General features: G+C 61.3%; 203 protein-coding genes and 5 pseudogenes (1 of these 208 cut by a window edge). 77 read left to right on the top strand and 131 right to left on the bottom strand.

Translation table 11 applies throughout. The annotated features are described in order from the left end of the window. From J2W46_RS26480 to J2W46_RS26465, 4 genes are all read right to left on the bottom strand, one after another. Positions 1-444, bottom strand: the 5' end (the start) of a protein-coding gene (locus J2W46_RS26480; protein ID WP_310357624.1) for an LLM class flavin-dependent oxidoreductase. 642 nt of this gene lie to the left of the window's left edge; the window shows 444 of its 1086 coding nt (coding positions 1-444); its start codon is at positions 442-444; the stop codon falls past the left edge of the window. Positions 445-490: 46 nt separating this feature from the next. Then, entirely contained in the window at positions 491-2002 is a 1512-nt protein-coding gene (locus J2W46_RS26475; RefSeq protein ID WP_310357666.1) for an aldehyde dehydrogenase, read from the bottom strand. A 15-nt stretch (positions 2003-2017) separates the two neighbouring features. Continuing rightward, on the bottom strand, positions 2018-2998 hold the full coding sequence (locus J2W46_RS26470) for a flavin reductase (RefSeq protein WP_310357622.1): 981 nt from the start codon (positions 2996-2998) through the stop codon (positions 2018-2020). A 93-nt stretch (positions 2999-3091) separates the two neighbouring features. Then, positions 3092-4915, bottom strand: coding sequence for a helix-turn-helix domain-containing protein (locus J2W46_RS26465; RefSeq protein WP_310357620.1), 1824 nt, complete (start codon positions 4913-4915; stop codon positions 3092-3094). Positions 4916-5070: 155 nt separating this feature from the next. Here J2W46_RS26465 and J2W46_RS26460 point away from each other — a divergent pair, with 155 nt between their 5' ends. Then, a complete protein-coding gene (locus J2W46_RS26460) occupies positions 5071-5661 on the top strand; it encodes an amino acid synthesis family protein (protein WP_310357619.1) in 591 nt (196 codons plus the stop codon). A gap of 78 nt (positions 5662-5739) precedes the next feature. Beyond that, complete coding sequence (locus J2W46_RS26455; RefSeq protein WP_310357617.1) at positions 5740-6684, top strand: 2-hydroxyacid dehydrogenase; 945 nt, start codon at positions 5740-5742, stop codon at positions 6682-6684. Between the two features lie 194 nt (positions 6685-6878). Here the strand turns inward: J2W46_RS26455 and J2W46_RS34385 are convergent. The 3 genes and pseudogenes from J2W46_RS34385 to J2W46_RS26445 all read right to left on the bottom strand — a co-directional run. Further along, positions 6879-7090, bottom strand: a pseudogene (locus tag J2W46_RS34385) (TOBE domain-containing protein); the annotation flags it as partial. Positions 7091-7508: 418 nt separating this feature from the next. Further along, on the bottom strand, positions 7509-9674 hold the full coding sequence (locus J2W46_RS26450; protein WP_374726867.1) for a TonB-dependent receptor: 2166 nt from the start codon (positions 9672-9674) through the stop codon (positions 7509-7511). A 3288-nt stretch (positions 9675-12962) separates the two neighbouring features. After that, positions 12963-13268, bottom strand: a pseudogene (locus tag J2W46_RS26445) (integrase); the annotation flags it as partial. 370 nt (positions 13269-13638) lie between these two features. Here J2W46_RS26445 and J2W46_RS26440 point away from each other — a divergent pair. Then, positions 13639-14544, top strand: a complete 906-nt coding sequence (locus J2W46_RS26440; RefSeq protein WP_310357614.1) for a glutamate/aspartate ABC transporter substrate-binding protein — start codon at positions 13639-13641, stop codon at positions 14542-14544. A gap of 18 nt (positions 14545-14562) precedes the next feature. Here the strand turns inward: J2W46_RS26440 and J2W46_RS26435 are convergent, their stop codons facing one another. The 4 genes from J2W46_RS26435 to J2W46_RS26420 are packed head-to-tail and all read right to left on the bottom strand — an operon-like array spanning position 14563 to position 17942. Next, positions 14563-15117, bottom strand: coding sequence for a carboxymuconolactone decarboxylase family protein (locus tag J2W46_RS26435; protein WP_020067657.1), 555 nt, complete (start codon positions 15115-15117; stop codon positions 14563-14565). Further along, positions 15114-16454: an AtzE family amidohydrolase gene (locus J2W46_RS26430; protein WP_310357611.1), complete on the bottom strand. Its 1341-nt coding sequence runs from the start codon at positions 16452-16454 to the stop codon at positions 15114-15116. The genes J2W46_RS26435 and J2W46_RS26430 overlap by 4 nt, the downstream gene beginning before the upstream one ends. After that, on the bottom strand, positions 16435-16602 hold the full coding sequence (locus tag J2W46_RS26425) for a hypothetical protein (protein WP_288825742.1): 168 nt from the start codon (positions 16600-16602) through the stop codon (positions 16435-16437). Before J2W46_RS26425 ends, J2W46_RS26430 begins: the two co-directional genes overlap by 20 nt. After that, positions 16599-17942 (bottom strand): aspartate aminotransferase family protein, encoded by a 1344-nt coding sequence (locus tag J2W46_RS26420; protein WP_310357610.1) that lies wholly within the window; start codon positions 17940-17942, stop codon positions 16599-16601. Before J2W46_RS26420 ends, J2W46_RS26425 begins: the two co-directional genes overlap by 4 nt. Positions 17943-18052: 110 nt before the next feature. On the opposite strand from J2W46_RS26420, the gene J2W46_RS26415 reads away from it, so the two are divergent. Beyond that, positions 18053-18463 (top strand): LysR substrate-binding domain-containing protein, encoded by a 411-nt coding sequence (locus tag J2W46_RS26415; RefSeq protein ID WP_310357609.1) that lies wholly within the window; start codon positions 18053-18055, stop codon positions 18461-18463. On the opposite strand, the gene J2W46_RS26410 is transcribed toward J2W46_RS26415, so the two are convergent. Beyond that, entirely contained in the window at positions 18460-19320 is an 861-nt protein-coding gene (locus tag J2W46_RS26410; protein WP_310357607.1) for a MurR/RpiR family transcriptional regulator, read from the bottom strand. The two genes, J2W46_RS26415 and J2W46_RS26410, sit on opposite strands and share 4 nt — an antisense overlap. A 392-nt stretch (positions 19321-19712) precedes the next feature. Between J2W46_RS26410 and glnH the strand changes: the two genes are divergently transcribed. From glnH to J2W46_RS26385, 5 genes are read left to right on the top strand one after another with little or no spacing between them, the layout of a single operon-like run. Continuing rightward, on the top strand, positions 19713-20459 hold the full coding sequence (glnH, locus tag J2W46_RS26405; RefSeq protein WP_020067649.1) for a glutamine ABC transporter substrate-binding protein GlnH: 747 nt from the start codon (positions 19713-19715) through the stop codon (positions 20457-20459). A gap of 24 nt (positions 20460-20483) precedes the next feature. Next, positions 20484-21140: a glutamine ABC transporter permease GlnP gene (gene glnP, locus J2W46_RS26400; RefSeq protein WP_020067648.1), complete on the top strand. Its 657-nt coding sequence runs from the start codon at positions 20484-20486 to the stop codon at positions 21138-21140. Next, the gene (glnQ, locus tag J2W46_RS26395) at positions 21137-21886 is read left to right on the top strand and encodes a glutamine ABC transporter ATP-binding protein GlnQ (protein ID WP_310357602.1); all 750 of its coding nucleotides are present in this window, start codon (positions 21137-21139) and stop codon (positions 21884-21886) included. The genes glnP and glnQ overlap by 4 nt, the downstream gene beginning before the upstream one ends. A gap of 21 nt (positions 21887-21907) precedes the next feature. Beyond that, positions 21908-22960, top strand: coding sequence for a C45 family peptidase (locus tag J2W46_RS26390; protein ID WP_310357599.1), 1053 nt, complete (start codon positions 21908-21910; stop codon positions 22958-22960). Then, positions 22917-23882 carry a MurR/RpiR family transcriptional regulator gene (locus J2W46_RS26385; RefSeq protein WP_310357597.1) on the top strand — a complete coding sequence of 322 codons (966 nt, stop codon included), beginning with the start codon at positions 22917-22919 and terminating at the stop codon, positions 23880-23882. Before J2W46_RS26390 ends, J2W46_RS26385 begins: the two co-directional genes overlap by 44 nt. 368 nt (positions 23883-24250) lie before the next feature. On the opposite strand, the gene J2W46_RS26380 is transcribed toward J2W46_RS26385, so the two are convergent. The 4 genes from J2W46_RS26380 to J2W46_RS26365 form a co-directional block, all read right to left on the bottom strand. Next, the gene (locus J2W46_RS26380) at positions 24251-25807 is read right to left on the bottom strand and encodes a methyl-accepting chemotaxis protein (protein ID WP_310357594.1); all 1557 of its coding nucleotides are present in this window, start codon (positions 25805-25807) and stop codon (positions 24251-24253) included. Between the two features lie 208 nt (positions 25808-26015). Beyond that, positions 26016-27347 carry an ATP-binding protein gene (locus tag J2W46_RS26375; protein WP_310357592.1) on the bottom strand — a complete coding sequence of 444 codons (1332 nt, stop codon included), beginning with the start codon at positions 27345-27347 and terminating at the stop codon, positions 26016-26018. Beyond that, complete coding sequence (locus J2W46_RS26370) at positions 27344-28006, bottom strand: response regulator (protein ID WP_027804568.1); 663 nt, start codon at positions 28004-28006, stop codon at positions 27344-27346. The genes J2W46_RS26375 and J2W46_RS26370 overlap by 4 nt, the downstream gene beginning before the upstream one ends. Positions 28007-28101: 95 nt before the next feature. Next, positions 28102-28410: a DUF4148 domain-containing protein gene (locus tag J2W46_RS26365; RefSeq protein ID WP_020067641.1), complete on the bottom strand. Its 309-nt coding sequence runs from the start codon at positions 28408-28410 to the stop codon at positions 28102-28104. A gap of 872 nt (positions 28411-29282) precedes the next feature. On the opposite strand from J2W46_RS26365, the gene J2W46_RS26360 reads away from it, so the two are divergent. Beyond that, positions 29283-29948, top strand: a complete 666-nt coding sequence (locus J2W46_RS26360; protein ID WP_310357585.1) for a class I SAM-dependent methyltransferase — start codon at positions 29283-29285, stop codon at positions 29946-29948. A 347-nt stretch (positions 29949-30295) separates the two neighbouring features. Beyond that, a complete protein-coding gene (locus tag J2W46_RS26355) occupies positions 30296-31267 on the top strand; it encodes a glycosyltransferase family 2 protein (protein ID WP_310357582.1) in 972 nt (323 codons plus the stop codon). Between the two features lie 575 nt (positions 31268-31842). Here the strand turns inward: J2W46_RS26355 and J2W46_RS26350 are convergent. The 4 genes from J2W46_RS26350 to J2W46_RS26335 all read right to left on the bottom strand — a co-directional run bounded on the left by J2W46_RS26350 (position 31843) and on the right by J2W46_RS26335 (position 36272). Further along, positions 31843-32145, bottom strand: coding sequence for a hypothetical protein (locus J2W46_RS26350; RefSeq protein WP_310357577.1), 303 nt, complete (start codon positions 32143-32145; stop codon positions 31843-31845). A gap of 709 nt (positions 32146-32854) precedes the next feature. Beyond that, positions 32855-33982 (bottom strand): porin, encoded by a 1128-nt coding sequence (locus J2W46_RS26345; protein WP_310357574.1) that lies wholly within the window; start codon positions 33980-33982, stop codon positions 32855-32857. 233 nt (positions 33983-34215) lie between these two features. Next, positions 34216-34890: a response regulator gene (locus J2W46_RS26340; RefSeq protein WP_310357571.1), complete on the bottom strand. Its 675-nt coding sequence runs from the start codon at positions 34888-34890 to the stop codon at positions 34216-34218. Between the two features lie 11 nt (positions 34891-34901). Further along, the gene (locus J2W46_RS26335) at positions 34902-36272 is read right to left on the bottom strand and encodes a sensor histidine kinase (protein WP_310357570.1); all 1371 of its coding nucleotides are present in this window, start codon (positions 36270-36272) and stop codon (positions 34902-34904) included. A 911-nt stretch (positions 36273-37183) separates the two neighbouring features. On the opposite strand from J2W46_RS26335, the gene J2W46_RS26330 reads away from it, so the two are divergent. The 4 genes from J2W46_RS26330 (at position 37184) to J2W46_RS26315 (ending at position 40770) form a co-directional block, all read left to right on the top strand. After that, entirely contained in the window at positions 37184-37786 is a 603-nt protein-coding gene (locus J2W46_RS26330) for a phosphatase PAP2 family protein (RefSeq protein WP_310357567.1), read from the top strand. 514 nt (positions 37787-38300) lie between these two features. Beyond that, entirely contained in the window at positions 38301-39098 is a 798-nt protein-coding gene (locus J2W46_RS26325; RefSeq protein ID WP_131320644.1) for a DUF4118 domain-containing protein, read from the top strand. Between the two features lie 2 nt (positions 39099-39100). Next, positions 39101-39982, top strand: a complete 882-nt coding sequence (locus tag J2W46_RS26320) for an alpha/beta hydrolase (protein ID WP_310357563.1) — start codon at positions 39101-39103, stop codon at positions 39980-39982. Further along, on the top strand, positions 39979-40770 hold the full coding sequence (locus J2W46_RS26315) for a MipA/OmpV family protein (protein WP_310357561.1): 792 nt from the start codon (positions 39979-39981) through the stop codon (positions 40768-40770). The genes J2W46_RS26320 and J2W46_RS26315 overlap by 4 nt, the downstream gene beginning before the upstream one ends. A gap of 267 nt (positions 40771-41037) precedes the next feature. On the opposite strand, the gene J2W46_RS26310 is transcribed toward J2W46_RS26315, so the two are convergent. Beyond that, complete coding sequence (locus J2W46_RS26310; RefSeq protein WP_310357559.1) at positions 41038-42579, bottom strand: methyl-accepting chemotaxis protein; 1542 nt, start codon at positions 42577-42579, stop codon at positions 41038-41040. Positions 42580-42684: 105 nt separating this feature from the next. Next, the gene (locus J2W46_RS26305) at positions 42685-43416 is read right to left on the bottom strand and encodes a GntR family transcriptional regulator (RefSeq protein WP_087750682.1); all 732 of its coding nucleotides are present in this window, start codon (positions 43414-43416) and stop codon (positions 42685-42687) included. 159 nt (positions 43417-43575) lie between these two features. Between J2W46_RS26305 and J2W46_RS26300 the strand changes: the two genes are divergently transcribed. From J2W46_RS26300 to J2W46_RS26290, 3 genes are all read left to right on the top strand, one after another. Beyond that, on the top strand, positions 43576-44946 hold the full coding sequence (locus tag J2W46_RS26300) for a class-II fumarase/aspartase family protein (protein ID WP_131320648.1): 1371 nt from the start codon (positions 43576-43578) through the stop codon (positions 44944-44946). Between the two features lie 24 nt (positions 44947-44970). Then, the gene (locus tag J2W46_RS26295) at positions 44971-46359 is read left to right on the top strand and encodes a cation:dicarboxylate symporter family transporter (protein ID WP_310357556.1); all 1389 of its coding nucleotides are present in this window, start codon (positions 44971-44973) and stop codon (positions 46357-46359) included. 146 nt (positions 46360-46505) lie between these two features. Next, positions 46506-47894 (top strand): class II fumarate hydratase, encoded by a 1389-nt coding sequence (locus J2W46_RS26290; RefSeq protein ID WP_310357553.1) that lies wholly within the window; start codon positions 46506-46508, stop codon positions 47892-47894. A 235-nt stretch (positions 47895-48129) separates the two neighbouring features. Here J2W46_RS26290 and J2W46_RS26285 read toward each other — a convergent pair whose 3' ends face one another. Continuing rightward, positions 48130-48258 (bottom strand): hypothetical protein, encoded by a 129-nt coding sequence (locus J2W46_RS26285; RefSeq protein ID WP_310357548.1) that lies wholly within the window; start codon positions 48256-48258, stop codon positions 48130-48132. A 116-nt stretch (positions 48259-48374) separates the two neighbouring features. Between J2W46_RS26285 and J2W46_RS26280 the strand changes: the two genes are divergently transcribed. From J2W46_RS26280 to J2W46_RS26260, 5 genes and pseudogenes are all read left to right on the top strand, one after another. Next, the gene (locus tag J2W46_RS26280) at positions 48375-48677 is read left to right on the top strand and encodes a putative quinol monooxygenase (protein WP_020067623.1); all 303 of its coding nucleotides are present in this window, start codon (positions 48375-48377) and stop codon (positions 48675-48677) included. Positions 48678-48753: 76 nt separating this feature from the next. Further along, positions 48754-49132 (top strand): annotated as a pseudogene (locus J2W46_RS26275) (excinuclease ABC subunit A); the annotation flags it as partial. A gap of 345 nt (positions 49133-49477) precedes the next feature. Then, positions 49478-49900 carry a PRC-barrel domain-containing protein gene (locus J2W46_RS26270; protein ID WP_310357545.1) on the top strand — a complete coding sequence of 141 codons (423 nt, stop codon included), beginning with the start codon at positions 49478-49480 and terminating at the stop codon, positions 49898-49900. A 352-nt stretch (positions 49901-50252) separates the two neighbouring features. Then, the gene (locus tag J2W46_RS26265; protein WP_310357543.1) at positions 50253-51272 is read left to right on the top strand and encodes an SGNH/GDSL hydrolase family protein; all 1020 of its coding nucleotides are present in this window, start codon (positions 50253-50255) and stop codon (positions 51270-51272) included. 242 nt (positions 51273-51514) lie between these two features. Next, on the top strand, positions 51515-52351 hold the full coding sequence (locus J2W46_RS26260; RefSeq protein WP_310357540.1) for a c-type cytochrome: 837 nt from the start codon (positions 51515-51517) through the stop codon (positions 52349-52351). A 127-nt stretch (positions 52352-52478) separates the two neighbouring features. Here the strand turns inward: J2W46_RS26260 and J2W46_RS26255 are convergent, their stop codons facing one another. The 4 genes and pseudogenes from J2W46_RS26255 to J2W46_RS26240 all read right to left on the bottom strand — a co-directional run bounded on the left by J2W46_RS26255 (position 52479) and on the right by J2W46_RS26240 (position 56951). Further along, complete coding sequence (locus J2W46_RS26255; RefSeq protein WP_310357538.1) at positions 52479-53864, bottom strand: FAD-binding oxidoreductase; 1386 nt, start codon at positions 53862-53864, stop codon at positions 52479-52481. Between the two features lie 96 nt (positions 53865-53960). Continuing rightward, positions 53961-54190: pseudogene (locus J2W46_RS26250) on the bottom strand (HU family DNA-binding protein). A 544-nt stretch (positions 54191-54734) separates the two neighbouring features. After that, positions 54735-56135, bottom strand: coding sequence for an MFS transporter (locus J2W46_RS26245; protein WP_310357535.1), 1401 nt, complete (start codon positions 56133-56135; stop codon positions 54735-54737). 60 nt (positions 56136-56195) lie between these two features. Beyond that, entirely contained in the window at positions 56196-56951 is a 756-nt protein-coding gene (locus J2W46_RS26240; protein WP_310357534.1) for an SDR family NAD(P)-dependent oxidoreductase, read from the bottom strand. Between the two features lie 211 nt (positions 56952-57162). Between J2W46_RS26240 and J2W46_RS26235 the strand changes: the two genes are divergently transcribed. From J2W46_RS26235 to J2W46_RS26210, 6 genes are all read left to right on the top strand, one after another. Then, on the top strand, positions 57163-57750 hold the full coding sequence (locus J2W46_RS26235; protein WP_310357532.1) for a nuclear transport factor 2 family protein: 588 nt from the start codon (positions 57163-57165) through the stop codon (positions 57748-57750). Then, positions 57750-58835: a maleylacetate reductase gene (locus J2W46_RS26230; RefSeq protein WP_310357530.1), complete on the top strand. Its 1086-nt coding sequence runs from the start codon at positions 57750-57752 to the stop codon at positions 58833-58835. Before J2W46_RS26235 ends, J2W46_RS26230 begins: the two co-directional genes overlap by 1 nt. Positions 58836-58845: 10 nt before the next feature. Continuing rightward, entirely contained in the window at positions 58846-59712 is an 867-nt protein-coding gene (locus J2W46_RS26225) for an intradiol ring-cleavage dioxygenase (RefSeq protein ID WP_310357528.1), read from the top strand. A 45-nt stretch (positions 59713-59757) separates the two neighbouring features. Then, positions 59758-60573 carry a sugar phosphate isomerase/epimerase family protein gene (locus tag J2W46_RS26220; protein WP_310357524.1) on the top strand — a complete coding sequence of 272 codons (816 nt, stop codon included), beginning with the start codon at positions 59758-59760 and terminating at the stop codon, positions 60571-60573. Between the two features lie 30 nt (positions 60574-60603). After that, positions 60604-61395 carry an IclR family transcriptional regulator gene (locus J2W46_RS26215; protein ID WP_087750696.1) on the top strand — a complete coding sequence of 264 codons (792 nt, stop codon included), beginning with the start codon at positions 60604-60606 and terminating at the stop codon, positions 61393-61395. Between the two features lie 94 nt (positions 61396-61489). Continuing rightward, entirely contained in the window at positions 61490-62467 is a 978-nt protein-coding gene (locus J2W46_RS26210) for an aldo/keto reductase (RefSeq protein WP_310357517.1), read from the top strand. Positions 62468-62670: 203 nt separating this feature from the next. Here J2W46_RS26210 and J2W46_RS26205 read toward each other — a convergent pair whose 3' ends face one another. The 4 genes from J2W46_RS26205 to J2W46_RS26190 form a co-directional block, all read right to left on the bottom strand. Then, positions 62671-63966 (bottom strand): NAD(P)/FAD-dependent oxidoreductase, encoded by a 1296-nt coding sequence (locus J2W46_RS26205; protein WP_310357514.1) that lies wholly within the window; start codon positions 63964-63966, stop codon positions 62671-62673. Positions 63967-63968: 2 nt separating this feature from the next. Further along, on the bottom strand, positions 63969-64727 hold the full coding sequence (locus J2W46_RS26200; RefSeq protein ID WP_204521344.1) for an amino acid ABC transporter ATP-binding protein: 759 nt from the start codon (positions 64725-64727) through the stop codon (positions 63969-63971). Further along, on the bottom strand, positions 64724-65380 hold the full coding sequence (locus J2W46_RS26195) for an amino acid ABC transporter permease (RefSeq protein ID WP_088176303.1): 657 nt from the start codon (positions 65378-65380) through the stop codon (positions 64724-64726). The genes J2W46_RS26200 and J2W46_RS26195 overlap by 4 nt, the downstream gene beginning before the upstream one ends. A gap of 82 nt (positions 65381-65462) precedes the next feature. Then, positions 65463-66233, bottom strand: a complete 771-nt coding sequence (locus J2W46_RS26190; RefSeq protein ID WP_020067606.1) for an ABC transporter substrate-binding protein — start codon at positions 66231-66233, stop codon at positions 65463-65465. 162 nt (positions 66234-66395) lie between these two features. On the opposite strand from J2W46_RS26190, the gene J2W46_RS26185 reads away from it, so the two are divergent. Then, positions 66396-67202 (top strand): IclR family transcriptional regulator, encoded by an 807-nt coding sequence (locus tag J2W46_RS26185; protein WP_020067605.1) that lies wholly within the window; start codon positions 66396-66398, stop codon positions 67200-67202. A 40-nt stretch (positions 67203-67242) separates the two neighbouring features. Here the strand turns inward: J2W46_RS26185 and J2W46_RS26180 are convergent, their stop codons facing one another. From J2W46_RS26180 to J2W46_RS26095, 18 genes are all read right to left on the bottom strand, one after another. Continuing rightward, positions 67243-67602: a 5-carboxymethyl-2-hydroxymuconate Delta-isomerase gene (locus J2W46_RS26180; RefSeq protein ID WP_020067604.1), complete on the bottom strand. Its 360-nt coding sequence runs from the start codon at positions 67600-67602 to the stop codon at positions 67243-67245. A 382-nt stretch (positions 67603-67984) separates the two neighbouring features. Next, positions 67985-69148 (bottom strand): porin, encoded by a 1164-nt coding sequence (locus J2W46_RS26175; protein WP_310357508.1) that lies wholly within the window; start codon positions 69146-69148, stop codon positions 67985-67987. Between the two features lie 250 nt (positions 69149-69398). Then, entirely contained in the window at positions 69399-70184 is a 786-nt protein-coding gene (locus J2W46_RS26170; RefSeq protein WP_204521342.1) for an SDR family oxidoreductase, read from the bottom strand. A gap of 110 nt (positions 70185-70294) precedes the next feature. Next, positions 70295-71266: a LysR family transcriptional regulator gene (locus tag J2W46_RS26165; protein ID WP_310357506.1), complete on the bottom strand. Its 972-nt coding sequence runs from the start codon at positions 71264-71266 to the stop codon at positions 70295-70297. A 34-nt stretch (positions 71267-71300) separates the two neighbouring features. After that, the gene (locus tag J2W46_RS26160; protein WP_310357504.1) at positions 71301-72074 is read right to left on the bottom strand and encodes an SDR family NAD(P)-dependent oxidoreductase; all 774 of its coding nucleotides are present in this window, start codon (positions 72072-72074) and stop codon (positions 71301-71303) included. Then, on the bottom strand, positions 72061-73398 hold the full coding sequence (locus J2W46_RS26155) for a dihydroorotase (RefSeq protein ID WP_310357502.1): 1338 nt from the start codon (positions 73396-73398) through the stop codon (positions 72061-72063). The genes J2W46_RS26160 and J2W46_RS26155 overlap by 14 nt, the downstream gene beginning before the upstream one ends. 24 nt (positions 73399-73422) lie before the next feature. Then, positions 73423-75069, bottom strand: coding sequence for a thiamine pyrophosphate-requiring protein (locus J2W46_RS26150; protein WP_310357500.1), 1647 nt, complete (start codon positions 75067-75069; stop codon positions 73423-73425). A 43-nt stretch (positions 75070-75112) separates the two neighbouring features. Next, positions 75113-76045 (bottom strand): polysaccharide deacetylase family protein, encoded by a 933-nt coding sequence (locus J2W46_RS26145; RefSeq protein WP_310066986.1) that lies wholly within the window; start codon positions 76043-76045, stop codon positions 75113-75115. A 17-nt stretch (positions 76046-76062) separates the two neighbouring features. Next, a complete protein-coding gene (locus J2W46_RS26140; RefSeq protein WP_310357498.1) occupies positions 76063-77088 on the bottom strand; it encodes an NAD-dependent epimerase/dehydratase family protein in 1026 nt (341 codons plus the stop codon). Positions 77089-77136: 48 nt separating this feature from the next. After that, positions 77137-77907 carry an SDR family NAD(P)-dependent oxidoreductase gene (locus tag J2W46_RS26135; RefSeq protein ID WP_310357495.1) on the bottom strand — a complete coding sequence of 257 codons (771 nt, stop codon included), beginning with the start codon at positions 77905-77907 and terminating at the stop codon, positions 77137-77139. Then, positions 77904-79340, bottom strand: coding sequence for a dihydropyrimidinase (gene hydA / locus J2W46_RS26130; protein WP_310357490.1), 1437 nt, complete (start codon positions 79338-79340; stop codon positions 77904-77906). Before hydA ends, J2W46_RS26135 begins: the two co-directional genes overlap by 4 nt. Beyond that, positions 79337-81442 carry an ABC transporter ATP-binding protein gene (locus tag J2W46_RS26125; RefSeq protein WP_310357487.1) on the bottom strand — a complete coding sequence of 702 codons (2106 nt, stop codon included), beginning with the start codon at positions 81440-81442 and terminating at the stop codon, positions 79337-79339. Before J2W46_RS26125 ends, hydA begins: the two co-directional genes overlap by 4 nt. After that, positions 81439-82314: an ABC transporter permease gene (locus J2W46_RS26120; RefSeq protein WP_087750713.1), complete on the bottom strand. Its 876-nt coding sequence runs from the start codon at positions 82312-82314 to the stop codon at positions 81439-81441. The genes J2W46_RS26125 and J2W46_RS26120 overlap by 4 nt, the downstream gene beginning before the upstream one ends. Before the next feature lie 4 nt (positions 82315-82318). Continuing rightward, the gene (locus J2W46_RS26115) at positions 82319-83338 is read right to left on the bottom strand and encodes an ABC transporter permease (RefSeq protein WP_310357482.1); all 1020 of its coding nucleotides are present in this window, start codon (positions 83336-83338) and stop codon (positions 82319-82321) included. A gap of 71 nt (positions 83339-83409) precedes the next feature. Then, complete coding sequence (locus J2W46_RS26110) at positions 83410-85098, bottom strand: ABC transporter substrate-binding protein (protein ID WP_087750714.1); 1689 nt, start codon at positions 85096-85098, stop codon at positions 83410-83412. Between the two features lie 147 nt (positions 85099-85245). Continuing rightward, complete coding sequence (locus tag J2W46_RS26105; protein ID WP_310357481.1) at positions 85246-86271, bottom strand: GlxA family transcriptional regulator; 1026 nt, start codon at positions 86269-86271, stop codon at positions 85246-85248. Between the two features lie 446 nt (positions 86272-86717). Next, positions 86718-87740 carry a methyl-accepting chemotaxis protein gene (locus J2W46_RS26100; protein ID WP_087750716.1) on the bottom strand — a complete coding sequence of 341 codons (1023 nt, stop codon included), beginning with the start codon at positions 87738-87740 and terminating at the stop codon, positions 86718-86720. 250 nt (positions 87741-87990) lie between these two features. Continuing rightward, positions 87991-88893, bottom strand: coding sequence for a LysR substrate-binding domain-containing protein (locus J2W46_RS26095; protein WP_310357480.1), 903 nt, complete (start codon positions 88891-88893; stop codon positions 87991-87993). A gap of 148 nt (positions 88894-89041) precedes the next feature. On the opposite strand from J2W46_RS26095, the gene J2W46_RS26090 reads away from it, so the two are divergent. From J2W46_RS26090 to J2W46_RS26065, 6 genes are read left to right on the top strand one after another with little or no spacing between them, the layout of a single operon-like run. Then, entirely contained in the window at positions 89042-90367 is a 1326-nt protein-coding gene (locus tag J2W46_RS26090) for an NAD(P)/FAD-dependent oxidoreductase (protein WP_310357664.1), read from the top strand. Positions 90368-90419: 52 nt separating this feature from the next. Next, the gene (locus tag J2W46_RS26085) at positions 90420-91145 is read left to right on the top strand and encodes an amino acid ABC transporter ATP-binding protein (protein WP_310357479.1); all 726 of its coding nucleotides are present in this window, start codon (positions 90420-90422) and stop codon (positions 91143-91145) included. A gap of 33 nt (positions 91146-91178) precedes the next feature. Continuing rightward, on the top strand, positions 91179-91991 hold the full coding sequence (locus J2W46_RS26080) for an ABC transporter substrate-binding protein (protein ID WP_310357476.1): 813 nt from the start codon (positions 91179-91181) through the stop codon (positions 91989-91991). 54 nt (positions 91992-92045) lie between these two features. Continuing rightward, complete coding sequence (locus J2W46_RS26075; protein WP_310357473.1) at positions 92046-92843, top strand: amino acid ABC transporter permease; 798 nt, start codon at positions 92046-92048, stop codon at positions 92841-92843. A gap of 23 nt (positions 92844-92866) precedes the next feature. After that, positions 92867-94207, top strand: coding sequence for an NAD(P)/FAD-dependent oxidoreductase (locus J2W46_RS26070; RefSeq protein WP_310357471.1), 1341 nt, complete (start codon positions 92867-92869; stop codon positions 94205-94207). Positions 94208-94227: 20 nt separating this feature from the next. Then, positions 94228-94923, top strand: coding sequence for an SDR family NAD(P)-dependent oxidoreductase (locus tag J2W46_RS26065; RefSeq protein ID WP_310357469.1), 696 nt, complete (start codon positions 94228-94230; stop codon positions 94921-94923). A gap of 293 nt (positions 94924-95216) precedes the next feature. Here J2W46_RS26065 and J2W46_RS26060 read toward each other — a convergent pair whose 3' ends face one another. Next, on the bottom strand, positions 95217-97460 hold the full coding sequence (locus J2W46_RS26060) for an LPS-assembly protein LptD (protein WP_310357466.1): 2244 nt from the start codon (positions 97458-97460) through the stop codon (positions 95217-95219). A 153-nt stretch (positions 97461-97613) separates the two neighbouring features. Next, positions 97614-98003 carry a hypothetical protein gene (locus J2W46_RS26055; protein WP_310357463.1) on the bottom strand — a complete coding sequence of 130 codons (390 nt, stop codon included), beginning with the start codon at positions 98001-98003 and terminating at the stop codon, positions 97614-97616. A 505-nt stretch (positions 98004-98508) separates the two neighbouring features. On the opposite strand from J2W46_RS26055, the gene bamA reads away from it, so the two are divergent. Continuing rightward, on the top strand, positions 98509-100818 hold the full coding sequence (bamA, locus tag J2W46_RS26050; RefSeq protein ID WP_310357461.1) for an outer membrane protein assembly factor BamA: 2310 nt from the start codon (positions 98509-98511) through the stop codon (positions 100816-100818). A 73-nt stretch (positions 100819-100891) separates the two neighbouring features. On the opposite strand, the gene J2W46_RS26045 is transcribed toward bamA, so the two are convergent. Further along, positions 100892-102115, bottom strand: a complete 1224-nt coding sequence (locus tag J2W46_RS26045) for a porin (protein ID WP_310357458.1) — start codon at positions 102113-102115, stop codon at positions 100892-100894. Between the two features lie 81 nt (positions 102116-102196). Beyond that, complete coding sequence (locus J2W46_RS26040) at positions 102197-102655, bottom strand: hypothetical protein (RefSeq protein WP_020067588.1); 459 nt, start codon at positions 102653-102655, stop codon at positions 102197-102199. A gap of 632 nt (positions 102656-103287) precedes the next feature. On the opposite strand from J2W46_RS26040, the pseudogene J2W46_RS26035 reads away from it, so the two are divergent. Continuing rightward, a pseudogene (locus J2W46_RS26035) lies at positions 103288-103371 on the top strand (GntR family transcriptional regulator); the annotation flags it as partial. A 214-nt stretch (positions 103372-103585) separates the two neighbouring features. Here the strand turns inward: J2W46_RS26035 and J2W46_RS26030 are convergent. Then, complete coding sequence (locus J2W46_RS26030) at positions 103586-104737, bottom strand: porin (protein ID WP_087750723.1); 1152 nt, start codon at positions 104735-104737, stop codon at positions 103586-103588. 364 nt (positions 104738-105101) lie between these two features. Between J2W46_RS26030 and J2W46_RS26025 the strand changes: the two genes are divergently transcribed. The 3 genes from J2W46_RS26025 to J2W46_RS26015 all read left to right on the top strand — a co-directional run bounded on the left by J2W46_RS26025 (position 105102) and on the right by J2W46_RS26015 (position 106470). Then, positions 105102-105482, top strand: coding sequence for a hypothetical protein (locus tag J2W46_RS26025; protein ID WP_310357455.1), 381 nt, complete (start codon positions 105102-105104; stop codon positions 105480-105482). 45 nt (positions 105483-105527) lie between these two features. Further along, the gene (locus J2W46_RS26020; RefSeq protein WP_087750724.1) at positions 105528-105848 is read left to right on the top strand and encodes a hypothetical protein; all 321 of its coding nucleotides are present in this window, start codon (positions 105528-105530) and stop codon (positions 105846-105848) included. A gap of 322 nt (positions 105849-106170) precedes the next feature. Further along, the gene (locus tag J2W46_RS26015; RefSeq protein ID WP_020067584.1) at positions 106171-106470 is read left to right on the top strand and encodes a hypothetical protein; all 300 of its coding nucleotides are present in this window, start codon (positions 106171-106173) and stop codon (positions 106468-106470) included. Positions 106471-106573: 103 nt separating this feature from the next. Here the strand turns inward: J2W46_RS26015 and J2W46_RS26010 are convergent, their stop codons facing one another. Further along, positions 106574-107002, bottom strand: a complete 429-nt coding sequence (locus tag J2W46_RS26010) for a DUF1810 domain-containing protein (protein WP_310357451.1) — start codon at positions 107000-107002, stop codon at positions 106574-106576. 387 nt (positions 107003-107389) lie between these two features. Between J2W46_RS26010 and J2W46_RS26005 the strand changes: the two genes are divergently transcribed. Then, positions 107390-107797 carry a DoxX family protein gene (locus J2W46_RS26005; protein WP_087750725.1) on the top strand — a complete coding sequence of 136 codons (408 nt, stop codon included), beginning with the start codon at positions 107390-107392 and terminating at the stop codon, positions 107795-107797. Positions 107798-107832: 35 nt separating this feature from the next. Further along, the gene (locus tag J2W46_RS26000) at positions 107833-108561 is read left to right on the top strand and encodes a YoaK family protein (protein WP_310357448.1); all 729 of its coding nucleotides are present in this window, start codon (positions 107833-107835) and stop codon (positions 108559-108561) included. Positions 108562-108633: 72 nt separating this feature from the next. Here the strand turns inward: J2W46_RS26000 and J2W46_RS25995 are convergent, their stop codons facing one another. After that, on the bottom strand, positions 108634-109527 hold the full coding sequence (locus J2W46_RS25995) for an SDR family oxidoreductase (RefSeq protein WP_310357445.1): 894 nt from the start codon (positions 109525-109527) through the stop codon (positions 108634-108636). An 83-nt stretch (positions 109528-109610) separates the two neighbouring features. On the opposite strand from J2W46_RS25995, the gene J2W46_RS25990 reads away from it, so the two are divergent. Next, positions 109611-110177, top strand: a complete 567-nt coding sequence (locus J2W46_RS25990; RefSeq protein WP_310357443.1) for a TetR family transcriptional regulator — start codon at positions 109611-109613, stop codon at positions 110175-110177. On the opposite strand, the gene ligD is transcribed toward J2W46_RS25990, so the two are convergent. Then, the gene (gene ligD / locus J2W46_RS34380) at positions 110169-110312 is read right to left on the bottom strand and encodes a non-homologous end-joining DNA ligase LigD (RefSeq protein WP_374726866.1); all 144 of its coding nucleotides are present in this window, start codon (positions 110310-110312) and stop codon (positions 110169-110171) included. The two genes, J2W46_RS25990 and ligD, sit on opposite strands and share 9 nt — an antisense overlap. Positions 110313-110365: 53 nt before the next feature. Next, complete coding sequence (locus J2W46_RS25985; protein ID WP_310357442.1) at positions 110366-111100, bottom strand: Sua5/YciO/YrdC/YwlC family protein; 735 nt, start codon at positions 111098-111100, stop codon at positions 110366-110368. A 233-nt stretch (positions 111101-111333) separates the two neighbouring features. Here J2W46_RS25985 and J2W46_RS25980 point away from each other — a divergent pair, with 233 nt between their 5' ends. Next, the gene (locus tag J2W46_RS25980; protein WP_310357440.1) at positions 111334-111897 is read left to right on the top strand and encodes an isochorismatase family protein; all 564 of its coding nucleotides are present in this window, start codon (positions 111334-111336) and stop codon (positions 111895-111897) included. Positions 111898-111996: 99 nt separating this feature from the next. Here the strand turns inward: J2W46_RS25980 and J2W46_RS25975 are convergent, their stop codons facing one another. Next, a complete protein-coding gene (locus J2W46_RS25975; protein ID WP_204521312.1) occupies positions 111997-112794 on the bottom strand; it encodes a GntR family transcriptional regulator in 798 nt (265 codons plus the stop codon). A gap of 158 nt (positions 112795-112952) precedes the next feature. On the opposite strand from J2W46_RS25975, the gene J2W46_RS25970 reads away from it, so the two are divergent. Genes J2W46_RS25970 through J2W46_RS25950 form a run of 5 tightly spaced genes read left to right on the top strand, consistent with a single transcriptional unit; the run spans position 112953 to position 118714 of the window. Then, positions 112953-113825, top strand: coding sequence for an isocitrate lyase/PEP mutase family protein (locus tag J2W46_RS25970; protein ID WP_310357438.1), 873 nt, complete (start codon positions 112953-112955; stop codon positions 113823-113825). After that, positions 113825-115222 carry a 3-isopropylmalate dehydratase large subunit gene (gene leuC / locus J2W46_RS25965; RefSeq protein ID WP_310357437.1) on the top strand — a complete coding sequence of 466 codons (1398 nt, stop codon included), beginning with the start codon at positions 113825-113827 and terminating at the stop codon, positions 115220-115222. Before J2W46_RS25970 ends, leuC begins: the two co-directional genes overlap by 1 nt. Positions 115223-115225: 3 nt before the next feature. Next, positions 115226-115828, top strand: a complete 603-nt coding sequence (gene leuD, locus J2W46_RS25960) for a 3-isopropylmalate dehydratase small subunit (RefSeq protein WP_310357434.1) — start codon at positions 115226-115228, stop codon at positions 115826-115828. Positions 115829-115867: 39 nt separating this feature from the next. After that, positions 115868-117073 (top strand): MFS transporter, encoded by a 1206-nt coding sequence (locus J2W46_RS25955; protein WP_179214089.1) that lies wholly within the window; start codon positions 115868-115870, stop codon positions 117071-117073. A 24-nt stretch (positions 117074-117097) separates the two neighbouring features. After that, positions 117098-118714, top strand: a complete 1617-nt coding sequence (locus J2W46_RS25950) for a long-chain fatty acid--CoA ligase (RefSeq protein ID WP_310357429.1) — start codon at positions 117098-117100, stop codon at positions 118712-118714. Between the two features lie 88 nt (positions 118715-118802). Here the strand turns inward: J2W46_RS25950 and J2W46_RS25945 are convergent, their stop codons facing one another. The 13 genes from J2W46_RS25945 to J2W46_RS25885 form a co-directional block, all read right to left on the bottom strand. Further along, positions 118803-119180, bottom strand: a complete 378-nt coding sequence (locus J2W46_RS25945) for a nuclear transport factor 2 family protein (RefSeq protein ID WP_310357660.1) — start codon at positions 119178-119180, stop codon at positions 118803-118805. Between the two features lie 126 nt (positions 119181-119306). Continuing rightward, on the bottom strand, positions 119307-119660 hold the full coding sequence (locus J2W46_RS25940) for a DUF1428 domain-containing protein (RefSeq protein WP_020067568.1): 354 nt from the start codon (positions 119658-119660) through the stop codon (positions 119307-119309). Positions 119661-119902: 242 nt separating this feature from the next. Beyond that, complete coding sequence (locus tag J2W46_RS25935; protein ID WP_310357425.1) at positions 119903-120811, bottom strand: aldo/keto reductase; 909 nt, start codon at positions 120809-120811, stop codon at positions 119903-119905. Then, positions 120808-122424 carry an acyl CoA:acetate/3-ketoacid CoA transferase gene (locus J2W46_RS25930; protein ID WP_310357422.1) on the bottom strand — a complete coding sequence of 539 codons (1617 nt, stop codon included), beginning with the start codon at positions 122422-122424 and terminating at the stop codon, positions 120808-120810. The genes J2W46_RS25935 and J2W46_RS25930 overlap by 4 nt, the downstream gene beginning before the upstream one ends. Before the next feature lie 51 nt (positions 122425-122475). Next, positions 122476-122937, bottom strand: a complete 462-nt coding sequence (locus tag J2W46_RS25925; RefSeq protein ID WP_204521303.1) for a MaoC family dehydratase — start codon at positions 122935-122937, stop codon at positions 122476-122478. Between the two features lie 12 nt (positions 122938-122949). Next, the gene (locus J2W46_RS25920) at positions 122950-123813 is read right to left on the bottom strand and encodes a sugar phosphate isomerase/epimerase family protein (RefSeq protein ID WP_310357419.1); all 864 of its coding nucleotides are present in this window, start codon (positions 123811-123813) and stop codon (positions 122950-122952) included. A 14-nt stretch (positions 123814-123827) separates the two neighbouring features. Beyond that, positions 123828-124313 (bottom strand): MaoC/PaaZ C-terminal domain-containing protein, encoded by a 486-nt coding sequence (locus tag J2W46_RS25915; protein ID WP_310357418.1) that lies wholly within the window; start codon positions 124311-124313, stop codon positions 123828-123830. A gap of 56 nt (positions 124314-124369) precedes the next feature. Next, positions 124370-125161, bottom strand: coding sequence for an IclR family transcriptional regulator (locus J2W46_RS25910; RefSeq protein WP_027776233.1), 792 nt, complete (start codon positions 125159-125161; stop codon positions 124370-124372). Positions 125162-125211: 50 nt separating this feature from the next. Then, positions 125212-126024 (bottom strand): shikimate dehydrogenase family protein, encoded by an 813-nt coding sequence (locus J2W46_RS25905; protein ID WP_310357415.1) that lies wholly within the window; start codon positions 126022-126024, stop codon positions 125212-125214. Next, positions 126021-126857: a fumarylacetoacetate hydrolase family protein gene (locus tag J2W46_RS25900; protein ID WP_310357413.1), complete on the bottom strand. Its 837-nt coding sequence runs from the start codon at positions 126855-126857 to the stop codon at positions 126021-126023. Before J2W46_RS25900 ends, J2W46_RS25905 begins: the two co-directional genes overlap by 4 nt. Before the next feature lie 21 nt (positions 126858-126878). Next, complete coding sequence (locus J2W46_RS25895; RefSeq protein ID WP_027804555.1) at positions 126879-127550, bottom strand: DUF4286 family protein; 672 nt, start codon at positions 127548-127550, stop codon at positions 126879-126881. Further along, entirely contained in the window at positions 127537-128859 is a 1323-nt protein-coding gene (locus tag J2W46_RS25890; RefSeq protein ID WP_310067018.1) for an MFS transporter, read from the bottom strand. The genes J2W46_RS25895 and J2W46_RS25890 overlap by 14 nt, the downstream gene beginning before the upstream one ends. A gap of 22 nt (positions 128860-128881) precedes the next feature. Further along, a complete protein-coding gene (locus tag J2W46_RS25885; RefSeq protein WP_310357411.1) occupies positions 128882-130483 on the bottom strand; it encodes an acyl CoA:acetate/3-ketoacid CoA transferase in 1602 nt (533 codons plus the stop codon). Between the two features lie 279 nt (positions 130484-130762). Between J2W46_RS25885 and J2W46_RS25880 the strand changes: the two genes are divergently transcribed. The 3 genes from J2W46_RS25880 to J2W46_RS25870 all read left to right on the top strand — a co-directional run bounded on the left by J2W46_RS25880 (position 130763) and on the right by J2W46_RS25870 (position 134172). After that, positions 130763-131950, top strand: a complete 1188-nt coding sequence (locus J2W46_RS25880; RefSeq protein ID WP_310357409.1) for a porin — start codon at positions 130763-130765, stop codon at positions 131948-131950. 171 nt (positions 131951-132121) lie between these two features. Beyond that, complete coding sequence (locus J2W46_RS25875) at positions 132122-133120, top strand: Gfo/Idh/MocA family protein (RefSeq protein ID WP_310357408.1); 999 nt, start codon at positions 132122-132124, stop codon at positions 133118-133120. Positions 133121-133503: 383 nt separating this feature from the next. Beyond that, complete coding sequence (locus J2W46_RS25870; protein ID WP_310357406.1) at positions 133504-134172, top strand: GNAT family N-acetyltransferase; 669 nt, start codon at positions 133504-133506, stop codon at positions 134170-134172. Between the two features lie 16 nt (positions 134173-134188). On the opposite strand, the gene J2W46_RS25865 is transcribed toward J2W46_RS25870, so the two are convergent. From J2W46_RS25865 to J2W46_RS25820, 10 genes are all read right to left on the bottom strand, one after another. Beyond that, a complete protein-coding gene (locus J2W46_RS25865; RefSeq protein ID WP_310357404.1) occupies positions 134189-134698 on the bottom strand; it encodes a GNAT family N-acetyltransferase in 510 nt (169 codons plus the stop codon). A 34-nt stretch (positions 134699-134732) separates the two neighbouring features. Beyond that, complete coding sequence (locus tag J2W46_RS25860; protein WP_288830744.1) at positions 134733-135122, bottom strand: VOC family protein; 390 nt, start codon at positions 135120-135122, stop codon at positions 134733-134735. A 99-nt stretch (positions 135123-135221) separates the two neighbouring features. Beyond that, complete coding sequence (locus J2W46_RS25855) at positions 135222-135758, bottom strand: GNAT family N-acetyltransferase (RefSeq protein WP_310357398.1); 537 nt, start codon at positions 135756-135758, stop codon at positions 135222-135224. Between the two features lie 123 nt (positions 135759-135881). Continuing rightward, complete coding sequence (locus J2W46_RS25850) at positions 135882-136694, bottom strand: GNAT family N-acetyltransferase (RefSeq protein ID WP_310357396.1); 813 nt, start codon at positions 136692-136694, stop codon at positions 135882-135884. Positions 136695-136930: 236 nt separating this feature from the next. Further along, positions 136931-138304, bottom strand: a complete 1374-nt coding sequence (locus J2W46_RS25845) for an MFS transporter (protein ID WP_087750750.1) — start codon at positions 138302-138304, stop codon at positions 136931-136933. 63 nt (positions 138305-138367) lie between these two features. Then, positions 138368-139189, bottom strand: a complete 822-nt coding sequence (locus tag J2W46_RS25840) for an enoyl-CoA hydratase-related protein (RefSeq protein WP_310357393.1) — start codon at positions 139187-139189, stop codon at positions 138368-138370. A gap of 30 nt (positions 139190-139219) precedes the next feature. Beyond that, positions 139220-139996: an enoyl-CoA hydratase-related protein gene (locus tag J2W46_RS25835; RefSeq protein ID WP_310357391.1), complete on the bottom strand. Its 777-nt coding sequence runs from the start codon at positions 139994-139996 to the stop codon at positions 139220-139222. Further along, positions 139993-141234 carry a CaiB/BaiF CoA transferase family protein gene (locus J2W46_RS25830; RefSeq protein ID WP_310357389.1) on the bottom strand — a complete coding sequence of 414 codons (1242 nt, stop codon included), beginning with the start codon at positions 141232-141234 and terminating at the stop codon, positions 139993-139995. The genes J2W46_RS25835 and J2W46_RS25830 overlap by 4 nt, the downstream gene beginning before the upstream one ends. A gap of 138 nt (positions 141235-141372) precedes the next feature. Continuing rightward, a complete protein-coding gene (locus J2W46_RS25825) occupies positions 141373-142257 on the bottom strand; it encodes a LysR substrate-binding domain-containing protein (protein WP_088176268.1) in 885 nt (294 codons plus the stop codon). A 343-nt stretch (positions 142258-142600) separates the two neighbouring features. Then, positions 142601-143503: a LysR family transcriptional regulator gene (locus J2W46_RS25820; RefSeq protein WP_310357386.1), complete on the bottom strand. Its 903-nt coding sequence runs from the start codon at positions 143501-143503 to the stop codon at positions 142601-142603. Between the two features lie 99 nt (positions 143504-143602). On the opposite strand from J2W46_RS25820, the gene J2W46_RS25815 reads away from it, so the two are divergent. Further along, on the top strand, positions 143603-144430 hold the full coding sequence (locus J2W46_RS25815) for an SDR family oxidoreductase (protein WP_310357383.1): 828 nt from the start codon (positions 143603-143605) through the stop codon (positions 144428-144430). A gap of 115 nt (positions 144431-144545) precedes the next feature. Here J2W46_RS25815 and J2W46_RS25810 read toward each other — a convergent pair whose 3' ends face one another. Next, positions 144546-145511 (bottom strand): LysR family transcriptional regulator, encoded by a 966-nt coding sequence (locus J2W46_RS25810; RefSeq protein WP_310357380.1) that lies wholly within the window; start codon positions 145509-145511, stop codon positions 144546-144548. Between the two features lie 101 nt (positions 145512-145612). On the opposite strand from J2W46_RS25810, the gene J2W46_RS25805 reads away from it, so the two are divergent. The 4 genes from J2W46_RS25805 to J2W46_RS25790 all read left to right on the top strand — a co-directional run bounded on the left by J2W46_RS25805 (position 145613) and on the right by J2W46_RS25790 (position 148252). Next, the gene (locus J2W46_RS25805; RefSeq protein ID WP_310357378.1) at positions 145613-146347 is read left to right on the top strand and encodes an SDR family NAD(P)-dependent oxidoreductase; all 735 of its coding nucleotides are present in this window, start codon (positions 145613-145615) and stop codon (positions 146345-146347) included. A gap of 41 nt (positions 146348-146388) precedes the next feature. Then, the gene (locus J2W46_RS25800) at positions 146389-147156 is read left to right on the top strand and encodes an SDR family NAD(P)-dependent oxidoreductase (protein ID WP_288830722.1); all 768 of its coding nucleotides are present in this window, start codon (positions 146389-146391) and stop codon (positions 147154-147156) included. 27 nt (positions 147157-147183) lie between these two features. Next, positions 147184-147783 carry an NADPH-dependent F420 reductase gene (locus tag J2W46_RS25795; protein WP_310357375.1) on the top strand — a complete coding sequence of 200 codons (600 nt, stop codon included), beginning with the start codon at positions 147184-147186 and terminating at the stop codon, positions 147781-147783. Positions 147784-147850: 67 nt separating this feature from the next. Further along, positions 147851-148252, top strand: a complete 402-nt coding sequence (locus J2W46_RS25790; protein WP_310357372.1) for a nuclear transport factor 2 family protein — start codon at positions 147851-147853, stop codon at positions 148250-148252. A 10-nt stretch (positions 148253-148262) separates the two neighbouring features. Here the strand turns inward: J2W46_RS25790 and J2W46_RS25785 are convergent, their stop codons facing one another. After that, the gene (locus J2W46_RS25785; protein ID WP_310357368.1) at positions 148263-148385 is read right to left on the bottom strand and encodes a hypothetical protein; all 123 of its coding nucleotides are present in this window, start codon (positions 148383-148385) and stop codon (positions 148263-148265) included. Between the two features lie 312 nt (positions 148386-148697). Between J2W46_RS25785 and J2W46_RS25780 the strand changes: the two genes are divergently transcribed. Then, positions 148698-149258, top strand: coding sequence for a carboxymuconolactone decarboxylase family protein (locus J2W46_RS25780; protein WP_310357367.1), 561 nt, complete (start codon positions 148698-148700; stop codon positions 149256-149258). A 142-nt stretch (positions 149259-149400) separates the two neighbouring features. Continuing rightward, positions 149401-150123 carry a peroxiredoxin-like family protein gene (locus J2W46_RS25775; protein WP_310357365.1) on the top strand — a complete coding sequence of 241 codons (723 nt, stop codon included), beginning with the start codon at positions 149401-149403 and terminating at the stop codon, positions 150121-150123. Here the strand turns inward: J2W46_RS25775 and J2W46_RS25770 are convergent. After that, positions 150100-151032 carry a LysR family transcriptional regulator gene (locus J2W46_RS25770; protein ID WP_310357362.1) on the bottom strand — a complete coding sequence of 311 codons (933 nt, stop codon included), beginning with the start codon at positions 151030-151032 and terminating at the stop codon, positions 150100-150102. The two genes, J2W46_RS25775 and J2W46_RS25770, sit on opposite strands and share 24 nt — an antisense overlap. A gap of 244 nt (positions 151033-151276) precedes the next feature. Next, positions 151277-152389: a hypothetical protein gene (locus J2W46_RS25765; RefSeq protein ID WP_310357360.1), complete on the bottom strand. Its 1113-nt coding sequence runs from the start codon at positions 152387-152389 to the stop codon at positions 151277-151279. A 253-nt stretch (positions 152390-152642) separates the two neighbouring features. Here J2W46_RS25765 and J2W46_RS25760 point away from each other — a divergent pair, with 253 nt between their 5' ends. Next, on the top strand, positions 152643-152879 hold the full coding sequence (locus J2W46_RS25760) for a hypothetical protein (RefSeq protein ID WP_020067532.1): 237 nt from the start codon (positions 152643-152645) through the stop codon (positions 152877-152879). A 144-nt stretch (positions 152880-153023) separates the two neighbouring features. On the opposite strand, the gene J2W46_RS25755 is transcribed toward J2W46_RS25760, so the two are convergent. The 3 genes from J2W46_RS25755 to J2W46_RS25745 all read right to left on the bottom strand — a co-directional run bounded on the left by J2W46_RS25755 (position 153024) and on the right by J2W46_RS25745 (position 156781). Next, positions 153024-154535: an aldehyde dehydrogenase gene (locus J2W46_RS25755; RefSeq protein ID WP_310357357.1), complete on the bottom strand. Its 1512-nt coding sequence runs from the start codon at positions 154533-154535 to the stop codon at positions 153024-153026. A gap of 18 nt (positions 154536-154553) precedes the next feature. Continuing rightward, the gene (locus J2W46_RS25750) at positions 154554-155954 is read right to left on the bottom strand and encodes an MFS transporter (protein WP_310357355.1); all 1401 of its coding nucleotides are present in this window, start codon (positions 155952-155954) and stop codon (positions 154554-154556) included. A 95-nt stretch (positions 155955-156049) separates the two neighbouring features. Beyond that, positions 156050-156781, bottom strand: a complete 732-nt coding sequence (locus tag J2W46_RS25745; RefSeq protein ID WP_310357354.1) for an enoyl-CoA hydratase/isomerase family protein — start codon at positions 156779-156781, stop codon at positions 156050-156052. 56 nt (positions 156782-156837) lie between these two features. On the opposite strand from J2W46_RS25745, the gene J2W46_RS25740 reads away from it, so the two are divergent. Beyond that, positions 156838-157599, top strand: a complete 762-nt coding sequence (locus J2W46_RS25740) for a GntR family transcriptional regulator (RefSeq protein ID WP_310357352.1) — start codon at positions 156838-156840, stop codon at positions 157597-157599. A 159-nt stretch (positions 157600-157758) separates the two neighbouring features. On the opposite strand, the gene J2W46_RS25735 is transcribed toward J2W46_RS25740, so the two are convergent. From J2W46_RS25735 to betC, 16 genes are all read right to left on the bottom strand, one after another. Beyond that, positions 157759-158790, bottom strand: coding sequence for a response regulator (locus J2W46_RS25735; RefSeq protein WP_020067527.1), 1032 nt, complete (start codon positions 158788-158790; stop codon positions 157759-157761). A gap of 181 nt (positions 158791-158971) precedes the next feature. Then, complete coding sequence (locus J2W46_RS25730; RefSeq protein WP_310357348.1) at positions 158972-159376, bottom strand: response regulator; 405 nt, start codon at positions 159374-159376, stop codon at positions 158972-158974. Between the two features lie 7 nt (positions 159377-159383). After that, positions 159384-160721 carry a sensor histidine kinase gene (locus tag J2W46_RS25725; RefSeq protein WP_310357345.1) on the bottom strand — a complete coding sequence of 446 codons (1338 nt, stop codon included), beginning with the start codon at positions 160719-160721 and terminating at the stop codon, positions 159384-159386. A 1-nt stretch (position 160722) separates the two neighbouring features. Further along, the gene (locus tag J2W46_RS25720) at positions 160723-162129 is read right to left on the bottom strand and encodes a class I SAM-dependent methyltransferase (protein WP_310357341.1); all 1407 of its coding nucleotides are present in this window, start codon (positions 162127-162129) and stop codon (positions 160723-160725) included. Positions 162130-162694: 565 nt separating this feature from the next. Next, positions 162695-165364: an excinuclease ABC subunit UvrA gene (locus J2W46_RS25715; RefSeq protein ID WP_310357338.1), complete on the bottom strand. Its 2670-nt coding sequence runs from the start codon at positions 165362-165364 to the stop codon at positions 162695-162697. Between the two features lie 81 nt (positions 165365-165445). After that, positions 165446-166801 carry an amidase gene (locus J2W46_RS25710; protein ID WP_310357336.1) on the bottom strand — a complete coding sequence of 452 codons (1356 nt, stop codon included), beginning with the start codon at positions 166799-166801 and terminating at the stop codon, positions 165446-165448. Positions 166802-166838: 37 nt separating this feature from the next. Continuing rightward, a complete protein-coding gene (locus J2W46_RS25705; RefSeq protein ID WP_020067520.1) occupies positions 166839-167819 on the bottom strand; it encodes an ABC transporter substrate-binding protein in 981 nt (326 codons plus the stop codon). Positions 167820-167859: 40 nt separating this feature from the next. Next, positions 167860-168714 (bottom strand): ABC transporter permease, encoded by an 855-nt coding sequence (locus J2W46_RS25700; RefSeq protein ID WP_310357335.1) that lies wholly within the window; start codon positions 168712-168714, stop codon positions 167860-167862. Then, positions 168711-169487: an ABC transporter ATP-binding protein gene (locus J2W46_RS25695; protein WP_027779838.1), complete on the bottom strand. Its 777-nt coding sequence runs from the start codon at positions 169485-169487 to the stop codon at positions 168711-168713. Before J2W46_RS25695 ends, J2W46_RS25700 begins: the two co-directional genes overlap by 4 nt. 50 nt (positions 169488-169537) lie before the next feature. Next, complete coding sequence (gene oxlT, locus J2W46_RS25690; protein WP_310357334.1) at positions 169538-170842, bottom strand: oxalate/formate MFS antiporter; 1305 nt, start codon at positions 170840-170842, stop codon at positions 169538-169540. 110 nt (positions 170843-170952) lie between these two features. After that, positions 170953-172563: a gamma-glutamyltransferase family protein gene (locus J2W46_RS25685; protein ID WP_310357332.1), complete on the bottom strand. Its 1611-nt coding sequence runs from the start codon at positions 172561-172563 to the stop codon at positions 170953-170955. Between the two features lie 128 nt (positions 172564-172691). After that, positions 172692-173363 (bottom strand): GntR family transcriptional regulator, encoded by a 672-nt coding sequence (locus J2W46_RS25680; RefSeq protein WP_310357655.1) that lies wholly within the window; start codon positions 173361-173363, stop codon positions 172692-172694. Positions 173364-173548: 185 nt separating this feature from the next. Further along, on the bottom strand, positions 173549-174466 hold the full coding sequence (locus J2W46_RS25675; protein WP_310357330.1) for a LysR substrate-binding domain-containing protein: 918 nt from the start codon (positions 174464-174466) through the stop codon (positions 173549-173551). Between the two features lie 271 nt (positions 174467-174737). After that, entirely contained in the window at positions 174738-175886 is a 1149-nt protein-coding gene (locus J2W46_RS25670; protein WP_310357328.1) for a porin, read from the bottom strand. Between the two features lie 276 nt (positions 175887-176162). Next, positions 176163-177116 carry a choline ABC transporter substrate-binding protein gene (locus J2W46_RS25665; protein ID WP_310357326.1) on the bottom strand — a complete coding sequence of 318 codons (954 nt, stop codon included), beginning with the start codon at positions 177114-177116 and terminating at the stop codon, positions 176163-176165. A 45-nt stretch (positions 177117-177161) separates the two neighbouring features. Next, entirely contained in the window at positions 177162-178700 is a 1539-nt protein-coding gene (betC, locus tag J2W46_RS25660) for a choline-sulfatase (RefSeq protein ID WP_310357324.1), read from the bottom strand. Between the two features lie 172 nt (positions 178701-178872). On the opposite strand from betC, the gene J2W46_RS25655 reads away from it, so the two are divergent. Both J2W46_RS25655 and purU read left to right on the top strand, forming a co-directional pair. Beyond that, positions 178873-179787 (top strand): choline sulfate utilization transcriptional regulator, encoded by a 915-nt coding sequence (locus J2W46_RS25655; protein WP_310357322.1) that lies wholly within the window; start codon positions 178873-178875, stop codon positions 179785-179787. Positions 179788-179912: 125 nt separating this feature from the next. Next, complete coding sequence (gene purU / locus J2W46_RS25650) at positions 179913-180788, top strand: formyltetrahydrofolate deformylase (RefSeq protein ID WP_020067509.1); 876 nt, start codon at positions 179913-179915, stop codon at positions 180786-180788. Between the two features lie 78 nt (positions 180789-180866). Here purU and J2W46_RS25645 read toward each other — a convergent pair whose 3' ends face one another. The 10 genes from J2W46_RS25645 to J2W46_RS25600 all read right to left on the bottom strand — a co-directional run bounded on the left by J2W46_RS25645 (position 180867) and on the right by J2W46_RS25600 (position 193372). Beyond that, complete coding sequence (locus tag J2W46_RS25645) at positions 180867-181724, bottom strand: glycine betaine ABC transporter substrate-binding protein (protein WP_020067508.1); 858 nt, start codon at positions 181722-181724, stop codon at positions 180867-180869. 167 nt (positions 181725-181891) lie between these two features. Further along, positions 181892-183145, bottom strand: a complete 1254-nt coding sequence (locus J2W46_RS25640; RefSeq protein WP_310357319.1) for a hybrid-cluster NAD(P)-dependent oxidoreductase — start codon at positions 183143-183145, stop codon at positions 181892-181894. A 33-nt stretch (positions 183146-183178) separates the two neighbouring features. Further along, on the bottom strand, positions 183179-184483 hold the full coding sequence (locus J2W46_RS25635; RefSeq protein ID WP_087750780.1) for an aromatic ring-hydroxylating oxygenase subunit alpha: 1305 nt from the start codon (positions 184481-184483) through the stop codon (positions 183179-183181). 73 nt (positions 184484-184556) lie between these two features. Next, positions 184557-185333 (bottom strand): electron transfer flavoprotein subunit beta/FixA family protein, encoded by a 777-nt coding sequence (locus tag J2W46_RS25630; protein WP_310357317.1) that lies wholly within the window; start codon positions 185331-185333, stop codon positions 184557-184559. Beyond that, positions 185330-186499 carry an electron transfer flavoprotein subunit alpha/FixB family protein gene (locus J2W46_RS25625; protein WP_310357316.1) on the bottom strand — a complete coding sequence of 390 codons (1170 nt, stop codon included), beginning with the start codon at positions 186497-186499 and terminating at the stop codon, positions 185330-185332. Before J2W46_RS25625 ends, J2W46_RS25630 begins: the two co-directional genes overlap by 4 nt. Positions 186500-186503: 4 nt before the next feature. Continuing rightward, complete coding sequence (locus J2W46_RS25620; protein WP_310357313.1) at positions 186504-188417, bottom strand: (Fe-S)-binding protein; 1914 nt, start codon at positions 188415-188417, stop codon at positions 186504-186506. 2 nt (positions 188418-188419) lie between these two features. Beyond that, positions 188420-190483 carry an NADH:flavin oxidoreductase gene (locus J2W46_RS25615; RefSeq protein WP_310357311.1) on the bottom strand — a complete coding sequence of 688 codons (2064 nt, stop codon included), beginning with the start codon at positions 190481-190483 and terminating at the stop codon, positions 188420-188422. A gap of 33 nt (positions 190484-190516) precedes the next feature. Then, positions 190517-191053 carry a DUF5943 domain-containing protein gene (locus J2W46_RS25610; RefSeq protein WP_020067501.1) on the bottom strand — a complete coding sequence of 179 codons (537 nt, stop codon included), beginning with the start codon at positions 191051-191053 and terminating at the stop codon, positions 190517-190519. 54 nt (positions 191054-191107) lie between these two features. Next, on the bottom strand, positions 191108-192079 hold the full coding sequence (locus J2W46_RS25605) for a dipeptidase (protein WP_110406476.1): 972 nt from the start codon (positions 192077-192079) through the stop codon (positions 191108-191110). A gap of 18 nt (positions 192080-192097) precedes the next feature. Beyond that, positions 192098-193372 (bottom strand): serine hydroxymethyltransferase, encoded by a 1275-nt coding sequence (locus J2W46_RS25600; protein WP_087750785.1) that lies wholly within the window; start codon positions 193370-193372, stop codon positions 192098-192100. 531 nt (positions 193373-193903) lie between these two features. Here J2W46_RS25600 and J2W46_RS25595 point away from each other — a divergent pair. Beyond that, positions 193904-194899 carry a GlxA family transcriptional regulator gene (locus tag J2W46_RS25595; protein WP_020067498.1) on the top strand — a complete coding sequence of 332 codons (996 nt, stop codon included), beginning with the start codon at positions 193904-193906 and terminating at the stop codon, positions 194897-194899. Positions 194900-194995: 96 nt separating this feature from the next. Here J2W46_RS25595 and fdhA read toward each other — a convergent pair whose 3' ends face one another. Next, positions 194996-196195, bottom strand: coding sequence for a formaldehyde dehydrogenase, glutathione-independent (gene fdhA, locus J2W46_RS25590; protein WP_310357306.1), 1200 nt, complete (start codon positions 196193-196195; stop codon positions 194996-194998). A 238-nt stretch (positions 196196-196433) separates the two neighbouring features. Between fdhA and betI the strand changes: the two genes are divergently transcribed. The 4 genes from betI (at position 196434) to ampC (ending at position 201600) form a co-directional block, all read left to right on the top strand. Further along, positions 196434-197027, top strand: a complete 594-nt coding sequence (gene betI / locus J2W46_RS25585; RefSeq protein ID WP_020067496.1) for a transcriptional regulator BetI — start codon at positions 196434-196436, stop codon at positions 197025-197027. Between the two features lie 45 nt (positions 197028-197072). Continuing rightward, positions 197073-198542 (top strand): betaine-aldehyde dehydrogenase, encoded by a 1470-nt coding sequence (gene betB / locus J2W46_RS25580; protein ID WP_310357303.1) that lies wholly within the window; start codon positions 197073-197075, stop codon positions 198540-198542. Between the two features lie 11 nt (positions 198543-198553). Beyond that, positions 198554-200320 (top strand): choline dehydrogenase, encoded by a 1767-nt coding sequence (betA, locus tag J2W46_RS25575; RefSeq protein WP_310357300.1) that lies wholly within the window; start codon positions 198554-198556, stop codon positions 200318-200320. A 98-nt stretch (positions 200321-200418) separates the two neighbouring features. Then, positions 200419-201600, top strand: a complete 1182-nt coding sequence (ampC, locus tag J2W46_RS25570; protein WP_310357299.1) for a class C beta-lactamase — start codon at positions 200419-200421, stop codon at positions 201598-201600. A 93-nt stretch (positions 201601-201693) separates the two neighbouring features. Here the strand turns inward: ampC and J2W46_RS25565 are convergent, their stop codons facing one another. The 7 genes from J2W46_RS25565 to J2W46_RS25535 form a co-directional block, all read right to left on the bottom strand. Further along, positions 201694-203112, bottom strand: coding sequence for an MFS transporter (locus J2W46_RS25565; protein WP_027804536.1), 1419 nt, complete (start codon positions 203110-203112; stop codon positions 201694-201696). A gap of 192 nt (positions 203113-203304) precedes the next feature. Then, positions 203305-203568, bottom strand: coding sequence for a hypothetical protein (locus J2W46_RS25560; protein ID WP_020067491.1), 264 nt, complete (start codon positions 203566-203568; stop codon positions 203305-203307). Between the two features lie 64 nt (positions 203569-203632). Further along, positions 203633-204289 (bottom strand): sarcosine oxidase subunit gamma, encoded by a 657-nt coding sequence (locus J2W46_RS25555; RefSeq protein WP_310357294.1) that lies wholly within the window; start codon positions 204287-204289, stop codon positions 203633-203635. Next, the gene (locus J2W46_RS25550; RefSeq protein WP_310357292.1) at positions 204279-207281 is read right to left on the bottom strand and encodes a sarcosine oxidase subunit alpha family protein; all 3003 of its coding nucleotides are present in this window, start codon (positions 207279-207281) and stop codon (positions 204279-204281) included. Before J2W46_RS25550 ends, J2W46_RS25555 begins: the two co-directional genes overlap by 11 nt. After that, positions 207278-207592 carry a sarcosine oxidase subunit delta gene (locus J2W46_RS25545; protein ID WP_020067488.1) on the bottom strand — a complete coding sequence of 105 codons (315 nt, stop codon included), beginning with the start codon at positions 207590-207592 and terminating at the stop codon, positions 207278-207280. The genes J2W46_RS25550 and J2W46_RS25545 overlap by 4 nt, the downstream gene beginning before the upstream one ends. A 28-nt stretch (positions 207593-207620) precedes the next feature. Further along, complete coding sequence (locus tag J2W46_RS25540; protein ID WP_020067487.1) at positions 207621-208865, bottom strand: sarcosine oxidase subunit beta family protein; 1245 nt, start codon at positions 208863-208865, stop codon at positions 207621-207623. Between the two features lie 95 nt (positions 208866-208960). Next, positions 208961-210355, bottom strand: coding sequence for an L-serine ammonia-lyase (locus J2W46_RS25535; protein WP_310357289.1), 1395 nt, complete (start codon positions 210353-210355; stop codon positions 208961-208963). A gap of 285 nt (positions 210356-210640) precedes the next feature. Here J2W46_RS25535 and J2W46_RS25530 point away from each other — a divergent pair, with 285 nt between their 5' ends. Next, complete coding sequence (locus tag J2W46_RS25530; RefSeq protein WP_027804535.1) at positions 210641-211723, top strand: GlxA family transcriptional regulator; 1083 nt, start codon at positions 210641-210643, stop codon at positions 211721-211723. Between the two features lie 113 nt (positions 211724-211836). On the opposite strand, the gene J2W46_RS25525 is transcribed toward J2W46_RS25530, so the two are convergent. From J2W46_RS25525 to J2W46_RS25505, 5 genes are all read right to left on the bottom strand, one after another. Continuing rightward, the gene (locus J2W46_RS25525; protein WP_020067484.1) at positions 211837-212781 is read right to left on the bottom strand and encodes a choline ABC transporter substrate-binding protein; all 945 of its coding nucleotides are present in this window, start codon (positions 212779-212781) and stop codon (positions 211837-211839) included. 119 nt (positions 212782-212900) lie between these two features. Next, the gene (locus J2W46_RS25520; protein WP_020067483.1) at positions 212901-213899 is read right to left on the bottom strand and encodes a GlxA family transcriptional regulator; all 999 of its coding nucleotides are present in this window, start codon (positions 213897-213899) and stop codon (positions 212901-212903) included. Between the two features lie 7 nt (positions 213900-213906). Beyond that, entirely contained in the window at positions 213907-214809 is a 903-nt protein-coding gene (gene choW, locus J2W46_RS25515) for a choline ABC transporter permease subunit (RefSeq protein WP_087750794.1), read from the bottom strand. Beyond that, complete coding sequence (locus J2W46_RS25510; protein ID WP_020067481.1) at positions 214802-215983, bottom strand: quaternary amine ABC transporter ATP-binding protein; 1182 nt, start codon at positions 215981-215983, stop codon at positions 214802-214804. The genes choW and J2W46_RS25510 overlap by 8 nt, the downstream gene beginning before the upstream one ends. 463 nt (positions 215984-216446) lie before the next feature. Further along, positions 216447-216764 carry a hypothetical protein gene (locus J2W46_RS25505; RefSeq protein ID WP_131320349.1) on the bottom strand — a complete coding sequence of 106 codons (318 nt, stop codon included), beginning with the start codon at positions 216762-216764 and terminating at the stop codon, positions 216447-216449. A gap of 328 nt (positions 216765-217092) precedes the next feature. On the opposite strand from J2W46_RS25505, the gene J2W46_RS25500 reads away from it, so the two are divergent. Then, positions 217093-217461 carry a BON domain-containing protein gene (locus tag J2W46_RS25500; RefSeq protein ID WP_020067479.1) on the top strand — a complete coding sequence of 123 codons (369 nt, stop codon included), beginning with the start codon at positions 217093-217095 and terminating at the stop codon, positions 217459-217461. A 185-nt stretch (positions 217462-217646) separates the two neighbouring features. On the opposite strand, the gene J2W46_RS25495 is transcribed toward J2W46_RS25500, so the two are convergent. Beyond that, positions 217647-218663 (bottom strand): SDR family oxidoreductase, encoded by a 1017-nt coding sequence (locus J2W46_RS25495; RefSeq protein WP_088176225.1) that lies wholly within the window; start codon positions 218661-218663, stop codon positions 217647-217649. Positions 218664-219043: 380 nt separating this feature from the next. Here J2W46_RS25495 and J2W46_RS25490 point away from each other — a divergent pair, with 380 nt between their 5' ends. The 3 genes from J2W46_RS25490 (at position 219044) to J2W46_RS25480 (ending at position 223268) form a co-directional block, all read left to right on the top strand. After that, positions 219044-220822, top strand: a complete 1779-nt coding sequence (locus tag J2W46_RS25490) for a phospholipase C (RefSeq protein WP_131320347.1) — start codon at positions 219044-219046, stop codon at positions 220820-220822. A gap of 210 nt (positions 220823-221032) precedes the next feature. After that, entirely contained in the window at positions 221033-222484 is a 1452-nt protein-coding gene (locus tag J2W46_RS25485) for a cytochrome-c peroxidase (protein WP_310357281.1), read from the top strand. 94 nt (positions 222485-222578) lie between these two features. Continuing rightward, the gene (locus J2W46_RS25480) at positions 222579-223268 is read left to right on the top strand and encodes an HAD family hydrolase (RefSeq protein ID WP_204522050.1); all 690 of its coding nucleotides are present in this window, start codon (positions 222579-222581) and stop codon (positions 223266-223268) included. A 6-nt stretch (positions 223269-223274) separates the two neighbouring features. On the opposite strand, the gene J2W46_RS25475 is transcribed toward J2W46_RS25480, so the two are convergent. Both J2W46_RS25475 and J2W46_RS25470 read right to left on the bottom strand, forming a co-directional pair. Next, entirely contained in the window at positions 223275-223667 is a 393-nt protein-coding gene (locus tag J2W46_RS25475; RefSeq protein WP_310357279.1) for a carboxymuconolactone decarboxylase family protein, read from the bottom strand. A 120-nt stretch (positions 223668-223787) separates the two neighbouring features. Then, positions 223788-225341 carry an NADH-quinone oxidoreductase subunit M gene (locus J2W46_RS25470; protein WP_310357277.1) on the bottom strand — a complete coding sequence of 518 codons (1554 nt, stop codon included), beginning with the start codon at positions 225339-225341 and terminating at the stop codon, positions 223788-223790. Positions 225342-225987: 646 nt separating this feature from the next. On the opposite strand from J2W46_RS25470, the gene J2W46_RS25465 reads away from it, so the two are divergent. The 3 genes from J2W46_RS25465 (at position 225988) to J2W46_RS25455 (ending at position 230511) form a co-directional block, all read left to right on the top strand. Continuing rightward, positions 225988-226737, top strand: coding sequence for an ABC transporter ATP-binding protein (locus J2W46_RS25465; RefSeq protein WP_131320344.1), 750 nt, complete (start codon positions 225988-225990; stop codon positions 226735-226737). Then, positions 226724-229297: an FtsX-like permease family protein gene (locus J2W46_RS25460; RefSeq protein WP_310357275.1), complete on the top strand. Its 2574-nt coding sequence runs from the start codon at positions 226724-226726 to the stop codon at positions 229295-229297. The genes J2W46_RS25465 and J2W46_RS25460 overlap by 14 nt, the downstream gene beginning before the upstream one ends. A 158-nt stretch (positions 229298-229455) precedes the next feature. Continuing rightward, positions 229456-230511: a lipocalin-like domain-containing protein gene (locus J2W46_RS25455; RefSeq protein WP_310357652.1), complete on the top strand. Its 1056-nt coding sequence runs from the start codon at positions 229456-229458 to the stop codon at positions 230509-230511. Positions 230512-230686 lie beyond the last annotated feature (175 nt).

The following is a 230686-nucleotide window of genomic DNA, read 5'->3' as shown; positions in this document are numbered from 1 at the left end:
ATGCTCATAGTCGCCCGCCCACAGCTTCTGCACGGCCGGCACGAGTTCCTTCATATAGCCGACGCCTTCCTGTTGCGGAATGCCACCAGCCATGCGGTCGAACTCGTACTGATAGGCGCCGCGCGCGATGCCGAATTCGAGACGGCCGCCAGTCAGGTGATCGCACATGGCGGCCTCGCCCGCAAGCCGGATGGGGGACCAGTACGGGGCGACGAGCGTGGCGGTGCCGAGCCTGATGCGCTCCGTATGCTGGGAGATCCACGTCAGCACGGTGAACGGATTGGGCGATACGGTGCATTCGATCGTATGATGCTCGGCCGTCCAGAGCGTCTCGAAACCACCTTCGTCGGCGATGCGGACCAACGTGAGCATGTTGGACATCTCGTCTGCCATCGAATCGGTCGGCGAGAAACGCTCCATGCTGAGCGAAACGGCGAATTTCATTGCGAATCTCCTTAGCTGTTTTTCTGCTTTGCGTGAAGGCCGCCGCTCAACGCAGACGAATCACGAACGGGTCTTGCATCGCGCCCGAATAGTCGACGACCACGTTCTTCAGACGCGAGAATTCGCGCATCACTTCGAACCCGCCGCGCCGGCCGTAACCGCTATGTTTGGTGCCGCCGTTCGCGGACATGTACGCGGCCGAGCGATAGGTATTGATCCAGACGGTGCCTGCTTCCACATCGCGCGCGAAACGCAACGCACGGTCGATGTTCTGCGTCCATACACCCGACGCAAGACCGTATTGGGTATCGTTGGCAAGCTCGATCAGTTCTTCTTCCGTGCTGAACGGCACCACGCCGACGACGGGACCGAAGATCTCTTCCTGCATGAAGCGCATGTCGTTCCGAGCCTGGGTCATGACGGTCGGCTCGAAATACCAGCCGCGCTGCAACGCCGGATCGCGCGGCTGGCGACCACCGATTGCGATCTTCGCGCCTTCGTGCACGCCGGATGCGACGTAGCCCTGCACCTTGTCGAGTTGAGCGGCCAGCGCGAGCGGGCCGATATCGGTGTCCTCGGCCATCGGATGGCCGACCTTGATGCACCGGGTGCGCTCCACCAACGCCTCGACAAACCTGTCGTAGACGGGCGCCTCGACAAAGCAGCGCGACCCTGCCACGCAGGTTTGCCCGGCGGCCGCGAATACACCCGACACCACGCCATTCACCGCGCGCTCCACATCGACGTCCGAGAACACGACGTGCGGCGATTTTCCGCCCAGCTCCATCTGGCAAGGGACGAGATTGTCCGCAGCATTGCCAGCAATCTTGCGGCCCGTCACGGTGCTACCTGTGAAGACAAATTTGGCGATGCCTGGGTGCCGCGTGAGCGCGTCGCCCGTCGTCATGCCGTCGCCGGTGACGACGTTGAACACGCCCGGCGGAATGCCGGCTTCGATCGCCAGTTCGGCGAGCGCGAGCGTCGACGCCGTCGCGTGTTCGGAGGGCTTGACCACGATCGTGTTGCCGATCGCGAGACACGGCGCGAGCGTGCCCGTCAGCATCATCAGCGGCGAATTCCACGGGATGATCATGCCCACCACGCCGATCGGCTCGCGCAGATTGAAGTTCAGCGTATCAAGCTTGTTGACGGGAATGGTGTCGCCCTGGAGCTTGTCCGCCATTCCCGCGAAGTACAGATAGGAATCCGGAATAGCTCGCATCTGCGCGCGCATTTCCTTGATCAGCTTGCCGTTGTCGCGGCATTCGATCAGCGCCAGTTCTTCCGCGTTTGCAAGCACGAGATCGGCAAGACGGCGCACGAGTTTGCCGCGATCGGTCTGCGTCATTCGCCGCCAGGCTGGATTCTTCAGCGCGGCCTGTGCCGAGCGCACCGCGGCATCGACGTCACGGGCATCCGCCTGGGCAAACTGATACCAGGGTTCGGCCGTGGTCGGGTCGAAACTCGGCACGTATTGATTGCTATGCGGGCGTGTGAAGCGTCCGTCGATGAACAGATCCAGACGCGAGCCCTGTAGATTTTCGACTGTCGTTTTCATCATGTCCTTCAAGGATCAAGGTTGCTGACGCAGGATTTGCGGTTGCGCCGCACCAACCATTGCAATGCGGCCGCCGTCGTGCGAATCCATGTAGATACCGAATCGTCCGGCTGCGCTTTCGCTCACATAGCGGCGCAGCATGCCGCGAATTTCCGCAGTCGGAATCTCGTCGTAGGGAAGCTGATCGAGGGGAAAGAAGCGGAACTGCTCGGGGAGATCGCATGCCGCACGCGGCTGGGCGAGCCTCGCCCGGTAGATCAGAAAACCCGAATCGCTGCCGTCGACATCGAAAACGGAGTACAGGAAGGTATCGTCGGGCAGTAACGCCAGCTCGCCGCCACCGGCGACGGGAAGTCGGCCGTTGATCAGACGGCGCGGTGCGCTCGGCAGCGTCCAGCCATGATTGCCGTCTTTGACCAGCAGCAGTGTGCCTTCCGCCTCGACGAGATAGCCGGGAATCATGTCGTGCGACGAAAGCCAGCCCGGCGGCAACGGGTTCTTGACCTGTGCATAGGTGCCGCGACAGAAACCGAGCGGCGCAGACGGACTGGTGCCGAACGCCTGCACTTTGCCGATCAGAATCATGTGATCGCCGGCGTCGACCCGATCGTGCACCGTGCAGTCAAACCAGGTCAGACAATCCGTCAGCACCGGCGCGCCGGTATGAATACGATCGTGACCGACGGTCGCGAACTTGTCGGCAGATTTGGAGGCGAACAGATTGGAGACGTCGGTCTGCGCTTCGCGAAGCAGATTAACCGCGAAGTGATCGGTTGCGCGGAAAACGGGGAAGCTGGAAGCGCCCTTGCCGACACAGACCAGCAGCAGCGGCGGATCGAGCGACACCGACGTAAAGGAGTTCGCCGTCATGCCGCGTGGACGGCCTTCGTCGTCGCGCGTCGTCACCACGGTCACACCCGTGACGAACGTGCCAAAGGCCCGGCGCAAGGCCACAGGATCAATGGCGATCGTTTTGTCTATTACCTGCGCTTGCATGTCCTTCACCTCGAAACGTCATTGCGTTGAGGTAGAAGTTAAGCCACGCAAAAAAAGGTTTCTTCCGTCAGATCGGAGGACAACCGCAATTAATTAGCCTCTCATTCGACGGATCGGCTCGGGCGAACACTTGGTCGGCACGCTGTTCTCGATCAGGCTATGCAGTTGCAGCGCGAGTTCGATCGCAAAGCGTCGCTCCGGCGTTTCGACCTCGATGCCGAACAGGTCTGCGATGCGCGAGAGGCGATAGCGTAGCGTCGTCACATGCAGGCCCATCGTGTCAGCGCAAGCTTGACTGCGGCACCCGGAACGCACATAGGCTGCCAGGGTTTCCAGGTAAGCGGTATCGTTGCTTCGATCATGAGCAACCACGCGGCCAATCGCGCCGTCGATGAACTTACGCACGTCGGCGGAGTCGGCCGCGCCGATCAACATCGGCAACGGTCCCAGATCGGGGACTGCGATCACGCCGCGCCGCCCGAATGTACGGGCGACCCGGATCATGCGCCAGCAGCGCTCCCAGCCGTTCGCGTAGGCTTCGAGACCCTCGCATGTATCGCCGAGCACCACGACGGGTTCTTTGCCGAACGAGCTGCCAAGCGTTTCGGAAATGCGCTGCACGAACCTGACTATCAGGTCGAGACTCGTACCTGACTCCTGAGGCACTAGACAGACGAGGCCGCCGCCAATGGCGACCGTGTGCACTGCAAGATGCTGCTGTCCTGCGAGCAGCGCGACTGAGTGCTGGGCGTCGGCCGAAAAGTCGGTCGAAGCATCCGTATGGTCCGGAAAGTCGATGACGATCAGCCGTGTCGGCGCGGCCAGCGACAGCCCGAGACGCCGGGCCCGGTTCAGCACGTCCTGCTCGTCTCGCCAGCGGCGCTCGACAATTTCGAAGAAAAGCTCGGTGAAAGTTCGCGTCTCGAAGCGGAAGCGGATGACGCTACGCATCAATTGCACGCTCAGCGCAAACTTCGCGCTTTCGATCAGCAGCTTGCGCAGGTCGCCTTCGTCGGGTTCGTCGAAGGTCAGCAGTGCGCCAACCGCCTCGTCGTCGACCATGAGTGGTTCGATCTGCGCATCCAGAGCGATCTTTTCGCCGACGCGCAGCGTAATCGTGCCGGAGCGCCGGTACGCGATGGCGTCGCGAACGTCGCCCAGCAGCTGGCGTCCGGGCGCGCCGTCAAGCATCTGCCGCCATGCCGCGTCGTCATGCTCGGGTAGCGGCGACCTGAATCCTGCCAGACTGCTGGCGAAGAAATCGAGTACAAGCACGGGCGCGTTCAACAGATCGCCGAGCATGGCAGTGAGCGTGTCCATCGAGCCGCCGGCCAGCACTTCCTGCAACAGCGAACTCTGCGCGCCCAACGCGCGGCGCATTTGCTCCGCTGCGGCAAGCTCCGCGCGGTGGCGGTGCGCACGGTCGACGGCGATCGCCCCGAGATGCACGATGGTCGCCATGAAAGCGAGGTCGTCCGCGGAGACGTCTGTCACTTTCCGCGACGCCACCGTCAGCACCATCGGCCGCCCTTCCCCGTCGACGCTCGCCATAGGAAAGATCAACACCGTGCAATAGTCGCGCTCGTTCGCGTCACGCCTGTAGCCAGGAAACTCCTCCGACTGCCGGGCATCGCGGATATACACCGGCGCGCTCCGCTGCAATGCAACCAGCGCCGGGCTTGTCGCCAACTCCCAGCGATCCGACAGCGAGCGCGGCAGCAATGAGGTCTCGTATCGTGCCATCACCAGCGACCAACCGTGCGCCAGGTCCACTGCCATGACCGAGCCGAGATCCCACGAACCGTGCCGGCACGCAGCCTTGATCAGGTCTTTCAGCAGCGCGTCGAGATCACCGTCTGAATTGATCTGGCTTGCAACATCACGTAGCGAAACTATCCGCGAGGATTGATCTGACATGTCAGCAGCGTCCGTTAGTGTCGGTTCACTATACGACAGCTCGCAGGGGAAAATAATAGTTTCATCCGTCGAAGCGGAGGAAGACGCGGCAGTCTCACGTCCTTAGCATGCTTCTCATGAAACCGCTGAACAGACTAACCAATGGGAGCACGCATATGGAAACTGGACTTCGCAAGATCGCTACGTTTGTCGAGGAAACCGTCATGGAGGGCGGCAAAGAGACGGAACGGCCAATCACAACCGTGATCGTCGCAGCCGTGCTTCGTAACCCGTGGGCGGGTCAAGGCTTCGTGGAAAACCTCCGCCCTGAGATTCTGCGTCTGGCTCCCGTGCTCGGCGCGGAGATGACTCGCAGACTTGTGGCAGTCATGCCTGCCGAGCGCGTCGAGGCATATGGCAAGGCGGCCACGGTGGGTGTCAACGGTGAAATCGAGCACGGTTCAGCACTGATTCACACGCTTCGTTTCGGCAACATGTATCGCGAGGCGGTCAACGGCACGGCATTCCTCAGTTTCACTAATACGCGTGTCGGACCCGGCGCGCTGCTGTCCGTGCCAATGATCCATAAGTCGGAAACCGGCAAGCGCTCGCACTTCATCACCGCGACTTTCCAGATGGCGGATGCGCCTGGTCCCGATGAGATCCTGATCGCCATCGGCGCGGCCGACGGCGGCCGCGCTCATCCCCGCATTGCCGACCGCTTCCAGGACATGGCGGAAATCGAAGCGGAGAAAGCGAACGCGTGAATCTGCGCTCTCACGAGCTTCACACGGCCGGCCTCTTTGTGCCGCGCTGACGTACGTAGACCATGTCGCTCAACCATCATGTCAGAGACGATTGCACTAGTCAGCGACATCCATGCCGAGCAGGAAGCGGGTTATCTGTCAGCACTTGCCGCTGCGCTGCCCAATGAAACGATCGTGCCGTTCCGCAGCATGAGCGCGGAGCAACGCGCTCATGCCCGGATTGCGATCGTCGCGAATCCTAATCCCGCCGACGTTGCGGCGTTGCCGAATCTGGTTTGGGTCCAGAGTCTGTGGGCCGGCGTCGAGCAGCTGGTTGCCGCGTGGCCAGCGGCTGGGCCGCAGATCGTGCGCCTGGTCGACGAGGAAATGTCGAGAACCATGGCGGAAGCAGTACTCGCATGGACATATTATCTGCAGCGTGACATGCCGGCCTACGCGCGCCAGCAACGCGACTGCGTGTGGTACCAGCGAGCCTATCGCAAACCTTCGGCGATGACGGTCGGCGTTCTCGGGCTGGGGGCGCTCGGCACAGCTGCTGCCGCACGCGTCGCACACGCGGGCTTCAAGATCGCCGGCTGGAGCCGCTCGGCGAAAGAGGTGCCTGAGGTCGCCACCTTCTCGGGAGACGACGGACTCATCGACATGTTGCGCATCAGCGATATCGTGGTTTGCCTCGTGCCGCTTACCGTACATACCCGCAGCCTGCTCAATGCCGAGCGACTCACCGCAATGAAACCGGGCGCGGCATTGATTAACTTTTCGCGTGGACCTGTCGTGGTGACGAACCATCTGCTGGCCGCGCTCGACAGCGGACATCTGTCACACGCGGTTCTGGACGTCTTCGACGAAGAACCGTTAGTGCCCGGCTCGCGCTTGTGGCGTCATCCGCAGGTGACTGTCCTGCCGCACATATCGGCGCCGACCGACTTCAAAACAGCAGCGGCGGTTATCGCGACAAATATCGCCGCCTATCGGGCGACGGGATGTTTGCCGTGCGGAGTGAACATCGCACGCGGCTATTGATGCAGTAGCGGTCGAGTACAGCTGACGTATGCTCGTCAAATTTAACGACCGCCGACCCAGCGTCGCGAAAGTATGCGAATGGCGCGAAGAAGACACGCTTCCCGCTCCAGCGGGGTTAGAACCGGTGCAACGCGTCCGTGGTCGGAGCGGGCGATCATCGTCTTAGACGTGTTCCATGTCCGCGCGGCGTGTTCTTACCCCTGCCGCCTGAATGCCACCCCATCCGAATCGAACAGGTGGCAATGATCCGGAGCCGCCGCGAGATACAACGTATCTCCGTGTGCGTACCGTTCGAGCGGAGGAATGCGGGCAATCAGGCCGTCCGCTGCGACCTCGATCTCAATGTAGAGTAGGCAGCGTCCCCCCAAGACTCCAAGGCAAGCACCTTCGCTCTGAGGCCGTCACCCGAGCGACTGATGTTGAGATCATTAATCCTGCTAGCGGTGTCCATTCGAGTGCTAATGCTGTCCATAAATTTTGCTAGCGCAAGCCGTAGAGCGAAGCAAAGTCGTCCCCAAAAAGCGAAGTAATTTCTTCAACACCGCATTTATGTGATTCTCCTATCAGCTAGGGGCCGATCATTGGAGCCGCTTATCTCGGAGCAGACGCCCTGACACTTCATGCCGTACGCAGCTACATATCGGGATCAACAACGCGATGCCCGCAGAAATTCAATGCGCGCAGACTCGTTGCATGGTCTGAATCGCTGCAGCGCTCTTCGCAAAAAACTTCGTCGCTCCATATGCGACCGCAGTGCAAACGTTTGAAAAAGGGACCGTCCGGGTGGCGCCCCAATCGCCCGAGCATAACGCACATGCTTCGCGTCAGAATGTCGTGCGCAAACCGACCATGAGGCTGCGCCCGCCCTCCGGCGCGATATCGCGCACGACGGAACTGGCATAGCGAATCTCCTGGTTCGTCAGGTTGTCGCCCCGTACGTAGGCGAGCCAGTTGGTCGTGCCGACATGGAATCTGTACGTCAACATAAGGCCGAGCTTCGTGTAGCTCCCGGTCGGCAGATCGTCGTCGGGCACGCGATGTTGCGCCCACGCGTGCTGCACTTCGGCGCGCGCGCCGAACGGACCGTAGCCGTAATCCACCGCGAGCGTCGCGCGCAACGGCGCAATGCGCGGTAATGGCTGACCGTTGTCCATGTTGCGGGCGTGCGTGTAATCGCCCACAAGCGACACATCCACCTGATGCGCCCCGTGCTGGTACACACGCCATTTGCTGTCGAATTCGAGGCCATAAAATTCAGCGCGAGCGCCGCGATAAACGGCTTCGTTCAGTGCGCCATCGGTGCCAGGCGGGACGACCTCATCGTCGTCGTTCACGAGGCGGCCGGTGTTGTACTCCGTCAGATAGTTTTTGAAGCGGCTATAAAACGCGCCGACGCTGCCTTTGTTCGGACCGCTCGCGAAACGCAGCGACAGGTCGGCCGACACCGCTTTCTCTTTCTGCGCATCCGGATTGCCGATCAGGTACTGGCCAGTTGCATCGTGCGGACCGTTCGCGAACAGTTCGTACAGCGCGGGCGCGCGTTCCGTGTAGGCGATATTCCCCGCCACCGCCCATGCAGGCGTGAGTTTGTAGAGTGCGCCGAGCGACGCGCTCACCGCATTGAAATCGCGGTCCGCGGCGTTCGCGAATTTGTCGTTGCCTGCGGCCGTCGGATCCTGTTTGACGTGTTCGTAGCGGGCGCCCGCGCTCAGCTTGAACGCGTCGGTCACGTTCCACTCTTCGAGGCCGAACAGCACAACGTTGGTGGTCTGCGTGGTCGGCACCAGCGCTTCGTCGCCGAGTGCGGAGAACGTGTTCTGACTGATCTGCACGCCGATCGCACCTTCGAACGGACCGATCTTGCGGTGCCGCGCTTCGATACGCGCTTCGTAGCCGTGATTGCGGAATGTGGTGCCTGTCACGCCGTCGTCGATTTCGCGATGTTCGTAGTCCGTGTAGCCGAAATCGAATTTCAGTTGCGAGAATGGACCTTGCAGATTGCGGACTTCGGATGCGAATGCCACGTGATCCTGATGCATGCGCAGGCGCACGTCGTCTTCCGCGACCGAGCCGTAGTCCGCCTGATAGCCGTTGTACGAAAGTCCCGCGTAACCGTCTGCCCATGTGTACGACGTGCCCACGGCGCCGCCATGCCAGCGACCGTCACTGTTAGGAATGCTGCCGTACGCCTGGGAGGCGTCCGGGCCGTCGAGCGCGCGCCGCCCGTCCGAATGCGCGAAGCCGGGGATGCGCTCATTGCTCGTGTCGCGATCGAAAGCGTCGACGTGGAAAGCGAACTTGCCGTTGCCGCCTTCCACCATGGCTGCGCCGGCACGCGCGTCGTTGGCGCCGCCATAGCTCGCGTCGACCGCGCCGTTCACGCCGTTCACCGGCTCGCGCGGAATGCGATTGTCAATAGTATTGACGACGCCGCCGATCGCGTTGCCGCCATAGAGCAGCGCTGCGGGCCCGCGCACGATCTCGACGCGCTCAATGGTCAGAGGCTCCTGCGGCACAGCGTGGTCATAGGATAGCGACGAAGCGTCCCACGCTGCTACGCCGTTTTGCAGAAGGCGGATCCGGTCGCCATCCATGCCGCGAATGATCGGACGGCCGACCATCGGTCCATATGTCGTCGTCGACACCCCGGGTAGGCCATTGAGCGTCTCCCCCAGCGAATTTGTCTGCCTGAGCGTCAACGCGTCACCGTATATCGCCGTGGCGGGCGCAATGAGTTCGGTGTCGCCGAGCGGGTTCGCGGTGATGAACACGGGCGCAAGAGAGCCGCCCGGAATGCTAGTGGCCGATGAGGCAGTCGACTCCTGCGCCTGAACTGCGAGTGCGATGAGGGCCAGCGCGATGGGAGACAGACGTGGGAAATTGGCAGAGATGCAGGGCGAAACACGCGTAGTGGTCTTGGTCACAATAGTTTTGCGGTGTAGTCGGCGCATCTCGATTGCACCCCAGCGATGCAACGATATCCATCGCATCGTGTGCCGGCGCGCAGTGTCGAAAGATAGCCAGAGAAAAAGGGACAGCAAGGACTGGTAGTAATGTTATAACATAACATTTAGGACGTAAAGGGAGCCGTGTAGCCACACCTGAATTTGGTCGAACCGACGCGAATGGAAGTTGATGGACTAAATCGAAGCACGCGCTTGGTGGCGCGGCCGCGAAGGCCGCCGCAACGAGTTCTACAGGACGCTGAGTCCTCGTGCTCGCGAGGAGCGCGGTCTCGAATGGGTTATTCGGTTCAAGCGTGCCCTGCACGAGGCGACGGCGGTCGCACGCGGGCAACCGGTTCGCCAAAGCTGCCCTACGGCGCGATCAAAGTTCAATCAAAGTCGCAGAAATACGGGCTCCTTACTGGGCGCATAGCCGGCATTTGAATGACACCGTCTCTGGGTTGGGCAGTGACCGTTCATGGCCGAAAGCCGCCTTATGCGGGATGCGCGCTTATCAGCCTATTCGGACTTCCGACCCTCGATGAATTTTCGATAAACCTGCTCATAATCTGGCAACTCGCTTCGCTGTGACAGCCATTTATCTAGCAGCCTGGCGATCGCACGAAACCTCGGATACATATCTCGCCGTCGATTGGGATCGAGCGTCGCGACCGCGTCTTTGGCTTGTCGAGAGAGGTGCCGTGGCGACCAAATCTGGCCGTGTTCGTTTATGACAACCACCAGCGACCGATGCGTAAAGGCGCTGGTGTCCCCGCTGCGCCCGCTCGATTTCCCCCTATAATATTTTTGGAGCTTGAGCGCGACGATAAGACTACGCTCGGACAGCTTCAGCAATGAAGTCAATGCGTTGCGCGTAACGACCAATCGGTAGCCGGTGTCAGTCCATGCGTACTCACTCCGCCCGCCCTCTGCCCCCCAAGCTTCGGCGCGATATATCTGTGTCCCATCAACAGACCAGTGGCGGACCACATCATCATCTGCAGCTGCCCGTAACAGGTCTCGCGTCCATTCCGATGGGAAAGGCCTGCCGAGTGCGGTGGCTGTACCATAGGGATCGTGCCTATCGAGCTGACGCTCAGTGTTCGGCGTCTTTGCGACCCATGACTGAACCGTATGACCATCGCCACCGAAATGACGGGCGATTTCATCTTCATCGTCGGGCAACCATCTAAAAAATGGTTTGTCTGAGAGCAACGTCATGACAACCGCTCGCGCATCGCTGGCATTCGCCAGTACGCTTTGAAGCGTGACAGTTATTTCGCGCCCGATCGACCAACGGCCCGCAATGGGAAGCCAATCCGTCACTACCGTGCCGTCTACCACACCAAGTAACGGTGCCAGTAGATTGCTATCTTCGCAGACGGTCCCACTCTCCCCGCTCTCCGGCATAGGTATATCCGCCTCACTGGTAAGGTCGAGCGGAAACGGATCGGTGAGATCGGAAAGCCAGAGACCATCGTCTCGTGAGAGCGTGTACTCCCTGAGGAACGCGATCCAAGCATCGCCGCTCCAGTCCTCGCCAACAACTGCCCGTGTGGCCAGCAGATCACCGGCAACAAGCATGAGTGCATGCCAGCCGAGATATCCCCCGTATCGATCGCGGTTGGGAACGTATCCCGACGACCAAGATTCGTCATGGCTACTGCTGCGTGGACAATCCTGCATCGCTCGAACGTTAGCGTCCCACCGCCGCACCCATGCGCCGATGCGGTCTTCTACCTCCCAGGCTGGACAGCCGAAGACATGGCACAAGCGCTCGACCTGATATTTGTTGAAGTCGTAGTCGAGGTGAAAGCCATCCTCTGGTCGCGGCGAGGCGTCGGGCCTAGGAGCATAACGGAGTTCGCGATAGTCGCTTCGGGGTGCATATGGATAAGGCGACTGGTTCGCCGAGGCAAGCTTGGCGATAACAGCCTCGCGCTGTTCGCTTGCTAGCGGCTGCGCGAACTCGCAAAGTATGTCTATCGCGAACGCACGCATGACGACATGCGGAAACTCGGCGGAAAAGGCGATTCGCTCGAAGAACGCGCGATGATGAGCTATTACGGAAGCGACGTCTTCAGCTACGCGAGCAAGGGCTATCAACAGCCAAAGCTGCGCATGCATGACGTAAAAAAGTAGCTTTGCATCTCCGAAAGGCAAGCTCCCGGCAGACTGAAAGCGCTCGATCAATTTTTCGACCACATCGAAACGTCCGGCCGCCACTAGGCGCCTTACCGCATGGGCAGCGCGCCAGCGCATCGCCGCAACGGGATGGCCAAGCCGAGCCCACACAAGTCCCGCTACGAATGTCGCCTCGTCGGCCGGAACAGCAAATCGGTCGTCCCACGGTCCGTCTCCAACTTCAGGCGGCAGCTTTTCGCCTGTATTAATCAGAAACCGTTCTAGCCCTTCGGCTATTGCACCGGCACTAGCGTCGGATGCCAGCTTCGCGGCAAGCGCAAGCCAGGCGTTACCACCAAGGCTACTCGCAGCGCTTCGGAGCGCGGCAACTACGTGCTCGACAAGGGTTGCGCGATCGGCATGAAAATATTGCTCCAAACCACGCCAGCCGCCCCATGCGTCGGTGCTAGAACTAGCCAGCTCGGCAGCATGCTTGGTCGCCAAACGTAGCCCCAATTCAAGCAGAGCATCACGCATAGCCGCCGACGAGTTACCCCACTCCTCCAGGTAATCGTCCAGCGCCCGGATTTTATCGGCAAGCGTGGTTGCCGTTGCTTCAACGACCGCGCGAACGAAGCCGAGACGGTCGGCGGGAGAATTTGCTCGCTTAGCCAGGTCAATCAAAGTCTGAACTGGCCAGCGTCGTCCTGATTGGTCAATCTCCTCGTCGAGTATGTGACGGTCGATGTCGTCTGGGTCGGCAAGGTCAACCGGGAAGGTAGTCAGTGGCTCCGGCTCTGTCGCGGCCGACGGGGAGGTGAGCGTTTGCGATTCGGATTTGGGTACGAGGCGAGCGAGCAGGCCCCCAATTCGTGTTCGACTTCGGGAAGCGGCACGAAGAGTCCGCTCAGCGAGGTCATGCAGCACTTCGATCGTCTCCCGCGAGGGGGACAGCTGATCGTCGCGATCAACTTCGACCAAGAGCAGATCGAAGAACCATTCTCGTTGTTCTTGAGGCAGGCGCCCAATGACCTCCAATGCGAAGCCCGAGATATGCCACGTCCAAGTTTCAATTGGAGCAGCCAAGCCAAGCAGAGCGACGGCAGCTTCGACTGAAAGCTTCGAATCGCGAACGAGGACAGTTAGCGCTGGGCCGAGTGACAGTCCGAGCCGAGCCACGTCACGATCGTCCAGCCGCGCCAGCATCGCCAATGTCGCCCGACCAGCACTCGGCACCATCGAGCCGGTTGCAAAACCAAAATGGAGCAGAAAACGGAGCCTTTGGGCGGCGGGTGCTGACCAGCCACACGACCATTCGAGTCCGTCGGCGATCGCCCAAACCAGCAGCCATTCGCCTTCCGTGAATGCGCGTGACGCATCGAGATCCCCTGTCTTGGCGCCGCCCCTGACCTTCACGCCAGCGAACGGGTTGGCGAGCACGTAGCGCTGTTCAATCAGCCAGCGGAACAGCGCGCCGAGGATCGGCAGCGCGTGCGCGGCTGAACGTGCCGACAGGTTGGCTGCCCTGCCCGCCCTGATGTCCGTCCCGCTGGTAACGGGCGACCGCTTCGCGGGTCGACAGGTCGGCATACCAGGCGCGCAGCGCGGCCAGCGCGTCGGCGTGCGGAAAGTCGTCGGGTCCGTTGTGGTCGGCGCAACTGAGCCTATTCCACGCAGTTTGCATGCAGGAAGCACAGCGGACGCTTTCCTGCGCGTCTCAATCAATCAAGCGGTTGAACTGGCGCGTGAGTGAACGGACGTCGCCGCCTTCCAGGTAACAACACTTCTTACACTCCCAGCGATCACGGAACCATGGGTAAATACATATGTAGCTGTATTTTATTTTATGGCAACATATGTATCATACACATCAGACGGGTAATCTATGAAAACAAAGCCGCTGCTCACATCAGCTTTCGCGCTTGCCACGCTCTCGCTTGTCACAGGGACCAGCTACGGCCAAGGAAGCCAGCCGACGCTTGCCAAGATTGAAAGCACCAATCTGATCGCGGTCGGCCATCGGGAAACATCCGTGCCGTTTTCGTATGTCGATACCAACAACAACGTGGTTGGCTTCTCGCAGGACTTGTGCAACAAGGTAATCGACGCGGTGAAGTTGAAGACGAAGCACCCGGATCTGCGCGTGCGCTTTATTCCGGTGACATCGCAGAACCGCATTCCACTTGTACAGAACGGCACGATCGATCTTGAATGCGGCGTGACGACGAATCTCACGTCTCGCCAGAATCAGGTCGCGTTTTCGGACACATTCTTTGTCGCGACGACGCGTCTGCTCACGAGGAAGGACTCCGGCATCAAGGACTTTCCCGATCTTGTGGGCAAAACCGTAGTGACGAATCAGGGCACGACGTCCGAGCGCATTCTTCGCAAGATGAACGAAGAAAAGAAAATGAACATGAATATCATCAGCGCGAAGGACTACGGCGAGGGACGCGCGACGCTTGAAACCGGCCGCGCAGTCGCTTACATGATGGACGATGTTCTGCTGGCCGGCACGCGCTCCCTGACGGCAAAGCCCTCGGATTGGGCGCTGGTCGGAACGCCGCAGTCATCGGAGGCTTACGGCTTCATGATGCGCAAGGACGACTCCGAGTTTAAAAAGCTCGTTGACGATGCAATGAGCCAGGTGATGAGAAGCCCCGAGATCAAGACGCTGTATGACAAGTGGTTCACGAAACCGGTGCCGCCGAAGAACATCAATTTTGAATTCCCGATGAGCGGGACGATGCAGAAGCTCTTTGCCGAGCCAAACGACAAGGCATTCGAGTAACACGTCGGCGAACCGGCTTCACTCCGCGAAGGGCAGCTCGGTCTGCCCCTCAGCGCGCATCCCGAATGTGTTGAGCGTCATTGCCACGAGCGCGTAGTAGCCCAGCAACCCGACAAGATTCACGACGACCGTTAGACCGAAGCGCGCGACAGCGGCGTCGTATGTAGCATCGCTTACGCGCTTCGTGTCGTAGAGCTCGGTGGCGAAATCGAAGATGATCTTGTCGTCGGCATCGGCGAAGCTCGGCGTTTTCCCTGTGCGCAGCCCTTCGGCCACATCGGTGGGCAGGCCGGCTTCGAGCGCGATTGGATGATGGATGTGCCATTCCGCCTGCGATCGCCAGCGCGCCGCGGTCACGAGAATCGCAAGTTCGGAAAGGCGCAGCGGGAGGCCGGTATTGTAGCGGCAGAACGCGCCGAGCTTCTGCGCGTTCTGCGCAAGTTCCGGGCTAAAGATCCAGCCGAGGAACGGCCCGTTCAGGTTGCCGCGCGGGCCACTCAGGATGTCCTCCAGAACGGCCTTCTGTTCGTCGGACGCGGTGGCGATCTGGAAGTCGGGAAGTCGTTTATTCATGATTCGATTGATGTCCGTGAGGTGTGCGTGAGGCCTTGCTCGATGCGACGTGCGGCCGCAAAGCACGCGGCCTCGTCAAACGGTGCGCCGATGATCTGTACGCCGAACGGCATATGACCGTCGCGCAAAACGGGAGCGGTAACGACAGGTAGTCCGGCGAAGGAAACCGGCTGGGTCAACATGCCAAGATGCTTCGCGGGTTCAAGTTCGTGATTGCGGACCGCGATAGTCGCGTCGGAGAATCGCGGCGCGGCTAAGGGCGTGCACGGCGCGAGGAGGACGTCGAAGTCGGCGAAGAGCCGCACCATGCTCGCGCGAAAGCGCCGCTGGTAGTTTAGCGCACGGGCATACCACGCGGCCGGAGTCAACGCGCCGGCGAGAAGGCGCGTGCGCAGGCGGGGCGAGACAGTGTCTTCTGCCGCGTCGAGAAGACCCGCGTGCGCGGTCGCTACCTCCACGTTTGAGACGATCGTCGCCGCGCCGCACCCGAGCCGCATATCGTCCTCCGACATGTCGATCAATTCGTGCGGCCCGATGAGCGATGCCGTTTCCAGCACCGCGTCCCACGCCTGTTGCGATGCGTACGTTTCAAAGTACCCGCTCAATATGCCGACTCTCAGGCGCGAATCCCGCTCGTCCGATGCCTTGCCATCGAGTACAGAATAAAGCGCCGCGAGATCCTGGACATCGTTCGCAAAGCCGCCGATGCAATCCAGCGAACTGGCGTAAGCGAGCACGCCTTGCCGCGGCAGCTTGCCGAAAGTCGGCTTGATGCTCCATACGCCGCACAGCGCGGCCGGGGCGCGAATCGAGCCATTGGTGTCACTGCCGAGCGCGAGCGGTACGCATCGCGCAGCGACAGCGGCAGCGGATCCGCCCGACGAACCGCCTGTCATGCGATCGACATCGTGTGGATTACGCACCGGACCGAAGTGCGGGTTCTCGCCGGTCGCACCGCACGCGAGCTCGTCCATGTGCGTCGTGCCGACGAGCACCGCGCCGGCCCGCTTCAGCCGTGCGACCGCATCGGCGTCGCGGATCGCCGCCGGTATGCGGAGCCGCGCGCGCGAGCCGGCGATCGTCGTGTGGCCTTCGACATTGAAGTTACTTTTAGCCGCGAACGGCACGCCGGCAAGCGGTCCCGGATCGAGCCCCTGCGCGACGAGCGCGTCGATACGCGTTCCCTGTTTGAGCGCCTCGTTGACGAAAACGTGATGAAAAGCGTTGAGCGAGGCGTTCGCGCGTTCGATGCCAATGAGCGCTTCCCGCGTCACGTCGACGGCTGAACGCTTTCGTGCGCGCACATCCGCGGCGATTTCAAGCGCTCTCTGCGTCATCGCCGGGCTCCGCTTCGTCGAGAGCGACGGCAAGTGCACGCGCGCTAGCATGCATCGAGTCGAGCAGCGATGCAACGCCGGGCAGTAACGCGTCGGGCAACGCGATGTCGAGCGTCGCCGCCCATGCTTTCAGGGCGGCGTCGTTCATGCCGCCTTCACGTCGATGAGCCCGAGCGCGCCGTCGATCGCATCTGCAAGGCGCTCGACGATCGTGTCGATCTGCGCGCTGGTCGTGATGAACGGCGGCGCAATGAGCACGTGATCGCCGATGCGGCCGTCCACAGTGCCGCCCATCGGATACACCATAAGGCCGCGCTTCATCGCCTCGCTCTTGATGATCGCGTGCAGTTTGTGCTTCGGATCGAACGCGGTTTTGCTCGCGCGATCCTGCACCAGTTCAACACCGGTGAAGAGGCCGCGCCCACGCACGTCGCCGATGAACGGATGATTTGCCTGCCGCTCGCGCAGCCGCGCGCGCAGTTGTTCGCCGCGCGCCTTCACGTTGTCGAGCAACTGTTCTTCGGCGATGACTTTCTGCACTTCGAGCGCCGCCGCGCACGCCGTCGCGTGGCCGATATACGTGTGACCGTGCTGAAAGAACCCGGATCCGCCGACGATGGTGTTGAAAATCTCGTTGCTGACGAGCGTCGCGCCGATTGGCTGATAACCCGCGCCGAGACCCTTCGCGATCGCGAGAATATCGGGCGAAACGCCGTCTTCCTCGCAAGCGAACAGGTGGCCCGTGCGGCCCATCCCGGACATCACTTCGTCGAGAATCAGCAGCACGCCGTATTTGTCGCAGACTGCGCGAATCTTACGGAAGTATTCGCGCACAGGCGGCACCGCGCCCGCCGTCGCGCCGACGACCGTCTCTGCGACAAATGCCGCCACCGATTGCGCGCCGAGTTCAAGAATCTTCGCTTCAAGTTCGTCGGCCAGACGTTGCGCGAAGGCTTCGTCGGTTTCGCCCGCTTGCTGCTCGCGATAGGCGAAGCAGGGTGTTACGTGATGCGCTTCGATCAGAATCGGTAGGAACGGCTCGCGGCGCCATGCGTTGCCGCCGATGGCGAGCGCTCCGAGCGTGTTGCCGTGATAGCTCTGCCGGCGCGCGATGAAGTGCCGCCGCTCGGGCTGACCCTTCTCGACGAAATATTGACGCGCGAGCTTTAGCGCGGCTTCCATCGCTTCTGAGCCGCCCGACACGAAGTAGACGTGGCCGAGATTTCGCGGCGCGGCTTCGATGAGCAGATCGGCGAGTGCTTCGGCAGGCTCGGTTGTGAAGAACGATGTGTGTGCGTAGGGCAACTGCTGCACTTGTCGCTGAATGGCTTCGATCACCCTCGGATGACTGTGCCCAAGACACGAAACGGCCGCGCCCCCGCACGCGTCGATGTAGCGCTTGCCGGTTGAATCGACGATTTCTATGCCGTCGCCGCGCACGGCGATGGGCAGGCTGGCGCGCGGCGCGCGATGAAATACCGTGGTCATGTGATTTTGCCTTTGGTGCGAATCTGGATGCGAAGGACGTGCGCAACACGCGATTTACAATTCTAACCGCAATACAACATATGTTGTCAATAGCCGTACGTGGAGACTCAATGCGCCGCCTTGATGTGGCGCCCCGGCATGCGATGCATCGCGAGCACAAGTGGGCATCGCGCGAGAGCGTGTCTTTGCGGGATTTGTGTAATGCGCGCCTCGTCATCGGCGGGCGCGACAGTGGCAATCGGCTGCTGCTCGAACTGCTGCTGGGTCACGAGTCGATCAGTCTGCGATGGTTCTACGAAGTCGAACACATCTCATGCGTCGTCGCGCTAGTCGATGCGGGTCTCGGCTGCGCGATCGTGCCGTCGCTTGCGGTGTCGGCACACTTCGCGCCGAACATTCGGACAGTTCCTATCGCAGACCCAGAAGTGCAGCGCTCGATCGGCATCGTGAAACATCGGCAAGTGTCGATGTCCTCGATCGCCGCCGATCTCTGCGAACTACTGCGGGGCTCGATCGACTAGCTCGCCGCGTAGGCGCCCTGCGAGTGCAGCGCGGTTTCGGCCTGTTGCAGATTCGTGATCGCGTCCTTGCCTTCGAGCGCGAGTAGATGCGCGACCAGCATCTCCGCAAGCGCCGATGCCGCCACGAGCGATGGAAAGAAAGACGGCGATTCGTGCGAGAAGATGAGCGTGTGATCGGCGTTCAGCGCGATGGGAGATACGGCGCTATCGGTCAGCGCGACCAGTTTCGCACCGCGCTCAACCGCCGCCTGCGCGACGCGCAGCGCTTCGACGGAATACGGCGCGAAGCTGACGACGACCACTGCATGCTTTCTCTCGATGCCGCGCAATTGCATTTCGAGCGTGCCGGCTTCGCCGCTGACGAGACTCACCGATGGACGGAACAGGCGATATCCATAAAGCAGGCTGAATGCAACCGGATAACACGAGCGAAAACCCGCGACGTGGATATGCGGCGCCTTCTTCAACGTCTTCGCCGTTTCGACGACGCTCCCGGCGTTCTGGGCCAGCGTGAGTTCGAGGTTGTGTGATTGCGCCTGCGCAAGCTCCCGGCTGAGCTGGTTGCCGGAGCCGCCTTTAACCAGCGAGCGTGCACGCGTCGTCAGTGGCTCCGGGCGCGTGCGCACGCGGCTCACGAAGATTTCGCGCAGCTCGTTCCAGCCCGGGAAACCGAGTAGCTGCGAGAGACGGACCATCGCAGCGGGCTGGACCTTCGCGCGTTCGGCGACCTTGCGCATCGACAGGACGGCGACTTCGTCAGGGTTGTCCAGGAGAAAGGCGGCGCCTGCCTGGAACTGCGGGCTCAGATCGGGAAAGCGGTCGCGGATGATGGCGACAAGTTCGTTGAAGGTGTGCACGGACAGGCTCGGGCTCGGCGGATTGAATTCGGTATTTAAACACGGCGCGTCGCGACAGGAGTGCCCTTATGAGCGCGCTAACCGACTTGTTCAGAGCCAGCGCCTTCACGACAGCTGAAGGTTGCGTATTACGCCAACCGATGAATATGAAGGATGCGGGCGTGTCATTCCCATGCCCTGCTCCGCGCATATGGCTGCGACCCTGGGAGGTCGCCACTCATGTTCCTTTCCCCGTCTACGCCGCGCTGGCGGTGCCGTCACAGGCGTACTAGGTGTAAACCCCTAGTTGCAACCGGATTTTGATCGATGAGACTTCGCAACTAGATTTGCACACAACGTTAATACGCAAATATCATTGCGTCATAGCTAACCATTTCGACAAGGAGTCGATCATGAAACTCGCCGCAAAACTCGCCGTGGCCGCCGTCGCCGCATTTTCTTTCGCCAGCGGTGCGGCTTACGCCGAAACGCTGCTTGTGGCGTGCGACACCGCGTTTGTGCCGTTCGAGTTCAAACAGGGCAACGAATACGTCGGCTTCGACATCGACTTGTGGAAGGAAATCGCCAAGGACCTGAGGATCGACTACAAGCTGCAGCCAATGGACTTCAGCGGCATCTTGCCCGCGCTGCAGACGCATAACGTCGATGTCGCGCTCGCGGGCATCACGATCAAGGACGAGCGCAAGAAAGTAATTGACTTCTCCGACGGCTACTACGCCAGCGGCTTCACGCTCATGGTGCCGGCGGACAGCACGATCAAGGGACCGGACGACCTGAAGGGCAAGACGCTTGCGGTCAAGACCGGCACGTCCTCTTTCGATTATGCGAAAGCGAACTTCAAGAACACCGATTTGCGCGCCTTCCCAAACATTGACAACGCCTATCTCGAACTCGCTACCGGCCGGGTGGATGCCGCGATGCACGACACTCCGAACGTGCTTTACTACATCCACACCGCTGGCAAGTCGCGGGTAAAGGCGGTCGGCCCGCAGATGATGGCGCAGCAATACGGCATCGCGTTCCCGAAAGGCAGCCCGCTCGTCGCGCAGGTCAACGCCGAACTCGTGAAGATCAAAGCCGATGGGCGCTATGCGGCGATCTACAAGAAGTGGTTTGGCGTCGAGCCGGCGAAGTCCTGACACCCCGCGCTACGGAGAATATTCATGCAGTTCGATCTTTCGGTCATCGTCGACGCCGTGCCCGCACTCATGCACGGCGCGCGTCTCACGGTGCTGATCACCATCGCGGGGCTCGCGGGCGGCATGTTCGTCGGCCTGGTGTTCGGCCTGATGCGCGCATACGGCAACACGTTATGCCAGAAGATCGCGTTCACGTATATCGAGTTCGTGCGCGGCACACCGATCGTCGTGCAGGTGATGTTCATCTATTTCGCGTTGCCTTTGCTGATGCACGTGCGCGTCGATGCAATGACCGCGGCCATCGTGTCGATCATTATCAACTCGGGCGCGTATATCGCGGAGATCGTGCGCGGCGCGTTTCTCTCAGTGCCGCGCGGTCTTAAAGAAGCCGGCCTCGCGCTTGGCATGCCGGGCTGGCGCGTACTCGCGTTCGTGGTCGGCCCGGTCGCGCTACGGCGCATGACGCCCGCGCTCGGCAATCAGTTCATCGTGAGCCTGAAGGACACGTCGCTCTTCATCGTGATAGGCGTGGGCGAACTGACGCGTCAGGGTCAGGAGATCATGGCGTCGAACTTTCGCGCGGTGGAAATCTGGACTGCCGTCGCGCTCATCTATCTCTGCATGATCGGCGCGCTCAGCTTTGGCCTGCGCACGATGGAACGGCGGATGCGCATCCTATGAATACGATGAACCACAACGGCCACATGGTGCAATTCAAGGGCGTGACAAAGCGCTTCGGCAAGACGGTCGTGCTCGATAGAGTCGATCTGAACATCGGCGCGGGCGAAGTAGTCGTGCTGATCGGGCCATCCGGCTCGGGCAAATCGACGCTTCTACGCTGCATCAACGCGCTGGAGCAGATCGATGGCGGCGACCTCGTCGTCGATGGCATCAGCGTGCTCGGCGGCGCGAAGAAAATGCGCGAGATCCGTCAGGAAGCGGGCATGGTGTTTCAGCAGTTCAATCTGTTCCCGCAGATGACGGCGCTCGAGAACGTCGCGTTCGGCCCGCGCCAGGTGCGCGGGATGAGCAAGTCCGAAGCCGAATCGCTTGCGCGCGAACTGCTGACGAAGGTCGGGCTGGGCTCGCGCGTCGGGCACTATGCGAGTGAGTTGTCGGGCGGACAGCAGCAGCGCGTCGCGATTGCGCGGGCGCTCGCGGTGAAACCCAAGCTCATGCTCTTCGACGAACCCACCTCCGCGCTCGATCCCGAGTTGCGTCAGGAAGTGCTGCGCGTGATGCAGGCTCTCGCTGAAGAAGGCATGTCGATGGTCGTGGTCACGCACGAGATGGCGTTCGCGCGCAAGGTCGGCACGCGGCTCATCTTCATGGAGCACGGGCATATTACCGTCGATGGCCCGCCTGCGGAACTGCTCGATAATCCGCCTAATCAGCGCCTGCGCGATTTTCTGCAACATGTTGGATAACTTTCACGAAACACCTCGAATATGGCAGCACTCGGCTTTATAGAAATCTCCGGTTCCCCGCGCGAGGCGGGCGAAGCACTCGGCCGGTCCAGCGCGCACGCGACGCATGCGTACTTATTGAAGACCCGTGCATGGCAAACGGTCATGCAATGGCGCGGCAGCGACACGGCGAAGACTATGGCGGCGCTCGTGCACGAGCGGTTTCCGCGCGTATGGGACGAGCTCGAGGGTCTGGCCATTGGTCTCGGCCTGCCGTTCGAGGACGTCTTTCTCTGGAACTGCCGGGGCGATCTCTGGGCGATGTCGCCCGATGGCTGCACAACTGTGCAGCTTCCTGGCACGGATGCGCGGCGCATCAGCCATAACGAAGACGGTCTTCCCGGCTTTGCTGGACATTGCGCGATTGCCGAATGCAGGGTCCAAGGCAACGCGGGTTTCGCGGCCTTCGTTTATCCGGCCTCGCTGCCGGGACATACGTTCGCCGTCACGAACAGCGGTCTTGCGGTGACCGTGAACAATCTGCGCCAGCGCGAAGTCGTCGCGGGCGTGCCGCGCATGGTGCTCACACGCGCGATTCTCGACGCGGTCGATCTGGATGAAGCCGTGTCCATCGTGCGTGACAATCCGCGCGCGGGCGGCTTTCATCTGACGCTCGGCGCTTGCAGCAGTCCCGCGCTGCTCAGCGTCGAATTCAGCGCGCACGATTGCTCTGTCGTCGAAGTGAAAGCGCCGTCCCTGCATGCGAACCACGCGATCCATCCTTCGATGCACGGCTTCTCGCAGATCGTCACGGATTCGTCGCGCCATCGGCAGGCACGGGGCGAGGCGATGCTCGCATCGGACGAAGCAATCGATTGCCTCGTGATCCTCGCGGATCGTGAAGATCACGCACTGCCGATTCATCGTACGCACCCGGACGATCCTGACGATGAGAACACCCTCGCTACCGCCGACATTGCCATTCGTTCATCTCACATAGAATGGCAGGTTCACGAACATCCCGGGCAGCCCGCCCGGTACTGGATGATCAATGGACACAGGCAAACAGAAAGGGCGTCACGCGAGCAAAGCTGAAGCCGGCGCGCAAGTGCCGCCGCGCAGCGTCGACGGCCTGCGCGAACTCGCGATACGCATCGGCCGCGACGAGGCCCAGGTCTCGCTCGGCGGCAAGGCGCACACGGTGCTCGCGAAGCTGCTCGAACGCCCTGAAGAAGTGGCGGTGCGCACGATCACTGACCTCGCCGCATCGCTCGATGTCAATGCGTCTACGCTCACGCGCCTGTCCACGAAGCTCGGCTATGCGGGCTTCGCGGATTTTCAGAGCGTGTTTCGCGACAGCCTCGCCGAGCGTCATCGGCATTTTTATAGCCAGCAGGCGGAGCGGCTCGTGGCGAGCAGCAGGACGCACGCCCACGATGCCGCGCCCGAAGTTGACATGGTCGTGAAGCTCGCGCGTGAATCGATCGGCAATGTGGAAGGCTTCATCGCACAACTATCGCCCGTCGACTTGCGCGGCGCCGCGCGCCTCATCGCCGATGCAAAGCGCGTACGCGTTCATGGCCTGCGCCAGTTCAGCGCACTCGCGAGCTTCGTCTGCTATGGCCTTGGCATGATCCGCACGGACGTCGGCCTGCTCGATTCACAGGGGCTCGGCGTCGCAGAAGGACTCGCGCAGCTGGAGCCGGGCGACGTCGTTCTCGTCACGAGCGTCGCTCCTTATACGCGCAGCGTCGCCGATGCTGCGATCGCCGCCAAGGACGCCGGGCTTGATGTCATCGCGATCACCGATACCCTCGCCTCGCCGCTCGTGCCGCCCGCGCGTCATGCGTTCCTGGTTCCGCACGATAGCAGCTTCTTCAGCAACAGCATGGGCGCATATCTGGTGTTTTGTGAGGGCCTGATGAATGTCGTCGCGGCCCATCTCGGAAAGCGCTCGCTGGAGGCGCTCGAACGGCGCGAGCGTCTAATCACGACGCTTGGCATCGAAATGTCCTGACAAGAACACCGGGAATGCCTGAGAGCGCGCGTCAGCAGATTACGTTCGCGGGTCAGGGAGGTCGGCCGCGCGAAGACCGCCTCCCCCAGCCAGCGAATGACGCTTCGTGGCCGACCCCGCAAATCCAATGGCGGACTACGAACCGCCCGCGCGATCTGAGCGGCGGACCTTCCCTAGCCGCCCCACAACCGCCGATCAATATGGTCTGCAAATAACGTCCGCCTCGGAAACCGCTCCGACATCGTCGCTCTTTGAACAGTGACGCGAAGTTACGAGCCCACACGATTCCCTGGCACTTACTTCCGACGTTGGCCGTACCGCCGTGTCGACGCTTGATTGGTTGCGTTGCGGCGGCGTCAACCGACCGCTTACCCCAACGCGTGATTCGGAGCAAGCCGGAATACGCGGACAGTCGCCCTCAAACGCGCAGCCTGTTCGTCAAGCGACGCCGCTGCCGCGGTCGCCTGCTCGACCAGCGCCGCGTTCTGCTGCGTGACTTCGTCCATCTGCGAGACCGCGCGATTGACCTGCTCGATCCCGGTGCTCTGCTCGACCGACGCGGCGGCGATCTCGGCCATAATGTCGCTCACGCGCTTGATCGACTGCACGATGTCGCGCATCCGTTCGCCGGCCGTCGCGACCTGCGCGGTGCCGCCCTCGACGCGCGCGACCGACGAGCCGATCAGCGCCTTGATGTCCTTGGCCGCTGTCGCGCTGCGTTGCGCGAGCGAGCGCACCTCGCCGGCGACCACCGCGAAGCCGCGCCCCTCTTCGCCGGCGCGCGCGGCTTCGACCGCCGCGTTCAACGCGAGGATGTTGGTCTGAAATGCGATCCCTTCAATCACGCTGATGATCTGCCCGATCTTGTGCGACTCGTCGGCGATCTCCTGCATCGTGCCGATCACCTGATCGACCGCCGCGCCGCCGCGCGCGGTCGCGTCCGACGCGAGCACCGCGAGCTCGCTCGCCTGGCCAGCGTTGTCGGCGTTCTGCTTCACGGTTGCAGTCAGCTGCTCCATGCTCGCCGCGGTTTCCTGCAGCGATGCTGCCTGCTCTTCGGTGCGTTGCGACAGATCGGTATTGCCTTGCGCGATCTCGCCGCTGCCGCTAGCAATCGTTTCGCTCGCGTTCTGAATGTCGCGCACGAGATCGCGCAGCTTCACGCGCATTTCGTTCAGCGCATAGAGCATGCTTGATCGGTCGCCGGGCGCGAGCGCGATTTGCGCGGCGAGATTGCCCGAAGCGATCTGCGCGGCGAACTCGCTCGCGTCGGCCGGCTCGCCGCCAAGCGTGCGACGGATGCTGCGCGTCATGAACCACGCCATCGTGGCGACCACCGCGAAGATCACTATGCCGGTCGCGATCAGTGTGCGCGCGAGCCGCCAGAACACCGCGTTGATGTCGTCGTAAAAGAAGCCGGTGCCGATCCACCATTGCCATTGCGGAATCGCTACCACGCCTTGCAGTTTGGGGACCAGCGGCGCGTCCTGCGCTCGCTTGATCAGCACGTCGACCAATGCGATGTGCCGCTCCTGAAGGCCCTTCGCGTACGCTTGCGTGTCGGTCAGATCGCCCTCGAGCGTGCGGTTGCCGCCGGTCTTCGTGCCGATCAATGCGGCATTCGGATGGACCAGGTTGATGCTGTCGGTGCTAGTAATCCAGTAATAACTGCTGGCGTTTGCATTCAGTTGCGCGATCGCTGTCTTCGCGGCAGCCTGTGCATCGGTGCGGCTCAGCTTGCCACTCGCCTCCAGCGATTGGTAGTGCAGCGCGAGATGTTCGGCCTTATTGAGCATCTCGGTGATCTGCGCCCTTCTGCCCTCAATCAGCGCGCGGTCGAGTTGGGTCAGCGCAATCGCGCCGATGCAGATGACACCGGCGAGGGCCGCACCTACCAAAGAAATGAGTTTTGTGGAGACTTTCATGTTTGTGCGCGTTGTGAGGCCATTGGCAACTGAATGGCTTGCCTTTTTATCGGCGCCACGCCGGCGAACTTGAGCGACAGTTGCGCGAAAGCTTCCGCGCCAGTCCCTTGAAAACCCGAACAGTCAGGCGGCCCGAGCCCGAGCCCGCGCGAATTCATTATCGAGTCGGCGCCCGGCGTCATTACTCCGTCGATGCCGTTTAACTTTGTCAGGCGCTGCGCAGCCCTGTCAAAGCCACGCTAAGCCCCGGCCGGTGGTTGTTGTTCTTCAGGCAAAGCGTGGCGTTATGGCGATCGGCAATGCGCGCCGCAATTGCCAGTCCCAGACCGCTGCCTTGCTCCTTGGTCCCTGCGCTGCGATAGAAGCGGTCGCAAACCCGATCCAGTTCGTGCTCGCAAATTCCGGGACCGGTATCGACAACCGTTACGCTGACCTCAGTTCCCGCCCGGGCAAGTATCACGTCAACTTTTCCATGTTCCGGCGTGTAACGGATAGCGTTGTCGATCACGTTATTCAGCAGGACTTCGATACCGGCGGCTTCTGCGTGGATGTCATACGGATCGTCAGTCATTGACGGGTCGGCGAAGTCCAGGCCCAGATCGATCTTCCTGGCTTCGGCAAGAAACGAAGCGTCCGCTACGGCACGCTCCGCGAGTCCACGCAAACTGACGACTTCAAACTGATCAGCGCGGGGCGCATCTTCGCGAGCAAGAATCAGCAACTGGTGCACGAGGTGAATCATCCTGTCGAGTCGTCCCTTGATGCGCTCGAACGTGCCTGGACTAGTCAGCGAGCCATCACGCTCGGCCGCCTGGATCTGAAGCTTCAGCGCAGCCAGCGGCGAACGAAGTTCATGCGCGGCATCTGCAACGAAGGTGCGTTGTGCACGTGATGCAATGTCGAGCCGGTTCAGCAGATCATTCAACGCATTGACGAGCGGCTCCAGTTCGACCGGACTACGTCTGTCCAGACGCAACGGAGCAAGTGAATTCAATGAGCGCGCCGCGAGCGCGTGAGAGATTCGTTCAAGCGGTGACAGAGCCCGGCCCACGACGACGAGCACGATCAGAATAATCGCCGGAAAGAATACCCCCAATGGCCACAACGTACGCAGCGCGAGACGCAACGCGAGATCGTTGCGTACCGATACGGGTTGCGCAACCTGCACGAAACGATCGCCCTGCTGTGCACCGAATACACGCCAGTGAACCTCCTGGTGTTCGATTGTGCGAATGCCGGCGGGAAACCGGGGAAGATCGACACCGCCCAGCGACGCGTAAACCGGCGTCTCGGTGTTGCCCCAGATTTCGATGAAAAGCCGGTCTTCTGCGAGACCCTCGAAGTTGGGGCCGCGATGCTCTAACGACTTGCCGTCGGTAAGGGTGGACGGTAGAGAAAGGGCGACCGTGCGTAGTTCGTAGTCGAACAGTTCGCTCGCCTCTAATCGCGCGGTATGAAAAATGCCATAACCTGCAGTCAATACCGCGGCACCGAGCCCTGCGATCAACCACCCGAGCAGCCAGCGGCGGATCGACGTCATTCGCACCTCTTGAGCCGATAGCCGACGCCGCGCACGGTCACGATGTGCTCAGCCCCCAGCTTGCGCCGCAAATAAGACACGTGAACTTCGATCGTGTTGCTGCCGACCTCCTCGCCCCAGCCATACAGTTTCTCCTCGAGTTCGGAACGGGTGAAGACTCGCCTGGGCTCTTCGATAAGTGCCTGTAACAGGCTGAATTCCCGTGGAAGCAGTGACAGTGGCTCGCCACGCAACGTCACCTCGTGGCTGACGGGGTCGAGCGTCAGGTCACCGTGCGTGTACAGCGGGCTGGTTTGTCCAGTGCGACGGCGCAGCAGCGCGCGCACCCGCGCCGCCAGTTCGTCGAGATCGAAGGGCTTGACGAGATAGTCATCGGCGCCAGCATCGAGACCCGCGATGCGGTCTTCGACTGCATCGCGCGCGGTCAGGATAAGCACCGGGGCACTTCCGCCACGCCGACGATAGCGGTTGAGAACGTCTACGCCGTCCGCCTTCGGCAGCCCAAGATCGAGCAACACGAGATCATAGACATCGTGATCGAGTGAGAGCTCGGCCTCACGACCATCGCGGGCCCAATCAATCGCATAGCCCGCGCGCCGCATGGTCTCCATGATCGGCTCGCCGATCATCTCATCGTCTTCCACTAACAACATTCGCATGGTGGTGCATCTCCTGACTCGTCCGTCACTGCCGATTGGCGAAGCTTAGCGCGGATGCGAGCGGCGCAACGGTATTCGAGAGTGCGGCACATCGCTCAATGATGTGCGAAAAGTCCGCTCGCCGCGCCGGACGAGACGGCATTCAGCGAGGGCACCGTCCGCGATTCCGACGACCCCCCGGGCTGCTTACCGTAGCCTGTATCGGCGGCCCCGGTCAGATTCGCCGACTGCTCTGTCGCCGGATAGTGCACCTTCGACTGCGTGCGATGGTCTTGCGCCGCCTGAGCCCTTTGCGCGCGCACGTCCGCGCGGGTCAGCGGACCGTTTTCGGGTTGCTGCGCAAAACTTGCAACCGGCATGGCGGCGGCGATAACGACGAGGCTGATCGACAGTAGGTTTTTCATGGTGGATTCCAATTGAGTAAGTCTGCGGTGGATTGCGCACGCAGGTGTCTTTACGTGTCCGTCGTGGACTGCAACGTTAGGACATGTTGCGACGAACTGCCTCAGACTACGCACGCAACCTTAGCGGACGCTTATGCGCCTTTCTCGTTCCTCGCGAACACTTAACTCAAAGCTGTCGGGACGCTTCCACGTCATTGAATCAGCCGACAATCAAGCCGCGAACGAAGGCGCAGGTGCGCAGATATCAAGCAGAAGAAATGTGTCGGGAAGCCCCCGTGCTAAAGCACAACACGGCGAGTTAAGGGTTTCCTAAGCGGCAATATGGAGAATAGCCCGCTCTTTCAGAGCATCCGATTGCGGCTGCCGCACATATTGTTTTGGGAGCCGATTTTGAGCGTACGCAGAATGGTAGCGGCCAGTGCCTGGGCGGTGAAGGCAGCAGCACGTTGGTCTGCGGCGACACCGCCGGTAGGATTGCCGGATGGGGCGACCGCCGCACACGCTCACGGCGTCTCATACTGATCTGCTGGATTTTTTAGGGGTTCTTAAGTATTTCTTAAGACTTCGTGAAAAACGCTTTAGAGAAGTCTGCGAAACGTCGAGCGCGATCTCACCGGCAACTGCGTGCGCGGCAGGAAGATCGATGCGATCGCGCCGAGCAACGCCGCCTTCGCTCCCACTCGCCCTCCCACGCCGGCAAGTGACTTTCCGCCATTTGTCCTCCACAGTACGCCCTATCAAGGAGCGTCATCGATGCATGCACAGTCCACCCGTTAGCATGATTTCTGCAACCGCTAATAGGCGCCTGCCCATTCCATCAATTCGGGCACTCGCATCCGCGTTGCTGACGTTGATTCTCGAAGGAGGTAGCTTTGTTCGATTCCAACGGGATTGTAAGCACTGCGAGACGACTCAAAGAAATTATGGAATGGCCTATTCATAAGTTCATGCCGGTTGCAATCAAGGCGTGGATTATGCAGCCGAACAACGCCTCGATCTCGAATACGACATGGAATGACGAGTACGATTCCGGAGCTTGGGATTATCTTTCCAGTACAAAGGAAGTCGGCCGGTACAGCGTGATCGTGGGATATTGCCTGCACTTCAAACCGGCGGCGCGCATTCTGGACGTTGGGTGCGGCACGGGCATCCTTGCGCGCTGGCTGTCGAATGCCGCAATATCCAGTTACCTGGGTATCGACCTGTCGGAAGCTGCCATCGAGAAGGCACGCCAGTCGAACATCCAAAGAGCAGAGTTCGCTGTAGCGGACGTCACCACGTTCCAGACTTCGCAACTGTTCGACGTCATCGTCTTTAACGAAGTGCTCTATTACCTTAGGAATCCGGACGACTATCTCGGGCGATTCGCACGTTATCTTGCCCCCGGTGGAATACTTGTCGTCAGCATGTGGCATCACGCCGACGGCATAAACACATGGAAACGGTTGAGGGCCGGGTTTGAGGAACTTGATCGTGTCCGTATTGTGCACGTCCAGTCTGGTCTGAGATGGAATGTGGCCGTGCTGATACCCCGATAAATGTATCAACCGGTCCGTTTGTAAATGCATAGGGCTCGCCCAGCAATCAAGCGACCGACCGGATCCAAGCTTGCCGAATCGGTCCAAGCCACTGCGGGAGCCTTCGAAAATCCAACGATAACGGCCAGGGTTTCCACTGTTTTCCACTGTTTTCAATTGCGCGCGCGTGAAAACATGGGCCCCATTTTCCATTCTTTCGCCGCCGGTCAACGCGGCAGGCACTCGACCTCGTCGGCGTCGATCCAATCTTCTTCCGAAAGTCGCCGTAACCGGCCGTCCTCTTGCAATCACGGGTATGGCAGCGCGCGCCACATGCCAGTTTGAACTACTAGCCAAGGAACGTATCTATGCCAGCCTTTTCGATCATCGTGCCGGCCTACAACGTGCAGGACTACATCGAGGAAGCGCTGCAAAGCATTGCCGGACAGTCGTTCACCGACTGGGAGGCGATTATCATAGACGACGGATCGACAGACGCCACAGGCGCGATTGCGAAAAAGCTGTGTGCCCGCGATCCCCGTTTCCGATATATCCGTCAGCAAAACCGCGGCCAATCTGCTGCGCGCAACTTAGGCACATCAGTCGCAGTTGGCTCCTACCTGTATTACATGGATAGCGATGACATCATCGACAACGATACCTTGAGTGTCTGCTATAAGGAATTCGAGGACCGGGAAGTTGACGTCGTCGTCTTCGAGGCAGTGGTCTTCCCGCCTGGCTCACCGGAGTACAGGCTCGAAGAACACTACTACCAGCGGCCGCTGGCAGACTCACCGATATGGTCTGGAGATTTCATCGTTCAATCGCTGCGACAAGGGCGGTATTGCGTGTCGCCATGCTGCCTTATCGCACGACGGACTGCTATAGGCGACCTGCGCTTCATGGATGGCACCGTATATGAAGACAATTGTTTTTTTGTGTCGTTGATGCTGAATCAGAGGCTTAAAGTCGCCGTGCTGAACCAAAGGCTATACAAAAGACGGTTGCGGGCGGATTCAACGATGGTCGCAGCAAAAACACTCCACCATTACAACAGCATGTATCGAATACTTCGAGAAATGTCAGGGCTCTCGTTTGATGCACTCGATCCACCGGAACGGGCCGTAATAAGAGAAAAAATAGTCGGCAATGCGCTTGGGGATCTGCACTTTGTCAGCGCGCTCGTCGGTCCCGACATGAGGCTCCGCAAAATGAACGTTGCTGCCACGTGGCATGTCGCGACACACGTCTCGGCGCGGTTATTCACGCCCAAACGCATCCTGCTTGCGCTGGTGCCAGAACTGTATAAATTCAAGGCCGAAGGCCGGCGCTACCGCTAAGGGCCATCTCCGCCGCATTGAAAATCTATGCGCATCACTTTCCTTGATCTGGCGCAGCGATATGTGAGTCGACGCTGCGAGACAAGGGCCTGTCTGGGCGTGCCGCGCATGGGCAAAGACTCGGCTCCTGTCCCAGCCTCTTCTACCCGACGAGATTCGCACCGTCTCGGCGTCGAGTACAGCGTCGTCTTGAACTGGCTGATGCGCTTCCAGCACCCGATTGCGCTGCACGATCCAGACGGCCCTTGGGCGCCACTTGTCAGTGGTAGCCTGCAATACTGGCCGCACGGCAAGTGTCCTCAATGCGGCCTCAATGAGTAACTCGACAACGGGGATTCAGCGCCGACGACCGGTGACGGGCGACGGGCGACCGGCGACGTGTCCATCGTGCGCTTACGTGCACTTACGTGCGTCTTGCAGGTCTTGTGCCTCGGCGTTCCGAAAGGCGTGGGATGCGACGCGCTGAGCGGGCCGTGAACGGACCTGGACCGCCCGCGTCATATCCGTTTCCGGACGATGTTGTGCATCGCACCTGATCGTCGCCTTGGACACCGGACGGCGCGGAGCAGCCAGCCCTAGCCTGCGCTCGAGCAAATGATGGTCGGCGCGGTGTAAGGCGACGGATAGCCGGATTCGGGGCCGCTGAGAACTCGCAAGCGTTGGGTCGCGAGGACGTCGGCTTGCGTTTGCTCGCGGCGGGTGAGAGCAGCGGGAACGTCGCCGTTCGGCAGAGGTTCATTGACGCCGCATGTCAGCGTCTTGCCGCCGGCGAGCTGTACCGTCGTTCGATAGGCGTAATCGGAATGCGCGGCCAGGCAGTCGGTCGACCAGATAGTGACGACGCCGAGCAGTGCACAGGTGAAGTGTCGAATCCTCATGATGTTTTCCTTTTACTCGTCCTCGTTATTTGACAGCGGCCGTCTGTTTTGAAACAGGGCATATCCTGGAACTCTCTTTTTCCGGAAAAGCGCTTTGTTGTATGGAGAGGCCCGCCAAGGTATCTCCCTCTCGTAACGTGACACCTCTCGCCGTCAGCCGCGTCAAGCCGCATGTAGTGGACGGTGAAGCTGGTTCCTGTTCCGCCTGAGCGCCGCGCCATCAACCGGCCTATCCCGTTGGCGCGCAGCCTATCGATCGCATTGGTCAGATCACTCGCCGCAATCCGCTCGAAATGATGAATTGCCCGATCAATGGGCAGCACGATCAACGCGCCGTCAACTCGAAACGTGCCTTTTGCTGGTCTGCCCGATAATCCTCCAGCGCGAGCTTGGGCGCTCCGGTAGTCACTGAAAAACGTGTTGGGCGCCTGCTTCGTCAGTTGTTCGCGCGTCGCCTCCCCGGTCTAGTTTTTTCGAGCGCCGTTCCGGCCGCTTTCAGCCACGCTAGTCGACATGGTGATCACGAGCAAAAGCGCTGCGGTGTAAACGGCGACGGTGTTGGTCAGCGCTCAGCGGACAGTAGTGTTTCTGGACATGGTGGTCGTCCTCGACCCGCGGAACAGAAAAAAGCGGCGAACGGATTGAACCGTCGCCGCAGGCTGGAGCAGATTTCGTCGATGAATCGGCCAGAAACAAAGGCCCGGAAGGATCAGAAGCGGGTGCGCACGCCCGTCGTGAGTTCGAGCTGGTTGGTCGCACCGAACGTCGAGCCCACGGTGTAGCCTCCATGCAGCCTCATGTAATCGCCGGCCAAATACACTTCGGTGCGCTTGGACAGGTGATAGAACACCGAACCGTACAGCGTTTCCTTGAAGCCGTTATGCAAGCCCGAGGTCGGATCGAACGCGCCAATGTTTGCGTTCGGGATATCGCCATCGCCGTTGTACGCGGCGTTCTTCACGCGCATCTGCTGATAGCCGAGCTGGTAGTCGAGCGGACCCTTCGGCGACAGCTTGAGCGACACGGTCCACGCATTATCCTGACGCTGACCGAGCGAACCCTGATTGCCGAGGTACCGGAAGTAGCCTGCATTGGCGCGCAGAATGCCGAAGTTATAGTTGCCCCCCACCGACCACGTCTGGTTTGTAAAGCCAACGCGATTTACGTGACTATAGAAGCCCGACACGTCGAAGACGCCACCGTTATACCCGAGTGCTGCCTGATAATTGGCGTTGGAGCCGAAACTCGTTGAGTTGCCGAACGCATAGCCCGCGCTGGCGAAGATGCCGTTGCTGAACAGCTTTTTCCACGCTACGCCATTGTTATAGCGCGTGCCGGTCGCGCTGGCCGCGTAAAAAATCATCTGCTTGAAGTTGTTCGAGTTCGTCCAGCCACCCTCTTCCGTCGCCAATCGAGCATTGCCATACGGGTCGCCATAGATAGCGGCTGCGTCGCGGGCAATAGTATTCTGAAAGCCAGCGGTGATCTTGCCGAACGTGTCGTTCTCGACGCCGACCCATGCGTCGCGGTCGAAAATCTGGCCTGGATCTTCCATCTCCCCGTTGGCGACGACGAATTCGCTCTCCAGTCGGAAAATGATTTTCGTGCCGCCACCGATGTCCTCGGCGCCTTTCAGACCCCAGCGACTGCCGCTAAACCACGGTTCGCCGTCATTACCCATGCCGATGACGTGGTTGCCGTTGGCGTCCGCGTGGGTCCGGTACGTCGGAAAGCTCAGGTCCATCAGTCCGTAAAGCTGGACACTCGACTGTGCGTGCGCACCGGTCGCCTGGCAAACACCGGCCGCGACTGCCAGCGTAAGGTATCTCTTCTTCAAGTTTGTCTCCTTGAGTTGTTGCGTTGAAAATCTGCTGGTTCTGCTTCTGCATTGGCGGCGTTGGTGATCGCGCTTCATCGCGTTTGGCCTTGCTCTGCCTGATCTTGCATAGACACCCGTCACGCCATCGTCGAATCGTAGATACCTGAATCCTTCACGCACCTTTCCTGTACCATCTGTACAACTAAGTAGATCTACCAATTCGCCCCACGTTGACGCTGTTCGGATTGAAGTTACTCGATAGCTTGTGGCCGCAGAATGTAGCCGAGGCCACGCAACGTTGTGATTTGCGCGCTGCAGTTGGCGAGATGCTTGCGCAAGCGGTGAATATAGATGTCTATCGCGTCCGCACTCGGTTCGTCATCGAGACAAAAAACGCTTTCCATCAGGGCGGATTTGGATACCGTTTTACCCTTTCGCAACATCAGTGTTTCAAGGACGGTATGTTCACGGCGCCGCAGCGCGAGCCCAGCGTCGTTGTGGAAGAACTCACGGGTGTCGCAGATGTAGCGCAGATCGCCACACGCGAGACATGACGTCATATCGCCCGATTGTCGGCGAATGAGCGCTTTTATGCGTGCGACCAGTTCGCGCGCATCGAAGGGCTTGACCACGTAATCGTCGGCACCGGTACTGAAACAGTCCACCTTGTCGTCTGTGGATCCATGCGCCGTCAGCATGATGACCGGCACTCTGTCGCCGCGGCGTCGCAGTCGCGCGAGCACCTCCTTGCCGTCCATCCGCGGCAGCCGAAGGTCGAGCACCACGACGTCGTAGCGTTGCGTTGTCAGCACCATGTCCGCGCACTCGCCGTCCGGCACGCTGTCCACCGCGAAGTTTTCGAGGCGCAGCAGATGCGCGATCCAATGTGCAAGCTCAGTGTTGTCTTCGACCAGTAAAAGCTTCATCGGACCTCCCCTCAATCACGCCACTTCGGCAGGCGAACGATCACCCTGAGACCCGTGTGCCCGTCTACCGCTTCCAATTCGACACTGCCACCATGCGAGTGCGCGACTTCGCGCACGATCGGCAGTCCAAGGCCCGTTCCTTCCGCATCAGTCGTCCCGCGATAGAAGCGCTCGAATACATGGACACGCGACTCCGGCGCAATGCCAGGTCCGTTGTCGACGACCTGCAGCAGGACGTCGTTCGCCTGTTCCTCGCAGGTTGCAGTTACTCGACCGCCCGGCTGCGTATACCGGATCGCGTTATCGACGAGATTGGTCACTAGAGCGATAAGCAGCATCGTGCTGCCGGCAACGAACGCTGTTCCGTTCAATTCCGCGCCAATATCGATTCCCCGCCGCTGCGCTGCGTCCACGAGTTCCTCCAGTACGCATGAAACAACAGCGGCGAGGTCGACCTTGGCAGGCGTGCGCTCGCGCGACGAAGACTCGGCCTGTGCAAGCAACAGCAGCTGATTGGTCATTTCAGTCATCTTCACCGTGCTGCGACGTATGCCCGCGAGGGCATCACTCAGCATTGGTCCGCAGTTCTCGCATGGACGCGCGCATTGAACCTGCGCCCCGAGTAACGCGAGTGGCGTGCGTAACTGATGCGCGGCGTCGGCGATGAACTTGCGCTGCGTCGTAGCGTGCACCTTGAGCCGCGCAATGCATTGATTGATCGCGTCGGCGACCGGGCAGAGCTCCGATGGCAGGCGCTCGATATTCACAGGTTCGAGCTGCAGAGCATCGCGGTCAGCGACGTCATCCTTCAGCCTGACGAGCGGACGCAACTCGAAAGTCAGCCCGATCAGCACAAGCGCAATCACGAGCGCGAGCATGCATCCCTCGCGCAGCAACTGGGGACGCCAGAGGTTGGCCAGCATCGCCCGGTACGAGGCCTGAGTTTTGCCCACGACGATCGTGACCGGCTCGATTGCACCCGAGTCGTATAGCTCACGCTCATAAGCCACGGCACGAACACGGTTACCGTCCAGCACGGTGTCGTAGAATACGGGCCCCTGCGTTCCCGAAGCAGGCAGCGCGAGATCGGGGTTACCGCCCAACAATCGGTCCCGTCCCTTCACGACCCGGTAGAACACCTGGTCCTGATAGGGCGACTCGAATATCTCCAGCGCCGCCGGCGGAATCCTCGCGATCAGTGCTCCCTCCTCCCAATCGACGTCTTCGCCGATGATCCGCGCGGACGCAAATAATGCGTTGTCCTGTAGAAGTCCGGCGGTCTCGCAAGCCGCGTCATACGACATCACGCCGGTCACTAACATAAACGCCGCGACCGGAACCAGCAGCCAGGCAAGCAGCCGTGCGCGCAGGCTTCGCATCATGGTCGACTACCCTCCGCAAAAGCCGCGTGTGAAGCAACTTCAATCAAGGTTCTTAATTCCCAGATGCAGTTCGTCAAACGCCCTCGGTACAGCGCGGTGCTTCTTTTGATGAGAACGCATTCGCGCGCGGCGAGAGCATTTTCGCAAGCACGATTCCTGTAGGCACGACTACTAGCTCCATCGCGCACACGCCGCCGGGCATTTTTTGCCCCACTGCCATGACAATAAAGATGAAAGCAAAAGAGAAGATAACGGAATGCAAAACGTTGGTTAATCGACAGCTTTACCTTTTCTTTTAACAAGGCCGCTTGCCAATCTTCATTTGCACCGGCCGCGTGGACTAACGGCGCGATTATGGGACGACAAATCCTTCTCCCCGCTTTCACGGAAATTGATTTTCTTAGGGGAAATCCATGATCGTGGTCCCGCAACTCGGGAGAAGCTTGTGTGACGGGTCGAACATAGATGGCGTTTTTCGTGCGATTCGCGGGCTCCGTTCACGCTTCCAAGAAAGAGCTATAGGCGTCGCGGCAAGAAGCTCTTGCCTTCCATTCGCGTTAGAAGAACCGTGCGTCACGTCGAGGCGCGCGCTCTCTCCAGATCAAAGCGAGCCCTTCGAGCAGACATTGTCGAATCCGCCTGGTGCGCAGGCCTTGTCAATCTCGCGGCGTGGCGGCGGTGAACTGAAGAGGATCTTACGTGGCATCGCGTGTGTGCGCACAGGAGTGTGCGTCCGAACACGGCGCTCGCTGACCGCTCATTAACTCACTTTGTCGTCGTCGCCTCGAAAAGAGTAGCGCAACCTGGCCTCGATGCCTGACATCGGAGCAGGAGACCGTACCAGTGGCGCCCTAAGCTTTTCATAAGGTTCGGCGGCTAAGATCAGCTAATTTTCACTGCGATCCAGACCGATGAATGCACTCGAAGCGCTGAACCGCGCGCTCTTTCTGTCGATCAACGCGACACCATCGGCGCCCGTCTGGCTCATCGACATAGCCCGCTTTATCGCTGATGACGTGATCTATCTCGTGCCGCTCTTACTCGTCGCATTGTGGCTCGCAGGCGGCGAGGATCGACGCGCCGCCGCAGTGCGAGTGTGCTGCGCGGTCCTGGTGGCGCTCGGTATCAATCAGCTGATCGGTCTTGGGTGGATGCATCCGCGGCCGTTCATGATCGGCTTGGGCCATACCTTTATCGAGCACGCGCCGGATTCATCGTTTCCGAGCGACCACGTCACCGTGTTGGCAAGCGGCGCCTTGACCTTGCTGCTCGCCGGCGAGCGCCGCTACGGGCTGTCGATGTTGCTGGCGGGTCTTGCGGTGGCATGGGCGCGCGTCTTTGTCGGGGTGCATTTTCCGTTGGACATGGCAGGCGCTGTCGCCGTTGCGTGCATAGCCTGTGCGTTGGTTGCTCCGCTATGGAGAATGTCTGGCGCTTCACTGACTCGCGGTCTCATAGCTGTGTATAGAAAGCTGCTGGCATGGCCTATCGGGCGTGGCTGGCTTTCGTCTTGATGGCAAGGCGGCGGGTTGTATTGCGGATTGGCGATCGAGATGAATTGCTCAGCATTATGGGCAAGTGCGTCCGCAACTTGCGGCCAGCGGCAGTTCGCATCGCCGCTGACGCGGCGTATTGGCGCTGCTTCCCGAGACCTGGGGTATCGCGAGCATCTGCAGTAACCGGCCGATGCTGTTGTAAAAGTCGAGCTGCGCAGTGATTGCACCCCTGGCTTGAAATTTGGCCTCTCAGATCGACCCACCAATCGGCTCTCGAGCACCCCGGATACTTGCATTGACGACGCGACACGCGGCGCGCATGAATGCCTGGGCAAGCGGCATCCTGGCCTCCGCCGACTCCTCGTTACTGCGCAGATAGGCTGTGCCAGGCGCGGGGCTTTATCAGCTTTGCCGCCACGCTTAGGCGCACTACCGTCTCACTAAAGTTTGCCCGAGATTGCGGGTAACGTCAGAGACGTGTCTGGCACAATCACCGGCTTATAGGAATACGTCACGTCGCCATATAAAACGAATGAAAGTCAAAAACTCTCGACGGTGGGCTTCGCGAGGCCGCAAACGCTGGATCATCGCGGCGGCTGCACTTTTTACCGCCGCCACCATCCGATCGATACTTCACCCGCTGCTCGGCCCGATCATGCCAGGCACCGCCTTTCTTATCGCCGCCGTGCTCGTAGAGTATTACTGCGGCCTCGCGCCCGCACTCTGCGTGATGCTGGCGGGACTCTGTCTCGCGGACTACCTGTTCGTCCCGCCCTACGGACGCATCGACATCATCGATGCGTCGGATATCCGCCTGCTGCTCTCGTACACGATCATTACGATTGTTGTCATCACGCTGGTCGAGCGCTTGAGACGCGCGCAGTATCGTGCCGAACTGCTGGCGTCGGTAGCGCACTCGCGCTATGAAATGCTGCTGCGTGGCGATAACGAACGCCTGCTCGCGCGTCGCGCCACGGATGAAATGCATCGCATGCTGCATCACATCGCGCAGCACAACCGATCGCTCATTCTCATCAAGGCGCTGGATCCGGCAACGAGCGCGCCGCCCGGCAGCTTCGTCGCGGCGGAGGGAACCTCTGCGGCTGCGGGAGTCATCGACGACGAATCGTTTATTTCGGGTATCGCCTACGGCGCCAGGCATTCGCAAGTGCATCAGGATGATCTCGCGCGTCTGAACAACCGCCTGGTGCCCGGTCACCACCGCATGCGTTTTCTATCGAGCGGACACGGTTGGCACGCAGTCGAATGTGTGTGCGAACGCTTCATTACCCCGTCCGGCGAATTTCTGATCCTTCGGGCGGAAGACTGACTATGAACCCCTCTCAATTTCCGGCTGCTCCGGGCAACGATCATGTTGTTCTCATTTTGCACGGCCTTTCAAGTTCTCCAGCGGAATTGCGGTTCCTCTCTCGCGCACTCGTCGAGGAAGGCTTCGCGACTCACACGCCAGAACTTCGTGGCTACAGCGCCGGCACCGGACATGTACCGATGGAGCAGTGGATCAGCGCAGCCGTCGCCGAGTTTGACGCGCTTGCCGCGCGACACCGGCATGTTTCGGTGTGCGGCCTCTCCATGGGCGCGACGCTGGCCGCCGCCGTCGCTCAAGAGCGCCCGAGCGCGCGCGCGTTGATACTGTTGTCGATCACACTCAGCTATGACGGCTGGGCGATCCCCTGGTACCGATTTCTGCTCGACTACGCTTATTACACACCATTGCGCTCGCGCTACCGTTATCGCGAGCACGCACCATATGGCCTGCGCAACGAGGCGTTGCGCTCGAAGATTGCACGCGTGATGCAGAGGGACGGAATCAGTGAAGTGGGGCCCGCGTCCATTGCTATGCCAGCGCTTCACGAAGCGAGCCGGCTTGCAAAGTCGGTACGCAGGAAACTGAAGAGCATAAGCACCGACTGCCTCATCATTCACGCGATCGACGATGAGACGTCCAGCCCGCATAACGCGCGTTACGTCGTGGCGAACGTCGGGGCGTCGTTTCTTCGCACTATCTGGCTCGACGACTCGTACCACATGATCACATCGGACAACGAACGCGAGGTCGTCGCGCGGGAATGCGCAGTTTTCCTGCGCGAAAGTGCTGCGGCTTCGGCGTCCTGCAACAACCCAGCGCCAGTCATATCAAGGGCGCTCGCGCGGCGCCTGAGACAGTTGGCCGCCGTGGCGAGGAAAGCATGAGGCTCGACATCACCTCTTCTGGACGTCGATGGTTAGCGCTCGCAGCGGTAAGCGCGTGTTGCACAACGGGCGTCGCATACGCCGATGAACCGCAGGCAGACAGCAACTGGAAAATCTCGGTCGGGCCGGGCATGTATGTATTTCCGAAGTACCCTGGCTCCTCGCAGCTTCAGGTGCTTCCGTTCCCCGTGCAGGACATTTCATGGAAGGACTGTGTTTTCTCACAAGGTCCAGATGTGCTCGGCGTCAACGTGTTGCATGGAGAGAACTATCACCTCGGAATGTCGGTCAGTTTCGACTTCCAGTCGCGATCGTCGTCCGACGATGCGCGACTCAAAGGCTTGCCCGATGTGCACTACGGACCGAAGCTGCGACTCTTCGGCGATTACACGGTGTGGGCGTTCACCGGCGCGGTGGCGGCCTATCAGGACATCGCGGGAACAGGACAAGGTCTGACGGCGACGGCCGATATATTCGTGTCGGCGCCGATCGGTAACTGGCTCATTTCGATGGGCCCAGGCCTCACCTGGGCCAACGCGACCTATACGAAGACCCTGTTCGGCATTACGCCGCAGGAAAGCGCGGCATCGGGATTGCCGCACTACGATACCGGTTCCGGCATGCGCGATATTCACTTCAACGTGAATGCAACCTACAAAATCAGTCCGCACTGGTCGGCGAGCGTCGAGGCCGTTGTGGGACGCCTCGAGCATTACGCCGCAGGCAGTCCAATTACCGAGCGGCGGCTCGACCTCAACGGCGTGGCGTCCGTGCTGTACCGCTTCTAGCAACGAAAATCGTTCGCGCGATTCTCGCGGCCCGAGTAAACCCAGCGCTCAAACTTCACTGTGGTCAGAGAGGAAACAGCCGGCAAGTAGTCGAGCCATCATCATGGCAACGTTCGCTGTGTCCCGCAGAGCCGGCCGCTGAACGTCCGACCGACGGCGCATGTGAACGGCGGGTTGTGGCCGAACCCGAAAGCCCCCAGCCTCCCGCAGGTGCCGCACTCACATCAACGACGCCATGCAACCGAGCCTCTGCTGGCTTCAGCGCCTTTATGTTCGGAAGCGACTCGCCGCCGACCGGAGTGTCTGCGCCTGGTCGGCAAGTGACAGTGCTGCCGCAGTAGTCTCTTCCACCAGCGCCGCGTTCTGCTGGGTCGTTTCATCCAGTTGTGAGACAGCGCGGTTGACCTGTTCGATGCCATCCCGTTGCTCTTTCGCCGCCGCCGCTACTTCCTGCATCACGTTGCTCACTTTTTCGATCGACTGCACGATCTCCATCATCGTGCGGCCTGCCTGATCGATGAGCCCCGATCCTTCAGTCACGCCCGTCACGGCTTCGTCGATCAATGCCTTGATTTCCTTTGCCGCGCTGGCGGAGCGCTGTGCGAGCGTACGCACTTCAGCGGCAACCACAGCAAAGCCACGACCCTGCTCGCCCGCGCGGGCCGCTTCGACGGCGGCATTCAATGCCAGGATGTTCGTCTGAAAAGCGATCCCTTCGATCGTGCCGATGATGGACGCGATCTTTGTCGACTGATCCGATATGCCGGCCATGGTTCGCACAGCGCGATCCATCACGACACCGCCCGTCTTCGCGATGCCCGATGCGTTGCTGGCATATTCGGTAGCGAATCCGACACGCTCGCTATTTTGCGCAACGGTTGCTGTCAGTTCTTCCATGCTTGCCGCCGTTTGTTCCAGCGCGGCCGCCTGCGCCTCGGTACGCCGGGACAGGTCCGAGTTACCCGATGCGATTTCGCTCGTGGCGCTCGCCATCGACTCGCTGCTCGAGAGGACGGTTGTGACCGTCGATCTCAGGCCCTCCTGCATCGATGAAAGGCCTTGCATCAGCGCACTCATCTCGTGACGGCCTTCCACTTGAACCTTGTTCGAGAGGTCTCCGTTTGACATCGCCGAACAGACCTCCAGCGCTCGGGTCAATGGACGGCCAATCGCGCGATGCAGGCCGATCGCGCACACTAGTGACAGAAGGATGGCGACGCAGAGTGCTCCTACCGATGCGCCGCTCACCGTGCTGAGTGTCGACTGGAAATTCTCGTAGCTCGACTCGCCGCTAGTCATCAGGTAGTCGTTGAGCGCGTCGGTGCTCCTGGTGAATGCGAGCGCCAGCGGCGGCATCACGTCCATCGTGATCCGGTTAGCGGCAACCGCATCGCCCGTTTCGAGCGACTGCAGCGTGGGCTCGATCGCACCTTTGATCAACCGGTCGAATGTCAGAGAGACGGCCTCTGCCAGCTTTTGCTGCTCAGCGGATTTCGGCAGCGCGAGATAGCGTTCGTAGGCCTTCTTCGACGTCGCCAGATAGGCGCGTGCTTTTTGCAGAAGCACTTTTACGTCCGGCGATTCCGGGTGCAGGAGCGCCCGGTCCATCGAAACGCGCGCGATCGCCATGTTGTACTTGGTGTCGCCAAGCGCGACCGCTGACGATAATTGCACCGCATAGATTTCCTGGAGCGCCGACTTCCCCTCTTGCGTTCCCCACTGACCGAACGCGGCAACGACCAACATCAGGGCGACGAGCAGGCCGAAGGCGAGCGAGATCCGCGCCCTGATTGAGACTTTCGAAAACATGTGTAATGTCCGCTGGATGACGTGAGCCCCGCAGGGATTAAACCGGATATGTCCGTACATATTGGTTATCGGTCGCATCACCCGAACATGGATCGGTGTAAACCCTCACGCTCCTGAGCGCTTCAGCCTCATCGATACGGCGAACCGGTCGGCGGGATGCACACTCACCGACACTTCGAAGGCCACGCCCGTCGAATCGATATAGCGGCGCACAATTTCCAGCGCCGCCGAAGCGATTGGCATCTGAAGGCGCTCAGCCATCTCTTTCGTGACGTTCACGGCCTGCACGTTTTGCTGGATTTCAACGACGCAGCGGCCGTAACGCGCCTCGATCAGCGAACTGATCAGCGTGTCGGGCGCTGCCTTCGCTTCCTCGGCGATCTCCGTGTAGGTCGGATCGATGTAGACATCCGTCCAGCCGAGAGGCGGACGCGAACGGTCGCGTTCGATACGCAGGCTCGACACACGCAGCCAGTGCGCACCTTCTTCGCATTGCAGAACCTCAGCGAGCCTGCCGGCCACGGTAACCTCTTTCACCGACTGGATGACCCGCAGATGTTCCGAGCCGAACTGCACCAGATCCTCGACTGAACCCAGCGAAGGACGGAAATCATTCTTCGGCTGCGCCGACTCGACGCGCGTACCGGCGTTCTTGCGCCGAGACACGAATCCGAGCTGCTGAAGCTCGTTTAGCGCCGCGCGAATCGTGTGCCGGCTGGTGTTGTACCGATCGCGCAACTCCAGTTCGGTCGGCAGATAGGAGCCGACAGGAAAGCGTCCGCTGGCGATGCCCTCGGTCAGATCGCGAGCGATGTCGGCGTAATGAGGTCTGTTCATGCTTTGCAAAGTGAGGAGAAACGTACGGGATCGATGCGCATCCAGGGTTAATCATAACTTGAACGATATGTTCGAACATATTATCTTCCATATGTCCGGACATATTAGTAACCTGTCCGCGGTTCGCACACTCCCGCTTGCTCGACTCAAGGCATCGTCATGACTACCCGCACCACCCCGCTTTCCAGCACCGTCTTCGATTCAATCCTGTTTCGTGACGCCTTCGGCACCGCCAAAATGCGCGCCCTGTTTTCTGATTACGCGCTGGTGCAGCGCTATATCGACGTCGAGGTCGCGCTCGCGAAGGCGGAAGCGCGCGTCGGCGTGATCCCGGCCGACGCTGCGGATGTGATCGCGCGCGAGTCGCAGATCGAGCGCATCGACTTCGACCACATGCGCGAGGAGACGGACATCGTCGGCTATCCGATTCTTCCGCTCGTGCATCAACTGGTCGGCATGTGCGGCGAGGCAGGCCGCTATGTGCACTGGGGCGCGACGACGCAGGACATCATGGATACGGCCGTCGCGCTCCAGGTCCGCGACGCGCTCGATTCGATCGATGCCGATATCCGCGAACTGCGCGGCATCCTCGTGGATCTGTCGAAGAAGCACCGCGACACGCCGATGGCGGGCCGCACGCATCTGCAGCAGGCGTTGCCCGTCACCTTCGGTTACAAGACCGCGATCTGGCTGGCGATGTTCGACCGCCATCAACAGCGCATTGCGCAACTGCGACCGCGCGTGGCTGTGGTCGAGTTCGCGGGTGCGGCCGGCACGCTGGCATCGCTGGGCGACAAGGGCTTCGACGTGCAGAAGGCGCTTGCCGCCGAACTGCAACTCGGCGTGCCCGCGACGACCTGGCACGTCGCACGCGATGGCTTCGCCGAGGCCGTCAATCTGCTTGCGCTCGTCACCGGGTCGCTCGGCAAGATTGCAACCGACATCATGATCATGGCGTCCAACGAATTCGGCGAAGTGTACGAGCCGTTCGTCAAGGGTCGTGGCGCGAGCAGCACGATGCCGCAAAAGCGCAACCCCATTTCAAGCGAGCTGATGCTCGCAGCCGCGAAAGCCGTGCGACAGCAGGCCGGCCTGATGGTCGACGCGATGATCCAGGACTTCGAGCGCGCAACGGGACCGTGGCACGCGGAATGGATTGCGATTCCCGAAAGCTTCATCCTCGCTTCGGGTGCGCTCCATCAGGCGAAGTTCGCGCTGGGCGGCCTCATCGTCGACACGGATCGCATGAAGCATAACCTTGGCATCAGCAAGGGGCTGATCGTCGCCGAAGCCGTGATGATGCAGATGGCACCCTACACCGGCCGCCAGCAGGCGCACGACATCGTCTACGATGCGTGCCGTACCGTGAACGAAAGCGGCGGCACACTCGCCGAAGCGCTGGCGGCACTGCCAGAGGTCACCCGGCATTTCGATCGCGACGCGATCAACGCGATGACCGATCCCGCCAACTATCTGGGCCTCGCGCCGCAAATGGTCGATCGCGCCATCGCGCTGTCGAGCGAGATCTGACGAACGCTGCGGAGGAGCTACACCATGACGAACGACAACACATCGGGTAACGGGTCAGTCACGCCACCGGCAAAGCGGCCGTGGTATCGCAAGCTTGGGATGCAAGTGCTGATCTCACTCGTGCTTGGTATTGCTGTTGGCCTGATCTTTCCGAAGTTCGGCGCGCAGCTGAAGATCCTCGGCGATATTTTTCTCGCGCTGATCAAGGCAGGCGTTGCACCGCTCGTGTTTCTCACTATCGTGCATGGCATCGCATCGGCGGGCGACGTAAAGAGCGCGGGGCGCGTCGGCTGGCGCTCGATTGTCTACTTCGAGGTCGTGTCGACCATCGCACTGGCCGTCGGACTGCTGGCGGGCAACCTGCTGCAGACAGGCAAAGGCATGACGGCCGTCACACCTGGCACGGCGCCTGTCATCGCGGCAAAGGCAGCGCCGCAAGGCTTTACCGAGTTCGTGATGCATCTGGTGCCCGACAACTTCATCGGCGCGTTCGCGAAGGGTGAATTACTTCAGGTCGTGGTGCTGGCCGTGATGGTCGGGATCGGTATTCTGGCGATTCCCGAAAGCCGCCGCGTGCACATCAACGAAGGGCTCGATCTTATTTCGCAGGTGCTGTTCTCGTTCATCAATCTGGTGATGAAGCTCGCGCCGCTCGGCACCTTCGGCGCAGTAGCGTTCGCGGTCGGCAGCAACGGCACGGCCGTGCTGGTCGCGCTCGCGCAACTCGTGCTGAGTTTTTATGCGGTCATCGTTCTGTTCATCGTCGTCGTGATGGGCGTCATCGCGAAGCTCGCGGGCTTCAGCATGTGGCGCTTCATGCGCTACATCAAAGATGAAATCCTGATCGTGCTCGGCACGGCATCGTCGGAAAGCGCGTTGCCTCGTCTGCTCATCAAGCTCGAACGCCTCGGCTGCACGAAACAGACGGTGGGCCTCGTCCTGCCGACGGGTTATGCATTCAACCTGGACGGCACGTCGATCTTCATGTCGATGGGCGTCATGTTCATTGCTCACGCGTACAACGTACCCATTACGATCGAACATCAGATCGGCATCCTGCTGCTCATGCTGCTGACGTCGAAAGGCGCGGCGACTGTTTCAGGCGGATCGTTCGTCGTGTTCGCGGCGACGGTCACGTCCACGGGCATTCTTCCCGTGGAAGGACTGGCTGTCATTTTCGGCGTGTACCGCTTCATGTCGATGGCAATCGCCACGTGCAACACGATCGGCAACAGCCTTGCTACCGTGGTGGTCGCGCGCTGGTCGGGCACATTGGACGCGAAAGTCGCGAAGCGTCATCTCTATCCCGAGCTTTTTCCTGAAGTCGCGCAAGCGGATGAGCGCGTGACCGACGGCGAACTTTCGCCCGAAAACCTCAATCAGGTGAACCCTCGTCCGGCCACGCTTCGATAACCTGCGTTAATCGAACACTGGCATCGACGCATGACGAAGGCGGCTGGCATCAGTTTGATCCAGCCGCTTTCCGCTTTCGAATGCGGAGCCGCTCGTTGACGCGTGATGAGCTCCGCCCGTTCATATTCGACCTGGAAACGCCCACCATGAATACGCGCACTGAATCGGATGCGTTCGGACCCGTGGATATTCCCGCGCATCGCTATTGGGGCGCGCAAACTCAGCGTGCGCTGGACGTGTTCGGCGCGGCAGAAGAGCGCTTTCCCGCCGCGCTGACTCACTCGTTCGGTTTGCAGAAACGTGCGGCTGCACGCGCTAACCGCGAGTGCGGCGTCATTGATCCGCATCTCGCCGATGCAATCGAGGCAGCCGCCACGGAACTGAGTGACGGGAAATGGGACGATCACTTTCCGCTGAGCATCTGGCAGACCGGCTCAGGGACACAAACCAACATGAACGCGAACGAGGTCATCGCCAACCGCGCCAATGAACTGCTCGGCCAGCCGTTGGGGACAAAGTCGCCGGTCCATCCGAACGATCACGTCAATGCGTCACAGTCATCCAACGACAGCTTTCCGACCGTCATGCATGTGAGCGCCGCGCTCGAACTGACCGGGCGTCTCCGACCTGCGCTCGTATCGATGCAGGCGTCGCTTGACGAACGCGCACGCGCATTCGCCGATGTGGTGAAGATCGCGCGCACCCATCTCATGGATGCCGTGCCGACGACGATGGGCCGCACTTTCGCAGCGTACGCTCATCAGATGGCAGCGGCGATTTCGCGCATCGACGCAGCGCTGCCACAGCTCATGGTGCTTGCCCAGGGCGGCACGGCCGCAGGCACAGGACTGAATGCACCGGCGCAGTTCCCGGAGCGCTTCTGCGCGGAACTCGCTGCCAGCACGGGCCTGCCCTTTCGAACGCATCCACACAAGCTGGAGGGCATGGCGTCGCACGATGCGTTGGTCGATGTCTCGGGCGTACTCAATACGATTGCGACATCGCTTTTGAAGCTTGCCAATGACATTCGACTGCTTGGTTCGGGACCGCGTTGCGGGCTCGGCGAACTGATTGTCCCCGATGACGGCCTCACTTCCTCGATCATGCCGGGAAAGCGCAATCCGACGATCGCCGAAGTGCTGGTGCAGGCGTGCTTCCAGGCGATGGGCAATCACCAGACGGTGACGCTTGCGGGGGGGTCCGGTCTGTTCGAGTTGAACGTCGCGAAGCCGGTGCTGATCTACAACGTCCTGCAGTCGATACGCGTCCTGACCGATGCATGTCGAAACTTCGACGAACGCGTCGTAAAGGGTCTTCAGGTCGACACGACGCAACTTGCAACGAACGTGGAGAACGCACTGTTGTCGGTGACAGCGCTCAACCCGGTGCTTGGCTATGATGCCGTCGCGCGGATCACTGCGCTCGCGTTGCGCGAAGGCATTACGCCGCGGGCTGCGGCGCTGTCGCTCGACCTCATCGACGCGAACCAGTACGACAGGATCGTCGATCCCGCGCGGCTGGCGAATGGTGAATAGCATACACGGGGCGTTCGAGGACGGTCGCGTTTGTACGCGTTTATACGCGTTTGTACGCGGCCGTCCTCGAACGCCTCAGATCGACCCACTGCGGACCTTGGACTTCGAGTGGCCTTGACGACGGCTTCGAGAACTACAACGGCCACTCGCCATCAGTCCAGAAAGACGATCGATTTCCGCCTCAGCGCGAGGCGCGACGTGGCTGCATGAAACGCAGCCCGTCGCCCGCAAGCCCTCACATGCGGTCGAGAAACACGAACGCGGCCCCGAGCGGGTCGATGATGCTGATCAATACGGTGAAGCCGACCAGCATGTTCGAAATCACACCGCCTGTCACGAGGCTCTTTGCTATATGCTGGTACAACGGTGCTTCCGATCAATAGGCCATGGGCGACGGTTTGGGCACGCGCCGTACATGCGCGAAAAGATCATAGGAGGTTCCCGTCGATACCCGCAAACGGCATCAACAAGGAGGCAGGCATGGTCAAGACAGCGTTGTTCGTCCGGCTCGAAGCAAAGCCGGGCAAGGAACAGGAAGTCGAAAGCTTCTTGATGGGCGGACTGCCGCTCGTCGAGCAGGAACCCGCGACCATCGCGTGGTTCGGGCTGAAAATCGCGCCGTCGGTGTACGGCATCTTCGATGCGTTCCCCGACGACGCCGGCCGCCGCGCGCACCTCTCGGGCAAAGTAGCCGAGGCGCTGATGGCGAAGGCGCCGGATCTCTTTGCCAAACCGCCGGAAATCATGAACATCGATGTACTTGCGGCGAAGCTGCCGTCGTAGCCGCGTCGGGTTCGGGTGCTGACTTCCTTGTGTCGCAACGCATGAACACCCTGCCCGTCGAAAAACTGCATAAAGCCTGCGCGGCTTCGTGCGCGTACGATGCGCGCCGGAACACAACCTCAAAAACGTGAATGTCGATATCCCGCGCGGCGCGCTCGTCTGATTTGCCGGCGTGTCCGGCGCGGGGAAGCCGTCGCTCGCATCGGCACGCCCTACGCGGAGGCGCAGCGGCGCTATTCGAGTCGTCGCGCCTTACGCGTGGCGGCTGATCGAACAGGTCGGCGTGCCCGAGGTCGATGCGATCGAAGGCCTGCACCCGCAGTCGCACTTCGCAGCAGCGCGGCGCGCCGAGCACGCGCTCCTCGGTCCGCAGCGTGACGACGTTTTCGAGCCTCGCGCGCATGCTCTCTTCGCGCACCGGCCACTGTCCGCAGAGGCCGCCGATGTTCTGCGCGATGTGCAGTCGATGCTTTCGGAAGGGAGCCTCCCGCTGATCGATATCGCGGCACGCGTGGGCTTCGACGCAGCAGCATTTCACCGCGCCCCGCGCTTTCCGCCTTGCGCATCACCGCCTACGATCCGGCGATGCGCTTTCCACTGGATCGGTGAGCGACCAACAAACGCAGGAATTCGACACTTTTGGGCAGGGACTCGAAAGAAGAGCGCGCCTCGCGGGTGTAGGTTTAACTGAAATTGGCGTAGCGCCGTCTTTCGCGACAAAAGCAAAACACACCGCTGCACTCATGGGCGCATCCTGGGTCCGGCGTCCACGTACCCCGTTGCGCATTTTGGAGAACGCCATGAAGACTAACCTCGCATCGGCCGCAAGGCTGTCGACATTCATCCTTGCGCTATCCGCTGGTGGCTTTGTGGCCAGCGGCGCGACCGCGCAGGACGCGCCCATCGCCGGCAAGGCGACGCTCGGCGTGACCGTCACCGAAGCACAGCTGGTCGCAAGAGGCTGGCGCGCATCGAAGATTATTCATACTGATGTCTACAACGAAAAGAACGAAAAGATCGGCCGCGTCGATGACCTGATTGTCGCGCCCGATGGCTCGCTCTCGGCCGCGATTATCGACGTCGGCGGCTTTCTGGGGATGGCGGCGCACCGCGTCGCCATCCCCATTCAGCAGTTCAAGCAGATAGCGCCGAAGGCAATCGTGGTCGGCGCAAACAAGGATGCGCTGAAAAAACTGCCGGAGTTCGAATATGCCAAGAGCTGACATCGGCCGCGAACGCGGTCGACGGCGGCGACGTGCTTCGCATCGTGTCAACACCCGTTTGTGCGTACTTTCACAGGACAGTTTCGGTGCGACGATCGGCGGAAGCCTGATCCTCGAACTCACCCATCAATAGCGGCTGGCGTCGCATGGACACCGCACAGTGACGACATTACTTCGGTCTACGACATCGTAGCGCGGTCGCGTCTTCATTCGATGCTTGCTGCCGTGGCACGCCGGTAGTCAAATCGCAATAGCGCACAGTTTTTGCTCCGAACAGTACTTATCGGGAGAGCGACGCGCGATAAGGCGCGATGGTGGCCGCGGCTCCGCGAGTCGTTAAGGAGACGTGGCGATGCGAGGAATAAATGACAAGGTACGTGCAGCAATTTTTGCCGTGGCGATCTCACTGCTATCGGCATGCGGCGGGAACGGAGACAGTTCGAATAATGGCAGCGCGGCCACACCTGCAGGCGGCATCAATCTGCAGATTGTCTCGTTCGGCGACAGTCTTTCGGACGTTGGGACCTATGCACCGATCGCAAGCGCGGTTGGCGGGGGGCGTTTCACGACCAATCCCGGACAAGTGTGGACTCAGGATGTTGCGCAATACTACGGAGATACGCTAAGCGCTGCGTACACGATCGACTTCACGCATAAGCTCAGTGCGCAGAGCGGCCTCGGCTACGCGGAAGGTGGTGCCACGGTGGCAACGCCGGCAAACCAGTCCGACTTTCTAACCGAAGTGATCGGCAACGTCGAGATGCCCGTCACTCAGCAGGTGTCGCGCTATCTGGCCGCTCACCGGAGCTTTAACACCAATCAACTGGTGCTCGTCTGGGCCGGCGCGAACGATGTGCTTCGCGCCGGGGCGCTGCCGGCCGCTGCGCAGACCGTGGAGACGGCGGCTACTACTTTGGCTGAGGTCGTCGGGCAGATTGCACAGAACGGCGCCACGCATATCGTGGTGGTCAATGTTCCAAACATCGGTCTGTCGCCCAAAGGGCTTGCCTCGGCCGACGGCGGGGCCAACCTTGCCCAGTTGTCGCAACTCTTCAACGGTAGCCTGAACGCGGCCTTGCAAAGCAATGGCCTGCAAGGCAAGGTCATCCAGATCGATTCTTACAGCTGGATGAACCAGATCGTCGCGAACTTCAAGGCCAATGGCTTCGCCGTGTCGAACACCAGCGTCGCCTGCGACCCTACGAAAACGCCCCATGCCACGGCATTGCTGTGCTCGCGGCCAACCTATGTGACCGCCAACGCGGACCAGACATACATGTTCGCCGACGACCTTCATCCGACGACGCATCTGCACACGCTGTTCGCCCAGTACGTGGAGCAGCAGATCGCCAGCCGCGGTCTGGGTCACTGAGCCGGGAGCATGATGACTCACCGGCAGCATCGTCCAGTTCTCTCGCATTCTGTCCGATCGCGTCTGGGCTATCGCGTCGCGCAGCGAATGATCGCGTGGAGACGGTGTCCGGCGAGGCAAACGCGCGCGCTACCGACGCTTCGCCGCAGCTGACATAATCCGCTCACCGGTGCCGAATGAATTAACGGCTTCGGCGATTTTCACTGCCGACGTCGCCGGCGGTACCAATGCACGGAGAACAAATGTCGAAACACGTGTTGTTTGCGGTAATGCTACTGACGCTTGGCGTCATCGGGCATTGTGCAGCCGCGCAACCCATGATCGAACTTACGATAGGCGGCAGTACCCGGTCGTTTAGCGGTGCGGCATTGCTGGCGCGCCCCGATGCCGCGGAGATTCATGTTCCGCGAGATGTCGCCTACGGTACGTCGACGACCTACCGCGCAGTGCCGCTGGCCGACCTGCTCGACAGTACCAGGTTACCTGCGGACAGCGTGCTCGAGGCACGTGCAACCGACGGCTTCGCCGCACAATTGCCGATGGATCTTGTGAGTAACCGCGATCCAGCGACAGCCGTCGCATGGCTCGCGGTCGAGGACCCGGTGAAGCCATGGCCGAACCTGCGGGGCAAAGCGGTCAGTGCGGGACCGTTCTACCTGGTCTGGGTCGGCAGGGAAGCGGCGTCCGTGCGCAGCGAGCAGTGGCCTTATCAGATCGCGAAACTTGCTACGCAACCGTCTCCATCCACGCGTTGGCCGGTGCTCGCCGTCGATCCGGCGCTACCGGCAACCGATCCGGTTCGCGCGGGCCAAGGGCTGTTCATCACGCAGTGTCTCGCCTGTCATCGGCTCAATCACGCGGGGAGCGCGGACACTGGCCCCGACCTCAACGTGCCGATGAATCCAGTCGAGTACTTCCAGCCCGCTGCATTGCGCCGCTACATTCGCAATCCGGCATCGGTTCGAGACTGGCCCGGCCGGGCCATGCCCGCTTTCCCGCGGGACCAGCTGAGCGATCGCGAGATCGATCTGATCGTCGCTTACCTTGCGTATATGGCGCAGCGGAAGGTTGGCGAGTAAGGCATACGAGTTTAGGTTTGGGCGCGGTGCGAAGTAGTACTTCACCTGCATGGACATGATGTTGCCGGGCATTTCGCTGCATCGCGAGGATTGTTACGAGGGTCTAGTCGAAAGAGCTCGCGCATCATTAGAAGATCTTTCCGGGATTGAGGATCGAGCGCGGATCCAGCGCCGTTTTAATGAGCCGCATTGCAGTAATCTCCGCGTCGCTGCGCGTATGGCCGAGGTAAGCCTTCTTCTTGACGCCGATGCCGTGCTCGGCGGACACCGAGCCGTGAAATTCGCGCGTTACGTCGTAGATCACACGGTCGATCTCGTCGTGCAATCGCCCTTCCGAACCGGGGATATCGACAACAATATGGAGGTTGCCGTCGCCAAGGTGCCCATAGATCATGACTAGCGCGTCAGGCCACCGTTCCTGCAGACGTTGCTCGCAATGCGCGGCCACCTGGCCGACGTCACTGATTGAGAAGCTCACGTCATACGCGCTGTGGTGCGGAATAAACTTCGGATACTCGCCGGGCGCATCGCGAATCGTCCAGAAAGCCTGCGCATCCGCTTCGGACTGCGCAAGCGCCGCATCGCTGACCACGCCCGCTTCGAGCATGCCGCCGAGAAACGCCTCGAATGCCTCGGCATGCCGCTCGGGATCGCTGCCCACACTTTCGAGCAGCACGTAGTAAGGATAGTGTTTGTCCAGTGGCGCGCGTAACGGGAGATTCGCCAGCACCGCGTCGTAATAGCCCGCCCACATCACCTCGAAAGCGGACACGCCAGCGGACAGTTGCGCCTGAGAGCAGGCCAGCAGTTTCGTTACTGCGTCGTAGTCGGGCAATGCGCACCATGCGGTGGCGACGGCGGTCGGCCGTGGACGCAGGCGCAGCACTGCCCGCGTGATCACCGCGAGCGTGCCCTCGCTGCCGATCAGCAGATGCCGCAGATCGTAGCCGCTATTGTTCTTGATCATCTTGTGCATGCCGCTCGTCACTTCGCCGTTGGCGAGCACGGCTTCGATACCGAGCACCTGGTCGCGCATCATGCCGTACTTGATCACACGATTGCCGCCCGCATTGGTCGCGAGGTTGCCGCCGATGGTGCAGCTGCCACGCGCGCCGAGGTCGAGCGGAAAATAGAAGCCCGCATCGAGCGCCGCCTCCTGAACGACCTGCAGAGGCACGCCCGCCTCGACCGTCATCGTCGCCGAGGTGCGATCCACTTCGACAATCCGGTTCATCCGCTCGAGGCTCAGCGCCACCTCGCCGCCGAGCGCGTTCGCTCCGCCGACAAGACCGGTCAGGCCGCCCTGCGTCACGACGGGCTGAGAGAACGCATGGCACACGCGCAATGCAATGGCGACGTCTTTCGTACTGCGCGGCCGGATCAGGGCAGTCGGCACCGCGCCGGGCAACCCACTCCAGTCATGTAGTTTCCGGCTGCCGAACTCGGCCGGCAACTGCACGAGATCCGCGCCGAGCTCGGCGAGCAGCGCATCGATTACTGTCGATTTCGACATGTCAGGTTTCCATTCCAGATGTATGTTTCCGATAGCATGTGCTCACGAGCGTTCACCAGACGGTGTAGCCGCCGTCTACCACCAGGTCCGAGCCCTTCATGAACGCGCTCGCTTGATCTGGATCGCCGCGCCGGTGGCGGGATTGCGTCCAGTGCTGGCGGCACGTTGGCCCGTTGAAAACGAGCCGAATCCGTTCATTGCGCAGTACCGTCCTTCGTCACTGCCGTCGTGACGATGCCGATCAGCGCATCCAGTGTTCCAGCAGTCTGTGCCTTCGTGGAGCCCGTCGTCCCGGCGACCGCATCGATCAGTTCCTGCCTGTTCATTGTTTGGCCTGCAAGGGCATGAAGTGAAGTTGATACCCTACCCGATCCGCGGGCGTGCGCGCAATTGGTGGCCCCCGCAAGCCGCGCCGGTTGCGCTCCGTTGATCCACGTCCCCTTCATCGGGGTGACCGTTGCATCAGTTAGTTCCGGGAGCTACGCAACGCCGCAATCACAGGATCGGAGCGTTAGCATGCGCATTCGTGACGGCTTTCTCCCCCTCCCACGACCATGCTTTCATAACAATACTTATTTTGATAGGCACGAGGAAACGGCGGTGCGCTCGTCTATTTTTGCGTCTCCTGAGTTCAACGATGAACCCGTGTCCAAAAACATTGACTGAAATCGGACCCGAAGCTGTCATTGCGCGTAGCGACCGGGCAAGACAGCTTCCGAAGCAAGAAGCGCAATTCGCTAATTTTGAGCCAGTGGACCGAATCAGTAGGACGCCGTAGCGGACGTGGCCGACTTCGCCGACCTTAACCGCCTGTCCTCAAATCAAAGCCGCCCGTCGGCTGACGCGAACCGCGGCACACGGAGAGCGCCGTCAAACAGGAACTTTGGACGCGGTTTTCTTCCTGCGAGTGTCCGTACGCAGGCTGTCGTATTCCTCCTGACTGATCGGCGATGCATCTCGTTGCCCGAGCGCCTTGACGGGCAGTCGATATGTTTCGCGCGCCGTCCATGCGCCTAGCGCGCCGATGCCGCAGACGATCAGCGTGATCGTCCCCACGATTAACGGAATGTGCTGGGTGCCGGGCGGCACGGCGGCTGCGATGAACGCCGGCAGGATTGCGGTAATGGCCGTGCCGATGTTCTGGCCGATCGCCATGGCGGTAACCCGGATACGCGTCGGGAACAGTTCGGGCATGAAGCTCGGATAGACCGCGTTGAAGCATTGATACACCACGCCCCACATCACAATCGCGATGACGATCGCCAGCATGGCATTGTGCAGACTGATCGCATAGAGATACGCATAAGACAGCAAGCCCGAGGCAAGCGCACCGAATATGATGAGTGGCCGGCGTCCCCATCGATCGGACAGACTGCCTGCGAAGGGAATGAAGAACATCGCAGTCAGATTGGCGAGCAGCGGAATCCAGAGAAAGAAGCCTTTTGAAAGACCGATACCGTAAGCGGGCTGCACCGCATACGCCGCGCCAAAGATCGAAGTCACCGCCAGGATGATCGCAATCAATGCGATTGCCGCGATGCGGACGATATCCCGCCAGCCATCGCGTAACGCTTCCTTGACGGGCGACGCGGGAATCTGCCGATGTTGCGCTTCATCGACGAAAGCCGGCGTCTCAGACACTTTCCGCCGGATTACATAACCGGCCACCAGTACGAGCACGCTCAGCAGGAACGGTACGCGCCAACCCCACGCCAGGAACTGCTTCTCGGGCAGATAGTAAGCGAGCGGCATGAAGATGGCCGCAGCGAACACCTGGCCGGCGGTCACGCCCTGCATCGCATAACTTGCAAAATAGCCGCGACGGCCGAGCGGCGCATGCTCAAGCACGAGCGAACTCGAACCCGATATCTCCCCGGCGACCGCGAAGCCCTGAATGAGGCGCAAGATCACAAGCAGGATCGGCGCTGCGAAGCCCACTTGCGCAAATGTCGGCAGAAGACCGACGGCGAGCGTCGACAACCCCATCATGAACATGCAGGTGAGAAGCAGATTCTTGCGGCCATGTGTATCACCGCGACGGCCGAGCACAAATGCGCCGACTGGTCGTGCGAGATAGCCGACGCCATAGGTCGCAAGCGACGCAGCGATCGCAACGTGACCGTCCTGGGAAGGAAAGAAAAGTTGCGGAAAAACCAGTGCGGCGGCTTGCGCGTAGATGAAGTAGTCGTAGTACTCCAGCGCAGAGCCGATCCACGCGCTCGCGGTGGCGGTTCGTGCCTGATTGCTGCTCTGCAGATGCGTAGATGCCATTTCGTCTCCTGCGTGTGTCTTGTCGATGATCGCGAACAGAACTCGCGTAGCGTTGCGCGCTCAATATGTCGCGCGGCCGCCTGACAGGTCGAAGGTGAAGCCGGTCGTGAAACTGCATTCGTCGCTTGCGATCCACGCCACCATCGCGGCGATTTCCGGAACGGTCAAAAACCGCCCCATCGGAATACGCGCTTTGCTGGCCTCGATGTGCTCCTCCGTCATCTCCCGGAAAAGATCAGTCTCGGTGATCGCAGGCGCGATGCCATTGACCATGACGCCCGTCCCGGCCAGCTCGCGCGCGATCGATTTCGTCAGACCGATGACACCCGCCTTCGCTGCGGAATAAGCGCAAATGTTCGGATGCCCTTCCTTGCCTACGATCGACGCCACGTTGACGATGCGTCCCGCGCCGCGTGCGCGCATGTGCGGCACGGCGAGGCGGCAGGTGTGGAACACGCTATTCAGATCTACCGCGAGGACGCGGTTCCATGCGTCGACCGGATAGTCTTCGATCGGAACGACCGGTCCGTTAATGCCGGCGTTGTTCACGACTATGTCGACATGACCGAACGACTCGAGCGTGGCGGCGAACGCCGCCTCGACGGCACGCGCGTCTGCAAGATCGACATCCTGGACAAGCGCGGCGAACGAGCCGTCGCCTGATTCGAGCGATGAAACATCGTTATCCCAGCAGGCGATCCGGCAGCCTTCCTCTGCGAGACGCTGTGCGATGCCGCGCCCGATGCCGCGCGCGGCGCCCGTCACGATCGCCGTGCGTGCCTCGAATCTTCGTTGCTTTAGCGGTTGCATTTCCATGTTCGTCTGTTCCTCCATATAACCTGGTTCCCACACTAGAAACGAGATTTCGACTCGTCAACGGTGATGCCGCCGTTCATTCACATACGGGAACAAACCAGGGAATGTCCCGGTTCGCGACAAAAACCGCTTGACCACGCAGTGTTATGAGTACCACCATAGAAACCACTTTCTATACATGAACAATGAGGACCGACAGATGGAACAGGCGATGATTGAACGATTGACGATTCGTGAGACGATCGAAAACTGGGCGGTATGGCGAGATGCGGGTGACTGGGAGCGTTTCGCGACGCTCTGGCATCCGGACGGCCGCATGATGGCGACGTGGTTTCAGGGAAGCGGCCGCGAGTTTATTGAAGTGACGAAGGCCGGTTGGGCGAACGGCGTGAGCATTCTGCATTTTCTGGGCGGCACGTCGATCGAAGTGAACGGCTCGCATGCCGTCGCGCAGACCAAGATGACCATTTCGCAGCGTGGAGAAGTCGAAGGCACGGTATGCGACGTCGTGTGTACCGGCCGCTTCTACGACTTCTTCGAGAAGGTCGACGACCGATGGCTGCTGCTGCTTCGTCAGCCCATCTACGAGAAGGATCGTCTGGATCCGGTCAGGCCGGACGCCCGTCCCGTTCTCGATGCGGCGCTGCTGGCCGAGTTTCCCGCTGGTTACCGGCATCTCGCGTACATGCAGACCCGAATCGGCTACAAGGTCAAACGCGATATGCCGACGCTGACGGGCACGGAAGTCGAAGCGCTCTATGCGCGCGGCCGCCGTTATCTGCAAAGCGGAGCACTGTGATGGAGGACGTCCTACCGGTGCGCTTCGATTACCATGCGCTGCCTTCGCGCGTGCTGTTCGGCGCGGGCAGGCGCCGGGAAACGCCTGAAGTGGCGCGGCAACTGGGCTGCGCACGTCCGTTGATCGCCTCCACGCCGGAGCAGAAGGATTTGGCTGGCGCCATCGCGTCGTTGTTCTCCGCTTCGTCGGCTCATATCTTTCCCGAGGCCGCGATGCACACGCCATGGGATGTGACATCGCGAGCACTTGCGGTCGTGCAGGAGAGCGGCGTCGACTCCTTGATAGCCGTGGGCGGCGGCTCGGCGATAGGCCTCGCGAAAGCGCTTGCACTGCGCACCGGCCTGCCGCAAATCGCCCTGCCCACCACCTACGCCGGATCTGAAGTCACACCGATCATCGGCGAGACGCAGGACGGCCAGAAACGTACACGTCGCACGCTCGACGTGCTGCCGGAAGTCGTGATCTACGATGTCGACCTCACCCTGACGCTGCCCGCGCGCTTGTCGGCGACCAGCGGTCTCAACGCGATAGCTCACGCGGTGGAAGCGCTCTATTCCGTCGACGCCAATCCGGTCACGTCGATCAAGGCTGAACAGGGTATCGCGGCCCTCGCCGCCGCGTTGCCCGAGATTCTCGCCAATCCCGCGAGTCGTGATGCGCGCAGCCGCGCACAATACGGCGCGTGGTTGTGCGGGACCTGCCTCGCCTCTGTCGGCATGGCACTGCATCATAAGGTCTGTCATGTGCTCGGTGGCACCTTTGATCTGCCGCATGCCGACACGCATGCGGTCATGCTTGCGCACGTCGTCGCTTATCAGGCTGGCGCGGTACCGCATGCAATGCGTCGCATTGCACGCGCGCTTGACGCCGATAATGCATGGACTGGACTGCACGCGCTCGCGGCCACGCTGCATGTTCCCCGGTCTCTTGCTGAAATCGGCATGCCGCACGAAGACCTCGGTCGTGCGGCTGAACTGGTGCTGCAGGAGACTTATGCAAACCCGCGCACGCCGGACTATGAGTCGATCAGGGCGATGCTCGAAAGGGCATGGCGCGGCGCAGCACCACAACCCGATTCGCTGTGAGGAGTACGCGATGCGCAATTTCAACGAAGACAACATCACGGCAGCGGTCATCGAGCGTCTTGCGGGAAGCACGAGCAAACGTGTGCACCAGATCAGCGATGCGCTCGTTCGTCATCTTCATGCGTTCGTGAAGGAGATAGAACCCACCGAGGATGAATGGGCCGCTGCGATCCGCTTTCTCACGCAGACGGGGCAGATGTGCACCGACACCCGGCAGGAGTTCATTCTGCTATCCGACACCCTCGGTGTATCGATGCTGGTCGACGCGATCAATCATCGCTATCCGGGCGACGCGACGCAAACCACTGTGCTCGGTCCGTTCTATGTCGCAGAAGCAGCTGCGCTTCCGCTCGGCGCTTCGATCGCAGATGGCGAGCCGGGCGACCCTCTGCTGGTGGAAGGCACCGTACGCGATCTGAACGGAAAGCCGATCGCGGGAGCACTGGTCGAGACGTGGCACGCGGACAGCCATGGCTTCTATGACGTGCAAAAGGCGGCGGGCAAAACGGAGCTGCACATGCGCGCGCGCTTCCTCACCGATCCGGACGGGGCGTTCTGGTATCGCTCGATCGTGCCCGCGGCCTATCCGATTCCGAACGACGGCCCGGTTGGCCGCATGCTCGATGCACAGGGACGACATCCTTACCGCCCGGCTCACGTGCACTTTCGCGTCAGTGCACCCGGCTTCGAGACGCTCGTTACGCACGTGTTCGTGAGCGGCGACGTCTACCTGGATTCGGACGTCGTGTTCGGCGTGAAGGACGCACTGATCGAGCCGCTGGTGCCGCTCGCACCGGGGCTGAGTCCGGCAGGACATCGCGTCGATGTTCCGGGTGCCCTGCTTGCCTATGATTTCGTGCTACCGCCGCAAAACTGATTTCTATGCGCCACGAGCCATCTTTTACGTTATGGACGCGTTCCTATGCATGAACTGTCGTTGCATCATCTGACTATCCTTGATGCGCATCCGCTGCAACTCGTCGATGCAGCCGCCGCTGCGGGATTTGAATATTGCGGCTTGCGGCTGGTCGCGCCTACCGCTGCGGATACGATCGTGGACGTCGCGAACAATCCCGCTCTCATCCGCGAGCTACGCGCGCGCCTCGACGCAACCGGCGTCAGGCTTCTGGATATCGAAGCCATCTGGCTGAGTCCGCAGACGGATGTCGAGTCACTATTGCCTGCACTCGAAGCGGGTCATATGCTCGGCGCGCAGCACGTACTCTGCGTCGGAAACGACACCGAACGCGGTCGCCTGCGGGACAACTTTGGCCGTCTTTGCGAAGCGGCAGACGGCTTCGGCCTTTCGGTCGGACTCGAGGCCATCACGTACTGCGCGGTCGGCACGCCCGCCGAGGCACTAGAGGTCGTGCAAGCCAGCGGACAGGCAAACGCGCGGATACTCATTGACGCGTTGCAATTCTTCCGCTCGGGCGCGACGTGCGAGCGGATCGGTGCAATCGACCCGGCGCTGATCGAATACATTCAGATTTGCGATGGACCGAGCGCCGCACCGCAGTCTCTCGAAGCACGGAGACAGGAAGCGAGGACGTCCCGGCTGCTGCCTGGCGATGGCGAATTACCGCTGCGCGAGTTGCTGTCGAAACTGCGGGCCGATCTTCCACTCGCCGTCGAGGCGCCGACGCTCGCGCTGCGTGGCCTGCCGTTCAACGAGCAGGCGAGACGCATCCACGCGCGTATGCAAACGTTCCTCGCTGGTCCAGTATCCTGGTGCTAGTATGTTTCCATACGTAAACTGGAGCCGGATATGCTGTTGGAAGACGAAACGAATGGAGTGGTGAAGTCGGCAGATCGCGTGCTCGACGTGATCGAGTTGCTCGCGAGATGGGGACGCGAGATGTCCCACACGGAAATCGCAGAAGCGCTGGACATACCGAAGAGTTCGCTGACCAAGCTACTCAAGAATCTTACGGCTCGTGGCTTTGTCGAATTCGTCCCTGTGACCAAGGGTTATCGCCTCGGCGAAGCGCTGATCCGGCTTTCTCAACAGTCCACACATAGCCGCTCGCTCGTCAGCTGCGCGCAGCCGGTGCTGGCAGAGATCACGCAGCAGACGCTGGAGTCGTGCGCGCTCAATCAACTCAAGGGCGATCAGGTGGAAGTCGTTGCGACGGTGACCAGCCCGCAACGGTTGGTGTCGCATCTGCGACTCGGCGATCTTGCGCCGCTTTATGCAGTGTCGGGTGGAAAGGTGATTCTCGCGTTTCTTCCGGATCAGATGCGCAGCGAGTACATCAAGACCGTGAAAATGCAAGCCATCACACCCAAGACGATCACGGCAAAGAAGGCGCTGCTCGCACAGATTGAAACGATCCGACAGACCGGAGCCGCCTATTCGATGGACGAATACACGCCGGGCATCGTCGGCGTGGGCGTACCGGTGTTGTCGTCGTCGGGATTTCCGCTCGGATCGCTGAACGTCGCGATTCCGTCGGTGCGTTATTCGGAACGTGTCGGTGCACGAGCCGTCGCCGTTCTCCAAGCCGCCGCGGAACGCGTGCGGCGCGATTACATCGCCGCAAACGAACATACCAGCTAAGTCCGCTGACACATTTTTCGGCGGCCGAAGTCCTCGTTGCCGCCACAAAATTGCTTGCGATTCTCTGAACTATTTATCAAGGACAACGAATTTAATGAACGCACGAATTGCAAAGCCGAACGGAGCCGTTCTGCTTCCTCGGGTGGGAGTCGGAGCTGGCAGCCTCGCGAACGCCGCGGGTGAGCAGGCGTTCTTCAATATGATTCATGCAGCGTGGGCGAGCGGTGTTCGATATTTCGATACCTCAGCGGCTTATCTTGGCGGTGAAAGCGAGCAACGCCTTGGTGCGGCGCTGGCAGCGTATCCGCGAGAAGAGCTTTATGTATCGACGAAGCTCGGCAGGTACTTGAGCCAGCCTGGCGCAAGCTCGCTGCCGGGCGGTAGCGACTTCTATCTGGATTACACGTACGATACGACGCTCCGATCGGTCGAGCGCAGTCTGTCGCGACTTAAGGTCGATCGTCTTGATGCGGTTTTTATTCACGACCTCGATCCCGGCTTTGCCCAAGCGGCGTATCGCGAAGAACTCAAGACGGCCGTCGAAGGTGCGTTTCCCGCGTTACAGCGCCTCAAGGACGAAAAAGTGGTCGGCGCGATAGGTGTCGCCAGCATGGACTGGCAAGCCTGTCTGGACTTCGCCGAGATGGCCGACGTCGATGTCGTCATGCCCGCCGGAGAATACTCGTTGCTTCGCACGCGCAGCACCGCATTGTTGGAGCACTGCGTCGAGAAAGGCATTGCGTGGATCGCCGCGTCGCCATTCAACTCGGGCATTCTCGCGACCGGTTCGCGTCCAGACGCCTTCTACAACATGCGCCCCGCGACACGGCAAGTCCTATCGCAAACGGAAGGACTCGAAAGCATTTGCCGGCGCCACGACGTGCCGCTGGCTACCGCTGCCCTGCTTTTTCCGCTGCGGCATCCGGCTGTAAGCACGATCGTTTTCGGCGCAAAGACTTCGGATGAATTCAACGAGTCATTCGCACGACTCTCTGAAAACCTTCCCGATCAGTTCTGGCATGAGATAGACGCATTCCTGACCAGGACGAAGGACTGGGAAAAGCACGATTAAGCGGGTGTTGGCGCAAGCAATCACAAAGGACTTCGCCAGAGAGACATTTGAAGGAGGCTGAAATGACCCGTGGTAGTCAATTAAACATCAGGAGTGTCTGGACTCCCGGCCTTTCGGTTCGTTTCACTGGAGGATCGTGCTGCCGGGACCGCACCATAGGTGACAACATGCCGCTGAATGTATGTGTGATTCAGCGGCTGGTCTTATGCAATAGCGTCCATCAGCCGATACCACGCCACACCCGCCGTGATGTAAAAACGCTGCAGGCCATGAAACGGAATCGATCTGACGGGCGTCACTGCAAACGGGAACGCTGCAGCCGATCCGCTGCACATGCGCTCGGCCAGATGCTTGCCGACCGTCGTGGCCATCGCGATACCGCGTCCGTTGTAGCCAAGCGCAATGCTCAGCCCGGGCGCCGGCTCATGCACGTGCGGCAGAAAGTCCGCGGTGATCGCTACACGCCCGGCCCATCGATATTCATAGCCGATCCCCTTCAGTTGCGGATACATCAGCTCGACCGCGCGTTCCAGATGCGCCCAGTCGCCGTCGGCTCTCGGCTCGGAGAACGGTCCCCGTCCGCCCATCAGCAGACGTCCCTCTGCATCGCGCCGGAAGTACAGCAGTAGACGCCGCGAATCCGACGCGACTTCGCCGCCGCGCAGAATGTCATTGCCGATACCGGTCGGCAGCGGCCGCGTCGCAACGATAAAGCTGTTCGCCGCGATCACCGATTGCCGCAAACCGGGCCACAACGCGCCCGTATAACCGTTGGTGGCGACCACGACCTGCCGCGCTTCCACGCTGGCCCCACCCTGCGTCTCGACGCGCCAGCCGCGCTCATTACGCACCAGGCGGGACACAGCCGTTCGCCCGTGTACAGCGACGCCGAGCGATTGCGCGGCGCGCGCAAGGCCGCGCACATAGCTTAGCGGCTGAATACTTCCCGCGCGATGATCGATCCATCCGCCGATATAGCTCTTCGTGCCGAGCCGCCGCGACACCTCCGCGCCATCGAGCAGACTGACCTTCCCGCCGCGCGCTTCCCATTGACGCGCGCGCCGCGTCACGGTTTCGAGCATCGCGCGCGACGGCGCCGGTTGAATCCAGCCGCTCCGCACCGCCGAGCATTCGATGCCGTACCTGTCGATCAAATCGAAAACGTTATCCGCGGCGCCGCCGACCACCTCGACGAGACGATTGCCCGCGGTTTCGCCAAAGCGCTGCACGAGTTCGTCAGGATCGTATTTGAGCCCAGGAATCACCTGCCCGCCGTTGCGGCCCGACGCGCCCCAACCCGGCTCGGCCGCGTCGAGCACGCACACTTTCACACCGCGCTCGGCCAGATGCAAAGCCGTCGACAAACCAGTAAAACCCGCGCCGACAATCGCCACATCGAACGACGCCGATTCGCGCAGCGGCGGCGTGTTCGGCGCAGGCTGCGCCGTCGCGGCCCACAACGAGTCGGGCAGCGCGGCTCCTTCTTTCACTTCGATCATGTTCAGTTCGGGTTGGCAGTGGCGTGAGCGTCGCTGGACGAAAGCAGGCGCCGAAGGAATTCCTGTGTGCGCGGATGCTGTGGCTCGGTCAGCACATCGCGCGCAGGCCCGGTCTCGCAGATCGTGCCGCCATGCAGGAAACACACGCGGTCGGCGACCTCGCGCGCAAAGGCCATCTCGTGCGTGACGACGACCATCGTCATGCCGTCGCGCGCGAGCGAACGCATCACGTTGAGCACTTCGCCGACGAGTTCGGGATCGAGCGCCGACGTCGGTTCGTCGAACAGCAAGGCCTCGGGCTCCATCGCAAGCGCACGCGCAATCGCGACGCGCTGCTGCTGACCGCCCGACAGCTCCGACGGATACGCATTCATCCGATGCGAGAGCCCGACCTTGTCGAGCAGTTGGCGCGCTTGCTCGCGCGCCTGCGCAACCGGCGTGCGTCGCACGTACACGGGCCCTTCCATCACGTTTTCGAGCGCGGTCCGATGCGCAAACAGATTGAAGCGCTGAAATACCATGCCCACGCGCATGCGCAATTCGTGGATGTTCTTCGCGTTCGCATCGACACGCACGCCGTCGATCGTGATCGAGCCTGCGTCATAGGTCTCGAAGCCGTTGATACAGCGCAGCACCGTCGACTTGCCCGAGCCCGACGGGCCGATCAGGCACACCACTTCGCCCGCCTTCACGCTCAGGCTCACGCCCTTGAGCACTTCCTGGTTGTAAAAGCGCTTGTGTATCGCATCGATCTCGATCATCGGCTTTTCCTCAGCGCGAGTTGCTTGCCCAACTGGTTGACGCCGAACATCAGCGGCAGGCTGAGCGCGAGGTAAAGCAGCGCGACGAGCGTGTAGACCGTCATGTTCTGGAACGTCGACGATGCAATCAGTTGACCGGCACGCGTGATTTCCGCGACGGTGATCGTCGACGCCACCGACGAATCCTTCAGCAGCATCACGAGCGTATTGCCATACGGCGGCAGCGCGATCCTGAACGCCTGCGGCAACACCACGCGTCGCATGATCAACGGGCCACGCATGCCGATTGCGTGGGCTGCTTCGATCTGTCCGTGATCGATCGCTTCGATGCCCGCGCGGAAGTTCTCCGCCTGATACGCCGAGTACGCGATGCCAAGGCCGATCACACCCGCCTGAAACGCGGACAGTTGTATGCCCATGTCGGGCAACACGAAATAGATATAAAACAGCTGGACGATGATGGGCAGTCCGCGGATCAGATTGATCACGGTGCTGCCGAACGTCGATAGCGCACGATTGCGCGACACCTTCATCAGCGCGAGCACGAGGCCGAGAACGGAACTGAGCACGAACGCACAAGCCGTGATCTCGATGGTGATGACCGCGCCTTTCAGCAGGATTGGCAGAAAGTCGATCGCGTTCTGCAAAAACATCGCGCCTCCTGATACGCCTGGCAGATCGCCCGCTCCTTCATGTAGCGCGGACAGGTTATAACGCTGCGATACGGCGTGCCGTTCAGCTCATGTGCCACTTCTGCAGAATCTGCTGCAGCGTGCCGTCGGCCTTCATCTTTCTGATCGCGCTGTTGAGCTGTTCGAGCGTCGCGGTGTCGCCCTTACGCACGATGAAGCACACCTGCCCCTTCACGGCCGACTGATACTCGGGCACGAGCCGAACCTGAGTGTTGGCACCCTGCTGCAGTTGATACGCCACGATCGGCTGATCCGCGAAGCCTGCCTTGATGCGGCCGAGCGCGACGTCGCGCATGATGTCCGCGACGGAATCGTAGGTGCGCACTTCCTTGAAGATGCCCTTCTTGTTGAGCGCATCGACGAACGCGGTGCCGACCTGCGCGCCGACCACCTCGCCCTTGAAGTCGTCCATCGACGTGTAATGGCCCTTGTCGTCCGCCTTCACGACGAGGCCTTCGCCGTACGAATAGACGGTGTCGGAGAAATCGACGATCTGCTGGCGGGCCGGCGTCTTCAGCATCGCGGCCGAAATGATGTCGATCTTCTGCGTGGTCAGCGACGGAATCAGCGCCGAGAACACGCTCTGCTGCACATCGACCTTGAAGCCGGACTCGCGGCCGGCGGCGGAGATGGCGTCGACCATCATTCCCTGGATCGAGTTCGTCTTGACGTCGAGGAACGTGAACGGCACGCCCGTGGCCGTTGCGCCGATCCGGTAGGTCGGCTCGGCGGCATGCGCGGCACCCGAGGCAATCGCGAAAGAAGCGGCAAGACCAGCTGAAAACAGGGTGAAGCGTTTGGCGAACGTAACCATGCATATCTCCAGACAGGGCCAGCGTGTCAGCGACGAGCACTGGCGATTTCGTTATGTGACCGCCAAACCATGATAATCGAATCAAAAAAATCGCAAACAGATTTTTGCGTATCGATATTCGATACGCTATGATGAGATACCTCGTTCAACGTTGAGACGGCAATGGACATTTCGCCTGCAGACGACGGTGCCAGGAACGGCCCCGACCTGCTCTTCAACCAGTCGCTGGAAAAGGGTTTGAGCGTGCTGCGCGCGTTCAGCGCGAAGCGCCGCACGATGACGCTGGCTGAAGTCGCGGACGCGGCGTCGATGTCGAAGAGTTCGGCGCAGCGAATGGTCTACACACTCGAAAAGCTCGGCTATATCCGCAAGCATCCGTTGACGCGCCGCTATCAGCTCACGCCGCGCGTGATGCAGATCGGCTTCAACTATCTCGCCGCCGACACCCTGATCGATGTCGCGAATCCTTTCCTGTCGGAACTGACGAACAACACGGGCGAGACGACGAACCTGACCGAGCCGGACGACGATGAGATGGTCTACGTGTCGCGTTTCGTGTCCACGAAGTTCGTGCCGATCCATATGCCCATCGGTAGCCGCATTCCCATGTATTGCACAGGCAGCGGGCGCGCGTTTCTGAGCGCATTGCCCGCCGACGAGGCGCTCGCGCGCCTCGAGCAGATGAAGCGGGTGGCGTTCACGCCGAACACCGTGACGGAACTCGCCGCGCTCGGCGAAAGACTCGCCGAGGCTCGTCAGCAAGGCTATGCGACCAACCGCGAGGAGCTGTTCATCGGCGACATGTCGATCGCGGCGCCCGTAGTGGGCAGTCAGGGACGGCCCGTGGCTGCCGTGCATGTCGTTGCACCCACAAGCAGATGGACGTTTGAGGACGCCCGACAGAAACTCGCACCTGCCGTTATCGACTGCGCAAGAGGGATCAGCAATTCGATACGGACCCTGGAGTAACGGTCATCGGGACTCGCGATCGCAACAGTCCAGAGAGCGGCTACACAAACTCCTTCGAATAGGTCTCCCGTTCGTTATCGAGTATCTGCACGCCTAGCTGGGTTTGCACGCCCGCCAGCGGCTCGAAGCAGTCTCGCAGCGCGGTCAGCATCCGCGCGGACAGGCCAGCTTTTGTCGCTATATCGCGGCCCGACAATATGATGATCTGCAAGTGGACGAACGCGTGGTCTTCGGCGGATCGTCCGATCAGAAAGCGCTCGCAACGAATAATGCGGCTTTTGATGTCGACCTCGTTGAACAGACCTGAATCGATCAGTGCTTCGTTCAGCCGCAGCAGCGTTCGTTCAGGATTGAACTGACTATCGAGGTTCGACGAATATTCGAGTCTGACTTGTGGCATGGCAGTTTAAAAAAGATCGCCCGTCTGGCCGATAGACAGATTGTTTTGCTTTCAAGGTACGAGCTTGACCGCACGCAGAACAATCACCCCACTTCCTTCGCGGCCGCGCGCACTCGAACGCCGCGAACGCCAGCGCGATGGAGGAGAGGCAATCGAACACGAACAGGCCCGCGGGCGTCAGGACCGTCATTGCAAAGGAGGCGATCGGCGGTCCGCTTACGCCGCCGATCGAAAATAGTATCGTTACCGACGATCAATCCGCATAGCTCGTGAGCAAGCCGACGAGCGCCGTATAGTCGTACGTCAACGGCACGGTACTGGCCTCGCCTGACGTCATGCCGTTCGCCGCGCCGCTTCGGCGCCTGTCCGACACCAGTCCTGATCAGAAGAGATGCCGGAACGACACGAGCACGGCGGTCTGATTGAGACTCGACGACGGCGCGTCCGTGCCGACCAGCACCGCCTGTCCGAGCGGCGCCGCGAAGCTGTCCGTATGCGACGCCCGCTGATACGCGACCTGCATGTAGACGTCGGTACGCTTGGTCAGGTTGTAGTCGATCATTCCGCCAAAGTTACCCCAATGCGGCCGCGACTGGCCCGCGTTGCTCTCGTAATGCGCCATCGTGTACGTGTACATCAGGCCCGCATAGAACGCCGGCGTGAACTGATACTTCGCGTTCACTTCGAAGTTATTGAACCTCAGCGAATTGGCCGCGTTGGCGAGATCGCCGAAGTACTCGCTGCCCGTCGCATTGGTCAGATTCGTGTGCGTATAGACAAACCCAACCGTGGCCGCCGACGTCAACGCGTAGTTGATGCCGCCGCCATAAATCTGGTTGCGCGTGGCGTTGAAGTTGGTATCGGCCGCGGAAACCGCGCCGCCGGCATTGGTCGTCGCGTTACCGTTGACCTGGAGATATGCGCCCGCCACCGTCACGGCGCCGCTCGAGTACTGCCCGGCCAGTCCATAAAGACGATTGTTCGCAAAGCCGCCGGCCGCGTTACTGAACGCGTACATGCCTTCGAACGTGAAGCCCGCATATTTGTTGCTGACGAACTTCACCGCATTGCTCACCCGGATCGAGTTGTCGGTATTGTCGTTGTCGTAGACGTGCGAGAGCAGGCTACCGGCCCAGTTGCCGTTGGCGGTAAGCGGCCCGAGCAGATCGACCAGCGGGTCGTATTGGCGGCCGAACGTGACCGTCCCGAGACTGTCTGACTGAACGCCGACATACGCCTGACGGCCGAAAATTCGCCCGCCGTTTCCAAGCGCGCCGGTATTCAGATTGAAGCCGTTCTCGATCTGGAACACCGCCTTCAGGCCGCCGCCGATATCTTCGGTACCCTTGAGGCCCCAGCGGTCGCCGGAATCCTGACCCGACGTTGTTTCGATATTGCTCTTGCCTTTCACGTTGCTCGTGTATTGCAAGCCTTCGTCGATCGCACCGTAGAGCGTCACGGTGCTCTGCGCCGACGCATACGTGGGCACGGCGACGACACTGGCAGCCGCAAGGGAAAAAAGCACGCTTTTTGTCTTTTGGTTCATTTGGTTGATTGCCCCTGTAAGAAGATTGATTCGACTTTCCGGCCTCCTCTTTCGCCCGGAAAGTTGCGAAGACAGTGCAAGACTAAATTGGAGGAAATAATGTCAGCGTGAAATACAGTATTGACGGAAATTCGTTGCCGGAGACCCACAGTCCTACTTAACAATCGTTTTCCATCGTGGCTACTTACTGCCTATATTCTGTCATCCTAATTAAACTTCAAGCACCGCGAGTGTCCTCGCGGTACATGCTTTACACGCTGGCGATCAGCCCGCCGTCCACCCGCATGATCGAACCGGTCACGTAAGACGCGGCTTCGCTGGCGAGAAACGCCACCGCCTGCGCGTACTCTTCAGGACGGCCATAGCGGCCAAGCGGAATCGAACCCGTGCTTTCGGTGGAGACTTCCTCCACGGTCCGTCCTTCGCGCTTCGCTTTCGACTCGTCTAGAAAACGGATTCGGTCCGTGCCGATGCGGCCCGGCACGACGAGATTCGCTGTAATGCCGTCACGGCCCACTTCGCGCGCCAGTGTCTTCGACCAGCCGACCAGCGACATCCGCAATGCGTTCGACACCGCCAGCCCCGCGATCGGCGCCACGACGCCGGACGACGCACTCGTGACCACGCGTCCCCAGTGCTTCTCTTTCATGCCTGGCAGCACACGGTCTGTAATGCCGATAACGGAAAGGACCATCGAGCGGAAATGGCGCTCCCACAAATCCGCCGGCTGACCGGAGGCCGGTGTCGGCGGCGGCCCGCCCGTGTTATTGACCAGAATGTCGACCGTGCCGAAGCGTTGTTCGATTGCATCGATACGCGCGTCGATGACGCCGAGATCGCCGAGATCCCATTCAAGCGACATCACTTCCGCACCGGCCTCGCGCACCCGGTTAGCGACGGCCTCCAGCGCGGCCGGATTGATATCCGCCACCACGACCTTCGCGCCTTCGTTGGCCAGAGCCAGCGCGATCGCACCGCCTAAGCCGCCGCCCGCGCCCGTTACCAGCGCGATCCTGTTCCTGATTCCGAGATCCATGTTCTATCCAGTGTGTCCGGCAACCGCGCCGGCTTGAGTTGATGAGCGGCCTGCCGGCCGGTCGTGCAAAATCTGAAAAACGGTGCTATTCATCGACCCGCCTGTGCGCGTCAGAACGGGCTCGCGATCATCGCGCCGGTCCGCCTCGCCTGCGAGGCAGGGTCGAGCAACGGACTGTCCGGCTGCGGCGTATCGCGCCGGTAATGCGCAACCGAGAAATCGATGAAGCGTCGCACTCGTGGGGTCATATAGCGATGCCCTGAGTAAAGCATCCACAGCGTGCGTACCCCGCTCTCGAGTTCGAAGCCTTCCAGCAGCGGTATCAGCGAACCGTCCTGAATCTCGGCGGCGACCAGCGAGGCCGGCAAGCGGGCGATGCCCAGTCCGGCTTTCGCCGCGCGAATCAGCGTCAGCAGATTCGAAGAGCTGAGAACGGGTCGCAGCAGGACCCGCTGAGCGCCGTATGCATCGCCGAATTCCCACGAACGCACGCACGGGTCGGAGGTCGTGAGTACATCGTGTTCGGCCAGATCGGCGGGCCGATCCGGCGCCTCCTTCTGCGCGAGATAGGCGGGCGACGCGACGATCACATCCCGCAGCCTCGTGAGCGGGCGGCAGACGAGAGATGAATCGCGCAAACGCCGCTCCGCAACGAAACACGCGTCGAAGCTGCCGACCGTGAGATCGTGTGTCGACGCGAACACCGTGAGTTCGAAATCCACGCGCGGCTCCTGCGCGCGGAACTTGCCGATCAACTCGCTCAATTCCGCGGCCGCGAACGATTCGTGCGCCGCTACCTTCAACGATCCTCCCGCCTCGCGCGCGGCCGAGCAGACGTTCGCCTCGAGCGTATCGAGGTGCCGCAATACCTCGTGGCAGCCTTGCCAGTATTCCTGCCCCGCTTCGGTCAGCGACACGCTGCGCGTCGTGCGGTTCAGCAGTCGCAGATTGAGATGAGTCTCCAGAGTTGCGACGCTGCGCGTCACCATCGCGACCGACACGCGCAATTCCTTTGCGGCAACGGTGAAGCTAAGCGTCTCGGCAACCTTGGCGAAACTGCGCATGGCGGAGAGCTGGTTCATGTCCCTACTACCCCCTAAACAGATCGACCGGCTGCTAGCCCGCCATCCAGCCGCCATCGACCATCAGATTGATGCCGGTCACGAAACTCGCGAGCGGACTGGCGAGAAACAACGCGGCGCCGGCCACGTCTTCCGGACGCCCCAGCCTCGGCCACGGCGTGCGTTGATGCGAATACTCCAGCGCGCGCGGATCGTTGGCCGCGCCGGGCTTGCCCGTAATGATCTTGCCCGGCGCCACCGCATTGCAGACGATCAGGTCCCGCGCGTGGTCGACCGCAATCTGCCTCGTCAACTGCACCGTGCCGCCTTTGGTCACGCCGTATGGAAAATCGCCGGGCGAAGCGACCATGCCGTGCTGCGACGAAATATTGACGATGCGTCCGCGCACTTCATCGGCAGGCTCCTGAGTGAGCATCTGCTGAACCGCTCGCTTGCAGCCGTTGAACATACCGGTCAGATTGACCCGGACGACCTGTTCCCATTGCGTCTGCGTGGTCTCGACGAGATTCGTGCTGGTGTAGATCGCGGCGTTGTTGACCATCACGTCGAGGCGGCCGTAACGCTCCACGGCGATGGCGACCAGCCGGTCGACCTCTTCCCAGTGCGAGACGTCGGTCGGCACGCTGATCGCGGTTCCGCCTGCGTGTTCGATTGCGATCTGCGTCGTGTCGCCGCCTTCGATCGGCGCTTCGCGCAGATCGGCCAGCACCACGCGCGCGCCTTCGGCGGCGTAACGGATGGCAATCGCACGGCCGAGGCCGGAACTCGCGCCAGTCACGACCGCGACCTTCTTCTCAAGCAAACCCATGTTTCGTCGCTCCTATCACCTGGCCGGTCGGTTCCGGCGTCGCCGTGCGGCCGCTTTCGTCAATCAACGTGCCGCGCAGATACACGGCGGTGAGCCTGCCGGGCACGCGCATGCCGTCGAACGGGGTGTACCCGGCACGCGAGAACTGGTCGGCGTGCGCGATACGTGTGTCGAGCCGCGGGTCGAGCACCAGAATGTCCGCGTCGCGTCCGCGTGCGAGCGTGCCCTTGCGCTCGCCGATGCCAAAACGCTGCGCGGGATTGGTCGAACACATGCGAACGAGCGCAGGCAAATCGATATCGCCGGTCGCGACGAAATGCAGCATCGTGGCAAGCAGCGTCTGCACGCCCGGCATGCCGCCGGGGATATCGGCGAAACTGGCGTACGCAGCGGTCTTTTCCGCGCGCGAGTGCGGCGCGTGATCGGTCGCGACGATGTCGATCAGGCCGTCGCGCAACGCGGCCAGCAGCGCGTCGCGGTCTTTCGCCGTGCGCATGGGCGGCGACGCTTTCAGGTCGGCCCCTTGCGTGGCGTAATCGTCGGCGGTGAACAGCAGGCACTGCGGCGTGGTTTCGATACTCACGTCCGCAAGACCGCGCATTCGCCGGAACGTGTCGATGCCGAGCGCGGAATTGGTCTGCCGCACATGAACGCGTGTTTGCGCCTGCGCGGCGGCGAGGATGATCTTCGCGATACCGGTCGCCTCCGCGAGCGGCGAGCGGCTGGCGAGAAATTCGGCCACGCCGCCTTTCGCGACGGCTTCGAGGATCGACTGGTCGCCCGGCGACACGCACGCCAGCGTGCCCAGCGGCTTGACCGATCTGAGCGCGTGCAGCAACGACGCCTGCGTGTCGTGCAGATAGCCGGCCGGAACGTCGGCCGTGAAGATTTCAAACGACACCGGACCCAGCGCCCGGATCGCTTCCAGTTGAGTCGCGTCGCGGCGCAACGCGACCTGAAGCCCGACGTCGACGTGCAAGCGCCCTCGTGCGATGCGTTGCTTGTCGACGAATGTATCGACGCTGTCGGTCCAGGGCTCGTCGGTCGGCATGTCAAGCAGCGTCGTGACACCGCCCGCCGCCGCGGCCCGCGTGCCCGACGTGAAGTCTTCCTTATGCGTGAGGCCAGGATCGCGCAGATGCACATGTGCATCGACCAAACCCGGAAGCAGATAGCAGCCGTCCACACGGCGTTCAACCATTGCGGCCGCCGGCGCGTCTGGATCGAGCAATGCAGCCACACGTCCGTCGCTCACGCACAGATCGGCGCGTAACGTTCCGCACGCCTCGACGATCGTCGCACCGCGCAGCACCAGATCAAACACGATGGGTCTCCCGTAAGCGGTTCATCAGCAGAGCCCCGCGAGTCGGCTTTCTTCGTGCGTCACGACTTCAAGCAATGCCGCGCGCCCGTCCCGCACCGTCGCGACGCAACGCCGCAGCGCCGCGCTCAGGTCCTCCGGGTCGATGACACATTCGCCGTGTCCACCCAGCGCCTCGGCGATGGGTGCGTATTCGCCCGACACGCGGTTGGCCTGATACTTCTTTGTCGCCACCGGCATGCTGGCGGCGTAGCCGCCGAGTACATGATTGCGCAGCACGATCGCGAGCACCGGCAGCTTGCAGCGCACCGCCGTCTCGAAGTCGAGTCCGACCATGCCGAACGCGGACTCGCCCATGATCGCCGCGACGGTTGCGTCCGGCCGCGCCAGTTTCGCGCCCATCGCAAATCCGAGACTGCTGCCGAGTTGCGTAGTCTTGCCCCACCCCAGATAACCGCGCGGCTCGGTGACGTCGTAGAACGGACTGAACTGGTCGCGCGGATTGCCGGCGTCGTGAGTGACGATGACTTTTTCGCGTTCGAGTGCTTCCATGATTTCCCACACCACCCGATACGGAGAGATCGGACTGCCGCCCGCATTCAGCAGCGGCATCCAGTCGTCCATGAACTGGCGGCGGCACGTCGCGATCTCGTGCGTCAGATCGCCGTCGTTGCGAGCGCGTTCGGCCCATGCCGCCGGTTCCTCGCGAACCCGCGCGAGCAACTGGCGCAGTACAGAGCGGCAATCGCCGACCACGCCGAGCGCAACCGGATAGTCCTTGCCGAGATCGTCGGGATCGATGCTGACCTGCAAGACCCGCTTGTTCGCCGGCACGGGCCGGATGTAATACGACCGCGTAAGACTGCTGCCGAGCGCGAGAATCACGTCGGCTCGCTCGATGAAGCGGTCCACCGTGGCGGGGCGCGCGCGCCCAGCGGTGCCGAGCGAGAGCGGATGCCGCTCGGACATCGCGCTCTTCGCGTTCGGCGTGGTCATCACCGGAATCCGCGTGAGCTCCGCGAATTCGGTGAGTTCCGTGGTCGCATGAGCGTTGAGCACGCCCTGTCCGGCAAGGATCACCGGATGCCGCGCGGCCAGCAACGCCTGCACGATCTCGTCGATTTCGGCGGCATCGGCTTGCGGTCGCGCGCGCCGCACGAGCGGTCGATTCGACGCGCCCGTACCGCATTCCTGCTCGAGCAGATCCACCGGCAGTTCGAGCAGCACCGGCGCGGGCGGCCCGTTGCGCACGCGCGAGATCGCGCTATGAAGCAGCTGCGGCAGGTCTTCCGGCCGTACCACCGACTCGCACCATTTGGTGATGTGCGTGAAGTTACGGCGCGCCTCGAAATTCGGCGCCACCGCTTCCGAGCCGCGCGGATATCCGGTCGGCAGGAACAGCACCGGCGCGCGGTCGTTCCATGCCTGCGCCACGCCGGCAAATGCCGCTTCGGCGCCCGGTCCATATTGCACGGTGACCACCGTCAGGTCGTCGGTGGCCGTGGTCCGCGCATGTCCTTCCGCAATGTTGACCGCGACGCGCGGCGTGCGCGCGATCACCGGCGGAATGTCCAGCTCCGCCGCCGCATCGAACAACCCGCTGCTCGGGAAGCCGATGATGTGTTTCATACCCTGCTGCTTGAGAATTGCGGCTACCGTTTGCGCTCCCGTCATTGCGCGCTCCGGTACGACCACCACCTGGCTGACACCGTCACGTTCAGGCTCCCTTGCGAAACTGCGTGTGGTTGGCCAGCCAATGACGCGCGATGTCCTCGCGTCGCATGAAAGCGGCTTGTCCGCGTGAACGCCCGACGTGCTCGATCACCTCTTTCAGTCCCGCCGCGCGATTGGGCTGGCCGCTCCAGCGCGCATGCGCCGCGATGGTCAGCATCTTGCCGCCGGCCTCGTCCGCTTCGTCGATCAGATAGTCGATCGCGCAACGGCAATCCTCGGCGAAATCGCGCGGATTGCTGTAGCCCGGCGCCATCAGATAGCGGCTGTCGTTCAGCGTCTTCGAGTAAGGGACGACCAGCAATTCGCCGTCGTCGTGTTCGACAAAGTACGGAATGTCGTCGTTGCACGGGTCGGAGTAGTACAGAAAGCCGCCGGTTTCGATAATCAGATCGCGTGTATTCACGCTCGGAAACGACCGGCAATTCCAGCCAGGCGGATGCACGCCGAGCACCTCACGATAGAGATCGATCGCCGCCCGCATTTGCCGCCCTTCTTCTTCGCGGCTCATGCCGGGATAGTCGGTCCAGCGCAAGCCGTGACCGAGCAGATCGTGTCCGCGCTCTTTCATCCATACGGCGACTTCCGGATTGCGCTGCAGCGCGACCGCACACGCGGATACGGTGACGGGAATCCGGTAACGGTCGAACAATCTCGCCAGCCGCCAGACACCGGCGCGGCTGCCGTATTCGAAGTGCGTCTCCGTGCCGAGGTCGCGCAGATTCGGGCTCGAGCTCAGGTTGTACTCACCCCAGTTGTCGTTGCGGCCGTCCTCCAGCCACGAGTATTCGGAACCCTCTTCGTACACCAGCACGAGATTGATCGCGACTTTGGCGCCGTTGGGCCACGTCACCAGCGGCGGCCTCGCGCCGTAGCCGATGAAATCCCGCGCCGGGCCTTGAGTTTGAGTGTCGGTCATGAATGCAGGTCTCTCGTTCAGGAACGACTGGCGACGAGCCAGTCCATGTAATCGTGAAAGGCGGCGCGACCCTCGCGCGGACGCCAGTCCGTATCGCGTTCAAGCCGCGAAATGTCGTAGGCACCCCACATGCCGGTGGCGAGCGCCGGGTCCTGGATCACGTTCGCGCCGGCTTCGCCGGTCACTTCGTAACGAACGCCGGGTACCCGTTGCGCCGCCCAGCCGATGATGTCGCCGATCGTCGTAGTCACGCCGCTCGCAACGTTGTAGTGCCGGTAACGCAGCCGCGACACCTCGGTGAGCGCGAGAATCGCGCGCGCGGCGTCGACCGAATGCAGGTAGTCGCCGACCGGCGTCAGGCTGTTCGGTTTAATGAGCTCGCCGTCCAGCGCCATCTGTGCGACCCGGTTCGGCACGTGGCGGAAATCGCGGCTTTCGGTGGCCCGATCCATCGGCCCATAAATCGACGAGAGCCGCACCGAGGCCGCCGACAATCCGAACAGATCCGCGTAACGGTTGACGACCATCTCCGAAGCAAATTTCGAAATGCCGTACAGCGTGAGCGGCGCGACGTAGCCGTCCTCCGGCAACGGCTCGTGCGACCAGTCGGGCCCGTGGTGACGGTAGACCGACCCGGAACTGATATAGATGAAACGCTGGAGCGCGGGCTGCTGCCGTGCCCACTCCAACACCTGCACCGTGCCCATCAGGTTGACGTCGACGATGCGCGCGGGCGTGAGCGCTTCGGGCGGCAGTCGTGCTGCTTCCTCCGCGCTGCCGCGCGAGATCGGCGTGACCGTCGCGCCGTGCACGACCGCGGAGATATCGTGACGGTCGAGTTCCGCCGCCCAGCCCGTCGGATCGCGCACGTCGCCTTCGATCACGGTGAGCCGATCCCGCACCGGCGCGAACCAGGCTTGCGCGGTGTCGTCGAGTCCGGCGCGGTCGAGGATGACGGCGCGCCGATCGGGATGCTGGTCGAGCCATTCGCGGGCGACCACGCTCATGACGAAACCGGTCCCGCCTGTAATCAACAAGTTCATCTCATTCCCTGACAAAATGGATTGCAGCGCGCGTGCGGCGGTTGTGAATCAACGCGCCGTATAGCCGCCGTCCACGAGCAGATCGGTGCCGGTCACGAACGACGCGTCGTCGCTCAGCAAGAATGCCGTGCTCGCGCCGATCTCATCCGGACGGCCGATGCGGCCCAGCAGATGCGCCGGGCCGAGTTCCGCATCAGCGTGGTCGAGCGACGCAAACGAGCGCAACAGCCGCCCCGTGCGTACCGCGCCGGGCGACAGGCTATTGACGCGAATACCGGCGTCCGCGTGATCGACGGCCATCAGCCGCGCGAGGTGAATCAGCCCTGCCTTGGCCGCGCAATAGGCCACCGAACGCGCCGCCGCCACGTGACCCAACTGCGACGCCACCAGCACGATGGAGCCGCCGCCGCTTTCGCGCATCAGCGGTACGACAAAGCGGCTCAGCAAAAACGCGCCCGTGAGCGACACGTCGATTTCCTGATGCCAGTGCGCCGGCGCCAGATCCTCCACGGAACCGTCGTGCCAGGGCGCCGCCGCGTTATGAACAAATCCGTCGAGACGGCGGAACCTCGCCCGCGTCAACTCGACCGCCGCGCGAGCCGATTCGATGTCCGTCACGTCGCATTGCACGGATAGCGCGGCCGCGCCGAGTTGCGCGGCGGTGCGCGCGGCGGCGGTGCCGTCGAGGTCCGCGCACACCACGCTCGCACCTTCGGCAATGCAGCGCGCCGCGATTGCCACACCGATATCGCTCGCCGCGCCGCTAATCAGCACGACCTTGCCTCGAAGGCGATCGCTCGTGTTCGTGATGCCGCTCATGCTTCGAGTACCGACGGCAACGTGGACTGCCGCGGGAACGGACGTTCGGCCGCAATGAACCGGCCGCGCCCCGGCGTCGAACTGACCTTGCCCTCATGCCAGACCACTTCGCCGCGTGAAATCGTGGTGGTGGGCCAGCCCTGCACCACCTTGTTTTCATACGGCGTGTGATCGGTCGCGTGATGCAGCATGCTGTTTTTGATCGTCACTTCGCGCTGCGCATCCCAGATCGCAAAGTCGGCGTCCGAGCCGATCGCGATCACGCCTTTCTTCGGATACAGGCCGTACAGGCGCGCGGGCGTCGCCGCGGTCAATTCGGCGAATTGCATGAGCGACATGCGGCCGCCGTTCACACCGGCGGAAAACAGCAGAGGCAAACGCGTTTCGATCCCGGGTACGCCGTTCGGAATACGCGTGAACGGCGTATCCGGACCCTCGGCGATCTTGTCGCGGTAATGCCACGGCGAGTGGTCCGACGAGAACACTTCGAGCGTGCCGTCCAGCAAACCGCGCCAGATTTCCGCCTGGTTCTCGCGCGGCCTCGGCGGCGGCGTGCAGACGCACATCGCGCCCGACAGGTCCGGTGTGTCGATATCCTCGGCGGCGAGAAAGAGATACTGCGGACAGGTTTCCGCATACACCGGCAGGCCGCGCTGCTTCGCCCGGCGGATTTCTTCGGTCGCGCTCGCCGCAGACACGTGGCAGATCAGAATTGGCGTCTCGATCACTTCGGCGAGACTGATCGCACGGAAGGTCGCTTCGCGCTCGCCGATGGCGGGCCGCGAAATGACGTGATAGCGCAGTTGCGTCTTGCGCGCCTTCAGAAAATGCTCGGTCAGCCAGCGGATGCAGGCGTCGTTCTCCGCATGCACCATGACCATCGCGCCTTCCTGGCGCGCCACGTTGAGCACTTCGAGCACTTCGTAGTCGTCGAGTTTCAGGCCTTCGTACGTCAGATAGATTTTCACCGACGTGCAACCTTCGGCGATCAGTTGCGGCAGTTCTTCTTCCAGCACACGCGGCGTGGGGTCGCCCACGATCAAGTGGAACGTGTAGTCGATATGCGCTTTCGGCAACGCGCGTTCGTGATAGTCGGCCACCACTTCAGCCAGCGACTGCCCGCGCATCTGCATGGCGAACGGAATGATGGTCGTGGTGCCGCCGCACAGCGCGGACAGCGTGCCGCTCTGGAAATCGTCCGCGGTGGATTTGCCTTCCCACGGCTGCTGATCCATATGGCAATGCGCGTCGACGCCGCCGGGCATCACGATGCGGCCCGCCGCCGACACCTCTTGCCGTCCGGCAGGCAACCCCGCCTCGATCGCGACGATGCGTCCGTCCCGCACACCGATATCGACTTCGGCTGTGCCGTCGGGCAGCACGACCGTGCCGCCGCGAATCACGAGATCGAAAGAAAACGTGCCGTCGCTCATGCGCGGGTTCCTCCGGCGGTGCTTTGCTGAAACACGGGGCGCATCGTACGCAACTCCTCGAGGCTGATATGGCAGGCAATCTCATGCGTCGGCGATGCTTGCCGCACCGGCGGCGCGACGGTGTCGCAAATGTCGCCGATCTTGCGATGGCAGCGCGACGCGAAGCGGCATCCCGGCGGCACGTTGATGGGGCTCGGCGTTTCGCCGGTCAGGCGGATCCGCTCCTGTTGTTTGACCGACGCGTCCGGACTATGAACGGCGGACAGCAGCGCTTCCGTGTACGGGTGGTAAGGCGGCGCGAATATCTCTTCGGCGAGGCCTTTTTCCATGATCCGGCCGAGATACATCACGACGATCCGGTCCGCGATATGGCGCACCAGTGCAAGGTCGTGGCTAATGAAGAGCAGCGTGCTTTCCTGCTCTTTCTGGATGGCGAGCAGCAACGTAATGACGGCTGCCTGCACCGACACGTCGAGTGCCGAGACGGGCTCGTCGGCGACGATCAGCGACGGATTCGTCGCAAACGCGCGGGCAATCGCAATGCGCTGTTTCTGACCGCCGGACAGTTGCGACGGCCGGCGTTGCGCCAGTTCGGCGGGTAGCCGGACCAGTTGCAGCAACTCTTGCAAGCGCTTCTCGATCGCCGCTTTATCCTTGTAGCCGCCGAATTTGCGCAGTGCGCGGCGTATCGGCGAAGCCACCGAGTGAGAAGGATTGAGCGTGCTGTCGGGATTCTGGAACACCATCTGGATCGACTGCAGCATGTCGCGCGCGCGTTTCTTCGCCGGCACCTGGGCTAGCTCGACGCCGTCGTACTGTATCGAGCCCGAGGTCGCCCCTTCGAGGCCGACGAGCATGCGTGCGAGACTGGACTTGCCGCAGCCGGATTCGCCGACCAGCCCCATGATCTCGCCCTTGCCTACTTTGAACGAGACCGATTCGTTGGCCTGCACGGTGCGACGTCCGCCGTTGAGCAGGTATTGCTTGGACACGTCGGTGACCGACAGCGCCGTATCACGATCGACGCTCACTGCCGCCTCGCCGCTCAACGCGACGCTTGCGCGCGTAAGGTCCTGCCAGCGGATGCATCGAACCAGATGAGCTTCGTCTTCCGCCGGCGCCAGCGCAATCGCGTTGCGGCCGCATGTTTCCTGCTGGAAGTGAGCGCAGCGCGGTCCGAACCAGCAACCCTGCGGACGCTCTGTCGGCGACGGCAAATGCCCCGGAATCGGCGACAACGCTCGCACGCCCTTCGGGCTTCCAATGCCCGGAATGCAGCCAAGCAGACCTTGCGAATACGGATGACGCGGCTGGCGAAACAGTGTCTGCGTATCGGCTTCCTCGATCATCTCGCCCGAGTACATGATGCCGACCCGATCGCAGGCACTCGCTATCAAGCCGAGATTGTGCGAGATGTACAGAAGACTCGTGCCGTACTGTTTTCGCAGGTCCGCGATCAGATCGAGAATCGCGGCCTCGACGGTGACGTCGAGGCCGGTCGTCGGCTCGTCGAGCAGCAGCAACGCAGGCCGCGCAAGCAACGCCATTGCAATCACGATCCGTTGTTGCTGCCCGCCTGACAGTTGATGAGGAAAGCGCTTGAGCATCGCGAGCGGATCGGGCAGACGCACGTTCTCGAGCATGCTCGCAGACAGCTCGCGCGCCTCGGCCCGTGACGAACCCAGATGCTGCATCGGCACTTCGGCGAGCTGCGAGCCGATGGTCTTGACCGGATTGAGCGCGCTCATCGGCTCCTGATAAACCATCGCCACGCGGCGACCGCGAATGGTGCGTAGCTTTTGCAGACTCGCGCCGACCAGTTCCTCGCCCTCGAAGCGAATGCTGCCGTTCGTCACCCGTCCGGTTCCGCCGAGATAGCCCATTACCGCCATCGCAGTCGTGGTCTTGCCGCAGCCCGATTCGCCGACGAGGCCATAGCTTTCTCCCGGCGCGATGGTCAGCGACACATTCGGCACGGCGACGACGGATTCATAACGGCCGCGATACTCGATGCGAAGATCGCGGATTTCCAGCAACGGCGTATCGCCCGACGACCTTGCATGGCGATTTTCCAGCAAGCCTGATTCGATGATCGCATTCATGGCTTCCAGGCCTCCCGCATTCCGTCGGCCAGCAGGTTGAATCCGAGGACGAGGCTCACGATGGCGACCGACGGCGCAATCGACATGAGCGGCCACACGTTGATCACGGTCGTCGTTTCGCGCACCATGCCGCCCCAATCCGGATTGGGCGGCGGCAAGCCGAGCCCCAGAAAACCGAGCACACCGATCGTGATGATCGTGTAGCCGATCCGCAGACACGCGTCGACGAAGAGCGGTCCGCGACAGTTCGGCAGCAACTCGCACACGATGATGTAAAACGTGCTTTCCGCACGCAGACGCGCCGCTGCCACGTATTCCTGCTGCTTCAGATCGAGTACCAGGCCGCGCACGATCCGGCCGATGCCCGGCGCCGACGCGATCGTGGTGGCCAGCACGATGTTGCCGACCGAGGCACCGACGTTCGCAATCAGGATCACGTAAAGGACGAGCACCGGAAACGCTAGCACCAGGTCCGAAAAGCGGTCGACGATCGCTTCGATCCAGCCACCGAAATAGCCCGCCAGCATGCCGAGCGTGATCCCGGCGAGCATCGCGACCGCGACCGACAGCGGCGCCACCAGTAACACGGTGCGCGCGCCGAAGACGAGACGCGACAGGATGTCCCGGCCGAGAATGTCGGTGCCGAGCCAGTGCGCCGCCGACGGCGTCGGATCGGCCATTGCCATCGCATCCTGGGCGGTGGGCGACGGCAGCGGCAAGAACGGCGCGAGCACGGCCACGACGACCCAGAACACGATTAGCGACAAGCCGACGACGGCCGTGGGGGAACTGAACAGACGCGTCCATGCACGCCGCGGAGCGCGTGAGGTACGCACCGCGAGCGGCACCACGCCGGGATCAATGGAAGACATACGATTACCTCACACGGATGCGTGGATTGAGCAGCATGTAGCCGAGGTCGCCGAGAAACTGCGTCACGACGGCGACAAAGACCGTGACCAGCGTGGCGGCTTCCAGCATGGCGATGTCGCCGAACATGCTGGAGTCGAGCAGCATCCGGCCGAAGCCCGGATAGGCGAACACCATCTCGGTCACCACCACGCCGCCGATCAGAAAGTTGATCTGCAGCAGCAACACGGTGAACGGCGCGATCATTGCGTTTCTCAATGCATGCCCGAGAATCACCTGGCGCGGGTTCAATCCTTTCAGGATCGCCGTGCGGATGTAGGGCTTCTCCATCACGCCGATCATCGACACGCGAATCATCCGCGCGACGTAGCCAAAGTCGTAGAGCACCAGTACCGCGACCGGCAACACCAGTTGCGACGCGACCGACCAGCGCCCGCCCTCGCTGCCGTCGAGCGGGCTCGTGCCCGGCAGGATCGGCCAGAGGATCACGAACAGTGTCACCAGAAACACACCCGACGCGAACTCCGGGATCGACGTGAAAGTGATGCAGACGACAGAGAGGCTGCGATCGAGCGCCCCTCCTTCCTTGAGCCCGGACAGAATGCCGAACAGCATGGAGAGCGGTACGATCAACGCGAACGCGATCCCCGCGAGAATGGCCGTGTGCCCGAGGCGCTTCCACATCACATCGTTGACGGGGAGTTTATAAAGCGTCGAGTAGCCGAAATTGCCGAAATACTGCGAGCCGCGCGGATCGGTAAAACCCAATCCGTTCGCCGGATCTTCGAGCGGATCCGGCATTACGCCGGCCAGCACGCCGAGCCAGTGTCCGTAGCGCACCATCAATGGGTCGTTCCCATGCATGCGTTGCGACAGCAGATCGACCTGTTGCTGGGTGGCGTACGGTCCGAGCGTGCGGCGCGCTACACTGCCCGGCGTGAACTCGGATACGGCGAATACGACGAATGACGCGCACAACATCGTCACGATCATCAATGTGATGCGTTTAGCGAGAAATGAAGCCATGTCGACGGAACCCATAGTTGGTACGTTCTTGCGACCTCGGGCGGCGCGCCTTGAAGGCGCGCCTATCCGGTTCAGGCGCCCACGGCGTACTGATTCGCGAAGATGTATTGCGACGGATGCACCGTAAAGCCTTTCACCTTCTTATCCATCACCGTCGAGAACGCACGCCAGAACGGTTGCACGATCGGGCCGTCTTCCTGCATCAGCTTTTCGATTTTTGCCATCACCAGGCTGCGTTTCTTCGGATCGAGAATGCCGTCCGCCTGGTCAAGCAGTGCATCGAATTCGGGATTCGCGTAGCCCGACTCGTTCCACGCCGCGTTGGTCCGGTATGCGAGCGACAGCGTCATGACGCCGAGCGGCCGATGCCCCCAGCCCGTGAGACTGAACGGCACCTTGGTCCAGACTTCCCAGTATTGCGCGCTCGGCAGCGGCTTGATGTTGACCTTCACGCCGATGTCCTTGAACTGCTCGGCGAGTGCCTGAACCGTGTTCAACTCCCAGATCGGATCGGGACGCGTCACCATGTCGATCTCGAAGCCGTTCGGGTAACCCGCTTGCGCCAGCAGTTTCTTCGCCTGCACGACGTCGCGGCCGTATTTGGGCAATGCGTAGTATTCCGGATGAACCGGCGCGACGTGATGATCTTCCGCCGACACGCCCGCGCCGAGCAGCGACGTGGCAATGATCTTCTGATGATCGATCGCGAGTTTCATCGCCTTGCGCACGCGCGGGTCGCCGAAAATCTTGTGATCCACACGCATACGCGCCACGCCGGTTTGCGAGGTCAATACGCTGTAGGGCTGCACGTGCGGCAGGCGCTTCATCGCATTTACCTGAACCGCGTCGGCTTCGGAGAGACCGTCGACCTGGCGCGAAGCCATCGCCGAGATGCCGGCGCCCGCGCTGTCGCCCAGGTCGACGAACTCGAACGAGTCCAGATAAGGACCGGTGCCCCAATAGTCTTTACGCGCCTTGTACACCGCGCTCTTGCCGACCGTGTACGAGGTGAGTTCGAACGGGCCGGTGCCGTTGAAGCCGGCGCCGAACATGCCCTTGTCCGCCGGGTCGGTAATGAACATCGCGTAGTGGAACAGATGTTCCGGCACGGCGATTTGCGGTGCGAAACAGTTCAGCCGGACCGTCAGGTCGTCGACCTTCTCGATCGCATTATCGGACCAGATGCGGCTCGCCTTCTTTGGCTTGCCGCTCGCATCCTTCTGTCCGGAGTCGTATTCCTGAACGAGGTAACCGGTGAATAGCCCGAGTTGCGACGAACCCACTGCCGGATCGCAGACACGTTTGAGATTCCACACCACGTCGTCCGCATTCAGCGCGCGTCCGTTGTGCCACTTCACGCCCTTGCGGATATGCAGTGTCCAGGTCTTCAGGTCTTCGCTGACTTCCCAGCGCTCCAGCAGATACGGGCGGGTGATATTGTCGTTGCCGGTGAACGTCAGAAATTCGCAAACCTGCCGGATGACATTCGACTTCTCGGCGAAGTCGGCCTGATGCGGACTCTTGATCTCCATGCAGCGCATTCCGATTCGCAGATGCCCGCCTTTGGGCAGCGCGTCGGCGGCCTGCGCGTCGCTAATGAACGGATTCGTTTCGCCGCTCAGCTTGTACGCCGTCATGGCCGACAATCCGAGCAACGTCGCCGTGCGAAGAAAATGACGGCGCGAGACATTGCCGCTTTTGAGGTCGTCGATGAGAACGGGAATGTAAGGATGCGGCGTTGCTTCGGAATCGTTGGACACTGCATGGTCTCCGGAATAAGTGGGAAGCGGGCGTAAACGGCTGATGGACAGGTTAAGTCGATTCAAGATTTGAACAAAAACGCGAATGCGACATTTCAGGTACAAAAAGCGACATCGCACTTCTTGCGTGACATTGGTCGTGAAAGGTCAGCGTGAGGAATCAGTCAGCGGTTGACGGCGCGCAACACCGCCCTGGCGGACTTCTCTCGGCGTGCTACCGTAATGCGCGCGATAGATTCGGCCGAAGCGCGCCGCCGACATATAGCCGCATATTTCCGCGACGTCGGAGATGGACAGATCCGTCTGAAGAATCAGATCGTGCGCGCGGGCCATGCGCAAGCCGGCGTAGAAAGCCGACGGTGTTTTGCCGACATGCGTGACGAACAGACGTTCAATCTGACGCGTCGACAGTTGTACGCGGCGCGCGAGCACCTGGAGATCGACAGGATTCTGGATGCTCGATTCCATCACCTTGACGATTTCGAGCAGTTTGGGATTGCGGATGCCGAAGCGCATTTGCGCCGGCAGACGCTGAGCCGAATCCTGCTGACGGATCTCCGGATGATTGAACTGGTCGGAAATCGCGTTCGCGATGTCGCGGCCTTTGCTCGCCGCGATGAGGTGCAGCATCATGTCGAGGGTCACGGTGCCGCCGGACGACGTGACGAACGGACCATCCACCGCAAAGATGGCGTTGGACGCCACGCTGCGCGGAAACTCTTCCTGGAACGCCGCGAGTAGCTCCCAATGAACGGCGCAACGGCGCCCGTCGAGCAGGCCCGCCTTGGCAATCAGGAACTGACCGGCGCAGATGCCGCCGAGCACGCATCCCCGGCCATGCACCGAGCGCAACCATTTGAACACAGCAGGTTTGTAAGCCTTCGTATGATTCAACCCTGCGCAGAGGATGATCAGATCGCAGGGGGGCATGTCGGCGATCGAATAGTCGATCGGAAACGGGACGCCCGCGCTCGAGTGAACAGGCGCGCCATCGATGGATAGGAAGCTCCATTTATAAAGCGCGCGCCCGGAGATGCGATTGGCCTGGCGGAGCGGATCGACCGCGGCGCCGAAGGTCATCATCGGAAAATCAGGAACCAGAAAGAATCCGACGCGCAACGGGTCGGCCGCCGCTGCGATCATTTCGAGGGCGCTATTGGAGGATCGTTCCATCGTCGGGTCACCCGTCGGCATTTGTGAAACCGACAAACTTGCCCTTATTGCTGGAGACTTGTCAACGATTGATCAGAAAGGAAGGAGCGGCCAGAGCGCTTTGGTCGGCCCCTTACAGTTGCGAATGTGTTCGACTCCGGGTCTTGAAGCCAGAACAAGAAGGGTGAAAGTAGTCGTGCCGGGCGGAACGGCCCTCGTTCGGACTCAACGCCCGATGAAAATCAGGTTTTGGCACGTTAGGCCTCGCACGATGAAGACAAAGCGTGTAACCGAACTCTCGCGGCTTTAGGGGTTTCCGTCAGCAGTAGCTGCTGTAGCCCAAACCAGCGTTTCGAACATGTCAACCCAGTCTCAAAGCCGTCGTTGTACTCGCCCCCCTGGCAGGATCACCGGCGCGCCCAATCGACACACCATCCATAAACGGCGGATGGTGTGGGCGACTCCCTTCACCGCCCCGCGCGCTTGCGCACGATCACGCCGTACCATCCCATCCCTTCGTATGTTTCGTAGCCCGGCGTGAGGGCGTAGGCCACCAATGTGTCCGCGTCCGGTCGATACGCGCCCGCCTTCGGATCGCTCACTTTGAGCGGCAGCACTTCCTGCAGCACGCCTTTGTCGTCTGAACTGGCAATCACGCGCTTGCGTGCATCGACGAGCAGGCAGCGCGTACGCGTCCACTCCTCCACCGACAAACGCACGCCCTTGACTACCGTCGAAGCTTGCGGGGTCCAATTGAAGAATACCGCCAGTACGCCGAGCGGACGCCCCCGGTTAGCGCCGCCTTCGCGAATCGCCGCCGCGTACGTCGCCACGGCGGCGCCATTGAGCGCCGCCATCGAAGCGAGTTCGGCCGCCGCATACTCGGCGCCCGACGCCGACTTCGCCGCCGCCTTGAACCACGGCTCGTCCGCCACGTTCGCTTGCCCTGCCGTGGCGAACTGGCCAGGCCGGCCGGTGGCCACGACGTTGCCCTCCATGTCGATCACCCACAGATCGAGGTACACGGTGTAGCTGTCGAGAATCACGCCTAGCCGCTCTGACGCGAACGCGCGGTGTTCGCGGGTGTCGTGCGCAACGCAATCGACGATCGCGGAGTCGGTCGCCCACCAGCGCACATCGCAGGAGCGTTCGTAGAGGTTGCGATCGACGATCTCGATCATGTTGAGCGCGAGATCCGTGAGGCGCTGCGCTTCCTGCTGCTCGAGCTGCGTGATCATCCGGTCGCCTAGGGCCGTGAGTTCGCGGCCCAGTTCGGTGGTCAACTGTCCGATGCGTTGCGACACTACCTTGACCTGATTTGCGACCACGGCAAAACCGCGCCCGGCGTCGCCGGCACGGGCCGATTCGATCAGCGCGTTGATGGCGAGAAAGGTGGTTTCACGATTGATGTCGTTGATATCCGATACGTTGCCCTTGGCTATACGGTGAACTTCTCGCGTCAAATCGACAATCTCATTGGCGTCCGCCATGACTTTTCCCCGGGCTACGGTTTAGATTCATCTGCCTTGTGCGACCGACCGCACCAAAGTGATGCTGGCGAGCGCCGTTGTGGTGCTGTCGCATTCCTATTCCTTCTTGTTGGGCGGTTCTTGTTGCCAACTGAATACTTCGACGTGCAAACAACTCAAACAACTCATGAACGGCATCACAAGGGAAATACTTTAGAACTCAATTTACAGTCGGTCGCAAGAAGCTTGTGTTCGGTCAACGAGCATGGACTCAGATATGCGCGCCCCGCCTCAACGCCGCCATCTGCTCACCGACGAGTTCGAGAAACTCGCCGACCAACGGATTGCCTCGCGGCGTCTGCGGATAAAGCGTGAATCCGCGAAACCAGATCGCCGGCGCGAACGGCCGGAACACGATGCGCGCAGGATCGGCATCCACGGTCGCGAGCGGATTGACGATGCCCACGCCCGCGCCGCGCGTCACGAGCGCGCAGATGGTCGCGCCATACGGCGTCTCGATCGCAGGCACCTGATCCGCGCCCGCCGGACGCAGCGCGCGATCGAGCGCGGCACGCGTATCGTCCGCATAGGAAGGCAGGATGAGCCGTTCGCCACGCAAGTCGGCCGCGCGAATCCGCGTGCGCGCCGCTAGCGCATGACGCGCTGGCAACGCGCATAGCCCCGCCAGTTCATAGAGTTCCTCGCTCATCACGCCGAACGCATCCGGCGTGGTGGTCGCGAAGCCTACGTCGCAGTGTCCAGACGACACCCAGCGCTGGATCGTGCTCTCGCTGCGCATTTCGAGCGACACCGCGACGCGCGGATGGGCGTCAGCGAAGCGCGCGATCACGGCAGGCAGAAACGACAGCGCGAGGACCGGCGCTGCCACGATCCGCAGCCGTCCGCTGCCGAGTTCAAGAATCTCTCGCGCCGAATGCTGCAGTTTCTCCAGACCGACGAAGCTGCGATCCACCTCGCGATAGAACGCGCTGCCAGCATCGGTGGCATGAATGCGTCCGCCATTGCGCACGAACAGCGTCAGTCCCGTGGCGGCTTCCAGTTCCGCGATTAACCGGCTGATGCTCGGTTGCGATGTGCCGAGTTCTTCGGCGGCGGCCGTCATCGAACCACGCAGCATGACCAGCCGAAACGCCTCGACCTGCCTGAGATTCATCGTTTTCTCCGGACGTGGGCCGCGCAAAACATCGGCCGAAGTCTCAGCTTGCCATATCAGAAATGAATGGAAGCCGTTTTTGGCGCTATTTGACCGGATGATTTGCGAGCGCGACACTGGACTCGATCAAGCGAACAGGGTCAAGTCCATGCGTCCCGATGCGTTGCTGTTTCACGAAACCTTCCGCTGCACCCCGTACTGGTGGGACGCCGCACCGCCCGAGGTCGCGCCGGAGCCTTTGCCGGCGAACGTGGACCTGGCAATCGTCGGCAGCGGGTATTGCGGGCTGTCGGCCGCGGCGGAGGCAGCGAAGCATGGCGCGCGCGTCGCGGTGCTGGATGGCGCCGAGATCGGCGCTGGCGGCAGCACCCGCAGCGGAGGCATGGTGTCGAGCGGTCAGAAGCTTGCGCTGACCAACGCCATTCGCGGCGTGTCCGCTGAACGTCTCACGCGCCTGATGCAGGAGTCGATGGCGAGCTTCGACTATCTCAAGGGAATCATCGGAGACGAATCGCTCGACGCAGACCTGCGCATCACCGGCCGCTTCTTCGGCGCCTATACGCCCACGCATTTCAACGTGCTGCGTCGCCAAGGCCAGTTGTTGCGCGACAAGACCGGCGTCACGGTGCATGTGATCGAGCGCGATGCGCAGCGCGGCATCATCGGCTCCGACTATTACTACGGCGGCATTCTCGTCGACGAATACGGCGGACTGCATACCGCGAAATATCATCGTGCGCTGCGCGACCTCGCGCGCCGGCGCGGCGCGACGCTGCATTCGCACGCAGCAGTGCAGCGGATCGAACGAATGGGAAATACGCGGTTTCGCGTGCACACCGCGCGCGGCGTGTTCGACGCGCGGCAGGTGCTGTTGGCTACCAACGGCTATACAGGTCCACTGCTGCCGTTCTTTTCGCGCCGCGTGTTGCCGGTCGCGAGTTATCAGATTGCTACCGAGCCGCTGCCTGAAGGCCTCATGGACGTCCTCAATCCGGGCCGCCGCATGATCAGCGATTCGAAGCGCAATCTCTTCTACACGCGGCCCTCGCCGGACGGCACGCGAATGATCTTCGGGTCGCGGCCCGCCATCCGCGAGATCGATGAACGCGAGGCCGCGCGGCGGTTGTACGCGAAGCTCGTGCAATTGTGGCCCGCCCTTCGGGACGTGCGCGTCACGCATTCCTGGAAAGGCTTCGTCGCAATGACCGGGGACAGACTCGCGCACATCGGCCAGCACGACGGCGTGCACTATGCACTCGGCTGCAACGGCAACGGCGTTGCGCTGATGAGCTATCTCGGGCATCGCATCGGCAAACATATGGCGGGTGTCGAGCAGGATGTCGGTGCATTCGGCGAAGGCGCGTTTCCCCTCTCAGGTGCGGGAATGGCCAGCACGCTTGCGGTACCCGTCGGCAGTGCACTGTACCGCATCGGCGATATGTGGCACGGCCGCGTGCGAGCAGCGCTGTCTTGAAGCGATGACGAGCCGATTCAATCAGGAAGCCGAAGCATCTAAAGGAACCACAATGATCGAGCTGAACAACGTTTCGAAGTGGTACGGCGGCATTCGCGTATTGAACCACTGCACGGCGAGCATCGCGCGCGGTGAAGTGGCCGTGATCTGCGGGCCGTCCGGGTCCGGCAAGTCCACGCTCATCAAATCCGTCAACGGGCTGGAAGCGGTACAGAGCGGGCAGATCGTCGTGGACGGCATCGACGTGACGGCGAAGCGCGCGAATCTTTCGCGGCTGCGGGCGCGGGTCGGCATGGTGTTTCAGCATTTCGAACTTTTTCCTCATCTCTCGATGCAGCGCAACCTGATGCTCGCGCAGATGAACGTGCTCGGCCGCGCGCGCGACGAAGCCGGTGAGCGCGCGCGCTCGCTCTTGCGCCGCGTGGGCTTGAGCGGTCACGAGGACAAGTATCCGGCGCAATTGTCGGGCGGTCAGCAGCAGCGCGTGGCGATTGCGCGGGCGCTTTCGATGGACCCGGTCGCGATGCTGTTCGATGAGCCGACGTCCGCGCTCGATCCCGAGATGGTCAACGAAGTGCTCGACGTGATGACCACGCTCGCGCAGGACGGGATGACCATGCTGTGCGTCACGCACGAGAAGGGTTTTGCAAAGCGCGTCGCCGACCGCGTGTTGTTCATGGACCGCGGCGTGATCGTGGAAGACGAAACGCGCGAAGCCTTTTTCGAGCGGCCGCGCTCCGAACGCGCGCGAGACTTTCTTTCGCGCATCCTGCATTGATCCAACCGCTGTCCATTTCAAGGGAGCCTCACCATGCGATTACTTCGTCTCGCACGCCATCTCGCCGTGGCCGCATCGTTCCTGGTCGGCGCGACGACCGCCGCCCACGCCGCCGATGACGTCGGCACATTGACACCGGGCAAGATCGTGGCCGGCGTCGATGCGAACAACAAGCCGTACTCGTACATCGACAACGGCAAGATGACGGGCTTCGACGTCGAGCTGGTGCGCGCTATCGCCGCGAAACTCGGTCTCACGGCCGACTTCCGCGCGCAGGACTTCGCGGGTCTGCTGCCGAGCGTGGCGAATCAGCAGGTCGATCTTGCCGCAGGCTCGATCTCGATCACAAGGGAACGCCTCAAGATGGTCGATTTCTCGGAAGGCTATCTGACGGGTCTCCTGAGCGTCGGTACGCTGCCGGACAGCACGATCGGCGCGGACGTGGCATCGGTGAAGGACAAGCGCATCGGAGTCGTGCAGGGGACCATCGAGGATACGTATTCGCAGAGTTATCTGCCGGGCGCGCAGATCGTCCGCTTTCCGAACATCAACGCGGGCTTTCTCGCGCTGCGCAACAAGTACATCGACGGCTACTTCATCGACAAGACCTTGCTCGAAGCGCTGCAAGGTAAGTATCCGGACTTGAAGCTCGCCGACAGGCTCGACATCTCAGCTTCGAATCTTCCCGCCGGTTTCGCGATCCGCAAGGGCAATGCGAAGCTCGAAGGGGCGGTCAACAAGGCGATCGGCGAACTGGTGGCGGACGGGACGTGGCTCAAGCTCTATCAGCACTTCAATCCCGGCTATCCGAAACCTGATCCGATGCCGCCGTACGCGATGAAGTGACCGCCCGCCATTGTTGCTTTGTCACGCCTCGTCAAGCGCAAGGAGAGAGTCTCCATGAATGCATTCCTGCAGAACTTCCTGGATTGGCCGCTGCTCGTCGAATCGCTGCCGACGCTGATCGGCACGGGTCTCGTGAACACGCTGATCCTGTCGGTGGTCTCGACTGCGCTCGGCATCGTGGCAGGAATGGCGCTGGCGCTCTGCGCCGTATCGCACACGCGCTGGCTGACCTGGCCCGTGCGCGTTTTCGTAGATGTCTTCCGCGGCCTGCCCGCCGCACTGGTCATCCTTGTGGTCGGCCAGGGGCTGGCGCCGGTGGGACTCTCGCTGTTCGGGCCGAATCCGTATCCGCTTGCGATCGTCGCGCTGGCGCTGGTGTCATCGGCGTATATCGCCGAGATATTCCGGTCGGGAATTCAGAGCGTCGGACGCGGGCAGATGTCCGCGTGCCAGGCGCTCGGCATGACGTACTGGAGCGGCATGCGTCATGTGATCGTGCCGCAGGGCGTGCGGCGCATTCTGCCCGCGCTTGCCAATCAGTTCATCTCGATCGTCAAGGATTCGAGCCTCGTGTACTTCCTCGGGCTGCTCACTTCGCAACGCGATCTCTTTACCATCGGGCAGAACGCGGCGGTCAATACGGCCAACCTGTCGCCGCTCGTCGCGGCAGGCGCCGTGTATCTGCTCATCACCGTGCCCCTCACGCACACGATCAATCATCTGGACCGCTGGACCAATCGCTTCATCAATCCCGCCGCGCGCCAGCAGAAGACATCGCGCGCCGCGCGCAACGTGCGCGCTGAAGAAGCGCTGCAATCGCAGACAGCGGCCGTGGCCGAGCGTCGTCCGTAACTCTCACTTCGTTGAAAGAAACCATGGGTCCTAAAGTCGACACCGTCGCCGACGATATCAAGCTGCCCGAACGCGCCGATGTGGTCGTGATCGGCGGCGGCATCATCGGCGTATCAACGGCGCTTGCGCTGCACGAAAAAGGGCTGTCCGTCGCGCTGTGCGAGAAGGGGCACATCGCGGGCGAGCAGTCGAGCCGCAACTGGGGCTGGGTCCGCGTGACAAGGCGCGATCCCCGCGAACTTCTGCCGAGCATCGAAAGCCTCAAGATCTGGCGCACGCTCGACAGAACGCTCGACATCGACACCGGCTTCAACCAGTGCGGCATCCTGTACGTATCGAACGATGACGCCGTGCTCGAACGTCACCGTGACTGGCTGAAGCGCGCTCGTCAGATAGCAGGTGACGATGCCTTCGACACGCGCGAAGTGGACACGCATGAAGTCTCACGCCTGCTGCCCGGCGCGACGCAGACGTTCAAGGGCGGCATCTTCACGCCGGGCGATGCCCGCGCGGAACCGCAAAAGGCCGCGCCCGCCATCGCCAACGCGCTGCGACGCAAGGGCGTCAGTATTCTGACGCCGTGCGCGGTGCGCGGCATCGAGACGAGCGGCGGGCGTGCGAGCGCGGTCGTCACCGAACATGGGACGATTCGCTGCGATGCGGTCGTCGTAGCAGGCGGCGCATGGACGCGCTATTTTTGCGGCAATCTCGGCGTGGAGCTGCCGCAACTGCTCACGCGTGCGTCCGTGCTGCGTACCGAACCCCTCGAAGGCGGTCCCACGTGCAGCGCCAATAACGAGGAATTCGCGTTTCGCAAGCGTGCGGACGGCGGCTACACGGTCGCGTACGGCTTGCGTACGCACGCCGATCTGACGCCCGATTCGTTCCGCCTCTTCTTCAAATACATTGAAGCATTGAAGAGTCAGATGGGCGCGCTACAGATCCAGATCGGCAAGCGCTTTTTCGACGAACTCAAGCGGCCGCGCCGCTGGGCGCTCAACGAATCGACGGTTTTCGAACATGTTCGCACGCTCGATCCTGACCCCGTGGTGCCATACGTCGACAAGGGTCTCAAGGCGTTCACCGAAGCGTTTCCGCAGCTGTCGGGCGCGCGCATCGCGCAGCGGTGGGCCGGCTACATCGACGTGACGCCGGACGCGATCCCCGTCATCTCCGAAGTCGCACGCGTGCCGGGCATGTTCATCGGCACCGGTTTCTCGGGACACGGTTTTGGGATCGGGCCGGGCGCGGGCCGGCTGATGGCCGACCTCGTCAACGGCGACGCACCGCTCGTCGACCCGCACGCGTTCCGTCTTGGGCGCTTCAGCGACGGCTCGAAGATCACGATCGACGCGGGATTATGATAAGCGAGGACCGATAGCACATGGAATTGCACCTGGACAAAGTGGCGATGGTGTCGGGCGCGAGCCGCGGCATCGGACGCGAGATCGCGCTGGAACTGGCGCGGCGCGGTTATAGGCTGTCGCTCGGTCTGCGCGATACGCACGCTTACGATGGCGTGCCCGATGCGTTCCTGCATCCCTACGAGGCGCGCGATCCCGACGCCGCCCGCGCCTGGGTGGATGCGACGATCGCGCGCTGCGGGCGCATTGACGTGCTGGTGAGCAACGCGGGCATCTGCCGCATGATCGACTTCGATACCGGCACCGATGCGCTCTTGACCGAAACCTTCGAGATCAACGTGAACGCGCCTTTCCGGCTCGTGCAGGCGGCGCTGCCGCATTTGCGCCGTGCAGGAGCCGGACGCTTCGTGCAGCTTGCGTCGCTTTCCGGAAAACGTGTGAAGAACCTGAACGTCGGCTATCAGATGTCGAAGCACGCGATGGTGGCGCTCACCCATGCGGTGCGCCGTGCGGGTTGGGACGACGGCGTGCGGGCGACCGCGGTATGCCCCGGCTTCGTCAACACGGACATGGCCGCAGGCATCGCCGATATTGAACCGATGGCGATGACGCAGCCGCAAGACCTGGCGCTTCTGGTGGTGAATACTATCGAGTTGCCAAATACGACGAGCGTGGCGGAACTGCTCGTCAATTGCCGCTATGAGGAGACGCTTTAGTGGCCGCCTGCGCTTCTTGAGCTAAAGCCAAGCAACGGTGGCCTGGCTGCCTGCCTGCATGCAATCTCTGACGCCTATGAGTGTCCGGCGCCCTGCGTGATGGATTCGACGTACTGCTCGACAGTCTGAACACGGTAATCGATCGGCGTAGCGCTCGGACGCATGACGAGATCATGGTCGCGCGAACTTGCCGTCGCATAGACCTGTGCGCCGAGTGCGCGTGCCAGTTGTACCGAGACATGTCCTGCTCTCTACTGATAATCGCTGAACCGCGAGGTGGGCTCCTCCACCGTCTAAGTTGGCGTGAAACCCGGCACGTTCGCGCGAAACTGATTGAGCAAACCATTGTCGACCTGCGAAAAACCCTTTAACTGAAGCTGCATGAGCGCCCGCGTGCCGGTACTCGGCGACGTCGCAAAGCTCGTGGCATTGGTGTACTTCTCAAACGCGACCCCGAATGACCAGCAATCCGCGTCGTACTGAACCCCGAGCAGGCCGGCAATCAGACGATGCGTGCTCATGTCGTAATTGACGCGCGCAACACTCGCCACGTTACGCGCAAGCGGCCATTGCCCCGAAACGATGAACTGATTGACCGGCTGGTAATCGAGCGTGCTGTTGGCGCGCGTGTAGCGGTACGCCACATTCAGCACCTGATGTGCACCGGGAGCCCAACCAAGGCCGGCTTCCGCATGTGTGAGGTAATGATTGGCCTGACTGTACTCAACGGCCTGCTCCGCGCTGAGGTTCGGCCCGACCTTGTACGACGCACCCAGAATGATTCCGGTACGCGCAACGGTACTGATCGCGTCGTCCGACTGCAGCGTCACACGCGGCGTGCGAAAGTCATATTGTTCGGCGAGCACGAATCGCGCGCGCTCTTCGCCGCTCACGGGGTCGATGAAACGCGTGGTCAATGCAGCCGTCGCCCGATTTGCATCGGACACTCTGTCGTTGCCGACAAAGCTGTTTGCCATGAAGAGTTCGGCGAGCCCGAAGTCCGCTGTGGCGGTGTCAAATAGCGGAACATAGGATTGGTTGCGATAAGGTGTGTACACATAAAACAGACGCGGCTCTAGCGTCTGAATGTACGACTGCCCGAAAAGTCGGACGCTTCGCTCGAAGCGCATGCCCGAATCGAGGCTGAACGTCGGCACGTTGACACTGAACGATTTCGGCTCGCCTGCAGGCACGTCCGATCCGATAGACGTCAGATCGTATGCCGCGAAATGCCATGCGAGCTTCGGCGTGATGAACCAGCCCGGCCGCTCGATCGGATAGCTCACGTAAGGGTTGAAAACGAAACGATTGCCGTGCGTCATATCCGACGACGAGATCGTGAAGCGCGTCGCATCCGCTTCCGCGCCGATGTCGAAGCCGGCCACGTTATAGCGTGCGTACCGTACGTTGACCTGCGGCTCGCGGTTGTAAGTCGAGTCACTGGAGAACGACTGCCAGCGCTGCTCCCGAGCCAGTACGGTCCACGGCCCGTCGGAATAGGTCAGTCCGGCTTCCTGCTGGTATAGGGTGGTTGAACCCGTCGGAAAGGCGACGCCGGAGGCGAGATCGGTCACCACCGTGGAATCGGAGACGCGGTTGTAATTGACGTATGCGCCAAAGCCCGAGCCGAAGCTCCAGTTCTCCTTGAGCGCAATCGAATAGCGCTGCGTCCTGGTAATCGCATCGTGCGGCAAAAACGCCACGGACAGGGAGCCCGAATCGTTGGGGCGCAAGTAACGGTAATCCGCTGTGAGCATCGCGCCCCGGCGCGTCATGATGCGCGGCGTCAGCGTGAGATCGTAATTGGGCGCGAGGTTGAAGTAGTACGGGAGCGCCACGTCTACACCATTGGTCGAACTCATCGAGAAAGTTGGCGGCAGCAGGCCGCTGCGTCGCGCGCCCGACAGCGGAAACGAAAGCCACGGACTCGCGAGCAGTGGTATGCCCTGAAAGAACAGCACGCCGTTATGAGCGATACCCTCGTCAGTACCTGTGTCGATATCGAACTCGGACGCGTTCACGTACCACGCCGGCTGCGATTCGCATTGACAGGTGCTGTACGTGCCGTGATGCACGACCGAGCGCTCCTTATCCACGAGATCGATACGCCGGGCGCTGCCCCAACCTCCGGTCAGATGGAACCGGTACTTTGGCACGCTGATATAGCCTTCATTCGCGTCCACGTAGAAATGCGCGTCGGGTCCAGCGAACACGTTGCCATCTCGAACAAGCTGAACGTTGCCATAGGCATCGGCCTTGTCCACATCGACGTCGTAATGCAACGCGTCGCCCTTCACGATCGACACGTCGCGCCGCAATTGCGCGTGTCCCTTGAGCGATACGTCGGTGTCCGTCGTGGCCGTGACAGAGTCGGCGAACGCCGAGATTGCCGGCCGATCTTCCGCGCGCATGGGCTGCTCGGTCAGTTGCGGCGCGAGCCGCAGTCCCCATGGGCCATCCACCGATTCCGGCTGTGCCGAGGCGCCGCTCAATTGCGCGTGACCGGCAAGCGGTATGTAGCCGGCGGTAAAGAGCAACAGGGAAACAAGCGGCCTTAAGCGAAAGCGCTGAAATACACTGCGTAGTTTCAAATGAGGTAACGATAGGAAAGAATGAAGGACGCAGCGATGCGAGAGAAATCGCGGCGATGCCGGCAATGTGTCGCCAATGCGCCGGCAGACGGCGCGGCGCTATTGCAGCGTCGTGCCGCCGGCGCGAGGCTCCTCCGCAGCCACCACGCCGCCAAGCGCTTGCAGCAGATAGGGAATCTGGTCGGCGGGCAATGAGAAGGACAGTCCCGCACTCGCCGATAGATGAAAGCGGATCACCACCATTCCCATGCCGTTCAACCTGCCGACTTCCCAGCCCTGGCACTGCAGTGCGAAGCCCATCTGCTGATCGTTATGGGCCACGCGGTCGGCGTGTTCTATTGCATTGGGCAGCGCCACAAGCAGGTCGTTAAGTACCGAGCGATGCAATGCGGCCGTGGGCTGATTGCCGTGAATCAGAAGGTACTGGCCATCGGCAGTTAACTGCATGTCGGTAATCGAATTGAGCAAGAAAGCCGAAATGTCAGACACGGGTTGTGTCCTCTCCCATAGCGCGGGCTCGCTCCGGGGTGCGGACCTCATGACGCGATGCATCGCGGCGAACCAACAGCGACACCATAGCGAGGCGCGCGGAAAAGATCGGCGACGAACTGACGCGCAAGATTGCCGCAAGAACTGCCGGTGAAAAATATTCCATCATGACCAACCCTCCAGATCGCGTTATGCGGGTGGCGCAATCGCCGATCTGACAATAGCAGCGTGAATGCGCCGCCGGGTTACACGCGCCCTACGCTTCCTTCATCTGTGTAACGCACAATTTCTACGCCTGTCGCACAAGTCCTCCCGCGGCCGCCTGCCGCCGCATCGTATGGCGCATCAGCCATAAGGGGCGGAAAGTTTTCAGTAACGTCAGGCGCGGCACACGTCCCTATACTTCGCGCTTTCCAGAGCCAAAGACCGCCGTTTCGAAAGCGTTGCTTGCCTTCGAGCGTTCTCATCTGCGCTTTGTGCGCTGTATCAGGACCAGAAACCCAAGATGAATTTTCGAGCCTTAACCAGCCGGCTAGCAGGCGCGCTTTCGTTCGCCGGCATTACGCTGGCAACTAGCCCGGCTCACGCCGCGGAGCCGTTCGTCGTGCAGGACATCAAGATTGAAGGCTTGCAACGCATCGAACCCGGTACCCTCTTCGCCTACCTGCCGATCAAACAGGGAGAAATGTTCACAGAAGATAAGGCTTCCGAAGCAATTCGCGCCTTGTACGCCACCGGCTTCTTCAACGACGTACGCATCTCCACGGAAGGCAACGTCGTCACAGTGCATGTGCAGGAACGCCCAGCAGTGGGAACGATCGACTTCGCGGGTATTCACGAATTCGACAAGGAAAATCTGACGAAGGCGCTGCGCGCTGTCGGCCTGTCGCAAGGCCGCTCCTACGACAAGGCACTGGTGGACAAGGCGGAACAGGAATTAAAGCGCCAGTATCTGACGCGCGGCTATTACGCCGCTGAAGTCACCACGACGATTACTCCAATCGACCGTCACCGCGTCGCGATCCTCTTCTCCGTGGCCGAGGGCCCGAGCGCCAAGATCAGGCAGATCAATTTCATCGGTAATAGCACATTCGATACGGACACGTTGCGCGACGAAATGCAGCTGTCCACGCCGAACTGGTTCTCGTGGTACACGAAGAACGATCTGTATGCAAAGGACAAGCTTACCGGCGACCTCGAGCACGTTCGCTCGTACTACCTGAATCGCGGCTACCTGGAGTTCAACATTGAGTCGACACAGGTGTCACTGACGCCGGACAAGAAGGAGATGTACCTGACGGTCACGTTGCACGAGGGCGAGCCATACACCATTTCGTCCATCAAACTGGCGGGTAATCTGCTCGACCGTGAAAGTGAACTGACCAGGCTCGTCAATATCGAACCCGGAGAGCGCTTTTCCGCTGAAAAGCTGCAGGCCGCGACCAAGGCGGTAGTAGATAAGCTTGGCGAATATGGGTATGCGTTCGCCACGGTGAACGCACTGCCGAAGATCGATCAGCAGCACCATACGGTCGATCTCACGTTGCAGGTGGACCCGAGCCGCCGCGTCTACGTGCGCCATATCAACGTCACCGGCAACACCCGCACGCGCGACGAAGTGGTACGCCGCGAAATGCGTCAACTGGAGAGTTCGTGGTTCGACTCGAACCGGTTGATGTTGTCGAAAGACCGCGTGAATCGTCTGGGCTATTTTACCGATGTCGATGTGACCACCGTGCCGGTGGAAGGATCCTCGGACCAGGTGGATGTGGACGTCAAGGTCAACGAGAAGCCGACCGGCGCTATTACGCTCGGCGCGGGCTTCTCATCCACCGACAAAGTCGTGCTTTCGGCCGGCATTTCGCAGGACAACGTATTCGGCTCCGGCACGAGTCTCGCTCTGAATGTGAACACGGCAAAGACTTACCGTACGCTTTCCCTCACGCAAACCGACCCCTACTTCACCGTGGACGGCATCAAGCGGATTACCGATGTGTATTACCGCACCAGCTATCCGCTCTATTACTACACCGACACGAGTTTTCGCATTGTCACCGTGGGCGCGGATCTGAAGTTCGGTATTCCGTTCTCCGAAGCGGACACTGTCTATTTCGGTTTGGGACTAGAGCAGAACCGGTTGCGCACGGATTCCTCGACGCCACAGAGCTACAAAGACTACGTTGCCGAATTCGGCAACGTAGTCAACAACGTGCCGATTACAGCAGGCTGGGCACGTGACAATCGCGACAGCGCACTCGTGCCGAGCCGCGGCTACTTCGTGCAGGCCAATAGCGAAATTGGCACGCCGGCTGGAGGCACCGAGTACTACAAGACCGACGTTCAGGCGCAGTACTACTACTCGTTCTCGCGCGGCTTCATTCTGGGTATGAATCTTCAGGGCGGTTACGGCAATGGATTCGCCGGCAAGGCGTATCCGATTTTCAAGAACTATTACGCGGGCGGGATCGGCTCGGTGCGCGGCTATGAATCGGGCTCGCTCGGCCCGACCGACAAAACAACGGGCGATCCGATCGGCGGCTCGCGAATGGTGGTGGCCAACGTCGAAATGACATTCCCATTGCCCGGCACAGGATGGGACCGGACGTTACGCGTGTTCACCTTCCTCGACGCCGGCAATGTGTGGGGCAACGAGGGTAACAGTACGGGCGCCAATGGCTTGCGCTACAGCTATGGCGCGGGGCTCGAATGGATATCGCCGATTGGCCCACTCAAACTTTCGCTCGGCTTCCCGGTCGTCAAACACGCTACCGACAAGTACCAGAAGTTTCAGTTTCAGATCGGCACATCGTTTTAACGTTAAAGGCGCGAAAGCCGGGCTGACAAAGCAGCCCGGCTTCTCTCGCAACAACACACTCAGCTAAAAACGGTCAGAAGCGGTGAATAACGCCCACGCCGAAAGCGAACTGATTGCCTGTGGACGAAGGCGCGGAATTGTAGCCGTCACCAAGCGTCGCGGTCGCGTCGATGATTTGCCCAGCGCCGTTGGTGCCAAGCGTCTTGCCCTTCGCGTGCTGATAGGCCTCCAGTGCATACAGGCCAGTACGCTTAGACAACGAATAGTACTGGGACAGGTTGAACTGGTGATACTGCGCGCTGTCTTCAATGCCGTTCGCACGGGTAGCGCGCGTGTAGCTGTAGCCCGCGCCGAAGTCCCATGCAACTAGCGGCTTCCAGTGCAACACGAGACCACCCGTATTGAAGATCGCCGTGTCGTGGAACTTCGAACCCGTGCCCGGAATGTATTGGACATTCGAGTACGTGGCCGTGACGTCCCACGCGCTATTGAACGTATAGCCGCCACCCACCGCGAAACGCTGCTGCGCCTGTGCGGTCTGATAGCCATTCGTCAGCGCCGATACCCCGATCTGCGAGCCGCCGTTCGTGGTCGTCGAATCCGCGCCCCAGGTGCCGCCGCCCAACGTCGAGTTATTGATGCGCGAGAAGCCGACCGCAAGGCCGATCGGACCCAACGCATATTGCGCCGCCGTCGACCACGTCGAACCGCGGTTCGTGCTGCCCGCCACGCCGCCGAGCGAATAGGAACCGCTGACAGTCAATCCGTACAGCTTGGGCGAGGTGTACTCCAGCGTGTTATTTGCACGGTAAATCGTATCCAGCCCGTCGATGTCGCCAGGATGCGCACCGTAGTAGCCGGTGAGCCACGTTGTCGGGCTGTAGGGTGAGAGCATCTGGTAGTACGACGCATATTGGCGTCCCGCCGTGAACGTGCCGTACGCCGGGTTGGTCACACCGACCCACGCCTGGCGGCCGAACATCGCGTTGGTGTACTGCTGTGCCCCCGTGCCCGAGTTAAAACCCGATTCCAGCTGGAAAATGGCCTTGGTGTTGCCGCCAAGATCTTCCCCGCCTTTCAGACCGAAGCGGCTTCCAGCCCACACCCCCGGCGCGAGCTTGACAGCGGATTTGCCCCCGCTCGTCGAGCCGAGCGTAGAGGTCTGATTGCTGGTGTAGGAAAGGCCGTTATCGACGATACCGTACAACGTCACGCTGCTTTGCGAGAAGGCGGGCACGGAAGCCGTCACAGCTGCACCGAACAGCACGGCGTCGATTCGCCTAAAACTTATTTTCATTCTCCAGATCTCCAGTTGCTACGTCTTTGTTGAAATGCTTTTTTACGTCACTGCTCGCGGCGGTTGGACAAAACCGCCGCGTTACTGCGCTTGTCTTTCGAACCGGCGTTTCACTGTCAAAGCGAGCGGCACAGTAAAGAAGATGTGCGACATGAATCCGCCGATGATCACCGCGGGGTCGTAGTAATTTGGGTGGTTGTCCGAAGCGATCATGATGGCCACGTGCATGACGATCCACGCGAGCACCGCATAGCCGAGGGCTACCAGCGTCGCTTCAACGCCGCGTCGGCGGAAGTACGGCCAGATCGCGGCGAACAGCACGCCCCAGGCAATCGCGAATACGAAGTGAATGCCTGTTCCCACCACATAAGCCCACACGCCAATCGACTCCTGCACCGCCTTGCCGAACACAAGGCCCGTTGCGTTGCGCGGAATGCCGGCGAGCGGCATCAGATGCTGTGCGCCGACCCATATCAACGCCTCGTAGATCCAGATAATGACTGCGCCGAGCAATCCGCCCGCAACACCGGCGCGAAGCATTGCCTGCCGGCTTGGCCATATCCACGCGGATGGCAGATCTGTCCGGTTCAGCTCGCTTCTGCTGACATTCAAATTGCCCACGTCTACCCCCTTTGTGAACGCGCCGAAAAGCGCGCTCTGCCATCACACCGGATGCGAGAGCGGGCGCACAAGCGAAGGCCACCAGCTCTCGCAGGACTCAGGAATGCCGACTTATGCGTCGGCAACCGGACTACTGATGAAGCGCAGCGCAAGCCGGTTCATCATGATTGCAACGGCCGCGATGAGCGCGGGCCAATCGGATAGGTGGGAGGAAGTCTCAAAACCGTCCTCGTCACCCTCTTGGGATACGAAGATAGGAATTACGCAGGGTTTTGAAAAGTACGGGTAAACGTGTGACGGGTGGCGAATCGTCACTACGAAAGCCATCTGGATGCCCTTTCACTATCTTTCGCCCGCGTTGAAAACCGCGTTGAGCCGGGCTGATTCGGTATCCCAATCGTTGCCCATGATTGCGCAGAAGCAAAAGCGAAACACCCAAGGCGATAAACAGATTGGATGCCATCGAAACTAACTAGCAAGTTGCTATTTCGCGCGAAGTGCCGTGAGTTTTGCGTGGCTACACTCGACAGCGTCCAATGATGTCGATGACGATGAACGAAACGACACAGCAGGCTATCGTTCAGACCTTACGCGAGAAGATCGTGGCAGGAGAACTGTGGGCGGGCCAATGCCTGCGAGGCTTTTGCATTTGATCGCGGGCGCCGCATGACGCACCGCACATCGCCGGTTCGGGCGGGCATCTGAGCCATATCCGACGAGGCATGCACAAAAGCTCGCGCGAAGGAAACGGCGCGCGTAGTTGCGCAAGACCTGTTCAATCTTGCGCGACTACGCGCGTCCCGGCTTGTCGCCGATACTGGCAGCGCAACGCGTGCCGAGTTGGCCGAATCAGAACTTGTGACGGATACCGACGATCGCAAGCGCTTGCGAATCGGTGCCGTTGTAGCCATACGAACCGATCGAAGCCTGGGCGTCCTGCGTCGTGCCATCCGCGAGCCGCTGCGTGCCGCTCGCGTGCTGGTAAGCCGCAACTGCGTAAAAGTCGGTGCGCTTCGAGATGTTGTAGTCCGCGCCGATGCTGACCTGGTGGTAATGCGCGGACGTATCGCCGGATGCCGCCGTGTACGCATAGCCGACGCCCGCGACCAGTGCCGGCGTAGCCTGGTACGCAACGAACGCCTTACCGCTGTTGTACTTCTCGGTACTTGTAAATGTCGACGAGGCGTCGCCCTTCAATTGCGTGTTGCTATACGAAGCGCCGAGCGTCACGGGACCGATCACGTATTGGCCGCCAACCTGCGCGATGCTGACCGACTTCGCCGTCACGTAACCGTCGTTGATATGGCTGTCGAAGATCGAATCCGTCGTGCTGCTCGCCCAGCTCGTGCGCGCACCGGTCGCCGACGCATTGGTCGCACGCAGGTAGCCGCCGGCGAGCGAGAACGGACCGTTGGAATACGACACCGCGCCGCTGTAGGTGTAGCCCTGACCCGCCTGGCCCGCGACGCCGCTGAATGCATACAGGCCTTCGAACTGCAGGCCGCCGTAGGTCGGCGACACATATTTGACCGCGTTCGACACACGAGCGCTGTTGTCGTTGTTGTCGACGTCGCCCGGCGTCGCGAAGGCGGACCCGAAGAAATTATCTGCCGTGACGCCCTGCACCATGTCGACGATCGGATCGTACTGGCGGCCTGCCGTGACCGTGCCCCACGTAGCGCCGGTCAGCCCGACGAATGCCTGCCGGCCGAACTCGCGCGAACCCTGACCGAGCTTACCGGTACCGACGTCGAAGCCGTTTTCCAACGTGAAGATTGCCTTCAGCCCGCCGCCGAGCTCTTCCTGCCCCTTCAGGCCCCATCGGTCGCCGCTCAGGTTGCCGTTGAGCATGCCGGTGAGGTTGCTGCCGGAATCGGCGTTATGTACGTAGCCGATACCGGCGTCGATTACGCCATACAAGGTCACGCTGTTCTGTGCATGCGCGGATCCTGCCGCGACCAGCAGTGCGAGAGACGCCGAAGTCAATGCTGTCTTTTTCATACTTGTTCCTTCTATTGAAGTTCCGATAAAGGCATTACGGGTTCGCAGCATACATTGATCAATTGAAATTTCAATAAAAGTGTTTGCTAATCAATACACAGTTAGCATGCCCAAATAAAACAAATAATTAAGGGCTATGTGCGAACACATAGCCCCGAGTCCGGCGCAACACCTTCTCTGCGTGGAGTCGTGGAGAAAGAACCGAACGTGGCGAATTTAGTGATCGGCAAGCGCGACGTCAAGTCGCCATGGAATAACTTTCCTTGCTTAATCTTTCAGATGCCAATTAAGCGGGTTTTATTATTTTGAATTATTAAATCATCTTTCCATTTCTACTTCCGGGTGTCGATCGTTGGGAAGGTCAATGACAGCCTATCGCGCAGCCCAGCAAGCCGAAAACACCGACAATGCCAACGCCCGCGCCCAGACCGAAGGTCTCGAACGAGGTCGCGCATCCCTGCATACTGAACAGTATCGTCACGGCTGGAATCAGTATGATCCGGCGGATGCTGTGCCGCATTGCGCTGTTTGCGTAAGTGGTATCGATCATCTTTCTCCTCGTCTCGTGGCTCACAAACAACGCGAGTGTAGCGAGCTCGTGGTGGCGCAAAGCGTCGAATACTCAGTGGGAAAGCGGCGACAGTTACAAAATCTTGCGTCGGCGAGGCGCCGCCGCTCACTCGACTCGGCACCATCAAGCGGTAATGGTTTTGCCGTAGCCGTCCATCAGCGCGCATGGCGATGAAATCACCTAGACTTTTCTATATGCGCGACGAAGACGGAGGCGGCTATGCGCGACGAAACCGCAGCTTGGCAAATGGTCGAGTACGAGGGCTTCGAGATTCACGTGGAGCCGCTCCTTAAAAATGCGCCGGGCGAAGTTAATGCGTCCAACGCGGTGGAGAACCGCTACACGTATGTGGGCTACGTTTGTCATCCGGGCATCGATCCGACGATTCCGGGACATGCAGTGCGGTTTCACGCGGACGGCGAAGAAAGTTTCGGCAGCAAAGAGGAGGCTCTCGGCGAGGGCGTGCACGTGGGGCGCAGCATCGTCGACGGCACGCATCCTGATCTTACCGTGCTGCCCCTCGTCACCGGCGGTGTCTGACGCGTGCGGCGACGCGTGCAACTGTGGGCACCCGGCAGGGACACCACATGCAGGTCCAGCTGCGCACGGCGCGGGAAACCGATCCTCGGTAAGTGCGTCAGTTCAAGACGTTGGACGCTGTCATCCGGGGCCGCTGGTGAAATCGGCTTTGAAGTGCGCACGATCGGCATAGCGCCGCACGAGTCGTTGCACTCGCCTTCGTAAACCGCTTACTTCGGCGACGTGTGCGGCGACGTTTTTGCATCCGCCGGGCCAATGCCTGCGTAAGTCCTTATGGATCGCAGCAGATCCGTCCCCGCACAGTTCTCACCGGAGTCCTAGCATGCGTACCGCGCTTATTTTCATGGGTTATGCCATCGCCCTCACCGCCCTTCCCGTTTCTCAAGCTCACGCGGATATGTCCGCGCGCGACGACGTTAACTCGCCGCTTAATACGCTCGCGCTGACTCCCGACGCGCCGCTCGGCAGTGAGTATCCGACGCACGGTAACCGTCAGGCCGGCGAACTGCCGCTCAAGGTCACCGATCCCCGCGCCCAGTTGTCCAACGGGCTGCCTAACAACCCGCAATCGGGCGGATACGGCAGCCCGCTCGCGGGGGTTCACCCGCTCGATAACCGGTAATACGCGAACACCCGTTGGCGGCTTGTCACGCAGTCGCGCAGCACAAGCGTCTGACGATCCGCGCGCAAGACTTGACCGCCTCGCCGCCCGCTGTTGCCCGCGATCAGTCGTGCGGCAACCTGGCGACGGTGAGCGGATCCGGCTTATCGTCGCAATACTTGCGAAGCGCCGATTCGAATACCGCGTTGTCTTGCGCGGCGCGCGCAAACAGCGTCATCGACGAACAGAATTTCCGATTGTCGGGGTAGCCGAAGATCTCATCCAACGTCTTGCCTTCGATACCGTTGACGATTGCCGTGCACTCTCGCAGACGCGGACCGAGCAGCGGATGCGCGAGATAGGAGCGCGCCTCGTCGAGCCCGGAGATCGCGTAGCGCTGCGCGGTCGGGCTGCTGCCGATTCCCTCTATTTGCGGAAAGATGAACCACATCCAATGGCTGCGCTTGTCGCCAGCGCGTAGTTCGTCCGTCACATGGGCATACACCGGTTGCTGCGCGTCCACGAAACGTTGCAAATCATATCGGTCGACCATAGCCATGTCCTTCGTGCGTGTCACGAGAAACGCCCGTCACAGAGTTTGATTGGAGGGCGGGCACAGTTTTTCGGCTTGCGCTTTCGCCCATGCATCCCAAGCATTACGAGTGCCCGACTTCTGCACGCCGAAACGCTTTCTAATTGGCAGGTTCCAATGCGGTGGCCTTGGCGGCGGCATGGTGACGTCCCGCCGGCGGCACCATAAAGCAAAATTAAGAACTGTTAATGCGCACATCAGGACTTTCAGGGACCGCGTTCTGTAGTCTGTCGGCTTGAGACACTACAGCCGCCGCACGGCGCTGAACGATCAAGGAATCGCCATGAACCTGCCCCGCCGGTCCGCTCGTCTGCGACGTGCCACCTCGACCACATCGGGCGCTCGCCCGTGACGCGCTTTTCGCCGACCGATGCCGCGCTGCTGTTCCTGCGCGTGAGCGCGAGCGTCCTCGTGTTGCTGGTGCATGGCTTGCCGAAAGCCTTGCACTACTCGCAGGAGTTAAACGCGATCGACGATCCGCTGCACATGGGTAAGACGCTGACCTTCTGGTTCGCGCTTTTCGCCGAAGTGGCGTGCCCGCTTCTGATGATCGCCGGCATCGCGACGCGGCTCGCCGCGTTGCCGATTCTGGTTGTCACGGCGATCGCACTCGGCTTCGTGCATCGCGAATGGACGCTCTTCGAAGCGCAGTTCGCGTGGATGCTTCTGATTCTGTTCGGTACCGTCGCTATCGGCGGCGCGGGACGTTACCGGATCGCCATGCGACCGCGAGCACCCTCGCGCGGACAAGCCTGACGCGCGCCGCATCATTTCTCAGCCCCGACCACGCCATGCCCCAGACGACACTCACGCGCGACGCATCCGCCCCAGCACTCGACCATCTGCCGGGTGAGGACACCTGGCTCGCGTCGATCGCGGGATACGTCGACACACTCGGCTTTATCGCTCTATTCGGGCTTTTCACCGCACACGTCACCGGCAACTTCATCCTTATTGGCTCGGGGCTGGCAGGTGCCGGTCAGGGCCTGCTGATCAAATGGCTGGCGTTTCCTGCGTTTGTCTGCGGAATCATCGCGGCGCGCGTGCTCTACAACCTGTTGTCGCCACGCAGTCACGGCACACGCGCGTTTGCGCTGTATGTGATGCAAGCCGCGCTGCTCGCCGGGTTCATGGTGGCAGGCGTCGTCGCTGCGCCCGTCACCAGTCCCGATACGCCGATTGCAATTGCCTGCGGCCTGCTCGGCGCTGCCGCGATGGGCGTGCAGAACGCGCACGGACGCCTGACCGCGCGCTCGGTCGTCGCAAACACGGTGATGACGGGCAACGTGACTCAAGCCGTGATCGACGCCTTCGACTTGCTGACTTCCCGGCGCGACATCAAGAGCCGTCAGACTGCGCGCACACGGCTCATGCGAACCCTGCCGCCCGTGGCCGGGTTCGCGATCGGCGCCAGTGCGGGTGCTGCGGGCTTTCTGATCGCCTCTTTCTGGGCGCTGCTTTTGCCGCTCGTAGCGCTATGCGTACTCGCTTCGTGCGCGTGGCACGCGCGCGGCCGCTGACTTGCGCTTTCGGAGTTGCGTGCCTTCGCTCGACGGTTTGATTGGCGTGCGTAGCGCAAACCAAAGTCTTGATCATTGCCCCGGATAGTGTCCCGCCGCGATGTCCTCGAGCAACGTCGGATGAACTGGCTCCCAACCGAGCAGCGAGCGTGTGTGAGCGCTCGACGCGGGGATGTCGGCACCGAAGAACATGCTGAGCCAGTCGAACCGCGACTGCGCCTGATCGGCGGGAATCGACTCGACCGGCACGTTCAGGAACCGGCCGAGCGCGCCGGCGATCTCGCGGGTGGCGACGCCTTCTTCGGCGACCGCGTGCAGGGCTGAGCCGGCCGGCGCCTTGTCGATCGCGAGGCGCACCAGCTTGCCGGCGTCCAGCCGGTTCACTGCGGGCCAGCGATTCTGCCCGTCGCCGATATAAGCCGACGCGCCGCTTTGGCGCGCGATTCTCGCGAGTACCGCGACGAATCCGTGATCGCCGCCGGCGCCATGCACCGTGGGGGCGAAGCGCACGACCATCGAACGGATGCCACGCTCCCGCAGGCCGAGCACATATGCTGCATTGGCGAGACGCGGATGACCGTCCGGGGCCGGCGTGTCGCCCTCTATGCCGACGCGCCCCGTTGCGAGGCCGAGCGTACCGGACGCGATCAACAGCGGTCCGCCCGTGCCCGTCAGCACATCCGCGAATGTTTCGATGGCCGCGCGATCGGTCTGGGCCGCCGCTGCCATTTGCGAAAAGTCGTGGTTGTAGCCGAGATGCACGACGCCTTCGGCCATCGTGGCCGCGACACGCAGGCTGTCGAGATTGTCGAGGCTGCCGCGCACCACTTCGGCGCCGAGCGCGGCGATCTTCGCGGCAGCCTCATCGTTGCGAGCGAGGCCGAGCACATGATGACCGGCGTCGATGAGTTCCGTGACGCTCGCGGATCCGATCCAACCCGACGCGCCAGTGACAAGTATTCGCATGGCATGCTCCGTTCATGTCATTGAGTGACATCAGTATAGCGCTATGATGTCACACAGTGTCAACACGTTTTCTGGAAGGGATCATGGGTCGCTGGGAACCCAACGCAGAGCAGCGCTTTCTTGTCGCCGCGATCGAACTGTTCAAGGAAGTCGGTTTCGAGGGCACGACGGTGGCCGCCATCGCGCAGCGTGCCGGCCTGACGGCGCGTACGTTTTTTCGCTACTTCACCGACAAACGCGAGGTCCTTTTCAAAGGCTCCGAGCAGTTGCAGCAGACGATGGTCGATGCGCTCGCGCAAGCGCCGGCCGACGCATCGGCTATCGACGCGGTCGCCGCGGCTCTCGCAACCGCCGGCGAATTTTTCACCGGCGAGCGTCGACCTTACGCACGCGTGCGCCATGCGGTGATCGCCGCCAATCCAGAGTTGCACGAGCGGGAGTTGATCAAACTGGCGACGCTGTCAGTCGCACTCGCCGACGCCCTGCGTTTGCGCGGTGTGCAGGAGCCTGACGCGAGCCTGGTCGCCGAGGCGGGCATTGCGGTTTTCCGGGTCGCGTTTGGCCAATGGATTGCCGACGGCGAAGAGCGCGCATACGGCGAGATCGTGAGCGAAGCGCTTGTGCGATTGCGGACGCTGGCTTCACTCTGAGGCCACCTCGAAGTTCGCGGTCTTGCTCCATCCTTGCCGGCGCGTCAAAGGTACGCCGACGTGAACGCCTTTCCCGCCGCTCGTCTCCGGAAACGAGCGCGGGCCGACCTCGTCAGGCACCACCTTCAGGAGCATGGTGAGCCCGTAGCGAATAGTGATGACAGAAACGCCCGTCTATATCGAGACGATCAGGGCGCGCGCAACAACTCAAATTCCTTCAGATGACCCGATGGCAACTTGTCCCGTCCCGGGTCCGCGGGCAGCTCAATACCATACTCACGCCTGACTACGTCGGAGATGAGTTCGTAGCAGCTACCAATCCGAACCACTTCAACTTCAGGAAACCGGAGGATGGTTGCCGACCGTTGATAGTGGTGATACTTGCGCAAGCCGTAATTCAGGATGATATCGGCGGCCGCTTTGATCTCCGGCTCGATATCGTCGACACGAAACTTGGGGCCGCTTCCACTGAGGTTCGCGGACGAACCAAAAAGAGGTTGCACCGCTTCGCGGCTCAGGCGACAGAGTTCGTTGTAAATGGGACCCGCGTTCAGCAACATGGCGATGGTGCCATTTGCTGTACTTGCCTCGAGCAACTCGTCGTCGATCTTCTGAAGAAGCGGGTGGTCGAGACGGCATGGTGCGATTGCACCAAGCGGCAAGTTGTAGTCGAGGGTGATCGACTCGATGATGTCCTGCGAACGTTTGTCTAGCGCATGAATCTCTCGTTGCGTGATTGCGTCGCCGAGGATGGCATTGCGCTTGTGGCTGCCTCGCTTCTTCGTGTCGAAGATTTTCTGCATGGCGGCCTTACTGCTGCCGACCATGCCGTATCCGACATCGTTTGGCCAGATTGCAATGCCTCCTCCAGCAACGACTTCAAAGACCTTGCGTACATCGCTTGCGATATCGATTCTCGGCATGCTCGTCTCCAATGTAAGAGATTCGTGAATGTTGTTTCGTTGGTCGTACAAAGCATTACGACCTGGCGGACTCGCGTAGCACCGGCGGGACGCTGCACCGGCCCTGCGAGTCCATCAGCCTTAATCGTACTTCATGTCATAACATCTTTGTACATGGTAGTATACCTAGTACGCCATGCCAATACCCGCACATTTCTTTGCGCATGCGCTGCTACCAATGGAGGATTACCGCAATGAGTGTGACGACGCTCGATTCGAACACAGCACTAGTAGTCATCGACCCTCAGAAAGGCATTGCTGCCCTTCCCGTCATTCATCCGGTCGACCAGATTGCCGAGCGCGTCAATGCGCTTGCCGCGGCGTTTCGCAGCCGCGGGCTGCCGGTAGTACTGGTGAATGTCGCCGGTGGCGCGCCCGGTCGGGCAGAGTACGCCCACAATACGGCCGACTTCCCCGCCGACTGGACCGATCTGATTCCGGAACTTACCCGTGACGCGGAAGACCATCTCGTTACCAAGCAGACCTGGGGCGCTTTCCCGGGCACGGCGCTCGAGTCCTGGCTTCGTTCTCAGGGCGTGACGCAAATTGTCCTCGCCGGCATCGCCACGAGCATCGGTGTCGAGTCAACGGCACGCGAGGCGCACGCTCTTGGCTTCAACGTAACGTTGGCAGTCGATGCGATGACCGATCTGAGTGCAGAGGCGCATGACAACAGCGTTTCCCGCATCTTCCCCTGGCTCGGAGAAACCGGTACGAGCGAGGAGATCCTGGCGCTCGTGCAGAAAGCAGAATCCTGAGGGGTAGCCCCTTTGAGTAGCTGGCCTGAGGGAAAGAAGGCCGCGTTGCAATAAAAGACATCGCGGCCTTGGCTCAGCTACAACTCCTCGGGCCGTTCGTCAACTGAACAACCCTGCCGCCTCCATTCTCATCGGCTGACCAGCCTCGGATTCAGAGGCCGATACGATCCGATACGTGAAACTGTCCGCCCGGAAAGTGGCCGTCATGCTTTGTATGGGTCGTCCAGTCGTGTCGGACACGAGGCGCTCCATGACAAACACGGGATCGCCCTTTTTCAGTTCGAGATGCTCGGCGACTTTCGCGTCGCACGCCTGAGCACGCATCTCCATTTCGGTCCGGGCGGCGCGCAGACCGCGAGTCGCCAGCTGGTCGAGCATGTTGGTCGCTTCCAGTGCCTCTTTTGTCAGAAGCGCCCCGATCGGCGCCGGCACCCGCGCAACAGTATGCAGAACCGGACGATCGTACCGGCGGCGCAAGCGCGCCACCTCGAGAACGGGTTCGCTGGCGTCGACCTGCAAGCGTTGCGCTTCGTCCGCACTTGGCATCTTCCAGACGTACGAAAGCACGTGGGCCACAGTGCCACGTCCGATCTCCAGGATCGACGGAAGGTCCTGGTCGATAGCCATGGTCGTCGATGCGACCAGCGGAGCAGCGACTCTGGCAGGCCGTCCCCGGCCGCGCTCGATCAACCCGGCTCGTTCGAGGTCATCCAGTGCCCGTCGCACGGTAATGCGACTGACTCCGTACTGCTTCTCCAGCTCCTTCTCGGTAGGAAGCACGGTTCCCGGCGCGAGTTTGCCGCGCTGGATCGCCTCGACCAGGGCCTGATGCACGCGCGCGTAGAGAGGGCCTTCTTTGGGTTCTGTCATATCGCTAGCCACGCTTAAAGAAGTCATATTACCTCTCCGCCACATAGACTGCCAACACCGGGTGTCCTGCCTACCGAGAAAGAATATTCCTCATGGTAGACACTTCCAACTAGATATAATACCTACTTGCATGTAGTCATAACACGTTATACAGTAAAAGCACGCTGGCACCACCGGAGAAGAAATTGGAAGCAGTCAACAAGCTGCGAAAGCAGCTGGAATCGAAGGAACTCATCGTTGCGCCGGGCGCGTGGGACGGCATAAGCGCGCGGCTCATCGAACAGGCGGGTTTTCCCGTCGCCTATATGACGGGCGCCGGTGTTGCCGCGGCGAACGGCTATCCGGATTTCGGGCTGGTCACCCTGACCGAAATGACGGCGGCCGCGCGGACCTTGACCCGTTCGGTGTCGATTCCTGTTATCGCCGACGCGGACACGGGGTTCGGGAACGCTCTGAATGTGCGCCGCACGGTCCAGGAATATGAAAAATCCGGCGTCGCTGGCATCCAGATCGAAGACCAGTTGTTTCCGAAGCGCTGTGGTCACCTGGAAGGGAAGGAACTGGTCCAAACGACAGAATTCGTCGAAAAAATTGCGGCCGCAGCCGCCGCACGCGGCGAAGGCGGGATGTTGATCGTTGCGCGCACCGATGCTCGCGCTGTGACGGGGCTCGACGATGCGATCGAGCGTGTGAACCGGGCACTTGATGCGGGCGCCGACATCGCTTTCGTCGAGGCTCCACAATCGGTCGAAGAGGCTGCGGCCATTGCTCGCCGAGTGAATGGCCCGTGCCTGCTCAACCTGGTCCCGGGCGGCAAAACGCCCAATATTCCTTTGAAAGACGTTGCAGAACTCGGCTTCCGTATTGCGATCCTGCCCGGGCTGTTGCTGACCAGTATGATGGGCGCCGCAGATCTCGCACTCTCGACCGTACGCAACACGGGTCGCGTCGAGGTGCGTCCCGACGCGCTTCCTATCCGCGATTTGTTCAATCGGCTCGGTGCGCTCGAATGGCAGTATCCGGCTGCGTCGGCCACCGGTCGTGACGGAGCAAGATAATGGCGCAGACACTGTTCGACCGGATCTGGGAGGCTCACGTCGTCACTGACCTGGGCGGCGGCTGGGCGCTTCTGGCAATTGACCGCCATCTCCTCCACGACCTTTCCGGCCCCGGAGGTTTTGAAACGCTCGCTGCGCGTGGACTCCCCGTGAGCCGGCCCGACCTCTCGTTCGCGACGGCGGACCACGCGGTCAGTAGCGCCCCGCACCGTACCGGCGACACGAACCCGGCGGGCGCAAAGCTGTACGCGAGCCTGCGCCGCTTTTGCGACAGCGCGTCCGTTCCCTTCTACGACCTGGGCAAAGCGGGTCAGGGCATTGTTCACGTGATGGCACCGGAAATGGGCCTCACGCTGCCCGGTACGACTATCGTGTGCGGCGACAGCCATACCTGCACGCATGGCGGCCTGGGCGCACTCGCATTCGGTATCGGATCATCGGAGCTGGCACACGTACTGGCAACCCAAACCGTTCGCCAGAAGAAGCCCCGTCAGATGCGTATCACTTACACGGGTACGCTGGCCAAGGGCGTGTTCGCCAAAGACCTCGCTCTCCATGTGATTGCAAAACTCGGTTGCTCGGCCGGCGTGGGCTACGCCATCGAGCACTCTGGGCCAGCGCTGAAAAGGCTGAGCGTCGAGGAGCGACTGACGTTGTGCAACATGTCGGTCGAACTCGGCAGCAAGATTGCCTTCTGCCCACCCGATGACGTGACCTTCGACTTTCTCCGTGGCCTGCCCTACGCACCTGCAGGTGACGAATTCGAGCATGCCGTCAGCGAGTGGCGCAAGCTCCGCTCCGACGACGATGCCCACTTCGACGTCGAAGTCAGCATTGACCTGAGCGACGTGGAGCCGATGGTGACCTGGGGCACGACTCCGGAGCACGCGTTAGCCGTTACGTCGGCAGTTCCAGGTCCGACGGACAGCACCGACGCTGAGCGCCGCAAGAGTGTTGAAGCCGCACTCGAATACATGGGTCTTTCCGGCGGGCAATCGCTGGCAGGCACCAGCGTGGACTGGGTGTTTATCGGTTCGTGCGCAAACGCCCGCATTTCCGACCTGCGCGAAGCGGCGACGATCGTGCGAGGCAAGCACGTTGCGCCCAATGTGCAGGCGTGGGTCGTTCCCGGCTCCCAGCAGGTCAAGGAGATTGCCGAGGCCGAGGGACTCGCGGACGTATTCCGCAGCGCCGGCTTCGAATGGCGCGAGCCTGGATGTTCGATGTGCGTCGCCGCCAATGGCGACGTCGTGCCGCCCGGCCAGCGCATTGTCAGCACGTCAAATCGCAACTTTATCGGCCGTCAGGGACCGGGCGCGCGCACGCACCTGGCGAGCCCCGCAACGGCTGCGGCTGCCGCGATTGCAGGGGCCATCGTCGATCCAAGAAGGGGATAAGCCATGGAACGCTTCCAGACTGTCAGCGGGCCCGCAGCTCCCCTGCTGCGGCGCGACGTCGATACAGACATCATCATCCGCATTGAAAGGCTCACCGGCCTGCCAAAGGATCAACTCGGCCAATACGCTTTTGAAGTCTGGCGTGGACCCGATTTCGTCCTTGATCGGGAGCCCTTCGTCGGAGCGCCGATTCTCATTGCAGGTGCGAACTTCGGTTGCGGTTCATCGCGTGAAGCCGCCGTATGGGCATTGCAGGGTTTGGGACTTCGGGTCGTCATTGCCCCGTCGTTCGGCGAAATCTTCACGTCCAACTGCTTCCAGAACGGCGTGTTGCCGGTCGCGCTCCCCGAACAGCAGGTCGCAAATCTTGCAGCGCAGGCACAGAGCGGCGCAGCAGTCACTGCGGACCTCGACACCTGCGTCATCACGGCTCCCGACGGAACATCGTTTCCATTCCATGTAGACCCCGTACGGCGCGAGATGTTGATCGAAGGAGCCGATGACATGTCGCTCACTCTTCGCAGACAAGACCTCATCCGCCAATGGCAGGCAGACGACGCACGTCGTCGTCCCTGGGTCTACTTCGGGTCGCGCTCAGCTGACTAGCTGTTGAACTCGATGCTCAGAACTACTACGGAGACAGAAATGAAAGGCAAGAAGGGAATTCTGGTTGCGATCTGGCTGCTGCAGGTCGTCAACTATATCGATCGCGTGGTCCTCGGTTTTGCAGGACCCGCGATGATGCAGACACTTCATCTCAACCCGCAGACATTCGGCGTCATCCTGTCGGCGTTCGCCGTGGGTTACCTCGTATCGCAGATGCCGGGAGGTTGGCTCGCTGACCGCTTCGGCACACGAGTCGTTCTGGTCGTCGCACCGCTCTTCTGGGCATTGCTGACTGGGCTGACGGGGCTATTTACCGGAGTCGCGATTCTTGTCTTCGTGCGCTTTGCATTTGGTGTGTCCGAAGGATTGTCAAACCCTGCGATCTACAAGCTGGTTGGCGACACGTTCGACGAGCGTGAGCGTGCCCAGGCGGTTGCCTGGTGGGCCACGGCCATCGCGGCAGCGCCCGCCCTGTCCGGCCCGCTCGTCGGGACACTGCTCACCTCGTTCGGCTGGAAGGCGGTGTTCGTCATGCTCGCCGCTCCGGCAATCGCAATCGCTGTGCTGAACAGTGTGCTGCTTCCCAAAAAAGCAGAAGTGGAGCGCGCTGTCGGCACGACCGACGAAGTCAGAATCCCGTTCCGGATTCTGGCGCAACAACCGGCGCTCTGGCTTATCAGCGGAGTCTTCTGCTTCTGGAACGCCGCGTACTGGGGCCTGCTCGGCTGGATGCCAAGCTATCTCGCGCTCGAACGGCACATCGACCTGAAATCCGCTGGGATGCTCGGTGGCATTCCGTATGTCTTCGGCGTGATCGGGCTGATTGTGACCGGCTGGCTTGGCCGGGGTCCCATGCTCAAACAACGACCTCAACTCCTTAGCGGTATCAACCTGCTCGGCGCCCTTTGCCTGTTCGCCGCCTATTACAGCAACACGCTTCAGTTGTGTATTGCTGGCTTGTGCGGTGCTGCGTTCTGCATCTACGGCGGTCTTGGCACATACGGCACCCTTGTGCTGGATTTCGCGCCGAAAGAAGCCCGCGCCGCCTACGCGGGGATCGTGGCAACCGTGGGCATGATCGGTAGCGTACTCGCCCCGCTAGTGATCGGAACACTCGTGAAGGACACGGGCACTTTTGCGAGCGGGTTCGGCGCAATGATGGCCTCGCTGTTCGTTGCTGGCTGCTGTGGCTTCGCGTTAGCCAAGCATGCGCCTGCGCGCTTGCAACCAGTAACCGGCGCCTGAGCGCTATCGACGGAGTTACAGCAAATGCGCTCTACGATGATGGACCAACCGCTCCTTATCTCTTCGATTATTCGTCATGCGGCAGCCTGTCATGGATCTACGGAAATTGTCTCGCGGGTAAGCGACGGGGCGCTGCATCGGACGAACTATACCGAGGTCTACGAACGCAGTAGCAAGCTTGCCGATGCACTCACCTCCTGGAGATTGCAACGCGGAGACCGCGTTGGAACGCTCGGTTGGAATGACCATAGGCATCTGGAGATTTATTACGGAGTCTCGGGTGCGGGTTTCGTCTGTCACACCATCAATCCGCGACTGTTCCCGGATCAGATCGTCTATATCGTCAACCACGCCAGTGACCGTTTGTTGTTCGTGGATCCCAGTTTCGTTGGACTGATAGCGGGTGTGCGGCAGCGCCTCCAGTCCGTAGCGCGAGTCATCGTTATGTGTTCGGCGAGCGCCATGCCGCCGGAGGCCATCGCCGAGGGTTTCGAGTGTTACGAGGAAGTCATCGCGGCGCATAAGAGCACGTTCGACTGGCCGCGGCTGGATGAGAACGACGCGGCCGGCCTCTGCTACACGTCCGGCACCACTGGCGATCCTAAGGGCGTGCTCTATAGCCACCGCTCGACTGTGCTTCATGCGTTGGCGGTCTGTGCGCCAGATGTCTTCAACCTGGGCGAGCGCACGACTGTCATGCCGGTGGTTCCCATGTTTCACGTCAATGGCTGGGGGTTACCGCATGCCGCGCCGATGGTCGGTGCGCGGCTCGTTCTCCCTGGGCAAAGACTCGATGCTGCTAGCTTATATCGGCTCATTACAACCGAGAAAGTGACGTTCACTGCAGGTGTGCCGACCGTCTGGGGCTCGTTGCTGGACTGGATTGACGACAACAAGGGTGAAATCGCCCCGTTAGAACGCGTCGCGATTGGAGGCGCTGCATGTCCTCAGATCATGGCCGAGCGTTTCCACGAACAGGGGGTTGACGTCGTCCATGCATGGGGGATGACGGAAACCAGCCGTGTAGGCCTGGCCAATCGGTGCCCGGTGCCCGCATCGCTGGCGCCGCAGGGAACCATGTCGCCCAATCGACGACTGAAGCAAGGCAAGCCATTGTTTGGAGTCGAGACGCGGCTCCTCAGCGATGACGACAGCGTATTACCGCACGATGGCACTACGTCGGGGCGCCTGCAGGTCCGAGGCCCATGGGTTGCATCTTCCTACTTCAACCTCCCGCTGGACCGCGCAGATAGTGCTGGTGACGGATGGTTTGAAACCGGCGATATTGCGACGATTGAAGCAGCCGGAACAGTTGAAATTGTCGATCGTGCCAAGGACGTCATCAAGTCGGGCGGCGAATGGATCAGTTCCGTTACGCTCGAAAATGCCGCGATGTCCCATCCCGACGTCTACGAGGCGGCCGCTGTCGCCCGCGAGGACGAGCGATGGGGCGAGCGTCCGGTGCTTTTCGTAGTACTTCGCCCCGGAACAGCACCTTCGAAAGAAGGTCTGCTGTTTCATCTCGGCACGCGTGTCGCTCGTTGGTGGGTCCCGGAAGACATCTACTTTGTCGACGATTTGCCCCATACCGCCACAGGCAAGGTCGTCAAGGCCACGCTTCGGAGGCGCCTCAGACAGTGACGGGCTTCGACACGGCCCAACGGTCCATGCAGACCGCGCAGCGGTCAGTCGGAAATGTCGGCGAAGCGATCTGGGACGGCCACACTTGCTAGGCGCCTGACTTCACAGATCCGCCATCGGGCGCGTCGTGCGGAAGGGACCAGCCGAAATAGACCTCTGCCTCGACGATCTTGTCACCGCGGACGGTTAGCCTCTCCGTATTGCGGAATCGTCGATTGCGAACACTCGTTCCTTCGTACACGACGAAGACCTGTTCGCCATGAACAACGACATCGACGAACTGAAAGTCGGTGATCGTCTCGCTGTTGGGCCAACAACGCGTGAAGTAGGTGTTGCGATCCAGGCGGTTGTCCAGAGGGCTGGTGAAATGGAAGTCTTCGCCGATCAGAGCCTCGATCGCGGCGCGGTCCTTACGTACATAGGCGAGATAACTCGCACGGGCGATGTCGGCAGGATCTTGCTGCATATACGTCGTCTCCATGAATGTTTCGAGAAGCGCCTCAACAGCCTGTTCCTGCAGGTGGTCCTGCAGGAAATTCAGGTGAATCGCAACTTCTGGCCATTGTCGACCGGCGCCACCTTCTTTGGCTCCTCATGCGTCCACGATCACTTCGAACCCGCCGTAGATTAGCCGCTTGCCGTCGAAAGGCATCGGATTGGTGTCAGGCTGCAGCCGTGGGTCAGCCATTACCGCTTTCATTCCGTCGTCTCGTGCCTGTCGCGAAGGCCAGACAACCCAGGAGAACACCACCGCCTCGTCATGCTGCCGTTTGACCGCCATCGGAAAAGACGTCACCTTCCCTTCCGGGACATCGTCTCCCCAGCACTCGACCACCTTCAATGCGCCGTGCTCCTTGAAGACGGCCGCTGCCGATTCGGCATGCTTCCTGTACGTTTCGCGATTGGCCGTGGGCACCGCGGCGACAAATCCATCTACGTAAGTCATGAACGATCTCCGTTCGCGTTGATAACAAATAGGGGCGCAAAACCGGCGTGGGGACAGCATTGCCGCAATCTTGCCGCCTTATATGCACGACGAACGACGCTTGAGGAAATCGACAAAGCTCACGAGATATTTCGATGTCGTCTGAAACCTACGCGTGCGGGGAGTGGCGTGCGGACTTCCCAACCTCTCAAAAGTGCGCAACGCAGTCAGAACAAAATATGTAGATCAACGTCAGCGAATGGTCAGGCTACAGAGTGCCCCCGCGCTGCTTCAAGAACGTAGAACCATTCCTCGCGCGTGAGCGCGATGCCGGCGCCAAGCGTCGCGTCGCGGATCCCGTCGACGCGGCTTGTTCCAGTCAGCACAACGGGACGGCTCGGCAACCGGAAGACCCACGCGTAGGCGAGCGGTATCCAGTCCGGCAGCCCGCGATCCCGCTGTATCTGTTGCAACGCTTCACGCACACGCGAGCCCGTCTCGTTGGACTCGTCGAAAAGCCGTCCGCCACCGAGCGGTGACCAGATCATCGGCACGACATCCGTCGCATTCATCGCCGTCAATATGCCGTCGTCGAGCGGCGCCGTGTGGAATGGCGAAAACTCGATCTGATTGCTCGCTAGCGGCACACGCGCTCCGAGCCAGTCGAACTCACGCGCGGAAAAATTCGACACCCCGAATGCGCCGATCTTGCCTTGCGCGACCAGCTGATGGGCCAGCTCCGCCAGTTCGTCCCGGTTGAGAAGCGGATCGGGGCGATGCAGTAGAAACAGGTCGATCCGCTCACGGCCCAGCACCGACAACGCATCGTCCACGCTTCGTCGCAGGTGCGCCGCGCTGCTGTCGTAGTGCTTGACGCGCGCGCCGCCGCCGTTGGACGAAGGCAGCCGAATGCCGGCTTTGGTGATGATCTGGATGTCGTCGTTATTGCCGCCGCGCGCAGCCAGCGCTTTGCCAAAAAACGCTTGCGCGGCGCCCCCGCCATAAATATCGGCAAGGTCGAAACTCGTCACGCCTAGCGCCACGCATTCGTCGATAAAGCGCGCCAGCCCCTCGCGCGACATGCCCCAGCGCATCACGCGCCACATGCCCGCGACGACCTTCGAGACCGCGACGTCTTGCGCAAGCTCGACAGCGGGCACGCGTTCGATCACGCGCGTGCGCCCCGCTCGGCATACCACTGCGCCACACGTTCCGAACGATAGCGCCGCCCGCGCGCGGCAATTTCATCGCGAATACGAAGCGGTTGCGGATCGAAGAGACGCGCATCCATCGTCTTCAGATCCGCGGCGACGCGGGGGCGAAACGCCATCTGCCCGATCACGTCGCGCTCCAGATCGACGCCCGGCGCAATTTCGATCAATTCGAGGCCTTCGTCGCCGAGCCGGAACACGGCGCGCTCGGTCAGATACAACGCGGTCTGCCCACGCTCGCGCGCGAACGCTGCGCTATAGCAGACCTGTTCGATCGACTCGACAAATTTACGATGCCGCCCTTCGCTGCGGATCACGGTCTGGCCGCCTTCCCAGCCGACATCCAGCCCGCCCGCCGTCAGCGTGCCGCTGAATATCACGCACTTCGCGTTCTGGCTGATGTTGATGAAACCGCCGACCCCGATGATCTTGTCGCCGAAACGGCTGATGTTGACGTTGCCTTGCGGATCGACTTCAGCGAACGACAGAAACGCGAGATCGAGGCCGCCGCCGTCGTAGAAATCGAATTGCGACGGCTGCTCGATCATCGCGGCGAAGTTCTGGCCGCCACCCGAATCGCGCCCGGTGAGCGGAGCGCCGCCGATGATGCCCTGCTCATTCGTGAGTACGACCGCGTCGAGCAGACCTTCTTCAGCAGCGATCGTCGACAGACCCGTCGAAACGCCCGCGCCAAGATTGCACACCGCGCCGGGATAGAGTTCGAGCGCCGCGCGCCGCACGATCACCTTGCGCGGTCCGAACGGCAACGGCTTGATCTCCGACAACGGTACGCGCAGTTCGCCCGCGTAACTCGGATCGTATGATGTCGCGTACGTCTGCGGCTGATCCGGCACGACCACGACGAAGTCGACCAGAATGCCGGGCACCTTCACCTGTTTGGGCGGCAAGGTCTCGCGCCGCGCCACGCGTTTAACCTGCACTATCACGACACCGCCCGCGCGGCGCGTTGCCTGCGCCATCGCCAGCATCTCGCCGAGCACGGCTTCTTCTTCCATCGTCACGTTGCCGTCTTCGTCGGCGGTCGTGCCGCGAATGAAGGTCACGTTCAGCGGCAACGGCTTGAACCGCAAGTATTCCTCGCCGTCGAGTTCGATTACTTCAACGAAATCTGCCGGCGTGCGCGGACTTTGCCGCGCGCCCTGCTGCCGCGGATCGACAAAGGTATGCAAACCTGTTCTGGTAATCAGGCCAGGGCGTCCCGCGGCCATCTCGCGCATCAGTTGCGACATCACGCCCTGCGGCAGCGTGTATGCCTCGATCTTGTCCTCCGCCGCGAGCGTGACGAGACCGGGCGAATCGACCAGTGCACTTGTGATTGCGCGACGTAGCAAGCCTTCTTGTGCGAGATGGCTCGCGCCCAGGGCCGCGCGGTCGCCAACGCCGACGATGCTCATCGAGGTGATACCGCGCGGCGCACCTTCGCGTTTGAACCGTTCGCCGACCGCCGCCACCAGCGCGTCGGGCACCGCGTGCCCGCCGCCCGATCCGCTGATGAGCACCGTGTCGCCGTCTCTTACGAGCGAGGCCGCTTCTTCTGCTGTAATGATCTGCATGATGTTGTCCGATGATCCGCTGCAATACGCCGTTATGCGCCTTCTGCCTGCTCACTCGCCCTTCAGTTTCTTCGCCCAGCGCATGACGTGTTCGCCGACCGCGACAAGCTCGCCGCGCTGGTTGAACACTTCGTTCTTCGCAATGCTGCGGCCTTTTTCCTTGTCGACCCTGATCACCTCATACACCACGGTGATCGTATCGCCGAGCGCAACCGGTTTCAGGAAACGCAGCTTGTCGTAGCCCGAGGAGACGGGGAAATCGCTGAGATTCTCTTTGTGAATCACGTGTTCGATCGACAGCGTCGAAGCGGTCGACATATAGCCCACCATCAGTGCGCCATGCGCGATGCGTCCGCCGAGATTCGACTTTTCGCGCGCGTACTGTTCGTTGACGTGCGTCGGGCTGAAATCGCCCGTTATGCCGGCGAACAGCATCACATCGGTTTCCGACACGGTCTTGCCGAAGGTATAGCGTTGACCGACTTCTACGAAATCGAGACCTGACTGCTCCATGCTTTAACTCCTTTACACCACAGTTCGGTAACGTGCGACACAGGTGTCCAGCACGTCGTCGCCGTCGCGCTTCCACCAGTTGTCGCTCGAAAAAATTTCCACTTCGATGAATCCGTCGAATCCCGCCTGCTCGACCTGGCTGCGCAGCCGCGCGATGTCGATGACGCCGTCGCCCATCATGCCGCGATCGTTGAGCATGTCGCGGGTCGGCACGAGCCAGTCGCAAACGTGAAAGCCAAGCAGCCGTTGCTTGCCTGCACGTGCGATCTGCGCGTCGACTTTCGGGTCCCACCACACGTGATAACAATCCACCGCGACGCCGAGATCGCCTTGCATCGACGGGTCGATCTCGTCGCACAGATCGAGCGCATGTTCGAGCGTATTCACACATGCGCGATCGGCGGCGTACATGGGATGCAACGGCTCGATCGCGAGCGGCATGCGAAGCGACTTCGCGTAGTCGAGGATGCGTGCAATGCCGTCCTTCACCTGCTCGCGCGCGCCGGCCAGATCGCGGCTTTGCGGTTCGCCCTCCATCGCCCCCGGCAAGCCGCCTACGACGAGGACCACGCAAGGCGCATCGAGTTCGCGCGCGGCGTCGAGTACACGCCGGTTACGCTCGAAAACCGCATCGCGTTCGCTGGCCTGCGCGACCGGGAACAGACCGCCGCGGCAATAACCGGCCAACTCGATCTGCGCCTCGCGCAGCAGGCGTTTTGTCTGTGCCACACCAACGCGCTCGACGTCGGCATGCCACGGTGCTATCGCGCGAATACCGCGACGCGCGCAGCCCTCGATGATGCGCTCCAGCGGCCATTGCCTGAGCGTTGCGGTGTTGAGGGCGAAGTGCTCGAGATGCTGTGAAAGATCGCGCATGACCAGTGCTTCCCTCACGCGAGCGTAGTCGGCATCATCATCAGCGTTTCGCCTTCCTGCACGACTTCGCCGCGCTGATTCAGCAGCTTCAGGCGCAACGTCGCGATCCCGCGATCGGGCCGCTTGGTCGGACGTTTGCCGATGACTTCGATATCGACATGGATGCGATCGCCGATCATCAAGGGCGCGCGAAACGACCAGTTCCAGCCGAGTGTCGCGAGCCCTTTGAGCAGCACCGGGCAACGCGTCTTCAGTCCGTCGGCGAGCGACAAACCGAGCAGGCCGTGGGCGATGCGCCCAGGAAAACCGGCCTCCTGCGCGGCCATGTCATCAACGTGAATGTCGTAGTAGTCACCCGAGACGCCCGCGAAATTGACGACGTGCGTTTCGGTCACGGTGACGCCCGCGGTGAGGTAGTAGTCGCCGGCCTCGATGTCGTTCAATCCGTAAAGGCCTGGCTTCAGCAGACGCCGCGTGTCACTGGCGACGGAGTCGCTCATTGCTGGATCTCCTTCCCGTCAGAGGGCATTGGGGGCATTGGGGGCATTGAGTGCGTTCACCCGTGCAGATGCGCCGGCGGCATGGCAAACGTGGGGGCATTGACTTCCGACAGTGCCGCCGTTGCGCGCATCAGCAGCGGCGCGAGTTCCTGCATGCGCTTCGCGGTCAAGCGGAACATCGGCCCCGCAATCGTCAGCACGCCAATCGGCTCGTCGTCCTTGCCGCGAATCAACGCGGCCATCGCCGAAGTGGCCGCCTCGACACTATTGGTCACCGTTGCGTAGCCGTTCGCGCGTGCACGGCGCAGTTGCTTGAGAAATTCCTCCGGGGTACGCGGTGCGTTCGGGCCGTAATCCTCGTCCCGGCCGAAGCCGGTCTTCATCACCCGCGCGAGCGCTTCCTCGTCGCTCATCGTGGCGAGCCAGACCAGCCCCGACGCCGAGCAGAACAACGGGGCTTCCGCGCCGCTGTCCGGGTCGTAGCGCAGACCTACCCGCGTGCCTAGCGACTTTGACACCCACACCAGCCGCTCGCCATCGATCAGGCCGAGCCGCGACAGCTCACCCGAAACGCTCGCGAGTTCGTCCATCAACGGCCGCGCGAGGTCGATCAGATTGTTCTTCGATACGAAACGGATGCCGAGCGACACGGACTTCAGCGACAGGCAGTACTGCCCCATCTCCCGTGTCTGGTGCACGTAACCCATTTCGATCAGACTGGTCAGCAAGCGATGCATTGCGCTTACCGGAATATCGAGAGCCTCCGAAAGCCGGCTCAACTGCATGCCGTTGCGATCGGTCGACAGCAACTCGAGGATGGCCATGCCACGTTCCAAAGCGACGCTCATACGTTACCTACTCATTGCATGTGAATTGAATGGTTCGCACCGGACCGCGTTTATACACGATGCCCAAAAAATCCGGCCAGCGCGCGAGCCTGCCCTTCAATCATGCGCTTGCCGCCAATCGTCGTCACGCCTTGCGATTGCGCGGCGCGCATCAGCGCGGTCACGTCGGGTTTCGGCACGATGTCGAAAAGTACATGCTGCGCGTTCATACCCGCGATGTCGACGGGTAATGCGTCGTCAGGCTTCATGCCGAGCGGCGTCGCGTTGACAACGAGGTCGTGGCCGTCGAAGGTCGGTTCGGACGCTCGACATACGCACGACGGTGCGGCGTTTACAACCGCCTCAACGACCTGCCGGACGCGTTCGCCGTCGATATCGCTCAACTCAATCTCGCGCACGCCGCTTTGCGCGAGCGCGATTGCGATCGCGCGTCCGGCACCGCCCGCACCGACCAGCAGCACGCGCTTGCCGGCTGGCGGATGACCGGCATCATCGAGCGCGCGCACAAGCCCGGCGCCGTCGAACATGTCGCCTTCCCATCGATTATCGGGCAGGCGGCGCATCGCGTTCAATGCGCCCGCCGCTTGCGCGCCAGGCAACACATGGCTGACGAGCGACATCGCATCGACCTTGAACGGCACGGTGATGACGATACCGCGCAGATTACCGATCGCCATCAGCGAGCGCATCGTCTCACCAAAGCGGTCGCGCGAAACGTGCATCGGTACCAGCAGCGCGTCGACCTGCGCCTGCGCGAACAGTGCATTGACTACCTGCGGCGAACGCACCTGCGAAACCGGATCGCCGACGATCGCGTACAGCGCCGTCGCGCCGGTCACCGGGATGAAGGAGGCCGTGTTCATACGACGCGCTGGGTCTGCGTGCCCAGCCCTTCGACGCTCAGGCGAACCGTGTCGCCACGCTTCAGATAGCGCTCCGGTTTCATGCCGAGGCCAACGCCGGGCGGCGTGCCCGTCGTAATGAGATCGCCCGGCATCAACACGACGAACTGGCTCACGTACGACACGATGGTACGGATCGAGAAGATCATGTCGCTCGTGTCGCTGTTCTGCACGCGCTCACCGTTCACCTCGAGCCAGAGCGGCAGTTTCTGCGGATCGGGGATTTCTTCGGCAGTGACGAGATACGGACCGATCGGACCGAACGACGGTGCGCATTTTCCCTTCACCCACTGGCCGCCGCGTTCGAGCTGGAATGCGCGCTCCGAAACGTCGTTACACACGCAATAACCGAACACGTACGATAGCGCGTCGGCCTCGCTGACGTAATGCGCGCGTTTGCCGATCACAAACGCGAGTTCGACTTCCCAATCGGTTTTTTCCGAGCCACGCGGCAAGATGATGTCGTCGTCCGGACCGACGATACAGCTTGGCGCCTTATTGAAGAGAATCGGTTCCTCCGGCAGCGGCGCATTGGTCTCTTTCGCATGCTCGACGTAGTTAAGACCGATCGCCAGAAAGTTGCCTGGCTGCGCAATGCACGGACCGAAACGTGCGCCCTTCGGTACTTCAGGCAGCGTGGTCAGATCGAGGTTGGCGAGCCTGCTTTCGAGGCCGGTCGCGATCGTTGCGGGATCGATGTCGGCGATCACGGCAGACAGATCACGATGCGTTCCGTTCCTGTCGACGACACCGGGTTTTTCCGCACCTACGGGACCAAAGCGAAACAGTTTCATGCGATTTCCTTGTGTTGAACATCAGCGCGAGGCGCTGAGGCTGTATTGCAGTTGATAGTTGCCGCGCGCGATCGCGCCGACGCCGGCTTGACGCAATGAATCGTCGGCCAGTTCACGTTCGGCGAGTGAATCGAGTGTCGCTTCGTCAGCGGCTTCGATCAGCAGTACACCGTCGATCTGTGCATCGGGCGTGCCGCGCAATTCGAGCTCGCGCGTCGGCTTCGTTTCGCGCTGCACGCCGTCGAGCAGATGCGCGCCGACCAGCGCGGTACGTGCCGGCAAATCGTCGAGTATCCGAATCAGCGTGCTAATCGCCTTATCACGCGCGACAGACGGAAACGCAAAGCGGATTGTCTGCATCCACGCGCCCTCGCCGATACCTCGTGTGTGCGCGACGCGGCACATTGTTCGCGACGTGTCGACGAAGGTGGCGACTACCCTGGCGGTCCACGGCGTCGGATGATCGAGCCGGTCCCGATAGACCGGCGATTCGAGCACCCCGAGCGACTCGGTTTCGTAGAAGTTGAAATAGCGAGGCGAGCCGCGACTCGCGACGTAGCGGCGGCCGCGCAGAAAACCCGGCAGACCGACACGCTCGGGGATATGTTCCGACACATGCCATGCGAGAAATTCCGCGTCGCCACCCGGTGCGATGCCGTTCCAGAATGCGAGCGCTGCGTTACCAAGCATCACGACGAATGCCCTCCTGTTGTGATTGCGCGGACTCGTCGTCTTGCGCGCCCGCATGTTCGATCGGGATGCCGCGCGTTTCACGGGTTGCCAGATAGATAATCAGTACGCCGAGCACATCGCCGAGCAGCGTGTAGAAGAACATCCCTTTCGGCAACGCAACCTTGAAATAGTCGAGCGAGGCCAGCACGATGAACGGCGCAATGCCCCCGCCGATCACGCCGATGTTGTACATCAGCCCGACGCCGGTTGCGCGCACGTTCGACGGCAGATTCTCGGCGAGGATCGTCGGATAAATGCCGGATGCGCCGACGATCCAGAAGCCCGACAGGAACGCGAACGTGCAGCCGAGCGCGATCGAGACTGGCGCGAGATTCACGAGCGCGAACACGCAACAGCAGCCGATCGCGAGCATCATCGCAATTGCATTCTTGCGGCCGACGCGTTCGGCGATAAAGCCCGAACAGAAGAACCCACAGATCTGTCCGACCGCACCCGCGCTGGTGATCATGCTCACCGACGCCGGCGGCATATGCAGTTCGCGCAGATACGTCGCGAGCAGACCCTGCAGCGGCCACGAGCCGAATTGCAGCAGGAATTGCACGAGGCTCAGCACGAGCACGAGCTTGAGATGCTCGCGAAACAGCGTTGCGGCGGGCGATTTGCGCTTCGACACGAGACCTTTCTCGCGCGCCTTCAGCCACACCGGCGATTCCGGCACGAAACGCCAGATATACAATCCCACGAGCAGGCCCGGAATGATTCCCGCAAAAAACAGCGGACGCCAGCCGAAGTGCGGATAGATCAAACCGTAAAGCGTCGCCGCGAGCACGCTGCCAAAACCCCAGCCCGTGTCGAGAATGCCGATACCGATCGCGCGGTATTTCTCCGGCCAGACCTCGGCGATCATCGTCGAACCGAGCGTAAGGATCGGTGCCATGCCGAAACCGAGTAACAGCCGGAACGCGAACACCGCCGTGAAACTCCAGGCGAGGCCGGTGAACGCTGCGCCCGCCGTGAACCACACGAGCGCGATCAGCATGGGAATCTTGCGGCCGATACGATCGCTCAGATTGCCGAACAGCATACCGCCGAGCCAGCGCACGCCGAAGGTCGCGAGAATCAGCAGCGACGCAGTGTGCAACGTGACATCGAAGGTTTTCGCGATGTCGATCAGCACGAAAGTGATCAGCAGAAAGTCGACGGCGTCGAGCGCCCAAAGGCACCACGCGCCCGCGAGCGTCAGCCATTGCGCGCGATTGATTTCCTGATACCAGCGCCGCTTTGCGGGCGCCGTTGCCGGTTGGTTCACGTTTGTCTCCTTGATTTATCTATTAGTGGTTCAGCAACGCTTTCACTTTCGGGTGCATCGGCAACGGCTCGTTTTGGAGCCGCGCCTTCAAACCGAGCGAGCGATCGGAAAAGACTTCAGCGGGCATCGTTTTCAGATCGGGCGACACGTCGATCTCGAACGGAACGCGGTCGAGCACATCTTTTTGCAGGTCGATACCCGGTGCGATTTCAATCAGCGTCAAGCCATCGCTCGAGAGCGAAAAGACGGCCCGTTCGGTGACGTAGAGCACGGTCTGCCCACCTTCGCGCGCGTTTTTCGAACTGAACGATATCTGCGCGAGCGACTCGACGAACTTCGAATGACGCCCTTCCGCGACGATTCTCAATTCGCCGTTCTCGACCGCAACCTCCAGACCGCCCGCGGTAAACGAGCCGCCGAACACCATCTTTTTGGCGTTCTGGCTAATGTTGATGAAGCCGCCGACACCGACCAGGCGATCGGCGAAACGCGTGATATTGACGTTACCGGTATGGTCGATTTCGACGCAGGACAGGAATGCGATGTCGATGCCACCGCCGTCATAGAAGTCGAATTGATACGGTTGATCGACGATTGCCGCGTAGTTGCGTGCCGCGCCCGCGTCGAGTCCGTTTGCAGGCGCACCACCCGTCAGGCCCTGTTCGTTGGTCAGGGTGACGAGATCCAGAACGTCTTCGCGCGCGGCAACCAGACCGATACCCGTACACACGCCCGAGCCGATATTGCAGACGGCGCCGCGCCGCAATTCCAGTGCGGCGCGCCGCGCGATTACGCCGCGTTCGTCGAGCGGTAACTCAGGGAACGTTGTGAGCGGCGTCTTCAGTTCGCCGGCGAAAGAGGGGTCGTAGAAGGTCTGATATGTCTGCATCTGGTTCGGTTCAACGACGACGAAATCCACCAGATTGCCGGGAATCTTTACGCTTTTCGCGGGCAGCATGCCGCGCTTCGCAAGCCGCTTGACCTGCACGATCACCACGCCGCCGCAGCGCCGCACCGCTTGCGCCATCGACAGCATTTCGCCAAAGATTGCCTCGTGTTCGTGCGAAATGTTGCCGTCCTCGTCGGCAGTCGTGCCGCGCAGCAACGCTACATCCGGTCTGAACGACTTGTAGAACAGCCACTCGCGGCCATCGCGTTCGACGAGTTCGACCAGGTCTTCAGTTGCAATCGAACTTTGTTTGCCGCCCTGATGACGCGGATCGACGAATGTATTCAAGCCGACATGGGTTGTCAGACCCGGCCGCCCACCCGCGATTTCGCGGATCAGTTGCGAGAGCACGCCCTGCGGCAGCGTGTACGCCTCGATGCGATTGGCCATGGCCAGTTTCGCGATCGGCGGTGCGTCAACGATAGTCCCGCACACCACGCGCTTGAGCAGCCCCTCATGCGCGAAGTGACTCGCACCCAGCTCATCGCCGCGATTCCCGAGACCCACCGGGTGAATCGCCGTGATCTTGCGCGGTGCCCCCTCTTCCTTGAAGCGTCGCTCGATTGCTGCGAGCAGTGCCTCGGGAACCGCCATGCCCGAGCCGGAGCCCGTGATCAATACCGTGTCGCCATCGCCAATCAATTGTGCGGCCTGATCCGCCGTACCTAGCTGCATGCTCGTCTCCGCTCTAATGTTGGAAATGTTTTCCAGGAAGTTTTTTCAGGTTACGACAGGGAATGGGATTCGTCAACGTTTCGACGCGTTTAGACCGGGGCAACACGGTCCGGACAAACCCTGGCAAAAATCCGCTTGCTTTCCGATCCGTAGACCGCCCTATAATTCTTGGAAATTTTTTCTGGAAGAGTTTTCCAGTTTTTGCCGACGCTGAACCACATTTGCGTTTTGAGCCGGACACCTCACCTCGCGACAACCACAGTCAGGAGTTGGAGAGACATGAAAAAGCACGCGATGACCGCTGCCTTGACGTTGCTGTGCGCGTCTTACGCACATGCGCAAAGCTCGGTGACGCTGTATGGGGTGATCGACGAAGGACTGCAGTTCGTCAACAACAACAAGAACGTGGTGAATGGCCACAACGTCGGTGGACGGCAATGGACGCTCGACTCGACGAATGGCATCAACGGCAGCCGCTGGGGCTTGAGAGGAGCGGAAGATCTGGGTGGGGGACTGGCCGCTATCTTTACCCTGGAGTCGGGTGTAAACCTGAACAATGGCGCGCTCGGACAAGGCGGCGCGGAGTTTGGCCGGCAAGCTTTCGTTGGGATTTCTAGTGCGACGCTCGGCGCTATAACGCTCGGCCGTCAATACGACTCGATCTTCTGGTACGTGCAGCCCGTGACAACGCTTGGCTACCTCGGCAGCGCCGCCTTCGCTCATCCTGGCGACCTCGACAACACGAACAACTCCCTGCGTCTGAACAATACGATCCGTTATGCCAGCGCCAACTATCGCGGCCTGACCTTCGGTGGCGAATTGAGCCTTGGGGGACAGGCGGGCAACATCACTGCGGGCAGCGGATACAACGCGGGTGTCGCGTACATCAACGGCCCGCTCGCGCTCGGCGCAGCCTACGAGTACTTCAAGAATCCGACCGGCGCAACAGGCAGTACCGGCTTCTTCACCGGAAATCCGAATGGCGCTACTCAGTTGAGCGGTGTGCTGAACAGCGGATATGTGAGCGCGACGTCGTACCAGGTCATCGCCGCAGGCGCGACATACAGGATCGGCAACGCGATCATGAATATCGGCTACTCGAATGTCGAGTACGGGAACATTACGGCGCTCCGGGGCAACAGCGCGAAGTTCAACACTGCTGAAGCGGGCATCAAATATCAGTTCACCCCCGCTCTCTCCGCTGGACTTGGCTACACGTACACAAAGGGCAACGCGGTCGACAACGGTGCGGGCGGCACCGTCGGCAACCAGCACTTCAATCAGTTGGCGGCGCTTGCGGACTATTTCGTGTCGAGACGAACCGACTTCTACGCGGAAGCGTCTGTTCAAAAGGCGTCCGGCGTATCGTCGACCGGAGGCGCTGCGGTCGCGAACATCGGCAACCTGGGCGACTCATCGACGCCGCACCAGGTCGCGGTCCGGCTTGCGATGCGGCATCGATTCTGATCATCGTCGCATCAGTACGCCGTCGCGCCGTCGCTGGTCGCCGCCGCGGAAAACCGCGACGATGATTCGGCTCACATCAAAGCAAACGATGCAGTAGCTCAGTGACTTCAAGGTGTTCCTGAGTTGCAGTCGTACATCGATTCCAGAATGTCCCTCTCCCATTGAATGATGATGCAAACAATCGACCATGTTGGACAACGCAATCAAAGGCTCGGTCTTCGGTGGGGCATACTCGGTGCAGCCACGATTGCGGATTCGGTGATCATGCCCTCGATCCAGCAGATTGGCAGTCGCATCACCATTGTCGCTAGCAGAGACATTGAAAAAGCCTCGCTTCTTGCCCGTAAGCATGCGGTCGATCACGTGACCGCGAAATATGAAGACGTCCTTTCGCATCCTGAGGTGGACGCAGTGTATGTCCCGGTTCCAAACGCGTTGCATTTCCCGTGGACCGTTGCAGCACTTCAGGCTGGAAAACATGTTCTTTGCGAAAAGCCGATCTGCATGAATGCCTCCGAGGTACGACGGCTGATCGAAGAACGTGATCGCAGCGGCCTGGTCTGCGCGGAGGCAATCATGATCGTCCATCACCCGCAGTGGGAGAGCGTTCGTCAGGCAATCTGCTCTGGTGAGATCGGTGATATTCGGCAAGTGGGAGGCGCCTTCACATACTTTCGCGCGGACCCTGCATCGATTCGCAATAACCTGTCTCTTGGCGGTGGAAGCCTCCGCGATGTCGGCATGTACCCAATCGTGGGGACAGCCTTCGCAACCGGTCGGGATCCAGTCGGAGCACAAGGCGATTTGAGCTTCAGTGCGACGTCAGGAACCGATATCGCTTCGGACTGTGTTATTGATTTTGGCGACTTCAAGCTTCGGTCGTTCTGTAGCACGCTAATGGGCCGGAGGCAGTCGATGCTCTTCCATGGAGAGAAAGGCTGGATCGAAATGACAGCACCATTCACCACAAATAACTACCACGACGCGAGCGTGATAAAGCATATCGATGGAGCCGATCAGCTACACGTCGAACATTACGGTAGAACGCAAGAACAGTATGAACGGATGTTGCTTGATTTCGAAAAGTCCGTTGAGACTGGCACACCGGCGGCGTATCCACTGGAACGCTCGCTTATTGTTCAAGGTCAGCTTGACGCTTTATTACAGTAAAAAATCACACGAGCGCGAGCAGATCATGTTGAGGCGAGGCACGCTGTCGAGGCATTGGAAGTGGCTTTCGCAAAGTACTGACAGCTTGAGATCCTCTCCGACGATTATCCTACCGTCCGCGTGACCTCGTCATGACTGGCGGGGCCGTTGACGAAGTCTATATGTGATGTAAGAACGTCACGATTCCCACGACTCGCCGCCGGGCGTCATGGTGCACATCATCGTTTTGAGAGTGTCGGAGTTCATGCAGACATATTGCATCTGTAAAGATCACAGTCAACGGGGATCGCCGATTGTCACCAATGTGAACGGCCGACGCCAATGCCTCAGAAACGGCCGCACCACCCCACAGTCGTGCGCGGCGATCGCGCTAGGTGTGCATCGTGGCTTTTTCTGTAGCGGACGCCGGTCGAATTGTTGACGAAAAGTTTCTGATTAACCATACTTCTCCGCCCTTTCAATGGGAGGACAACGTGACGAGCGTTCACATCGATGCACTACCGAGTGCAATGTCAACGACACGCCTGAAACTTGTGCCGGCATGTGAGCAGTTCACCCATGAGTTGCGGGAATACACCGTTGAAAATCGCGCTCACCTGCAGCCCTGGGAACCGCTCCGAGCCGAAAGCTTTTTCGAAACTGAATCAGTTCGGCGACGGCTGTCGATGATGGCGCACAACAACGACTCAGGGGTCGCGGTGCACCTACTTCTAATTGCGCCAGGAACCGGCGAAATGGTGGGCGATTGCAATTTCACCAACATTGTGCGCGTTCCCTTTCAGGCATGTCATCTTGGATTTTCGCTTGCAAAGCGGTTTGAAGGACAAGGGCTGATGCGCGAAGCATTGACCTCTGCGACTACCTTTATCTTCGACGAAATCAGATTGCACAGAATAATGGCCAACTTCAGGCCTGAAAATGCTCGCAGCGAACGGCTATTGAAACGGCTAGGCTTTGAGCGCGAAGGCCTGGCGCGGTCCTATCTACGGATCAATGGGGTATGGGCCGACCACGTGCTCACGTCGCTAATCAATCAGACTCCAGAACGTTGAACTATTCTTGCAGCCTTCATTCCGAACTTTCTATCTCCGCAGTCCGAACCCGCTTTCCCATTTCAAAGGCGCGAATCTCATAGCCAAGTTCCCGGTACAGGCTGACCGCCTGTTGGTTGAACTCCCAAACGGCTAGTCTGATGTCAGTGGCACCCTGCTTCCGCGCCCACTCTTCGGCGAGTTTGATAAGAGAACTGCCGACCCCGCGTCCTCTGATTTGTTCTGAAACTGCGACGGACCCGATGCGCCCAACGACCATCGGCTGCAACAGCGGGCTCATCGGCTTCACCACCTGAATCGTAATGAAGCCGACAGTTTTGCTACCAAGCTCTGCAAGGAACGTCGCTCGATCTTCTCCCTGGAGGCTGGAAAGCCAGTGCGGCTCGTCGCGGCTGAACTCTGTGGTGGCATCTGCGTAGATGTCAGGGCGTGCTGAGTGATGGCTCGCATTCAGAATTTGACCCAATTCGCAGATTGTCAAAACGTCTTCGGTGGTTGCACGTCGATAGCTTATCGGGTTGGTCATCGTCAACTCTTGAGGGAGAAATACGATAAGGACGTCAGACACTCCACGCCGCGTTTTGCAAGACGAGCCGATAGCCGTCGGCATCCTCGAATGTCCGTCCCGACACGTCCCAATATGGATTGAACGACTTTACGCGAACAAATCCATTTTCGACAAGACGATTGCCCATTGCACTCCACTCCTGTCGATCGGGTACGTAAAACACGAGCAAGTCCTCAATCGTTGGTCGAGGCAGCACGGGGTGTTCGCCGCAATGGGTGAACTCAAAATGATAGTCCATGCCTGGACTTCCAAGCATCACTCCGTCGAAGCCCTGATGGTCCTGAAACCTCGCGAGCACGGCCAGGTCAAGCCCTACGCAATACATGCGTTCGGTACGGACAAGATCGCAAACGGGCCGAGCGACTCTGAGATGCATCTTCATCGAACAGGTCTTATGGATATGGTTGCAGAGGCATCAAAAATCGGCTTGGGATACCAGGCGAGCGAGCGGCCGGAGTTAGCCCGAAGCCAGTCGGTTACCCTAGCTCTTAATTCGCAGGGTCATGGTAATGTCGTCGACTGAGCGTCCGGAAATACGAAATCTGTCATCGCGTCGTCCAATTTCAACAAACCCAAAGTATCGATAAAGGCTGATCGCAGCGTGGTTATCGCTGAACACAGACAGGTCGATCCATTCAATGTGGTTACGTGTCGCGAATTCTATGGCTTCCAGCATCAACTTTCGCCCAAGGCCTCTGCGATAAAAGCCCTCCTCGACGCCGATACCAAGAGTGGCGCGATGTTTCTCTGACGGTATGCTGGATCCGTTCAGGTCAAGATGTGCGATGAAGCGTGCATCGGGGCCTTCAACCGCCCACACCCTCATCCATGTTGGCTGAGGCAAAAGTATTGAGAGGCGATCTTCGAAGCGAGCGCGACGCTCGGGTGATTCGAAATCAGCGGCTTCCAGAGGCGAAAAAAATGGCCGGCCGTCGCGTCCCGATTCGGCGATCTGCCGGGTTAGATGCTCTGCCCAACGCTTGGAGTCAACAGGCGTTAGGGCAACGGTCGTCAGCATTTTCACCACCTTGAATGATTAAGACAGGAGGATTGTCGCCGATGTTGGCAGTCACGCGGAATGACTGTTAATGGTCAAACTTTACCAGGTACCGTCGGGCCTAAAATTCATCTGGATGGGGACTCAACGCGCTCTTGCATTGCCCGGCTCCTGACACAAGCTGGCTAATCGCCCTTGTTGCCGAAAACCCATCGCCTTGTATATTGCTCCGGCATGGCTGCTTTCATCTGCGACCATGACGAGCCGGTCAGACCGTCCGGCGGCCCGCCTGATAACCTCGGTCACCAAGGTTTTGCAAACATTCCGGTTTCGATGCTGTTTCCCTGTAATAACGGACTGGAAACGCCCAATGCCGTCAAGAAAGAACAGACCCAGGCTTCCTACCTGCTCATTATCGATAAAGGCTCCCCACCAGTTTCCTCGACCACGGTCAATCAGGCTCCTGTAAGCCCTCTCTTGATGCGCCATGTAACGTTGTGAGCTAATGCTCGTTGGGTTTGGCGTGTCGGCGAGTTGCATTCGGGACCAATCGTCCCAGTCATGCTGCATGGTAAAGGGGCGCACGTTGACCAAAGGGTTGGTCGCAACCGGAATGATCTCATCCGGATGGGCCACCAGCACCCGGTAGACAGTCGCGTCGTAGCCTTGTTCCACGAATGCGTCGAAGGTCACTTCGCTGTCGGCGCTTTCCGGCCACATAAACGTCCGGTGTGCAATCAGCGGTGGTGTCCCGACGAGGTCGCCGAAGTCATGCTCCAGCAATTCCAGGTCACTTGCTGAGGGTCGCTGCCGCAGAACAAGCATGTTGCCGAAAAAGTATTCGGGCGCGTCCGGTGTGCGGACGACGATATAGTCATCCCTTGACTCGACCACCCCGATATCGGTGTGCAGCAATAGGTCAGTAGCGAGACCAAGGTTACCGGGAAAGTGTCGCATTTCTAGCATCGTTGACAACGAACGGAAATCGTTCCTTCGATTTTATGCGGATTGATCGTTTAGCCAATTGGATCACAACGTGCTGGCGGCCTCGTCGAAATCCAGCCGCATAAGATGCGATTGTCAGCGATCCAGCCGGTCGTGTCGACCGGCCGAAATTAGTCGATCTTTGCCGACTCACAAGACATCCCAGCGAGGCGCAGCATCACAATGCCGGGACTCATGCCATGGCTGACTCAGCGCACCGGTAACTGTCCCGCGTTCGCACGGCTCGCACATTGGACTTCGTGACTGCGCTGCCGGATCAGCCGATCCTGCCGCAGTCCCCAGAAGTACGTGACAGCGAGACAGGGCAACAGCGATACGATCGAATATCCGACGCCCGCAAGCGGGTTGCCCGTCAGATTGACGAGTGAGAGACTGATCAGCGGAAGAAAGCCGCCGAACAGCACATTGCCGAGCTGTTGCGACAATCCGAAGCCCGTGGTTCTGCTTTGCGGCGGAAAGCATTCGGCGATGAACGCCGGCAGCGGCGCCATGATCATCGCCGTCAGGACGGCCAGCAACGCGACGAGCAGCGTCACCATGGCCCAGCCGCCAGCGAGCGCATTCGTCCTGATGCCCGCGAAAGCCGGATACGCCGCAAGTATCCACAGCACGATGCCGATCAGCATCACACGCGAGCGGCCGATCGCATCGGATAGACGGCCGAACACCGGATAAAGCGGCGCGGCCACGACGATAGCAATCCCGAGACACAGGTTCGCGCGCGAAGGTTCGACCTTCAACACGTTCTGCAGGAAGTAAAGCATATACACGATCGACGTATAGAGCGACACCGACGTTCCGCCTTGCGCGCCGAACATCGCGACGAGAATTGCTTTCCACGACGTCGCGCTCGACAAGGTGTCCTGCAGCGGCGATTTCGACAGACGGCCCGCCTGCTTCATCTCGGCGAACACAGGCGTCTCCGTCATGCCGAGCCGGATCCATGTCGCCACCGCGACGATCGGCGCCGAGATCAGGAACGGGACGCGCCAGCCCCAGGATTCGAATGCCGATGCATCGAGCGCGAACTTCAGCGCCGACACGATCGCCAGCGCCAGCAGCAGTCCGAGGCTCGCGGTACTTTGAAGCACGCTCGTCGCCATGCCTTTTCGGCCCGCGGGCGCATGCTCCATCACGTAGACGACGGCAGAGCCGTATTCGCCGCCGAGCGCGATGCCCTGCACCACGCGTAATGTGACCAGTCCTATCGGCGCGAGCAAGCCGGCCATCGCGTAGGTCGGCAGGCAGCCGATGCCCACTGTCGCGATGCCCATGATCGCGAGCGTGATGACGAACGTCTTCTTGCGTCCGATGCGGTCGGCCATCGGGCTGAAGATGATCGTGCCCAACGGCCGCGCTACATACGCGATGCCGAAGGTGGCAACGCCAGCCATTGTGGCGACGGTCCGGTCCGTCGATGGGAGAAACAAGTGCGTCAAAGTCGATGTCAGCGCGACATACACGAAGAAATCGTAGTACTCGAGCATGGTGCCGATGCTCGACGTCGCGATGATTCGCAGCATGCCGGGTTGCGGATCGCGGGCTCCGGAAGTGGTGGACATGGTCGTCTCCTGTGATTCAGTTTGTAAGGCCCTGCGCGATCGACGCGGTGGCCGTATCGCGCATCACATGTGTGTGCGCTTCTTCTCCGCCTGCCGCTCCAGAAACCGGCCGACAGCTTCTTTGTGCTCGCGGCCGCACAATAGAATGGCTTGCATGCTTGCCGCCATTTCGAGCGTCGTCGAAAGCGATACATCGGCCGCTTCGCGCACGAGCCGCTTGGCCATACGCAGCGCCGTCGGCGGGTTTTGCGCGATGCGCTTCGCCAGCGACCGTGCGTCGATGTCGAGCTCGTCCTCCGGCACCACCTTCGAAACGATGCCGAGACCCAGCGCCGCGTCAGCATCGATGAACTCGCTGGTCAGCGTCAGTTCCAGCGCCTTCGAATAGCCCACGCTCCGCACGAGGAACCACGATCCGCCGATGCCCGACACCAGTCCGAGCCGCAAGAAACTCTCGGCGAACACGGCTTTTGCGCTCGCCACGCGGATATCGCACATCAGCGCAAGATCGCATCCTGCTCCGACTGCGGCGCCATTCACCGCGCACACGGAAGGCACATCGAGACCGCTCAACGCGCGCGTGATTCTGTGGAGGCTGCGATGCAGGCGCTCGCGTACATCCTCGACACTGCCGCTCATGAGATCGCTGCCGCTTTGCATGTCCTTCACGTTGCCGCCCGTGCAGAAGTGCGGCGACGACGAACGCAGCAGCAAGCAGTGCACGTCGGGCCGGTCGTTGATCTGTTCGAGTACGTCCGACAGCGCCTCCGTCATCGCGACGTTCAGCGCGTTGCCATCGCTCGGGCTGTTGAGCGTGAGCGTGAGCACACCGTCATCGACGGACGATTCGACCAGTGAACCGGCATGATTTGGATGAGTTGACACGACGAAGTCTCCTGATTGTTTTCCCGGCCACTACCGGTTCTGAAACGCGGCCTGACGGCGTTCCAGAAACGCCGCCATGCCTTCTTTCTGATCGGCGAGAGAAAAGCCCGCGTGAAATAGCCGTCGCTCGAACAACAGTCCTTCCGACAGCGACGACTCATACGCACGATCGACGGCTTCCTTGATCGCGACGATCACCGGCAGCGAATGACGCGCGATCTGTTCGCCGACGCGCATCGCCTCGTCGATCAACCGCTCGCGGGCGACGACCTTCGACACGAGTCCGTAAGCCAGTGCCTCCTGGGCGCCAAGCGGCTCGCCGGTCAGACACGCGAGCATCGCGGTCGATTTTCCGACCGCGCGCGGCAGACGCTGCGTGCCGCCCGCCCCCGGCACGATGCCGAGTTTGATCTCGGGCTGGCCGAAGAGCGCGTCGTCCGCGGCGATGACGATGTCGCACATCATCGCCAGTTCGCAACCGCCGCCGAGCGCATAGCCGCCTACCGCCGCGATGATGGGTTTGCGGACCGTGCGGATACGATCCCAGCTACGGCCGATGTAGTCATCGGAAAATGCGTTTGCGTAATCGAGCTTCGACATCGCGACGATGTCCGCGCCGGCAGCGAAAGCTTTGTCGGACCCAGTCAAAACGGTCGCGTGAACCTGCGGGTCGGCTTCATTGCGCAGCAGGACGTCGATCAGCTGATCCATCAACGCGTCGGTCAGAGGATTCAGCGGGTTGTCCGACGCGAGACGCACGAGCGCGACCCGCCCGCGTCGTTCGCTGTGGATCATCGCGGCGCTCATGCGCTCACCTTGCGGTCTTCATCGCAGGTGTCGCGGGTTGCGCGGCCCACGCGGATAACCCCGGCGTTCAGCAGGCCCGCGATCTCGCTTTCAGCGAAGCCGTATCGCTCCAGCATCTGCAGCGTGTGCTGGCCCGTCAGCGGCGCGGGCGAGTCAGGCGCGCTCGGGCGATCCGATGGACCGAGCGCGAAACCGTGCGTGCGCATGGTGCCCGCGACCGGATGATCGATCGTCTGCGCCAGTCCGCATTCAGCGTACTCCGCTGTTTCGATGACATCGCCGTAGGTTGCGACGGGCGCGCATAGAATGTCGCGCGCCGCGAGCCGTTCCATCCAGTCCGCAGTCGTGCGTTCGACGAAACGCGCGGCGAGTATGTGGTGGAGGATCGCGCGATGGCGCACGCGATCATCGTTGGTGGCAAATCGCGGATCCGCTTCGAGCGACGACGAATCGAGCACCTCACATAGCGCGTGCCATCGTTCCGGATGGTAGGCGACCACCATCATCCAGCCGTCCTGCGTTGGGAACGCTTCGTTTGGGCACGCATAAGGCGCAGCACTGCCGGTCTTTTCCGGCTCTCTCCCGGACGCGAAGAACGCGGCGAAGCCGATTTGCTGCAGCATCAGCGTCGCGTTGTAGAGACTCACGTCGAGATGCTGCCCGCCGCCGCCCGCGCGAACCTGATGCAGTGCGCCGAGAATCGCGATCGACGCGAGATAGCCGCCCATCATGTCAGCGACGGGGATCGGGACTTTAAGCGGTTCGGCGTTCGTTGTGCCAAGCGTGCTCATCAGACCGCTGACGGCCTGGATCACGCCATCGACGCCAGGTCGCTTGCGATTCGCGCCCGTCTGGCCGAACGCAGAGATCGAGCAGTAGACGAGCCGGGGGTTCAGTTGCCGCAATGCGTCGAAGTCGAGTGCCATCGACGCCATTACGCCCGGCCGGAAGTTTTCGACCAGCACATCCGCCTCGAGCACCATGCGGCGAACGGCATCGCGCCCTGCATCGGTTTTCAGATCGATTGCGACGCTGTACTTGTTGCGGTTGACGCTGATGAAGGCCGGGCTTTCACCGCTTATCCACGGCGGTCCGATACGCCGCCCGATCTCGCCGCCGGGCGGCTCAATCTTGACGACGTGCGCGCCAAGATCGGCGAGCGTCATTGAGCAGACCGGTCCGGCGAGGACGTGCGAGAAATCGATCACCCGCACGCCGTTGAGGCTGTCTCTTGGCATTTGTGATTGTCCTGTCTCGTGACTCGCCACTGCGACGAATCATGCTGATGAGAATAGGTACTCACCGGCCTGCCGGACAATCTACAATTTGGAAACAAGCCGTTGACTTTTTGTTAAAAGGTCGGCGACTCGTCAAAGTTATTCGCTGAGCAACGTAAGCAGCCATCGGCGAAAAATCTTCAATGCATCCGATTGCGGACGCCCCGTTGGCCACGCGAAGTAGTAAGTGTGATGGCCGCGATCGAGCTCGAACGAAAACGGTGTGACGAGCACACCGCTTTCCAGTTCACCACGCACCAGCGCCTTCTGCGCGATCGCGACACCGTGCCCTTCTATCGCCGCCTGGTAAGCGAGCAGCGACGTTTCGTAGCGCATCTCGCGGCGTCGCGCGTTCAAAGGAAGACCCGCCGCCTTCAGCCACAAGGTCCAGTCTTCCGGGCGCGCGAGCGTGTGCAGAAGCGTTTCGCCCTGCAACTGCGCGCGGGCCTTGACCTGTCTGGAAGGAGCTGCGACAGGCACCAGCTCGTTCGCGATCAGACGTTGCACACGCAGGCCGGGCCACTTGCCGTCGCCTAGCTGAATGCCGCCGTCAATGTCCTCACGCGCAAAATTCAGCGGAGCCGGGGATGTCGTGAGTTGCACGTCGATGTTTTCGTGCAGCCGATGAAAGCTCGCGAGACGCGGAATCAGCCACCGCACCGCGAACGTCGCAGGCGAGCGGATCTTGAGCACACGCGCACGCCGCTCGGACGATCGCAGGCTGCCGGTGGCTTCGCGCAGCGATGCAAACAGCGGCATGAGTTCCGCCAGATACCGCGCGCCTGCCGACGTCAGTTCCAGCCGTCCTTTCACTCGCTCGAATAGATCGACGCCCAAGTAAGCTTCGAGCGTACGCACCTGCCGGCTGACGGCGGCGGGCGTCACGGCCAGCTCGTCAGCGGCTTTGGAAATGCTCAGCAGGCGCCCGGTCGCCTCGAACGCCCGGGCGGGATTTAACGGGGGAAGCAGTGCTCGACGTTCCATGGTCTATCCGTCTAGAAGCATATGGGGATTGTGGCTCGAAATGCCCGAAGGACGGTTCGGCACGTGGCAGCTCACCGAATAGTGAAGCACAGAAGAGCGAGGACGGAGCAAGAGGCTATTCCGGCAGCGTGCAAATCGCGCAGCGTCTTGCCCAACACATTGCCGGGGCAGAGTCGCGAGGGTCTTTTTTGGTGGCCGAACGGCAAACGGCAGCATACGCCACGGTGCTCGGCTTGACCATTGGGCCGCTTTCGCACTGAATGAGCCGTTCGAATGGCGGCTAGCTGCTGCCATTTCGATATGTTCGACTGTGATTTGGCGTTTGCTTCGGGCACGTCGTTGATCAGACCGGAGACCGCTCCCTCTCTCGCAACATAGCGATCAAAGCGCGCAAGCCCGCCGGAATGTGTCGACTGCCAGGAAAGTAAAGGAACAGGCCGGGTATAGCCGGGCACCATTCGTCCAGCACCACCGATAACCGCCTGCGCGCCAGCGCCGCGCACGCATATGGCTCGGGAACATACGCAATGCCAAGTCCATCGATGGCTGCCTCGACCATCAGCGTGCTGTTATCGAGCGTGAGCGCGCCGGGTGGATCGATGACGCACTCCTGCCCGTGCTGCGCAAACTCCCAGCGATAGCGTTTTCCGCTAGGAAGACGCTGCCGGATGCAGCGATGCGCGTGCAAATCCTCCGGTGATCCCGGCCGCCCGAATTTGCGCAGATAACGCGGCGACGCCACCGCAACGAAGCGCATGTCCTCGCTCACGCGTACGGCGATCATGTCCTTGGGCAAGGCCTCACCCAGTCGTACGCCCGCATCGAACCCTTCCGCGACGATATCGGAAAGCCGCCCGTCCGCCACCAGATCCAGTTCCATAAGCGGATATTTCGCGAGAAACGGCGGCACTACCGTGCGCAGCAGATGACGGATCGCACCTTCACTGCCGTTGATGCGCAGCGAGCCGCGCACTTCACCCTCAGAGCGCGAGACGTCGTCGAGCGCATCATCGAGCTCGCTCAACGCGGGACGCAGACGCGCGAGCAGGCGTTCGCCGGCATCGGTGAGCGACACGCTTCGCGTTGTCCGGTGCAGCAAACGCACGCCGAGATCGGCTTCGAGACCGCGCATGGCATGACTCAGCGCCGAACGCGATACGCCGAGTTCGCCCGCCGCCTGAGCGAAACTGCGCCGCGCGGCAACAGCCATGAAGGATTGCAGATCCGCTAGAGTGGGTTTGGCCATTGTTGAATATATTTCACCTCGTCATGCCGATTGATAGTGATTCTCACACATATGTTAACGGCCTAGCATAGGGTTTTGATCGTGGAACGGAGATTCGCAATGAGCAAAAACTGGCTGATTACAGGCGCGTCGAGCGGACTGGGGCGCGGACTCGCGGAACGTGCTCTCGCCCGGGGCGACAGCGTGGTCGCGACACTGCGCAAACCCGGCGCACTCGATGATCTGCTCGCATCGCATCCCGGGAGGCTCCGTATCGTCGAATGCGACGTGACGGATCTGGACGCCATGCGCCGTGCCGTCGCCCAAGCCTTCGACGCATTCGGACGAATCGATATCGTCGTGAGCAATGCGGGGTACGGCCTCTTCGGCGCGGCGGAAGAACTCAGTGATGCGCAGATCGACCGGCAGATCGCGACCAACCTGACTGGCTCGATGCAACTGATCCGCGCTGTCGTTCCGCGTCTGCGCGAGCAAGGCGGCGGGCGCATCGTGCAGGTCTCATCAGAAGGCGGGCAGATCGCGTATCCAGGCTTCGGCGCGTATCACGCAAGCAAGTGGGGCATCGAAGGTTTCGTGGAGGCCGTGGCGCAGGAGGTCGCGCCCTTCGGCATCGACTTCGTGATCGTAGAGCCAGGTCCGACGCGCACGAATTTCGGCACGGGACTGGATGTCGCGGCGGCGCTGCCGTGTTATGCGGATACGCCTGTTGGTGAAATACGCCGCGCGCTCGACGGAGGCTACTTCGAATTTGCTGATGCTGCGAAGACCGTCGAGGCGATGCTTGCCACCATCGACGAGCCGAATCCGCCTCAGCGTCTCGTGCTCGGCAAGCTCGCCTACGAGCACATTCGTGACGCGTTGACCAGGCGCCTCGCAAGCGTCGAAGCGCAGAAGGCGATCGCGTTGTCTGTGATGGAAGACGCGTAACGGAGCAGCCCTGCAATACTGCGGCTCTTTTACTGAGGATCGCGAACAATCCAATTCATAAGGCGGCGCGGGCATTCGATCCAGCTTTTCTATCGGACGGCTCCGCGTCCGGTGCTTACGCGCGGCGGAACACCGGAGATTTCTTGCCTTCACGTGAGACAGCGCGCTGGCTGGCCTCCTTCGAGGCGCGATGACAGCTGCCAAGGAGTTCCACCAGGCGCGTCTCGCATTCGGAAATCGAGTATCCGCGCCGTTGGGAGATCATGAAAGTAAGCGGGCGCATGTGCCATGCGCGCCGTTTAAGTTCGACAAGCGTTCCATTCGCGAGGTCGTCCTCAACCAGATGATGCGGCATGTGTCCCCAGCACAAACTTCCTCTCAGCAGATCGTGTTTCGCGCCCAGGTCGTTCACCAGCCACTGGCGTTCACTGGCAACACCCTGTTGGGTCTTTTCCGCATCCGGCTGATTGTCGGTCACGACGAGCTGAATGTGCCGGCCAAATTCCTCTCGCGGGATGGACCCCGTGATTGCGGCCAGCGGATGCGATGGCGCACAGACGGTCACCATTTGCGCTTCGCACAAATGCTGCCTTTCGATGGTCCCGGGGCTTAGCTCCGGCACGTCCGTTATCGTCACCGCCAATGCGCACGTACCATCGAAAACCAGCCGCTCGCCGCCCTGCATGGTCGTCATGCGCAGATTGATTGCAACCGTCGGGAAGTCTGCCTGCAAAGTGCGCAGGCATTCGATCAGGTGCGCACGCGGGAAATAGACATCGACGGCAAGCGACACTTGCGGCACCCCGGCTTCGGCAATCGAAACCGCACGCATCTTCATCTCTTCGGTGCGCGAGATCACCCCGCGAGCATCCGGCAGAAGGCTGCGGCCCGCGGCTGTCAGCGTCGCTCGGCGAGTGTTGCGCTCGAACAGCACCACATCAAACGCACCTTCGAGCGCGCTGATCGCGTGACTGATCGCCGACTGTGCACGTCTTAATTCCCGTGCGGCTCCTGAAAAACTCCCCTGATCGCAGACCGCGACGAAGGCCCGGAGCTGGTTGATGGTGACGTTGTCGAGCATGGTTATCTAAAAAGTAGATGGTTTTAATGCATCTTTAGTCAATTGTCTTCATGGGTCAAGAGCTAGAGAATGGTCTTCTCCATTTTTGAAGGACGCACGACGTGAACAGACTGAATGGCAAGACCGCTGTGATTACTGGCGGTGCGACCGGCATTGGCCTCGCAGCGGCCAGGCGCTTTATTGACGAAGGCGCATTCGTCTTCATCTTCGGCCGCCGGCAGCAAGCGCTCGACGCTGCCGTGGCCGACCTCGGGCCTCGTGCCCGCGCGGTGAAGGGTTCGGTCTCCGACCAGGCCGATCTCGACAGGCTTTACGCAGCGGTGAAAGCCGAGCGCGGCAGCCTCGACATCGTCTTCGCCAATGCCGGGGCAGGAAGCGCGCTTCCGCTAGGCCAGATTACCGCCGAGCACATCGACGAAACTTTCGATACCAATGTGAAGGGTGTGATCTTTACGGTTCAGAAAGCGCTGCCGCTGATGGGCGAAGGCGGGTCGATCATCCTGACTGGATCGAGTGCGGGCACCACGGGCGCTCCGGCCATGAGCGCTTATAGCGCGAGCAAAGCGGCCGTGCGCAACCTTGCGCGGACCTGGGCGGTGGATCTGAAGGGCACCGGTATCCGCATCAACGTGCTCTCGCCCGGGGCGACGGCGACCGAACTCGCGAAGGAGGCGCTCGGCGAAGAAGGCCAGAAGGTCTTCGCCTCGATGACTCCGCTGCAGCGCATGGCTGATCCCGCCGAGATCGGAGCGGCCGCTGCCTTTCTGGCATCGTCGGACAGCAGCTTCATGACTGCCAGCGAGCTCGCCGTCGACGGCGGCCTCGCGCAAATCTGACGCGCGATCCAGTCATCAACACATCCACGGAAGAAAATCAGATGGGACAAGCTCTTAAAGGAAAAACTGCCCTCGTTACCGGGGCATCGCGAGGCATCGGCCGCGCCATTGCTGAGCGTCTTGCAAAGGATGGCGCGACAGTCGCGCTGACCTACAACGCCAGCAAATCGGGCGCCGACGAGGTGGTCGCGGCGATCGAGAAAGCTGGGGGCACTGCGTTCGCGATCCATGCGGACCTCGTTGACGCGGCGGCCGTCCCGGCGCTGTTCGAGAAACTCGACGACGAGTTCACCAAGCGGAACGGAAGCAGAACCCTCGACATTCTGGTCAACAACGCGGGGAATTCCGGCTGGTTAGGCTTCAAAGACGCGACGCCAGAAAGTTGGGATACCTTAATGGCGGTCTATGCCCGTGCGCCCTTCTTCATTGTTCAAGCCGCTCTGGACCGTCTCGCCGAGGGCGGACGCATCATCAACATTTCTTCCGCTGCCTCGACCAAGCCCGTGACCGTTGCGCCGGTCTACTCGATGGCGAAGGCGGCGATCAACAACCTGACGCATGCGCTCGCGTCCGAACTTGGGCCGCGCGGAATTTCTGTGAACGCCGTCGCGCCGGGCTACACGCGAACGGACGCGAACGCCGCCTTGCGGGAGGACCCCGAAGTCGTCAAGGCGGCCGAGGCCAACATCGCGCTGGGACGCTTTGGCGAGCCTTCGGAAATCGCCGCCGTCGTGGCGTTCCTCGCTTCCGATGATGGCCACTGGGTGACCGGCCAGACAATCGAGGCGAGCGGCGGCTACAAGCTCTGACCGCGCCGAAAAATCGAAGGAGGAAAGATGAGTTACGCAATTATCGGCTTCGGCAAGATCGGTCGTGCTCTTGCCAGGGCATTTGCCCGACGCGGCATCGAAGTATCCGTTGCAACCACGCGCGACCCGGAGAGCTTCGCCTCCGATGCGGCGTCGATCGGACCCACGATCGTCCCCCGGACACTGGCGGACGCCGTCATGGCGGACACGTTATTTCTGGCGGTCCGTTTCGAGTCGTACCCGGATGTCGCCAAGGCGCTTCCCACCTGGGAGGGAAAGACCATCGTCGATGTGACCAATGCCTACGGCGTGCCTCCTGAAGCCTTGGGCGGAATGCCTTCTTCCAAAGCCGTTGCACAAGCGTTCCCGGGCGGACGGCTGGTCAAGGGCTTCAATCATTTGCCTGCTGCCGTCCTTGAAAAGGATCCCTCCGTAAATGGTGGAAAGAGAGTCGTGTTCCTCGCGAGCGACGATAACGGCGCCGCAGCGGAGGTCGGCGCGCTTGCAGAAAAACTTGGCTTCTCGCCGATTACCCTCGGCGGGCTTTCGGAAGGAGGACTGCTAGTTCAGGCGCGCGGAAATAGCTGGGGTCAACTGATCTTTAAGGACCTCGTCACGTTCGGCTGATGAATCAGACCGTCGCCGGATTCGTGGCCCGCGTGCACATGTGATGAATTGGAACCGGAGAACTTCGATGAGCATTGAAGAGAATGTCCAGGTCGTCAAAGACTTCTTTACAGCAATCAGCGGCGGCGATAGGCAACGTCTGCTGGAGTTGTGTGCCGAAGATATCGAGTGGATCATTCCGGGCGACGACTGGCCGCTGGCCGGTACGCGCCGCGGGCATGCAGGATTAACGGATCTGCTTCAGACGCAATCCGAAACGGTGGAGACTTCGTTGACGCAGCCCAGTGAATTCGTCGCGCAGGGAGACCGGGTTCTGGTCATCGGTTTCGCCAAGGGAAGAATCATAGCCACCAATAAAACGTTCGAGGACGATTGGGTGTTCGCCATTACCGTTCACAACGGCAAAGTGTCGAAGATCCGCGAGTACATCGACACGCAAGCATTGGCACGGGCTTCGGCACCGGCATGAACGGCGCCGGTCATTGCTCGCGCAGATAGTCGTACCGGTGCGCGAGCCATCGCGCACCGGTTCCATTCGCAAGAATGAAGTACTGGTCCTTGGTTTCGTGGTCGCGACCGTCGCGCGCGATCACCTGCTCCATGCGAAGCAGTCGTCCGGACCAATCGGGCGCGATTGGCGGCGCGGCAAACGGCTCGAAGCGCACTGTGATGCGATCGGGCGCGTCGCGCCCGCGGCGCCGTTATGCATTACCGACCGACGATGCCCTTGCCCCGTCGCCTCTTCGATTGTGTACTTCGCCATCGCCGATCAGTCGCGGTCTCATAACCCGGTCGCGACCGCACAGCCACCGCTTTATGCCTGCCAGGAATGACTGTTATCGACGGCGCCTGCCTTCTTCGATAAGGCGCTGACCTCCAACATTTGCTCACCGTCAACCAACAGGAAAAAAACGATGAGCAATTTCCAAACCTACACGATCGATAACGCACCGGCCGCTTCGAAGGCCGGCCTCGAAGACACGAAGCGCGCCTTTGGCTTCGTGCCCAAGCTTCAGGCGCACATGGCGGAGTCGCCCGCACTGCTGGCCGGTTACTCGGCGCTGTGGGACCTGTTCTCCAAAAGCACGCTGACGCCGCATGAACAGCAGGTCGTCTACCTGACCTCGAACTTCGAGAACAACTGCCACTACTGCATGGCCGGTCACAGCACGCTGGCAAAGATGATCAAGATGGACGCAGGCGTGATCGCCGCGCTGCGCGCCGGCACACCGCTGCCCGATGCAAAGCTCGAAGCGCTGCACCGCTTCACGACGCTCGTAGTGCGCGAACGTGGCTTCGTCCCGGACGCCGATGTCGACGCGTTTCTCGCCGCCGGTTACACCCGTCAGAATGTGCTCGAAGTGATTCTGGGCGTGGCGACCAAGGTGATGAGCAACTACACCAATCACATCGTCCATACCGAACTCGACAGCTTCATGGCCGGTAACGAGTGGACCAAGCCGGTCGCCGCCTAAGCCGTCTCGGGGAGCCGTTCGCGGCTCCCGCCAACCCGATACCGAAGCTCAAGTACACGCGCATCGCAGCCGCGCTGAACGCAGCCCGAATCTGCGGCCACGCTGTTCCTCAATTTCACTATTCCCCTCACGGAGAACACTCATGTCGCTGCAAGAGAAACTCGATGCATTCCGGGCCGACTTCAAGGCAGGCGAGCCGCCGTTCAATGCACCGCCGGAGATTCATCCGGTGATGGAGCGCGCTACCGCAGAACTGATAGCAAGCGGACAGGCGAGCCGAGCGATCAAGGCGGGCGACCGCGCGCCGCATTTCAACCTGAAAGATCAGGACGGCAACGACGTGTCGTCCGCTGCGTTGCTGGTGAAGGGCCCGCTGGTGGTGACGTTCTATCGCGGCGTCTGGTGCCCGTACTGCAATATCGAATTGCAGGCGATCAACGAAGTGCTGCCGCAGATTCAGGCCTATGGCGCGAACGTCGTGGCGATCTCGCCGCAAACCGCGGTCAATAGCCGAAAATCGGTGCGCACCAACGAACTGGGCTTCCCCGTGCTGAGCGATGTGAATGGGCAGACAGGCGCCGACTTCGGATTGCGCTTCGCGTTGCCCGACTATCTGGTCGAGTTGTACAAGAATCTGAGGAACGATCTGCCTGCGTTCAATGACGACCCGGGCTGGACCTTGCCGATGCCGGCGCGCTACGTCATCGGGCAGGATGGGATCGTGCTGTATTCGGAGGTCAACCCGGACTACACGCGTCGTCCGGACCCGTCGGACATGTTCCCGGTTCTGGAAAAAGCCGCCTTCATGACGGGTCAAACGCTTTACGTCGACGGCGGAGCGTCAATCGGCAAGCTCGCTTTCTGAAGGTGCGCCGCCGGTGCCGCTGCCAGCGGCACCGAGTGTTTCTTCGACGAAGGCGACGAACGCTCGCGCCTTCGCACTCACCAGCCGTCCAGCCGGGAACACCGCCCACAGGTCGATCGAGGGCAATTCCCAGTCGGTCAATACCGCTTGAACCGAGCCGTCGGCAAGTTCCGGCGAGAACATCCATTCCGACGCAATCGCAAGGCCTAGTCCGCCCAGCACCGTGGTGCGCATCCCTTCGGCGGCGCTGACGCTGACGCGCCCGGACACGACTACCGCCACTTCCTTGCCGCTCTGGCTGAACGCCCACGACTCCCCGCCGCCTCGCAACGAGTAGACGATGACCTGGTGCTGACTGAGATCCGCGGGCGTCTTCGGCACGCCCGCTTCGGCGAGATAGGCAGGCGTTCCGACAACCAGTCGACGGCTTTGCGCAATGCGGCGTGCCGTCATCGTCGAATCATCGAGCGATCCCATGCGCAGCGCAACATCGACGCCTTTTTCGAGCAGGTCGATGGTGCGATCGTCCAGCACGATATCGATCTGCAGGTTCGGATGCCGGTCGAGAAACGTCTTGAGCGCAGGCAGGATGTGCAGGCGCGCGAAGGTGACGGCGGCACTGATGCGCAGCACACCGGATAGTCCGGTCGACGCGTCGCGCGCGACGTGTTCGGCGAGATCCACCTCTTCGATTGCGCGCCTCGCGTGCTCATAGAAGCGCTGCCCCGCATCGGTTGGCGTAAGGCCGCGCGTCGAGCGCAACAGGAGCCGCACGCCGAGTCGCTCCTCGAGTTGCGCGATCGACTTCGACACGGCCGGTTGCCCCAGTTTGAGCCGCTTTGCGGCTGCCGAGAACGAGCCCGCCTCCACGACGCTGACGTACGTTTCCATTGCTGCCATCCGGTCCATTCGGCTGCTTCCCCTTGAAGGACGATGAAGTCCGTGTCGTGGCTGAGATGTGTTCAGCCGGAAGTCTAGCGCGTCAGGGCATGAGGTCGATGAAATTGCTGGGGACCGGTCTTTGTGATCTGTGGCCGATCACGGAGACAGTCCGCAAAACAGTCGGCCCCGCCGCAGGCAATGCTGCGGCGGGGCCGGTTGGCGATGCGTGCAGTCCGGTTCAGATACCCGGCGCTGCTTTATGCCTCAGTGCTTACACATTCGGCGTCGCGCTTTGCGGGTCCGCCGGCGTGGCGGAATCGGGACTCTGAAGCGCCGGTGCATAGAGAATCACGTTGGGCAGCCGCGGGTTGGCCGTGTCGGTGCTATCCCGCACGCGCGACTGGATGGTCGTGTTATCCGTCAGGCCCCAGAAGTTGTTGGTGAAGTCCAGAGAACGAAGCGTGGACGCGTTATAAGTGCCGTGAGACTCGATCACGAGGCGGTTTCCATTCGGTGAGTCCTTCTTGAAAAGGAACGAGTTCCGCTGCGCAACGCCGGTGGGCGCCTGTCCATTGGCGGGGAACGCGTCGATCAACACGAGCGGGTCGACCATGTTGATGAACAGGTTGTTTTGCACGAAGACCGACGGATCGAAAGCGAAGGCCGCGGAGTCCACGAACGTATTGCCTTTCACGGTCGCCGACCTGCTCAAGCGCGGGTAGCCGTTCGTGCCGGCTTCATAAGTCGTCACTCCGTTGCGAACAATTGGCGTCACGTTCATGTGCGTGGCCTGGCTGTATGTCATCGAGAACGGCGCGGCGTCGTTGATCTGCACGAACGCGTCCTGCAACACCGCATGCGTGATGCTCACCGTGCCGTTACCCGCGTCCTGCGCCAGCGACGTGTTAGCAGCCGTCACGCCCAGCAATTGCACCGGCCCTTGGCTTCCCACGTTGAGCGTGCCGGCCACGTTGATGATGCCTTTGGTCGGAATCGTACCCACACAATCGGCCGTGCATGGCACTGATCGGTAAGTCTCCACGATCGTGTTATCGGGGATCGTCAACGTGACGCCCGGCGCCACTCGCACCGTGCCGGCGAGAAAATACGGAGAGCCGCTCGCCGGCCACGTGGTGTCCGCGGTGATCACGGTTCCGTCGGGAATGACCGTCTTCGGCTGCACGTAGACATACGCGGTAACGAGATTGCCGCTCGCGTCGGTGCAGACTTTCGTGGGGTCGGTCGTGTACGGACCGTCGGTACATGCCTTGGGACTCGTGGACGAAGGTGCCGAAGATGCCGTGGTGGCGCTGTTGCCGCCTCCCCCGCCGCCGCCACAGGCCGCGAGCAGAAGGGCGAAGAGTAAGCCTGGATATTTTTTCATTTGAAGGTCCCCGTATCGCGCTTATCGTTTTCGAATCTCACTGGTGTGTACACATCAGCGATTCGTGCGACGGATCTTCACATGCCCCACCTGCGCCAACTGCGGTCTAGGACACAAAACATCGCGATTGGCGATGTCGCTGCCCGAATCGCCTCACGCGACTGTCAGGCACTGCATATGCTCTGTTACGCCTGCGGCGCGGTGACGGTCGCTTCGCCCCAGCGACGGGGGTCAACTATCCAAGGAGCAAAACATGCGAGGCATTCAATCGATGCTTGTACTTCTGGCCGCATTGGCCGTTTCCGGCACGGCGAGCGCGCAAGCAGGCGGCAATGGCAACGGCGGATCGGGCGGCGGCAACGCCCACGGCGCAGCGACGGCGGGCCCAACTGCCGGCGGAGACAACACGTCCGCGCCGACCAGTACCCACTCGACCCATCATCGTTCGCACAAGCACGCCAAGCATCAGAAGCAGCCAGACACGCAGTAATGCGAGGGACAGCGGGCGTGACCGCGACGGCATGGCGACGCCCGCACAGCCGATTCCGACGAAGCATCGGTTCGCCACGGCCTCCAGGGAGGTTTGTTTTCAACCCTCCCTGGCGGCTCGTTTCCGCTAGTTTCGCCGCTTGGTTTAGTTGAGCCGCTTCAGTTCGCCATCGTCCGCGTACCAGTCCACCGTCTTGCCGGATGTGTTGATCGTCACCGCGCGAGGCTCGCTGAACTGGTCAAACGACTCGATGCCCGTTTCACGGCCCACGCCGCTGTTCTTGAATCCACCCCACGGCGACGCCGGGTCGAGCCGATGGTGGTCGTTCACCCACACCATGCCGAATTCCAGCCTGCCGGCGACGCGATGCGCCCGCGCGACGTCCTGCGTCCAGATCGAAGCGGCAAGGCCGAACGGCGTATCGTTGGCGATACGGATCGCATCGGCTTCATCTTCGAACGGCATGACGACCGTTACGGGCCCGAACACCTCGTCCTGGCCGATCTCCGAATGCGGGTCCGCATCGTAGACGACGGTCGGCTCAAGAAAGTACCCCGACGTCAATTCTTGAGGCACGCGTCCGCCCGTGAGTAACTTTGCGCCCGCCTGCTGCGCGCGTTCGAGCATCGCGAGAATGCGTTGACGCGAACGCTCGGAAATGACGGGACCAAGCTGTGTCTTCGCATCCGTCGGATCTCCCACACGGATACGTTCCACCTTCGCGCGGAAACGTTCGAGGAAGGCCGCATACATCGATTTCTGCACGAGGATGCGCGCACCGCAGACACAGGTCTGCCCAGCGCCGATGAAAGCGGCGAACGCCGCGCCGTTCACTGCGCGCTCGATATCGAAGTCGTCGAACATAATCACCGCGCCCTTGCCGCCCAGTTCCAGCGTCGTGAGCGCGAAATTTCGCGCGGCAGCCTCGCCGATCGAGCGGCCCACTTCCGTGCCTCCCGTGAATACCACCTTCCGGATCAGCGGATGTTGCGCGAGCGCCGCGCCCGCTACGCGCCCTTCGCCGTTCACAACATTGACGACGCCTTTGGGAACGCCCGCGTCCTGCAACAGCTTCACGAGCCGCACAGTCGTCAGCGGCGTCTGTTCCGACGCCTTGATGACGACGCTGTTGCCTGTAGCGAGTGCGGGGGCAAGGCTCTTCGAGAGAATCATCAACGGATGATTGAACGATGTCATCAGCGCGACGACCCCCAGCGGTACACGCTGCGTGTAACACAGGTACGGTCCTTCGATCGGAATCACGTCGCTGCGGCGCGTGAGCGCGAGCGCCGCGAAGTAGCGATAGAACTGCGGCAGGCGTGAAATCTGCGCGCGCGTTTCCGCAATGGGACGGCCGTTATTCAACGTTTCGAGCTTGTAGAACTGTTCGAGATCCGCTTCGAACAGATCGGCAAAACGGTCCAGAATGCGCGCGCGTTGCTGGATCGACATGTCGCGCCACGCACCGCCTTCGAATGCGCGATGACCGGCTTGCACGGCCCGATCCACATCGCGAGCGGAAGCCGACGCGAGCGCCCCGATCACTTCGCCCGTCGCGGGATTCACAATGTCTAGCGTGCGGCCGTCTTCAGCATCCGTCCATTCACCGCCAATCAACAATTGCGCGTCATAGCGCTGTGAGTTGCCTGTATTCATTACATGGTTCCTGTCGATTCATTTGTTAGGCGAAGCGTGCGCGTCGGCATGAAGCGCGTCGCGCGCGAGGGTGTCTTCCGGTTGAAGGTCTTCGAGGCGCTGTCCGGTCGGCTCGACGCCAAGCCATGCAACGACGACGATCTGCACGGCGAGCAAACCGATCATCATTGCCAGCACGCCGACGATGCCGTACTGCCCAAAAAGCGATACCACGATGAAAGGCGTGACGATGGTTGCGCCGCGGCCCAGCGTATTGCAGACGCCCGACGCGCGCAGCCGCACTTCAGTCGGGAAGAGTTCCGGCACATAGACTGCGAATAGCAGCGCGACCAGCACGTAGATGGGAATGGTCAACAACAGTCCGACGATGGGCAATATCACGGGGCTCGTGATGAACGGATACATCGCGCCAAAGACGATCGCGGCGAGCGACGAGCCGATGATCGTCGGCTTGCGGCCCCACGCGTCTGCGGTGAGCGCGCCGATTGCGGAGCCGATAGGCGCGCCGAGCGACATCACGAGCGCGAACCCGAACGACTTCGCGATGCTGAAGCCCTGATGCACGAAGAATGTCGGAAGCCAGGTGACGAAGCCATACAGCAGCGTGTTGATGACAATGAGCGTCACGCAGCCGACGATCATCCGTTGCAGCATTGCGCCGCTGAACAACGAAGCGAACGACAGCGCCGGTTGCGCCGTCGCGCCGGGTCTCGTCGACGCTGGCGCAGGCAGCGGCTTGCCGCCTCGTTCAGCCGTCACTTCTGCTTCGATGCGCCGCAGGATCACGTCAGCCTCGTCGTGGCGTCCAACGGAATCGAGCCAGCGGGGCGACTCCGGCAAGGACTTGCGTGCATACCAGACGCCGAGTGCGCCAACACCGCCGAGCACGAACATCGCGCGCCAGCCGAACGACGGAATCAGCAGCAACCCGATCAGCCCCGCGACGGGCAGTCCGGACACGACGAAAACCGCCATCAAACCCTGCAGCCTGCCGCGTTTCTGCGGCGGCACGAATTCAGTTAGCGTCGAGTAACCGACCACGTTTTCTGCGCCCAGCCCAAGTCCCATCACGAAGCGGCACGCGATGAGCACGCTCATGTTCGGCGCGAGTGCCGCGCCGAGCGAGGCCAGCCCGAACACGGCGAGATTCGCCTGATACGTGAAGCGCCGCCCGAACCGGTCGCCGAGAAAACCGGTGGCGAGCGAGCCGAGCATCATGCCGAGAAAAGTGAGCGACACGAACAGCGCGTTCTGCCCGAGCGTGGAGAATCCGGACTTCAGCGTTGCGCCGAGCACCGTCGACGCAACGTAAATATCGAAACCATCGAAGAACATGCCAATGCCAATCAACCACATGATGCGCCGGTGAAATCCCGACATCGGCAAACGATCGAGCCTCGGCCCTGCGTTGACGTTCATGTCTGTCTCCAGTCGACGTTACGGTGTCAGCGGATTAGCGCTTTCATCGACATCCGCACGTCGTGTTGTATCGAGCGGGTGAAGCACGGCCACGCTCAGCGGGTCTGCATCAACCGCAATGCGTTGACGGTCAGCATGTCGGTCGCCGCGCGGAAGTTCTGTTCGACGCTGCCTTCCTGCGCGGCGAGGAAAAACGCCTTGCACTGTTTCGCGCCGGCTTCGTCGAGCGAGAGAATGCGCGCGGCAAGCGCGTCAGCGTCGGCGTGCAGGTTCGCGCGATCGCATACTCGCGTGACGAGCCCGGCCTGCAAGGCCGCTTCGGGCGTAATGGGATCGCCGAACAGGACCATTGGAAACAAGGCCTTGGGCAGTGCATAGCCGCCCAGGTAAGCCATGATCGCGGCGGGCGGCAGACCATTGCGCATCTCAGGAAACCCGAGCCGCGCCGACGATGCGACGAGCGTGAAGTCGCACAGGATCGCAAGCCCGAAGCCGAAGCCCAACGCGTCGCCCTGCACCTGCGCAATCGAGATCAACGACGTGTTGCGTACGAGCCGCTTCAGTTCGATCAGACGCGCAACTTCGGTGCGGATCGACACGGCGTCCCGCCCCGCTCGCTCGCGCCCCGTGCAGAACACATCGCCGTTCGCGCGGATGCGCAGTACACGCGCCTTCGGTTGCACGGCCTCACTGCGCAACGCGTCCGACATCGCGTCGAACATTGCAACCGACACTTCGTTGCCGACGTCCCCGCGGTTCAGCGTGAAGGTGAGCACGTCGCCGGTATGCTCTATGACAACGGGGGCTTCCAATGCACTGCGATCCATGTCGTCTCCTGTTGTATAATCTGTATACAGAGTATTCACAGAAATCCGAGGTGTCAATGCCCGCTGCTAAAACCGCTCCTTCAAAATCCACGACAGCGCACACGCGCCACGCGCCGAGTCTCGAATCCATTGCCACGCGGTATCACGCGCGGCTTCGCACGCTGGACTCAACCGGCGATTCGTTGAGCGATGGCGTGGTCGTGCCCGCGTTGCGCGAGGCGATCGTGGAAGGCGTGCTCGCTCCGGGTAGCCGTCTGTCCGAAGTGCAGGTCGCAAAGCAGCTGAACGTTAGTCGCACCCCAATGCGCGAGGCGTTCGCGCAGCTCGAGCGCGAAGGGCTGGTGACGGTTCTTCCGCGAGTGGGCGCATATGTGCGGTCGGTGACGCTTCGCGATGTGGAAGAGATTTATACGGTGCGGGCCGCGCTCGAATGTCTCGCGGTGCAGCTTGCATCCGAGCGCATTACATCGCTCGGTGCCGCGCAGCTAGATGATGTGATCGACATGATGCGAACGAGCGTCGATGCCGGCGACGCTGCCGCCTATGTCGATGCATTGGACCGCTTTTACGCGATCGTCATGACGATTGCCGACAACCGCACGTTGCAGCAGAGTCATGCATCGCTGATCGGGCCGGTGCGGCGACTGCGCCGCATCGCAATGGCGCAAGGCGGGCGGATGCGCGCATCGTTCGAACAGGCAGTGCGAATTCGCGATGCTGTCGTCAACGGCACCGGGGATGCGCAGGATCTGATGAGGGAACAACTGCAGCGGGCGTGCGAGGCCGCGCTGGATGTGCTCAAGAATGCGGGGAAATAGACGGCCGTCGCTACGCCAAGTCGCGCAACGGCTCACGAACCCGTGCTCCGTTGCTCCTGCCGGCCGTTCAGCACCCGGCTGGCCCGAAGAATTTTCTCCAGATGCAACGATCGTTCGCCCCGTGAGCTAATTGCCCGGGCAACGATCGTTGCGCCCTCTTTAAACGCGGACCGTCGGCTTATCCTGGTCGAACGCAGGCTCAAGGAACCGCTCGATCCAGACTGCAAGGCGGTCGGCCGCAAAACTGGCCCGCGCACCGGCACGGCAGACGATAGCGTCACCTTCCCGGAAGAACTGCAGCGCGCCGCCCGCTTCTTCCAGCCACAACAGGCAGGCCAGCCACGCAGCGTGCTCGGCGGATACCGCGTGACCCACTGGGCGCGTGAGGAACTCGCTCAGCGTTGAGGGCGAAGTCCAGAACAGCGCCTCACCATTGCCGCGCACCGTGGCGCCGAGGACATCCATCAAGACCGGCAACGCGTCAGCAACGCCGCGCCCCGCAGTCTGCGCACGCAGTTGCGCGAGACGCGTACCGACCGCGTGACCGAAGCTGCCGCTGCATTCGCTCTCGGCATGCACCAGATCGGCGTAGTCCATACGCCGCCAGTCCGGCTCGGCATTGCGCGTACCGGCCAGTTCGGTGCCGGTCAGGTAAGTTTCCACCGGCTGGAACCGGCCAGGGCCAATCAGGCTCGCGCACAGCGTGTGCACTACGCCGATACGGGTGGCCACCGTCTGCGTCTGCAATACGCCAAGCTTCTCGCGCACGAGTTCGTCGCGTTCCTTGCGCAGCCCCGACAACTCCAGCGCCTGCTTCATCTCCATGCGCAGCGCTGAGATATCCCACGGCTTCTTGATATAACGATGTATCTGGCCCTGGTTGACGGCCTCGACGGTCTGATCCAGCTCGGAATAGGCCGTTGTCAGTATCCGGACGATGTGGGGATAGCGCTCTCGCGCATAGCGCAAAAGTTCGTTGCCATGTTCGCCCGGCATGCGCTGGTCGGACACGAGCACCGCCAGACTGGAGGCGTGGGCGTCCAGCATCGCCTTGCCGTCGTCCACCGAGGCGCCCGTCACCACCGGCGCAATGGAGCCGATGGCGCGTTCGAAGTATTTGACCGCGGTGGCTTCGTCGTCGACGAACAGAATCGCCGGAGGCGGCGTCTGGTTGGCAATCGTATGGCTCATTGGTAACTCCTGTGCATTCGATCCTTCAAATTTGGAGATTCCAGCGTCGCGGCCGTACCGCCGCCGACTGCGGATCTGATCCCGATGTTCCCGACAAGCTGCGCGACGCGGTTGCTGAAGATCATGCCGAAGCGGCTTGCGCCGGTCTTCGTGATAACCGGGTCGACCGGCAAGCGCTGCGTCACGTCAGTCGCGACACTTGGGCTGTCGTCGCCGATGTCAACACCTCGCGGACCGTGCTCACGCCCAGGGGCTTCTCCAGGATTCGGAACACCCCATCGGAACTGACTGCGGCCGGCAACGCGTTGTTGTCCGCGTAGGCCGTCACCAGGATCCGGACGATATGCGGATACTCCTGAGCGACCTGGCGCAGCAGATCGTCGCCGTGACGGCCCGGCATGCGGAAGTCGGTCACAAGCACGGCCACGCGCGCTCCTTCGCGGCGAAGGATCGACATAGCCTCCTCTGCGCCGCTCGCGAGAAGCACTTCGTAGTCACTGCCCGCCGCGCGCGCAAAGTACTTGCGGGCTAAATCTTCGTCATCGACATAGACGACAGTGTGCGTGCTCTGCTGCGTATTGCTCATTTCGATATCACTCGGCACGCGGCAGGTCGAAGTTGAACGCGGTCCACTCGCCCAACTTGCTTTCCGCGAATAGTGTGCCGCCGTGCCGCTCCACCACCGCATAACTAATCGACAGGCCAAGGCCGAGGCCCTGGCCGACTTCGCGCGTAGTGAAAAACGGTTCAAACACTCGCGCGAGATTCTCTGCGGCGATTCCCGGTCCGTTGTCGCGCACATTCACATGCAGGCGGTCGTCGCGCCACTCCGCCGCGACGTGGATGCGCGGCGACGCGGTGCCGGCCTTCTGCATGGCGAGAGCAGCATTTGAAAACAGGTTGATGAGCACGCCGATAATGGCGGCTTCGTCGCCCAGCACAAGGGTGTCGTCGGACAGCTCACGCGTGACGCTCACGCCGCGCAGTTCATGCGCGCTCAAGCGGATCGACGAGTCAAGCGCCTTCTCGAACAGGAACGGCACGTCGTCTGCCGCCGCGCCGGGTCGACGGTAGGCAAAGGTCTTCAGGTCCGACACGATATGCTGGATGCGTTGCATCCCCTGCTTGACATCCGTCAGGCACTCCATCAGCGAAGGGCTGCTTTTGGCCTGCGGTTCCTCCATGCCGATTTCGATCGCCATCAGGCAGAAGTTCACCGGGTTGTTGACCTCGTGAAGCAACCCCGCCGACAACGTACCGATTGCAGCCATCTTCTCCTGCTGCAATAACTGACCTTTGATCTGCGCGAGGCTTTCGTTGGTACGGGCGAGCTGGTCGTTCTTGTGCGCCAGCTCCTCCTTCAGCCGGAAAAGCTGGAACCGGCCCTTCTCGTTGAAGTAGGTGTACACCGAACTGGCCAACGCACAGAAGAAGATCAGGATGAGCTGAAACAGAAACTTGCTCGGGTCGTGTATGCCGCCCGCATGAGCCACGCAGGCTATGTAATAGAGCGCGACCGTGGCCAGCCCGAAAGCGAGCGTCTGCCAATAGCCGGAAGGGAACAGAATGCCGACCGCAAAGATCGTCAGCATGAGCCCGGCATAGAACAATGACTGCTCGCCCTGCGTGACATAAATCATCCAGGAGATCATTGCCTGCGGCAACAGCAGCCAGAGGAAGGTGATGATCTGCACGTGGCGTTTGCCCGTTGTCGTGTAAAACGACAGCAATGCCAGGCCAATGGCTGCGCTGGTCAGCAACCGAATGATCGCAAAGCGCTTCTGCTCTTCCGGATACACGACATAGTCGAGCGCAACGCCCATCAGCACCAGCACGATCACCGTCAGGCCGCCGGCCTTGCTGCACAACAACCGGTAGTCGCGCAGCTCTTCACGATAGTTCGACTGTAGCCCACCAAGGGAGGTTGTCATCTCAGGCTACTTGTTGCTGGCCGATCACCACCTCGGCGAACACATTAACCCCGGTCGAGTCCGTGTACAGGCGCGGCTCTCCGCAGTTCTCCGGCATGATGTCGGCCATCTGTGCCTCGTTGCGATAGATCAGATACCACTCGAGCACGTGCTCCATGCTCAGGCGCTCAGGGTTGTCGGCGTGGACATTGGTTACCAGCAGGCGGCCGCCCTGTCGGGTCCGGCTGGCGAAATGCTGGTTCAGCCGCGCACACACCTTGTCCGACAGGTAGTCGAAGAGGCCGGCGCAATAAACCGCGTCGAATTCACGGACGTCCGATGCGTGCGCATCGATCCGGCGCTTGAGCAGGTGGTGGACAGAATCGTGCGTGTAGCTAATGGTTATGCGCCTGCCCATTTTCTGTGAAATGGACGCGAGGCGTTCACGTGTCCAGTCCAGTGTCTCCTGGCTGAAGTCGAGCAGTTCGAACGTCAGCCATTGCGGTTCGTCGTATTCGTGGATAAAACGCTGGATCTCCTGAGCGGGGCCGCAACCTACGTTCAGCACACGGAACGGCCGCTGCGCGGCGCGCGCTTCGTTGGCGAGCCGGGTCAGGTAGTCCACCAGCAGATCGACGCGATTGCGGTGCGCGCGCGCAACGGCCGTCTGCAGGAAAGCGGCGTTGACGATCTGGAAATACGTGCTCGGCCCCTGGCGCGGATCGTCGAGCATCTGGTTGACCATCTGGTAGTCGCCGGCATAGCCCAGCGGCTTCGTGAACGTGCGAAAGACAAACGGCGAGCGTAGCAGCAGCGGATGTAGTGCAGCCTGGGCAAAGGCACGGTGTGCCGGCGCCAGTTCTTCGTCGACCAGACGTGCCTCGCCTTCGAACTCGTCGAAGTAAAGCTTGGTCTTCTCCATGAGCGGCGATGCCAGTTCGAAGAAGAAGTCCTCGCGCAGGCTATTGCCTTCCTTCGGCATGGTTTCGCCGAGGTCTGCCTGCTCGACCCAACGCGACATGTCCGAGAGAAAAGCGCGGATCTGGTTGACTGCGATCTGGTAATCACGACGGATCTGGAAACGGCCGGTCCAGTCCTGCACGAACCGGCGCGCTTCTTCGCCCACCGTACGCGCTTCCAGCGCGCCGCCGCTCAGTTCGCGCCACTCGGCGATCAGCGTTACCGAAACGATTGCTGTAAGGCCGGTATTGACCATGCTGATGACGACTGCCTTGCCAGAATAGGCGTGTTCCACGCCCATCTTGACGGACAGGTCGCTCAGCACCTCGCTGACCTGCACAATCGAGTACGGGTTATAGATCTCCATCACCAGCGAGTTTCGCTGGAGATTGATGATCGTGCCTCGTACCTGCTCGCCCTGCGAGTTCCGGAAGCTGACTACCGGATCGATTTGCGTTTTGGAATACACAATATTGCGGCCAGGTAAGTATCACGACTAGTTGGTTTGGGATCCGACGCCCTACCCGGCCAGCAGGTCGGCCAGGTGAGCGCCGATGGCGTCGTTGGTCCATGTGACACGTGTCGCCAACGGTTTCAGTTGTGGCGACGGCGATCCATTGTTCGTGGCGGCGTGCGATTCACTCCCGTTCGCAGCGGCCACACAAGTTTTGCATTCGACATGACTGCGTCGCCTCGCGACGACACGCGTGCTGATAGCCTCACGGTCTTGACGAAACCGTGAAACTGATGAGCCCGAGCGTCGGTTGCGGCAACACTGAATCGTTGCGGTTGCAGCATTCTACTGATAAAAAAGAATGCTGTCGTCCACTGTCATCTGGTCAGTGAAGCGGGATGGAGGCATGCGGCGAACGGAGCAGAAAGCGCGTAGGTCCACGGCCGTGCGGCATGCATGATAAAGCTCTTGATGCACACCTGACATTGAACAAATGCGTTACGCATGACCTGATTGCCAGGCGCGAACGGCGTGCGGTGCGTTCGTCGATCGAGGTTATTCGAATAGCCGCGCCGCCGAATCAGGCCGCCAGCTGTTCCCTGATATACGCAGCGGTGCGGCTCTCCTTTTTGCGCGCGACTTCCGCGGGTCTTCCGCTCACCACGATCGTTCCGCCAGCGTCTCCCGCCCCTGGGCCCACGTCGATGACCCAGTCGCTTTGTGCGGCCACTCGCATATCGTGCTCGACCGCGACGACCGTGTTGCCCGCATCGACAAGTCCTTGCAATTGCACCATTAGCCGATCGACGTCGGCGGGATGAAGGCCAGTCGTAGGCTCGTCCAGGATGTATAGCGTGTCGCCGCGTTGGGCCCGTTGCAGCTCGGTCGCGAGCTTGATGCGCTGTGCTTCGCCGCCGGATAACTCCGTGGCCGGCTGGCCGAGTCGCAGATAGCCGAGGCCGATGTCGCGCAGCGCGGTGAGAGAACGCATCACGCCAGGCTGGTCGGCGAAGAAACTGCAAGCGGCATCGACCGTCAGGCCCAGCACCTGCGCAATGTTCTTGTCCCGCCACGTGATTTCCAGCGTCGATTCGTTATAACGGGTGCCGTGGCACGTCGTGCAAGGCGCATAGACGCTCGGCAGAAAAAGCAGTTCGACGCTGACGAAGCCTTCGCCTTCGCAGGTCGGGCAGCGGCCCTGCGCAACATTGAACGAAAAGCGACCCGCGCTATAGCGCCGCTTGCGGGCGGCGGGCGTGTCCGCGAAAAGCTTGCGCACCTGGTCGAAAAGGCCTGTGTAGGTGGCCAGATTGGAACGCGGCGTGCGTCCAATCGGCTTCTGGTCGACCCGTACGAGCCGTCTGATCGATTCCATCCCGTCGACGATGTGGCCGCTCGCCGGCATGCCGCCATCGGCGAGCAGCGGGTCCTGTTCGTCATCGTCCGGGGTTTCGATTGCTTTCCCTAGCCGGCTCGCAACCAGTTCCGGCAGCGCCTGGCTCACAAGGCTCGATTTGCCCGAGCCGGATATGCCGGTCACCGTCGTCAGGCAGCCGAGTGCAAACGCGACGTTCAGCCCATGCAGGTTATTGCGCGTGATACCGGCAAGTCGCAGCCAGCCCTTCGCGTCGCGCTCCGTGCGCTCAACGCTTGCCGGCGGCGCGAACAGATGCCGGCGGGTCTGTGACGCTTCGACCGCCGCGAGTCCGTCGGGCGGTCCGCTATACACAATGTGACCGCCCTCCTCGCCTGCAGCAGGACCCACGTCGACCAGCCAGTCGGCGCGCCGCATCATCTGCAGATCGTGCTCGACGACGAACAGCGAATTGCCCGCTGCTTTCAGCGCCTGAAGCGCGCTGAAAAGCGCTTCGCCATCCGCGGGATGCAGGCCGGCCGATGGCTCATCGAGCACATACACGACCCCGAAGAGTTGCGACGACAATTGCGTGGCGAGCCGCAAGCGCTGCAGTTCACCCGAGGACAGCGTCGGCGTACTGCGATCGAGCGAAAGATAACCGAGGCCCAGGTCGATGAGCGTGGTCAACCGCTCCTGAAGTTCGGCCGCAATGCGCTGCGCGGCGAGGCGCTTCTCGCCGGACAGGTTCGGCGTACGTCGCACGTCAGGCGAGGCCTTGTGCGCCGAGCCGCCAGCCGCCACGCGCCGTTCGACGGCGTCGCGCATAGCGCTCCTGCTGAGCACGTCGCCCTTGCCCCGTGGTACCTCGACCGGCTCCTGCCATTCTCCGCGCGCGACCGGTTCAAGAAGCGCGGCGAGTCCTGAGAGAGGCAACTGCGAAAGCTCGGCGATATCGAGTCCGGCGAATTTCACCGATAGCGCTTCTTTCGTGAGCCGCTTGCCGCCGCACTCCGGACAGTCGCTCGACACCATGTACTTCGACACGCGCTTTTTCATCAGCGCGCTTTGCGTGTTGGCGAAGGTATGCAGGACGTATCTGCGGGCGCCGGTAAACGTCCCCTGGTAGCTCGGCTCGTCTTTCCGTTTTAGCGCTGCGCGCGTCTCTTTGGGGGTGAGACCGGCGTAGACGGGCACGGTCGGCTGCTCATCGGTGAAGAGAATCCAGTCGCGATCTTTCTTCGGCAGATCGCGCCACGGCGTATCCACGTCATAACCAAGCGTTACGAGGATGTCGCGCAGATTCTGTCCATGCCATGCCGGTGGCCACGCGGCGATCGCGCGCTCGCGGATGGTCAGCGAGTCGTCGGGCACCATCGAACTTTCGGTGACTTCATACACGCGCCCTAGCCCATGGCATGTCGGGCAGGCGCCTTGCACCGTGTTCGGCGAAAAGTGCTCGGCAAACAACATGGGCTGTTTGGGCGGGTATGTTCCAGTCCGCGAATACAGCATGCGCACGAGGGTGGACAGCGTAGTCACGCTTCCCACCGACGAACGCGCCGACGGCGTGCCGCGTTGCTGTTGCAATGCGACAGCGGGCGGCAATCCTTCGATTGCGTCCACTTCGGGCACGCCGACCTGCTCGATCAGACGCCGCGCGTAAGGCGCGACCGATTCGAAGTAGCGCCGCTGGGCCTCCGCGTACAGCGTGCCGAATGCGAGCGACGACTTGCCCGAACCGGACACGCCTGTAAATACGACCAGCGCATCGCGTGGAATCTGCACGTCGACGTTTTTCAGATTATGTTCCCGCGCGCCGCGCACGCTGACGAACCCCGTGTCTGTGCGGGAAGACGCCGTGGACGAGCGGGGTTTGCGGCTGCTTGCATCCATATCGGTCGGTAGCTATGGGCCAGGAACCCTACAAAGACGCACAACCCATGCCACACCGGGCAGCCGGCCCGGTGTTCGCGATCACATCTTCCGCTGCGCCACCGCCGCGGGCCACCCTGTGCGCGCTTCGACCCACTCGGCGAGCTTCAGCAAATCGGCGTCACCGTGAGCAGCGCCTACCAGCTGCGCGCCGAGAGGCAAGCCCTGCGGCCCGAATCCCACGGGCACGGTCACGGCCGGCACGCCGAGAAACGTCCACGGTGCACAGAATGACGCGTCGCCCGTATAGTCGAGCCCGCGCGGCGGTTCACCGGTGGCCGGCGCGACCAGCAGCGCATCGAGCGCCAGCGCGCCGGTCAGCCAGTCGTGGAAGCGGCGCGTCATCGGCATTTGCGCCGCCTTGATGCTCGCGTAGACGGTCGCGGGCAGCTTGCGACCCTCTTCGACGAGGCCGCGCATTGCCTCGCTCACCAGCTCGGGTGTGCGATCGACCAGTTCGCCGTGCGTGATCGCGGCTTCAACCGACATCAGTTTCAACGCATGCGCAGGCGTTTCGAAGATCTCGGCTGGCAGATCGACTGTGACGATCTCGGCGCCGTCTCGTGCCAGCTGAGCCGCGAGCCTGTCGAGCGCGGCCTGCTGCGCCGGCTCGATTGCCCCGCCGGCCTGTTTGGACAGCACGCCGATGCGCCGCGTCCCCGTGCCGCGCGCCGCAACATGGGCAGCGGACGGAACATGCGAGACATGCGGATCGGCGGCGTCCACGCCAGTGACAAGCGCCAGTGCATAAGCCACGTCCGCGACGCGTGTTGCAAACATGCCGACGTGGTCCAGCGACCACGCCAGCGGCAACACGCCCGTGCGCGCAATCGCACCGTAAGTCGGCTTGAAGCCGACGATGCCGCAGTACGCCGCCGGCCGTATCACCGATCCCTGCGTCTGCGTGCCGAGCGCGAGCGGCACGATCCCCGCCGCGACCGCCGCCGCTGAGCCACTCGACGAACCGCCCGGCGTGAACGCGTCATTCCACGGGTTGACGGTCGCGCCCGGCTTACGCCACGCGAATTCGGTCGTCACCGTCTTGCTGATAATCGACGCGCCCGCCGCACGCAAACGCGCGACCACCCACGCATCCCGCTCGGGCCGCCGTCCTTTGTAGGCGAGCGAGTTGAATTCGGTCGGCATGTCGGCGGTATCGATCACGTCCTTTACCGCAATTGGTACGCCCGCCAGCGGCGAGGCCACATCCACGGCATTGACGGGCGCGGCGTCCGGCAAATAACAGAACGCATGCAACGACGCCTGCGATTTGCACGCCGCCTCGTAAGCCTGCGTGACGTACTGCTCGAGTCTCGCCTCGCCCGAGGCAACTTCAGCGCGAATCTGCGAGATGGACGGAATCGCCGCAGCTTTTGAAGAAGAAGAGAACATGGTCATGTAAGCGTCGCGAACGGTGTCAACGGTGTGAGCGGTGTTATTTCGCGGCAAGCGCCGGCTGGATGTAATTCTGCACGATGAACCTGTCGTAGTTCGGCTGCTGCTTCAGATTGCCAAGGGCGATCTGCGTATCCATCGCGACAGTCAGCGCTTTCGGCGTGATGCTGACGTTCTTCGGATACACGCCTTCGTCGAGCATACGCTTCACCGCTGCGTCGACCACTGCGGCGTCGAGAGTCGGAAATTCCTTGCGCGCGATGGCCGCCGTTTCCGCAGGATGGCTTTGCATGTAGAGCAGCGCGTTTTGCAGCCCCTTCACGAACCGCGCGGCTGCATCCGGATCGACGCTGCGCTTCGCGGAGATTGACGAAAACGCGTATTCGCCATAGAGCTTCGGAAAGCCGAGCACGACTTTCATGCCCTTAGCGACAGCCTGATCGAGACCGGGCTCATACATCACCGCGATCTTCGCCTGGCCGGCAACGAGCGGTCCGATCTCCGAGCCGAGCGGCACCTGAACCAGCTTTACGTCGCTTTGCGACATGCCGTTCTCCTTCAGCAGCTTGAAGAACAGCGACGTGCTGGTGGTCGGCATCTGTCCCGACACGACCACCTGATCTTTCACGTCCTTGATGCCGCTGAACTTCACATCCGGCGCAACGGCGATCCACACCGCCGCACCGTTCACGACATTCGCGATCACATCGACATCGGCGCCCTTCTCCGCGGCCACGGCCGTCCACTCCGGACCGTGTAGCGAGAAGTCCGCGCTGCCGGACAGCACAGCCGAAAGCGCCGCGCTCGGACTGCCCGCCGTCTGCTTGTTGACGTCGAGTCCCGCCTTTTCGAAGAATCCGCCGTCTATCGCCACATAGAGCGGCAGATAGAGCATCGACTGGAACGCCTGCGAAATAGTCACTTTCTTTCCGTCGGCCAGTGCCGGTGTTGAAACGACTGCAACGCTCAGTGCCAAAGCGGTCGTGAGCGCGACGAGCGCCTTTCTTGCGGTGAATGCCATCGTCTGTCCTGTCATGAAGTGGTTGGACTGCCGGAATGCGTTAAACCTTGAGCGTGGTGGTATTCGACGCCTGCCGCCAGGGCAGCAGTTTGCGTTCGAGCATGTCGATCAGAAAGTACAGGACGAAGCCGATCGCCATGAGCACGAACAGCCCCTCCCAAACGGTGTTCAGGTCGTACAGGCTGGACGCGGTGAAGATCATGTGTCCGAGGCCCTTCTCCGATGAGATGAATTCACCCACCACTGCGCCCACCAGACCGAAGCCGACGTTGATGCGAAACGTCGAAATCACATAGGGCAGCGTGAACGGCACCACGACTTTCATGAACACGTCGTTCTTGTTCGCGCCGAGCGTGACGAGCAACGCCTGCAGGTCGGGATCGGCGTCCTTGGCCGCTTCATATGCGGCAATCAGCGCGACGATCGCGGTCAGCGAAATGGCCAGCGCAACCTTCGAGATGAGTCCGGTGCCGAACCACAGAATCACGATGGGTGCAAAAGCGATCTTCGGCACACTGTTGATCGCGACGATAAACGGCTCGATGAGCCGCGCGACGAACGGCGAATACCACAGCGCGAGTCCGCATACCGACCCGACTGCGGTGCCGAACACGAAGCCGAGAATTGCTTCAAAAAGCGTATAACCGGTGTCGATGAACAGCTGATGCGATTGCATGTCGCGCAAGAGCGCCGCGAGTATTTTCGACGGCGAGCCCACAAGAAAATTAGACACCCAGCCGACGCGCGCCGCGCCTTCCCATATCGCAAAGAACGCCACTACCGCCGCGAGTTGCAACAGCGAACGCCCCCAGCCGCTGTCGAGCACGAAGCGCGCGCGAGGCTTTGCTGTGCGTTGTGCAGGCGCCGGTTTATTGATGGAAGCGGATTGCGTCATGCTGCTTTCACCTCCGTCTGAATGTCGAGCTCGCCGCATAATGCGTGAAAGTACCCGGCGAAGTTCGGGTCGCTGCGTGCACCGATTGGCGAGCGAGCGGCTATGTCGATGTCGTAGATCTTCTTCACCTGCGAAGGCCGGCCGCCCAGTACAACGACGCGCTTCGACAAGGCCACCGCCTCGTCGATGTCGTGCGTGACGAGTACGACTGTCTTGTGAAACGTCTCGACGGCCTCCATCAGCACGCCTTCCAGATACAGGCGCGTCTGGTAGTCGAGCGCCGAGAAAGGCTCGTCCAGCAGAATGATGTCGGGATCGTTAATCAGCGTGCGGATCAGCGCCACGCGCTGACGCATGCCGCCTGACAGCATGCGCGGATACGCATTCTCGAAGCCGGCGAGCCCATAGGTATTGAGGTATTCCATCGCCATGTCGCGTGCTTGCGCAGCCGGCATCTTCGAGAGTTCCGGCCCGATCAGCACGTTTTGCAGCACGGTGCGCCACGGCAGCAGCAGATCGCGCTGCATCATGTAGCCGACCTTGCCGCGCAAGCCATCGACGCTTTGCCCGCGATAGACGATGTCGCCGCTATCCGCCTCAAGCAGGCCGGCGATCACGTTGAACACCGTGGTTTTTCCGCAGCCCGAAGGCCCGATGATGCTGACGAAATCGCGTTCGTGAATATCGAAGGTCAGACCGCCGAGCACGTCGACGGAACCCAGTTTGTTCGAAAACGATTTACGGATATTGCGTAACGCAAGCTGAACGGACATATCTGTTCCTCGACGACGTTTCTGAGTGCATTTCGACAAAGCGATTGAAATCACGCGCTCTGCTGTGCCGCCAGAAAGCGCCGGCGCATCGGTTTGAGCACCGCAATGGCAAGCAGCGCGGTCGCGATGTCGAGCGTGATCGCGGTCGAAAACACCGGCACCCAGCTTCCCGCGTGCTGATGCATCAACGCCGCGAGCGGGCCGCCGAAAATAGAACCGATCCCTTGCGAGATATAGAGCCAGCCGTAATTCTCGGTGGCGTGCCGCGTGCCGAACGTGTCGGTGAGCGTCGACGGAAACAGCGAGAAGATCTCGCCCCAGCCGAAGAACACCACGCCCGACAGCAGCACGAACAGCACGGCGTTGTCGCGCGTGAGCAGCCATAGCGCCATGGCCACACCTTCGAGCGCGAAGGCAAAAAACATCGTGTTCTCGCGCCCCATTCTGTCCGACACCCAGCCGAACAGCGGTCGCGTGAGCCCGTTCGTGAAGCGGTCGATCGTCAACGCCAGCGGCAACGCCGCCATGCCGAACACGAGAACCTTGGTCACGCCGAAGTCGGCGGCGAAGGTGGCCATTTGCGAGGTGACCATGAGGCCCGACGTGGACATCATGGTCATCATCGCGAACATCAGCCAGAAGATCGGCGTCTTCAACGTCTGCGAAGGGCGGAAATTCTTAACGGCAGGCGCGGAAGCGGAGCCCGGGGAAGCAGCGGCATCGTGCGCAGGCGGCACGCGCAAACCCTGTGAAGCAAGCAGGCCCACCACTGCGAACGCAATGCCGAATATCCAGAGCGTCGCGTCGATGCCGCGCACTTGCAGCGACGTGGCGATCGGGAACGTCGTGACGATTGCGCCCATTCCATAGCCCGCCGCGACAGCGCCCGCGGCAAAGCCGCGATTGGTCGGGAACCAGCGCACCATCAGCCCCACCACGCCGACATACACAATACCGGTGCCGAGACCGCCCACCAGTCCATAAGTGAGGTAGAGCATCGGCGCGCTATGCACCTGTGAGGCCAGCACCCAGCTCAGGCCCGACATGACGGTGCCGATTGAAATCAACATGCGTGGTCCGAAGCGGTCGATCAGCTTGCCCTGAAACGGCGAGAAGAACGTCTGCAATATGATCAGCAGCGAAAACGTGACCTGTAGCTCAGGCAATGCAACGCCGAGTTTCGCGGCGAGCGGCTTGGTCATCAGCGTCCATACATACTGCGGACTCGAGATCGCCATCATGCAGACGAGACCGAGCCCGAGTTGCAGCCAACGATTGTGGGTCGCGCCCGACGAAACGGCGCCGGCTTCCGTCGACGCGATGGGTGGCAACGAAGATTGCAAACGTGTGGTCATGGTGACTCCATTACTAGGCGAATGTCTGCCGGCGCCCGGCAGACGTGCAGCGTCCTCCGGGCCTCGAAGGCCGGACCTGCAATCCGATTGAAAATAGCGCGCGTGTGCGTCTACCAGCCCGCAGCTGCCCCGTCACTGCGCGGGTCGTAGCCCGCTTCGATCAATCCATCGGGATACCGAACGATTGCGCCGGCATGTCCCATTGCTTCGTTATACGCTTGCATCGTCTCGACTTCGTGGCCGAGCGCTGCGAGTCGCGCGATCGTGTCCGGAGCGAAACGCGCTTCGAGTTTGAGCGTGTCGGTCGATTGACCCCATGTGCGGCCGAGCAGCCAACGCGGCGCGTCGATCGCGGCCTGGGGATTCCAGCCGAACATCGCAATGCGCGAGAACACCGCACTTTGCGACTGCGGCTGCCCGTCGCCGCCCATGTTGCCGTAGACCATCGTGCGGCCATCCGCAAAACGTGCGAGCGCCGGGTTCAGCGTGTGAAAAGGCCGGCGCAGCGGCATTAGCGGATTGCGGGAGCGCTCGTCGAGCGAGAAGCTGCATCCGCGGTTCTGCCAGTTGATGCCCGTCCCGGCCAGCACCACGCCGCTGCCGAACTCGTGATAAATGCTCTGGATGAAGCTCACCGCCACGCCGTCGCTGTCGGTCACGCCGAGCCACACCGTATCGCCGGGCCCTCGACCTGCGCCCCACGGCGCGGCTCGAGTCGACGACACTTGCGCAGCCATTGCGTCGAGCGCGGCAGGCTTTAGCAGTTCGCGCGGATCGACGCGCATGTGATCCGGATCGGTGATCTCCGCATCGCGCACCGCGAACGCGAGCTTGGTTGCTTCGACGCAGGCGTGCACGAACTCGGGACCCAGCGGGTCCATCTCTTTCGTCAACACGCGATCGAGAATGCCGAGAATCAGCAACGACACGAGCCCTTGTGTCGGCGGCGGCATGTTGTAGATCGTGCCCAACGAATGATCGAGAGCGAGCGGCGTTCGCATGCGCGCCTCGTGTCGTTGCAGATCTGCGAGAGTCAGCAGCGAGCCAGCCGACTGAAGATCACTCGCGATGCTGCGTGCAAGGTCGCCTCGATAGAAGTCGTCGAAGCCTGCATGGGCCAGACGTTCGAGAGTGGCGGCAAGACGAGGTGCGACGAAGCGCTCGCCCGTGGCAGGCACGCGACCGTCGCAGAGGAATGTCTCTGTGAAACCCGGGATCGAGCGCAGTTCGGCGAGACGGCTTTCGACACATTGCGACTGGCTGCGCGTGACCGGCACGCCGTGCTTCGCGTAATGGATCGCGTCTTCGAGCAGGCGTTCGACCGGCAGCCTGCCGCCCAGCGTTTCAGCCGACCAGCGATGCGCGCGCTGCCAGCCGGACACCGTGCCGGCCACCGTGTTGGCTGCGAGCGGGCCGCGCGTCGGTATGGCCGAGAGTCCACGCGAGCGGTACTCGTCGACACTCGCCGCCAGTGCCGCAGCACCGCACGCTTCGATACCGACCGGCTCGGCGCCGGGACGCGAGATAAGCCAGAACCCGTCGCCGCCAATGCTGTTCATATGCGGATAGACGACGGCGATCGTCGCCGCGGCCGAGATCATCGCTTCGACGGCGTTACCGCCTTCGCGCAAGATGGCGAGGGCGCTCTGCGCGGCGAGCGCATGAGGCGCGACCGCCATGCCGCGGGTTCCGCGGGCCGGGTTCAGGAATTCGGAAGGCATCGGGTGCACGGGGCTTTTGCTTGTATACATACCCGGTGCATATGCGAATACCATGCCAACGTCCGCATTCCGCGCAAAGGCCGATTGCAGAAGGCGCTTAACAAATTGCCGCGCCGGAAAGCGTGTTGCTAGATGGTGCCTCGCAACCTCGGTGGTGCATAAGGCGCACTGTGAGGCTCCGAGGCGGTGCGGGCGCGCTGCAGGCGCTCGGCGGTCAGTGTGCGCACTTCCGCCCGGCTTCCTTCTATATGCCGCCCCAATAACTCGACTGCCCGGTCAGCCGCAAGATGGCGGATGGCGGCGAGAATCGCAATGTGTTCGTTGTAAGTGTCGTCGATGCAATCGCCGTATACGAGGTCGAGCCGCCGCACCACGCGGATGCGGTCAGTCACGCGCTGCATGGCGGCGCTCAACTCTTCATTGCCCGCGGCGAGCACGAGCGCCTCGTGGAACGCCTCGTCGAGCGCCACCATCTCCCGGCCGTCGCGAACGCGTTGTGCGCGAGGGACGTTCCAGATGCGGTCGAGCCGCTCAAGCATCTGCAAAGCAGTCGCGGATAGAGTTCCGTCAGCGCCAAAGAGCCTGGTGACAGAAAACGTCTCGATCAGCTTGCGCATTTCATACAGATCTTCGAAGCGCTTGAAGTCGATCGGCACGACTTCCCAGCCGCCGCGCACATAGCCGCGCATCAGACCGTCGCTTTGAAGACGTTGCAGCGCCTCTCGCGCAGGTGTGCGCGAAACGCCGAAGCGGTCGGCGATGCTGCCTTCAGTCATACGGTCGCCTGGAAGCAGGCGCATGTCGAAGATATCGTCTCGCACGCTGAAGTACACGTGGTCAGCGCGGGACGAGGGAGAGCGGGTTGTGTCTTTCACGCACGAGCCTGGGATTAACAGATCTTCCGGCAGTGACTATCGGTCACCGTCAAAAGATCCGTCAACAAGAATTTAATCTGCAGGCGGCGTTGTTGAACTGACGTTCGCGACTATATGCATGCACCGAACAGCCTGTCGACCAGATCTTCCTTGTCCAGTTGTTCGATCCACCAATCCAGCGCATGTCCGCCTTTATCTTCGCGCCACGCGAGATAGCACTGCGTGTGCTCACGCACGCCGGCAATCCGTCTCCCGACGAGTTTCCCTTCGCGTATGAGGCCTTCGGCCACGCGTTCAGGCAGCATGCCCACGGCGATTCCTTCGCACAGCGCGCCGACCTTGGCCGCCAGCGTAGGCACGACGACGACGGGCTGGCCGTCGTACGTCGCCACCGATTGAGGCTGTAACTCGCGTGACGTGTCGCTTATGACAGCGCCGCGATATCCGGCAATCGTGCCGCGGTCCAACGGCTCGGTCATCGCGGCAAGCGGATGATCCGGCGCCATCACGAATAGATGCCGCAACGCTCCAATTGGCCGCGCCGCGATATTCGCCGCGTGAGGCGGCTCACCGACTGCGCCCACGGCGAGATCCGCGCGCCCTGTAATCAGCGCATCCCAGACGCCGCCAAGCACTTCGGTGGACAGGCGCAACCGCGTGATCGTCTCCATTTCGTAGAAGCTGCGAACATACGGCCACAACGACTCGAACGGCAGGATTTCATCCAGACAGATGCAAAGTTCCGACTCCCAACCTCGCTGGATGCCTTGCGCTTTCATTTCAAGCTGTCGCGCCGCTTTGAGCAACTGACGCCCTTCTTCCACGAGTACCCGGCCGGCTTGCGTGAGTCTCGCGCGTCTTCCGCTGCGATCGAACAGTTCGACGCCCAGATCGCTTTCGATCTTCTGCACGAGATAGGTCAGTGCCGACGGTACTCTGTGCAGCAACTCGGCTGCCTCGGCAAACGTCTCTGTTCGGTCTATTACATCCAGTACTTCAAGCGCTTCAAAGGAGAGCTTTATCGGCATTCGGCATCCTCGGTCCCGCCAAGGTGTTGATTCACTGCATCACGATGCACAGATCACGGCGGCGCCGCTCACTGCAATTCGGAAAAGAAGACATGGAGTGCGACGTCCGTACATGCCGCTACGGCAGGCCAGACTGCGACTCATGCGAGGGACGGGATTGTAGAGCGGATATAAAGAAGAAGCGACAAATACCGATAAAGCAGACAATTGCTGAAATAGCAGACAAATAGCCACGGCGGATTCCCGCTGCCGGAAACCCGCCGCCGGTGCTTCAGAACGAATGGCGCATGCCGATACGCACATCGGCCTGCGTGCTCGTGCTCGACGGCGTGAAGCTATAGCCGATCACCGCGTTCACGCCATCGGAAGCGCGCAGATAATCACCGGAGATATACACGTCCGTGCGTTTGGACAGCAGATAGTGAAGCCCGAGCGAGCCTTGATTCCAGTGGTTTCCTTCAAATCGCGTGTGTTGATAACCGCCGTATAGCATCAACGCCGGTGTGAATGTGTACGAAGCGCCGCCCTCGTACACCTGCATATGCGACGTTTGTCCGAGCCCCTTGATCGTGGTGTAGGTGAAGTTGCCGCTCAACATCACGTTGCCGATCGTGTATGCGGCGCCGACTGCAAAGGCACCTTGCTTGTCGACGGGGAATGCGGAGGCACTGTACAGATCTGTTACCGCGCCGGTCGCAGGATCGACCGAGACGGTGGGCCGCCCGAGGAAAGTACGCGTGCCGATCATCGCATACGGATCGAACGCGTAGATACCGAACGGATTGTTCAACTGCGTATAGGCGGCGCCCATGTTGAACGCACCGTGTTCATAACGCGCGCCCACGCTCCATGCGCTCTTCTGGTGAAAGTCGCCCGCCGTATTGCCGAACGAGTACATGCCGCCAAAAGAAAAACCGGAGATGTCGTTGGAGAGATACTTGATCGAATTCGGTAGCCGGTCGCCGTTCATCCGGTCGAAGTCGCCCTGGTGAATCGCATAACCGCTCGCCCACGCCGATATGTTGTACAGGTAAGCAAATTCTTCCGTCATGTCGAGCTGGTTACCGAACGACAGCGTGCCCCAACTGTTCTTCAGGCCGACATATGCCTGGCGGCCGAACTCGGCACCGCCGAATCCAAGCTGTCCATTGCCCAGGTGGAATCCCGACTCGAGCACGAAGATGGCCTGCAAGCCGCCGCCCAGATCTTCGACGCCTTTGAAGCCGATACGGTTACCGTACGAAATGCCGTCGTCGAACTTGACCTGGTGGGAGCCACCAGCGTTGCTCACGTACGTGATGCCGGCGTCCAGAACGCCATACAGCGTGACACTGCTTTGCGCGTGGACAGCCGTTGGCGCGCACACGGCGCTTGCTGCAATAGCGAGTCCCGAAAGACTGACGGCATTTCTCTTCTTCATTAAATTCTCCCCTGCTCTTTGCCTGCGCAATTCGTTGGATAAAGCGATCCCTGCCGCGGCCAATAGCAGGCGCGCGGCGCTTCTCGCATGACGGGCAGTTCGAAACCGGTTGAGACCGATCGATATGGCCTGGCTGTTATTTGTTCAGCATGAAAATTCCGCCAAGCCCGCATCGACGCGTCAAGAATACGGTTCCAGATTTACGGCGAGTCGATTGGATGCGACATGAATCTGTCGCCTTGCGACCTTACGAGCGAACAACTGTTATTGCCTTTTCTACTTCACGCCAAGAGCCGTCTGAACGGCTTGCAGGCCATTCGCACCGCTCGCGGTATTGACGCCATCGAGCCACGACTTGAGCAGTTCGGGGTGGCGCTTGAGCGCTTCGGTTGCGGCTACGTCGACACTGGTCTTCTTTTCGAGTACTTCGGTGATTACTCCGTTCTCAATGTCGACGTTGAATGTCAGCTGCTTGAAAAGACGATCCACGTTAGGGCATTGTTCCGCGTAGCCGCTGCGCGCAACGGTATTGACCGTGGCGCCGCCGTAGTTCGGACCGAAGTACTTATCGCCTCCGTCGAGATAAGTCAGCTTGAACTTGGTGTTCATCACATGCGGCTCCCACGCAAGGAACACGATCCACTTCTTCTCGCGTACTGCACGTTCGACTTGAGTAAGCATGCCAGTCTCGCTCGATTCGACGAGCTTCCAGTTGTCGAGACCAAACGCTTTATCATCGACCATCTTCTTGATGTTCTGATTGGCCGGCGCGCCCGGTTCGATGCCGTAGATCCTGCTATCGAACTTGTCGGCATTTTTGGCAAGGTCCGCAAACGAGTGAACGCCCGCCGCCGCCACGTAGTCGGGCACTGCGAGCGTGAACTTCGCATTGCTCAGATTCGGATGAACGACCACGATCGATTTTTCTTCTTCAAACGGTTTGACGACCGGTGCTTGCGCGGGCATCCAGTTGCCGAGAAACACGTCGATTTGCCCTTTTTTCAGGCCCTGATACGTGATGGGCACAGACAGGTTAGCCACCTTCTGTTTATACCCGAGCGCCTTCAGCACGACGCCCGTCATTGCATTGGTGGCGTCGATATCGGTCCATCCCGGCCCCGCCATGTTCACCTGCATGCACGATTGCGGCTCCGCGGCCGACGCGAAACTCGCTGCCGCGCATAGCAGCACAACGCTGGACATCGCCTGTTTGAATAGCTTGTTCATCATCGCGACTTTCCTGTGAGTGAGTGAGAAGTAAGCATGTAGCGACCGTCAGTGCGCGACCGCCGGGAAGCGCGCCATTGCTTCGAGCGTGTCCAGATCGATGTGATTGCGCATGTAACGCTGACTGGCATCGACCCGAGGTTGCCAGTCCCATGAAGCAACTGTGCCTTGCGTGGTGGCGGCGAAATGAAAGCGGCGACGGCGCTGACTTTGCAGCACTTCATCGTGCAGCGCGGCAAGATCCCAGCGCGCGGCAATCTCGTCGCGCAATTCCTCTATCTGGGCGGAGTACTCGGCTTTCGGCGCGAGGTTCACTCGTTCGAGCGGATCGGCTTCGACGTCGTACAGCTGGTCCGGGTCGGCAGGCGAGTGTATGAACTTGAAGCGCCCGCGCCGCAGCATCACAATCGGCGCAATAGCGCCTTCCGCAAGGTACTCGCCTACTGCTTCATCATGACCGCCATGCTCTCCTCGAAGATGCGGCACGAGACTGTGCCCGTCGAGCGAATCGGGCCATGCGGCCGGTTGTTTGCCGCGCGCCAGTTCGACCAATGTGGGCAGCAGATCGAGATGCGACACGGAAGCCTTCACGCGATGCGCGTCGAATTGCTGCGGTGCGTGCACGATCAGCGGCACGCGGCAGCCGCCTTCAAAAAAGGTCATCTTGTACCAGAGGCCACGTTCGCCGAGCATCTCGCCATGATCGGAAGTGACCACAATAATCGTGTCCTCCGCGAGCCCGGCCTGGTCGAGCGCTTCGAGAATCGCACCGAACTGGTCGTCGACATAGGAAATCGCGCCGTAATAGGCGCGGCGTGCGTTGCGGATCTGCTGGTCGGTCGGCGGCGTGCGGTCGGTTTCGCAAACGTGACGCAAGCGCCTGGAGTGAGGATCGGCTTCGTCGAACGAGTCGCGATGCGCGGGCATGTCGATATCGTCATCCCGATACATGTTCCAGTACTTTTCCGGAATCGCGTAAGGATCATGAGGATGTGTCAGCGAGGCGACCATGCAGAACGGCCTCGCGTCTTTTCCCGCGTGCCGCTCACGGGCGATGTCGAAGAGCTTCTGGCGCGTTGTGAACGTGACCTCATCGTCGAAATCGAGCTGGTTCGTGCGCACGCACGGCCCGGCGTCGATAACGGAACTCATGTTGTGATACCACGTTGGGCGCGCCTCGAAGTCGTCCCAGTTGGGCGTCCAGCCGAAGTCGGCCGGATAAATGTCCGTGGTGAGGCGCTCTTCGAAACCGTGTAACTGATCCGCGCCGCAGAAATGCATTTTTCCCGAGAGAATCGTGCGATATCCTTCAGCGCGAAGGTAATGCGCGAATGTCAGTGTTTGCGACGGAAATTCCGCGGCATTGTCGTACGCGCCAATTGCAGACGGCAATTTGCCGGATAGAAAAGAAAAGCGCGACGGCGCACACAGCGGGCTTGCGCAATATGCAGAATCGAATACCACACCTTGCTTTGCAAGGCGGTCGAGGTTGGGTGTTCTGGTTAGCGGGTGTCCATAAGCGGCGAGCGCAAATGGAGTCATCTGGTCGGCCATCAGAATGAGAATATTCTTTCTGCTGTCAAGCATGGAGCGCGCCTTGAATAGAATCATGGATGTCAGTGCAACTACCTATGCCGGTGCGATCGCAGACACAACTCGAAGCGCTGGTGGCGGTCCGCGTGTGGCATCTGCACCACTATTGCCGGTCAATTCGGCGCTGTGAAGACGGCAATTCGTTATGTGCCTATAAGGGGGCGTTATGTCGAGGCAGGACCGCTTGCCGCCAATGCAGGCATTGACGATGTTCGAATCCGCCGCGCGTCTCGCGAGTTTCACCGCGGCCGCGCGAGAGTTAGGCTCCACGCAGCCGGCAGTAAGCCAGCGCATCGTGCAACTCGAAGAGACGCTGGGCGCCCCCCTTTTCGAACGCGGCCATCGCGGTGTCCGGCTTACCGAAGACGGCGAGCGGCTTTTCGATGCGGTGCGTCTTGCGCTCGACACCATCCGTCATGCCACTGCCGAAATCCGTGCGCGCCGTACGCCGCAAACGCTCACTCTATCCACCGACTTTGGTTTCGCCACCTACTGGCTGATGCCGCGCCTTTCGCAATTCAAGGCGCTGATGCCTGATGTCGACGTGAAGATCATTACGTCGCAGAGTGTGTTCGATCCGTCGCACGATCACGCGGACGTGGCGATTGCGTTTGGCGACGAACATGCGGACTGGAACGCGCGCAGCGTCATCAAGCTCTTTCCTGAGCGTGTCACGCCAGTGTGCAGCCCGGCGTTTCTCGCAGCACATCCACCGCTGAGGTCGCCGTCCGAGCTGCTCGCGCTGCCGCTTCTGCACCTTGAACCGACGCAGCCCGCGCGCTGGGTGTCGTGGGCCGACTGGTTCGCGGCGCACGGTCTCGTTGCGCCCGCTGCGCACCGCGGCATCACGTTCAATAGCTTCACCCTAGTCGCGCATGCGGCGATCATGGGCCAAGGCGTGGCACTCGGCTGGGCGCCGCTCATCCACGAACTGCTCGTCACCGGCCAACTCGTCGAGCTGTTCGATACTCCGGTGGTCACCGAGCGCGGCTACATGCTGGTCACGCAGCGCGCGGCAACGCCCGCAGTAGAAGCTTTCTGCCAATGGCTGCTCGGCGAATGCGGGCTCGACGCCGAATAACTATCTGGCGTTCCGGTTCCATTGCCACGGCGATTCGCTTCTATCCGCGCTGTGCATGAATTTGCTCTACTGCGACGATGCATGCCGCGCCCCGCGGCATCCCCCTTCGTTTATGTGGAGAGCGCATGTCCGCCGATTCCCGTCCTGATCAACTGGTTCTCACCGTCGCGTGTCCGAGCGCCGCGGGCCAGGTTGCCGCCGTTGTCGGCTTTCTCGACCGGCATCATTGTTATATCGACGAACTCACCGTTTTCGACGACGACCTCAGTGAGCGGTTTTTCGTGCGCTGCGTTTTTCACGGCGTGGATGCGAACGAGACGCGAAATATCGCGGCGCTCAAACGCGAGTTCGAGCCGATTGCCGAGCGCTTTCGTATGACCTGGGCAATGCACGACGTCAGCACGCGTCCCAAAGTACTCATCATGGTGTCGAAGCTCGAGCACTGTCTCGCAGACCTGCTATTTCGCTGGCGAATGGGTGAGCTCAAGATGGACATTGTCGGCATTGGCTCGAATCATCGCGATCTCGAACCGCTCGCGCAGCAACACGGCTTGCCGTTTCACCATTTGCCCATCACCGCCGATACAAAACCGCAGCAGGAAGCGCGCTTGCTCGATCTATTCGAGACCTCCGGCGCCGAATTGATGATTCTCGCGCGCTACATGCAGATTCTTTCGGGCGAGACGAGCCGTGCACTCGCTGCACGCGCGATCAACATTCACCATTCGTTTCTGCCCGGTTTCAAGGGTGCGAAACCCTATCACCAGGCCCATGCGCGTGGCGTCAAACTGATCGGCGCGACCGCGCACTTCGTGACCGACGACCTCGACGAAGGTCCGATCATCGAGCAGGTTGTCGAGCGCGTCGATCATTCGTACAGTCCGGAGCGCCTGCTCGCCACCGGACGCGACGTCGAGTGCATCACGCTCGCTCGCGCGGTCAAGGCGTTTATCGAGCGGCGGGTGTTTATCAACGGAGATAGAACTGTCGTGCTGCAATAGTGCTGCAAGCACAAAAGAAAAACGCCGCTTTGATAAGCGGCGTTTTTTGTGTTCGATGCGAGGACAGCTAAGTTCTGTCTACTTAACCCAGCTATCCACTCGATCGCCGTGTGCGCTAATCCACGCGTCGGCAGCGGCGGTCGGCTTCTCGCCGTTCTGCGTGGCGAGCATCACGCTGTCGATCTCGCCCGGCTTCCACTGGAACTTCTTCAGGAACGCGACGACAGGCGGCGCCTTCTTTTCCAGTTCCGGATTGACGACGCTGTCCACGTGCTCCGCCTCACCGAACACTTTCTTCGGATCTTCAAGGAACTTGAGCTTGTACTTTGCGAACATCCAGTGCGGCTTCCAGCCGGTTACGATGATCGGCTTGCTCGCCGCTTCCGATCGCGCGAGTTCCGCGGTCATCGCGCTGCCCGAACTCGGCATCAGCTTGTAGTCGAGTCCGTAAGCCTTGATTGCCTCGCTGGTTTTCTGCATCACGCCCGCACCTGCGTCGATACCGACAATGCGCGAGCCGAACTCCGCCTTTTTCGCTTCCAGGTCGCCGACCGTTTTCACGTCGAGATTGTCGGGCACGATAAGACCGATCTTCGCGTCGTTGAAATTCGGACCGAGATCGACCACTTTGTCCTTGAAATTGTTCCAGTACGCGCCGTGCGTGACCGGCAGCCATGCGGACAGCGTCGCGTCGAGGTCGCCCCGAGCCACACCCTGCCACATCACGCCCGCTGCAACCGGTACGAGTTGCACCTGATAGCCCAGGCGCTTTTCGATCACGCGGGCGGCGACGTTCGATGTCGCGACGCTATCGTCCCAGCCTTCCACGTAACCGATCTTGATGGTCGGCTTCGTATCCGCCGGGGCGCTTACGCTGGTTGCCGCCAGCGCCGCACTCAGAGTGCTCAACACCAGTATCTTTTTGATCAGTCTCATCGCCGTTCTCCCGTTTGCCGTCTAAAAACAACCCATTGAGCATTTAGAATCGCCAGCCAGAATTGCCCGGTAACGTTGTTTTGCGACACATAGTTGTCCGCACGCGACCTGGCTCTTCTGCTTGCTGCCGCGACTCACGGCAGTTTGTTCCTGACCGTTGGCGCCAGTCACTTCTCTACGACGAGATCGGTGAGCGGCTTGCTGCAGCAGAGCAGCACCATGCCTTGATCGATTTCCCGCTGACGAATGCCGCCCGCGTGTTTCATCGCCACCTCGCCCGATACCAGCTTCACCTTGCAGGTCCCGCACATGCCCTGCGTGCACGATGCCGGCAGGCGCACACCCGCTTTCTTCGCGGCATCCAGCACATGTTGGCCGCTGTCGCACTCGATCTCACGATTGCTTTTCGTGAAGCTGACTTTGTAGCGTGTCTGCACTTCGGCCACGCCGGGTGCGGCAGCCGGCTCGAAAGCCGGTGCCTGTTCCCGGGCTTCTACAAAACTCTCGGCTGTTGCCGGCTCGGCCGCGTTCTGCAACACCTCGGCGACATGCGCGGTAGCCAATTGTGCGGCGACCTCGCTGACCGTGCCGAACGAAAAGCTTTCTTCATGATAATGGCCGCGGTCGAAACCGCCCTCGTCAAGCAGGTTGCGTACTGCCTGCATGTACGGCGTGGGCCCGCAAGTGAAGATCTCGCGTTCGAGAAAGTCCGGTGCAATCAGCTTGAGTAAGGGCAACGTCAGAAAACCCGTGACACCTGGCCAGTTCGTGCGTGCGCCAACCCGCTCGCAAACAAATGCGGTACGAAAACGCGCGTGATTTGACGCGATCAGGTCGAGTTCGCGCGCGAAGATAATATCGTCTGGCGTGCGGGCGCTGTGCACGAAGACAATGTCGCTGTCCTCGCCCAGTTCGTGATGCGCGCGACTCATCGACATCAGCGGCGTAATGCCTGAACCGGCCGACAGAAACAGCAGCTTGCGCGCAGGGTGACGGGCGCACGTGAATTCGCCCGCCGGCCCCAGCACGCGAACTTCGCCGCCCACCTGCAGATTGTCATGCAGCCAGTTCGATACTTTGCCGCCCGGCACACGCTTCACCGTAATGGAGATGGTGTGCGGACGCGTAGGCGGCGAGGAAATCGTATAGCAACGGTTGATCGACTCACCGTCGATATCCAGCTCGAGCGTGATGAACTGTCCCGGCTCGAACACGAAGGTCCGTTCGCCCGGCGCGCGGAAGAAAAAGCTCTTCACGTCATGCGTTTCCTGGCGCACATGGCAGCACACCAGTGTTTCGTCCACATCGCTGTTCCACCGCGCGGGCAGCGTGTCCCAGAAGCGCGGCTGCGTAACACGGCTTGTTGCGTATTGCGATGCCGGCTCGGTGCCGAGCTGAAACGTCGCCTGATCGCGCATCATTGTTTTCTCCCGCTCCTGGTTGCGATCGTGCGCTCAGCGCTTGAAGGACACGACTTTCTCGCCGAATGCGGACGGCTCCGCATCGTGCGTCTGCGGCGCGTTGCTGTAGTCTGCGATGCGGCCGATGTACCACTCGCAGAACTTCTCCACGAGACCCTCTGTGAACGGCGAATACGGACCCGGCTCATAGGCGCTGCTCGTTGCGCCGCGTTGCGAATATTCAACGAGTGCGCGGTCCTGATCATTGGTCGCCCGCCATACGGCCGTCAGGTTGTTGACGTCGTAGTCGATGCCTTCGCGCGCATCCTTGTGCACGAGCCATTTCGTGCGCACGAGCGTTTTGCCGGCCGAAAGCGGAATCACCGAGAAGCTCACAATGTGATCGCTCATGAAGTGATGCCACGAATTGGGCTGCGTCCAGAACGACAAGCCGCCAAGATCGGCCTGCTCGAAGCCGCCGAGCAGTTTCTTCGACGCCACTTTCGCGTCCAGCGTCTGCGATTCGCCGTCGCGATCGAGCGGCAGACGTTGCGTGCGAAAACCGGTAACGAGATCCGCGAGCCGGTCGATTTCCGCTGACGGCAGCTTCATTGCTTCCCATTGCGCGGTACGGCGAGCAACTGTCTCTTCGAAAGCGGCCATGCCTTCTTCGTTAGCCGGTGTACGTTGATAGCCGAAACCGTATTCGTAAAGCGAAATGGTCAGCTCAGGATGGTTCGCGACGCAGTGATAGCACTCGCGATTGTTCTCCATCGTCAGCTTCCAGTTGCCTTCCTCGATGATGTCGATCGACGCCGCGATCTTGCAGCCGGCCAGTTGATGCGGTGCCAGGTACGGCTCCATTGCCGCGCGCATGACGGAAAAGTCAGCGGGCGGATTGTCCGCCAGACAGATAAAGATGAGTCCGGCGAGGTTCTCCACGTGGACTTTCTTCAAGCTGTGTTTGCAGCGGTCGAACTGGTCGCCCATATGCTCGGCGAACATCAGGTCGCCGTTCAGGTTATACGTCCAGCTGTGATACGGGCACACGATATTGCCGAGCGAACCCTTGTCGGTATTGCACAAGCGTGCGCCGCGATGGCGGCAGACGTTATGAAACGCCCGTACCTGCATGTCGTCGTCGCGTACGATCAGAATGGAATCGTGTCCGATTTCCACCGTGATGTAATCGCCCGGCTCGGGCACGTCCGGCTCAACCGCGACCTGAATCCAGTGCTTGCGGAAGATCACGTCCATGTCGAGCGCGAAGATGTCCTCGCTCGTATAGAACGGCGCTTCCAGCGTGTAATTCTTCTTGCGGCGTTCGATCATTGCGCGAACGTCTGCGGAAACTTTCATTGTGTGCTCCGTTGCGTGTCACGTCTGGCGCCGCGCCAGGCCCTCCTGGCCGCATGCTCGCCTGAACCGGAAATCAGTAATCCACGAGTTGATGCTCGCGCAAATACGCCAGAATCACTTGTGCTTTTTCGACGGAACTCCCTTCAATTACGACGCTGCCGCCGCGGCTCTCCGTCGTGGTTGCGGAGAGCATCCGGGCGTGGCCCGAGCGCTTCTCGGCTGCGGCGAGACGCACCGGCTTGCTGCTCGCCGGGCGAATAGTCCAGGCGAGCTCCGTCGCGCGAGCGGGTGCCGCACAGGCGACCGGGTGAATGGTCCCTTCGCGCTGCCGTGCATAGGCATAGGTCGGCGTTGCGTTTGCCATCGGATGCACGGCGATCAGTGCGGGCAATTGCACCTCGACACGGCGGCGCAAACCCTTGGGCATGAATTGCCGAACTTGTGCGCACCCGTCCTTCACGACGACATCGACAGCCGCGCCGACGAGCGGCATGCCCAACGCATTCGCCACCCGATACGGCAGCATGCCGCTGTCGAAAGCGCCTTCGGCTCGCGTGCCGGTCAGCACGAGATCGTAGCCGGGCAGACGCGCGGCAAGCAGCGCTGCGCCATCGGCTTGCGACCCGTCTGCGTTGGGAACGGCAAGCACTTCGACGGAGCGCGCGCCTAGCGCAAGATATTCCTGTAGTGCGGGATTCGCAGGGTCGCCGGCGTGCAGCACGTCGAGTGTCCCAGCATGCTGCTTTGCGAGCGTCAAGGCGAGCGTCAGTGCGGCCGCGTCGTTACGGCTGTAGCGCGCAACGCCGCTCACCGGATGTCGGCCCACGGAAACGAGAACGGCGATTTTCATGCGAGCGCTCCTTCCGCTACAGCCTTCGAGTTCAGTAAAGCAGCACCTGTGCCGCGTGCAGTGCGCGCTGCGGCAGCCGCGTCATTGAGTGCCGCGATGGTTTCCTGCGCATCGGCAATGACGGTCAGGTTCGCACGCTTGGCGATGGGCGCGCTCGCATCCAGGTTCACCGCGATCACATGCCGGCAATCCTTGATGCCCTGCAAATGCTGCACGGCGCCGGATATGCCAAATGCGATATACACGCTCGCTTCAACGGTCTTGCCGGTCGCGCCGATCTGCTTGTCGCGTGTGAATTTGCCGTCGTCCACTGCGACACGGCTTGCACCGATCGCCGCGCCGAGCGTGGCCGCGAGACGCTCGAACGCAGGCACATCGCTGACACCGTTGCCTGCGGAGACGATGAAGTCCGCTTCTTCGAGCGCAAGCTGCGCGGCGTCCATCTCCTCGATACCGAGGTCGCGCACGATACCTTTGGTGGCAGTCGGTTCGCCATCGAAACGCCATGCGACTCGCTCTCCTGCGCCGACGAACGGCAACTTGGGATCGACCGCATTGGGCGCAAGCAATACCACTTCTGGCAGCGCACACGAAGCGAACGCAGTGTTTGCATGCGCATAAGCGGCCACGTGAGACGCATCAATTTCAACGACGTGTGTCGCGACGCTCGCATTTGCCGCCGCCGCATACCGGCGGCCAAGATCGCCGTCGCCGGTCGCGTTGTCGGGCAGGAATAGATGCACCGGCGCATATGCCGCGACGCATGCGGCGAGCGCGTTCAATTCGTCGTCCGGTGCGAAATGGCGACGATCGAACGAAGGCAACTCGATCAGCTTGTCAGCGCCCAATGCGCCGGCGTCGCCCGTAAATTCGCCGAATACGAGCAGCACGATCTCGGTGGTGGCATCGGCGATCAATGCCGCGGCGGCCAGCGTCTGGCGCGCGTGATCGTCGAGTGCGCCGCGGTCCGCGTGCGCCGCCACCAGCATCGCATGCTGCGGCGTGGCGCTCGTGCGGCGCGGCTTCGGTTGTTCACGATGCGAGGCGCCGGATGCGGCGAAATCCATTGCGCCCGCCACACAGGTCACGCCCAGCGTGATGCGTCTGAGTCCGTCAACGGTAATCGTGAACGGGCGGCGCGGATCGATTCGTTTGATTGTGTTCATCGCGTTACTCCAGCGCTGCTGCAACCAGTTCGGCGACGTCCAGTACTTCAGGACGGGGCCCAACCACGCCTTCGAGCATCGCGGTGCAATTCGGGCAGCCCACCGCGACAATGTCGGCGCCGATGCCGCGCGCGTCGTCGATACGAATGTCCGGAATGCGCCGCTTGCCTGGAATGTCCGTCAACGGGGCACCGCCGCCGCCACCGCAGCAACGTCCACGCATGCCGTGGCGCTCCATTTCGACAACCTTGATGCCAATGCTCTTCAGCACGCGGCGCGGCGCTTCGGTCTCGCCGTTGTAGCGGCCCAGGTAGCACGGATCGTGATACGTGATCTTGCTGTCCGCGTAGGCGGCGAGCGCGCGCGGCGACAGCTTGCCGCTCGCAACCAGTTCATCGATCAGCGCCGTGTGATGCTGTACTTCATAGAAGCCACCCAACGCGCGATACTCGTTGCGCAAGCTGTGCAACACGTGGGGATCCGAAGTGACGATCTTGCCGAACGAGTACTGCGAGAGCGTGCCGATCAACTTCTTTGCGAGTTGCTGGAACGTGGCTTCGTCGCCGAGACGCCGGGCCGTGTCGCCTGTATCGGTTTCGACGCCGCCGAGCACCGCATAATCGACACCCGCGCGGTTCAGCACCTTGACGAGCGCGCGCAGCGTGCGCTGATAGCGCATGTCGAACGCACCTTCGCCCGCAATCAGCAGCACATCCACGCGGCGCCCAGGCTGCGCGACCTGCACTTGCAGATCGACCGCCCAGTCATAACGTGCGCCGATGTCGTAACCGTTCGAACTGCCTGTTTCGCGCAGATTCGAGAGCGTGATCGGCCCCTTGCCCGGCACCGTGCCTTCCACGAGCGTCTGATTACGGCGCATATCGACAATGGCGTCGACGTGCTCGATCAGCATCGGGCACTCCTGCACGCAAGCGCGGCAGGTCGTGCATGACCACAGCGTTTCTGCCTCGATCAGGCTGGAAATCAGCGGCTTGCCAGGCGCACCGCCATGCTTGCCGACAGGAATGCCGGGCGTTGGGGAGCCTGCGTATTCGGCGTCCGTGCCGCCCACCATGCCCGTCACCAGATCCTGAATGAGCTTCTTCGGATTGAGCGGTTGACCCGCGGCGAATGCGGGACACGCTGCCTCGCATTTGCCGCACTGCACGCAGGCGTCGAAACTGAGCAACTGGTTCCAGCGAAACTCCACGGGCTTGCCCACGCCGTATTCTTTCGCGTCGAGCAACGGCGCCTTCAATGCAGTCGGCGGCACGATGTCGCGATCGTTACGCTCGGCAAAGCGCTCCTGACGCGGGTGAAACGCGAGATGCAGCAGACCCGCCAGCGCATGTTTCATCGGACCGCCACGCGCGGCGCCGAATGTCATCGTAAACGCGCCCACTGCGATCAACAGCGCGACGATGATCGCGAGCGCGCCGGACATCGCCGCGGCCGGCAATGCGATGAACAACACGAGACCGAGCGCGAACGACCCGAGCAACAGCGGCAGATGATCCCACGGGCCGCGCGAAAGCCGCGCGGGTACCGCTTTCGCACCATGCCGGCGACGCCATACGAAAACCGCGCCGACCAGCATCACGAGCGCGGCAAGAAAGATCAGCTTGTCGAGCCACGGCGAATAGATCGCGAGACCATAGTTGACGAACACGAGCGCCATCGCGAGGATCGCCCCGCCGGCAGTCGCCACGTGCGTTTTCGCAATGTACGGGTCGCGCGCGACCACATGATGCAGATCGACGAAGTAGCGTTTCGGAATCGACAGCAGATTCGCCCAGCCGTACGCGCCCGCCGCCGTGGCGCGACCCACGCGCCAATACGCGGCGCGCTTCGCGAGCGCGAAAGCCAGACCCGCCATCGACAACCACAACAGCACGGTGATGACAGACACGGGGCTCATTGTCAGAAGTCCTTGCAAAGGCGCAGCGCGTCGTAAATCGCGCCGTGAATGTTGTGCATGGAGATGCAGTCGCCGACGCGAAACAGCAGGAAGCGGCCATTACCGAGCTCTTCGGACAGCGACGGCTGCGGCTCGGATGCAAAGAGCTTATGCACGTCGACCTGCCCGCGATTGACGGACTCCGGCTTGAGCTTCCAGTACAGCTCGTCGTTCGGCGTGCTGCCGTTCTCGATCACGACCTGATCGACCGCGCGCTCTTCCTGCTCCTCCGTGTACTCGTTGCGGATCACAGCGATCTTCTTGCCGTCTTCCTCGTACACTTTGTCGAGCCAGTAATTCGGCGTATGGACCACGCCCTGTGCATAGAGGCGGCGATAGAAAATCGGGAACGTGGTGCCGCCTACGTCGTCGGCCACTTTCACGTCGGGCGTGACGATCTCCACGTTCGAGCCGCGGCTCGATATGAAATCGGCGACGCCAGCGCCGGCATGCGTGCTCACGCCGTCGTACACGAGGACATTCTTGCCCGGCTCGACCTTGCCCGAGAGCACGTCCCACGAACTCACCGCGAGGCCTTCGTCGACGCCCCACGCCGCGACTTGCGACGTGAACGCCGAGCCGCCCGTGGCGAGCACCACGATGTCCGGTTTTTCGGCCATGATGGTTTTATCGTCGGCGGCAACACCGAGACGGCGGTCCACGCCCAGGCGCTTTGTTTCCATATCGAACCAGCGGACGATGCCTGCCATCTGCTCACGCTGCGGCGCTTTCGCCGCGAGCATGATCTGGCCGCCCACATAGTCGTTCTTCTCGAGCAGCACCACGTCATGGCCGCGCGACTTCGCGACCCGCGCCGCTTCGAGTCCCGCAGGACCCGCGCCGACCACGACGACCTTGCGCTTCGGCCCGTTCGTACGCGCAATGACATGCGGCATGGTCGCTTCGCGCGAGGTTGCCGCGTTCTGCACGCACAGCACGTCGAGCCCGTTGTACTGGCGGTCGATGCAATAGTTCGCGCCAACGCATTGCTTGATTTCGTCCTCGCGGCCATCGCGGATCTTGATGACCATATGCGGGTCGGCAATCTGCGCGCGTGTCATGCCGACCAGATCGACCATGCCGCTCGCCAGCAGACGTTCGGCCTGGCCCGCGTCGCGAATACTTTGCGCATGCATGACCGGAACTTTCACGACCGACTTGATGCCGGCTGCGAGATGCACGAAAGGCTCGGGCGGCAGCGCCATCGGCGGCATGCAGTTGGCGAGCGTGTTGTGCGTATCCGCGCCGGAGCCGATCACACCGAGATAATCGATCAGGCCGCTTTCGCTCATTGCCTGCGCGATCTCTTTCAGTTGCTCGTGATCGAGACCGTCTTCGTGGAACTCGTCGCCGCACATGCGCAAACCCACGCAGAAATCGGGGCCCACTGCTTCACGCACTGCTTGCAATACTTCGACGCCGAAGCGCAGGCGGTTTTCAAGCGAACCGCCCCACTCGTCGGTACGAAAATTGGTGCGTGGGCTCCAGAACTGGTCGATCAGATGCTGGTGCGCCGCCGAGATCTCGACGCCGTCCATGCCCGCATCTTTCACGCGTTTCGCGGCAGCCGCGAAGTCGGTGATAATGCGGCGAATCTCTTCCACTTCAATGATCTTTGCGTTGCCGCGATGCACCGGCTCACGCACGCCCGAAGGCGACATCAGATGCGGCCAGTGCTCGCCATGAAACGCCGAGCGGCGGCCCATGTGCGTGGCCTGAATCATGATCTTGGCGCCATGCGCGTGCATAGCTTCCGCGAGCCGCGAGAGCGGATCGATGATCTTGTCGGTAGACAGGTTCACCGACTTCCACCAGCCTTGCGGACTGTCGATCGAGACCGGGCTCGAACCGCCGCATACGGCGAGGCCCACACCACCCTTGGCCTTTTCTTCGTAGTAACGGATATAACGGTCGCCGGGCAGTCCGCCGGGTTCCGCATACACCTCCGCATGCGCAGTGCTGACAATGCGGTTGCGCAAAGTCAGCTTGTTCAGCGTAAGAGGCTTGAAAAGGTTCGGGTAACGCATCGCGATCGACCTCGGAATAAATGACTTCTAGTGCTATGCCGCGAGCGGCGACACTTCGAACACGCAATGGTCGTGGCCTTCCGCCGCGCATCGCGCTTCTTTCGACTGCGAAGGCGGACCCTTGCGTTGTGAATCGGGCGCCGTGTCGTTGACCCAGTCCATTGCTCCCGCGAACCAGCCGGCGAACATGTAGCAGAGCTTGCCGACTTTGCCCGGTTGCGCGAGCACGAACGACGAGTGATGCAGTTCGATACGCGCATGCGACGTGGACGGATCGCTTTCCGTGATCGTGAAGATGCCCCAGCCGCGTTGCGAAAGCCGCTTCAGGTAGTGCTCGAATACGGCCATGCCGGCGATGCCGTGCTGCTTGGCTTCCTTGTCGCACCAGAAGTACGCGGACTTATAGCCCGCCTTGTAGAGAATCTCGGCATACGTGTCGATGCCCAGTGCTTCTTCAACGGCGGTATGGTTGTTCGTGAAGAAATGGCGCGGCACATAGAGCATCGGCAGCGCGTCGGTGGTCCAGACGCCGGTGTTCGCATCGACGTCGATAGGCAGTTGAGGTTGCATGTGGAAGACTCCTTGTTTTGTGGGGCGAATCTGCGGGCTATGCGCGCGTGAAGCTCAAACCTTCCACACCTCACCGAATACGCGGACCCAGTTCTCACCCATGATCTTTTTGATGCGCGTCTCGCTCCAACCCGCGCGCTCCATCGCGGCGGTCAGGTTCGGAAACTCGCCGATCGTGCGGATGCCTTCCGGATTCACGACCTTGCCGAAGTTCGTCAACTGGCGATAACGGCCCTTGTCGTGCGTGATCCAGTCGAAGAACTCGGTGCTGTAGCCTTGCGTGAAGTCCGTGCCGATGCCGACCTGGTCTTCGCCGATCAGATTCACGACGTAGTCGATTGCCTCGATATAGTCTTCGACGGTGGCGTCCGGGCCGCGCTTCAGGAAAGGGGCGAACATGGTCACGCCGACAAAGCCGCCGGCGTCGGCGATCTCTTTCAGTTGTTCGTCGCTCTTGTTGCGCGGGTGCTCTTTGAGTCCCGACGGGCAGCAATGCGAATAGCACACCGGCTTTTTCGACGCAGCAATCGCTTCCGACGAAGTCTTTCCGCCGACATGCGAAAGATCGACCATGATGCCGACGCGATTCATTTCCTGGATCACTTCACGGCCATAACCGGACAGACCGCCATCGCGCTCATAGCAACCGGTGCCGACCAGATTCTGCGTGTTGTAGCAAAGCTGAACCACGTTCACGCCGAGGTCTTTGAATGCCTCGATATAGCCGAGGTTGTCCTCGAATGCATGCGCGTTCTGGAAGCCGAAAATGATGCCCGTCTTGTTCTCTTTCTTCGCGCGGAAGATGTCGTCGGTCGTGCGCACGAGCGTGAGAATCTCGCCGTACTCGCGGATCTGCTGCTTCATTTCGGCGATGTTATCGACGGTCTTCTGGAAGCTTTCCCACACGGACACCGTGCAGTTCACCGCGGTCACACCACCCTTGCGCATATCTTCGAACACCGAGCGCTCGAACTTGGAAATGTTCAGGCCGTCGATGATGATGCTGTTTTCGTGCAAATTGCTCATCGTGTGCTCCAGGTGTTCTTAGTAAATGGGGAAGCGTTCGCACAGCGCGAAGATCTCGCGGCGCACGCGTTGTTCGGTGGCCGCATGGCCTTCGGGGTGGTCGCGCAGCGAATCGAGCACTTCCACGATCAAGCGGCCCACGTCGCGGAACTCGTTCACGCCGAAGCCGCGCGTCGTGCCCGCGGGTGTGCCGAGGCGCACGCCCGAGGTGATCGTCGGCTTTTCCGTGTCGAACGGAATGCCGTTCTTGTTGCACGTAATGCCTGCGCGCTCCAGCGCCTGCTCGACCTGATTGCCCTTGAGGCCCTTCGGCCGCAAATCGACCAGCAGAAGATGGTTGTCGGTGCCGCCCGTCACGAGATCCACGCCACCCGCCTTCAGCACTTCGCCGAGCGCCTGTGCGTTGGCGAGCACGTTGTCGATGTAGGTCTTGAAGCCGGGTTGCAACGCCTCGCCGAACGCGACGGCCTTGCCCGCGATCACGTGCATCAGCGGGCCGCCTTGCAAGCCGGGGAACACAGCAGAGTTGATCTTCTTTGCGATGTCTTCGTCATTCGTCAGCACAAAGCCGCCGCGCGGACCGCGCAAGGTCTTGTGCGTAGTGGAGGTCACTACATGCGCATGCTCGACCGGATTGGCGTGACGTCCGGCCGCGATCACGCCGGCGATGTGCGCCATATCCACCATCAGCTTTGCACCGACGCTGTCGGCAATCGCACGCAGCCGCTTGAAATCCAGCGCGCGCGGATACGCCGAGAAGCCGGCGATCAGCAGCGCGGGTTTATGCTGCTGCGCAAGTTCTTCGATCTGCTCGTAGTCGATCAGCAGCGTGTCGCGGCTCACACCGTACTGCACCGCGTTGAACCACTTGCCCGACATTGCCGGCTTCGCGCCGTGCGTGAGGTGCCCGCCCGCGTCGAGCGACATGCCGAGCACCGTGTCGCCCGGCTTCACCAGCGCGAGCATGACCGCACCGTTCGCCTGCGCGCCGGAATGCGGCTGCACATTGGCGAACTTCGCGTTGAACAGTTGCTTGATGCGTTCGAGCGCAAGGGTCTCGATCTCGTCGACGTATTCACAACCGCCGTAATAACGTTTGCCCGGATAACCTTCCGCATATTTGTTGGTCAGCACCGAGCCTTGTGCTTCGAGCACCGCGCGTGACACGATGTTTTCCGACGCGATCAGTTCGACTTGCGACTGCTGGCGCTCGAGCTCTTTCAAAATAGCGCCGCGCACCGCCTGATCGCGCGTGGCGAGCGATTCTTCGAAGAAAGGATTCGGGTTCGACATGGAAGGTCCGTGGAATCGTTGACGGGAAGGCCCGGAAGCCGCGCTGACGCTTGGCTTGTGCGGCGCTTGGGCCCTGCTGCTACCGGCTTGCATTGCGTCTATTCTTGACGCTTGCATCGCGCGTCAATTTATGAATTCAGACGCGTTCTTTGCCTTTTCCGCCATGAGCGACCTTTTTCGACAAGTCGCCCGCGCGAGCCTGCCAATGTCGTGACCGGCGCCTCGGTAAGTACCCTGAGAGATGTCGTTCGCGCGGCCATGCAGAGGTCGAACGACCGTTCGATGCTGAAGGAATTCTGAACAGCAGCTAAACGCGATGCGCGGTTAAGGTGCGGGTTTTAAGCGTCGGTGGTGCTGCTGTGGTGCTGCTGTGTGCACTCCTGGTGCCGTTTCGCGAGCGTTCCGCGCACCGGCATCGACAACCAAGGGTTTAGCCTGATGGCATGGTAGTTGCGCTAGTACGCAAAATTGAAGAAGTCGCCGCTCCCCACGGCGACGCGACACTATAGATTCCAAGGAATCACTCCTCACATGTCCACCGATCGCACGGCGTCACTGTCGCATTTCGCCTTCATGCCCGTTCCGAACTTCACGATGATCGCGTTCACGAATGCGATCGAAGTACTGCGCATGGCGAATTACCTGACGGGGCAGACGCTATATCGCTGGTCGATCGTGAGTCCCGACGGCGGGCCGGTGGCGGCAAGCAATGGTTTGTCGGTCGATACGGGTCCCGTCGAATGCGTCGGCCAGCCGGATATCGTGTTCGTAATCGGCGGCATCGACGTGCAACACGCGACCACGCCGGCTCATTTGTCCGCATTGCGCCGTTTCGCCCGCATGGGTTGTGTACTGGGCAGCCTGTGCACGGGCACCTATGCGCTCGCGCGTGCCGGCTTGCTCGCGGGCTACGCCTGTGCGATTCACTGGGAGAACATGTCGGCGCTTAAAGAAGAATTCCCCGACACGCGTTTTCTGAAAGAACTGTTCGTGATCGATCGCGACCGTGTGACATGCACAGGCGGTGTCGCGCCGCTCGACATGATGCTGAACCTGATCGCTCCGCGCGTCGGCACCGCGCGCGTAACGCAGATCGCCGAGCAGTTCATCGTCGAACATGTGCGCGATACGAGCGCGCAACAGAAAATGCCGCTGGTCGCGCGACTCGGTTCGGCCAACAAGTCGCTGTTCGAAGTGATCTCGCTGATGGAGAACAATATCGAGGAGCCGCTGTCACGCGAGGAACTGGCAAGACTCGCCGGTATGTCGCAAAGACAGTTGCAGCGCCTTTTCCGCGAGCATCTGGGGATGACGCCCACGCATTACTATCTGACACTGCGTTTGCGACGCGCGCGCGAACTGCTGCTGCAAACCGATATGTCGATCATGAACATCACGATGGCTTGCGGTTTTCAGTCCGCCTGTCACTTTTCGAAAAGTTATCGCGACGCATTCGGCACTGCGCCCACGCGCGAGCGTCGCAAGCAATCGCCTTCGCTGTCTTCGGCGCCGGTCATGGCGGCCTGAAAAGCGCCCCTACTCGCCAGCGTCAAAGAAAAACGCGTTGAACGGAGATCCGTTCAACGCGTTTCTTTATGGACAGCCTCTAGCTTCTTGCGATGCTCACGCCGCCTTCAGCAAGCCGTGCGGATCGATAACGAATTTGCGCGGCGCGCCGCCGTCGAATTGACGGTAACCATCGGGCGCCTGATCGAGCGACACCACGGTCACATTAACGATGTCGGCAATCGGCAAGCGGTCCCACAAGATCGCCTGCATGAGGTTGTGGTTGTACTTCATCACCGGCGTCTGGCCCGTATGGAACGAGTGCGACTTGGCCCAACCGAGTCCGAAGCGGATGCTCAGACTACCCTTGCGAGCGGCCGCGTCGACGGCGCCCGGATCGTCGGTCACGTAAAGGCCCGGAATGCCGATCGCGCCGGCTGCCCGCGTGATCTCCATCAGCGAGTTCAGTACCGTGGCCGGCGCTTCCTCGTGCGAGCCGCTGCTTCCATGCCCGTGCGCCTCGAAGCCCACGCAGTCCACCGCGCAATCCACTTCCGGCTTGCCGAGAATCTGTTCGATCTGTTCGCCAAGCGTCGCATCTTTCGACAGATCGACAGTCTCGAAGCCCATCTTGCGCGCATGCGCCAGACGCTCCTCGTTCATGTCGCCGACAATCGTGCAGGCGGCGCCCAGGAGGCGTGCCGACGCGGCCGCGGCCATGCCGACCGGCCCCGCGCCTGCAATGTAGACGGTCGAACCCGGCTTCACGCCCGCCATCACTGCGCCGTGATAACCGGTCGGCAGAATGTCGGAAAGACAGGTAAGGTCGCGGATCTTCGACATGGCCTGCGCGCGATCGGGGAATTTCAGCAGGTTGAAGTCGGCGTACGGCACCAGCACGTACTCGGCCTGTCCGCCAATCCAGCCACCCATGTCGACATATCCGTAAGCGCCGCCCGCGCGCGACGGATTGACGTTCAGGCATACGCCCGTGTGCTGCGACTTGCAGGTCGGGCAGCGTCCGCAAGCCACGTTGAACGGCACCGACACCAGATCGCCGATGCTCAGCGTCTCGACGTCGCGACCCACTTCGATCACCTCGCCGGTAATCTCGTGGCCGAGCACGAGGCCCACCTCGGCGGTCGTGCGGCCGCGCACCATATGCTGATCAGAGCCGCAAATATTCGTGCTCACGACCTTCAGAATTACGCCATGGCCGATCGCGCGGTCACGTGGATCGACCATCTTCGGATAGTCGATCGATTGCACTTCCACCTTGCCCTGCCCGAGATATACGACGCCGCGATTGCTGCTCATTGAATGTCTCCGTGTCTTGTGAGAGACGCGTGGATTGTGTGCCACGCGCCGTTCAACGAGCGTAGCGCCCGCTGCAAGCAATCACCTGCATGGAACGCGACATGGGTTTGGCCGTAACCGACATGACCGCAGACGTCTGTTTTTATTGATTGACCGTTCAATATAAAAAACCTACCATGCGCCGGTTGAATACGCGGTCTGCGCCAGCCGCGAGTCGTCCAATCTTCACACCATCACCATGCCCAAGCTCGGAATGCGCGAAATTCGCCGCGCCCAGTTGATCGACGCCACGTTGCTCACCATCGACCAGACCGGCCTGGCGGGCGCGACGCTGGCGTCTGTCGCCCAACGCGCAAGCATTTCCACGGGCATTGTCAGCCACTATTTCGGCGACAAGGACGGCTTGCTGGAAGCCACCATGCGGCACGTGCTGCGCGATCTGTGGCAGGCCACTTCACGTCGGCGCCGCGCGGCGAAGGCCGACCCGCGTTCCAGGCTGCGAGCGGTAGTCGCCGCCAACTTCGATGCGGAGCAAACCAGCGCGCCCGTCATGAAGACGTGGCTCGCCTTCTGGTCGGAGAGCATGCACAAGCCGCATTTGCGTCGGCTGCAATACGTGAATACGCGGCGTCTGAACTCGAATCTGTGCGCCGATTTTGCGAAGGCGATGCCACGCGCAGCCGCGCGGAGGGCGGCGAGCGGGCTCGCTGCGCTGATCGACGGACTGTGGTTGCGCGGCGCGCTGTCGGGCGAACCGTTCGACACCAAAGCGGCGCTACGTGTGGCAAACGAATACATCGACCTGGTGCTGGCGGCGCGCGAATCGGCGTAGATCGGCCAGACAGGAACCAGCGATATCTTCACAAAGGAGCAAGTCATGGCGGTATTCGCAACGCAACGTCTCTATATCGGCGGCACCTATGTGGACGCGACCGGCGGAGAAACTTTCGACACCGTCGATCCCGCCAACGGCGAAACGCTCGCTACCGTCCAGCAGGCAAGTTCCGCGGACGTGGACCGCGCGGTGCAATCCGCTCGTGAAGGTCAGCGCGAGTGGGCCGCGCTCACGGGCATGCAACGTTCACGCATTCTGCGTCGCGCGGTCGACATTCTGCGCGAGCGCAACGACGAACTCGCCGCACTCGAAACGCGCGACACAGGTAAGCCGATCGCGGAAACGCAGGCCGTGGACATCGTCACGGGCGCGGACGTGATCGAGTATTACGCGGGCCTTGCCACCGCGATCGAAGGGCAGCAGATTCCGTTGCGGCCGACGTCGTTCGTGTACACGCGGCGCGAGCCGCTCGGCGTATGCGCGGGCATCGGCGCATGGAACTATCCGATTCAGATCGCATGCTGGAAGTCGGCGCCCGCGCTGGCCGCGGGCAATGCGATGATCTTCAAGCCGAGCGAAGTCACGCCGTTGTCGGCCTTGAAACTCGCCGAGATTTACACCGAGGCTGGCGTGCCGGCCGGCGTGTTCAACGTCGTGCAAGGCGACGGCCGCGTGGGCGCGATGCTCGCCGCGCATCCGGACATCGAGAAAATCTCGTTCACGGGCGGCGTGGAAACCGGCAAGAAGGTGATGTCGATGGCGGGCGCATCGTCGTTGAAAGAAGTGACGATGGAACTCGGTGGGAAATCTCCCCTGCTCGTTTTCGACGACGCGAATCTCGAACGCGCCGCCGACATCGCGATGAGCGCCAACTTCTTCAGCTCGGGCCAGGTCTGCACGAACGGCACACGCGTGTTCGTGCAACGTAGTGTGCTCGAACGGTTTGAAGCGTTGGTGCTGGAGCGTGTGAAGCGCATCCGCGTGGGTGCGCCAGGCGACGCCCGCACCAATTTCGGCCCGCTCGTTAGCGCGGCGCAATTGCAGAAGGTGCTCGGCTATATCGATAGCGGCGTTCAGGAAGGCGCCCGGTTGATCGCGGGCGGCAAGCGCCTGAGCGAAGGTCATTTCGGCCAGGGCCAATATGTCGAGCCAACTGTCTTCACTGGCTGCCATGACGACATGCGCATCGTGCGCGAGGAAATCTTCGGCCCGGTCATGAGCATTCTGGTTTTCGACGACGAAGACGAAGCCATCGAACGTGCGAACCGCACCGCTTACGGCCTCGCTGCCGGTGTCGTCACCGAGAATCTGGCGCGCGCGCATCGCGTGATTCATCGGCTCGAAGCCGGCATTTGCTGGATCAATACATGGGGCGAGTCGCCGGCCGAGATGCCAGTGGGCGGCTATAAACAATCGGGCGTGGGCCGCGAGAACGGCATTACCACGCTCGAGCATTACACACGCATCAAGTCCGTGCAGGTCGAGCTCGGTCCGTATCAACCGGTGTTTTAAGGAGCGCAGCCATGACTTCGAACGAATACGACTATATCGTCGTCGGCGCGGGCTCGGCGGGCAACGTGCTGGCGTCGCGTCTCACCGAAGACGCCGACGTCACGGTGTTGCTGCTCGAAGCCGGCGGCCCCGACTACCGCTTCGATTTCCGCACGCAGATGCCCGCCGCGCTCGCCTATCCGTTGCAAGGGCGCCGCTACAACTGGGCGTATGAGACGGACCCCGAGCCGCATATGAACAACCGTCGCATGGAGTGCGGCCGCGGCAAGGGACTGGGCGGGTCATCGCTGATAAACGGTATGTGCTATATCCGCGGCAATGCGCTCGACTACGATGGTTGGGCCACGCGGCGCGGTCTGGAAAACTGGACCTATCTGGACTGCCTGCCTTATTTTCGCAAAGCCGAAACACGCGACGCAGGCCCGAACGCCTATCACGGCGGCGACGGTCCCGTGCACGTGACCACGAGCAAGCCCGGCAATAACCCGCTTTTCGCAGCGATGGTCGAGGCCGGCGTTCAGGCAGGCTTTCCGCGCACCGACGACCTGAACGGCTATCAGCAGGAAGGCTTTGGTCCAATGGACCGCACTGTCACGGCCAACGGCCGTCGCGCCAGCACCGCGCGCGGCTATCTGGATCGCGCGAGAGCACGCGCGAACCTGACCATCGTCACGCATGCGTTGAGCGATCGTGTGCTGTTCTCCGGCAAACGTGCGGTTGGCGTCGCGTATCAGCACAACGGCGCGACAGTGAATGCCCATGCGCGCCGGGAAGTACTGGTCTGCAGCGGCGCGATCGCATCTCCGCAATTGTTGCAACGCTCCGGCGTGGGTCGCTCCATGTGGCTGCGTGAACTCGACATTCCCGTTGTTCACGATCTGCCGGGCGTCGGCGAAAACTTGCAGGACCATCTGGAGATGTACATTCAGTACGAGTGCAAGGAGCCGGTCTCGCTCTACCCTGCGTTGCAGTGGTGGAACCAGCCGGCCATCGGACTCGAATGGATGCTCAACGGCACGGGCATTGGCGCGAGCAATCAGTTTGAAGCGGGCGGCTTCATCCGTACACGCGACGACGACTTGTGGCCCAACATCCAGTATCACTTTCTGCCGGTGGCGATCAATTACAACGGCTCGAATGCGATCAAAATGCATGGGTTCCAGGCGCACGTCGGCTCGATGCGTTCGCCGAGCCGCGGGCGCGTAAAGCTCACATCGCGCGACCCGGCCGCACATCCGAGCATTCTCTTCAACTACATGGCCGATCCGCTCGACTGGCGCGAGTTCCGCGACGGCATCCGCATTACACGCGAGATCATGCGGCAGCCGGCGCTGGATCGTTATCGCGGACGTGAGCTGAATCCGGGCGCCGAACTGACCACAGACGCCGAGCTCGACAGTTTCGTGCGGGCGCGGGCCGAAACGGCGTTTCATCCTTCCTGCTCGTGCAAGATGGGTTATGACGACATGGCCGTGGTGGACAACGAGGGCCGCGTGCACGGCTTGCAAGCGCTGCGCGTGGTGGATGCGTCGATCATGCCGATCATCACCACGGGCAATCTCAATGCCCCAACTATCATGCTGGCGGAGAAGATCGCGGACCGCATTCGTGGGCGCGAACCGTTGGCGCGCGTGGACACACCTTACTTCGTCGCGAATGGCGCGCCTGCCAGGAAGCGTGAACGAGCGACCGTCTGCTTCCGCGTTCAGGATTCCGGGTTCCGGATTCCGGGTTTCCGTCCGGGCGGCGAGCTCTTGCCGCCCATAACTTTTTCTTGACCCTCTCGCAAGTTATCCTCGATTGTCAGCGCTCCGCGAAAGCCGGATAGTGCTGCGTCAGCACACCTGTCGATAACAATTCAAGGAAAACGCTGCATATGAAAGTAAAAGCCGTGAGCGTAATGGCGACCGCCGTCTTCGCGCTGACCGCAATCGCACCGGCAAGCCATGCAGCCGGCGAAGCCGGCGACACCGATCATGCGATCAAAACCGTAGTGGACTCGGCAATCGAACCGCTGATGGCGAAATACCATGTGCCGGGCATGGCGATCGGCGTGATCGCGAACGGCAAGACCTATGTATTCGACTATGGCGTGGCGTCGCTACAGACAGGCAAGCCGGTCGCGCAGCGCACGCTATTCGAAATTGGTTCGGTCAGCAAGACATTTACCGCGACGCTCGCCGCCTACGCGCAACTCAACGGTCAACTGAAGCTGTCGGATGAGACGCAGAAATATTTGCCGTCATTGCGAGGTAGCGCGTTCGGCAAGGTGAGCCTTCTGAACCTGGGTACGCACACGCCGGGCGGTCTGCCGCTTCAGGTACCCGACGACATTCATGACAACGCCCAGCTGTTGCAGTACTTCAACGCATGGAAGCCCGCGTACGCGCCCGGCACTTACCGCACGTATGCGAATCCCGGTATCGGCACGCTTGGTCTGATCACCGCCAGAAGCATGGGCCAGGACTTTGCGCCGCTAATCGAGCAGCACATGTTTTCCGCGCTCGGCATGAGAAGCAGCTATATCCACGTTCCCACGGCGAAAATGTCCGACTACGCGCAGGGCTATACGAAAGATGGCGCACCGGTCCGCATGAAAGGCGGCGTTCTCGCCGACGAAGCGTACGGCGTAAAAACCACCGCCGCGGACATGGTCCGTTTCGTTCAGGCGAACATGAACCTGATCGACGTGGACAGCAAGCTTCAGCGCGCGATTACGGCCACGCATACTGGCTACTTCAAGGCCGGCGTGCTCACGCAAGACCTGATCTGGGAGCAATACGCGTATCCAGTCGCGCTCTCCACCTTGCATGAAGGCAACGCGCCCGCCATGGCGGTCACCCCGACACCGGCCGCTGCGATCGATCCGCCGCTGCCGCCGCAGCAGAATGTGTGGATCAACAAGACCGGTTCGACGAATGGTTTCGGCACCTACGTCGCCTTCGTGCCGCAGAAACGCGTAGGCGTAGTGTTGCTTGCCAACAAAAACTTCCCCATCGAGGACCGCGTCAGCGCGGCGTATCGGATCATGTCGGCACTCGTCGCGAGCGCACAGTAGCGACGAGAAGCGCGATGAGAAGCGCGATGAAAAGCGCAATCCCGCCACGGTGCAGCGGACAGGCAACCGCTGCGCCGTGGCGGGCGAACGCTTCTACTCGCGCGCCGGACTGAGCACGCCATGCGCGTCGCTCTCCACGGCTTCCGACACAAGCGTCTCGAGCGCGAGTCCACGGGTTTCGATGCCGAGTATCCACACGGCGGCGGCTGCGATGACGAAGCACATCGCGCCAAGCGAGAACACGCCGCCCTGGCCGAACACCGGCAACACGACGCCCACTACATACGGCCCGATCAGCGAGCCGACACGGCCAATTGCCGAGGCGAAGCCCGAACCCGTGGCGCGCGCGCCGGTGCCGTAGAGTTCCGGCGTATAGGTGTAAAGCACCGCCCACATTGCAAACAGAAAGAACTGCATTGCAAGTCCCGCGCAGATCAGCAACGTGGGCGTCTGGGCGTGGAGCGCGGTTTGCCCGTACACGTAGGCCATTACCGCACTGCCCGCAAGCGACGCGATACAGGTCGGCTTGCGTCCCCAGCGTTCAACGAGCCATGCCGCGCAGATAAAACCCGGAATACCGCCGAGAGAGATCAGCACCGTGTACAACACCGACTTCGTCACCGCGAAGCCGGCCTGCTGCATCAGCGCGCCGAGCCATGACGTCAGACCGTAAAAGCCGAGCAACGCAAAGAACCACAGCGTCCACACCATGACCGTGCGACGCCGGTAAGCCGCGCTCCATATCTCGCGAAACGCGCCGGCGCCTTTGGTGGCCACCGGTTCGGCGAGCATGACCGGCGGGCGCAGGTGGCTCAGCCCCGCGGACTTCATGACTTTGACTTCGATGTCGGCAAGAATTTTGTCGGCGTCGCCGAGACGTCCGCGATGTTCGAGCCAACGCGGCGATTCCGGCACGATGCGTCGCACGACAAGCACGAACACGGCGGGAATCGCGAGCAACGCGAACTCAGTTCGCCAGCCGAAGGTCGGCAGCACGAAGTACGACACCACGCCTGCCGTGATGAAACCGAGCGGCCAGAAGCCGTCCATTAACGCGATCAGACGCCCGCGCGAAGAAGCCGGAACGAATTCCGACAGGAGCGTTTGCGCAATCGGGAACTCCATGCCCATGCCGAAGCCCAGCAGCACCCGATAGAAGATCAGCGCTTCGACACTCTGCGCAGTCGAACACAGATACGAAGCGAGCCCCCACAGCACCATGCTCCATTGAAACACCGGCCGGCGCCCGAAGCGATCGGCGAGCAAGCCGGCGACCGCCGCACCGCCCACCATGCCGAAGAAACTCGCACTCGCGACGAGGCCGGCGGTCGCCGTCGACAAACCGAACTCGGTCTTGATCGAACCGAGTACGAAGGTCATCGTGCCTAGGTCGACGGAATCGAAGAAGAACGCAATCGCGATAATGATGAAGATCGTCCGGTGATAGCCGGAGAACGGCAGCCGTTCGAGTCGCGCGGCGGCGCTCGCGCGAGACTGAGAAGCGGTAGGCATGGCATCCCCTGAATATTGCGGCGCGGCCGCGAGTGATGTTCCGATGAGCACATTCAGTAGACGCCGACATAAATCGGCGACATAGAAGAAATACGTCATCGGGATGGAACGGGGGCGTCGTTCAACGGTCGTCGCGCTGATAGGCCGTATCGGCCGCCGGCCGGGCGCGAGGCAACCGCTACGCGCTATACGCTATGCGCGCAGCCGCGCACGCGCCGCGCCTGCAACACGCGCGAGCGCATCCGCACTCAGCCGCGCGGCGATTTTCTGAACGTATTCGTGGTGGCGCGCCTGCAGCGGCGCGCCCAGTTGCTGTGCGAGTAGATAGCGAATCAGCGCGATGCGCCGGTGCCGCAGCAGCATGCTCTGATCGAGCAGCGCGAGCGCGGCATCGGCATCGCCTTGCTGGCATGCGCGCTCAGTGAGGCGCGCAGTGACGACACGGGTCGACGTCATGTGAGCCGGGCAGCGCGAAAGCCGCGAGCGGTCCACGGGAACAGCGCTCGCGGCGTTAACGCAGTCACGACATCAACGGCTCGGCTGCGTCGAGCATGATCTTCACGAAGTAGTCGGCAAAGCTGCGACGCACGATGATGTCGAAACTGTCGGCGCCGGTGGGCACCAGCGTCATCGACGCCTTGAAGTAATGGCTTTGCGCACACTGCCCTTCGCCGAACAACTTGGGATGCAGATCGAGCGGACAGCCGCGCGAAAGCACTTCACGCGCGCGCGCGCCGGTGATTTCGAGCACCGTATAGCCGCTGCCGATATCCACCGCAGACGCGAACACGCCCGCAAACGCTGCGCCAAGCTTCGCCTGCAACGGCGCAGTGCGCGTTGCGTCATGCGCGACGGCCGAGCGCACGAGCCATTCGTCCGGTCCGAGCCAGAGCATCTCGTAGCCGTTGCCGCGCGCAATCGTATTGGCTTTTTCCGGCGGCGGGCAACCGAGCACATTTTTTACCGCCTGCACGAATGCGGCGTCGCGCGTATCGCCTCGCACGTTCACGAGTTCGAGAAACGGCCGCTCGCTCAATCTGAATGCCGTGCTTGCCGTTGCCTGATGCTTTTTCAGCAGCGCATCCACGCCCACCAGCGGCGACTCCTGCCAGACGCCGGTTTGCCTGCCGACAGCACGATCCACGACCGACGTCGCCGTTTTGGTTTCATTCCACATGTTGACGCGCTCCTTCGCTGTCGTAGAACACCGAGCTGGTGATCTTCGCTGCAATCTGTTTGCCGCTCGAAAGCGGGACCGTGACCGTTTCGCCGATCTTCTCGAGACCGCCCTTCACGACGGCCATCGCAATCGAGCGCTTGAGAATCGGACTGTAGTAACTCGACGTGACGTGGCCGAGCATCGGCGCGGTATCGCCCTGGAACGGACCGGCGACAATTTGCGAGCCTTCCGGTATCACGAACGACGGATCGTCGGAGAGCAGCCCGACCAGTTGCTTGCGCCCCGGCTTCGCCGTGTCGGAGCGAGTCAGCGAACGCTTGCCCAGGAAGTCTTTCGACTTCGCGACGAGGCCGCCCATGCCGAGGTCGTAAGGCGTCATCGAGCCGTCCGTATCCTGACCCACGATGATGTAGCCCTTCTCCGCACGCAACACGTGCATCGTTTCGGTGCCATACGGCGTGATGTCGAACTCGGCGCCAGCGGCCATCAACGCTTCCCACACCGCGCGTCCCACATTCGCCGGCACGTTCACTTCATACGCGAGTTCACCGGAAAAGCTGATGCGCATCACACGCGACGCAGCACCCGCGACCGTGCCTTCGCGATAGCTCATGAACGGAAATGCGGCGTTCGCGAAGTCGATGTCGTGACACACCTTCTGCAAGACCTTGCGGCTGTTGGGGCCGACCACGGCGAAAGTCGCCCAGTGATCGGTGACCGACGCAAGACGCACGCGCATGTCCGGCCATTCCGTTTGCAGCCAGCGTTCGAGCCACGTCAGCACGCGCGCCGCGCCGCCCGTAGTCGTCGTCATCATGTAGTGCTGATCGGCGAGGCGCACAGTCACGCCGTCGTCGAAAATCATGCCGTTTTCGTCGAGCATCAGTCCATAGCGGCACTTGCCGACTTCGAGCTTGCTCCACGGATTCGTGTAGACCCAGTTCAGGAGCTTCGCCGAATCGGGACCCTGAATGTCGATCTTGCCGAGTGTCGATGCATCCAGAATGCCGACGCTGGTACGCACTGCGAGCGATTCGCGTGCGACGGCCGCGTGCATGTCCTCACCCGCTTTCGGGTAATACCACGGACGCTTCCAGTTGCCGACGTCCTCGAAAGCAGCGCCGTTCTCCACGTGCCATTCATGCACGGCCGTCTTGCGCACCGGATCGAGAAACTCGCCGAGTTCGCGGCCCGCGAATGTGCCGAACGTGACCGGCGTGTAGTTCGGGCGGAACGTGGTGGTGCCCGTCTCCGGAATCGTCTTGCCGAGCGCCTGCGCGAGAATCGCCATACCGTTGATGTTGCCGAGCTTGCCCTGGTCGGTGCCGAAGCCCATCGCCGTATAACGCTTCACGTGTTCAACCGACTCGAAGCCTTCGCGGGCGGCCAGGAAAATATCCGCAGCTGACACGTCATTCTGGAAGTCCACGAACTGCTTGGGCCCGCGCGTTGCAAGCTCGCGTCCGCCGACGAGCCACAGCGGCTCCAGCTTTGCTTCGCTGATTTCGGCGACCTGAACCGGGCTCGGCTGGGCGACGATATGGCCTGCGGCGCGCGCGGCCTCGATGCCTGCATCGACGGCGAAACGGATGCCTTGACCCAGCGTGAAATCGCCGTTGCAGGCGCCGACGCTCGTCTCCGCCTGCATCGCCTTGCCGGGCACGAAGCAGGCTTTCTCGTTATGCCAGTGCGCCTTGCCGCCCGACTGCGCGAACAGATGCAGCACGGGGCTCCAGCCGCCGGACATCGCGAGCAGATCGCACGGCAATTCGCTTTGCTTCGCGCCGGTCTTGCCGTTTGCATACGAAGCGATATCCACCGACGCCACGCGCAGTTTGCCGTGCGCCGCGGTGATGACGGCGCCGCCGATCACCTTCACGCCGTAGCGGCGAGCAAGCGCGGGCAGCGTGCCCTTCGATTCACCTGCGCGCGGATCGATCACCGTCACCTGCGCGCCGGCCGCTTTCAGGTCGAGCGCGCATTGATAGCCGTCGTCGTTGTTCGTGAAGACTACTGCGTTGCGGCCCGGCAATACTGCATAGCGATGCAGATAGGTCGAAACGGCTGAAGCCAGCATCACGCCCGGCAGATCGTTGTTGCCGAACACGATGGGCCGTTCATGCGCGCCGGTCGCGAGGATCACGCGTTTTGCGCGGATCTTCCACATCAGTTCGCGCGTGCCCTTGCGTTGCGACACGGGCAGATGATCGGTTAAACGCTGGGTCACCGTGACGAGATTGTGGTCCTGGTAACCGAACGCGGTGCTGCGCGTGAGAATCTTCACGTCGGGCATCTGCCGCAGTTCGTCTTCAATCTTGTGCACCCACTGCAACGCAGGCTTGCCGTCGATCTCCGCGCGGCACGACAGCAGCGAGCCGCCGAGTTCCGGCTGATCGTCAACCAGTGTCACGCGTGCGCCCGACAAAGCGGCTGCATGCGCGGCCGCGAGACCGGTCGGCCCGCCGCCCACGACCAGCACGTCGCAATGTGCAAAGCACTTGTCGTAGCGGTCGGCGTCGAGTTGCTCGGGCGCCTTGCCGAGACCCGCGGCGTCGCGGATCACTTCCTCGTACTTCGGCCAGAACTTGCGTGGCCACATGAAGGTCTTGTAGTAAAAGCCCGCCGGAATGAAGCGTGCGAACTTCTGATTGACCGCCATGCGATCTTTCTCGATGCTCGGCTTCGCATTCACGCTGTTCGCGACGAGCCCCTGATACAGCTCGACTTCGGTCGCACGCGCATTCGGCACCGTGTAGGCGCCTGTTTCCAGTTGCACGACGGCGTTCGGCTCTTCCACTCCGGCCGTAACGATGCCGCGCGGCCGGTGATATTTCCAGCTACGCGCAACGAAATGCAAGCCGTTGGCGAGCAATGCCGAAGCGAGCGTATCACCCTGATAACCCTGATACTGGCGGCCGTTGAATGTGAACGTAAGCGGCAATGCGCGGTTGATGCGCCCGCCATTCGGGAGTCGGTCTTTCTGGCTCATTGCGTCTTGCCCTCTTGTGCCTTGCCGTCGTTGCTATCCATCTTGAGCAGCGGACGGTCGAACGTCTCGTAGCCCTGGATCTCGTAGCTCACCGTATCGCGCTGCGCCTTGAACCAGCGGCGGCAGCCTTGCGTATGCATCCACTGCTCACGATGCACGCCGCGCGGATTCTTGCGCATGAACAGGTAGTCGCCCCACTCCTTGTCGGTGAGCTTCTCGGTATCGAGCGGACGCGCAATGTCCGCTTCGCCGCCGCAAGAAAATTCGGTTTCGGCGCGTGGCCCGCACCAGGGGCATTCGATCATCAGCATGTTTGTCTCTCTATCCAGCGCTAGTGCGTTAGTGGGCGACGGCGGCGGCGCCGTGTTCGTCGATGAGATGGCCGGTGTAGAAGCGATCCAGCGAGAACGGCGCGTTCAATTCGTGCGGCTCGTCTTTCGCGATCGTGTACGCATAGGCCCAACCGGAACCGGGGGTCGCCTTGAAGCCGCCCGTGCCCCAGCCGCAATTGAAATAGAGGCCCTTCACGTCGGTCTTGCTGATGATCGGGCATGCGTCCGGCGAGACGTCCACGATGCCGCCCCACTGCCGGTTCATGCGCACGCGCGAGAACACCGGGAACATTTCGACGATGGCTTCGAGCGTGCCTTCGATAATCTGGAAGCTGCCGCGCTGTCCGAAACCCGTGTACTGGTCCACGCCCGCGCCGATCACCAGATCGCCTTTGTCGGACTGGCTGATATATGCGTGCACGGCGTTCGACATCACCACTGTGTTCACGACCGGCTTGATCGGCTCGGACACCAGCGCCTGCAACGGATGGCTTTCGAGCGGCAGGCGCACGCCGGCCATGTCGGCGAGCGTGGAGGTATTGCCCGCCGCCACCACCGCGACTTTCTTCGCCTTGATGAAACCCTTCGTCGTATCCACGCCCGTTACCTGGCTGCCGTTACGGCGGATTCCGGTGACCTGGCAGTTTTGCACGATGTCGACGCCCGCCTGGTCCGCGCCCCGCGCGAAGCCCCAAGCCACCGCATCGTGACGCGCGACGCCCCCGCGCCGCTGAATCGACGCGCCCAGCACCGGGTAGCGGCTATTCAGATTGATTGTCGGCTCGAGTTCCTTGATCTGCGCGGGAGTGAGGAATTCGGCATCGACACCGTTCAGGCGGTTCGCATTCACGCGCCGCTCTGTGTCGCGTACGTCCTGCAACGTATGCGCGAGGTTCATCACGCCGCGCTGGCTGAACATCACGTTGTAGTTCAGATCCTGCGAGAGACCCTCCCACAGTTTCATTGCCTTTTCGTAGAGCGCAGCCGACTCGTCCCACAGATAATTCGAGCGGACGATGGTCGTATTGCGCGCCGTATTGCCGCCGCCGATCCAGCCTTTTTCGAGCACGGCGATATTACGCACGCCATGTTCTTTAGCAAGGTAGTAGGCGGTGGCGAGACCGTGTCCGCCGCCGCCGACGATCACCACGTCGTACTCGCGTTTGGGCTCGGGGCTCTTCCACTGGCGCTCCCAGTTTTCGTGATACGACATCCCGTTGCGCAAGAGGCTGAATATCGAATAGCGGCTCATCGTTGGTCCTTGTGGGTACTGTCGGTGCTTATGGTGCTTGTAGTGCTCGTGTGCTTGATGCCTGGTGCTTCATCACGACTCTGATAGAGCGCTGTTCAGCACTCGATGACGTTCACGGCCAACCCGCCGCGCGACGTCTCCTTGTATTTCGTCTTCATATCCGCGCCCGTCTCGCGCATCGTCTTGATCACGTTATCGAGCGATACGTAGTGCTGGCCGTCGCCCTTCATCGCCATGCGCGCGGCGTTCAGCGCCTTGATCGCGCCCATCGCGTTGCGCTCGATGCACGGAATCTGCACGAGTCCGCCGACCGGATCGCAGGTCATGCCGAGGTTATGTTCCATGCCGATTTCCGCGGCGTTTTCGACTTGCGTCGGCGTGCCGCCCATTACTGCGGCAAGCGCCGCTGCGGCCATCGAACAGGCCACGCCCACTTCGCCCTGGCAGCCCACTTCGGCGCCGGAGATGGACGCGGTCTCCTTGTAGATGATCCCGATAGCCGCGGCCGTCAGCAGGAAGTTGACGATGCCTTCGTCATTCGACGCATGCATGAACTTCACGTAGTAGTGCAGCACGGCAGGGATCACGCCTGCCGCGCCGTTGGTCGGCGCGGTCACGACGCGCCCGCCTGCCGCGTTCTCTTCGTTCACGGCCATCGCGTACAGGTTGACCCAGTCGAGCATCGAAAGCGGATCGCGCAGCGACTCCTCGGAGCGCGAGCGCAATTGCCCGCACAGGTCGGCTGCGCGGCGCTTCACATGCATGGGTCCGGGCAATTCGCCGCGCACCTTGCAACCGCGTTCGACGCAAGCCGACATCGCGCGCCAGATCGCGAGCAGGCCTTCGCGCACTTCCTGTTCGGAGCGGGACGCGCATTCGTTGCGCAGCGTCACCTGGGCGATAGAGAGGCCCGTTTCGCGGCACACGCGCATCAGATCGTCGCCGGTACGAAACGGATGCGGCACCTCGGCGCCCGCACGTACGCCGTTCACGCGATCGCCCTCGCGGTTCACGACGAAGCCGCCGCCAATCGAGTAATACTCTTTTTCGACCAGCAGTTGCCCATACTCGTCGAATGCCTGAAAACGCATGCCGTTCGGATGCACGATGCCCGAGCCGGGCGCACCCGGCATCAGCTTGCGAAAAAATCCAAGATGCTCGCGCTCGTCGAATTTCACCGGATGCTTGCCGAGCAGCGCGATCTGCTTCGTTTCGCGAATCGCGAGCAAACGCGGCTCGATCGTGTCCGGGTCGATCAGTTCGGGCAGGTTGCCTTCCAGGCCGAGCAGCACCGCTTTGTCGGTGCCATGGCCCTTGCCGGTTGCGCCGAGCGAGCCGAACAGTTCGACCTTCACGCGGCGCACGAAGCCGAGCAGGTTGGCGTCTTCGATATGCGACGCGAAGCGGCAAGCAGCGATCATCGGCCCGACGGTGTGCGAGCTGGAGGGACCGATACCGATCTTGAACAGATCGAATACGCTGACGTTCATGGCTAGCCTTGTGCGTTGCAATGCCTGGGTGGAGGGACTTACCTCGAAACAGGCCCTATTGCACCGCACGTCAAATTGGACCGATAGAATAAAAACGGCATGACAGTGGGATAGTGGCGTCAAGCGCACTGCGCGCCAAGCGTCGCGACGTATTTACGAAGGCTTCTGACGCATTTGCGACAGGCGCAGCCCCTGCGCCTCGCGATGCCGACGACACGTATGATCAGTGCCCCGGTGCATCCCGGTGCTATGCTTGACTCAACCTTTTTTGCTCTGGCTGCATGCATGAACTCCGCTGAACCGCTTCCCCTTCAATCTATCGACGGCACGCCGAAGCAGCGCATCCGCTTTGGCATCATCCTGCTGCCGAACTTCACGCTGACGGCGTTTTCGGGTTTCGTCGACCTGTTGCGCCTGTCCGCGGACGAAGGCGACTTCAGCAAGCCCGTGCGCTGTTCATGGAGCGTGATAGGGGAAACCCTTGCTCCGGTACGCGCGAGTTGCGGAATCCAGATCACTCCGTGGGAAACCTTCGACAACGCCGAGCCGTTCGATTACGTCGTCGTGGTAGGCGGCCTGCTGCATTCGGGACCGGCCGCGAACGACGCAACGCTTGCGTTCATACGCCGCGCCGCGGCGGCCGATGCAACGCTTGTCGGCATGTGTACGGGCGTGTTCTCGCTGATGCGCGCGGGCGTGCTCGACGGTCATCGCATTTGCGTAAGCTGGTTTCACTACTGGGATTTCATCGAGCGTTTTCCGTCGGTGAATGAAGAGGCGCTCGTGGCAGACCGGCTGTTCGTGATCGATCGCCGGCGCATTACGTGTTCAGGCGGGCGCGCTTCTATCGACGTGGCCGCGGCCATTCTTCTGCGCCACTTCGAAACCGCAACGGTACAAAAAGCGCTGCGTATTCTTCTCGTCGACGACATGCAGAAAGGCAATGCGCCGCAGCCGCATCCGCCGGGACTTGCACCTGCGGCGCACCCAAAAGTGAAGCGCGCAATTCTGCTGATGGAACAGCACGTGGGGCGTTCGCTTTCACTCGATGAACTCGCGCGCAAGCTGGATCTGTCGCCGCGTCAACTGGAGCGGCTTTTCAAGGCGCAAACCGGCAAGGCGCCGCAGGCCTATGCGAAGCAGGTGCGCCTGCGCACCGCTGCCTGGCTGTTGACCAGCTCGGACAAGACCGTGGCGGACATTGCATCGAGTTGTGGCTTTTCCGATGCGTCACATCTGGGCCGCGAATTCCGCAAACAATTCGGCTTGCCGCCGATGATGTACCGCGAGCAACGCGGCACGGCGGCGGAAGCGGAATATGGTGCGGATTTCGACGAGACGTTTCCGGGGCGGGCGCAGGCGATTTGAGGCCCTGTTTCAAGGCGTTTTGTCGATGCCCTTTGATTTCGTCCCTTGTTTAATAGCCTGAAACCTTGCAACAGGCGGTTTAGCGCCGCGTCAAGCGGCGCCAAAAGCCGATATCACTTCCCCGCCACATACGCCTTCACTGCCGGCAAACCATCCTTGCCGTCGAACGTCTTCACGCCTGCGAGCCACTGGTCGAGCACTGCGGGATTCGCCTTCAACCACTCGCGCGCGGCCTTGTTGGGGTCCGTCTTATTCATGATCGGCAGCATCACGTGATTCTCGATGTCGGTCGTGAAATGCAGGTTCGACACGAGTTTCGCGACGTTCGGGCAGCGTGTCGAGTAATCGGTCGGCGTAACCGTCATGACCTTGGCCTCGCCGTAGTTCGGACCGAACACGTCGTCGCCGCCGGACAGATAATCGATTTTCATCTGCACGTTCATCGGATGCGGTTCCCAGCCGAGGAACACGATCGGCTTCTTGTCGCGGATCGCGCGGTTCACCTCCACCAGCATGCCCGCCTCGCTCGACTCCACGAGCTTGAACTTGCCGAGCCCATACTGGTTGCTGTCAATCATCTTCTTGATCAACGCATTGCCGTCGTTACCCGGCTCGATGCCATAGATCTTGCCGCCGAGCTTGTCGTAGTTCTTCGCGATGTCGGTGAACGTCTTGATACCTGCCTGATACGCGTAGTCCGGCACGGCAAGCGTGTACTTTGCGCCCGTCAGGTTCGGCGTCGGCAGCACGCTCAGCTGACCGGCCTTTTTGAACGGATCGATCATCGGGTCCATGGTCGGCGACCAGTAGCCGAGGAATACGTCGATCTGCTTGCTCTTCACACCGGCAAAGGTGATCGGCACAGAGGCGATCGTCTTGGTCGGCTTGTAGCCGAGTCCTTCGAGCACCGTCGATGCAAGCCCTGTCGTAGCGGCGATATCGGTCCAGCCGACGTCGGCGAAGCGGACGTCGCGGCATGTAGCGGGTTCGGCGGCGAAAGCCGAAGGAACGGACGACACAGACAGCGCGCACAACGACGCAGCCCACAAACGTTTCATGGCGTTTCCTCAGGGTGATTGAATGCTTGACTGGCTTATTACACTGACTTTTTCGACGCCGCCTGTTGCGCATCGAGGCACGCGCGAACGCACGTCACCGAACTTGAAGCACGAACCTCCTACGCTGACAGTCGCCGCTCGACGCTCGGCGCATGACCGAATTGCGCGCGATATGCTTTGCTGAAATGGCACGGCGAATGGAAGCCGCAAACGGCCGTGACGCGCGCGATCGAAGCGTCGGTATTGCGCAGCAGTTCGCGCGCTCGCCGCAGGCGCAACGTGAGGTAATAGTGAGTCGGCGATACGCTTAGGAACATCTTGAACATGCGCTGCAAATGGCGCTGCGACAGATGCACGAGCCGCGCGAGTTCGTCGAGCGATAAAGGCTCTTCGATATTCGCCTCCATCAGTCGAACGACCTCGATGAGTTCGGCACGCGAAAAACCGACGCGGGCGTCGACTGGTATGTGCTGATAGTCGGTCGAGCCGCGTATTCTTTCCACGATGAACTGCTCCGACACCTGCGCCGCGACCGGATGACCGAGCCGCATGGCAACCAGTTTCAGCATCAGATCGAGCGGCGCGGTGCCGCCCGTGCAGGTCATGCGGTCGCGGTCGATCACGAAGAGCTCGTCGGCGAAACGCACATGCGGGTAGCTCTTGTGCAGCGGCGACATATCTTCCCAATGCACGGTACAGCGATAGCCGTCGAGCAGCCCGGCTGCGAGTAGCGCATACGGTCCCGTGCAAATGCCGCCGAGCGGTATGTTCTGGGCCGCCACGTCGCGCAGCAAACCGATCACCGTTTCGTTGACGTAATCGCGCACGTGCCAGCCCGCGCAGACGATCAGCACGTCCGGCATGCCGGCTTGCGCGAGCGTCGTGGTGGGCTTCACGGTAATACCGTTGCTCGCCCGCGCCGGCTCGCCGTCCGGCGTGATCACGGACCACCTGTAATGCTCCGCGCGGCCCACGTAGTTGGCCATGCGGAGCACCTCGACCGCGCTCGTGAACGCGATCATCGAAAAGTTCGGCAGCGTCAGAAAGCCGACGTGCGCGAGCCGGGAAAGCGGCGAATCTGAAGGGGCCTCGACCTGGGTGATCGCGTCGCGCTTCATGTGCGGCTCAGCTGTGCTGCGCCGCCGGCGCGCGGCGCACCTTCATCACACTGCGCAAGCCCGAGAGAAGCGGCGCACGCGCCATGCCGGGCGAGCGGCCAAAGCTCTCCGTGATACGGTCCAGAATGATCGCGAGCATCACGACAGAAAGTCCGCTTTCGAAGCCGAGCCCGATGTCGAGCCGCTGAATACTGGCGAGCACGTCGTTGCCAAGCCCGCCCGCGCCGACCATCGACGCAATGATCACCATCGAGAGCGCCATCATGATGGTCTGATTCACGCCGGTCATGATCGAAGGCAGCGCATTGGGAAACTGCACCTTGTAGAGCAATTGCCACGGCGTGCAACCGAACGCCTGCCCTGCTTCGACGATCTCGCGGTTCACGTGCTTGATGCCGAGCGACGTGAGACGCACCGCGGGCGGCATGGCGAAGATCACCGTGGAAAGAATGCCGGGCACGCGGCCGAGGCCGAAAAGCATCGCGGCCGGAATCAGGTAGACGAACGCGGGCATGGTCTGCATCAGGTCGAGCACGGGACGCACGATCATTTCGACGGTCCGGCTTTTCGCGGTCCAGATGCCGAGCGGCACGCCGAGCAGGAGGCTGATCAACGTGGACGACAGCGTGAGACCGAGCGTGATCACCATCTGATCCCAGAACCCGGTGCCGTAGATCAGCAGCATCGCCAGCAAGGTGAAGAGCGCGAAACGCCAGCCCACCCGCCACAATCCTATGCCGACGAAGAACGCCATCAGCGCCCACATGGGAACAGCTTGCAGGCCTTGTTCGATCAGCGCCGCAAAACCCTCGATGACTTTGCCGATGGAATCGAAAGTCTTGGCGTCGTGGTCGAGCAGGTAGTGGACGCCGTGGTCGACCCAGGCGCCAAGTGGAATGACTTCAGACATGGGAACCTCGATGGCGCGTAAGAACGTGCAACACGTTCGTCTTGTTGACCGAACCACAGTAGGAGCCGTCTGCTTCGACGACCGGCAAAGGCGCGCGGCTCGCGACCACGCGTTCGACCACATCGTCTAGCGGTGTGGTGCGTCGAATGCATTCGACGTAGTTCAGTTTCGCCGACGCGCTGCCTGTTTCGTCGCGGCACACGAAGCCGCGAATCTTGCGTTCGCTGTCGAGCACGAACGCATAGTCGGCGCTGCCGTTCAGGGTGGCGGCCACGCTCGACGCGTCGATCTGCGGCGAATGCGAATGCATCAGCGGCACGGCGTCGGTCTGCATCAGGTCGCCGGCCGTCAGATAACGGCTGGTGTCGATGCCTTCGAAGAAAGCGCGCACGTAATCGTCGGCGGGATTGGTGATGATTTCCTGCGGCGTGCCGATCTGCACCACCTTGCCGCCTTCCATGATCGCGATGCGTGTGCCGATCCGCATGGCTTCTTCAAGATCGTGCGACACGAACAGGATCGTGCGCTGCTGCTCGCGTTGCAGATCGAGCAGCACGTTCTGCATTTCCTTGCGCTTTAACGGGTCGAGTGCGGAGAACGCTTCGTCCATGATCATCAACGACGGGTTGACCGCGAGTGCCCGCGCAAGTCCCACGCGTTGCTGCATGCCGCCCGACAGTTGTGCCGGCAGCTTCGCCGCGAACGGCGCGAGGCCGACCTGCTCGAGCACGGTCATCGCGCGCGCTTCGCGTTCTTTGCGGCTGACGCCTGCCACTTCGAGCCCAAACGCTGCGTTCGACAGCACAGTGCGTTGCGGCATCAGCGCAAACGACTGGAACACCATGCTCATGTCCTTGCGGCGCAGCGCGGTCAATTCGGCGCGCGGCACGCTGGCCACGTCGCGCCCATCGATCAGCACCTTGCCCGCCGACGGTTCCACGAGCCGGTTGATCAGGCGGATCAGCGTCGACTTGCCGGAGCCCGAGAGCCCCATCAGCACGAAGATCTCGCCTTCCTTGACTTCGAAGGATACGTTGTGAACGCCGACGATCTGACCGGTCCGCGCGAAGACTTCTTCTTTCGTCGCGCCGCCCGCCAGCATGGCGAGCGCCTGTTTCGGGTTAGTGCCGAACACCTTGCACAGCCCTTCGACCACGACCTTGGGGGAATTCATTGAATGCTCTCCTATGTCGGCCAGAGTTTGTGCAAAACACTTACCCTGGTCCCATGCAAAGCTGCGAGCGGACGTCGTCCGCGCTGTGCATACATAGTTGCCAGAAAAAAGTACGCCTAGCCGACTATTTGCGACAACCACATGAGGAAATACGACACTCATGTCGCACGGACGAAGTTTAGCCGCCGCGAAAGCCTTGATGGGTAAGGGTTTCGCCGATATGGAAAGCGCCAGGCGAAGATGTCGCTACAAGCCAAATGTAGGGTTTTGAGAGCAGAAAAAACGCCGTGCGACGATCAGATGCGCTGGTGTCGCCGCGTAATACCGAGTTTTCTCTGGCGGCTAGTTGCGTGTTATTCGTCAGTGGAAACGATAGTTGGCGCCACGCGCGCCGTCCGAACGAGCATTGCGCCGGACAGCATCGATATCGCGCTGCCCGGTGGCACGAATTACGGGTTAATGCTTACTGGCTCGCGCCTGTGCCTATGCCCGCCTTCTTCTGCGCATTTTGCAGATCGGTCGGATAGTTCGGGTCGTTCCGCGACGGCTGATAGCCTGCGTCCTCCAGCTTCTTGAGCTCTGCATTCTTCTTTGCGCGAGCCTGCTTGCGGGCCGCTTTACGCTCGGCCTTGGTCGGCTTGGCGGCGCTGGCGCCGCCGGGTTGCGCGGTCTGTGCGTCTGTATCGGTCGTGGTTTGCGCGGCGGCGAGTGGCATACCGGCTGCGACCATCGCGGTAACCGCAAAGCCCAGCATGATCTGTTTGATGGCAACGCCCTTCATGGCTGACTCCCTCTTAAGTTGGCAAGTGCATTCAAGGTTATGTGCGACTCATCGTTCTTCGGCGGATCGTGCGCGATGCAACGCACGGTTCGCCGTTGAGAGCTTAATGCCAAACTGCATATGGCGCACTGATGCCTGCCAGTAAAGACGCCACCGCCAGTTTTTCCAGCATGAGCGCGCGTGCTGAACTATTGTTTAAGCGCGCCGGGAGCGCCACGGCATTGCGTTTGTACAAGACAGGATGCTCCCAGTGAGCGGACACCGTTCACCGGCGCGTATTATTTTGCATGCAACGAAGCGACATCAACTTTTCGAGGATGGAGAAAACGTGAAAACAGTCAATCTTTTGAAGACGCTCGGCATCGCATTGTGTCTGGCAACTGCATCGAGCGCCTATGCGCAATCGAGCGATGCGGCGCCGTCCGACATGACGGACTCCTCCACTGCGCGCACAAAAGCGGTGAAAAAGACGGACCGCAAGCTCGGTCTCGACGTGCGCAAGGCGTTGGCAAAAGCGCAGGGCTTCGATGTGTCGAACGTGTTCGTGCGGGCTCGCGGCGGCGCAGTGACGCTAACAGGATCGGTGCCTGACGGCGCCCAGATTCCGCAAGCCGAGGACGTGGCGAAAAGCGTCGCCGGTGTGAAGTCCGTATCGAACAAGCTCACAATCGGCAACCCGAACGGCGGCGGAGGCTGATCGCCCGAGTCGTTCAGTGGCATTACGCCTGATTGCATCGGACGACGAAGGGTTGCGCCTTGCACTGCTCCCGCGCTGCTGTCGCCTATGAGGCGCTACCCTTTGTCTTGCTACCCTTTGTCTTGCCCACCATCTTCCTGGCCGCCCATTATCCTGGTAAGTGAATCACACGCGCGGCTCTTCGCCTATACGCGTCGCCCATGCGACGACCGCGCATAACGCGCGAGCAACCACACGGCCGCTGCGCCCGCGGCAAGCAATGCCGTCTGCTGCGGATACATCGACGCCTGCGTGTACAGGCTCGACTCAAACACCCGGCGCTTCTGTTCGGAGCGCTCGCGCAACGCACCATCGCCGCCGTTGTTGCCGGCCGCCGTGTGCGGCGGCTCCTGAGTCCGTTGCGACAATATGCCAAGACGGCCCATCACGCGGTCATACAGATTGGGCGCTCGACGCGCGAACGTGACCATTGCCGCCGATGCACCGCCGACATACAGATCGCGCACCGGCGTGGCCGCCGCATGCAGAATCGCCCTCGCGACAATATCCGGTGCATAGACCGGCGCCGGCAGCTTTGGCTGCACGTCGAGATGATTGCGGGCATGCTCGACAAACTGCGTATGAATGCCCGACGGCTTGATCAGCGTAACTGAAACCGGCACGCGCTCTTCCAGCAGTTCCATGCGCAATGCGTCGGTATAGCCCTTTACTGCGTGCTTCGACGCGACATATGCGGCCTGCAGCGGCAGCGCGACGTCCGACAGCTCGCTGCCCAGATTGATCAGCGCACCGCCGCGCTGCCTCAGGTGCGCGAGCGCAATCATCGAACCTTGCACGACGCCCCAGAAGTTCGTCTCGAACAACTCTTTCTGCTCGTCGATGGGCACATCGGCGCAACGGCCGTAGATCGACGCGCCGGCGTTGTTGACCCACGTGTCGAAGCCGCCGAAGCGCGCAATGGCCTTGTCGGCGGCGGCCTGCAATTGCCCGGCGTTGCTCACGTCGGCAACCGCGTAGTCGACGAGCGCGCCCTGATCGCCGAGTTGCCTCGCGAGCGCGGTCAGCGCTTCCTCGTCGCGGGCGATCAGCATCAACCGCGCTCCTTTGCTCGCGGCAAGACGAGCGGTAGCGAGTCCGATACCGCTCGTCGCCCCGGTGATGACGATGACCTGCTGACCGACCGGTTTGAGCTTCACTGTCATGGCGAATCCTCGGAAAGAGATGACGGGATCACGGCAGCACACGTTTTTGGCGGCCTGTCCGGCGAGCTACGTCTGGATGCCGGAGCATCCGTCGTGCCGGGCCGCAGTGGGTCAACTACCGCTTGCTGCCGCCGCGCGCCAGTGTCACCGTCAGCACAACGACAGCAACGGTTATCGGAATGAATGGCGACCGAGAGCCAACGTAATATGCGCGCCCTTAAATCTTAATCATCGAATGCTTCAATGCGCGCAGCTTGTGGTTGCCGCAGCGTGGGGCAGCGACAAGCACCGCATTATTTCCAATAAACAATATCCCCAGCGAACTCCACACGTACATCATGGAAGCGCTGAACGGCGAAGTCGAATCTGGAGCCAGTCACATGTTCCGTAGAACCCTGTTACCCATTCCCTTTGCCGCACTGCTGACGCTCGCCGCTTGCGGCAACCACAGCATCAGTCCGAGCGCATCGTCGCCGACACCGTCGGTGACGGCACAGGATGCCCTGGCCACTGCCACGCCGATCAAGCACGTCGTCGTGATCTTCGGCGAAAACGTCTCGTTCGATCACTACTTCGCGACTTATCCGCAAGCGTCGAATCCGGTGGGCGAGCCGCAATTCACGGCGGCTGCAGGCACGCCGGCGGTCAATAACCTCGCGAGCAACAACCTGATCGCGACCAACCCGAATGCGCTACCTACGTCGCCGAATACGGCAGGCCGCACGGTCGGTCTGGTGACTATCGCCGGGCTCGGTCTGCCCGCAGCGGATCTGTTGCCGTTCCGCCTCGACCGCTCGCAAGCGAACACGTCGAGTCAGAACCACGCATACGCCGCCGAACAGCTCGCCTATAACAACGGCGCGATGGACTCGTTCCCGCTCTTTACCGCAGCCGGTTCGACGATCGCGGGCAGCACCGGAGCATTCGCGACGAAGGGCCAGGTGCTCGGCTACTTCGACGGCAACACCGTCACCGCGCTGTGGAACTACGCGCAGCACTTTGCGATGAACCAGAACGCGTACACCGATACGTACGGTCCGTCGACGCCGGGCGCGCTTGCAGTCGTTTCCGGCCAGAACAACGGCGTGATCGTTTCGGGCGGCACGTCGGGCAACGCGATTCCGGATTCGGCCGGCGGCTTCACGATGGTCGGCGACCTCGACCCGACCGGTGACGTCTGCACGACCGCGGCGGGCAGCACGGTGACGGGCACGATGTCGTCGAACAACAAGAACATCGGCGACCTGCTCAACGCGAAGAACATCACGTGGGGCGGCTTCATGGGCGGCTTCAATCTGCAGACGGTCAACGCGAACGGCACAACGGGCTGCGCCCGCTCGACCTTCTCGCAGGTGCTCAACGCGACGAAGACCGACTACGTGCAGCACCACGCGTGGTTCCAGTACTACGCAAGCACGGCGAACCTTGCGCATACGCGTCCGTCTTCAACGGCCGTGATCGGTGCGGCCGATCCGCTCGACAACACCGCAACGCCGGTTCATCACCAGTACGACACCGACGACTTCTTTGCCGCGGTGAAGTCGGGCAACTATCCGTCGGTCAACTTCCTGAAGGCGCCGGCAGTCGAGGACGGCCATCCGGGCAACTCGGACCCGATCGACGAACAGGCTTTCGTCACGAAGGTCATCAACTTCCTGCAGCAGCAGCCTGACTGGAAGAACACCGCCGTGATCATCGCCTACGACGATTCGGACGGCTGGTACGACCATCGCTACAAGGCGCCTACGAGCTCGTCGTTCGACTCGACGACGCCGCAATCGGCAGGCGGCAAGACGGTGGCGGGCAGCGACAACCTGAGCGCGGCAGGCCAGTGTACGGCCGCGGGCGCAGTGCAGCCGCAGGGCGTGAACGGCGGCGCGGTGAACGGCCGTTGCGGTCCGGGTACGCGCACGCCGTTTATCGTGGTCTCGCCGTGGGCGAAGGCGAACTTCGTCGACGACACGCCGATCACTCAGGCATCGGTCGTGAAGTTCATCGAGGATAACTGGCTCAGCGGTCAACGCATTGGCGGCGGTTCGTTCGACGCCACTGCGGGCAGCATCATGAACATGTTCGACTTCTCGGGCTCGGGCAACAACGCGCCGCTGTATCTGGACCAGAACCTCGGTACGACGCTGGCTCAAGCGCCGGCAATCTGACCAGAGCTGGTCACGAGCCGTGCAGAAACTTGCGATCAGGCAACCCGCGTTCATGCGATGCGCGAGTATCTCGCGCGCATCGCTGACGAACGCGGTGTCATGACGCAGAGCACGGCTTGCAGCAAAGCGTAGTCGGCGTCGAGCCAGTGCATAGGTGCTGGCTCGATTTGCCCTTTTGATCGCATCAGAAGAACTATTGTCACGACCGCCATGAACCAAGCTTCAGACGCTGCCCTGCCGCCGACTCTTCCCGCGAGCGGCGAACCCGGTCCCGTTCTCACGCGCCGCTCAGCGCTCCGGCTGCTTGCGCGAAGCGCCGCCTGCATCGCTATTGCGGCCGTCGCGCTCAGCGCATATGCGCTTGTTTATCCGGAGCGGATGCCGGCCGCAGTCGGCGCGATCGTTGAAGACCTCACAGGCGCGAACCCTCGACCGGTGCATCTTTTGCGTCCGGCAAGCGCGCCGCTGAGCGCGGTGGCGCTGCTCGGCAAGGAGATATTTTTCGACCAGTCGCTGTCGGCTTCCGGCACGCAGTCTTGCGCGTCGTGCCACTCGCCGAAGAATTCGTACGCGCCGGATAACGCGTTTCCTGTTCAGCTCGGCGGCGCGCATATGACCGACGCGGGTTTTCGTCCGCCGCCATCGCTCACGTATCTCTATCGTCAGGCGCCGTTCAGCATTGGTCCCGACCAGGGCGACACGGATGTGCCGGTGGATCTGACGCAACTCGCTTCGCAGGCAAGCGGCGTCGCGCGCGCGCAAAAGACCGCTCTCGCCGCGCCTGCCGCTCCGGCAATGGTGCCGCAAGGCGGGCTCTTCTGGGACGGCCGCGCCGATACTTTGCAGGACCAGGCAATCGGCCCACTGACGAATCCCGTCGAGATGGCCAACAAAACGCCGGAAGACGTCGCGCACAAGCTGCTGCAGACGAAGTACATCGACCAGTTCAAGCAGATGTTCGGGCCGGCCATTGTCGGCAATCCGAGTCTGCTGATTTCAGAGGCCATGTTCGCGGTGGGGCGTTATCAGATCGAAGATCCGTCATTCCACGCGTTCACGAGTAAGTACGACTACTGGCTGGAAGGCAAAGCTCGCCTCACGCATGCAGAACTGCACGGCCTGCAATTGTTCAACGACAAGGACAAAGCGAATTGCGCGGGCTGCCATCTGAGTCAGCCGAGCAAGGACGGCTTGCCGCCAGTGTTTACCGATACGCAATACGAAGCGCTAGGTGTGCCCCGCAATCCGGCCATTCCTGCGAATAAAAATCCAAAGTTCTTCGATATGGGGGTATGCGGGCCGTTTCGTGGAGATCTCGCGAAACAGACGCAGTATTGCGGCATGTTCCTCACACCCACGCTACGCAATGTCGCGAACCGCAAGGTGTTCTTTCACAACGGCGTGTATCACGACCTGAAGCAGGTGATGGACTTCTACAATCTGCGTAATACGTCGCCGGAAAAGATCTATCCGCGCGATGCATCGGGCAAGGTGCAAAAGTACAACGATCTGCCGCCGCAGTTTCACGCGAATGTAGATGTGTCCGACGCACCGTTCGATCGCAAATTCGGAGATCAGCCTGCAATGACGGATCAGGATATTCAGGACATTATTGCGTTCATGAAGACCTTGAGTGACGGGTTCGACGCCAAGGGATCGTGACTCTTCGCGCTGCGCGCGGTCACGCAAGCGCGCAGCGCCACGCGGCGCGTTGTTGTATGCTCTCCCGTTCCGCGATCTCTTCCCACTCTTCCCGATGGCCGATTTCCCGTTTCACGCCGTACTTTTCGATTGCGACGGCGTGCTCGTCGACTCAGAGCCGATCACTAACCGCGTACTCACCGAGATGCTGGGCGAGTTGGGCTGGCACCTGAGCATTGAAGAGACGATGCGTATTTTCGTCGGCAAGGCGGTGAAGGACGAAGCGCCGCTGATCGAAGCGCGCACTGGCGTTGCGATCACGACCGACTGGCTGATGCAATTTCGCGCGCGCCGCAACGCAGCGCTCGAAAAGGAATTGACCGCGATACCGGGCGCAGCGACAGCGGTACGTTCGCTTCACGCATCATTGAAGGGACGAATTGCCGTTGCTTCCGGTGCGGATCGGATCAAAGTCGAATTGCAATTGGCCAAGGCGGAGATCCTGGACTGCTTCGAGGGACGCATCTTCAGCGGTCACGAAACACCGCGTAGCAAGCCGTTCCCCGATGTGTATCTCGCCGCGGCGGCGGCGCTGGATGTGGACCCGGCGCACTGCGCCATTGTCGAAGACACGGTGACGGGCGCGACTGCCGGCGTTGCAGCCGGCGCGACGGTATTCGGTTACTGCCCGGACGAATTCGGGCATAGCAGCGCTGCCGCATTGCAGGCAGTCGGCGTGGCTCAGGTGTTTCGCGACATGAACGACTTGCCGGGTTTGCTTGCCGCGTGGCGCGGCAAGGCGTGAATCGGCCTACTCGAACGCTGCGTCGATCGGCACGCGATACCCCACCACGAGGCGGTTCGTTTCGTTAGCCATGCCAACTACTGCGAGCAGTTCGCCAAACATCTCGTCGGTCATACCCGCACGGCGAGCCGCGGCCGTGTGACTCGCAACGCAATAACCGCAGTTGTTCGTCACGCTTACGGCCACGTAGAGCAGCTCTTTCATTAACGGATCGAGCGCGCCGGGCTTCATCACGTCTTTCAGACTGTCCCACGTGCGCGCGAGCGTCGGAGGATGCTGCGCGATGTACTTCCAGAAGTTGTTGACGTCGTCGACCTGACGCGTCTCCTTGATATCGTCGTACACAGCTTTGACTTCGGGCGATGCTGCGGAATACTCCACGGCTTTCTGCTGACTCATGGGCTCTCCTGTTGTGACTGCATGAAAGTGCGATTCGGGCTCAGTTCGGCATATGCGGCATCTATTGTGCGCGCATTTTGCCGAACTGGAATCGACTATTCCGGCATTCACACTGCCCTGTCACCCTGGCGTACGCGTCGCCGCAACGACCGCTGCGGGGGCGGCTGCTTGCAGGTGATCGCCGCCATCGCGAGGCGTCGGCTCCGGACGCGTGGAGCGCTCCGATTGCGCCAGCAACGTACCGACCGACGGGTCGATGGCGTCGGTGAAAGGCTTCGGATCCAGTCCGATTGCGAGTACCAGCAGCGCCATTGCGCCGAGCAACACGAATTCTCGCTTGCCGACATCTTTCAGGTTGCCAACACGCGCGTTCGCAATCGCGCCAAAAATTACGCGCTTATACATCCACAACGTGTAGGCCGCGCTCAGAATCAGCGTGGACGCCGCCATCGCGCCGATCCAGAAGTTAAAGCGGATCGCGCCCATCAGCACCATGAATTCGCCGACGAAACCCGACGTGCCCGGCAGGCCGACATTCGCCATCGAAAACAACATCACGAACGCGGCGAAACGCGGCATGGTGTTGGCAACGCCGCCGTACTCGGCGATCGCAGCCGTTTTCGTGCGATCGTAGAGCATGCCCGTGCACAACAGCATCGCGCCGGACACCACGCCGTACGACAGCATCTGCACGATCGCGCCGGCCTGACCGATACGGTTGAAGACGAACAGACCGAGCGTGACGAGGCCCATATGAGCCACCGTCGAATACGCAAGCAGGCGGCGCATGTCGGTCTGCACGAGCGCGAGAAGACTCGAATAGATCACCGCGACGAGCGACAGCGTGATTATCATCGGCGCGAAAAAGTGGCTTGCCTGTGGTGCAATCGGCAATGCGAAACGCAACAGGCCGTAGCCGCCGAGTTTGAGCATGCCGATCATCACGGCAGCGCCCGTGGGGCCGTCGAGGTGAACGTCGGGCAACCAGGTATGAAGCGGCCACATGGGCACCTTCACGCCGAATGCCGCGAGGAAGCCGAGAAAGATCAGTACTTGCGGCATGGTGCCAAGGCGCGTTTCCCGCCACAGCGCGAGGTCGAAGCTATGCGTCTGGCTGTACAGATACAGCATCGACATCAGCATCATCAGCGAGCCAAGGAACGACACGAAGAAGAACTTCACCGCGGCATATGACCGATTGGAGTGCCCCCATGTGCCGATCAGCAAATAAAGCGGAATCAACGTTGCTTCGAACGAGACGAAGAACATCATGCCGTCGAGCGACGTAAACACGCCCTGCATGAAACCGGACAACATCAGGAATGCGCCGAAGTACTGCGCAGTGCGCTCGGTGATCGACTCCCACGAGGCGACCACGATGATGATCGTCGTCAGCGCGGTCAATGCGACGAGCCACAGCGAAATGCCGTCGACGCCGACGTGCCACGCGATATCGAAAGTCGGCGACCATCTGACGTTTTCGACGAATTGCATCGACGTCGCTTCGTTGCGGAAATTCGCGACCAGCGGAATCACGGGCACGAAGCCCGCAAACGCGCCGATCAATGCGAGCCACCGCGTACGGTTGCGAGCCGTGTCCGACCCGGCTCGCAAAACGACGAGGCCGGCAACGATAGGGATCCAGATAAGCAGACTAAGGAGAGGCAATGGCATGTGCGCTGTCGAAAACTTGAAGTACAAAACGCCGCACCAACACTTTCCATTTCGAAAGCATTGAAGCGAATATGTAGGGTTCGGGGCCAGCAGGGGCGACGTGTGCAGACTTCGCTCGACTACACGTTTACCCGCAGTCGAACGACGAGGTGGGAGATTACCAAGATAAGAATAGTTTTGCAGCGCAACATTGCGCTCATGCCCTAGACGATGACTTATTGCGGTCGCTTCGCTTGCACAAGCTGGAAAAATGTGCACTTGCACAAACGGGCTGGGGATTCTTCGCGGCTCCGCGAATTTCCCGCAGAAGCACGCTTTTGACGACCATTTGCTGCCAGTTCACGACATGCGCAATGGCGATTCCGTCACGAGGCACACGAAATGCGTTCGACAGCGCCGCGTATGGGTCTTTTCGCGCACCGATCTGCAGGGACCCGCTGTATTGGATAGAAATATTTTTTATGCAGGTGCAGGCGCGGAACGAGGTGCCGTGTCAGGAAAACCGTCGCCGATCGCATGCTTCACACGAGGAGCGGATGCGCCGACGCGCCTTACAGAAGCCGAATATACTTTGGCGGCCAACACATCGAAAGCCGCGCATTCAGCGAGCGGATGCTGCTGCGTCGACCTCATTCTCCGGACTTGCATGGTGTTTTCTCACGAAGGTGTCGTTCCCGCGCTCGAGTGCCGCGGGCTTAGCAAGACCTACGGCGCGGGCCGCGTCGTGCTCGCAAATCTCGACTTCACGCTCGCGCCCGGCGAATTCGTCGCGATCATGGGCGACTCAGGCGTCGGCAAATCGACGCTGCTCAATCTGATCGCCGGTCTCGATCAGGCGGACAGCGGCGATGTGATGATCGGCGGCCATGCCGTGTCGCGTCTCGACGACAATGCCGCGACGCGTCTGCGCAGGCAAAAGCTCGGCTTTGTGTTTCAGGCGTTTCACGTGCTGCCGCATTTGACGCTTGCGCAGAACGTCGCGCTGCCACTGCTGCTAAACGAGTTGCCCTCTTCCGCGGCGCTCGACATGCTCGCGGCCGTCGGACTCGAAGGCCGCGGTGATGACTTTCCGCGGCAACTGTCGGGTGGCGAAATGCAACGCGTTGCTATCGCGCGCGCCCTGGTCCATCGCCCTACTCTGATCCTCGCCGACGAACCAACGGGCAACCTCGATCCCGATACCGCCCACGGCGTGCTCGCGTTGTTTCGTGCACAAAGCAAGGCGACCGGCGCGGCCACGATGATGGTGACGCACTCGGAGGCCGCTGCCGCCGTTGCCGACCGCATCATGATTCTCAGCGATGGCGGCTTGCATGCCGCGTCGGAAGTGCCGGCGTCTTCACAGGCGCAACACGGCGCGCGAACCACTGCGCGTTCAACCGATGACGCCCGCTGATTCGCAGCGCTCCGCGCCCGGACGCGGACACCGCATTCTCGCGCGCTGGCTGCTCGCCGCCGAATGGCGCAGTCATCGGGCACGCGCGCTCGTTGCAATCGCAACCATCGCGTTGGGTGTGGCGCTCGGTTACGCTGTGCAACTGATCAACAGCGCAGCCTTCAACGAGTTCTCCGCTGCGGCGCGCAGCCTTTCCGGCCAAGCCGATCTGCAGGTGCGCGGCGCTCAGCCGCTACTCGACGAGTCGATCTATCCGCGCCTCGCCACGCAAAGAGGTCTCGCGCTCGCGAGTCCCGTTCTTGCGCTAGACGTCACGGTGCCGGGACAGAACGCGGCTTTGCCTGTGCTCGGCATCGACGTGTTCAAGGCAAGCCGCATTGCGCCGGACCTGATGGGCGTGCCATCGAGCGGACAGCCTTTCGACACGCTCGCGTCCGACGCCGTGTTTCTCTCGACTGCCGCGCAAGAATGGTTGCACGTGAAGACCGGGGATCAGGTGGCGCTGCAGAGCGGCACGTCGATCGTGCACTTGCGGGTGGCCGGCGGCATCGTCAGAACAAGGCCGGGTCAACGGCTCGCGATCATGGATATTGCCGCGGTTCAATGGAAGTTCGGCAAGGTCGGCAAGCTTTCGCGCGTCGACGTGCAACTCGAGCGTGGTGTCGACCGCGAGCGCTTCAAACGCGATCTGCAAAATGAGTTGGGCAGCCAATGGGTCGTCGCCGAAGCGCGTGACGTCGAGAGCCGCACGGACCGGCTGTCGCGCGCCTATCGAATCAACATGAACGTGCTCGCGCTGGTTGCGCTTTTCACCGGGGCGTTCCTCGTGTTTTCGACGCAGGCACTCAGCGTGGTGCGTCGTCGCGCGCAGTTTGCGATGCTGCGCGTCCTCGGACTGACACGCGGCCAACTGCTGCGTCAGATTCTGCTGGAAGGCGCGCTGCTCGGCCTGCTCGGTTCGCTATGCGGCCTCGCGCTCGGTTATGCACTCGCTGCCGGAGCGTTGCGTTTTTTCGGCAGCGATCTCGGCGGCGGCTACTTTCCCGGCGTGCAGCCGCAGGTCGGCTTCGAACCAGTCGCAACTGCGATTTTCCTGACGCTCGGCATCGCCGTGGCAGTTCTCGGCAGCCTCGCGCCGGCACTGGAAGCGGCGCGCGCACGGCCCGCTTCCGCACTCAAGGCCGGTGCCGAAGAAGGCGCGCTCGCGCGGCTCGCCACGCCGTGGCCCGCCCTCTTGTGCCTGGTTATCGCCGCGCTTCTCACGCAAGCACCGCCATGGTTCGACGCGCCGATTGGCGGTTATGTGGCCGTCGCGCTACTGCTGATCGGCGGAATTGCATTGATGCCGCGGGTCACCGCCCTCATATTTGGCGTAGCGAGCCGGGGGTTCGCATCGCGCTCACGGGCCGGTGCGGCCAGTACGCTAGCGCTCGCGCGTCTCGCAAATGCGCCGGGTCATGCGTCGATTGCAATGGGCGGCGTGTTGTCCAGCTTCGCGCTGATCGTGGCGATGGCGATCATGGTGGCGAGCTTCCGCGTGTCCGTCGAAGACTGGCTGGTCCATCTACTGTCCGCTGATCTTTATGTGCGCGTCGCGGAAAACGGCGACACAGGCGGCTTGAGTCCTGCTGAACAGACGCGGCTTGCTGCGGTGCCGGGCATTGCAAGGGCGGCGTTCGCACGCACTTCACATATCACGCTCGACCCGGCGCGCCCGGACGTCGCGATACTCGCACGCGAGATCGACGCAACCGATCCGGGTGCAAATCTGCAAATGACGGGACCTGTGCTTACGCCGCGCGATCTGCAAAGCGCTGAAACACCTGTTTGGGTGTCCGAAGCAATGGTGGATCTATATGGTTATAGGCTCGGACAGCGTATCCGCTTGCCCATCGGCGAGCGCGCAAATGTGTTCGTGGTGGCCGGCGTATGGCGCGATTACGCTCGGCAGACGGGCGCGATCCAGATACGGCTTGCCGACTACCGTCGCCTCACCGCCGACACGAGCGCTACCGATGTCGCGGTTACCGTCGAGCGAGGTTCGAGCATTGAGCGCACGATAGCCGGGTTGCGTGCACTGCCTTTCGGCGCGAGGTTGGACATCTCGCAACCGGGCGCCATTCGGGCGCGCACGCTCGTGATATTCGACCGAAGTTTTGCAGTCACATATCTGCTGGAGGCGGTCGCTATCGTCATCGGCTTGTTCGGCGTGGCCGCAACATTTTCGGCGCAGACGCTCGCACGCGCTCGCGAGTTCGGCATGCTGCGGCATGTCGGCGTGACGCGCTCGCAAATCCTCGCGATCCTCGCGCTCGAAGGCGGCATGCTCACCGCGTGCGGTATCGCAATGGGTTTTGTTCTCGGCTTCGCGATCAGTCTGATTCTCGTATTCGTCGTCAATCCGCAGTCGTTTCACTGGAGCATGTCGCTGCATGTTCCGTGGACGATGCTGGCCACAGTTGCGGTCGTGATGCTCGCGTCGTCGTGTTCGACAGCGGTGATTGCGGGACGTGGCGCCGTTTCCGTGGATGCAGTGCGCGCGGTCAAGGAGGACTGGTGATGCGAGCTTTGCGCCGGTTATTGGCGCTTCAATCGATGGCGCTTCAATCCATACATTTGGCGAACGCGGGGAACGAGGTTTCGGTCGCGCGTTTTCGTCGGACTCGGCCACGGGTTCCACATTTGTTCGTTGTCGGCGCGTTCGCCTTGTCGGCCAACATGGTCTTTGCCGCAACGCCGGAATTCGCCGCTGTCACGAAAGGCCATCAGATTGTGCTGCCGACGGACACCGGCGCTCACGCCGATTTTCGCACCGAGTGGTGGTACGCCACCGGCTGGCTGACTACGCCCGATAACCGGCCGCTCGGTTTTCAGATCACGTTCTTCCGCTCGGCAACGGGACACGATGCCGCCGATCCGAGTGCTTTCGCGCCTTCTCAACTGATCATCGCACACGCCGCGTTGAGCGATCCTGCACTCGGCCACCTCGTGCACGATCAGCGAATTGGCCGCGAGGGATTCGGCCTCGCCTACGCGAAGCCTGCGAATACCGACGTCAAGCTCGACACGTGGAAAATTGTTCGTGCCGCCGATGGCCGCTACGATGTTACCGCCGATGCCGGCGAGTTCGCGTTGCATCTTGAGCTAACGCCAACGCAGGTCCCTTTGATTCAGGGCGAACATGGCTTCTCACGCAAAGGCCCGCGGCCGGAACAGGCCAGTTACTACTACAGCGAGCCGCAATTGCGCGTGTCGGGCAGCGTGAGGCGACCGGGCGCCAATGGTGATTCATCCCATGGAGACACTGCCGTGACGGGCGTTGCATGGCTCGATCATGAATGGTCGAGCACATTGCTCGACGCGAATGCGGTGGGATGGGACTGGCTGGGCGCGAATCTTTCCGACGGTTCGGCACTGATGGCCTTCAAGGTGAGAAGCCGCGACGGACATGCGATGTGGGCGCATGCTGCATTGCGCGACCGCGACGGACGAGTCACGACGTTCGCTCCGGGCGAAGTCGACTTCACGCCCCGTCGCACATGGCGCTCGCCGCGCACGAACACGTCGTACCCGGTGTCGATGTCGGTGCGAACCGGCGCGCTGACATGGCAACTCGATCCGCTGATGGACGACCAGGAACTGGACTCGCGCCAGTCTACTGGCGCGGTGTACTGGGAGGGCGCGGTGCGCGTGAGCCGCGATGGCGCGGATCTCGGGCGGGCTTATCTCGAGCTGACGGGTTATGCGAACGCACTGCGGATCGACAGGCAGTGAGGGCTGACGCGGCCTCGCCGTTTATCGCCGCGTTTTACCACCGCGTAAACGCAGAAACCCCACCTTTTGTGGGGTGGGGTTTTCTGATGCTGCTGGGGAGCCTGACGATTACCTACTTTCACACGGGCAATCCGCACTATCATCGGCGTGGAGTCGTTTCACGGTCCTGTTCGGG

The sequence above is a fragment of the Paraburkholderia strydomiana genome (assembly GCF_031456815.1).
Lineage (GTDB): Bacteria > Pseudomonadota > Gammaproteobacteria > Burkholderiales > Burkholderiaceae > Paraburkholderia > Paraburkholderia caledonica.
Note: the sequence above shows the minus strand (reverse complement) of the source record. Positions and strands in the feature narration are given on the sequence as shown.

Excerpts from the sequence above, each read along its gene's own strand:
- J2W46_RS25470 (WP_310357277.1), bottom strand. The coding sequence starts at position 225,341 with ATGCCATTGCCTCTCCTTAGTCTGCTTATCTGGATCCCTATCGTTGCC.
- J2W46_RS25565 (WP_027804536.1), bottom strand. The coding sequence starts at position 203,112 with ATGCCTACCGCTTCTCAGTCTCGCGCGAGCGCCGCCGCGCGACTCGAA.
- J2W46_RS25695 (WP_027779838.1), bottom strand. The coding sequence starts at position 169,487 with ATGTCCGTTCAGCTTGCGTTACGCAATATCCGTAAATCGTTTTCGAAC.
- betI (WP_020067496.1), top strand. The coding sequence starts at position 196,434 with ATGCCCAAGCTCGGAATGCGCGAAATTCGCCGCGCCCAGTTGATCGAC.
- J2W46_RS25630 (WP_310357317.1), bottom strand. The coding sequence starts at position 185,333 with ATGAAAATCGCCGTTCTCGTTTCCGTGGGCCGACATCCGGTGAGCGGC.
- J2W46_RS25490 (WP_131320347.1), top strand. The coding sequence starts at position 219,044 with ATGTTCCGTAGAACCCTGTTACCCATTCCCTTTGCCGCACTGCTGACG.
- J2W46_RS25875 (WP_310357408.1), top strand. The coding sequence starts at position 132,122 with ATGCAAACAATCGACCATGTTGGACAACGCAATCAAAGGCTCGGTCTT.
- glnQ (WP_310357602.1), top strand. The coding sequence starts at position 21,137 with ATGAATACGATGAACCACAACGGCCACATGGTGCAATTCAAGGGCGTG.
- J2W46_RS26175 (WP_310357508.1), bottom strand. The coding sequence starts at position 69,148 with ATGAACCAAAAGACAAAAAGCGTGCTTTTTTCCCTTGCGGCTGCCAGT.
- J2W46_RS26350 (WP_310357577.1), bottom strand. The coding sequence starts at position 32,145 with ATGAGGATTCGACACTTCACCTGTGCACTGCTCGGCGTCGTCACTATC.
- J2W46_RS26120 (WP_087750713.1), bottom strand. The coding sequence starts at position 82,314 with ATGTCTTCCATTGATCCCGGCGTGGTGCCGCTCGCGGTGCGTACCTCA.
- J2W46_RS26330 (WP_310357567.1), top strand. The coding sequence starts at position 37,184 with ATGAATGCACTCGAAGCGCTGAACCGCGCGCTCTTTCTGTCGATCAAC.
- J2W46_RS26435 (WP_020067657.1), bottom strand. The coding sequence starts at position 15,117 with ATGAATAAACGACTTCCCGACTTCCAGATCGCCACCGCGTCCGACGAA.
- J2W46_RS26240 (WP_310357534.1), bottom strand. The coding sequence starts at position 56,951 with ATGGAAATGCAACCGCTAAAGCAACGAAGATTCGAGGCACGCACGGCG.
- J2W46_RS26230 (WP_310357530.1), top strand. The coding sequence starts at position 57,750 with ATGGAGGACGTCCTACCGGTGCGCTTCGATTACCATGCGCTGCCTTCG.
- J2W46_RS26140 (WP_310357498.1), bottom strand. The coding sequence starts at position 77,088 with ATGAACTTGTTGATTACAGGCGGGACCGGTTTCGTCATGAGCGTGGTC.
- J2W46_RS25825 (WP_088176268.1), bottom strand. The coding sequence starts at position 142,257 with ATGGAACGTCGAGCACTGCTTCCCCCGTTAAATCCCGCCCGGGCGTTC.
- J2W46_RS25465 (WP_131320344.1), top strand. The coding sequence starts at position 225,988 with ATGGTGTTTTCTCACGAAGGTGTCGTTCCCGCGCTCGAGTGCCGCGGG.
- J2W46_RS26475 (WP_310357666.1), bottom strand. The coding sequence starts at position 2,002 with ATGAAAACGACAGTCGAAAATCTACAGGGCTCGCGTCTGGATCTGTTC.
- J2W46_RS26135 (WP_310357495.1), bottom strand. The coding sequence starts at position 77,907 with ATGAGCGGCATCACGAACACGAGCGATCGCCTTCGAGGCAAGGTCGTG.
- J2W46_RS25480 (WP_204522050.1), top strand. The coding sequence starts at position 222,579 with ATGGCCGATTTCCCGTTTCACGCCGTACTTTTCGATTGCGACGGCGTG.
- J2W46_RS26145 (WP_310066986.1), bottom strand. The coding sequence starts at position 76,045 with ATGACCGACACTCAAACTCAAGGCCCGGCGCGGGATTTCATCGGCTAC.
- betB (WP_310357303.1), top strand. The coding sequence starts at position 197,073 with ATGGCGGTATTCGCAACGCAACGTCTCTATATCGGCGGCACCTATGTG.
- hydA (WP_310357490.1), bottom strand. The coding sequence starts at position 79,340 with ATGAGCGACGGCACGTTTTCTTTCGATCTCGTGATTCGCGGCGGCACG.
- leuC (WP_310357437.1), top strand. The coding sequence starts at position 113,825 with ATGGCGCAGACACTGTTCGACCGGATCTGGGAGGCTCACGTCGTCACT.
- J2W46_RS25520 (WP_020067483.1), bottom strand. The coding sequence starts at position 213,899 with ATGAAGCGCGACGCGATCACCCAGGTCGAGGCCCCTTCAGATTCGCCG.
- J2W46_RS25680 (WP_310357655.1), bottom strand. The coding sequence starts at position 173,363 with ATGCGCCTGCTTCCAGGCGACCGTATGACTGAAGGCAGCATCGCCGAC.
- J2W46_RS26255 (WP_310357538.1), bottom strand. The coding sequence starts at position 53,864 with ATGTCGAAATCGACAGTAATCGATGCGCTGCTCGCCGAGCTCGGCGCG.
- J2W46_RS26180 (WP_020067604.1), bottom strand. The coding sequence starts at position 67,602 with ATGCCACAAGTCAGACTCGAATATTCGTCGAACCTCGATAGTCAGTTC.
- J2W46_RS26315 (WP_310357561.1), top strand. The coding sequence starts at position 39,979 with ATGAGGCTCGACATCACCTCTTCTGGACGTCGATGGTTAGCGCTCGCA.
- J2W46_RS25750 (WP_310357355.1), bottom strand. The coding sequence starts at position 155,954 with ATGAACGTCAACGCAGGGCCGAGGCTCGATCGTTTGCCGATGTCGGGA.
- J2W46_RS25605 (WP_110406476.1), bottom strand. The coding sequence starts at position 192,079 with ATGAGCAATTTGCACGAAAACAGCATCATCATCGACGGCCTGAACATT.
- choW (WP_087750794.1), bottom strand. The coding sequence starts at position 214,809 with ATGTCTGAAGTCATTCCACTTGGCGCCTGGGTCGACCACGGCGTCCAC.
- J2W46_RS26340 (WP_310357571.1), bottom strand. The coding sequence starts at position 34,890 with ATGAAGCTTTTACTGGTCGAAGACAACACTGAGCTTGCACATTGGATC.
- J2W46_RS26280 (WP_020067623.1), top strand. The coding sequence starts at position 48,375 with ATGGTCAAGACAGCGTTGTTCGTCCGGCTCGAAGCAAAGCCGGGCAAG.
- J2W46_RS26300 (WP_131320648.1), top strand. The coding sequence starts at position 43,576 with ATGACTACCCGCACCACCCCGCTTTCCAGCACCGTCTTCGATTCAATC.
- J2W46_RS25495 (WP_088176225.1), bottom strand. The coding sequence starts at position 218,663 with ATGACAGTGAAGCTCAAACCGGTCGGTCAGCAGGTCATCGTCATCACC.
- J2W46_RS26085 (WP_310357479.1), top strand. The coding sequence starts at position 90,420 with ATGATCGAGCTGAACAACGTTTCGAAGTGGTACGGCGGCATTCGCGTA.
- J2W46_RS26215 (WP_087750696.1), top strand. The coding sequence starts at position 60,604 with ATGCTGTTGGAAGACGAAACGAATGGAGTGGTGAAGTCGGCAGATCGC.
- J2W46_RS25685 (WP_310357332.1), bottom strand. The coding sequence starts at position 172,563 with ATGCCTTCCGAATTCCTGAACCCGGCCCGCGGAACCCGCGGCATGGCG.
- J2W46_RS26430 (WP_310357611.1), bottom strand. The coding sequence starts at position 16,454 with ATGACGCAGAGAGCGCTTGAAATCGCCGCGGATGTGCGCGCACGAAAG.
- J2W46_RS25765 (WP_310357360.1), bottom strand. The coding sequence starts at position 152,389 with ATGAAAAAATATCCAGGCTTACTCTTCGCCCTTCTGCTCGCGGCCTGT.
- J2W46_RS25790 (WP_310357372.1), top strand. The coding sequence starts at position 147,851 with ATGAGCATTGAAGAGAATGTCCAGGTCGTCAAAGACTTCTTTACAGCA.
- J2W46_RS25735 (WP_020067527.1), bottom strand. The coding sequence starts at position 158,790 with ATGAGCCATACGATTGCCAACCAGACGCCGCCTCCGGCGATTCTGTTC.
- J2W46_RS25740 (WP_310357352.1), top strand. The coding sequence starts at position 156,838 with ATGCCCGCTGCTAAAACCGCTCCTTCAAAATCCACGACAGCGCACACG.
- J2W46_RS25745 (WP_310357354.1), bottom strand. The coding sequence starts at position 156,781 with ATGGATCGCAGTGCATTGGAAGCCCCCGTTGTCATAGAGCATACCGGC.
- J2W46_RS25980 (WP_310357440.1), top strand. The coding sequence starts at position 111,334 with ATGAGTGTGACGACGCTCGATTCGAACACAGCACTAGTAGTCATCGAC.
- J2W46_RS25545 (WP_020067488.1), bottom strand. The coding sequence starts at position 207,592 with ATGCTGATGATCGAATGCCCCTGGTGCGGGCCACGCGCCGAAACCGAA.
- J2W46_RS26105 (WP_310357481.1), bottom strand. The coding sequence starts at position 86,271 with ATGGAACGATCCTCCAATAGCGCCCTCGAAATGATCGCAGCGGCGGCC.
- J2W46_RS25665 (WP_310357326.1), bottom strand. The coding sequence starts at position 177,116 with ATGATGAACAAGCTATTCAAACAGGCGATGTCCAGCGTTGTGCTGCTA.
- J2W46_RS26465 (WP_310357620.1), bottom strand. The coding sequence starts at position 4,915 with ATGTCAGATCAATCCTCGCGGATAGTTTCGCTACGTGATGTTGCAAGC.
- J2W46_RS25835 (WP_310357391.1), bottom strand. The coding sequence starts at position 139,996 with ATGAGCGCCGCGATGATCCACAGCGAACGACGCGGGCGGGTCGCGCTC.
- J2W46_RS26355 (WP_310357582.1), top strand. The coding sequence starts at position 30,296 with ATGCCAGCCTTTTCGATCATCGTGCCGGCCTACAACGTGCAGGACTAC.
- J2W46_RS26260 (WP_310357540.1), top strand. The coding sequence starts at position 51,515 with ATGTCGAAACACGTGTTGTTTGCGGTAATGCTACTGACGCTTGGCGTC.
- J2W46_RS26160 (WP_310357504.1), bottom strand. The coding sequence starts at position 72,074 with ATGGGTTTGCTTGAGAAGAAGGTCGCGGTCGTGACTGGCGCGAGTTCC.
- oxlT (WP_310357334.1), bottom strand. The coding sequence starts at position 170,842 with ATGACCACACGTTTGCAATCTTCGTTGCCACCCATCGCGTCGACGGAA.
- J2W46_RS25615 (WP_310357311.1), bottom strand. The coding sequence starts at position 190,483 with ATGCGTTACCCGAACCTTTTCAAGCCTCTTACGCTGAACAAGCTGACT.
- J2W46_RS25860 (WP_288830744.1), bottom strand. The coding sequence starts at position 135,122 with ATGAAGATGCATCTCAGAGTCGCTCGGCCCGTTTGCGATCTTGTCCGT.
- J2W46_RS25940 (WP_020067568.1), bottom strand. The coding sequence starts at position 119,660 with ATGACTTACGTAGATGGATTTGTCGCCGCGGTGCCCACGGCCAATCGC.
- J2W46_RS25485 (WP_310357281.1), top strand. The coding sequence starts at position 221,033 with ATGAACCAAGCTTCAGACGCTGCCCTGCCGCCGACTCTTCCCGCGAGC.
- purU (WP_020067509.1), top strand. The coding sequence starts at position 179,913 with ATGTCCGCCGATTCCCGTCCTGATCAACTGGTTCTCACCGTCGCGTGT.
- J2W46_RS25595 (WP_020067498.1), top strand. The coding sequence starts at position 193,904 with ATGTCCACCGATCGCACGGCGTCACTGTCGCATTTCGCCTTCATGCCC.
- J2W46_RS25700 (WP_310357335.1), bottom strand. The coding sequence starts at position 168,714 with ATGACGCAATCCGCTTCCATCAATAAACCGGCGCCTGCACAACGCACA.
- J2W46_RS25525 (WP_020067484.1), bottom strand. The coding sequence starts at position 212,781 with ATGAAACGTTTGTGGGCTGCGTCGTTGTGCGCGCTGTCTGTGTCGTCC.
- J2W46_RS25705 (WP_020067520.1), bottom strand. The coding sequence starts at position 167,819 with ATGGCATTCACCGCAAGAAAGGCGCTCGTCGCGCTCACGACCGCTTTG.
- J2W46_RS25460 (WP_310357275.1), top strand. The coding sequence starts at position 226,724 with ATGACGCCCGCTGATTCGCAGCGCTCCGCGCCCGGACGCGGACACCGC.
- J2W46_RS26045 (WP_310357458.1), bottom strand. The coding sequence starts at position 102,115 with ATGAAAATAAGTTTTAGGCGAATCGACGCCGTGCTGTTCGGTGCAGCT.
- J2W46_RS26310 (WP_310357559.1), bottom strand. The coding sequence starts at position 42,579 with ATGTTTTCGAAAGTCTCAATCAGGGCGCGGATCTCGCTCGCCTTCGGC.
- J2W46_RS25930 (WP_310357422.1), bottom strand. The coding sequence starts at position 122,424 with ATGCAGATCATTACAGCAGAAGAAGCGGCCTCGCTCGTAAGAGACGGC.
- J2W46_RS26375 (WP_310357592.1), bottom strand. The coding sequence starts at position 27,347 with ATGACGTCGATCCGCCGCTGGCTGCTCGGGTGGTTGATCGCAGGGCTC.
- J2W46_RS25670 (WP_310357328.1), bottom strand. The coding sequence starts at position 175,886 with ATGAAGAAGAGAAATGCCGTCAGTCTTTCGGGACTCGCTATTGCAGCA.
- J2W46_RS25530 (WP_027804535.1), top strand. The coding sequence starts at position 210,641 with ATGAACTCCGCTGAACCGCTTCCCCTTCAATCTATCGACGGCACGCCG.
- J2W46_RS25640 (WP_310357319.1), bottom strand. The coding sequence starts at position 183,145 with ATGATGCGCGATCAGGCGACGTTTCAGCTCGGCACCGAGCCGGCATCG.
- glnH (WP_020067649.1), top strand. The coding sequence starts at position 19,713 with ATGAAACTCGCCGCAAAACTCGCCGTGGCCGCCGTCGCCGCATTTTCT.
- J2W46_RS25505 (WP_131320349.1), bottom strand. The coding sequence starts at position 216,764 with ATGAAGGGCGTTGCCATCAAACAGATCATGCTGGGCTTTGCGGTTACC.
- J2W46_RS25635 (WP_087750780.1), bottom strand. The coding sequence starts at position 184,483 with ATGAAAGTTTCCGCAGACGTTCGCGCAATGATCGAACGCCGCAAGAAG.
- betA (WP_310357300.1), top strand. The coding sequence starts at position 198,554 with ATGACTTCGAACGAATACGACTATATCGTCGTCGGCGCGGGCTCGGCG.
- betC (WP_310357324.1), bottom strand. The coding sequence starts at position 178,700 with ATGCTTGACAGCAGAAAGAATATTCTCATTCTGATGGCCGACCAGATG.
- J2W46_RS25975 (WP_204521312.1), bottom strand. The coding sequence starts at position 112,794 with ATGACTTCTTTAAGCGTGGCTAGCGATATGACAGAACCCAAAGAAGGC.
- J2W46_RS25715 (WP_310357338.1), bottom strand. The coding sequence starts at position 165,364 with ATGGATGCAAGCAGCCGCAAACCCCGCTCGTCCACGGCGTCTTCCCGC.
- J2W46_RS26075 (WP_310357473.1), top strand. The coding sequence starts at position 92,046 with ATGAATGCATTCCTGCAGAACTTCCTGGATTGGCCGCTGCTCGTCGAA.
- fdhA (WP_310357306.1), bottom strand. The coding sequence starts at position 196,195 with ATGAGCAGCAATCGCGGCGTCGTATATCTCGGGCAGGGCAAGGTGGAA.
- J2W46_RS25855 (WP_310357398.1), bottom strand. The coding sequence starts at position 135,758 with ATGCTGACGACCGTTGCCCTAACGCCTGTTGACTCCAAGCGTTGGGCA.
- J2W46_RS26450 (WP_374726867.1), bottom strand. The coding sequence starts at position 9,674 with ATGCGATGGATATCGTTGCATCGCTGGGGTGCAATCGAGATGCGCCGA.
- J2W46_RS25885 (WP_310357411.1), bottom strand. The coding sequence starts at position 130,483 with ATGCAGCTAGGTACGGCGGATCAGGCCGCACAATTGATTGGCGATGGC.
- J2W46_RS25915 (WP_310357418.1), bottom strand. The coding sequence starts at position 124,313 with ATGAGCGACTCCGTCGCCAGTGACACGCGGCGTCTGCTGAAGCCAGGC.
- J2W46_RS25710 (WP_310357336.1), bottom strand. The coding sequence starts at position 166,801 with ATGACCATGTTCTCTTCTTCTTCAAAAGCTGCGGCGATTCCGTCCATC.
- J2W46_RS26365 (WP_020067641.1), bottom strand. The coding sequence starts at position 28,410 with ATGAAAAACCTACTGTCGATCAGCCTCGTCGTTATCGCCGCCGCCATG.
- J2W46_RS26170 (WP_204521342.1), bottom strand. The coding sequence starts at position 70,184 with ATGGATCTCGGAATCAGGAACAGGATCGCGCTGGTAACGGGCGCGGGC.
- J2W46_RS26470 (WP_310357622.1), bottom strand. The coding sequence starts at position 2,998 with ATGCAAGCGCAGGTAATAGACAAAACGATCGCCATTGATCCTGTGGCC.
- J2W46_RS26415 (WP_310357609.1), top strand. The coding sequence starts at position 18,053 with ATGCGCCGCCTTGATGTGGCGCCCCGGCATGCGATGCATCGCGAGCAC.
- J2W46_RS26290 (WP_310357553.1), top strand. The coding sequence starts at position 46,506 with ATGAATACGCGCACTGAATCGGATGCGTTCGGACCCGTGGATATTCCC.
- J2W46_RS25555 (WP_310357294.1), bottom strand. The coding sequence starts at position 204,289 with ATGTGGAATGAAACCAAAACGGCGACGTCGGTCGTGGATCGTGCTGTC.
- leuD (WP_310357434.1), top strand. The coding sequence starts at position 115,226 with ATGGAACGCTTCCAGACTGTCAGCGGGCCCGCAGCTCCCCTGCTGCGG.
- J2W46_RS26220 (WP_310357524.1), top strand. The coding sequence starts at position 59,758 with ATGCATGAACTGTCGTTGCATCATCTGACTATCCTTGATGCGCATCCG.
- J2W46_RS26115 (WP_310357482.1), bottom strand. The coding sequence starts at position 83,338 with ATGGCTTCATTTCTCGCTAAACGCATCACATTGATGATCGTGACGATG.
- J2W46_RS26040 (WP_020067588.1), bottom strand. The coding sequence starts at position 102,655 with ATGCTTCGCGCCGGTGTTGCGGGCGGATTGCTCGGCGCAGTCATTATC.
- J2W46_RS25820 (WP_310357386.1), bottom strand. The coding sequence starts at position 143,503 with ATGGCCAAACCCACTCTAGCGGATCTGCAATCCTTCATGGCTGTTGCC.
- J2W46_RS26200 (WP_204521344.1), bottom strand. The coding sequence starts at position 64,727 with ATGATCGAGATCGATGCGATACACAAGCGCTTTTACAACCAGGAAGTG.
- J2W46_RS25945 (WP_310357660.1), bottom strand. The coding sequence starts at position 119,180 with ATGCAGCAAGATCCTGCCGACATCGCCCGTGCGAGTTATCTCGCCTAT.
- J2W46_RS26205 (WP_310357514.1), bottom strand. The coding sequence starts at position 63,966 with ATGATCGAAGTGAAAGAAGGAGCCGCGCTGCCCGACTCGTTGTGGGCC.
- J2W46_RS26440 (WP_310357614.1), top strand. The coding sequence starts at position 13,639 with ATGAAAACAAAGCCGCTGCTCACATCAGCTTTCGCGCTTGCCACGCTC.
- J2W46_RS26380 (WP_310357594.1), bottom strand. The coding sequence starts at position 25,807 with ATGAAAGTCTCCACAAAACTCATTTCTTTGGTAGGTGCGGCCCTCGCC.
- J2W46_RS25655 (WP_310357322.1), top strand. The coding sequence starts at position 178,873 with ATGTCGAGGCAGGACCGCTTGCCGCCAATGCAGGCATTGACGATGTTC.
- J2W46_RS25955 (WP_179214089.1), top strand. The coding sequence starts at position 115,868 with ATGAAAGGCAAGAAGGGAATTCTGGTTGCGATCTGGCTGCTGCAGGTC.
- J2W46_RS25770 (WP_310357362.1), bottom strand. The coding sequence starts at position 151,032 with ATGGACCGGATGGCAGCAATGGAAACGTACGTCAGCGTCGTGGAGGCG.
- J2W46_RS26020 (WP_087750724.1), top strand. The coding sequence starts at position 105,528 with ATGCGCGACGAAACCGCAGCTTGGCAAATGGTCGAGTACGAGGGCTTC.
- J2W46_RS26165 (WP_310357506.1), bottom strand. The coding sequence starts at position 71,266 with ATGAACCAGCTCTCCGCCATGCGCAGTTTCGCCAAGGTTGCCGAGACG.
- J2W46_RS26265 (WP_310357543.1), top strand. The coding sequence starts at position 50,253 with ATGCGAGGAATAAATGACAAGGTACGTGCAGCAATTTTTGCCGTGGCG.
- J2W46_RS26295 (WP_310357556.1), top strand. The coding sequence starts at position 44,971 with ATGACGAACGACAACACATCGGGTAACGGGTCAGTCACGCCACCGGCA.
- J2W46_RS25730 (WP_310357348.1), bottom strand. The coding sequence starts at position 159,376 with ATGAGCAATACGCAGCAGAGCACGCACACTGTCGTCTATGTCGATGAC.
- J2W46_RS25620 (WP_310357313.1), bottom strand. The coding sequence starts at position 188,417 with ATGAGCCCCGTGTCTGTCATCACCGTGCTGTTGTGGTTGTCGATGGCG.
- J2W46_RS26370 (WP_027804568.1), bottom strand. The coding sequence starts at position 28,006 with ATGCGAATGTTGTTAGTGGAAGACGATGAGATGATCGGCGAGCCGATC.
- J2W46_RS26090 (WP_310357664.1), top strand. The coding sequence starts at position 89,042 with ATGCGTCCCGATGCGTTGCTGTTTCACGAAACCTTCCGCTGCACCCCG.
- glnP (WP_020067648.1), top strand. The coding sequence starts at position 20,484 with ATGCAGTTCGATCTTTCGGTCATCGTCGACGCCGTGCCCGCACTCATG.
- ampC (WP_310357299.1), top strand. The coding sequence starts at position 200,419 with ATGAAAGTAAAAGCCGTGAGCGTAATGGCGACCGCCGTCTTCGCGCTG.
- J2W46_RS25925 (WP_204521303.1), bottom strand. The coding sequence starts at position 122,937 with ATGGAGCAGTCAGGTCTCGATTTCGTAGAAGTCGGTCAACGCTATACC.
- J2W46_RS26270 (WP_310357545.1), top strand. The coding sequence starts at position 49,478 with ATGAAGACTAACCTCGCATCGGCCGCAAGGCTGTCGACATTCATCCTT.
- J2W46_RS26335 (WP_310357570.1), bottom strand. The coding sequence starts at position 36,272 with ATGATGCGAAGCCTGCGCGCACGGCTGCTTGCCTGGCTGCTGGTTCCG.
- J2W46_RS26235 (WP_310357532.1), top strand. The coding sequence starts at position 57,163 with ATGATTGAACGATTGACGATTCGTGAGACGATCGAAAACTGGGCGGTA.
- J2W46_RS26095 (WP_310357480.1), bottom strand. The coding sequence starts at position 88,893 with ATGAATCTCAGGCAGGTCGAGGCGTTTCGGCTGGTCATGCTGCGTGGT.
- J2W46_RS25775 (WP_310357365.1), top strand. The coding sequence starts at position 149,401 with ATGTCGCTGCAAGAGAAACTCGATGCATTCCGGGCCGACTTCAAGGCA.
- J2W46_RS26100 (WP_087750716.1), bottom strand. The coding sequence starts at position 87,740 with ATGGCGGACGCCAATGAGATTGTCGATTTGACGCGAGAAGTTCACCGT.
- J2W46_RS25865 (WP_310357404.1), bottom strand. The coding sequence starts at position 134,698 with ATGACCAACCCGATAAGCTATCGACGTGCAACCACCGAAGACGTTTTG.
- J2W46_RS26455 (WP_310357617.1), top strand. The coding sequence starts at position 5,740 with ATGTCAGAGACGATTGCACTAGTCAGCGACATCCATGCCGAGCAGGAA.
- bamA (WP_310357461.1), top strand. The coding sequence starts at position 98,509 with ATGAATTTTCGAGCCTTAACCAGCCGGCTAGCAGGCGCGCTTTCGTTC.
- J2W46_RS25560 (WP_020067491.1), bottom strand. The coding sequence starts at position 203,568 with ATGACGTCGACCCGTGTCGTCACTGCGCGCCTCACTGAGCGCGCATGC.
- J2W46_RS26195 (WP_088176303.1), bottom strand. The coding sequence starts at position 65,380 with ATGTTTTTGCAGAACGCGATCGACTTTCTGCCAATCCTGCTGAAAGGC.
- J2W46_RS25830 (WP_310357389.1), bottom strand. The coding sequence starts at position 141,234 with ATGCCAAGAGACAGCCTCAACGGCGTGCGGGTGATCGATTTCTCGCAC.
- J2W46_RS25610 (WP_020067501.1), bottom strand. The coding sequence starts at position 191,053 with ATGCAACCTCAACTGCCTATCGACGTCGATGCGAACACCGGCGTCTGG.
- J2W46_RS26325 (WP_131320644.1), top strand. The coding sequence starts at position 38,301 with ATGAAAGTCAAAAACTCTCGACGGTGGGCTTCGCGAGGCCGCAAACGC.
- J2W46_RS25455 (WP_310357652.1), top strand. The coding sequence starts at position 229,456 with ATGGTCTTTGCCGCAACGCCGGAATTCGCCGCTGTCACGAAAGGCCAT.
- J2W46_RS26245 (WP_310357535.1), bottom strand. The coding sequence starts at position 56,135 with ATGGCATCTACGCATCTGCAGAGCAGCAATCAGGCACGAACCGCCACC.
- J2W46_RS26150 (WP_310357500.1), bottom strand. The coding sequence starts at position 75,069 with ATGACGGGAGCGCAAACGGTAGCCGCAATTCTCAAGCAGCAGGGTATG.
- J2W46_RS25780 (WP_310357367.1), top strand. The coding sequence starts at position 148,698 with ATGAGCAATTTCCAAACCTACACGATCGATAACGCACCGGCCGCTTCG.
- J2W46_RS26385 (WP_310357597.1), top strand. The coding sequence starts at position 22,917 with ATGGACACAGGCAAACAGAAAGGGCGTCACGCGAGCAAAGCTGAAGCC.
- J2W46_RS26065 (WP_310357469.1), top strand. The coding sequence starts at position 94,228 with ATGGAATTGCACCTGGACAAAGTGGCGATGGTGTCGGGCGCGAGCCGC.
- J2W46_RS25815 (WP_310357383.1), top strand. The coding sequence starts at position 143,603 with ATGAGCAAAAACTGGCTGATTACAGGCGCGTCGAGCGGACTGGGGCGC.
- J2W46_RS26030 (WP_087750723.1), bottom strand. The coding sequence starts at position 104,737 with ATGAAAAAGACAGCATTGACTTCGGCGTCTCTCGCACTGCTGGTCGCG.
- J2W46_RS26420 (WP_310357610.1), bottom strand. The coding sequence starts at position 17,942 with ATGACCACGGTATTTCATCGCGCGCCGCGCGCCAGCCTGCCCATCGCC.
- J2W46_RS26010 (WP_310357451.1), bottom strand. The coding sequence starts at position 107,002 with ATGGTCGACCGATATGATTTGCAACGTTTCGTGGACGCGCAGCAACCG.
- J2W46_RS26210 (WP_310357517.1), top strand. The coding sequence starts at position 61,490 with ATGAACGCACGAATTGCAAAGCCGAACGGAGCCGTTCTGCTTCCTCGG.
- J2W46_RS25995 (WP_310357445.1), bottom strand. The coding sequence starts at position 109,527 with ATGCGAATACTTGTCACTGGCGCGTCGGGTTGGATCGGATCCGCGAGC.
- J2W46_RS26125 (WP_310357487.1), bottom strand. The coding sequence starts at position 81,442 with ATGAATGCGATCATCGAATCAGGCTTGCTGGAAAATCGCCATGCAAGG.
- J2W46_RS26425 (WP_288825742.1), bottom strand. The coding sequence starts at position 16,602 with ATGAACGACGCCGCCCTGAAAGCATGGGCGGCGACGCTCGACATCGCG.
- J2W46_RS25905 (WP_310357415.1), bottom strand. The coding sequence starts at position 126,024 with ATGAACACGGCCTCCTTCATCCCGGTGACCGGCGCGACGGCGCTGTAC.
- J2W46_RS25535 (WP_310357289.1), bottom strand. The coding sequence starts at position 210,355 with ATGAACGTCAGCGTATTCGATCTGTTCAAGATCGGTATCGGTCCCTCC.
- J2W46_RS26070 (WP_310357471.1), top strand. The coding sequence starts at position 92,867 with ATGGGTCCTAAAGTCGACACCGTCGCCGACGATATCAAGCTGCCCGAA.
- J2W46_RS25540 (WP_020067487.1), bottom strand. The coding sequence starts at position 208,865 with ATGAGCCGCTATTCGATATTCAGCCTCTTGCGCAACGGGATGTCGTAT.
- J2W46_RS26025 (WP_310357455.1), top strand. The coding sequence starts at position 105,102 with ATGACAGCCTATCGCGCAGCCCAGCAAGCCGAAAACACCGACAATGCC.
- J2W46_RS25795 (WP_310357375.1), top strand. The coding sequence starts at position 147,184 with ATGAGTTACGCAATTATCGGCTTCGGCAAGATCGGTCGTGCTCTTGCC.
- J2W46_RS25990 (WP_310357443.1), top strand. The coding sequence starts at position 109,611 with ATGGGTCGCTGGGAACCCAACGCAGAGCAGCGCTTTCTTGTCGCCGCG.
- J2W46_RS25755 (WP_310357357.1), bottom strand. The coding sequence starts at position 154,535 with ATGAATACAGGCAACTCACAGCGCTATGACGCGCAATTGTTGATTGGC.
- J2W46_RS25880 (WP_310357409.1), top strand. The coding sequence starts at position 130,763 with ATGAAAAAGCACGCGATGACCGCTGCCTTGACGTTGCTGTGCGCGTCT.
- J2W46_RS25760 (WP_020067532.1), top strand. The coding sequence starts at position 152,643 with ATGCGAGGCATTCAATCGATGCTTGTACTTCTGGCCGCATTGGCCGTT.
- J2W46_RS25920 (WP_310357419.1), bottom strand. The coding sequence starts at position 123,813 with ATGCGCGATCTTTCACAGCATCTCGAGCACTTCGCCCTCAACACCGCA.
- J2W46_RS26225 (WP_310357528.1), top strand. The coding sequence starts at position 58,846 with ATGCGCAATTTCAACGAAGACAACATCACGGCAGCGGTCATCGAGCGT.
- J2W46_RS26080 (WP_310357476.1), top strand. The coding sequence starts at position 91,179 with ATGCGATTACTTCGTCTCGCACGCCATCTCGCCGTGGCCGCATCGTTC.
- J2W46_RS25950 (WP_310357429.1), top strand. The coding sequence starts at position 117,098 with ATGCGCTCTACGATGATGGACCAACCGCTCCTTATCTCTTCGATTATT.
- J2W46_RS26460 (WP_310357619.1), top strand. The coding sequence starts at position 5,071 with ATGGAAACTGGACTTCGCAAGATCGCTACGTTTGTCGAGGAAACCGTC.
- J2W46_RS26000 (WP_310357448.1), top strand. The coding sequence starts at position 107,833 with ATGCCCCAGACGACACTCACGCGCGACGCATCCGCCCCAGCACTCGAC.
- J2W46_RS25785 (WP_310357368.1), bottom strand. The coding sequence starts at position 148,385 with ATGGAGCAGGTGATCGCGCGCGACGGTCGCGACCACGAAACCAAGGAC.
- J2W46_RS25845 (WP_087750750.1), bottom strand. The coding sequence starts at position 138,304 with ATGTCCACCACTTCCGGAGCCCGCGATCCGCAACCCGGCATGCTGCGA.
- J2W46_RS25625 (WP_310357316.1), bottom strand. The coding sequence starts at position 186,499 with ATGAACACAATCAAACGAATCGATCCGCGCCGCCCGTTCACGATTACC.
- J2W46_RS26190 (WP_020067606.1), bottom strand. The coding sequence starts at position 66,233 with ATGGTTACGTTCGCCAAACGCTTCACCCTGTTTTCAGCTGGTCTTGCC.
- J2W46_RS25800 (WP_288830722.1), top strand. The coding sequence starts at position 146,389 with ATGGGACAAGCTCTTAAAGGAAAAACTGCCCTCGTTACCGGGGCATCG.
- J2W46_RS25810 (WP_310357380.1), bottom strand. The coding sequence starts at position 145,511 with ATGCTCGACAACGTCACCATCAACCAGCTCCGGGCCTTCGTCGCGGTC.
- ligD (WP_374726866.1), bottom strand. The coding sequence starts at position 110,312 with ATGCTCCTGAAGGTGGTGCCTGACGAGGTCGGCCCGCGCTCGTTTCCG.
- J2W46_RS25510 (WP_020067481.1), bottom strand. The coding sequence starts at position 215,983 with ATGAATTCCCCCAAGGTCGTGGTCGAAGGGCTGTGCAAGGTGTTCGGC.
- J2W46_RS26320 (WP_310357563.1), top strand. The coding sequence starts at position 39,101 with ATGAACCCCTCTCAATTTCCGGCTGCTCCGGGCAACGATCATGTTGTT.
- J2W46_RS25645 (WP_020067508.1), bottom strand. The coding sequence starts at position 181,724 with ATGAGACTGATCAAAAAGATACTGGTGTTGAGCACTCTGAGTGCGGCG.
- J2W46_RS25600 (WP_087750785.1), bottom strand. The coding sequence starts at position 193,372 with ATGTCGAACCCGAATCCTTTCTTCGAAGAATCGCTCGCCACGCGCGAT.
- J2W46_RS25900 (WP_310357413.1), bottom strand. The coding sequence starts at position 126,857 with ATGAAACTGTTTCGCTTTGGTCCCGTAGGTGCGGAAAAACCCGGTGTC.
- J2W46_RS25910 (WP_027776233.1), bottom strand. The coding sequence starts at position 125,161 with ATGAGCGTCGCTTTGGAACGTGGCATGGCCATCCTCGAGTTGCTGTCG.
- J2W46_RS25985 (WP_310357442.1), bottom strand. The coding sequence starts at position 111,100 with ATGCCGAGAATCGATATCGCAAGCGATGTACGCAAGGTCTTTGAAGTC.
- J2W46_RS25850 (WP_310357396.1), bottom strand. The coding sequence starts at position 136,694 with ATGCGACACTTTCCCGGTAACCTTGGTCTCGCTACTGACCTATTGCTG.
- J2W46_RS26305 (WP_087750682.1), bottom strand. The coding sequence starts at position 43,416 with ATGAACAGACCTCATTACGCCGACATCGCTCGCGATCTGACCGAGGGC.
- J2W46_RS26185 (WP_020067605.1), top strand. The coding sequence starts at position 66,396 with ATGGACATTTCGCCTGCAGACGACGGTGCCAGGAACGGCCCCGACCTG.
- J2W46_RS26390 (WP_310357599.1), top strand. The coding sequence starts at position 21,908 with ATGGCAGCACTCGGCTTTATAGAAATCTCCGGTTCCCCGCGCGAGGCG.
- J2W46_RS25475 (WP_310357279.1), bottom strand. The coding sequence starts at position 223,667 with ATGAGTCAGCAGAAAGCCGTGGAGTATTCCGCAGCATCGCCCGAAGTC.
- J2W46_RS25725 (WP_310357345.1), bottom strand. The coding sequence starts at position 160,721 with ATGACAACCTCCCTTGGTGGGCTACAGTCGAACTATCGTGAAGAGCTG.
- J2W46_RS25675 (WP_310357330.1), bottom strand. The coding sequence starts at position 174,466 with ATGCCGATAAAGCTCTCCTTTGAAGCGCTTGAAGTACTGGATGTAATA.
- J2W46_RS25550 (WP_310357292.1), bottom strand. The coding sequence starts at position 207,281 with ATGAGCCAGAAAGACCGACTCCCGAATGGCGGGCGCATCAACCGCGCA.
- J2W46_RS26015 (WP_020067584.1), top strand. The coding sequence starts at position 106,171 with ATGCGTACCGCGCTTATTTTCATGGGTTATGCCATCGCCCTCACCGCC.